The organism is Haliea sp. (assembly GCF_040221975.1).
In the GTDB taxonomy this organism is placed as follows: Bacteria; Pseudomonadota; Gammaproteobacteria; order Pseudomonadales; family Halieaceae; genus Haliea.
Genome location: NZ_JAVJWR010000013.1, coordinates 57,672 through 260,886, shown reverse-complemented (window position 1 = coordinate 260,886; position 203,215 = coordinate 57,672). Strand labels below are relative to the sequence as shown.

Below are 203,215 nucleotides of genomic sequence, written 5' to 3'. Positions count from 1 at the left end.
AGGGCCAGCGCTTCGGCGCGGAACTCCGGGGCGTGTTTCCGCCGTGGCGCGGATTTGTTTCCTGTTTGCTTTGTCATGATTCACCTCTGTAGCGTAGTTTACTCGCTCCAGTCGGTGTCCATCACTGGTGGGCAGGATCACTGTTCCTGGCGACGAGTTCCTACACGCATCAGGCATCGGCGGGATAGCGGGCATTGGAGAAGATTCAATGACCGAGACCTGGTTTTGGAATTTTCATGTTCCCGAAGCGCAAATCAATTGTTTTGCCTACTGTTGGGTTCATCCCAATCTTGGGGTCGTCACCGGTGGGCTGATGATCTACCAGGGTATTAAATCACAGCACCTAGAATGTGAACTTTTCGACATCCAGGACTTCAACTCGTCTGAAAAAATAGTTGGAGATGGTAGTGATATTCGCTTTCCCAATGGCATGCGTGTCGAGGTCATTAAGCCATTGGAGCATTTGCGGTTGTCCTTCAGTGACTCGGATCGCAGGACTTCCTGTCTGGTGAATTTTTACGCCATCGGCGCGCCGATTATGCGCGCGAATAACAAGCACTTTGAACAGGTGATGCACGCGACAGGAAGACTCGTGCTACGTGGCCGCGAATATGAGATTGAGTCATATTCTGTGCGCGACAGGTCGTGGGGAGAGTCGCGGCCGGAGCGACCTCAATACTGCCCACCCTACACTTGGGTGACGGGTACCTTTGGCGACGGGTTCGCCTTTAACATCGGCTCCCATGACGATCCCGAACGCAATCCGGATTGGTTAGGGGCGCTTAAAGCTCCCGATGAAATATTCAGAGATGGTTGGGTGTTGGTAGACAAAGAGCCGCGGCGTATTGTGCGTTCCTCCAAGATCACTCAGCGGGATCTTCCTCTCTGCCGACCTCTGACCCATGAGTACGAATTTGAGGATGTTGCCGGAGATGTCTATCGCATCACCGGGCGGATTGTCAGCCAGACGAACTGGTCGGGGTGGTCTAATGTCAATGTTCATATGGGACTGGTTGAGTGGTGTATGGGTGGCCGTAAAGGTTGGGGCGACTCCCAGGACGTGCAGTGGAACGACTATGTCTGGCATATGAATCGCCCCTAACGCTATAACCGGTGCCTTGAGTGCCACTCAGTTCAAATAACCAGCCTGATCATGTGAGGAACATCAATGTTGACACCTTCGAGTCGGATTCACGCAGTAATCGGTAGTGAGTTCGCAAGGTTGAGCCAGAACCTCCCGGATCGCGGCATCGAGGGCTCGCCTGCCCAGGCAATCGCATACGCCCTTCGCTTGCTTCGAGAGCGCGATTCACGGGGTGAAGATTTACTGAGGGAGCAGTTCAATCAACTTTCTGTTTTACTGGCGTCAATAAAATCGATCGCATCCAAGTCGGCTGTTGATATCGAAGATGAACTCGTAGAACTGGAAGTGTATCAAAACGAAGTTGATGAGGATGCGCGTTTACCGACATTGGAGGCGCTATGGCGGAACTCGCTGAGTAAAACCGAAGACATTGTTAGTAAGATCAAGGGCAGTAGTGCGGTTCATCCCTCGAGGAAGGAAGATCTACTACATCTTCTCGTCGACTTCGAGTCTGCTGACTTGCTCAATCAGGTGGGCCCCGACGCAGATGCCGTCGATGGTTTTGAAAACGTGCGAATATCCCGGGGAAAGCTCAGCCACTACCTGCGTGACAGGTTTAATGATCCGACGATCGAAGTCACGTTTCTGGAGTCGTTGTCGGGCGGTTTTGGAAAAGAAACGACTTTGTTTGGTAGCACGGGTGGCAGCCTGAATGGCGAGTTCGTGATTCGTAGGGAGATTAGTGACACCGCAGCGTCACACAACGATTGTCACGATCTTACACGGGAATACGAACTCATCAAGGTACTGCGCAAAATCGGCTACCTGTCTCCGGAAGTGCTGTGGCTTGATACGGAGCACCGCTTGCTACCTGGCGGGCACTTTATAGTCATGCGTCGCTCTAAGGGCCGTTTAGGGGGAAGCATTTTCGGTGCCACGACAGATATACCGGAAACGCTTACAGACGTCTTGGCGCGACATGCGGCTCGTCTCCATACACTTCCGGTGTTATCGGAACTCGGGGAGCTTACTGAATCGATCAATTTTGAGCGCTGGGAAATGTCACGCCGGGAAAACGTTGAACGTTATCTGCGTGATTGGTATCGCTATTGGCGATCAGAGACACATAGCCCATCACCGGCTTTAGCAGCGCTATATGGTTGGCTTTTCGATCACCTACCGGAACGCCCGGGCAAGCCTGCACTGATTCACGGGGACCTAGGGTTTCACAACATATTATTGGAGGGGAATGAGCTTTCGGTCATCCTCGACTGGGAGTATGCGCACATTGGTGATCCGGCAGAGGAGCTTGCCTATGTGCAGTTGACCACTGGGGCTGGAATTGATTGGGACAAGTTTATGACGTGTTACCTGGCAGCAGGCGGGGAGCCGGTGGATCAGAAAACCCTGAGGTTCTTTCAGGTTTGGGCCCATGTGCGCAATGCCAGCGCTGCAAACATTGTCTTCGCAGGTTTTGCTAACGGTAAGGCTAACGACCTCAAGCTCAACGTGTTGCCCTACATGCACATCCCTAACTTTATTTGCGCTGCCCAGGCGTTAATCAGGCAGGAGTAAGTAAAACTGTCCGACGCCGATCCGGTATCCACTCAATGATTTCGCGGGATAATGTTCGAGGCAAGTTCCGTTGCTCAGAATCTTCGTCGAACCTGAGTAAGCGTCCGGCGATTACACCTTGATAGCCGAACTCCAGTTGTGCGGTAGGAGGCTGTCGATCGCTGAGTACTTCGTACTGGGTAGACGCTCAAGTACATCGCGCAGGTAAGCCTGCGGGTCGAGACCGTTGATCTTCGCGCTCTGGATCAGGCTCATCACGTTCGCCGCCCGCTGCCCACTCCGTAGCGATCCAGCAAACAACCAGTTTTTCCGTTTATGCAAAGCTTTGCATAAACGGAAAAACTGGATTTTTAGCGATTCGGTCAAGGGCGTCAAAGCCAGCGCGAACCTGTATTCCCTGGTGGATGCGTATTCCGGACCAACGTGACCACTCATTCCGTTTCAACGTGACCGCCTGTTCCGGGTGATCGTGACCGCCCATTCCGTTTCATCGTGACCGATTTTTGGGCTTTACCCGGAATCGTCGGTCAAGTTGCCGGAACCGGCGGTCACGTTCGTCCGGAATCTCACCTAACTCGCTGGAATTCTTAACGAAATTACGGCATACCCGTTCCCTTTTGCCTGCCAGGAGGGACGAATGCCCGCATCGAGGATTCCAATGCTTAAGATCATGGATATTTTGCGCCTCAAACATGAGGCCAAACTCAGTAACGAGAAGATCGCCCGGGCCTGTGGCGTCTCCAAAGGTGTGGTCTGCAAGTACCTCCACCTCGCCGAGGCCCGTGGGATTGGCTGGCCTGCGCCGGAGGGCACCGACGAGGCCCAGATAGAGCGCCTGCTGTTCCCGGCGGTGCAACCACCTTCCCGGTTTGTCGAACCGGACTGCTTCGGCATCCACCAGGAACTCAAGCGCAAGGGCGTGACGCTACAACTGCTGTGGGCGGAATACGTGTCCGTACATGAGGCAGCGGCTTACCGCTACAGCCAGTACTGTCACCGCTACCGGCTATGGCGCCAGCAGCAGCGGCGCAGCATGCGCCAGATACATCGTGCCGGTGAGAAGACCTTCATCGATTACTGCGGCCCCACCGTGCCGGTAGTCTGCCGGCAGACGGGTGAAATACGCACTGCACAGGTCTTTGTGGCGGTGCTCGGCGCCTCCAGCTACACCTACGCCGAGGCCACCTGGAGTCAGGGCCTCCCGGATTGGATCGCCTCCCACCAGCGGGCCTTCCGCTACTTCGGTGGGGTCACCGAGCTGCAGATCCCCGACAACCTACGGGTTGGGGTCACCGACCCCAACCGCTACACGCCGCAGATCAACGCGACCTATGCCGAGATGGCGGCCCACTACCGGACGGCGGTACTGCCGGCCCGTCCCCGCAAGCCGAAGGACAAGGCCAAGGCCGAAGTGGCAGTGCAGATCGTTGAACGCTGGATACTGGCCCGCCTGCGTCACCACACCTTCTTCACTCTGGCGGAACTCAACCGGGCCATTGCCGACCTGCTGCCAGACCTGAACAACCGGCCCCTCCAGGGACAGGATGTCTGCCGCCGGGACCTGTACGAACGCTTGGATGCCCCGGCCCTCAGGCCGCTCCCCGTGGCGCCCTACGAGTACGCGGAGTGGTGCAAGGCCAAGCCTGGCATCGACTACCACATCAGCGTCGACAAGCGCTTCTACAGCGTGCCCCATGCCTTGGTGGGCCAGACGCTGGATGTGCGCCTGACGGCCGAAACGGTGGAGGTTCTGCATAAGGGGAACCGGGTGGCAGTTCACCGTCGCCGCGGCCAGGAGCGGTTCAGTACGCTGATGGATCACATGCCCAGCTCCCACCGGGCACACCGGGAGTGGTCGCCAGGGCGCTTCCTGAATTGGGCCGTGGACATCGGCCCCTGCACCCGACAGGTGGTGCAGCAGCAACTGGAGAGCCGGCGCCATCCCGAACACGGGTACCGCGCCTGCCTGGGCCTGCTGAGCCTCAGCCGACGCTACAGCAAGGACCGGTTGGAACGCGCCTGTCAACGCGTATTGACGCTCCGCTCGATCAACTACCAGAGCATTGCCTCCATCCTCAAGCAGGGGCTGGACCAGCAGCCGATGGAAGGCGACAGCCATCTGCAAGCCGACCTACCGCTGCACGGCAATGTGCGCGGCGCCTACTACTACCACTAACACGAGGAGAGACACCATGTTGATGCAACAAACCCGCGAGCACCTGCACACTCTGCGCCTGACCGGCCTGCTGCAGGCACTGGAAGAACAACTGGAACAACCCGCTGCCAGCGAGCTGGGCTTTGAGCAACGCCTCGCCATGCTGGTCGACCGGGAAGTCCTCTACCGGGAGAACCGCCGCCTGGGGCGCCTACTGCGGGCTGCCAAGCTGCGCGTAAACGCCTGCGTGGAGGATATTGACTACCGCCATCCCCGAGGTCTGGACAAGAGCCGCGTCGCCTCACTGCTGTTGCTGGACTGGATACCGAAATCGCTGAATCTCTGCCTGACCGGGCCCACCGGCTGCGGCAAGACCTGGCTGGCCTGTGCCATCGGCAACTAGGCTTGCCGACGAGGCTACAGCGTCCGATACCTGCGTCTGCCGCGGCTGTTCGAGATGCTGCGCATTGCCCACGGTGATGGGAGCTATCCACGGCTGATGAATCAGCTGCTCAAGACCGATTTGTTGATCCTGGACGACTGGGGAATCCAGAAGGTGAGCGCCGCCCAGCGTAACGATCTGATGGAGGTGATCGAAGACCGCCATGGGCGTCGATCCACCCTGATCGCCAGCCAGCTACCGACAGAGTACTGGCACGAATACATCGGCGAGGCGACTCTGGCGGACGCCATTCTGGACCGGCTACTGCATGGTGCCTACCGGCTAAATCTCACCGGCGAATCCATGCGGAAAACCACTAGCAAATTGACCGAACGTGACCGGTCAGTGTAAAACTACGTTGGCCAGCGAGCACCGGTGTGCAAGTCGGTCACGATGCCCGGAACGGGCGGTCACGTTCGCCGGAATATGCAGAATCGCCAGAGCAGAGAAATGTCGTGGCGATTCCTCATGTCGGTGGCCTACATCATGAGTACCGACGCGCAGCTTGAATTTCCATTTGGCAGGACTACCAGGCTAATAGAAAGACGAGTGTCGGCGGATGCGATGCTCTGCCCGTGTTCTCGGGTAGTTATCTCAATTGCGGGAATTTACGTTGCCGGGGTGATTGATACGTCTACAGAAATTTCGGACGCCTGTCGCGGGCCATTTTTTTGTTGAGATAAAGGAGCAAGTTATTCATGGATGGGGGTTTTTGGCAGGGACAGGCTGTTTGGTTTTGTTGTTTTTTGACGGCCCCGGCGCTTTTGGGTGCGCTGCCCCTGTACCCCACCCGGCTGGTGGGGGTTACGATCTCACGAAGGCGTTGAGTGGGGCGAAGTCATGCTTGTCTGCTGCGCGTAGGGCATCGACGTAGCGCTGTCTGGTTTCTCCGGCATCGACCAAGTTGTCCTGGCCCCAGCTAAAGGGGGGCTGGGTCAGTGAATTGAGGAGGAGGTCGGTTGCGAGCCGTGCGTGGCGGCCATTGCCGTTCGGGTAAGCATGAATCCAGACAAGTCGGTGATGAAACCGCGCGGCGATTTCATCGGGCGGGTAGGTCTCGTGCTCGATCCAGTAGCGGCAATCATCGATCATGCGCCGGAGTTCGGTCGGGATCTGATAGGCATCGACCCCGACATTTTTGCCGGTGCGGCGGTGTGTGCCCGCCCATTTCCAGACATGTTTGAACATACGCGTATGCAGATTATCCAGAAAGCGCTCCTCCAGGACATCGCGCTTTCTGGCGAAGGCCCATTCTGCGGCTTCGAGGATATTGGCCTGCTCGGCTTCGTTGAGTTCGCCGCGCGTGGTGATGTAGGAGGGGATGAGTCCTACTTTTTCCTCCTCATCGAGCGGGGTAGCCGCATCATCCGGTTGATCGAACGGGCCGTTCATTCTTGCTCCCACAGGGCCGAGGCTGATTTTTCGAGGAGGCGTTTGGCGAGGTCCTTGATCTGGCGCTCTTCATTCTCCCGGTTCACGCGCTGATTCTCCAACGCCATGCTGTGGCTGGTGTATTCGAGTTTTTTCCTGGCGAGTTCGAGGGCGCGTTCTTCAGCGATGGATTCCAGCGGTTTACGCGGAACCAGGGCATAGACCAGGCGGCAATCGAGGGCATGGGCGGCCCGCTCCAGCGAGTCCATGGTGATCTTGCCCGAAACTTCCGCCTTTTCGATGTCAAAGGCGCGGGATTGGGTGACGCCGATCCGCTTGCCGAGCTGCGCCGTGGTCATGCCGAGCGCCTCGCGGATCGCCCGGACCCAGCCTTTTGGCGGGCGCGCAAAGCTGTCTGAAATTCTGAGAGAACTCAGACGTTCATCGAGATTTTTGCGGGCGATGGCCCGGTCGGCAGTGCGCAATTTATCACCTATATACGACTAATAGACTATCCATTTATAGCTTATATACAATAAATAATCTATTAAAAAATTGGTTATAGACGATAATGAAGATTCTATATTATCGGTTAGAGGTGATAAATTGCTGTTGTGCCGGTATGTGCCGGTGTCTGGAAGGGTGTTTGAGGGCCTTGGTAGGGGATTATCGCCGTAGGTGAATCTGTCCCTCACGTAAATCCCGTTTCAATGAATCATGGATCAATTATCGAGCGTAGAGTTTATACGAGCGTCTGCGGGGCGACACGGGGTGAATTGAGGGCGGACCATATCTAAATAATTGAAATATAAAGGGTTAATAAATTAGCTTTTTGGCTACGAACCAGGCGGTCGCACGTTCGAATCGTGCCAGGCGCGCCAAAATTCCCTTATTTATCAAGCGGTTGGCGCATCACGTGTCAGCCGTTTTTTGTTTCAGCATTCCCAGTGCCGGACTTTTGCCGGACTTCTCCTCGCAGACCTTATGGCTCTAGGCTCTACCCACTTAACGGGGATAGCCCGATATTCACAAAACCCTGTTAATGGTGAAGAGCCTCGATTCAGCGGCGAGCATGGGCATCACCGATCTGGTATAAAGCTTGATCGCGACAGTCACCGAGAGAAAAACATTCCGGTCCGTGGTCTTGCGCGCAGTAGACGTCCAATTTCCCAAGACACAGAATCATGTATAAACGAAAGCTCTTCTATTTTGGTTTCACGACTGCGTTTATCCTGCTGGTGGCTCTGATAAGCACCGCGATATCGGCGCATCTCACCCGGGAAAACCTTCGGCAAAGCACCATTGCCCAGTCTTTGCTCGTCGAGCATGAGAAACTCTCGAGCACGTCCTATCGACTGTTCAAGCAACTCACCGACGAGGTGATTTTCGGTCGCAACGCCAATCAGGCGTTCGTGCGCAATAAACAAACGTCGATTGAAGAGTCCCTGGACAGAATCCGGCAGTTGGAGTTCGAACAACGCGAGGCCCTGGGTTTCGACATCACGCAGGGTAGCGTCGAAGATACCGACCAGCTTGTGCAGCTTATTGATCAGATTATCGGTGAGTTTGAGGCGGTGGTTGTCAGCAACAACAGGCTGCCACTCGACCAGCAGGAAAAGCTGCGCAATCTGCTGGAGGTCACGATTGATGACCAGTTCAGAGAGTCGATCAATGCGGCCGTGTCGCGGCAGAGTCGCGTGGTTGCCGCTATCAATGCGAGGATCGACACGTTGAACATCGTTATCGTCTGGTTCACGATCGGCCTCGCTGGCCTGTCACTTCCATTGATCATCTACGGTTGCTATTGGCTTTTCAATCAGCTTTACCAACCGCTTGTATTGATTCAAGGCGCAACCGATGCGATAGCCTCAGGGCATTACGACAATCCGATAGCCGTTAGGCTGGATGACGAGTTCCAGTCTTTGGCAGTGTCGATCAACCAATTGGCGGTTCGTTTGCAGGAGCATGAAGAAAACGAGTCGGAATCGAGGAAAAAACTCGAGTTTGACGTCAAGCAGAGGACGAGTGAACTGACCGAGGCGAACCTGCAGCTGACCAAGATTGATTCGCGCCGACGCCAGTTCATCGCCGATGTGTCCCACGAGTTGCGTACCCCATTGACAATCATTCGCGGCGAGGCACAGGTAACGCTGCGCCTGCAGTCAGCCTCTGAAGCCGATTTTAAAGAAACGCTGCGGGCTATTCTTGACCAATCGGTCAAGCTGAGCCGGCTGGTGGATGACTTGCTGTTGTTGACGCGGGCAGAAATGAGTCAGCTCCATCTGGAGTGCACCAATCTTGAGGTGAGGCCTCTGCTTGAACAGGAAATCGCAAAGTGGCAAAAGCTCAACCCTGACCGTGCTTATACGATGACTGTTGATCCGCAGGTAAACAACGTTCTTGTGTCTATTGACAAGCTGCGTATTCAGCAGGTCGTATCCATCCTGCTGGACAATGCGACCAAGTATTCAGAGTCGGGCATGCCGGTTGAGATCGCAGCCCGCGGCGGAGAGGGGCTGGTGACGATTTCGGTCAAGGATTCGGGAGGCGGGATTTCGGCAGCGGAAGTCGATAATATATTCGAGCGATTTGTCCGTTTCAGCAAACACAATCAGGGCCTGGGTCTCGGGCTATCTATCGCCAAAGCCATTGTAGAAGCCCATGGCGGTCAGATAGTGGTTGAATCGGTGCAGGGGCAAGGCTCGTGTTTTTCCTTCACCTTGCCCACTGAGACACTGTCATGAATATCCTGCTTGCGGATGACGAGGAGCCGCTCCTCCATTTCCTGTCTCGCGGGCTGCGCGCGGAGGGTCATGAGTGCGCAACGCTGACTGAGTTGCATGAAGTGGTGCCCTGCGTGCGCAAACACTCGCCCCAGATCGTCGTGCTTGACCGCCTGTTCGGTTCACAGGACAGTCTGATGATCATCAATGTCATCAAGGCGCTGCCCAACCCACCCATGATATTGGTGTTGACCGCCCTGGACGATGTCAGTGAAAGAGTCAGGGGCTTGCAGGAGGGCGCCGACGACTATTTGTGCAAGCCCTTTGACTTCGACGAATTCCTGGCGCGCATTGCGGCCCTGCGCCGGCGCGCGGGAGCACCGCTGCCGGAGGGTCGGGGCAGGCTGGAGGTCGGGACGCTGGAGTTGGCTCTGGAAGAACGGGTAGCGCGGTTGCGAAACGTCGAGATATCGCTGACCAAGATCGAGTTTGAACTACTTCTGTATCTAACCGAAAACCGGGGAAAGGTCTTGTCGAGAGAGCGCATTCTAAACCGTGTCTGGAAAACCCACAGTGACCCGCAAACCAATATTGTTGATGTGTATATAAGCCGGCTGAGACGGAAGCTGGCGGGTGATTCCGATATTGTGATCCAGACATTGCGGGGTAACGGATACCGGCTTGCTACCAGGGAGGGCCTGGATCCCTAAGTGCTGCGACGCCGTGGCGTCGGTTGCGGACTGGCGCAAAGGGTATCGAGAAATCAGCACCCGTCCTGGGTCGGGCGCTGACATGAGACCTGCAGTTGTCGCTACGGTACGAGAGTCGCGCTGACGTTAGTTTTGGTATTCAAGCGAGGAGTGGTGCAGCACGATTCGCAGGTCACCGGCGTCATCTTTGACAAAGCCCCAGGTCTTATCCACCGAGGTGACGCTGCCGTCTTCAGCGGTAAAATGCACCTTGCCAATCGTGGACGCACTGTCACCCGCGATGAACACGGCATTGTTGTCAATCTCACACTTCTGCCAACCTTTAAGCGCGAAACCTGAGTCGCTGGGGAAATTGGGGTCACCGCCGACAAAATAGGACAACGCGCCCTCGCTGGTGGGACGGAAGGTTTGCGGTTTTACGGTCAGTGTGGGTTTGAACAAAACGGCACCCATTTGGTAGCCGTAAGCGGAATCAATGACGTTTTTGGCAAGGCTTTTGGCCGCTGCCTGGCCTTTCTCCTCGTGGGTCTTGCTGATCTCAACCAGTGCGCTGCACCAGCCCCTCTGGGCGGCCAGTACTTCTTGCTCAGAGAGGCCCTGATTGACAACAACGGCACTGGCCACTGCCTGGCTGGACAACAACGCGAGTGCAGAGACGCCCACGAATGTTTTGAATTTCATCTGTTAACTCCTACTGTTGGTTTGGAAGATCGCTCTGTTGGAAAACCATGTCAGGTACAGAGATTTCGCTTGCTAGAACAGGTAGCCTAACGAAAGGGTGTAGACCATAGGGTCGATTTCGATGGAGTCGACACGTCCCGGGGCTCCGTTGAGGTTGAATGACGCTTCAGTGTCGATGTCGATCCAGCGCACCGATCCATTGATAAACCACTGGTCGTTCATCATGTAGTCCACGCCGACTTGCGCCGAGAACCCAAATGAGTTGTCCAGGGAGAGATTTTTCAGTCCTGCCGCGTCATTCGCGCCGGTGAACTTTTCGTCATAAATGACCGTGTAGTTCAAGCCCGCGCCCACGTAGAGTTGCAATGCGCTGGAAGGAATATTGAAGTAATAGTTGAGGGTGACGGTGGGCGGCAGATGGGTGACTTCGCCCAGGCGATCGCCCGTTCCGAGTGGATCGTTGACACCAAAGTCCACGTCGTGTGTGAATGGTGTGGCTGCGAGTACTTCGATATTCAGCTTGTCGGTGAGAAAATACGCAAAGTTGAGGCCCAGCTGGGTGTCGTCTCCCACTGCCAGATCCACGCCCAGGTCGCCACCCACAAAGATGTTCGACGAGGAATCGTTCGGGCTGACGTTCGCAAGCCCGGCGCGAACGATGATGTCACCTTGTTGGAATGCGAAAGCACCGTGTGATGCGGTTGCGATGGAAAGAGCAAGCAATCCCGGTTTGATGTTTTTCATAAGCTCCCTTTGTTGGTCATGATTAACCAGAGCAAAGAGTAGCGGCAGTGTCTTAAAAACACCTGTCGGAAAGATTAAAAACAGATTAACGATTCTGTTCAACGCCGCGAAAAGTCCTTGTCGTCCATGGCAACCGGTTTTTCCTTTCCTCGCCAGCCTAGGTTGGCAGTGCCGTTCCTGCGGGCATACGTTCGGGGCTGTGAGCATCAAGTGACCAAAATAGCCGGCGTTGAAGGTGCGTTACATGGGCAGCGAGATCATCGCCATGGCCGCCTCGAAGCAGGGCTGCGGGAGAAAGGCACAGGCGGGGCGGCAGTGCCTGATCACGCCCGGAATCGGCCCGCACCGATGACCTGCATCGCTCAGAGGTGTATATTGGCGCCAATTGGGTTAGTTACAGGTGGAACCATCGCGTGAATGCAGACAGCGAAGGGCGGGCGGCCGATTGTCCCCCGGCAGAAAATCCTCGCTCTGTTGAGGTAGGTGAAAAGGGTTTTGCGTTTCGCCTGTACATGCAGCACCGCGAATCCATGCTTGGGTTCTTCCGGCGGGTTCTGCGCGATCCGGAGGATGTGGCGGACGCAATGCAGGAACTGTACCTGCGCCTGGCACGGCAAACTGATCTGGAAAGCCGTTGTCAGAATCAAAAGGCCTACCTGTTTACCGTGGCCACCAACCTGGTCAATGACGGTCTGCGCAAGAAGTATGTTCGCAGCCTGGACCTGCATGTATCGCTGGACAGCGAGACCCTGGAGGCGAGCGGGCCTTGTCCCGAGGAAAGCGAGTCCCTGCGCCAGCAATTGCGCCTGGTGCAACGCACCTGTGACACGCTCAGTGATGGTGAGCGGCAGGCGTTTTTCATGCACCGGGTCAACCGGATGACCTACCGCGAGGTATCCGCCGAATTGCGGGTGTCGGAGCGTACCGTCCGGCGCTGGGTGGTGCAGGCGCTGTCCCGCCTGCAGGATGCCCTTGGCGGGTTGTCATGATGATTGCGTCGGGTCGGGAGGACGGCGCCATCGGGCCGGTATCGGAAGCCGCCTACTGGTATGAGAAAGTCAGTGCCGGCGACCTTTCGGATACCGAGATGGCGCGCTTTGAGGAGTGGCTGCTGGAGCCCGGAAACGAGACCGATTATGCGGACTGCGCCCGGCTCTGGAGCGCCGCCGGGGTGCCCGAATTCTGGACTGACAGCCCGGCGGAGGTGGTCCCTGTCGACCGGGGCGCAGCGGTTTCGCGCGGCTACGGACGCTGGGTGGCACTGGCGGCCTCTATTGTGGTGCTGGTGGGTGGCGCCCTGCTGTGGCCGCTGCTGGGTGCGGGAGAGCACTACCAGACAGTCGTCGGCGAGCAGCGGTTGGTGGTACTTGCGGACGAGTCCACCGTGTTTCTCAATACCGACAGCGTGCTGGATGTCAGCTACTCCGGGAAGCGCCGGCAGGTCCGGCTCGCCCGGGGCGAGGCGATCTTTGATGTACGCCCGGACCCGGAGCGGCCTTTTGAGGTGCAGACCGGTGCCGGCACCGTGCGCGTGGTAGGCACCCGCTTCGCGCTGCGCAGTCTCGAGAACGAACGGGTCAGGCTGGCGGTCAGTGAAGGGCGGGTTACCGTGTCGCCCGGGGATGCGACCGGCGCCGGGACTTCACCGGTGCTCGGTGCCGGGGAGGTCCTCGACTTCGACCGCAGCGGGTTGTCCCTGCGCGACAGCGGTGTGGACGTGGAATCCCTGCTGCAGTGGCGCTCCGGCGTGGTCAGCTTCAGTGGCGAGGCGTTGCCGGCGGTGATTCGCGAAGTCGGCCGCTATACCAACAAGCGCATCGAGTTCCGCGGGGAGCACCTCTCGGACCTCAGGGTGAGCGGCATCTTCCGGGTCGGTGAAGTGGATGCTTTCCTGGAGGGACTGGCAGCCGCCTTCCCCGTCGCCGTGGTACATGCGGCCGACGGCGGGATCCTGATCACCGCGTCCTGAATCCCGGCGGGTGACTGTTCCGAGAATGGCTCGCGCAGTATCGGTCTGGGCGCGTATCCTGGCCCTGGCGCTGCTGGTGTCCGGCCTGCCCGCGGTGCGCTGCCTGGCGGCCAGCGGTTCACCGCAGGCCCTCGCCATTGCCGCCGGCAGCCTGGAGCAGGCGCTGCTGGCCATCGCCCGCGAGACTGGCGTGCAGATCATCTTCTCCTCGGAACTGGTGGAGAACCTGGCCAGTCCGGGCCTGCAGGGCCGGTTCACGCTGGATGCGGCCCTGCAGGCGGCGCTGGCGGGAACCGGGCTGGAAGCGCAGCGGGTGGCGCCCCAGGTAGTGGTTATCGCAGCGCGCGCTGCCGTTGCCGCGGAGCCCGACAGCGGCCCCGACCCGAGGGTGGCCCAGGTGGCTACCGTCCTGCGCGAGGAGGTCATCGTGACCGCATCCCGGCGCCCTGAGCGGATGCAGTCGACACCTATCGGGCTTTCGGTGCTGACCAACACCGGCCTGGAGCGCCGGGGCGCCGATGGGGTCGAGGATTTTGGCAGGCTGCTGCCCGGCGTCATGCTGTTCCAGGCAAACCGCAATCGCGGTGTGTTCACCATTCGCGGTATTGCCACCAACGTCTTCGGCAGCAATTCCCAGGACCCGGTGTCGGTCTACCTCAATGAGACGCCTCTGGTCGACAGTTTTGGCGCGGTCGTGCAACCGGACCTGAGGTTGTTCGATATTGACCGGGTGGAAGTCCTGCGCGGCCCCCAGGGGACGCTGTTTGGCTCCGGTGCCCTGGGCGGGACGGTGCGGATTATCACCAACAAGCCCGACGCCGGCGCACGCGCAGCGCTGGGCAGGATTGATCTCGGCCACACCCGCGGCAGCGGCTGGCGCCAGCGCTACGACGGCATGGTGAATCTGCCGTTGGCAACGGACGAACTCGCCCTGCGCCTGGTGGGTTATTACCGGGACGAAGCCGGCTGGGTAAGGAACATCAGCCTCGACACTGACAACAGCACCCGGGACTGGGGTGGGCGGGCCGCGCTGCGTTGGCAGCCCGGGGAACGGCTGGCGCTGAACCTCGAGTTGATCCACCAGGACAGCCAGCCGGAGGACGGCGACAGCTGGGATCCAGCCCTGGGTCGCTTTCGCAAGTCCTCCCTGATCGCCGAGGGGCGACCATCGACCCTGAGCAACTACCACCTTGCCATCGACTACGAGATGCCCGGATTGGCCAGCCTGTTGTCGGCCACCAGTTACCAGGAGTCGACTACGGCGGTATTTACCCAGGGGTCGGGGCTCACCAGCCTGGGCGTGCCGTTGCTGGCCGAGCACGACCCCTGGCGCACCCGTTTCTTTACCCAGGAATTCCGCCTCGTCGGCGACCGCCAGGACCGGCTTGACTGGGTGGCGGGGACGGCCTTCGTCGATCGCAGCAGCCTGGTCCGATTCAACATTCGTCTGCCGGGCCTGGCCCATGAGCTTGAGCAGGCCCTGCCCACCGAGAACCTGATCAGCTCGGTTATCCGGCTGCAGTCAAGTGAGCTTGCCGTCTTCGGCGACCTCGGCTACGAGCCCAGCGAGTATTGGCGCCTGTTTGGGGGTGCCCGCCTGTTCGACACCAGTGTTCGCTATCGGGAGCCCGCGCGGCAGGTGCTCGACCTGGAGAGCCGGGTAGTGCGAGAGTCGTCGCTGGCCAACGACAACACCGATCACGGCGTGACCTGGCGCGCCGGTCTGTCCTTCACTCCCCATCCCGATGTCATGCTCTATGCCAGTGTCAGCAAGGGCTACCGGATCGGCCAGGTCAACCCGAACCAGGCGGCCGCGGGCAACTCGCCGCCGGGACAGGAAATCCCGGAGGGCTACGAACCGGATACCACCCTCAACTACGAAGTCGGCCTCAAGAGCGGTTGGTTCGACCAGCGCCTGCTGGTGAATCTCGCTGTCTACCATATCGACTGGGACAATATCCAGATTGATGCCAGCCGGCCCGCGGACGGTCTCAGTTTCATCACCAACGCCGGGCGCGCGGTGTCGCGGGGACTGGAACTGGAGCTGGCAACCATGCCGCTACCCGGGCTCAGTGCCGATCTCGCGGTGACCCTGCAGGACGCCAGTATCCGTTCCATTGACCTCGGGGACGGGTTGCGCTCCGGTGCCCGGGCAGGGGATATCCTGCCCGGTTCCGCCGAGTTGAAGCTTGCCGGCTCGCTGCAATACGAGTGGTCGATCGGGCGCGGCAGGGAGCTCTATGCCCGTCTCGACGCCCAGTACGTGGGCGCGTCCCCGGCATGGTTTTCCGGTTCTGCCGGCGCCGCCGCGCCGGGGGGCTTCGCTACCCCTGACAATGCGGCCTACAGCAACGTCAATCTCGGACTGGGCGTGATGGCACAGGGCTGGCAGCTGGGCTTCTATGTGGAGAATCTCACTGACAACGATGCCCAGATCCTGCGCAACAGTTATGCCGGCGGCAGCCGTGTCAACAGCCTGCGACCCCGCACCATTGGCACCCGCCTCAAGTTTTTTTACTGAATTCTGGCCACATTTCCGGCGCGCCGCGTCTCTACCCCTGGCAAGCACAAAAATATTGCTTAACAGAGGGGAATTCCGTGGACAGAAAAGCATCAGCAACAGAAACCAGGCGCGTCCGTCAGCGGGCGTGTGTGATTGGCGTAGCCGCCGCATCGGCGTTCGTCGGCAGCACCCTGGCGGCGGCCGAGGACATAACCACGGCGCCGCAGGCACCGCGCCTGGAAGAGGTGCTCGTCACTGCCAGCAAGCGCGAGGAGTCACTGCAGGACATCAGCGCCAGCGTCTCGGCCTTTACCCAGGCGGACATTGAGCGCTTGGGACTGGACAGTTTCGAGGACTTTGCCCGCCGGGTACCCGGCGTCACCCTGAACCAGGCGGTGAAAAACCGTTCGGTGTTCAACATCCGCGGTGTCACCACCTCCCTGTTTGGTGGCAATACCCAGGACCCGGTATCGGTCTACATAAACGAGACCCCGGTCACGGATACCTTCGGCGCCATTGTCCAGCCCGACCTGCGTCTGTTTGATGTCGAGCGGGTTGAAGTCCTGCGCGGACCCCAGGGGACCCTGTTTGGCTCCGGCTCCCTCGGCGGCACGGTACGCATCCTGACCCGGCAGCCGGATCCGTCGGCACTGGCGGCGGACGGGCGTATCGACTTCGGCGTCACCGACGGCGGCCTCTGGCGACAGCGCTACGACGGCATGGTCAATATTCCGCTGCTGGAAGACACGCTGGCCCTGCGCGTGGTCGGCTACTACCGGGACGAGGAAGGCTGGGTCAAGAACATTACCCGCGGCAGCCGCAACAGCACTGACGACCGGGGCGGCCGCGCGGCGCTCTTGTGGCGTCCAGACGATGCGTTCTACGCCAAGCTTGAAGTGATTTACCAGGACAGTGATCCCGACGACGGCGACGCCTTCAACCCCGACCTGGGCAAGTTCCGCAAGGCGTCGGCGATATCCGAGGCGAGGCCCTCAACGCTGACCAATTACAGCCTGACCATGGAGTACGAGTTTCCCGACTTCGCCACGCTGCTGTCCGCGACCAGTTACCAGACATCGGAAACCGCCAGTTACGCCGATCTCGGCGATTTCCTGGGCATTGGCGTCAGCGGGTTCAATGTCAGCGATCCCTGGGATTCGGAATTCCTCACCCAGGAATTGCGCCTGGTGTCCAATACCGACTCGGCCCTGGATTGGCTGGTGGGTGCATTCTTCATCGACCGCACCACCGATCCCGCCTTCCTGGTGCAGGCGCCGGGCTTGTCGGAGGCCTTTGGTGGCCTGATTCCCACCGATGACCTGTTCCAGTCGGATATCGAGACCAACTCCCGCGAACTGGCAGGGTTTGCCGATGTCGGCTACCGGTTTTCGCCGCAGTGGAAGGTGCAGGCCGGCATTCGCGTCTTTGATACCGAGGTCAGCTACGCGGAGCCGGACCGCAACACCCTCAACTTCGCTACCTTCACCATTGACAATCTGTCCTTCCGCAACACTGGTACCGACAGTGACTACACCTGGCGCGCGGGCATTTCCTGGGAGCCCAACGACGACATGATGTTGTATGCCAATGTCAGCCGTGGCTACCGTATTGGCCAGGTCAATCCCAACAAGGGGCCCAGCCTGACCGATCCCGACGACATCGTGATTCCCGAAGCCTACGGTCCTGACTCCAGCATCAACTACGAGCTGGGCGCGAAGACCAGCTGGCTGCAGGGCCGGTTGATCGCCAATATGGCCCTGTACTACATTGACTGGACCGACATCCAGGTCAACGGTGCCCGCATCTCCGACATGCGCACGTTTATCGCCAACGCCGGTGATGCGCGCTCTCAAGGTGTCGAGATCGAACTGCAGGCCGTGCCGCTGGAAGGGCTTGACCTGAACCTGTCCCTGACCTTCCAGGATGCAGAGATGACCGATGTTGCGGACAACATCATTGTCGCTGCCACCGAGGGTGAGAGCCTGCCGGGCTCTGTGGATTTCAAGATGTCCGGCGGCATCCAGTACAGCTGGGCGGCCTTCGGCGACAAGCAGATGTACGCCCGCGCCGATGTGCAGTACGTCGGTTCCTCGCCCAATGATTTCGGGATGAACGGCGGCAATCCGTTTTTCGCCATGAACGAGTCCTATGAAAATGTCGGTGCCGCCCTGGGGCTGGTGGCCGAGGGCTGGAACCTGGCTCTGTATGGCGAGAACCTGAGCAATAACGACAGCTTCATCCTCACCAATGGCGGGGGTACCCCCAACTACGTCAACAGCCTGCGGCCGCGGACGGTAGGTGTCCGTCTCGGCTTCAGTTTCTGAGGAGTCGATATGTCGGCAAGTTCAGCAGTAAGTGCCGTCGCGCTGGCCACGGCCCTGGCGGCGCCTCTGGCGGAGGCTGCGGCTACGGACGCTGCCGCCGCCTATGCCAGGGCCGAGCGCTACCTGCCCGCCAATATGGCGGCCACGGTTCACAACAACGATCTGCAGCACCAGTGGCTGCCGGACGGTGACCGCCTGTGGTACCGGCGAACGGATGACAGCGGTTCGCGCTTTGTGATCGCGGACCCGGCGACGGGCAGCATCGAACCCGCCTTCGACCACCAGTGGATGGCGCGGGTGTTGGCCGCAACTTTGGAGAAGCCGGTATCCGCTGACGCTCTGCCGCTGCAGACCCTGGTGTTCCGCCCCGGTGAGTCCATCCCTCTGGTGCTGGCGGGGGAGTCCCTGCTGGACTGCGACCCGGCGCGGCCGGTCTGCGAGACTGCGGCCCCAGCGCCGCCGCCCCCGGGCCAGCAGACGGGGCTGCCGACGCCGGATGGCCGCTCGCTGCTGTTCGTGCGGGACTCCAACCTCTGGCTGCGTGACCAGATGACGGGAAAAGAGCGGGCGCTGACCACGGATGGCAATGCCGATCACCCCTACAGCCACTATCCGGAATCAAGCACCTTCGAAGTGACGCTGCGACGCATGGGGATCAGCCTGCCACCGCTGGGACTGTTCTCACCGGATGGCAGCCGTTTCCTGACTTATCGCCTCAACCGCGCGCCGGTAGCAGCTCTGCATCTGCTGCAAAGTGTGCCCGAGGACGACAGCCTGCGGCCCCGCGTGTACAGCTATCGCTATCCCTTTCCGGGGGAGCCCAAGCCCATGGCCGAGCTGGTGATCCTGGATCTGGAGGAAGGCGAGGACGTCGAGCTGGCACATCCGCCCATCGAGGCTGTCTATGCCGACCCGATCAGTACCCAGTCGGTATTCTGGGCGCCAGAGGGCGATGCCGTGTACGTACTGGACAATCGCGATTTCAAGCGCACTCTCACCCTGTCGGTGGTCGATACGAACAGCGGCGCCAGCCGCCTGCTGGTCTCCGAAGACAGCGACGTCTACAATCTGCCCTACGCCATTGTCGGCCAGGCGCCGCAGATGCGGGTGCTGGCCAGTGGCGACGTGATCTGGAGTTCGGAGCGCAGCGGCTGGCGCCACCTGTACCGTTACGATCACAAGGGCAAGCTGCGCAATGCAATCACCTCCGGGAACTGGATGGTGCGGGATGTGGTGCATGTGGACGAGGACGCGGGGCTGGTGTATTTCACCGCCAGTGGCCAGAAGGGTTTCAGTGATCCCTACTATCGTGCCCTGTACCGGGTGCGGCTGGATGGCAGCGGCCTGGAGTTGCTGACGCCGGAAGACGCGGATCATCAGATCCGGATTGCCGCTGCTCCCGCAACGCGCCTGCTGATGCCAACGGCACCGGGGCCGGAGGGTGCAGGCTTCGCGCCCAGCGGCAACTACTTTGTCGACAGCTATGCGCGACCCGACCTGGCGACGGTCACCGTGGTGCGGGACCGGGCCGGCGAGGTGGTGCTGGAGCTGGAAACCGCACAGCTCGCGGCATTCGACGGTCCCGCGCCGGTGCTGCCTGAACGGTTCTCGGCGCTGGCCGCCGATGGCGAGACCCCGCTCTACGGCACCCTGTTCAAGCCGGCGGATTTCGATCCGCTGCAGTCCTATCCGATTATTGACTCCATTTATCCCGGCCCCCAGATCAATCGGGTCAGCAAGCGCTTTTTCGATGATCCGATGCAGGCGCAGGCGCTGGCCGAGCTCGGGTTTATCGTGGTCACTGTCGATGGCCGCGGCACACCCCTGCGCGGACGCGCGTTCCGCGACGTCTCCTACGGCAATCTCGGCAGTGCCGGTTCGCTGGAGGACCATGTGGCGGTGATTCGCGGTCTCGCCGCCAGCCGGCCCTACATGGATCTGGAACGGGTCGGTGCCTATGGTACTTCCGGCGGCGGCTTTGCCACCGTGCGGGCGCTGTTTGACTATCCCGACTTCTACCGAGTGGGGGTAGCCTCGGCGGGCAATCACGACCACCGCATCTACCTGTCACTGTGGGGGGAAACCTACCAGGGGCCATTCGATGCCGAGACCTATGCCGAAGCCAGTTCGTATCACAATGTCGCCGACTTTCGTGGCAAGCTGCTGCTGGCCCACGGTGACATGGATGACAACGTGCACCCCGCTCACACCATGCGGGTGGTAGATGCGCTGATCCGGCACAACAAGGACTTTGATCTGCTGCTGCTGCCCAACGTCAACCACAGCATCATGGGCAATCCCTATTTCACCCGGCGCCTGTGGGACTACTTTTTCACCCATCTGCTGGGCGCGACACCGCCCCCGGGGTACTGGGTGGGCGCAGCGAGCGAGGGAGAAGGAGCATGAGTGTGTTGCGATGGCCGACGCGTAATCTGCTGCTTTCAGCGCTGTTGCTGTGTACCGCAGCTGTTGGTGCCGGCACGGAGCCCTATGACCGGCAGGGCTGGTATGGGGAAGGTAGTGCCACCAGTGACGACGTCCAGCGGGTGCCCGTCCCGCCCGGGCACGGTGCCCCGGATAGCGTTTTGGTGCTGGAAGGAGGGCGTGTATTTGATGGCACCGGGGCGCCCGCGCGACCGGCAACGGTGGTGGTAGAGGGCAAGACCATCACCGCAATCCTGGCGCCGGGCGAGTCGGACTGGCCGGCCTCGGCGCAGCGCATCGATGCCAGCGGGCTGACTGTACTGCCCGGTTTGATCGACCTCCACACACACCTGAGCTATGTGCGGCAGTTTGGCCTGCCTGCCCCCCTGTCGGCGGAGAGTGTGGCCGACGGAACCCTGCGCGGACTGGAACGAATGCAGCAGTACCTGCAATCGGGGATTACCAGCGTACGGGACCTGGCTTCCCACGGCGAGGTACCTTTTGTCCTGAAACGCTGGCAGGCCAGCGGCCGGATCGCGGGGCCACGGGTCTTTCCCGCCGGCCAGTTGATCACCGGCCGCGGTGGTCACGGCACGGAGGGGTTCGGCCTGCGCACTTTTCCTGCCCACGCGCAGGCTCCGGTGTGGGAGGCCAGCGGGCCGGATGAGTGGCGCGATGCTGTGCGCGCCCAGTTCAAGCGTGGCGCCGACGTGATCAAGCTCGGCAGCCACTACTCGCAGGCGGAAATCACCGCGGCGGTGGCGGAGGCGCACGCGCTCGGCCTGCCGGTGACGGTGGATGCGGAGACCCACTACATCGACATGGCGATTGCCGCCGGCGTCGACGTCATCGAACACCCGCTGCCCCGCAGCGACGCGGCCCTGCGTGCGATGGCGCGAGAGGACATCGCGGCGGTACCGACGCTGGTGCCCTACCAGTACATCATTCGCCAGAGTGGCGGCTACTACGGTTCTACGTCCCGCCGTTTTACTCTGACCGAGGACAGTATCCTGGAGATGACGCGCGCCATGAAGCGCGCCGGCATACGTATCGGGGTGGGTACCGACCTGATCGTCGACTGGGCCGACTACCTGCCCACGGCCTATATCGACGAGCTGGAAAACCTGATGCGCGCAGGCTTCACGGAGGCCGGCGCGCTGCAGGCGGCGACCCGGGTCAGTGCCGATATTCTGGGCATGGGCGACCGCCTGGGCACGCTTGAGGTGGGCAAGCTGGCAGATATCCTGCTGGTTGCGGGTGAACCTGACCGGCACCTGCGGGATCTGGCCCGGGTGCACACGGTTATTGTCAACGGCCGCCTGCTGGTGGTCGATGGGCGCCTGCACGGCGAGCCGCTGCGGCCCGTGCCGCCGCCCCAACCATCCCCCTGACGACGAGGAACGCATTTGTGAAGTTACCTGACTTGCGTCTGGCAGGCATTTGCTGCCTGCTTCTACTGTTGCTGCCGATGAGTGGCGGTGCGGACGATTCGCTCGCCTACCGCAGCCCGCCCGCAGCACCGCAGCCACTTGAGCCCGTGCCGCTGGAGGATCGCGAAGCGCTGGCGGCATTCATGGATGGCGCCATGGGAGCACAGCTGCGGTCCCACGATATTGCCGGGGGCGCGGTAGCGGTGGTAAAGGATGGTGAAATCCTGCTGGCCCGGGGCTATGGCCACGCGGATCTGGAGGAGGGCGTTGCCGTCGATGCCGCCAGGACACTGTTCAGGCCGGGCTCGGTATCCAAGCTGATCACCTGGACAGCGGTGATGCAGCTGGTGGAGCAGGGCCGCCTCGACCTGGACGCTGATGTCAATCGCTACCTCACGACGTTGCAGCTACCGGACACGTTTCCCGAACCCGTCACCCTGCGTCACCTGATGACTCATTCTGCCGGCTTCGAGGATAACTGGGCCGGGTTCCTGATTCGCCGCGACGAAACCGAACTGCAGCCGCTGGCACAGGCGCTGGCGGATTACATGCCGGCGCGGGTTCGCGCACCGGCCAGCAACTTCGCCGATGGCAGTGGTGTTGCCTACTCCAACTGGGGCACGGCGCTGGCGGGCCTGATCGTGGCCGAGGTCAGTGGCCAGTCTTTCGACGATTATGTGGAGCAGCATATCTTTGCTCCGCTGGATATGGCCCACAGCAGCTTTCGCGAGCCGCTGCCGGAGTCCCTGCGGGCGCAGCTGGCCCTGGGCCATCGCGACGGCGGGGGCGGCATGGAGGTACAACCGGAGGAGTTCCTGGGTAATGTCGCGCCGGCGGGTTCGCTGTCCAGCACCGCTGTCGACATGGCAAAGTTCATGATCGCGCACCTGCAGGGCGGGGTTTATCGGGGTCAACGGGTCCTGCAGCCGGAGACCGTTGCCCTCATGCACACCCGGGCCCTGAGCCCGGATCCACATCTGAACGGCATCGCCCTGGGCTTCTATGAAACCTGGATCAACGGCCGTCGCACCATCGGCCACGGTGGCTCCACGCTGGATTTCAAGAGCGAGCTGATGCTGCTGCCCGAGGCGGGTGTGGGTCTGTTCGTGACGTTCAACTCGCCGCCCGGCGGCCGTGCAAACGCTGCCCTGAAGCACGCCTTCATGGATCGCTATTTTCCCGCAGACCTGCCCCAGGTGACCAGCATCGAGGGCTTCGAGGGCCGGGCCGGGGATTACGCCGGCAGCTACCGCGGTCTGCGGCGTTCCTATACCACCACGGAGAAGCTCTACAGTGCTTTCGGCGACATCAAGGTCCGGGTCATGCCGGAGGATCGCAGCCTGCTGGTAGCGGGCCTGATGGGCGACAGCAAGCGCTGGCTGGAAGTCAGTCCGGGTGTGTTCCGGGAGCGATACGGTGACGAGATGATCGCTTTCCAACGCGACGACCGGGGCGAGGTCGCGGCACTGTTGGGGCCCTTTGCCCCCATGCCCGCGGAGCGCATTGCGTTCTGGGAGACCGGTGGCCTGCACATGACCCTGCTCGGTGTCTGTCTGCTGCTGTTCCTGTCCATGCTGGTCAGCGGCTGGCGCGGTCGCCGTGGCCTCTCCCAGCTGCCGGCGCGGTATCAGCTCGGGCGTCGGCTACTCATTGTCGCCAGCGGCCTGGGTGCGCTGTTTCTGCTCGCCGTGGTGGTACTGGTGGCTCGCGGTGAGAGCGCCATGATCGACACCCCTCCCGGCTGGTTCCGCGTCGCCCTCTGGCTGCCCCTGTTGTGCCTGCCACTGGTGCTGGCGGTGCTGTGGGTGCTGGCGCAGGCCTGGCGGCAGGGCTGGGGTTCGGTCTCCGGGCGCCTGTACCATACCCTGGTGACTGCGGCCCTGGTGCTGTGCCTGTGGTCCCTGCACTACTGGAACCTGCTCGGCTTCCGGCTGGGATAAGCGCATGTCCCTGTTGAATTCAGCCGAATCGGCCCTGGTCGGGCCGGAGCAGTATTTCGCCCAGGTTGCCATTCTGGGTGCCCTGATCGCCTTCGGTCTGTTGGTGGGCAGAACCCGGGCCGGCCAGTATCTCAGCGGGGTATCGGTGGTCATGCTGGGCGGGGTTGCGGTATCCAATCTGGGTCTGGTGCCGTTCAAGGCGCCGCTCTGGGACGGGGTCATGACCTATCTGGTGCCGCTGGCCATTCCCCTGTTGCTGTTCAAGGCGGATCTGCGACGCGTGCTGGCAGAGGCCGGCCCGGTGACCCTGCTGTTCCTTCTGGGGGCCCTGTTTTCCGTGCTTGGCGCCCTGCTGGCCGCGGCATTGCTGGATGCCGGCCCCGAGGAAGGCAAGGTGCTGGGCACGTTCGCCGCCACCTATATCGGTGGCAGCATGAACCTGGTGGCAGTATCCAATGCCCTCGATTTCGTCGATCTGGGTACCGTATCCGGCACCCTGGCGGCAGACAATATCGTCGGCACTACCTACTTGGTGTCCATCTCCATTCTCTCCGGACTGAAAATCTTTGCCACCAGCGATTCAGATGCCGGTGTCGACCTGCCAGCGCCGGCCCCGCCGGCGCCGCTGACAGCCGGCGAGGATGTCGCCGACACCACCATGATCACCCATCTCGCCATCGGGCTCGGCGCCAGCGCCCTGATTTGCGCGTTGGCGGTGGCTCTGGCTGCTGCCCTCGGTGTGCCGGGCTATGCGGTGCTGCTGATCACCCTGTTGGCAGTGGCGGCGGCCAACCTGCTGCCGCGCCAGCTGCGCTCCCTGCGGGGCGAATTCGAGCTCGGCACCCTGTTCATGTACGTGTTTTTCGCGGTCATCGGCATCTCTACGGATATCAGCATTCTGCTGCACCACTCGCTGGTACTGGCAGCCTTTGCCGCGATCACCATCGTAGTGCACCTGGCGCTGTTGCTGCCGGTGGCACGGCTGCTCGGCTACAGTCTGGCGGATACCCTGATTGCCTCCAATGCCTGTATCGCCGGTCCCGCTACAGCCGCTGCCATGGCGGCCAGCCGCGGCTGGACACACCTGGTTGTGCCGGCGGTGATGGTCGGGGTTCTCGGCTATGTAATAGCCAATTTCATCGGTGTCACGCTGGCCCGCCTGTACCAGGCCGGTTTGCTGGACGCCTTTCTCAGGTAAGTGGAGTGAGTGTCGTAATGAGCCATCTTGAAATCAACGTGCGCAAGGAAACCCTGCCCCTGAAGCAGTCCTTTCGCATCGCCCGGGGCACGGTGTCCGAAGGGGATGTCGTGGTCGTCAGCATAGCCGATGGCCGCAGCCAGGGGCGCGGTGAAGCCTGCCCTACGGAACACTATGGGGAGACGCTGAACGGCGTTGTCAGCCTGATCGGCGAGGCGGCATCGCGCTTGTCGGCGGGCGAGGACTGGGACCGGGTTCACGAGGATATGCCTGCGGGTGCCGCCCGCAATGCGATCGATTGTGCGGTCTGGGACTGGCGTGCCAAGGCTGCCGGCCGTGCGGTGTGGCAGTTGCTGGAGATGCAGGCGCCGCGCCCGGTGGCCTCGGTGCTGACGCTCAGTCTCGACGAACCGGCCCTGATGGCGGAGCGGGCGCGAGCGGTGTCGGCCACCGGAATGCTGAAGCTGAAACTGGGAGCTCCGGGCGATGCCGACCGGGTCAGGGCGGTGCGGGCCGCGGCACCGGGGCAGCGCTTGATCGTCGACGTGAACGAAGGCTGGACCCTCGAAGAGCTGCGCCGCAACCTGCCGGTGATGGCTGAATGCGGGGTGGAGATGCTCGAGCAGCCCCTGCCGGCGGGCGAGGACGAGGGGCTGGCAGAGATCGAGCATCTGGTACCCATAGGCGCGGACGAATCCTGCCATACCAGTGCCGATCTGCCGCGGCTCGCCTCCCTGTATGAGGTGGTCAACATCAAGCTCGACAAGACCGGCGGCCTGACCGAGGCCATGCGCCTGGTGCAGGGAGCGAAGGCACAGGGGCTCGATGTCATGATTGGCTGCATGCTTGGTACCTCTCTCGCCATGGCCCCGGGGATGCTGGTGGCCCAGTATGCGCGCTTTGTCGATCTGGACGCCCCGCTGCTGATCGCGCGGGATCGGGTGCCGGGCCTGGAGTACCGGGGCGATACCATCATGCCGCCGGTGCCCGCGCTGTGGGGCTGATGTCGAGGGTTGCCCGGACCTGCCGGGGCGCATGGCAGGGCGGCAGGGTGATGCTGCTGCTCGTTGGGGCGATCACCGCCAGCGCGCGTGCGGCTGCGGACGATGCCAGCCACAAGGACCTGGCCCTGTGGCTGGGCCAGCTCACCACCCGGGTGCATATCGCTGGCGAGGTGCCGGTCACCGCCACGCTCGCCGAGCGCATGGCCGAGTACCGGGTACCCGGGGTGTCAATTGCACTGCTCGAGCATGGGGAGATCGTCGAGACCCTGGCCGCAGGCCTGCGGGACCCTGCCCGCGGCCTGCGGGTCACGCCGGAGACCCTGTTCCAGGCCGGCAGTATTTCCAAGGCGGTGGCAGTGGTGGGCATGCTGCAGCAGGTGGGGGCACGGGGCCTGGACCTGGATGCGCCAGTCAACACCATGCTGGAGCGCTGGCAGGTGCCAGCCCATGCCTGGCAGGAGCAGGCACCGGTCACCTTGCGTCACCTGGCGAGCCACAGTGCAGGCACGACCGTGCCGGGTTTCCAGGGTTATGCCGCCGGAACGGACGTGCCGACCCTGCTTGAGGTCCTTGCGGGTGCCCCACCGGCGAACTCGGCGCCAGTCGTGGTGACCCAGCGACCGGGGGAAGGTTATCGCTACTCCGGAGGTGGGACCACCATCATCCAATTGTTGCTGGAGGATGTGAGCGGAGTGCCCTTCGCCGAACTGTTACAGCGGCAGGTGCTGGCGCCCGCTGGCATGTCCCGCAGCAGCTTTGAACAGCCGTTGTCAGGGGCTCGCCTCGCCGATGCGGCGTTGCCCTTCCGGGCCGATGGCGAGGCGATTGCCGGGGGGCCCCACACCTACCCGGAACTGGCCGCAGCCGGGCTCTGGACCACCGCTGCTGACCTGCTGCGTTTCGCGGGCCAGATACAGGACGCCCTGGCGGGAGCCCGCGAGCGGATCCTGTCGCCGGCGCTGGCAGCGGAAGCCGTGACTCGCCAGTCTGGAGGCCTGGGCCTGGGCTTTTTCCTGGGACCGCCCGAGGGCGCCGTTGCCAGCTTCAGCCACGGCGGTGCCAATGCCGGTTATCGCGCCCAGTTGTACGCCACCATTGAGGGCGGCAACGGTATCGCCATCATGACCAACAGTGACAGTGGGCGCCTGTTGATCGGTGAGATCATGCAGGCGGTGGCGCCTCACTTTGGCTGGCAGGGCTTTGACCCGGTGACCCGTACCAGGGTGGTGCTGGACAAGACCGAGCTGGAGCGGCTGGTGGGCGATTACCGCAGCAGCTGGCCGGTGGAGTCGACGGTTCAGGTACGCCGCAGGAATGACCGGCTGCTGCTGACGGTCCCTGATTTTTTGCAGGAAGTGGAGTTCCTGCCCGCGGGGCCGCTGGAATTTTTCTCGCTCGAGAACATCGCCCTGACCTTCGAGACCGGCGCTTCGGGCACTATCACGGGTCTAAGTCTTGCAGGCGTTCGGGCCTCGAGAAGCGAGGACCTGTAGTGGTCAACCAACCCCTGACAGTAGTCCAGGTTTTCCCCCGGCGCACGGTGCTTCCTCTCATGCTCACAGAATGGGCTAGAATTCTCCCTCAACCAGAGGGAGTCCTTTGTGAGCCAGCACGGCAGATTGATACTGGGTAACGGATTGCCGCAATATGGCCTGTTCGATCATCCCATTGACGACATCAATGTCGAGGACTTCGACTACCGCACCACCATGGACAAGCCCGCGAATCGGCTGGCGAAACATTTCCAGTTCAACCAGTTTCAATTCATCGGGGTGTTGACTGACGAATTGATCGTGGGCTGTGCCATTGCCGATCTGAAGTACCTGAGCAATGCTTTTGTCTATTTGTATGATCGGCAGACAGGTCAGTTCGAGGATGTCAGCTTGTTGCAGCCACTGGGCTGGAGCACCCGCCTGTCCACCCGGCCCAATCACGGGAAAAGCTACTTCCACCAGGGCAAGGATCGTTTTGATATCGAGGCCCATGGCGCTCAGCGGCTGCTAAAGGTGGCGCTTCGGCGCGGCATCAAGCTGGACCTGCAGCTCGCGGAGCCCGACGCTTTGCAGCCGCTGCGGATCTGCACACGCACCGGCTACAACGGTTGGGCGTACACCCAGAAGGCCACCGCACTGTCCGTTTCAGGCGCCATCGACTGGCAGGGTCGTCATTACCCAATTGACGCACAATCCAGCGGTGCCAACTACGACTGGAGCTGTGGCTACATGCGCCGTGAAACGGCCTGGAACTGGGGCAGCTTGTCGGGATTTCTGGCCGATGGCCGTCGCGTGGGCCTCAACCTTGCTGCCGGCGTCAATGAAACCGGTTTTACCGAGAACGGTTTCTGGGTGGACGGCAAGCTGCACAAGGTGGGCAGCGTAGCGTTCGACTTTGCGCGCGGGGATCGCCTGCAACCCTGGCAAATGCGCAGCGATGATGATCGGGTTGCCCTGCGTTTCGAACCGGAGGGGCAGCGATCCGAGCGCATTAACGCTTTTGTCATGGCGTCCAATTTCACCCAATTGTTTGGCCGCTATCATGGCACCCTGACGACAGAACAGGGTGAAATCCTGATCCTGGATGGTCAGCCGGGGTTTGCGGAAGATCATTACGCGAAATGGTAATGCTCCCGGTTTTCGCTGCTACTCTCGCCGTCAGAGCGCGCTACGTCAGCACGGGAGCACTATTCTGCCGGAGCTGGCCGGCGGGAATTACTCCCAGTCCCGGGTAAATACCGCCTCCAGCCGCAACAGAATTGCCGCAGATCCCTGGCGCCGGTCCTCGAACTCGTCCCGGCGCCAGAAGTAGCTCGGTTGCAGTTCGGCAAACAGCCACTTGCGGAAGATGTTCTGGCGGTAACGCAGGCCGAAGCCGTAGGACCGGGTGTAGTAACCGGGCTCGGTGGCACCGGCGATGGCGAGGTAGTAGCCGAGTACGCGATCGTTGCTCAGGCGCCGGTTAAGGCTCAGGCCTGTGTTCCAGCTCAGGCCGGGTTCGTCCTCGAACCAGCGCAGCCGGTTGGTCCACTGCAGGACCTTGTCCTCGTCGAGGATGGTGTCCAGGTCGCCCCGGGTCTCGGTGGCAAAGCCGTCATCGGTGCGATAGAGGGCCTCCTGGCTGAAGCGCCCGATAATGGCTTCCGACAGCGGTTTCTCATAGCGGTAACGCACCGATGCTTTTGGATGCAGGGTGGAGCGCAGGCCGAGCTTGAAGTCGATACGGTCGTTCTTGCGCTCACGCGCGGTAAGCTGCAGGGCAATGTCATCCGGCGCGTTCTGGCGGTCAATCAGCAGGTCGTCACTACCGGTGCGTTCATCATCGTCGGAGAACAGCAGGCTGACGCGCTTGTTCAGGTTGGGCAGGTGCACCTTGCCACGCAGGCTGATACCCGTATCCCAGCCGTCTGTTTCGTCCCACTCTGGCTCTACCCGCAAGCGCAGGGTGGAGTAGGGCGCCTCTTCGTCGACACGGTTGACCCCGAAGAAGCTGTCCATCCAGGCCGCGAGATTATCGGCCTGGTCGCTGACGTAATTGTGGCTGTCATCCAGCCACGGCCGGTCCAGGTCTGCAGTGTTTTCTTCGGCGTGTACACCTTGATGAAGCATGGAAACAGTGGCCGCAACAAGCAGCAATCCAGCCACTCGCGCGTGGATCACAGGGACTGCACTCGCGCACGTTCGTGCCGTGGTGAGTGCCTAACTTTGCTCCTGCGTGAACCGAAATGACTGTAGGGTGAGCTCATAGGTGCTGCCATCTTCTTTTTGCCGTAACAGAACCGGCTGGTAGTTGAGCTCTGGCGCCAGCCAGAGTGTTGTTTCACGGTCGCTGTTGTCGCGGACACGTTCCAGCTTGACGACGCGCAGAGTGCCCAGTGCGGTCTCCATGTTCTCCTCACCCAGACGCTGGTAGCGATAGTTGCGGATGCTACCGCGAATGATGACAGTGTAGCTCAGATCTTCCGCGCCCCTCTGCAGGTCCCGGGCCAGCTCCAGTTGATGACTGAGTGGGCCGAGTTGACCGGCTTCGAAATCCAGTTCCGTTTGCTCGCCCTTGCGCGAGGACTGGATTGTCATGTCCGCGTGATCCACGGTCATCGATTCCTTGCGGGTATTGCGCAGGATTGAGCGATGGTGATGATAACTGTCGGGAATGATGGCACCCTGTTGATCAAGATGGAACTGTTCCTCTTCGGTGATTTTGCCGAGGAAGTTGCTGGCTTTTATGCGTAACTCGTAGCCGTCGCCGGTTCGGCGCAGGCTATGTGCAGCCTTGATCGGGAAGCCGCTGTAGCGCGCGCTGTATTCCGCCTCGTAAGGGGCAATATCGGGCCTGTCCGTGCCGTCAGGCGGGATGGCGGCAAGCGCCACCAGGGGTGTGCACAGTGTCAGCATGAGCAGGGTTCTGAGTGCTGTCATTGGCGAAGTACCTGTTGTGGCCAGTGAGGGATAGTTCCAGTTGCGCATTGGACCCTCACTGTGCCAGGTAATTCACTCATCTGTAACCCGGCGGCAGCTGCAGCCAGCACAATAGCTCCACATGCGGAGTATGCGGAAACAGATCCAGTGGTTGTATCTCGGCAACCAGGAATCCCGCGCCAGTGAAGATCTCAAGGTCCCGGGCGCAGGTCGCCGGGTCACAGGAAATGTAGAAAACATCCCGCAGGCGGTGTTTTTTGGTCAACAGCAGCCCTGCCAGCCTGAACCCCTCCCGCGGCGGGTCGAGTACCAGTATGCTGGCATCCCGCGCCTGCTCCTGCAGTCGCGCGCAGTCGGCCTCCGCGAACAGGTTGTAGCGCCGTGCTTCCACGCCAGGGAGCTTGCGGGCAGCCAGCTCCTGGACGCTGTCCTCCACGCCCTCCACCGCCACAATACGCGCAAAACCGGCCTGCACCAGCACTTCAGTGAAGTTGCCGGAGCCGGAGAACAACTCCAGGACCGTGCGGTCCGGGGCCAGCTCGCTGACCCGGGCTGCCAGCCACTCCCGCATGCGCAGATTTTGCGCGCTGTTGCCCTGGCGGAAGGGTCGACGCCGGTTGGGCACCACCTCCGCGGCGCCAATACCTTCGTCGATGTCCAGCGTGGTCCAGTCCTTGTTGCGACCCGGGCGCAGTGCCTTGTTGGGCAGCGAATCCAGCAGTTCCTGCAGGGTTGCCCGGTTGACCGGTGTCAGTATCGGGCAGTCGGCGATGGGCGCGAGCTGCCTGGAGCTGGCGGCGACATAGCCCAGTTTGCTGCCATCGGTCTTGAACTGGGCCCGGTTGCGATAGCCGAAAACGTCGGGCGAACCCTGGATGGGCGCGATTTCGGCACGGTGCTGCAGGCGCGACAGGGCCTGCCGTACCCGCTTCTCCTTGGCCTCAAGCTGAGCTTCGTAGCCGGCGAATTGCCAGGGGCAGCCGCCGCAGTCTTCGCGACCTGTGCCGTGGTGAGCACAGCGCGGTGTGGTCCGGGCAGGAGAGGGCTCAAGCAACTCCAGCATCCTGGCGAAACCGAACCGCTGTTTGAAACCGGTGACCGCGAAGCGGGCCGTTTCCCCGGGCCAGACACCGGCGACAAAGAACACCTGGCCGTCAGGGTGCTCAACGATACCGCTGCCGTCGGCGCCAAGATCGCGGACGGTAGCGGTGAACTGTTGGTGAAGCGCGGGCATGGTGTCTGCTCTGGAAACCGGGATGGAATGATACCATCGCGGCCCTGGGTGAGCGATGCAGCCCCCTCCAGCTGGTATCATCTGCCCTCGAAACCCACTGACGGGAGTTTGCCTGGTCATGTCGCACTACACCGCGCCGGAGCTGTCTCCGGCGGCAATCAGGCAGGGCTTCTGGCGCCTGCTGCCCATCTCCCTGTTCGTGGCTGTTTTTGGCGCGGCGTTTGGCCTCGCCGCGGTCCAGGCCGGTCTTCCGGGCCACGAAATCGTGCTGATGAGTGCCACCGTCTTTGCCGGTACCGCGCAGTTCGCGGCGCTGGAATTGTGGGGGGCCGAAGTCCCGCTGCTGCCGCTGCTGGCAACCACCTTCGCCATCAACGCCCGCATGCTGTTGATGGGCGCCACCCTGTACCCGTGGATGGCCCTGTTGCCCGCCGGACGCCGCTACGGCAGCCTGGTGATACTGTCCGATGCCAACTGGGCGATGAACCTGAACGACCTGCAGAATGGCAGGAACAACCTCGGCGCTCTCGTGGGGGGCGGCTTGGCCCTGTGGCTGACCTGGCTGGCGGGCACCATCCTCGGCATGGTCTTCGGCAGTGCCATCACTGATCCGAAAGCGCTGGGAGTGGACATGGTCATGGGCTGTTTCATGCTCAGCATGGTCCTGGCCGGGCGGCGCACGTCGCGCACAGTCATGGCCTGGGTGGTAGGTGGGGCTGCCGCCTACGCGGCCTGGCTCTGGTTGCCGGAGAACAGCCATGTCGTGGTGGGTGCCCTGGCAGGCGGCCTGATCGGTGCACTCTGGCTGGAGGACAAGGCGTGATTGCCATCGAGGGCGGAGGCGCCCTGCTGCTGATTGCCCTGATGGCTCTGATGACCCTGCTGACCCGATTTGGCGGCGTGCTGTTGATGTCCTGGATTCCCATGGGCCGTCGCGTCGAGGGGTTCATCAACGCCATGGCTGGCTCGGTGCTGGTGGCAGTGTTGGTGCCGGTCGCAGTCAAGGCCGATGCCGCGGGGCAGCTGGCGCTGCTGGCGACGGCTGTATTGATGCTCCTGTTGCGGCGCCCGATGCCCGCGATTGCGGCGGGAATACTGGTCGCCGCCCTGGTGCGTGCGGTATAAAGACCCGACAGGTCGCAGGCGGAGGAACTGACCATGCAGCAGCTATCGGGACAGGATGCGATGTTTGTGCATGCCGAGCTGGAGGGCATGCCCCAGCACATTGGTGGCGTCAGTATTTACGACCAGAGTACCGCCCCCGGCGGCAAGGTGCGGTTCAAGGACATCCTGGCCCTGCTGCAGTCGCGGGTGCATTTGTCGCCCATCTTTCGCCGCAAGCTGGTCAGTGTGCCGCTGGGCCTGGGCCAGCCCTACTGGGTTGATGACCCCCATTTTGATCTCGAATACCACGTTCGCCACATCGCCCTGCCGAAACCCGGGGACTGGCGCCAGCTCTGCATTCTCGCCGCGCGTATTCATTCCCGCCCGCTGGCGCGGGACAAGCCCCTGTGGGAGATGTACATCATCGAGGGCCTGGACAATGTGCACGGCCTGCCGAAGCACTGTTTCGGGATGCTGCTGAAGGTTCACCATGCGGCCATGGACGGGGCCACCGGCTCCCGCTTCATGAGCCTGATGCTGGACCCGACACCGGAGCCCGCAGAGGTGGCACCGGCACCCCCCTGGCAGCCCGAGGTGCCGTCACCGGCCAGCATGCTGGGCAAGGCCTGGCTGGATGCGTGGAAAATGCCTGTGCAGGCTGTGGGCTTGCTGCGGCAAGCGGTGCCCACCCTGGGGCGCCTCTATCGGGGCTATCGTGAACATGCTTTCGAGCCGCGCCAAAGCCCGCCGCGGACCCGCTTCCAGGGCCATATTTCCGCCAACCGGGTGGTCGATGCGGTGCGTTTCGATTTCGAGATTGTACGTGCGATCAAGCAGCTGCATCCGGGCGCGACCATCAACGATGTCATGCTGACCATCGTTGCCGGCGGGCTGCGCCGATTCCTGCAGGAAACAAGGGAATTGCCCGCCGCCAGCCTGGTGGCGGGCTGCCCGATTGATGTGCGCTCGCCCGAGGAGAAGATGGCCGGCGGCAACATGGTGGGCTTCATGGGAGTGTCCCTGTGCACGCACATCGAGGACCCGCTGGAGCGCCTACGTGCCGTGCATGAACACAGCCTGCAGGCCAAGGCCTATGCGGCGGCGTTGGGACCGCGACTGGCGCTGGAACTGACCGACCTGGTACCCGGCAATGTCCTCGCGCTGGGGCTGCGCCTGGCGGCTGCCACCGGGCTCACGGAATCCTCGGTCACTTTCAATACCATCGTTACCAATGTTCCGGGCCCGCCGATCCAGCAGTACTTCTGTGGCGCGCGGCTGGTGGATGCACTGAGTCTTGGGCCGCTGCTGCCGAACATCGGCCTGTTTCACGTGGTCTACAGCGCGGTGCAGAACAAGCAGGGCAGCGTGACCCTGTCTTTCACGGCCTGCCGCGAGATGCTGCCGGAGCCGGCGCGCTATGCCGAGTGCCTGCAAGCCAGTTTCGACGAAATGGCAACGCTGGTGGCAATCCTGGCGCCCGCCGCGGGGAAGGCGACGCGGAACCCCCCCCGGAAAGCGTCGCGGCGGGCCACCACGAAAGCCCCCCGGAAAGCCCCCCGGAAAGCGCCGCGGCGGGCCACCCCGAAAGCCAGCCAGAAGACCTCCCGGAGAACCGGCTGAGATGCGCGTCATGATCACCGGCGCCACCGGTTTCGTCGGCTACCATACGGCGCAGGCCCTGCTCGACGCCGGTCACGAGGTCAGCCTGCTGGTGCGCAGCGTGGACAAGATGCTGGCGCTGTTCGGCCAGGACCGGGTGCAACAGGTGACACGCGGCGATATCACTGACGCGCATCAGGTTGCCCGGGCTCTGCAGGGCTGCGACGCAGTGGTCCACTCCGCGGCCATGGTCTCGACCTCGGCGGCAGACGCAAAGCGGGTCTACCAGACCAACGTGGAGGGCACGCAGCTGGTGCTGGGCGGCGCCATCGAGCGCGGCATCGGCCGGATAATCCACGTCTCCAGCGTCACGGCACTGTACGATCCCGACGCCAGCAGTCTCGACGAGAACTCGCCCCCGGGGCACGCAAGCAATGCCTACGGGCGCTCCAAGGTCGCTTGCGAACGCCATGTGCGCGACCTGCAGGACCGGGGCGCGCCGGTGTTCATCACCTATCCCGCCCAGGTGATTGGTCCCGATGATCCGGGCCTGACCGAACCGCATGTCGGTCTGCAGATGCTGCTGAAGGGCCTGGTACCCTGCACCTCGTCCGGCACCCAGTATGTGGACGTCCGGGACATTGCCCTGGTACATCGCCAGCTGCTGGAACAGGATGTGCCCGGCAATCGCTATGTGCTCGGCGGGCACTATCTCGACTGGCGGGGGGTTGCCCGTGCCCTGGAAGCAGTGACCGGGCGATATCTGCTCAAGGTGCCCCTGCCGGGCATCGCGGCGCGCATCAGCGGCCAGCTCTACGACCGGTTTGGCCGCTGGCTGCCGCTGGACCTGCCCTTTGGCGCCGAGGCGATGGAGTATGCGACCCGCTGGGTGCCGCTGGACAACCGCCGGGTGGAAACCGAACTGGGCTTCCGTTTCCGGCCCCTGGAGGACAGCCTGCGCGACACCATCGCCTGGCTTCATAGGCAGGGTCTGGTCAGCCGTCGGCAGGCCGGGAAGGTGCTGCGGCCGGGTCATTCCCGGAGTTCCAGCCAGGGGGATGATCCGGCGCCCCGTTAGCGCGTATACTCGGGACCATCGCAGTGGAGCAGCGCCATGTCAGCAGCAACCTCACAGGTTCCACCCCGCCCGCCTCTGCTTCGCCACAGTGTTACCGAACTCGGCCGTGTCTTTCTGGAGATGGGGGGTTCAGCGGTGTTGCAGCCCCTGTCCCGGTTGCTGCCGCGGGGCGATGGCCACAGCGTCGTGGTCCTGCCGGGCTTCATGGCATCAGACGCGTCCACCGCCGGCTTGCGCCGCTTCCTCAATGAGCGCGGCTACCGCGCACTGCCCTGGGGCCTTGGCCGCCACGGCGGGGGGGAGCGGGCAAACAGTCTGGAAGCATCCCTGGCGGCACGCACAGAGACGGAGGAGCGTGTTGCGGCGCTGGTCGAACAGGAGTTCCTCCGCAGCAGCCGCAAGGTGACCCTGATCGGCTGGAGCCTCGGCGGCCTGGTTGCGGTGGCACTGGCCCATCGCTACCCGCAGTGGCTGCGCCAGGTCATTACGCTCGGTACGCCCTACGGCGATCCCCGCGGCACTGCCCTGTACCGGGTCATGAGTGGGCGCAACGCGGCTCCCGTGGATGAGGAAGCGATAGAGCGCTGGATTCGCCACGCCTACCGCGGTTCCCTGCAGGTGCCAGTGCTGGCGCTCTACAGCAGGACCGACGGCATTGTCGGCAGCGAGATCGCCCTCTGTCAGGGCGACGCCCGCTGGGTACGCAATGTCGCCATTCCCGCCAGCCACATTGGCTTTCCCTTCAATCCGCTGGTGCGGGTGGCAATTGCCAGGGAGCTGGCGGCCAGTCCGGAGTAGTCATCCCGAACGCCGGGTCAAGCATCCGCGATCACTGCCAGGGGTCGTACAGGCATTCATACCACCTCCGGGTTTACTGCCGCCCGGGTTTCAGCCTCACCGCCACCCCCCGTATCCTCTGGAGTCCTTCAGACATTTGCGATACGCGGGGTGGCGGTTGCAGTACGATCACGAAGTAGACTGGCTCGTAGCCGGCAGTGGCGCCGCCGGCATGACCGGGGCAGTGGTTGCGCACCAGCTCGGCGGCAGTGCGCTGGTGGTGGAGAAGGAGCCGCGCTACGGCGGCACCACCTGCAAGTCGGGCGGCGTCGCCTGGATCCCCGGCAATCATCGGCAGCCAGCCCTGGGGATTGCTGACAGCACCGGGGAAGGCTGGCAGTACCTGCGGGGACTGATCGGTAACTCGGTCAGCGAGCCGCGGCTGCGCGCCTACGCCACGCGCGCTGCGGAAATGCTCGCCTTCATGATGCAACACAGCCATGTGCACTTCACCCCGCTGCCCACTTACATGGATTACTATCCCCAGGTCGCGGGCTACAAGTCCGGTGGCCGTTCCATGGATCCCGGCGCCTTCTCCCTGCGCGCGCTGGGTGCGGAAGCGGATCGTATTCGCGACGATTACCATTCCTTGATGAGCTTCAACATCACCGTACCCGAGGGGCGCCGGCTCGGTGTCATGGACCTGGGTGCCTATTGGCTGGGATTTCGCCTGCTGGCACGGTACTGGCTGGACCTGCCGGCACGCCTGCGCGGCAAGCCGGACCAGCGCGTCACCCTGGGCCCTGCCCTGGTGGCGCGTCTGCGCCGTTCGCTGCTGGACCGGGATATTCCCCTGTGGCTGGATGCGCCAATGCGCGAACTGCTGGTGGAGGAGGGTCGGGTCTGCGGTGCCGTGGTGGAGCGCGCCGGCAAGGCGTTGCGTGTCCGGGCGCGCCGCGGGGTGCTGCTGGCCACCGGTGGCTTTGCCCACAATGCGGTCCTGCGCCAGCAGTTCCAGCAGGCGCCGATCGGCTCCGAATGGACCGCGGCAGCCCCCGGCGCCACCGGCGATGGCATTGCCATGGGGCGCGCCCTGGGCGCAGGGCTCGATTTCATGGGCAGCGCCTGGTGGTCGCCCACCTATCGCATGCCGGACGGTCGGGTACTGGCGCTGATAGCCGGCAAGGCCTACCCGGGCTCGATCATGGTGAACCGTGCCGGCCTGCGATTTACCAATGAGGCCCAGCCCTACGAGGATCTGGTCAAGGACCAGTATGCCAGCGAGCAGCGCGGCGAGGGGGCAATACCCTGCTATCTGCTGTTCGATGCCGGCTACCGCCAGCGCTACCCGGTGGGGCACATCAAGCCGGGCAAGATGACCCGGGACGAGAACCTGCCGCCGGAGCTGTTCAGCTCTGGCCTCTTGACCAGGGCGGACAGTCTCGACGCGCTTGCCGCCAAACTGGGAATCGATGCGCAGGGCCTGGCTGTCACTGTGGAACGTTTCAATGCCAACGCCCGCCAGGGGCGAGACCCGGATTTCGGTCGTGGCGACAGCGAGCACGACCGTTATTACGCGGACCCGAAAGTGCAGCCCAATCCCTGCCTGGGTCCGCTGGAAACCGGCCCCTTCTACGCCCTGCGTTGCGAGGCCGGGGACCTGGATACCAAGGGCGGGCTGCGCTGTGATGAACAGGGCCGGGTGCTGGATGAAGCCGGTGCCGTCATTCCCGGCCTGTACGCCGCCGGCAACACCAGTGCCGCGGTAATGGGGGATGCCTATCCCGGCGCCGGCGCCACCATCGGGTCCGCCATGACGTTTGCCTATATTGCTGCACGCCACGCCTTTGCCGATGAGGGAGACTCTGCATGAGTGACAACAGGTACGCTTTTCTGGAGCCCGGGCGCTTCGCCCGCGGCTGGCATATCGTGGCGTTCTCCCGGGAGCTGGCGGTGGGCGAGGTGCAGCGCCTGCACTATTTCAATCGTGACCTGGTGCTGTTCCGCGGCGAGTCCGGGACAGCCGCGGTGCTCGACGCGCACTGCCCGCACCTCGGTGCCCACCTGGCCAGTGACGGCGGTCGCCTGAGTGGCGACACCATCGCCTGTCCCTTCCACGGCTGGACCTTCAACGGCGCCGGCGAGTGCGTGGACATACCTTATGCCAGCAAGATTCCCGAGCGCGCGCGCCACGCCCTGCGCGGCTGGCCGCTGCGGGAGGTCAACGGCTTTATCGCGCTCTGGCATGACCCGGCGAACGAACCGCCGGAGGACTATCTGCCCGAGATCCCGGACTGGGGGTACGGTGAGGGCGGCTGGGGCGACTGGCACTTCCACCGCTCCCGGATTCGTGCCCAGCCCTGCGATGTCATCGAGAACATAGTCGATATTGCGCATTTTCCCCACGTTCACGGCGGTGAGGTGAAAGCCTTTGAAAACCGTTTCGGTGAGCGCACGGTGACCCAGCTCTCTACCGTTCAGCGCTCGGCCAACGCGCGCATGGTGATTCCCCCGGGGCTGCCTTTCGACATGGAGGCCATGAACCAGCAGGCAGTCGCGCAGCAGCCCGACGCCTGGGGCGACGCCACCTATCACGGCCCGGCGATCATGTACTACTATACCGAGTCGCGCAGCCAGGAGATCAGCTACAAAAGCTGGTGGGTGAACTACCACACGCCGGTCAACGACACCGAGGTGGACCTGTGCAGCGCCATCATTGTCAGCGGCCTGGATGGGCAGCTACTGCCGGAGGAGTTTGTGCAGCAATACGCGCTGGGTGCCCACGCGGCGTTTGGCTCCGATGTCGAGATCTGGAAAGACAAGATCTACCAGGCCGACCCGATCCTCTGTGACGGCGACGGCCCCATCAACAAGCTGCGGCGCTGGTACGAGCAGTTCTACTTGCCCCGCTAGTCCACCTCGGCGCGGCCCTGTGCCGCTTCCGGGCGTGGCATTCCGCCGGCCCGGAGACAACCTCGGCCCCGGGCAGCACTGCAAAAGGTGCATCGGCAAAGCGGCTGCCGCGCAGTTGCAGCAGCAGGCTGCTGCGATCCCCGGCGATGACGCTGCCGCAGTCGAGCCCGGAAGGGTCTATGAATAATTGAACTGGCACCGGCCCAGTCGAACCTCGGGCGGGTTTGGCGTAGTGTCGGGCCCGGGCGCTGGGTAGTATCCACACAATCACGCCACGCCGAGGTGCCAGCCGATGCCTGCACGCCAACCACTCTACACGTCCCGTCCGGTGGAGCCCAATGCGGCCCGCTTCGGGGCCCGACGCCTCAATGATTTCACGCTCCTGTGCGAGGCCTTTTCCAACAGCTACCTGCTGCAGACGCCCGCGGGGAATATCCAGGTCAACGCCGGCATGGGGTTCGAGGCGCCGGTGATCCAGCGCAGCTTCGACGCCTTTACCGGGGACCCGGTGAAGTACCTCATCCTCACCCAGGGCCACGTGGACCACGTCGGCGGCACGGCCTGGCTGCGGCACCGGCACCCTGGCCTGACCGTGATTGCCCAGGCCGGGAATCCCGAGCACCAGGCCTACGATGGGCGCCTGCACGCCTTTCGCGGCAGTCGCTCGGCGTTCGCTTTCGCCGACAAGTTTCGGGAGGTGTTCGCCTATTATGCGGCCCAGGGCTACAGTGATTTCCCGGAACAGGATCGGCCGCTGCCCGACCTGCTGGTGCAGGACCGGCACCGTTTCGTTCTGGGGGGGCTGGAAGTCGAGCTGATCGCGGTCCCGGGTGCGGAGACCAATGACTCGCTGATTGTCTGGCTGCCACAGCACCGTATCTGTTTCACCGGCAACCTGTTCGGCTGTCCCTTCGGCCACTTTCCCAACCTGGTGACCATTCGCGGTGACCGCTATCGCGACGCGCTGGTCTGCGCCGCAGCGGTGGAAACCGTCAGGGCGCTGGAGCCGGTGACCATCCTCTACGGTCATCATGGGCCGGTAGAAGGCGCGGAGTTGATCCAGCAGGAGTTGACGGTGTTGCGAGACGCCATTGTTTACGTACACGATGCCGCTGTCGATGGCATGAATGCTGGCAAGGACGTACACACCCTGATGGCGGAAATCGAACTGCCGCCGGAGCTGGAGGTAGGGCAGGGTTACGGCAAGGTGTCCTGGGGGGTGCGCGCGATCTGGGAAAACTATGCCGGCTGGTTTCATCACCGTTCGACCACCGAACTGTACCCGGTTCCCGCCAGTGCGGTGTACGCCGACCTGGTGGAGCTGGCGGGTGGCGCTGGCGCCATCGTCCGGCGCGCCGGGGATAAGCTCGCGGCGGGCGAGACCCTGGAGGCGCTGCATCTGCTGGACATCGGCCTGCATGTGGACCCTGAAAGCGCGGAACTGCGCGCGCTGGCGCAGTCCGCCCATGAAACCCTGTTGGCGGCCAGCAGCAATTTCTGGCTCAGCGCCTGGCTGCGGCACCAGATCCAGCGTCTGCAGTCGCCGCTGCCCACGGACTCTGCCACTGACTACCGGGAGCAATCCAATCCATGAATGAACAGACGCACGAGTCAACAGCGACCACCGGTTTCAGGGAGCGTTACGGGCCGGCAGCGCTGGTTACCGGCGCCTCCTCCGGGATCGGTCGCGCCTTTGCCGTCGAACTGGCCGCACGCGGCCTGGCCCTGTTGCTGGTGGCCCGCCGCACCGAGCGCCTGCACGCTCTGGCTGCCGAACTGGGGCAGGCTCACGGTGTGAGTGTGCAGGTCTGTGGTGCCGATCTCGCCGCCCCCGCCGCGGTGGAACAGATAGTGACTGCCGCCGCGGGGCTGGATATCGGCCTGCTGGTCAGCAATGCAGGCTTTGGTCTCAAGGGCGCGCATCAGGACAATGATCCGGCGCGGATGGCGGCGATGCTGCAGGTCAACTGTGCCGCGCCGCTGCAGTTGACGCACCGGCTGCTGCCGGGGCTGCGTCAGCGCGGGCGGGGCGGCATCATCATTACCAGTTCGGTCGAGGGGCTGATGGGTATCCCGTACTCGGCGGCCTATGCCGCCAGCAAGGCCTTCACCAACAGCCTGGGCGAGTCCCTGTGGGGCGAGCTGTCGACCGAGGGCTTGGACGTGCTGGCACTCTGTCCCGGCAGTACCGACACCGAGGCTCACGCCCTGCAGGGCATTGATACCGCCACCCTCGAAGGCATGATGTCGCCGCGGGATGTGGTCCTGGAGGCGCTGGCGAACCTGCGCAACGGACCGGTGCACATCGCCGGGGAGCAGAACCGGGCGCTGTTCGCTGCCCTTGCCGGCATGCCGCGGCGCGAGGCGCTGTTGCAGATGGCTGCCAACATCCGTGCCGCCCTGCTGCCCGGCGAGATGCAACAATGAGCGACCTGGCTCTCGATACGCTAGTGGCCGAGCGGGCCATTTACCGCAACCTGGTGCAGGTAGCCCGGGGCATGGATGCGCGGGACTGGGATGGGCTGCTGGCGTTGATGAGCGCGGATGTGACCGCGGACCTGGGTACCGGCCCCTTGTCGGGTGGCACGGAGATCATCGGACTGTTGCGTTCGTTTCTGGACGCCAGCGGCCCTACCCAGCACCTGCTCGGCAATGTGCTGATCGATGTCGACGGTGACACGGCGCGCAGTCGTGCCTATGTCAGTGACATGCATCTGGGCACCGGCGCCCACGAGGGCCTGAGCTTCAGCACCCTGGGTGACTACCACGACCACTGGCGCCGGGAAGCGGGCGAGTGGAAGCTCTGCCACCGCACCAAGCTGAACCGGGGCCACCTGGGTTCCTTCAGTGTGCTCGGGCCGGGGCCTGATCACTGGCAGGCCTGAAACCGGCAGTCTACAAGCGGTGACGATGGACCCGGACGGCGTCGCTGTTGGCCGGCAGGGAGACGACGGTGCCATCCCTGGCCAGGGTGTGAGCGCTGAAGATGTCGGCGACACCCTGTAGCCACGCCGCCTCGGCGCCGGGCAGGGGCGGCAGCGCCGGGACGATATGGTAGAACAGCAGATGCCCCACCCCCGCATCGCGAGCGGTTGCTGCCGCCTGCACCGGGCTGGCGTGGTAGTCGAGGATGTCCAGGGTGATGCGTGCCATCCCTGCGTTGCCGGTGGCGACCGCGGCATCGTTCATGATCATCACCAGTTCCGGCGACAGGGCCTCGTGTACCAGTAGATCGATGCCGCGCGCGTGTTTCTCGATGACAGACGATTGACTGGTATCGCCGGAAATCAGCAGTGAGCGGCCGCGGTAAGTGAACAGGTAGGCCACGGCGGGATCGACCGGCTGGTGATCCACGGTGAACGCGCTGATCCTGACCCCGTCCTCCTCAAGGACGGTGGTCAGGCCACCATCCGCGCGGGGGGTGAAGCTGCGCGCCTGCATGCCGGCGCCGGCCGGCGGAGTCACCGCTTCGCCGTGGTGGGCGGTTCGGTAGGCGGCGTCCTGGGCGTAGGCGAGATTGAACCCCTCAACGACCTGTTCCACCCCGTCGGGCCCGAATACGGGCAGGCGTTGCCCATGACTGCCCTGTACCCAGCGCAGGGTCGCGAGCTCGCCGAGACCATCGATGTGGTCGGAATGAAAATGGGTGAGAAATACGGCTTCAATGGCGCCGATCGGGTAGCGCATCCGGGCGAGGTTGCGTACACCGTTGGTGCCCGCATCGACGACAAACAGGCGCTCGCCGGCGGTGACCGCCAGGCAGGGACCCGACCGCTGTGCATCGGGCAGTGGGCCGCCGGCGCCACAGACGGTCACGTGCAGGCCGTCCTCCAGAGACGCCAGGGTGTTGGTCGCCATCATTGCGGGCGCGAGACGGGCCATCATCCGCTCGGCAATGGCTCCCCGCTGACTGTAGAAGCCGGCTGCCACCAGCACAATGACTCCGAGCGCAAGCGCCATTTTTTTCACTGGACAGTCTCCGTGGTTGCAGAGCAGAGATTATCGCACTCTTCACCGGCTTGTGGCAGGATGCGATCACTCCGTGAATCCGCGTGCGATGCGCGCCTCCACACCCAAGGACGATACCATGAAAATGCCATTTGCACTGACCCTGGCCGCACTGGCTCTCACGGCCGCGCCTGCCATCGCCGACGATCGCCCGGAACACTACAAGGGCGAGCCCTCCGCAACCCTGGAAGCGGCCTTTGCCAACCTGGCCGATTACAACACCCGGTTGCGCAACATTCTCGACAAGGGCGAAGTGCAGGGGGACGCCTTCAACGAGATACACCGCCTGACCTACACCCTGGAGAATGCCCTGGAGCGCATCGAAGACGAGCTGGAAGCATTGGAGGATGACCTGGAGGAAATCCACCAGGCTTCGGAGAAGGGCGACAGCGAGCGCGTTGGCAAATATGCGCCGCGTTACTTTGAGCGCGCCGACAGGTTGCTCAACGCCGCCGAAAACTGAGGTTCCGGAGCGCGCCTGGCCCCCTTGACTCAGGGTGCGGAGCGTGCCGGCAGGGCGAAAGCCAGGTACTCGTCGCCGGTGGGGGTACCCAGCTTGCCGCCGCTGGCGGTGACGACAATGTACTGGCGCCCATCAATGGCATAGGTGGCCGGGGTGGCATAGCCGCCCGCGGGCAATTGGTACTCCCACAGCAGGCTGCCGTCGTTCTTGTCGAAGATCCGCAATTTCTCGTCGGAGGTGGCAGCAATAATCAGCAGGCCGCCCGCGGTAACGACCGGGCCGCCAAAATTGCGGGTGCCGGTGGGTGGAATGCCCCGCGCGGTCAAATCCGCATACTCCCCCAGTGGTACCTGCCAGCGAATCTTCCCGGAGACAAAATCAATGGCGGTCAGGGTGCCCCACGGCGGCTTGATGGCGGGGTAGTACTCGGCATCGACAAAGTCCCGGTAACCGGCAAACACGTGCACGGTCTCCGTTTCCCCAACTGCGACCTCGCTGCTTTTCGTCGGCTCCAGTTCCCCTGCGCTGTAGGCAAACAGGTAGTCCACCACCGCTTCCCGCTCGTGGCGTGAAAGATGGCTGAAGGGCATCATGCGACCCTTGCCGGTGGTGGTGATGTCAAAGGCCTCGCGCTTGCTGATGCGTTCCTCGACTCCGGTGAGTGGCGGCGCGTAGGGATAGAATCCCTCCAGATTGACGCCGTGGCAGCCGCTGCACTGCTGCCGGAACACGAATTCGCCCACGCCCATGGTGGAGCCCCGCGCCACGTCCACCGCCTCCATGCGCAGGATGTTGGGCGCATTGGTGGCATTGATGTAGTAGAGGTTGGTGGCCGGATCAAAGGCGCCGCCACCCCAGTTGGCGCCGCCGTAGAAACCCGGCAGCAGGATGCTTTTGCGCAGGCCTGCGGGGCGCAGCCAGGCCAGTTCGTGCGCTTCCTCCCAGACCTTGCGCGCCGCGGCGTTCGCTTCCGGGGAAAGCTCCGTCAGGTCATCCTCGGTCATGTGCTGGCGGGCGAAAGGTTCCGGTAGCGTTGCCCGGGGCTGGGTCGGGTAGCTGTAGACGCCGGGGATGTCCGAGCCCGGCACCGGCACTTCCTCTAGCGGGAATACCGGCTCGCCAGTGTCACGGTGGAACAGGTAGACCACGCCTTCCTTGGAGGCCTGGGCCACCAGATCGCGGGACTGCTCGTCCTCGGTCACCGTGACCAGCGCCGGTGCCGAGCTGAGATCACGGTCCCAGAGATCGTGGTGCACGGTCTGGAAATGCCAGCGCCGCTCGCCGCTGCGAGCATCCAGGGCCAGCAGGGTGTTGCCGAACAGGTTGGCGCCGGGGCGGCCGGAGCCGTCGAAGTCCGGTGCCGGTGAGCCGGTGGGCACGAACACCAGCCCCCGCTCGGTATCCACGCTCATGCCGGCCCAGGCATTGGCGCCACCGGCGCTGTTGCGGGCGCCCTCGGGCCAGGTGTCGGCACCGAACTGGCCGGCTTTGGGGATGGTGTGGAAAGTCCAGGCCAGCTTGCCGCTGCGCACATCGTAGGCGCGGATGTCCCCTGGCGCGGAGCCGGCGGTTTCGGTGACCGCCGAACCCATGATGATGAGATTCTCGAAAATGACGCCGGGGGAGGGGGCGTTGATGCTCACCAGCTCCGGGTTCCGTCCCAGCCCCTCGCGCAGGTCGACGCGGCCATCGCGACCGAAACTGCTGATGAGTTTGCCGCTGCCCGCGTCCAGTGCCATCAGGAAGTGACCAGTGCTGAACAGGATGCGGGCGTCGTCACCGTCGCGCCAGTACGTGACCCCGCGCACGTTGGACAGACCCGCGTGTTCCAGCGGTGGGCTGAAGGTCCACAGTTCCCGACCGCTGGTCGCATCCACGGCAAACACGTTGTGCAGCGGGTTGCGCCCGTACAACACACCATCGACGACGATGGGGTTGACCTGCAGCTCCGAGCTGGGGGGCAGGGCCTTGCCCTTGGCGCTGGCATAGCGCCAGGCCAGTTCCAGCTGGGCGACATTGCCGCGGTCAATCCGATCCAGGGCAGAGTAGTGCGTGTTGCCCTGGTCGCCGCCGTAGGTCTGCCAGCCACGGTAGTCCTGCGCCTGGGTTGCCTGAGCGCCAAGCCCTGCAAGCAGGGTCAGGAGGGCGGCACGAACACGATAGCCTGGCATGGAGTTCCCTATTTGCGGCGCACGAGCTTGGCGGTGGAGGAAGCGGTCGCCGCCACCAGGCCCTCGGCGTTGATCAACGTGCCTTCGAGAAAGGCAATGCTGCGGCCACTCTTGATGACCTTGCCGTGCGCGGTGACGCGACCGGCCAGGGTGGGCTCGAGAAAACTCACCTTGAGTTCCAGTGTCGGCAGAGCCACGACGTCGGTCTCCTGCATGAATACGGCGTGGGACATGGCGGCGTCCAGCATCGCAGTGACGTTGCCGCCCTGGACCACGTTCACCGAGTGACAGAACTGCTCGCTGACGTCAAATTGCAGGTCTGCGGTGCCGGCCTCGCTGTCAAAGTCGAGCAGGCGGGCCTTGAGGATCTGCAGGCAGGGTGGCAGGTGTTCATTGGCGGCTACAAGCCGTTCGTGCTTGGTCACGGGTATCCCTTGTCAGTGTGGGCCGCGCAGGGCGGCGAATCAGCGCTTGCCCCACTGCAGCAGGTCGAAAATGGAATAGGACGGATCCGACGGGCCAGGCTTGCCGATGTGGGCGCCCTGAATGATCGGGTTGTCCAGGTTGACGATAGACGGTTGGTGCAGGTTGGCCCAGTCGGCATCCACTGCGCGATAGGTGAATTTCCAGACACCGTTGCGTTTCTCGTAGCGGTCAAAATACCGTCCGCCGATCAACAGGTCAATCGGGCCTTCATCGGTGCGGATCTTGTGGAAGGCAATGATGTAGACCTCGCCTTCGGCACGGTCGCCGTCGAGCTTGATGTTCACGGTAGTGACGTTATGGTGCAGGATTTCCATGTTGGCCTGGATATCCGGCAGCGTGTCGATGAACTCCATCGCCAGGCCTTTGAAGAAGGAGCCGTGATCGTCGATGGCATCCTCGTGGTACAGGGAGCGGAATTTGTCGTTGTCGTGGCGGTCTGCCGCATTGCAGTAGGCATTGATCAGCTCCATGATCGCCTGCTTGTCGAGCAGGGCCTGCAACTGTTGTTCGAGATTCGGGTCCATGGGCTGGTGCTCCGGTGGGATGAAAACGGGCTTCAGTTAAAACAATGGCGCCCGGAGGCGCCACCGACTTTCCGGGCAGTGAGGAAATCGCGCACGGAGTGCGCTCCTACAATGTGGCTCGCACCCCGTAGGAGCCCGCTCCGCGGGCGATCTGTCCGCTGCGCGGCCATTCACCTTGTCTGCGGGCGGTCAGAATTCGTAGGTGGCTTCTACCCCGTAGGTGCGCGGGTCGCCGTAGTAGCTGGCGGTCCAGATGCCAAAAGGAATGGTGTTGATGCGGTATTCCTTGTCCAGCAGATTCTTGCCCCACAGCGCGAATTTCATCGACTGGCCGTTGCCCACCGGGACATTGGCCAGGGTGACGCGGCCATTGAACAGGCTGTAGGGTTTGACCTCCGAGGTCGCGTTCTGGGACGGCTCGATGTAGGGCACGTGGCGGTCCACGAACTCGTAGTCCAGGCGCGCGGTCAGGTCGCCCCAGCTGCCGGCAGCGATGCTGTATTCGGCGGAGAAGGCGGCACTGTTTTGCGGCGCGTAGGGGAAGTCCTTCTGGTCCTTCACATCCACACCGTTTTCGATGAACTCGCCGTAGCTGGTGTCGAGGTAGCCATAGCTGGCGGAGAGCTCCAGGTCGGGCATCGGCAGGGCCACCAGCTCCACCTCAAAGCCCTGGATGGTGGCTTCACCGGCATTCTGGACAATGGAGGCGGCACTGCTGCCGGCGACGAAAATCGACATCTGCATGTCGGTCGAGTCGTTGTAGAACCAGGCGCCGTTCACCTGCAGGCGATTGTCCAGCCAGCGCGACTTGATGCCCAGCTCGTAGGAGAGGATCTCCTCCGCGTCATAGGGCGTGGTGAAAGCCGCTTCAAAGGGGGCCTCCCCGTTGAAGCCGCCGGACTTCCAGCCCTTGGCGACCTTGCCGTAGAGATTGACGTTGTCGCTGGCATCCCAGGCCGCGACGAAGGTCGGCGAAACGTCGTTGAATGTCTCCTCGGCCTGGCCGGAGAAGGGCGCGGGATTGCCCATGGCATCGACGTCATTGGGATGGTCGATGTAGGTGTCCTTGGTTTCTTCGGTCCAGCGCACGCCCAGGGTCAGGGTCAGGCGATCCTGGAATACCGCGGCAGCCGGGCGCCAGTCGACCTGGCCGAAGACCGCGAACGAGTCGTTGTCAAAACCGTAGCGGTTGTTGTTGGTGGGCGCGCCAAAGGCGCCGAAAAAACTGATCGGGTTGAATACGTCGGACTCTTCCTCGAAGTAGTAGAGGCCCAGAACATAGTTGGTGCGATCGGTGGTGCCGATCATCTGCAGTTCGTGGGAAACCTGGTCGTAGTCAATGAACCGGGCCGAGGTGAACAGGTTGACCGGGGAGCCATCGATGTCGATGTCGTCGTCCCAGCTCAGTTTGCGGGTGTTGCCGATGTAGCGCAGGGTCACATCACCCAGGGCACCCCAGGTACCGGCATCGTAGTCGGCAAACAGGGACTGGGAGATGGATTTGGAGCGCTCGAACTTGGCCTGGTCGAGGCTGACGCTGTCCCGGTTCTCGTTGTCGCCGGTGACGTAGGGTGCCAGCAGGGCGTTGATACCCGCGAAGTCGTTCGGGTCGAGGAAGGTCAGCTGGTTCTTGGACGGCGCCAGATCCAGGTCACTGTAGTCCCAAGTGTAACGCAGGGAGAAACGGTCGGTCATGTCCCAGAGGATGTCATAGCGGCCAACCTGGTTGTCGAGATTGTTGAACTCGTCGATCATGACCGGATTGGCCAGCGGGTTGCCGAAGGGGTCATTGACGTTGTCGTAGAGGCCGTCGCGCTTGCGCACGGACGCCGTGAGCTTGGCCATGATTTCACCGGCGCCTCCCAATTCCAGGGCAGGGAGGTCAATGGTCCCGTACACGGTGCGCAGGTCATGGTTGCCGGCACCCAGGCGCAGCTTGCCGCCAAGCTCCCCGGTGGGCCGGGTGGTAATCAGGTTGACGGCGCCGCCGACGGTGTTCTTGCCATACAGGGTACCCTGGGGGCCGCGCAGCATTTCCACGCGTTCCAGCTCGGCGATGTCGAAAATACCGCCAACGTTCTTGCCGATGAACACGCCGTCAAGGTAGATGCCCACGGTGGGCTCCCAGGTGATGGCGGGATTGATGGTCGCGGAACCGCGGATGGCAATGGTTGCCGCCGAGGTATTGGAGGGCGAGCGGGTGATCTTGACGTTGGGAACCGAGGTGCCCAGGTCATCAATACTGCTGACGCCCTTCTGTTCCAGGGTGTCGGCGTTGAAAGCGGCAATGGAGATTGGAGCGTCCTGCAGGGTCTGTTCCCGCTTCTGGGCGGTGACCACCACTTCTTCCAGTCCCTGGGCCACCAGGTTGGCGCTGCCGGCGCCGATACAGGCAGCGACGATCAGGGTTACGGGTTTGCGTGCGAACATGGAGAATGATCCTCTCGTTATGATATGGGTGAAACGCGGGACAATACCATAGTGCCACCCCGCATCGGCTGCATACCTTGTTTGAGGTATGCAGCGTGCGCGCCTTTGGGCGTTGCCCAGGTCGCGGCGCCTGTGTACATTGATAGTAGATGACAACGCCATGTTCCAGGTACCTGTATGGAGTTCAAGGACTATTACCAGATACTGGGCGTAGAGCCCGATGCGGAGCTCAAGGATATCAAGATTGCCTACCGCAAGCTCGCCCGCAAGTACCATCCGGACCTGAATCCGGACCCGGGTGCGGAGGCCAGTTTCAAGGAGGTGGCCGAGGCCTGGGAGGTACTCAAGGATCCCGGTCGTCGGGCCGAGTACGACGAGCTGCGTCGTTACGGTGGCCGCCGCGACCAGCAGTTTGAGCCGCCACCGGGCTGGGCATCATCCTCCGGCGCCGGGTCGCAGCAATTCGACGGCGATTTCTCTGACTTTTTCAACAGCATTTTTGGCGCCGGTTTTCGCCAGCAGGGTCCGGCGGGCGACTACAGCCGTCCGGGACAGGATGTGGAAATCGAGTTGCCACTGTTTCTGGAGGAGACGCTGGAGTCGTTCAGCAAGCCGGTGGAGTACCGCATACCGGTATATGCGCAGGGGCAGTTGCAGGAACTGAAGAAGTCCCTGAAGGTGACCATCCCGGCCGGTATCAGTGACGGCGAGCGTATCCGCGTGCGTGGCCAGGGTGCGCCGGGTCCCGGCGGCGGTCCGGCCGGCGACCTCTATTTGCATGTGCGGCTGGTGCCGCATCCGCTGTTTGACGTGGAGGGCCACAACCTGCTGGTGACGGTGCCCATCGCGCCCTGGGAAGCGGCGCTGGGGGCCAAGATTACGGTGCCGACCCTGAGCGGCAAGATCAGCTTGACCGTGAAGCCGAACAGTCAGTCGGGGCAGAAACTGCGCGTTCCGGGCAAGGGACTCGCCAGCCGGGCCGGGCGCGGTGACCTCTACGTGGTACTCAAGGTGGTGATGCCGCAAGACGCTTCCGGGGACGTGCAGGCGCTGTGGCGACAACTGGCAGAGCAGGCCGCTTTTGATCCGCGGGCAGAGTGGGGTAAATGACTATGAGCAGCAGCGCGTTGAGAATATCCCTGCGGGAACTGTGTGAGTGTGAACAGGTGTCACGGCAGTGGCTGGTCACCATTGTGGAGCACGACATCGTCAATCCCGTTTCCGATGCCGGGGATGTCGACGACTGGATCTTCGAAACCAGCAGCGTGCAGTGGGTCAAGCGGGCGATACGCCTGCACCGGGACCTGGAGCTGGACTGGATCGCGATCGCGATGATACTGGAATTGCAGCAACAGCAGGAGCAGCTGTTGCTGGAAAACCGCTGCCTGCAGCGACGCCTGCAGCGGTTTCTGGCGGAGGACTGACCGCCGGCGGGTTCAGCCGAACACGTAGAAGGCCATCTTGTTGCCGTCAGGGTCGCGGACATAGGCGCCATAGAACATGTCGGGGATGCGCTGGCCGGGCTCGCCGTCACAGGTCGCCCCCAGGCTGATGGCCTTGTGGTAAAGCTTGTCGACATTCTCCTTGGTGCCCGCGCCAACGGCGAACATGTTGCCGTTACCCGGGTGCGGGTCTTCCTCGTTAAAGGGAATGCACACCGCCAGCATGGGCTGGTCCATGCCCTTGCCGATGAAAGCGATGCGGTCCATTTCCATGATGACACTGGCGCCGAGATCGGCCAGCAGGTCCGAGTAGAAGGCCTTGGCCCTGGCAATGTCTTTCACGCCGATAGTGATGTATCCGATCATTTTTGTCTCCTTGAAGGTGCGGCATCTGAAAGCCGGGCAACAGGATAGCGGATTTCCCGGCGTCGGCCTATGCCCCTCGGGGCGGAAGATTATGCGCTATCATGGGCGCTCATTCGCAATCCGGAGGGGCAGGGCGCCATGCAGAGTCCGGCAGGTATTTACAGCACTATCAGGGGATTTCTCCTCAACGAATTGTGGCGGCCGGACCTGGCGCAGCTGTCATGGATTCAGCAGTTGGCCTATAAAGCGGTTCGGTTCCTGTTCGTGCTGGTGCGGGAGGTGTCGAGCGGCCAGCTGACCCTGCGCGCCATGAGCCTGGTCTACACTACCCTGTTGTCCATGGTGCCCTTGATCGCGGTCAGTTTTTCGGTGCTCAAGGCCTTTGGTGTCCACAATCAGATCGAGCCCTTGCTGTACAACCTGGTGGCGCCCCTGGGGGAGCAGGGCGACGAAATCGTGCTGAACATCCTGGGTTTTGTGGAAAACATGAAAGTCGGGGTGCTGGGTTCGGTGGGGATGGCACTGCTGCTGTACACCGTGATCTCCCTGATCCAGAAAGTCGAAGTGTCGTTCAACTACGTGTGGCACGCCGAGGCGCCCCGGACCCTGTCGCGTCGCTTCAGTGACTACCTGAGCGTGATCATGGTCGGGCCGGTGCTGGTATTTGCGGCCATGGGACTGACCGCGTCCATGATGAACAGCACCGTCATGCTTGCGGTAATGCACGTGGAGCCGTTTGGCAGCCTGCTGGTACTCATGTCGCGGTTGGTGCCATTCCTGCTGATTACGCTTGCCTTCACTTTCGTTTACATGTTTGTGCCCAATACGCGGGTCAGGTTCGGTTCCGCCCTGGTGGGCGCGATCATTGGCGGCGTCCTGTGGCAGGGCACGGGCCTGGCATTCGCCCAGTTTGCCGCCGGTTCTACCAAGTACGCCGCGATTTATTCCGGCTTTGCCATCCTGATCATGTTCATGATCTGGCTGTACCTCAGCTGGCTGATCCTGCTCATTGGTGCGCAGGTGGCTTTTTACCACCAGTACCCGGATCGGATTCGGCTGACTGACAAGCGGATTCCTCTGAGTGGTCGTTTCCGGGAACAGCTCGCACTGCTGGTGATGTACCGTATCGCCCACGTTTTCGTGTACAGGGGCAAGCCCCAGACCCTGGAGATGCTGGCGGACCATCTGCGGCTGCCCATGGATCGGGTCGGGGAGGTGGTGCAGCTGCTACAGGACAGGGGCCTGCTGGTGGAGACCGCCAGCGAGCCGCCGGAGTACCTGCTGGGTCAGGATCCCGCGACCCTGGGTCTCGCGCAGCTGCTCGCCAGCATCCGCGGCCCCAGAGAGGAGCAGACGCGGCTGGAGCGGCAGGTAGCGTCAGAGCTGCCTGTGGACGAGGTGCTCAGCCGGATGGAGCTGGCGGTCAATGAGGCGCTGGGGGCGGTTACCCTGCGGGAACTGGTCTCCCGCGAGGTCGAGGCGAATCCGGCGTCCGTCTGATCTGCTTCAGGGCAGCACCATCGCGCGGGCCTTGGGGATGCGCGCGGTTTCCCGCTCGAGGATACCGGGTTCCGGGGGATTGACCTGGGCTCCGGCGACGGGCCCGACCGGCACGAAACGTCCCTGTCCAGTGGCGGGGTCTACCAGTGGGTGATTCCGGGGGAATGCCGGCGGAGTTGCGGTGACGACCTACCCTACCGAGACGACCTCGACCGCGAATGTCAGGTCCTTGCCCGCCAGCGGGTGATTGGCGTCCAGGGTGACAGCGTCATCGGTCACCTCGGCTACCTGTACCGGTACGGCGTTGCCATCGGGCGTCTGCATCTGCAGCATGGTGCCCACATCCAGCGGGATATCGGCCGGGATCTGCTCGCGGGGGATGGTCTGCCGCGCCTCATCCTGATAATCGCCATAGGCTTCGGCGGCGGGAATGGTGACGGTTTTCTGCTCGCCCGCGGCCATTCCGTCAATGGCACTGTCCAGCCCCGGGATGATCTGCCCCGAGCCGAGTTGGAATTCCAGCGGGTCACGCCCGTCGGAGCTGTCAAACACCGAGCCGTCCTGCAAGGTGCCGGTATAGTGTATTTGTACGGTGTTGCCCGCTTTCGCTTGCGTCATGCGATATCCTTCATTGGGGGGTGACTTGACGGAGGTGCGCAGGATTGCGCGATGGTTTAGCCGGAATGGTGCCCGCTGGGGCCGGGAATGTAAACCCCGCCGTCCCGGAGCCGACTGTGGAGAAAAGGCTTAAGCATCAAAAAAATGTCTGGTAAGCTCCAGGGAAGTCGATAGCGTGGAGATATTACAGGTGAATACTGACAAGCTGGACGCAAAAGCGATACAGAACTACCGGCCAAGGAGAAACAAGGCAACGGGATGGAAGATTCTTGCACCTTTCCTGTTTCTTTTTTCCTTCACGGAAATTGCCGCCGCACAGATTCCAGCGAATGCTGCGCGAACGATTTTCTTGTCGAATCCTCTGAATGCGGCAGAATCATCCGTAGCTTACCATCCGGGATTCAGCCAATACTATACATCCGGCATCGGTACTACCAGCAGGCCCGGCTTTGTCTACGACAATGCCGGGACCCTCATACACACAGAAGATCCTCTGAACATTGACGTCAGGGCGATCAACTTCAATCCGAATACCGGTCTGCTGGAGGTTGTTACCTTCGGCGCTGTCACAGGTGGTGTGGGCCGTGGCTTGATCGAAGCCCAGCTCGACGGTTCTGGCCTTTACACAGGTGGCACAGCGACATTGCTGGCGTCCATGCCCGGCAATGACGGCAGCCAGACCCTGCCGGCTTATGATCCGGCGCGGGACAGGTTCTATTCACGTGGTTCTTCCAATACGGTGAACATCGTCGCCAGATCGGATGGCAGCTTGCTCGGAACGATTACTTTGGATTTCGCGACCGCCGGTGTCGCCAGCGCAACAAACAACGCGCTGGGTTTTGCGCCTTCCCAGGACTGGCTCATTGTGACCGACTCCGCAGATGATACCGCAGCCATCTTCGACCTGAGCGGGGACCACGTTGGCACATCGGCACTGGATGTCGATGTGCCGGGGTCATACAACATAGGCTTTGCCAATGGCCAGCTTTTCGTGCAGACCGGTGAGGGCTACCAGGGCTTTGATATCGGCGCGGGCGCACCGTCTGCATCGCCACCTGCCACCATTCCCACCATCGGCGCCTATGGGTTGATTTTCACTGCCATCGGCTTGTTCATGCTGGCGGTACGTCGGCTTTCCAGATCGTAGATTGGGAAGCGGGTCAGGATTCAGGTTCCACGGAAGGGACCTGTGAGCCTGGTGCCGGAGATAGGAGTCGAACCTACGACCTTCTCATTACGAATGAGCTGCTCTACCAACTGAGCTACACCGGCGCGGGCGCGAGTATAGCAAAAATTTCCCCAGCCCTGACAACTGCAAGTGCAGTGCCCGGCCGTCAGCAGGTCAGCTGGTAGAGCAGGGCGGTGCGGTTGTGTACGCCGCTCTTGTCGTAGACCGAGCGCAGGTGGTTGTTGACGGTGCGGACGCTGATGTTGAGGCGGTCGGCGATGTGCAGGCTGGTCAGGCCCTGGTGCAGGAGTTCCACCACTTCCTTCTCGCGTCGTGACAGGCCAAACTTGTTCATGCGCCGTTCCAGGGTCGTGGTGCCGTCAGTGGCAACCACGTCCACGCCCCGCGGCTGCACAGGCTCGTGCCGGGACAGCAATTCCCGCGCCTGGATGCGCTCGACAGCGCCGCGCAGGCAGGGGGCCATCAGGTCGGCCTTGGCGACCTCCTGGCGGGAGAAGCCGCGTTCGTCCGCGGAACGGTGCAGGCCGATGACGCCAAAGGGGGCGCGGCCCGACGGCCTCAGGCCAATGATCATCACGTGATAGATCGACTGCGGCTTGAGAAACTCGTTGTAGAAGCGGGTGGCCACATAATCATGGTGGCTGATGACATCGCTGGAAACAATGACATTCCGGGGCGACGTCGACAGGCGGGTGAGGTAGCTTTGCATGAAGGGGTCCTGGCGGTGATAGCCGGCACACCAGCGCGCCATCGCCCCAGCCGGTACGCCGCGTTCCTGCCCTTCGCTGATGTGTACCTGTTGCTGGCTCAGGCTTAGGTGGCCATAGACACTGCTGCGCGCGCCGATGGCCCGCTCCATTGAAGCCAGGGCTTCCTGTTGCAATTGGTCCATGTTGTCGCATTCGAGGGCTCTGTGGCTGATATCGACAACATCCTGCAGATCTCGCGTACGCAGCGCTACCATGACGTCATACCTCGGGCGGGGGACTTGCCATCCTTGTTCCGCCAGTCTGAATTATCATTTTGTGCCTTGAGTATATACAAAAATGAGTAATTCTCGCTATCCCGTTTCGGTTGCCGCGCGCCTAGACTCGATCGCAATGCTGCAGTGCCTGTGCGGATATCGTTTATAACAGCCAGCAGGCAGCTTCGTTAGAACAACCTTCGCGATAACAGTAATCCACGTGAAGGCCACAATCTGGAGGGTACCCATGTACAAGAAAACCTGTGTCCTGCCGGCAGCGATCCTGGCGCTGCTCAATGCCGACGTAATGGCGAATACCCTGGAGGAGGTTGTGGTTACCGCGACCCGGCGCGCAATCAACCTCCAGGACACCGGTATTTCAGTTACGGCAATGTCCGGTGCCGCATTGGAGCAGTTCAATGTCACCGATACCGACATGCTGACCATGGTGACGCCGGGCCTGATGCTGCAGAATGGCGGCGGGGCGCCACTGGTGGGCCTGGTATCCATCCGCGGGGTGGCCCAGAACGACTTCGCGGGACACATCGAATCGCCGAATGCGCTGTACCTGGACGAGGTCTACCAGTCCTCCATCTCCACCAACTCCATCAAGATGTACGATATCAGTCGCGCCGAGGTGCTGCGCGGCCCCCAGGGTACCCTGTTCGGGCGCAACGCTACCGGCGGCCTGATCCACCTGATCACCAACAAGCCCACCGAGGAGCTGGAAGGTTATCTCAAGGCCTCCGCCGGCAGCTACAGCTCCTACAGTGTCCAGGGTGCCATCAGCGGCCCCCTGTCGGACACCGTCAGGGCCCGGCTGGCGCTGTTCCACAGCAAGGCCGACGGCTATATCGATAACGCCATAGGCCCTGACCAGCTGGAGGACGACACGCTGGCGGGGCGCCTGCATGTGCAGATCACGCCCTCGGACCGGCTGGATATCCTGCTCAGCGCTGATATCTACCAGATGGACGTGGACAATGTCGGTGGTGCCCACACCCAGGGGGCCGCGATCGACCCGGTGACCGGCCTTGGCTTCAACGTGCCCGGGGTGAACAATACCATTCTCGGCTACATCAAGCCCGACAATGACCTCTACAGCGGCGCTTTCGACCAGCCCGGGTTCATGGAGCGTGACTCCAGCAATCTCATCGCCAATATCGCCTATGAGTTTGACCGGGTCAGGCTGGTATCGCTGAGCAACTTCAACAGCGTCGAGTCCGATTACCTGGAGGACAATGACCTGACCCCGTTCCCCTTTATCGAGTTCGGGCAGACCGGGGACAGTGACACCTTCAGCCAGGAACTCCGCCTGGAGCAGGTGGAGGGAGCAACCCGCTGGACCACCGGGCTGTACTACCTGAATATTGACGGCGACTACAGTCAGGCACTGCGGGTCAATCCGCCGCCGGACCTGGATCCCGCGGCCCTGTCCCTGGGCCAGACGGCAAACTGGAGCGTGGAAACCACCTCCTGGTCGGTATTCGGCCAGCTGGAGCGGGACCTGGCCCCGGATCTGGTGCTGACCGCAGGCCTGCGCTGGACCTACGACGAAAAAGACTACGACTACAACGCGGTGCCGTTCCTGCGCGCGGGAGGCGTCTCCATTCCCGGCCAGGCCCCTCTGGGCGTGCCGCCGGGCAGCCTCATTGAAGAGGTGCTGGCCAATGGGCCCATCGTCGACAACCACGACGAGGATGGTGTCTCCGCGCGCCTGCAGCTGGACTACAGCGCGGCGGAAGACTGGCTCCTGTACGCCAGCTTCAACAAGGGCTACAAGGCGTTCAACTACAATGCCGGGTTTGCCGGCCACGCGCCCTTTGCCGGCCTGCGCTTCGACGGCGAGGATATCTATGCCTGGGAAGTTGGCAGCAAGCTGGACTTCTGGGACAACCGGGCGCGCTGGAACATCAGCGCCTATTACTACGATTACCGGGACTACCAGGCCTTCGATCAGCGCGGCATCAATTTCACCCTGTACAACACCGATGCCACGATTCAGGGGATGGACACCGAGCTGACCATCTCGCCGACGGACACCACCACGCTGATGTTCAGTGCCGCATACTTGGATACCGAGGTGGAAAATGTGTTGATCGGGACGGATCCGCTGAATCCGATCAATGTCACCCGGGAAGCGCCACAGTCACCGGAGTTCACGTTCAGTGGTGCCATCGTGCAAGACTTTCCCCTGCAGGCGGGGGTGATTTCGGTACAGTTGAGTGGCTATTACAACAGCGGCTATTTCTCGCAGCTGACCAACGCGCCCAACACCGATATTCCCAGCTACAAACTGTTTAACGGCAGGGTGACCTACACCTCCGCCAGCGAACAGTATGAGCTGTCCCTGTTTGCCCGCAACCTTCTCGACGAGGAGTACATCAGCTATGCCTTTGATATCGCGTCCAACGGTTTTACCGAGCAGACCCTGGGCCAGCCCCGCTGGGTCGGTGTCGAGGGACGATTCAACTTTTGAAGCATGAAACGAAACGGGCCGGCAGGGAGAAGGTTGTGATGGACAGACTGAAGGGCAAGGTGGCGCTGGTCACCGGCGGTGCCTCGGGCATAGGACGTGCGTCCTGCGAGGCGCTGGCACGGGAGGGGGCCAGGGTGCTGGTCGCGGACATCAATACCGCGGGAGCACAGGCAACTGCCGAGCGCATTGGGGCGGCCGCGGCCAGCCACGCGCTGGACGTCAGCAGCGAGGCTGACTGGGAGGCGGCAACGGCCAGGGCCCTGGAATTGTTCGGGCGCCTGGACATTGTGGTCAATTGTGCCGGCATCGGGATTACCGGCACCGTTGAAGACATGGTGCTGGAGGAATGGAACCGTGTGCTGGCGGTCAATCTTACCGGCACCATGCTGGCCTGCAAGCACGGTATCCGCGCCATCAGGCAGTCCGATGGTGGCGGTTCGCTGATCAATATCTCGTCCATCGGTGCCCTGCTGGGCACCTCGGATCTGGCCGCCTATGGCGCTTCCAAGGCGGGTGTCACCCTGTTGTCGAAGTCCGTGGCCCTGGACTGCGCCGAGCGTGGCTACGGCATTCGCTGCAACGCCATCCACCCGACCTATGTGGACACGGAGATGCTGGAGCCGATTATAGAAGCGGTCGGAGACCGGGACACGATGGTGGCGAGCATGATTGACAATGTGCCCCTGGGGCGGCTGGCGACGGCGGCGGATATTGCCAACTCGGTTGTATTCCTGGCCAGTGACGAGTCGGCCATGATCACCGGCACCACGTTTCTGGTCGACGGTGGCACCACCGCGGGCATGCCCTCCAAACATTCGCAACGCAACTGACAACCCTGTTCCGGAGTCCCGAACAATGATTACCGAATGCACGGTGAGCGATATGCTGCTCGCCATCCTCAAGAAGCACGGCGTCAAGTATATCTGCGGCCTGCCCGCGGCCCAGATAGGACTCATCATGCATGGCGCGTCGCGAGACCCGGACCTGGTGTACATCACCACCCGGCACGAGGAAGCCGCCGGCCACATGGCGGCCTCGATCTCCCGGGTGACCGATACCATGGGGGTCTGTTTCGCCACGGTGGGACCGGGAGCGACCAATCTGGTTCCGGGTGTTGCCGCCGCCTATGCCGACAACATCCCCATGGTGGTGATTACCGGGCAGAACCAGGCCCGGGCGATAGACCCGAGTATCGACCAATTGCAGTCCGCGGACCAGATCGGCCTGTTCCGCTCAATCACCAAATGGAATGCCATCGTGCACCATCCCGAACGGGCACCGGAATTGTTCGAGCGGGCGGTCCATATCGCCCGTTCCGGGCGGCCGGGGCCGGTGCATCTGGATATCCCCTGCGATGTCGGCACCCAGTTGTGCCGCTACGATCTTGCCCAGACGCCGCCCTATCGGCTGCAGCGTCCGGTGCCCTGCCGCGAAGAATTGCAGCGGGTGGCGGCCGCCCTCCGGGGTGCACGCCGGCCCCTGTTGATTGCCGGTGGCGGTGTGGCCCGCTCCGGCGGTGTGCAGGCGTTTCGCGATCTGGTGGCACACACGGACATGCTGGCAATGACCACCGCCAACGGTCGCGGGGTGCTGGATCCGGCAGACGCCAATACCCTGGGGTCGGCGGGCCTGGTGTCCGGGCAGGCGGCCATTGATGTTGGTCAGGAGGCGGATCTGGTGCTGGCGGTAGGCTGCAAGTTCTCCACCTTCACTCCCATCCACAAGCCGCCGCATTACCCGAAACCGGATGAGCAGAAGATCATCCAGATCGAAATCGATGCCGAATCCATCGGTCGTGCGGTACCGGTGGAAATCGGTCTGGTGGGAGATGCCCGGGCAACGCTGGAGGCGCTGCTGGCTCTGTTGGCGGAGCAGGACGGTTTCCAGCAGGACCTTGACTGGAAGCAGTCCATTCTCAAGAAGCGCGATGCCGGCAGGGCGCTGTATCGGGAAACGGCGAAGGAGAGCAAGGTGGTCGGTGGCGCCGGCCTGCTGAACGAATCCGCAGTCGCGGCCGCGATAGGCGAACTACTGCCCCGCGATGCGATTGTCGTCCACGACGGCGGCCAGACCATGATGTGGACCATTTCCCATATCCAGGTAGACAGCCCCGAGCGGTCACTGTTCGTTCCCGGCATGGGCCACCTCGGCTTCGGCCTGCCCTATGCCAATGCCGCCAAGCTGGCACACCCGGAGCGGGCGGTGTTCTGCCTGACCGGTGACGGCGCCATGGGCATGACCATCCAGGAGCTGGAAACCGCCAGTCGCTATGGCCTGGCGGTCATCGTGGTGGTATTCAATGACAGTTACTGGGGCATGTACAAGCCTTTCGGGGAAATGCTGGAAAACCCTGATTTTGGCACCAAATTGTCCACGGTGGACTTTGCTGCGGTTGCCAGGGGCTTTGGCTGTTATGCAGAGGACGTCTCCGAGCTTCGGGAGATTCCCGCCGCGGTGCAGCGTGCGCTGGACAGTGGGCGTCCGGCGGTGCTGAATATCGGCGTCGATTTCACGCCGCACCCGATGGATTTCCTCTGGCCCAACATCATTCTCGATGGCTTCCAGTTTCCCGCCCCGCAGCAAACTCCCCTGCAGGCGGTTGCCTGACTATCCCCCGGCCGGCCTGGCATCCGTCAGGCCGGCCTCGCCACGGCGGTTATCTGCCGCTCAAGTCCCCGACCTCAACTGGTGAGCATCATGCCGCCATCCACAAGGATACGGTCGCCGGTAACATGCTTGCTCTCATCGCTGGCAAAGTACAGTGCGGCGTTGGCAATATCCTCCACCTGGCCGAATTCACCCATGGGAATCATGCCCAGAAAGCCGGCTTCCGCCTCTGCCGCCGTGATACCGTTCTGGCTCGCAGTGGCCTCCACCAGACGGTCGTGCATCGCAGTGCGAATCTGTCCGGGATGGATGGAGTTGCAGCGGATGCGGTAGCCCTGCTGGGCGCAGTACAGAGCCACTGACTGGGTCAGATGGCGCACCGCGGCCTTGGAGGCGCCGTAGGCCGCGATGAAGGGTACCGGCACCATGGCGGCAATGGAGGACATGTTGATGATCGAGCCGCCGCCCTGTTTCATGTGGCGAATGGCGTGCTTGCAGCCCAGCAGGGTGCCGTCGAAATTCACCTCGAAAATTTTCTTCGCGGCGGCGACGTCAATGTCTTCGAACAGTTCACCCAGGCCGGCGTCCGCAAAACCGGCGTTGTTCACCAGCACGCTGGCGCGGACGCCTTCAGCCGCCAGCGCAGCGAACAGTGCTTCCCAGCTGCTCTCGTCGGTGACGTCCTGTGCGATGAAGCGAGCGCCGAGCTTGCCGGCGGCCTGCTCCCCGGCCTGAACATTGATATCCGTGATGATCACGGTTGCGCCGTGCTCGATGTAACGCTGCGCGATCCCCAGCCCCAGCCCAGTGGCACCACCGGTCACGATGGCGGTTTTGCCAGCCAGTCTTTTTTCGCTCATGGTCAGTTGTTCTCCCTGCAATGGTTGTTGTGGCCTTGCGGTTCCCGGCTATGCGGTTCAGGTCAGTCCCAGTGCTCAGGCTTGTCGACATGGGAGGCGGCACCGGCAGCTTCCGCCATCCGGAACATTTCCCTGGCGTCGAGTATCAGGGCGACACTGCCATCGTCGTTGTAACCGGCCAGCGGTCCATGCGCTATTGCAAACATCACCATGCCATCGGCACCGGTGATCGGCTTGTGGTTGATTCCCGCCGGTTCCTGTACGTAGTCGCCCGCGTAGCCCCAGTCATCTTCGTAGGCAAACCCGCCTTCCAGGATGATACCTTCCACCGAGCCGATATGACCGTGGATGGGGGCAATATTGTGGGGGCCGACTTTCAGCATCATGCTGAAGCCGCCGGTTATCGGGTTGATCGCCAGCAGCTTGAACCAGGTGTCGGGCATGACCCAGGGGGTCCATTCAAGCTTTTCCTGGGGGAAAAATGCGCTCTTGAGCTGCTTGCTGATTTCGATGCCGGTGGTGCCGGAGTCGGTGAGTTGGTTGCTGCTCTTGCTGTTGTTCATGACGGTATTCCATTCAGGCTGGTGGGCTGCAGTTTCCCCGCGGGTGCGCGCCAGGGCACGCTACTCTTGTGAAAACCCCAATCGAATTGCAGCCTAGCATCGGAAAAAATGCCTCAACAGAGTAGAAATACTCATTGTTTCCCGCCTTTGCCGTGAATACGCTGGCAGCCGACAACAAGGAGATTCTGCAATGCCCGTCCTGAATTTTGGCCAGCCCGATGGCGGCGTCATACAAACTGCCTTCATCACCGATGATATTCACAAATCCATGGCGCAATTCACCCGGCAACTGAATGTGGGGCCGTGGTTCCTGTTCGAGAACTTCGAGCTCAATGACCTGGTCTACAAGGACCGGCCCGCCGATTTTGCGGTCAGCCTGGCGCTGGCGAACTGTGGTCACATGCAGTTTGAACTGATTCAGCCGCTTGACGACAAGCCTTCCCCCTACCGCGAGGTGTTCGGGGAGTCCGGCTGGTGTTTTCACCATCATGCGGTGGCCGCGATTGATTTCGAGCAAAGCTGCGCCCACTATGCCGCCGAGGGTTTCGAACAGGTGCTCACCTGTTCCGTGGCGGTGGGCGGCCGCGCAGCCTATTTCGACACGCGCAGCGCTGTTCTGGGCATGATTGAGGTGGTGGAGATGACACCGGCAGTGGAGCGTCTGTGGACCGACATCCGCCATGCCGCCGTCGGCTGGGATGGCAGCGAGCCGGTACGTACGCCGGGCTGATAACTCAGTGGTTTTTGCTTTTGCCGGATGCGGTCACTGCCAGGCGCAGGTCGCGGTAACTGGCCTTGATATGGCCGGGGAGTTGTTCAATATCTGCCTGCCGGGTCGGGCAGGCGGCGATGCCGAAACAGAGCTTGTCAGCCTGGCTGACAACGGTGATGTTGAGGCCCATGCCGTGGGTGATGATGGAGAGCGGATACAGGGCCTCCATCCGCGCGCCCTCCAGGTACAGCGCTGTCTTTGCCCCGGGTACGTTGGAAAAAATGCCGTTGATGGCGGGTTTGACCCGCTCGGCGTTGCCGCTGATGGTAAGCAGCACGGCAGGCACCATCAGCAGGGCGTAGAAGTCCTCCGCCGCTGTCACCGACATGCTGCTCATCTCCGCCTTGGCGGCGCGGGTGGTGCGGATCACCCGTTGCAGTCGGCGCAGGTCATCTTTCTCATCGGTAAAGAACGGGCTGATGATGTAGCTCAGGCGGTTGCCCTCGCGCTCGCTGCCGGACTTCAGTGACATTGGCATGCCGACGATCAGGGAATCTTTCGGCAAGGCGTTGTGGGCCTGCAGGTAGCGTCGCAGGGCGCCGCCACAAATCGCCAGCAGGACATCGTTCACGGTGCCGCCGCTCTGGCGGGCCAGACGCTTGACGGTTTTCAGTGGCAGGTCGCAGATGCCGAGGCTGCGGCGCGACTCAAGCTCGGTGTTGAAGAGCGTGCGCGGCGCGGTAAAGGGCAGCCGCATGGCGTCGGTATTGCCCTTGAGAATATCCGCACCCATGTGCAGCAGCAGGCGGGACAGCTGCGGCAGTGCCCGGTACTGCTCGACAACACCCCGCGCGACTCCGCTGAGCTGCTCGAACAGATTGTGATGGCTGTGCTGGCGCCCGGGTGTCCTGCGCACCTTGCGCAGGTCGATCTTCTGCCTGGGGTCGGTGCTGAACAGGCTCTGGATCATGCGCATGGCGCCGATGCCGTCCACCAGGGCGTGGTGGGTCTTGCAATACAGGGCGAAGCGGCCGCCGGGCAGGCCTTCGATCAGGTGCAGCTCCCACAGTGGCCGGGAGCGGTCCAGGGCCCGCTCGTGGGCCCGGGTCACCAATTGCATCAGGTCGGTCATGCGTCCCGTTGCCGGCAGGCGGTAGTGGAATACGTGGTTTTCTGCCTGATAGTCGTCCGCTGTGACCCAGGCAGCTGCGGACAGGTCTTCCGGATTCTGCAGGCGCTTGTTGAAGGCGGGCAGGATCTCGTTCAGGCGCCCGCATTTGCGCGCCAGCTGCCGCAGGTAATTTGCAGGTACCTTGTCCGGTGGTGTCAGGATCACCAGGGCGGCGACATGGAAAGGGCAGCGCGGCGTCTCAATCTTGAGGAAACCCACGTCCTGGGCGCTGAGTTTGTCCATGGCTCTGCTCCTTAGCGTCCGAGATAACGCTGTTGCAGGTGGTCGCGAAAGTAGTGTGCCTGCAGCGGATTGCCGGTGGCCTGGGTCATCAGGTCATCGCAGGCGAGCAGTTTGCCCTGCCCGTGTACCCTGTCGCGCAGCCAGCCCAGCAGTGCGCAGAAATTACCGCCGGCCAATTGCTGCATCAGTTCGGGGATGTCGCGGCGTGCGGTCGCGAACAACTGGGCCGCGGTCATCGCTCCCAGGGTGTACGTGGGGAAGTAGCCGAACAGGCCCGCGGGCCAGTGCACATCCTGCAGGCAGCCGTCGCTGTAGTTGCCCGCAGTGGAGAGCCCGAGGTACTGCTGCATGCGCTGGTCCCAGGCCTCCGGAATCTCGGTGACCTCCATCCTGCCCTCCATCAGGTCGCGCTCGATTTCGTAGCGCAGGATCACGTGCAGCGGGTAGCTGACCTCGTCGGCATCGACCCGTATGTAGCCGCGCTTCACCCGGGTATACAGGCGATACAGATTGTCCTCGCCCCAGGCTGGCAGCGCCGGATCAGCGGCGGCAAAGGCCTGCTGCAGGTGCGGTACCAGGTAGTGCAGGAACTCCCGTGAGCGGCAGGCCTGCATCTCCATGAGCAGGGACTGGCTCTCGTGCATGGCCATGCTCAGGGCCTGGCCCACCGGCTGCTGACGCCAGGCCGCAGGCAGCCCCTGTTCATACAGCGCGTGGCCGGTCTCGTGGATCACGCCCATCAGCGCCGCCACGAAGTCATCCGTGCGATAGCGGGTGGTGATGCGGACATCGCTGGGTACACCACCGCAGAAAGGGTGGTGGCTGACGTCGAGGCGTCCGTGCTCAAAGTCGAAGCCCAGGGTGCGCATGATCTCCAGCCCCAGCTGGCGTTGTTCCTCGATGCTGAAACTGCCCTCGGGCTGCAACAGGGGCGCGGCCGCCTGCCGTGCCAGGACCTCGTCCAGCAGCCCTGGCAGGAAAGCCTTCAGGTCCGCGAACAGCGGATCCACACGGGCGCAGGTCATGCCCGGCTCATAGGTATCGAGCAGCGCATCGTAGCGCGACAGGCCGGTGGCGTCGGCGCGCACCGCGGCCTCCTCGCGGGCCAGGGTCACCACCTCCTGCAACAGCGGCGCCATCGCCTGCCAGTTGTTTTCCGTGCGGTAGCGGCGCCAGGCCTGCTCGCTGCGCGATGTGGCCAGTTTCTGGCGTTCCACCAGGTCTGCCGGCATGCAGGTGGCCTGACGGTAGCTGCGGGCAATTTCCCGCAGGTTCGCGCTCTGCCAGGGGTCGAGCTGTTCTTCGCTGGCGCCTTCTATCCAGTCTCCCACGCGCGGGTCCGTCACCATGCCGTGCATGATGACCTCAAGCGTGGCGAGGGCCTGGCCGCGGGCCTCGCCACCGCCAGAGGGCATCATGGCGGCCTCGTCCCAGCCGGCGATGGCCTGCACATGCGCGAGATCGTTGAGGCGGGCGAAGTGTTGTTGCAGTTGCTGATAGTCGTTCATTGGGTCCCCCGCTGCGAAAGTGCTTCCTGTCTGCGTTACAAGTGCCGTATGAAACGGTATCTTACCCCTTTGACCTCTTCACGGAGCCAGCCAGTGCCAAAAAAAGATGTCCTGAGAACCCTCTGCCAGGTACCCGCCCTGATCAAGGCAAAGAAGCTGCTGAAGCCGCTGCCTGATGATACCCCCGACTGCCTGGGCGCGAGAGTGGCGCAGAACGCGGTGCGCTTCCCCCGGCGTTCGGCCTTCGTGTTTGAAGGGCGGGAGCTGAACTGGAGTCAGTTCAATGCCGAGGCCAACCGTTATGCGGCGGTGTTCAGGGCCCGGGGACTCAGGCGCGGCGACGCTGTCAGTGTGCTGATGGAGAACCGGATCGAGTTCATGGTGGTGGTGATTGCCCTGAACAAGTTGGGTGTCATTGCCTCCCTGATCAACACCAACCTTACCCACCGGCCGCTGGTGCACTGCGTTACGACAGCAAATTCCCGCATGTTCCTGTTTGGGGAGGAGTGCCTGGAGGCGGTGGCGGAAGTTCGTGCCGAGCTGGAGCTCGAGGATGGCGACTATCTATACGTGCCCGATGCCGGCGCCATTGCCGCGCCGGACTGGACTCTGGACATGGCGGCGGAGGCGGCAGCAGCAAGCACCGATAACCCGGTCGAGACCGATTCGGTGAGGATTGGCGACACTGCGTTCTACATTTTCACCTCCGGTACCACAGGCCTGCCCAAGGCGGCTGTACTCTCCAACCGGCGCTATCTGGCAACGGCCGGGATCATACACGTGGCGGGCCTGCAGCTCACGGAACAGGATCGGCTCTATCTGTGTCTGCCGCTGTACCATGGCACCGGGCTGATGGTCGGCGCCGGGGCGGCGTTCCTCGCGGGCGCCAGCATGTTCATTCGCCGCAAGTTTTCCGCCAGCCAGTTCCTGCCGGAAGTCCGGGAGCATCGCACCACGGCTTTCGTCTATATTGGCGAGCTGTGCCGCTATCTGCTGCACGTGCCCGCCCGGCCCGACGACGCCGACAATCCCTTGCGGGCGGTGGTGGGGAACGGCCTGCGGCCCGATATCTGGCACCAGTTCAAGAGTCGCTTCGGGCTGGAGCGGGTGATCGAGTTCTACGGCTCCAGCGAAGGCAACATCGGTTTCGTCAACCTGCTCAACAAGGACTGCACCGTCGGCAGCTCCGCACTGCCTACCGCCCTGATCCAGTACGATGTGGATCGAGACGAAGTCGTGCGCGACGGCGCCGGCCGCTGTGTCAGGGTCGAAGCCGGTGAGCCGGGGCTGCTGTTGGGCAAGATCACGGCGCATACCCGGTTCGAGGGCTACACCAGTGCCGAGGCGACCGAGAAAAAGGTCCTGCGCGATGTGTTCGAGCCGGGCGATGCCTGGTTCAACACCGGCGATCTGATGCGCACGGTAGATGTGGGTTTTGCCCTCGGCCTGCCACACTACCAGTTCGTCGATCGTATCGGCGATACTTTCCGCTGGAAGGGTGAGAATGTGTCCACCAACGAGGTCGGCGAAATCATCAACCAGCACCCGCAGGTAGCGCTCAGCAATGTCTTCGGTGTGGAAGTCCCGGGGACCGACGGTCGCGCAGGGATGGCGGCGCTGCGCCTGGTGGAGGGCGTCGAAAGCCTGGACCTGGAAAGCTTCTCCGCCCATGTGCAGGCGGAGCTGCCGCCCTATGCCCGGCCCCTGTTCCTGCGTATCCAGCGCGAGATCGACACCACAGGGACTTTCAAGCTGCTGAAAGGGGATCTGCGCAAGCAGGGCTATGACCCGGCACAGGTGCCGGATGTACTGTGTGTGCTCAAGCCGGGCGCCTCGGTGTACGAATCACTGGACCAGGACTGGTTCGACAGGATCCAGAGCGGCGCGGCGGGCTACTGAGGCGTGGTGAATTTGCCCGGTGAATCGCTGGCGCCGGGGAGCAAAAGCAGGTATTTTCCTGCCATGCTGCGCTATCTTCCCAGATTCCTGCTCCTGCTGGCCCCGTTGCTCGGCCTGCTGGCCTGCAGCGCCGGTGAATCCAACGTTGCCCAGGGCAACCGCGACGGCATCCTCCACTTTGGCAATGGCTCCGAACCCCAGGGGCTGGATCCCCATGTGGTCACCGGGGTCCCGGAAAGCAAGCTGATCGATGCCCTGTTCGAGGGGCTGACCCGCAAGAATCCCTGGACCCTGGAGCCGGAACCCGGCGCCGCCGCCAGCTGGGAGTTCAGCGAGGACCGGCGGGTCATCACTTTCCACATGCAGCCGCAAGGGCGCTGGTCCAATGGGGAGCCGGTGACTGCCCACGATTTCGTCTGGTCCTGGCGCCGCGCACTGGATCCGGCGATGGGCAATCTGTACGCGTACATGCTGTACCCGGTGCTGAATGCCGAAGCCTACGCGACCGGCAAGATTGACGACCCGGAGATGATCGGTGTGCGGGCGCTGGATGACATGACCCTGGAGGTCACCCTCAACGAGCCCACGCCGTATTTCCTGCAGTTGATGGACCACTACAGCAGCTTCGCGGTGCCGCGCGCCACGGTGGAGCAGTTTGGCGAGGCCACGGACCGCTTTACCCGCTGGACCCGGGCCGGGAATATTGTCAGCAACGGCCCCTTCCGCTTGCAAAAATGGCAGTTGAACCGGCGAATTGTGGTGGAGAAGAACCCGCACTACTGGGATGCGGACACGGTGCGCCTCAATGGCGTCGTATTCTACCCGACAGAGAATGTTGTCAGTGAGGAGCGGATGTTCCGGGTCAACCAGCTGCACGTGACCAACGACGTGCCGCTGGCCAAGTTCCCCGACTACCGCAAGCTGGAAAACAGTCCGTTCGTCGAGGCGCCTTACCTGGGCACCTATTTTTATCTGCTCAACACCCAACGTCCGCCGCTGGACGACGTCCGCGTCCGTCGGGCCCTGTCGCTGGCATTGGACCGCGACTCGCTGACCCGAAACGTGCTCTACGGCAGCAACGATCCCGCCTATGCGATTACGCCCCCCGGCACGCTGGGCTACCAGCCGCCGCGCCTGTTCAGCCATGATCCCGAACAGGCCCGTCAACTGTTGGCGGAGGCGGGCTACCCGGGTGGCGCCGGCTGGCCCGGGCTCGAGTTGACCTACAATACCAGCGAGAGCCATCGCAAGGTCGCCGTCGCGGTACAGCAGATGTGGAAGGACGTGCTCAATATCGAGGTCACCCTGGCCAATCAGGAGTGGAAGGTCTATCTGGATTCCGTATCGGAGATGAATTTTGATATTGCCCGTCGCGGCTGGATCGGGGACTACGTGGATCCCAACAATTTCCTCGACATGTACATAACCGGCGGGGGCAACAACAATACCGGTTTTGCCGACCCGGTCTACGATGAGATGATCCTGCGTCTGGCACCCCAGGCTGCCACCCAGGAAGAACGCTTCGCGATCTTCCATGAGGCGGAGACCCGGCTGATGGAGCAGATGCCGATCATCCCCATCTATACCTACGCCAGCAAGCATCTGGTGCATCCCAGCGTACAAGGGATGCCACCCAACCTGATGGACTTCGTCAACATGAAGTACATCCATCTGGAGCAAGTGCCGTTGACTGAATTCGAGCTGGAGTAGGCTATGTGGCGTTTTGTCGGCGGGCGGTTGCTGCAGGCGATACCGGTAATCCTGGCGGTTGTCACCGTGACCTTCTTTCTGGTGCGGGTCGCGCCCGGCGGCCCCTTCGACAGCGAAAAGGCCGTTATCCCCGAGGTCAAGGCGGCACTGGAGGCCCAGTACCGGCTGGACCTGCCGCTGGGGCAGCAGTACCTGGCCTACCTGGGCGACCTCGCCCACGGCGAACTGGGCCCTTCCTTCAAGTATCCCGGTCGCAGTGTCAATGAACTGATTGCCGCGGGCCTGCCGGCGACTGCCGAGCTGGGAGCCTACGCCCTGCTGGTAGCGATCGTGCTCGGGGGGCTGGCTGGAGTAATTGCCTCGCTGAAGCCCAACAGTGCCCAGGACTATATCCCGATGTCGATCGCCATGATCGGTATCTGCATGCCGACGTTCCTGCTCGGCCCCCTGCTGGTGCTGGTGTTCGGCATTCATCTGGAGTGGCTGCCGGTATCCGGTTGGGGTGACATGCCCGGTGACAAGATCCTCCCCAGCCTCACCCTGGGCGCAGCTTATGCCGCCTATATTGCCCGCCTCAGTCGCGCCGGCATGCTCGAGGTCATGTCCCAGGACTATATCCGCACCGCCCGCGCCAAGGGCTTGCCAGAGTGGCAGGTGGTCACGCGTCACGCCCTGCGCGGTGGCCTGATCCCGGTGGTGGCCTTCCTCGGTCCCGCCTTTGCCGGCCTGCTGGCGGGTTCCTTTGTGGTTGAGACCATTTTCCAGATCCCGGGTCTGGGGCGCTTCTACGTCCAGGCCGCCTTCAATCGGGACTACACCATGATTTTGGGCACTACGGTGTTTCTGTCGACCCTGATCGTACTCTTCAACCTGCTGTCGGACATTCTCGCAGCCTGGCTCAATCCGCGCCTGCGCGGCCAGTATGGGGAGGCCTGAGTGAATACCCTGGCGGACAGTGAAACGCTGGTGGCAGAGCAGGGCACATCCCTGTGGCAGGACGCCTGGCGCAGATTGCGCAAGAACCGGCTGGCCCTGTTCGGGCTCTGTGTGCTGGTCTTCTTCGTGCTGATTGCACTGCTGACGCCCTGGCTGGCGCCCTATGCCCACGATGCCCAGAACCTGGATCTGGGGGCCACACCGCCTTCCGCCGCCCACTGGCTGGGTACCGATATCTTCGGCCGCGACCTGCTGACCCAGATCATGTACGGCGGCCGCATCTCGCTGGCGGTGGGCTTCGTGGCTACCGCGGTGGCGCTGGTGATCGGCGTCACCTGGGGCGCGGTGGCGGGCTACGTCGGCGGTCGCGTGGATGCGATCATGATGCGGCTGGTGGATATTCTCTATGCGCTGCCCTTCATGATTTTCATCGTCCTGCTGATGGTGGTGTTCGGACGCAATCTGTTGCTGCTGTTCCTGGCCATCGGTGCGGTGGAGTGGTTGACCATGGCGCGGATCATGCGCGGGCAGGTGCAGTCCCTGCGCCAGCAGGAGTTCGTGGAAGCGGCCATTTCCCTGGGCCTGTCGCCGGCCACCATTGTACGCCGCCACCTGGTGCCCAACGCGCTGGGTCCGATCATTGTCTACACCACCCTGACCATTCCCAGCGTCATGCTGCTGGAAGCCTTCCTCAGCTTCCTCGGGCTGGGGGTTCAGCCCCCGGCGACCTCCTGGGGCCTGCTGATTTCCTACGGTGCCGAGACCATGGAGGAGTATCCCTGGTTGCTGATCTTCCCCGGCGCCGCCCTGACCCTGACCCTGTTTGCCCTCAACTTCCTCGGCGACGGCCTGCGCGATGCGCTGGACGTGCGCGGCTCCGGAGACTGACCGGCCATGGCCCTGCTCAGCGTGCGCGACCTGCAGGTCGACTTCACTACTCGCAATGGCCGGATCACGGCGGTCAACAGGATCAGCTTTGACGTCGAGTCGGGCAAGATCACCGCCATTATCGGCGAATCCGGCTCCGGCAAGTCCGTGGCCTGCTACAGTCTGCTGGGGTTACTGCCCACACCACCGGCCAGCATCGAGAATGGCACAGCCCACTTTGAAGGGCGCGACCTGCTGGCCATGAGCGAGGGGCAGTTGCGGGAGATCCGCGGCCGCGATATCGCCATGATCTTCCAGGACCCGATGACCTGCCTCAACCCCTACATGACCGTTGGCGACCAGCTCATCGAACCCCTGGTCTATCACCGCAAGGTCAGCAAGGCGGCGGCACGCGAGAGGGCCCTGGAGCTGCTGGCCGAAGTGGGTATGCGCGAACCTGCCGCGACCATAGACCAGTACCCGTACCAGTTTTCCGGCGGCATGCGCCAGCGGGTGATGATCGCCATGGCCTTGATCAATGAACCCAAGCTGCTGATCGCCGATGAGCCCACCACCGCCCTGGATGTCACCATCCAGGCCCAGATCCTGGCACTGGTGGCGGAGTTGCAGCGCAAGCGCAACATCGGCGTGATATTCATCAGCCACGACCTGTCGGTGGTCGCGGACATCGCCGATGAAATCGTGGTAATGGAAAAAGGGCATCTGGTGGAGCGGGGCGATCGCGCCGCGATCTTCGAGCGTGCAGAGCACCCCTATACCCGCAAACTGCTGGAAGCCATCCCCGCCGGCAGCAAGGCAGTCAGCGCCGAACAGCGCGAGGACCTGATTACCGTCAGCCATCTCTGCACCTGGTTCGGCCAGGGCAAGGGCAGGGAGCCACTGCGAGCGGTGGATGACGTCAGCTTTACCATCCAGCGCGGTGAAGTGCTGGGCCTGGTGGGCGAGTCCGGCAGCGGCAAGTCCACCATAGGCCGCTCCCTGCTGCGCCTGGTGCCGGTTACCAGCGGCGAGGTACTGTTCGATGGTACCGATGTGACCGCGCTTGAGGGGGTGGCGCTGAAGCAGATGCGGCGGCGCATGCAGATGATCTTCCAGGACCCCTATGCTTCCCTGAACCCGCGCATGTCGGTCTACGACGCCCTCGCCGAACCGCTGCTGCTGCACGGTATCGAGAGCCGCAAGACGGTGGAGCAGGGCGTGCTCAAGCTGATGGATGACGTCGGCCTGGCGCGAGCCTTCGTGCGCAAGTATCCGCATGAGTTCTCCGGTGGCCAGCGCCAGCGTATTGCCATAGGCCGCGCCCTGGCGACCCGGCCCGAATTCGTGGTGGCCGACGAGCCGGTGTCGGCGCTGGATGTTACCATCCAGGCCCAGATTCTCGACCTGATGCTGGAACTGGGCAAGGAATACGGCCTGACCATGCTGTTCGTGTCCCATGACCTCGCGGTGGTGCGGCATATCGCCGACCGCATTCTGGTGCTGTACAAGGGCAAGGTGGTGGAGCAGGGCACCGGGGAGGCCCTGTTTGAACGGCCGCAGCAGGACTACACCCGGCAGCTGCTGCAGTCGATCCCCGGGCGCGCCCTGCTGGCCTGATGGCTGCCGCCAGCCCGGATTTTCCGCCGCCCGCCCGCGCCAACTACGCGCTGCTGCTTCTGCTGCTGGCCTACATCCTCTCCTTTATCGACCGCAACGTCATGGCAGTGCTGATCGGCCCGATCCGTGAGGATTTCGCGATCAGCGACTTCCAGTACAGCCTGCTGCACGGCTTTGCCTTCTCCATGTTCTACATCGCCATGGGGCTGCCCATTGCCCGCCTGGCGGATCACCACAGTCGCAAGTGGATCATCACCGTGGGCCTGGTGGCCTGGAGCCTGATGACCTGTTTGTGTGGCGCTGCGCGCAGTTTCGCGGCGCTATTCGTGGCGCGTATCGGCGTGGGAGTCGGGGAGGCCACCCTGTCACCGGCGGCGTTTTCCATGCTCGGTGACCTGTTTCCACGGGAGCAACTGGCGCGGGCGCTGGCGGTCTACAGTCTCGGCATCACGCTCGGTGGCGGGCTCGCCTACATCATTGGCGGCATGGTGCATCAGTGGTTCGCGGCCATGCCACCACCGGTGCTGCCTCTTCTGGGGGAGTTGCGGCCCTGGCAGATGACCTTTGTTGCCGTGGGCGCGCCCGGCTTTCTGCTGGCGATCTTTCTCGGCCTGCTCAGTGAGCCGGCGCGTCGCAGTGGCGTGGTGGCTGTCGATGCCGTGGAGTCGCCGCATGGGCTTGCCGGGATCGGCGCGCACCTGCGGCAGCACCTCAGGGCGTATGTCGCCCCCATCGGCTCGGTGGCAGTACTGGGGATACTCGGTTACGGCACCATGGCCTGGTACCCGGAATTTCTGATCCGCAGTTTTGACCTGCCCCGGGTCGAGGCGGCCAACCGCTTTGGTTTCATGTTCATTGTTGCCGGCAGCCTCGGTGCCCTGGCCGGGGGCTGGGCGGTGGAGCCGCTGCTGCGGCGCGGCTACCAGGATGCTCCACTGCGTATTATCCTGGCGGTATCGGTTCTCTGGATCCTGCCGGCGGTGCTGGGTCCCTTGAGCGGCTCGCCGACACTGGCTGTGTGGATGGCGGCGCCCATCGTGTTTTTCCTCAACGCCCATTACGGCGTCGGTGTGGCAGCAGTGCAGTTCATTACTCCCAACCGCATGCGCGCCCAGGTATCCGCGCTGATGCTGTTTATCACCAACCTGTTGGGCCTGGCCTTCGGGCCCACGGCGGTGGCGATGCTCACCGACTTTGCTTTCGGGGATGACCTGGCCCTGCGCTATTCCCTGGCGCTACTGCCGCTGCTGGTATGCCCGCTGGCGATCGGCCTGATCCTGCAGGGGCTGCCAGCCTATCGTCGCGCTGCGATCGAAGCCTGAGCGATCTGCCGGGGCAGTGGCTGTCCGGCACCCGGTACGCCACCATCCTGATCCGTCACTGCCGTCGGGTTCACTTGGGACAAGCATGCACTGGCGCGTCTGTCGGGCTTTTGTCCGGTTTTAGTGGAAAGTTCCTTTACGGGCGTTTGACAAAACCCGAAATTGGGAATAAATTCCCAAACATGGATATGCCAATACATCAAGTTCTCAGTCACGCTGTGCTGCGCATTCTGCGTCCCCTCGCTCGCGTCCTGCTGTCCCATGGCATGGCCTATGGCGCCTTCGCCGAGCTGGCCAGGCGGGCCTTCGCCGACGAGGGATTTCTGCTGATCGAGCGCTCGGGCAAGCGCCCGACGGTGTCGGCCGTGTCGGCGATTACCGGCATGACGCGCAAGGAAGTCAGCCGTCTCCGGGAAGAAGCCCCCGACGCCAATGCCGAGGCGGCGAGGCGCTACAGTCGCGCAATCCGCGTCATCAGCGGCTGGCTCAACGACAGCGAATTCTGTGCTGCCGATGGCGAACCGGCGGCGTTGTCCCAGGATGGCGATGTCGGTAGTTTCTCGGCGCTGGTAAAGCGCTATAGCGGCGACATACCGCCTGCGGCGATGCTGTCCATCCTGCAGGCCAGCAACAATGCCGTGATCGAGGATGGCCGGGTTGTACTGAAGGAGCGCGCCTATATCCCCATGGCGACGCCGACCGACAAGATCAATATCCTCGGCAGGGATGTTGGCGAGCTGATCTTCACCATTGGGCACAACCTTGAGGCGCGGCCGGGTGAGCGCTTTTTCCAGCGCAAGGTATCCAACGCGTCCATCGCCTCGGCAGCGGTGAGGGAGTTTCGCGACTTGTCCAATCGCAAGTCCCAGGAACTCCTCGAAGAGTACAACGCCTGGTTGACCCGGCACCAGGTCGACGAGCAGCAGGAATCAAGTGAAGAGACAGCCTACGTCGCCGTAGGCATTTACTACATCGAGCATTCGGAGCAGGAGCAATCCTCATGAAAACACGTTTCTCGCCACGTCCCGTGGCTACTGCCAGTGCCCTCGCCCTGATACTTGCTGCCTGTGGCGGCGGTGGTGGCGGTGGCGCTGGCGATAGCGTCGCCGTGACCTCCCCGCCTCCCACGGGTGGCGGTGGCGGTATCGGTGGCTCCGGCCAGAGCACCACCAGCAGCGGTACCATCGACGGTTTTGGCAGCATCTTTGTGAACGGGGTGCGTTTCGACACTGATGACGCGGAAGTCATCATCGACGGCGAAGTTCGTGGTGAGGATGCCCTGCGGCTGGGCATGGTGGTCCTGGTCACCGGGGAAGTGGCTGACGATGGCGCCAACGGTACCGCCCGGACGGTGCTGTATGACAACGAGTTGACAGGGCCGATTTCGCGTATCGAGACCAGTGCTGACGGCAACTCCAGGCTGCTTACCGTCCTCGGCGTCAATGTCATTGTCGAGCGTGCCGGTACGGTACTCGACGATGTTACATTCGCCACCCTCGCGGTCAATGATGTGGTAGAAGTGTCGGGTTTTACCGGTCGCGGCGACAGCCTGCGCGCCACGCGAGTGGAGCGGGAGTCGACCTTCGTGGCGGGCCAGACTCGCGTCACGCTGAGTGGCCAGGTGGGTGCCGTAACAGGTACCGAGTTCGTGCTGGGAGATCTGACTGTCGATTTCAGCGCCGCCGAGTTCGAGGATATCCCCGGCGGCACTATAGCCGAGGGGCAGACGGTGCGAGTCAGCGGGACGCTCAACGGTACTGTGGTAACGGCCTCCCGCATTGAGGCGGAGCAAGGTCCCGGCAGCCGCTTCCAGGAGGGTGAAACCGCGCGTGTCCAGGGCGCAATTACGCGCTATACCAGCCCGGCGAGCTTCCGGGTTGGCGGGGTCGAGATCGATGCGTCCTCGGCGGTATTGCGGCCCGCAGATCTCACTCTGGTCAACGGTCTGGTGGTCCAGATCCAGGGTGTCTGGAATGACTCGCAGCTGGTGGCCGAGCGGGTGGATACACGCCGTGGCCGGATCAAGGTCGAGGCACCGGTGAGCGCCGTGAACGTCGACAGTTTCACCGTCACCCTGCAGCTGGTTCCGGGCACGGTTACCGTGCAACTGGATGCTCGCACCCGGCTCGACGACGACACCGATCAGGTCGACAACCTGACCCTGGCCGACATTTTCCCCGGTGATTTCCTCGAGGTGGAGGCATTCCTGGATGGCGATACCCTGTTCGCCACCACCATCGACCGGGACGATGACGATGATCAAGTGTTGCAGGGGCCGGTGCAGTCTTTCAATCCGGGTGCGGATATCACGATTCTGGGCCTGACCTATAGCACCAGCGGAGCGGAATTCGAGGATCGGGATGACGATGACATCAGCTCCGAGTTGTTCTTTGCCAATGTCCAGGTCGGCGATCTGGTGAAGATCAAGGATGATGAGATCGCGGACGGTATCGCCGACGAGGTGGAGTTCGAGGACCGGAATGCACTGGAAGGAGAGCGCGAGTTTGCCTGCTTCGGTGACGACGATTCCCTCGATGAAGACAGTAACGACGATTCCAGCGACGGCTGTGACGATTTTTCCGATGACATTCAGGACGAGTCCGGCGACGACGACCTGACGGACGACGATGGCCTCGCCGACGACGATGACCTGACGGACGACGATGGCCTCGCTGACGACGACGACCTGACGGACGACGATGGCCTCGCCGACGATGATGACCTGACGGACGACGATGGCCTCGCCGACGACGATGGCCTGACGGACGACGATGGCCTCGCCGACGACGATGACCTGGCAAATGAGGACAGTCCGGACGATTGATGCCACCAGGGCCGGGTCGCGTACGCGCGCGATTCGGTGCCCCCTTTTAGCGGGCTGCGGCAGCAATCTCCCGTATGCGGGCCACCATGGCCCGCAGGCCGTTGCCGCGGGTGGGGGAGAGGTGGTTCAGCAGGTCCAGCCGTTCGAAGTAGGCGTCGATATCAAACGCCAGCACTTCCGCTGGCGTCTTGTTGTTGTAGGCCGCCAGTACAACGCCCAGCAGGCCCTTGACGATGAAGGCGTCGCTGTCCACCGCCAGTTGCAGGCGTCCGTCCTCAAGGCGGGTGTCTATCCACACCTGGCTCTGGCAGCCGCGGACCTTGCGCTCCTCGGTGTGCAGCGCTGCGGGCATGGCAGGCAGTTCCCGGCCCAGGTCGATGATGTACTTGTAGCGATCTTCCCAGTCGTCGAAGAAGGACAGGGTGTCGACAATGTCGTCGCTGGTGATGCTGTGGCCGAAGGGATTGCTCACTGCTGATTCAGGCACTCTGGAGTACTCCCTAGTAAAACATGCCCGTTTCGAGCTGGGCTTCTTCCGACATCATGTCGCGGCTCCAGGGTGGATCGAACACCAGTTCGACAGCGACCTCGCGGACGTTGGGGACCTGGGCCACACGGTATTTGACGTCTCCCACCAGCACCGGCCCCATGCCGCAGCCGGGCGCCGTCAGGGTCATGCGAATGCTGACCGTGCCGGCCTGCTGGTCGATGTCGACGTCGTAGATCAGGCCCAGGTCGACCAGGTTCACCGGCACTTCAGGGTCAAAGACTGTGCGCAGGGCATCCCACACCTGGTCTTCGTGCACCAGGCCATCGGTTGGGGCGTCAAACTCCAGCCTCTGCGCGGTCAGCCCGAGGGCGTCGGCGTCGGTGCCGTCCACGCGCACCATGTTGCCGTTGTAGATTACGGTGTAATTGCCACCCAGGGCCTGGGTCAGGGTGACGAAAGTGTGGGCGGGAATGGTCACCGCATCACCGACAGGTACCAGCCGGCCGGGGCAGTCCCGTTGGGTGGTCAGCAGGGTTCTTTCCTGGGCGCTCATGCGGGCTCCGTCCGGCTCAGCTGATGCTGAAACTTTCGCCACAGCCGCAGGCGGCGGTGACGTTGGGGTTGTGGAACTTGAGGGTGCGATTCAGGCCCTCCTTCTCGAAGTCCAACCGGGTGCCTCTGAGCACTTTCAGGGAGTCGGTATCGATGTACACATCGAGGCCTTCCTCCGGGTGCAGCTCCAGGTCGCCTGCTTCACCCTGCTCCACTTCATCCAGGACATACATGAAACCGGTACAACCACTTTCCTTCACGCTGATACGCACCGCGTGCTTGCCGGACAGGGCCAGCTGTTTCTTCAGATGGGCCGCCGCCGCCGGAGTGACCAGCAGGGCGTCGGTGCTAACGTCAAAAGTCTCTACGCTCATGGATCAACCTTCTAGCCAAAAAGGCGTTTTGCCTTGTGGATGCCCGCGAACAGGCGTTCCACATCCTCGGCAGTATTGTACAGTGAATAGGACGCGCGCGCGGTCCCGGGCAGCTGGTAGTGCGCCATCAGTGGCTGGGTGCAGTGGTGCCCGGTGCGCACCGCGATACCCTGCTGGTCCAGCAGCATGCCGAGGTCGGAGGGGTGGATGCCGTCGATAACGAAGCTGAAGATACCGACCGATTGAGCCGGATCGCCGATTCGCCGCAGCCCCTCGACCTCCGCACCGAGGGCGATGGACTGTTGCAGCAGTGCCACTTCGTGTCGGGCCGCTGCTTCCATGTCCAGCGCAGCGAGGTAGTCAATGGCGGCTGCCAGGCCGATGGCGCCGGCGATATTGGGCGTGCCCGCCTCGAACTTGAACGGCAGGGTGTTCCAGGTACTGCCGCTGAAACTGACGGTTTCGATCATTTCGCCACCCCCGAACAAGGGCGGCATGGCCTCCAGCAGTGACTCCCGGCCCCAGAGCACGCCGATCCCGGTGGGACCGAACAGCTTGTGGCCGGAGAAGGCATAGAAGTCGCAGCCGATGGCCTGCACATCGACCGGCATGTGAGAGGTGGCCTGGGCGCCGTCGATCATCACCCGGGCACCGGCGGCCTGGGCCATGCGGGTAATCTCCGCCACCGGGTTGATGGTGCCGAGAGCGTTGGATACATGGTTGACGGCGACCAGTTTGACGCGCTCGTCCAGCAGGCTGGCGAGGGCATCCAGGTCGATGTCGCCGCCGGGGGTGACGGGGATGGGAACCACTTCGGCCCCGGTGGCAGCCGCAACCAGTTGCCAGGGGACGATATTGGAGTGATGCTCCAGATACGACACCAGGATGCGGTCCCCCGCTTGCAGGGTGGCGCGGCCCCAGCTGTGGGCCACCAGGTTGATCGCTTCCGTGGCGCCCCGCACCCAGATGACCTGGGAGGGCGCAGGACTGTTGATGAAACGGGCCACGGTAGTCCTGGCGTTCTCGAAGGCCACGGTGGCCCGGTCACTGAGGGTATGTGCGCCCCGGTGCACATTGGCGTTGTCGTGGCGGTAGTAATGGCTGATAGCCTCGATCACCGCCTCCGGCTTCTGGGTGGTGGCGGCGTTGTCCAGATAGACCAGCGGCTGGCCATTGACCTGCTGCTGCAGGATCGGGAAGTCGAGGCGGATGGTCGCCGGGTCAAACGCGGGCGTGGTCACAGTGGCGGGGGAGCTCACAGGATGTGCCTCGTCAGGCGTGATTCGCGGGCGAAGCGGTTGGCCAGCAGTGGCTTCAGGAATTCCCGCAGGGCGGGCTCCGCCACCGCTTCCACCAGCTCGTTGATAAAGCCGTAGCTGAGCATGACCTCGGCTTCGTCCCTGGGCACGCCCCGGGTACGCAGATAATGCATGGTCAGCGGGTCCAGCTGTGCCACCGTGGCGCCGTGGGCGCACTGCACGTCATCGGCGTAGATTTCCAGTTCCGGCTTGGTGTTGATTTCAGCCTTGTTGCTGGTCAGCAGGTTCTTGTTGCTGAGCTCGGCACGGGTTTTCTGTGCGTCAGGGTGAATATGGATGCGGCCATTGAACACGGCAGTGGCCTCGTCGGCGATGATGCCGCGAAAGCGCTCCTTGCTGGTGCAGTGGGGAACGCTGTGTTCAATGCAGGTGTGGTAGTCCACGGTCTCGGTACCGCGGGGCAGATAAATGCCGTCGAGATCGCAGTGGGCGCCGGGACCCTGGTGGTCAACCACCAGGTCGATGCGCTTGAGGGCGCTGCCCAGGGCCAGGTGGAAGCCGCTCAGCAGGCTGTCGGCGCCCAGGCGGGCGTGGACGCCGCCGATGTGTACCGCGCCGCCCTGCTCCAGCTGCAGCCTATAGTGATGGAGGTGGGCGCCCCGGTCCAGCAGCAGTTCGGTGATGCCGTTGGTGAAGGCAGTGCCGCCGGTGGCGGTGTTGGCAAAGCTCTCCACCACTGTAGCCCGGCTGTTGTCCCCGAGGCAGACCAGCAGGCGCTGGGTAATGCTGATGGCTTCGTGCTGGCCGGTGGTCAGCCAGGCGATGTGCACCGGCTCGTGGACAACCGCGTTGGCGGCGACCTGCAGGAACACCCCGTCGGCAAGCGTGGCATCGTTCAGCGGTGCAAAAACGTGGCGCCCCGGCAACAGGGCACTGCCCAGGGTGGCGCGGATCTGTTCTGCCTGGGTGGCATCCGCGTCGGCGAAGCGCACCAGGGAAAGCCCGTCGGGCAGGGTCGTGGCAGACAGTTCAGGCCGGTACATGCCGTCGCTGAATACCAGCGTCGGGCCGCCCATCTGCGGCAGGTTGATGTCGGATACATCGGCCCTGGCCGCATTGCGGCCGGGAACAGTGAACGGCTGCTGCAGCGCTTGCAGACTGGTGTATTTCCAGGCTTCCGTCTTGCGGGTAGGCAAACGGGTATCCTTCCAGGCGTCGCGGCCCCGGGCCTGGATATCCTGCAACCAGGCCGGCGCTGCAGAGGATGCCTCTGCCAGTGCTCGCTGCATGAAATCCGTCATCAGGCCACATCCTCCAGCCAGGCATAGCCCCGCTCTTCGAGTTCCAGTGCCAGCGACTTGTCGCCGGATTTGACGATGCGTCCACCGGACAGCACATGTACGTAGTCCGGCTCGATGAAGTTCAGCAACCGCTGGTAGTGGGTGACCAGGATAAAGCTGCGGTCGGGGCTGCGCATGGCATTGATGCCGCTGGCAACGACCTGCAGGGCGTCGATGTCGAGACCGCTGTCGGTCTCGTCCATGATGCACAGCTTCGGCTGCAGCAACAGCATCTGCAGCAGCTCGTTGCGCTTTTTCTCGCCACCGGAGAAGCCCTCGTTGACCCCGCGCTTGAGGAAGGCTGGGTCCAGGTCCACGGTCTTGCTGGCCTCGCGAGCCTGCTTCATGAAGCTGACGCTGTCGATGGCGGGCTCGCCGCGATGCTCGCGCACGGCATCCACCGATGCCTTCAGGAACTCCATGTTGCTGACGCCGGGGATTTCCACCGGGTACTGGAACGCCAGGAACAGGCCCAGATGGGCGCGCTCCTCGGTATCCAGCGCCAGCAGGTCCTGGCCCAGCAGCTGGGCTGAACCGGCGGTTACGGTGTAGCCCGGGCGCCCGGCCAGCACGTGGCCGAGGGTGCTCTTGCCGGAGCCGTTGGGGCCCATGATGGCGTGCACCTCGCCCGGCTTCACCGCCAGGTTGAGGCCCTTGAGAATATCTTCGCTTTCAACCCTGGCGTGCAGGTTGTCTATCTTCAACATGATGATTGTGCTCCGGGGCGCGGCTGCTTGCCGCGCGGTTGTCAATTTTCTAGCCGACCGAACCTTCAAGGCTCACTTCCAGCAATTTGCCGGCTTCCATGGCGAATTCCATGGGCAACTCGCGGAAGACTTCCTTGCAGAAGCCGTTGACGATCATGGACACGGCTTTCTCCGCATCCAGGCCGCGTTGCTGACACAGGTAGAGCTGGTCGTCGCTGACCTTGGAGGTGGTGGCCTCGTGCTCCACGACAGCGCTCGGGTTGCGGCTTTCGATATAGGGAAAAGTGTGGGCGGCGCTGCGGTCGCCGATCAGCAGCGAGTCGCACTGGGTGTAGTTGCGGGCGCCCTCGGCGCGCGGGCTCATGCGCACCAGGCCGCGATAGGCATTGGAACTGTTACCAGCGGAAATGCCCTTGGAAATAATGGTGGAACGGGTGTTCTTGCCCAGATGTATCATTTTGGTGCCGGTATCGGCCTGCTGGGCGTTGTTGGTCAGTGCCACCGAGTAGAACTCGCCGATGCTGTTGTCGCCGCGGAGAATGCAGCTGGGATATTTCCAGGTAATGGCGGAGCCTGTTTCCACCTGGGTCCAGGAAATCTTGGCGTTGCGGTGGGCGACGCCACGCTTGGTGACGAAGTTGTAGATGCCGCCCTTGCCCTCGGCATCGCCGGGATACCAGTTTTGCACCGTGGAGTACTTGATTTCGGCGCCGTCCAGAGCTACCAGCTCCACGACGGCGGCGTGTAGCTGGTTTTCATCGCGCATCGGCGCGGTGCAGCCCTCGAGGTAACTGACATGGCTGCCTTCGTCGGCGATGATCAGGGTGCGCTCGAATTGGCCGGTCTTGGCCTCGTTGATACGGAAGTAGGTCGACAGCTCCATCGGGCAACGCACGCCCTTCGGGATGTAGACGAAGGAGCCGTCACTGTACACCGCGCTGTTGAGCGCGGCGTAGAAGTTGTCCTTGCGCGGAACCACGCTGCCGAGGTATTTCTTTACCAGCTCCGGATAGTCTTTCACGGCTTCGGAAATCGAGCAGAAGATTACCCCGGCCTCCCACAGCTTTTCCCGGAAGGTGGTGGTGACCGAGACCGAATCGAACACCGCATCGACGGCGACCCCGGCCAGGGCTGCCTGTTCGTGCAGGGGTATGCCCAGCTTGTTGTAGGTTTCGATCAGTTGCGGGTCCACCTCATCCAGGCTCTGGGGTCGGTCTTTCATCGCCTTGGGAGAGGAGAAGTACGACATTTCCTCGAACTGTACCGGCGGGTAGTGGACATGGGCCCACTGCGGCTCGGCCATCTCCCGCCAGTCGCGATAGGCTTGCAGGCGCCACTCGAGCAGCCACTCGGGTTCGTTCTTGCGCGCGGAAATGAAGCGAACGGTCTCCTCATCCAGGCCCGGGGGCAGGGTGTCCGACTCGATATCAGTAGAGAAGCCGGCCGCGTATTCCTTGCGTATGGCGTGCTCGATCTGTTCCTGCGACATAGTGCTTGACCTGTTGGGGCGGGCTTCGGTGCCCGGCGATATCCGGGCTGCATTTTCGCATGCAGAACCCTGCCTGTCTGTGCCGGCGAGCGTTTTTCCGCTGCCGCTGAATACCTGAGTATTTTAGTCGACTATAGGCGGCGGTGCAATGCTGCTCTCAGGCTCCCCTGCGCCTCGCTCTGTCACCGTTGCTGCCCCTGGAGACGAATCCTGGGCGCGCGGTCTCCTCGGCATGGGCTTTGGCCAGCGGCGCCAATTGGCTGTGAAATCGCTGTGCGAAACCGACCAGCTCGGGGCTGATGGTGCCCACCGCCTCGATTGAGCGGCTGGGGAACACGCGCCATTCGGCGCCCGTGCCGGGGCGCTCCCGGGGCGTGGCCGGTGGCAGGCCGAGGCTTGACAACAGTGTCCGCTGGGTGCCCTGGGGGTCCTGGACGAGCGCCTCGTACTGTACTTCGAACATGGGATTGGGGAGTGCCTGCCGCCAGTGCTGCATGATTTTTTCTGCCAGGGCGATGGCGCGTCCGGTGGTGGCCAGCTGGTAGCTGTAGCGGTGGCCGCTGCGGAAATTCTTGAAGTAAAGGGCCAGCCCGAGGTCCAGCGGTTCGCGACGACAGAATATGATCGGTACCTCCGGGTGCAGCAGGGCCAGGTAGCCGAGCCGGCTGAGATTGGCCGGAGAGGTGTCGACGATATAGCGAGCGCCGGGGGCGGCGAGCGGGAGGTGTTGACCCAGTGGCGAGACGGTTGTCACGGCCAGCCGTGCTGCCCGTGTTTCCAGCCCCTGACCCTGGTGGAGGCCGCCGACCAGTTTGCGCACCAGCGCAAGTTCACCGCCCGCGCTGATCAGGGGATGCGCTGCCAGCAGGTTTTCCACCAGGCTCTTGCCCGAGCGCGGCAGTCCGGCAACGATGATGGCGGGGCAGGTCGGTGCGGCCGGTTCGGAGCGGGCGTGGCGGCGGAAAAACTCCGCAGTCATGGCGGCCGCTGCCGCCGACACCTGGTACTCGCGCTTGCCGCGTTCGATGGTATTGGCGATCAGGGTATTGGCCTGGCGAAAGAAGGCGAAGCCGGGGTGATCCAGGCCCGCATCGACGAAAATCTGTCCCAGCAGGAATAGCGCCCTGGCTCGCGAGCTGTCGGTGCGGCGCTCGTTCAGTGCCAGTCCCAGCAGCTCTGCGACTTCAGGTGCATCTGCCGGGATGGCACGGAAGTTCAGCAGCCCGCGGTAGGCGTCGGTCAGGCCCGGGTCCTGGTCCAGGGCCCGACTGTAACTGGAAATGGCTTCCTGACCGCGGCCAAGCCGGGTGTAGAGGTGCCCCTGCAGGACCAGCAGGCGGGCATTGCCGGGGCTGGATTCAAGGCCCTGCAGGAAGCAGGCTTCCGCCTCTGCCCAGCGTTCCAGGCCCTGCAGTGCCTGGCCTTTCAGGCCCCAGAGTTCGGCGTCGGCAGCAGTCTTCGCCAGCTGCAGCTCGCTTGCCTGTAGTGCGCTCGCAAAAGCCCTGTGCTGGAGGCTGGCCCTGATGGCAGCAACAGCTGCATCGTTGTCACGACGTTTGCGGGCCATGTGGGCGGCTCCCTCCCTTGCCACCGGCGGCGCGCCAAAGCGCCGCTATCCAGATAAGGGATAGTTGCCCAGCCGTGTACAGCGGGTCAATGGTTTTCCTTCTGGCCATGTTCGGCGGAGTCATGCAACATTGGAGCATCTTTAACGACTGTTATACGGGATGGATCGTCATGACCACCACGCTAAGGATAATTTCGGCACTGTTTGGGCTGCTCTTCACGGTCAGTTTCCTCAACTGGCTGCTGGCCCCGGCCGGCGCCGCCGCGACCCTGGGTATGCCGCTGCTGGACGGGGTCGCGCGCAACACCCAGGTCGGCGATTTTACCGCGTTCTTCTTTACCCTTGCGGTCCTGATCGGACTCGGGGTCTGGCGCAGGCAGCCGCAGCCCCTGCTCGGTGCCTGCCTGCTGCTCGGCAGCGCTGCCATTTTCCGTGTATGGTCGGCGTTAATGCACGAGGCTACCCTGGCGCCCGTATCTGTAGCGGTTGAAGTGGCCGGCACCGCTGTTCTGCTCGCCTACGCCTCGTGTCTGCGGCAATCCCGGCCTGAGTGATGCAACCACCTGGAGAGCACCCATGACGCCCATTGAGAGTCCGGAACAACTGGCCGAGCAGATACGTGAAGCGTCGACGGCGGATGCCGCGGCAATGTTGCAGGATCTGCTTCCGGAGCGGCAACAGCAGGTGCTGACGGCACTGCCACCGGATCAGGCCCTGGCAATCGCCTCTCATCTCTCCGGCTCGACGGTCGCCGCCGGTGAAGGCCCGGTGGAGTTGGACTACATTGGCCAGATCGGCAGCGACGACAATCACAGTATTGAGGAATTGCTGGTGGCGCCGTTCGGGGTGCTGGGGCCGGAGACCACGATCGCCGGAGCCCTGGATTATCTGGTCCATGCCAGCTCAACGTCCGGCATTACCTATATCTACGTGACAGGCGACGAGGGCCGGCTGCTGGGGACGGTGGCCATGCGTGATCTGTTGCTGGGTCGTCCGGGCCAGCGCCTGGCCGAGGTGATGACCCCGAAGCCCTTTGCCTTCACCCGCGAGACCCTGCTGCCCGAGGCCATTCAGCAGGCCCTGCGGCGGCGCCACCGCATCTATCCCGTGGTTGATGATGGCGGGCGCCTGCTGGGCCTGGTCTTCGGTTGGCAGCTGTTCGAGCGCATGGCCTCTGAGCTCAGTGTGCAGTCAGGCAGCATGGTCGGGCTGGATCGGGAGGAGCGCGTGGGTACTGGGATATGGGCCGCTTTTCGCATGCGTCATCCCTGGTTGCAGGTGAATCTGCTGACGGCCTTTGCGGCAGCGTTTGTCGTCGGTATTTTTGAAGACACGATCGCGCAGATCGTTGCCCTGGCAGTATTCCTGCCGGTCCTGGCGGGGCAGAGCGGCAACACCGGCTGCCAGGCACTGGCCATAACCCTGCGCGGCATGACCGTCGGTGAACTCGCGGACGTGCCGGTTGCGCGCCTGCTGCGCAAGGAAATAGCTCTGGGCGCCATGAACGGGTTTCTGGTGGGCTGCGTGGCGGCCGCTGCCATGTGGGTCTACGCCGGCATGAGTGGCACCAGCGACCCGTTGCTGCTGGGTCTGGTGATCCTGGTGGCGATGGTGGGCGCCTGCGTCGGCAGTGGCATTTTCGGGGTGATGGTGCCGCTCACGCTGCGCCGGTTTGGTGCCGATCCGGCGATGGCCAGCAGTATTTTCCTGACCACGTTTACCGATGTGCTGGGCATGGGTCTGATGCTGTTGCTGGCCACCACGCTGCTGTTGTAGATTTTTTTCTCGCGGCGTCTCAGGCACCGGCCAGCGCGGGCTGGCGCGCCACGATTGCCGCCCGGAATTGCGCCGGAATCGGAGTCGGTCTGCGCGAGTCCTTGTCGGTGAATACCTGGGTGATGCTGCCCCTGGCGAGGATCCTGGTGCCCCGGTCTGCATACAGTTCGAACGCCAGGTCCGCGCTAGTGCGTCCCAGACGGGTATAACCCAGGCGAACCTCCACGGTTTCAAAGGCCCTGCACTCGTCCAGATAGTCGCAGTTGATGTTCACCGTAAATATGAAACAGGGCGCCTCCCGGGGGTTCATGGCACTGAACCCGAGTTCTTCCATGAAGAAGCCGGCGACTTCATCGGCGTAGACCAGATAGTTGGCGAAATACAGATGGCCCTGCGCATCGGTGTCGCTGAACCGCACCAGCATGGTGTTGCTGTAGGGCAGGGTGTCTGCAGTGCAGGGCGGCTTCACTGCGGCTCGCCCTCGGGTGTGTCCCGCTTGTTCAGGGCAGCCGCATTCATGCAATAGCGCAGGCCCCCGGGGGGCGGTCCGTCGGGGAAGACATGTCCGAGGTGGGCGCCGCAGGTATTGCAGGTGGTTTCAATGCGGGTGCGGCCAAAGCTGTGGTCACTGTGGTAGGCAATGGCATTGTCCTTGACCGGTTGAGTGAAGGACGGCCAGCCGGTGCCGGACTCGAACTTCTGGTCACCATCAAACAACAGCGTATCGCAGCAGACACAGCAGTAGGCACCCGGCTCGAAGCGGGAGCACATCTCGTTGCTGAAGGCCCGTTCCGTACCCGCCTCGCGGGTGACCTGGAACTGTTCCGGGGTGAGCAGCGCGGCCCATTCTTCGTCGCTGCGCTGCAGCGTTCGGTCAGGGACGGGGTTGCCTTCCTCGGCAAAGCGGCGGACATCGTTCCAGGTGAGCATCGGGTCATCCTCTTGCGGGCCGGGGCCAGTCCCGGCGAGTACAATGGCCGCACAGTAGGGGCAAGGCAGGTGAATATCAAGCCTGGATGATTGCTGCGCCACAACTGTCGCAGGCGTGGTTTCCGGAATACGTGATTTTCCTGTTCTGGCTACAGTATACTCGGCAGATTGACGCCGGCGGGATGACCGGCGCAAAGCCAGGGGAAAGCATGTCTTTGTTCAGCAGGATTGTAACGCTTGTCGCGGTCGCGGCTCTGGCAGGTTGCCAGACCGTGCCCCCCGGGGATGCCGAAGCGGCTGTATGCCCGGCAGTGGAAGTCCCGGATTGCCCGGTGTGTCAGATTGAAGAGTGTCCCGCGCCGCGAGTGCTGGAGAAGATCGTGTTGCGACCGGCTCCGCCGCCGCCGCCGCCACCACCCCCGGCGACAGCGGGGGAACTGGACCTGCCCATCATCGGAGTGGTGGAATTTGTCACGGTTGACCCGCCGGGGGTGCGCCTGGAAGCCGTCATTGATACTGCCGCCGAGGGCAGCACGCTGGCGGTTCGCAACTTGCGGCTGCTGGAAAAGGACGGCCAGCGCTATGTCAACTACACGCTCGCCGATCCGGTGACGGGTGGCGAGCATGAGATTGAAGCCCTGGTGCGGCGCCGCGCGTCCACTCAGCATGCCGACGGCAGCACTAGCCGCAACCATGTAGTGCAAATGTGGTTGAGCCTTGGCGAGAGCCGGACCAGGGTCGAAGTCGGCTTGTCTGAGCGCACTGACATGCCCTACCCGCTGGTGGTAGGGCGCAACCTGTTGACTGACGTGGCGATTGTCGACGTCAGCCGACGCCACACTCTGGATAACCAACCGCCACCATGATTGCATCGCGAGCCAAGGTCGGCATTGTTGCCGGCGCCATGATCCTCTTCGGACTTGCCCTGACCGCCTACAAGGTGGTGCGGCTGGACCTTCCCCTCTGGCCCGGTGAATCGCGGGAAGTGTGGACCATCGAAAGCAAGATCAGCTTCAAGCCCAGCGATGGTCCCGTGGATGTGGAGCTCAAACTGCCCACGGGCCTGGGGGGATGGGTCACCCTGGAAGAACACTTTGCCTCCTCCGGATTTGGCTTTTCAGTCGTGGAGGAGGGGGGCGGCAAAGTGGCGCGGTGGTCGCGGCAATCCCTTGAGCACCCCACCACGCTGTATTACAAGCAGCAGGCCTATCGTGCCCGCCGGGACTCCCTGCCCGATTTTCCAGTGCGTGAAGCCGAGCCGCCACTGCTGGAGGCGGATCAGCAAGCCGCGATGGAGCGTCTGGTGATGGACCTGCGTGATCGTTCCAGTGGTCCGGCGACATTTGCCGCTCTGCTGGTACAGGAACTGGCGCGGCCGGAGCCCAGCCAGGATGCGGAGTTCCTTCTCGGCACCTATCGCGAAACGCCCCTGCGGGTGATGCTTGATGTTCTCGCCTACGCCGGCATCCCGGCCCACTCCGTGCGCGGCATCCAGTTGCAGGATGGGCGCCGGCGCCAGACCCTCAGCGCCCTGCTGGAAATTCATGATGGCAACGCCTGGCAATTGCTGGATCCGGCGACTGCGGGCAGTGGCCTGCCGGACAATTTTTTCGTCTGGCAGCGCGGCGATGGTGCCGCCCTGCGGGTCATGGGGGGGCGCGATTCGCGGCTGGAATTCGCCCTGGTGCGCAACAGCCTGTCTGCCAAGACGGTGGTCAGCATGGAACAGCGCAGCGACGACTTCGCTCTGCTGGACTTTTCCATCTATGCCCTGCCCGTGGAGCAGCAGGGTATTTTCAAGGGCATCCTGCTGTTGCCGGTAGCTGCCTTTGTGGTGGTGGTGATGCGTATCCTGGTAGGGATCAAGACCTCCGGTACTTTCATGCCTATTTTGATTGCCCTTGCATTCCTGCAGACGACCCTGTGGGTTGGCCTGGCCATCTTCCTGACCCTGGTGAGTGTGGGCCTCTGGATTCGCTCCTGGCTCAGTCACCTCAACCTGTTGCTGGTGGCCCGGGTGTCGGCCGTGGTTATCGTGGTGATCCTGCTGATGGCGGTGCTGGCGCTGATCAGCTACAAGCTGGGCCTTGACCAGGCCCTCACCGTGACCTTCTTTCCGACCATCATCCTGGCGTGGACGATTGAGCGCATGTCCATTCTCTGGGAAGAGGAGGGCGGACGCGAGGTGATGGTGCAGGGCGGTGGCAGCCTGCTGGTTGCAGTCATGGCTTATCTGGTCATGTCGATGCGGGTGGTCGAGCACCTTACCTTCAACTTCCCGGAGCTTCTGGTCAGCCTGCTCGGTGTCATCCTGTTGATCGGCAAGTACACCGGATACCGCTTGTCGGAGCTGTACCGCTTCCGCGACATGGCCAACATGAAATGATCAGGCTGGTATCCCCGTCCACATTGCGCCGGCTCGGTATCCTGGGGATGAACCGGCGCAATATTTCCTGCATAGGTGCCAACAATCCGCGCCGCAACTACCAGTTGGTGGACAACAAGCTGCTCACCAAGAAGGCGGCACTGGAGCGCGGCATCGTCGTGCCCGAGCTGTACGGTGTGATCGAACATCAATTCCAGATTGATCATATCCTGGAGCGGCTCCAGGACCGTGATGCCTTCGTAATCAAGCCGGTACAGGGTAGTGGCGGCAAGGGTATCCTGGTCATTGTCGCCCGCGACGGGGACCGCTTTGTCAAATCCAGTGGCGGCGTCGTGGACGATCGCGACCTGCGCCGGCACACCTCCAATATTCTTGCCGGCCTGCACAGTCTCGGTGGCCGCAACGATTACGCCATGATCGAGGCACTCATCGATTTCAACCCGGCGCTGGCGGAGTACAGCTACGAGGGTGTGCCGGATATCCGGGTCATCGTGCTCCGCGGGGTACCGGTCATGGCGATGATGCGGTGCGCTACCCACGCTTCGGACGGCAAGGCCAATTTGCACCAGGGCGCGGTCGGCGTGGGAATAGATATCGGTGATGGCCACAGTATCGCCGCTGTCCAGTTCGGCAGCCTCGTTACTCACCACCCCGATACCGGTGCCTGCTTCAAGTCTTTGCGTCTGCCCGACTGGGACGCCATCCTCGACCTCGCCGCCAGCTGTGCCGAGATGACTGGCCTCGGCTACCTGGGGGCCGATATCGTGCTCGACCGGCAGCGCGGCCCGATGCTGCTGGAATTGAATGCAAGACCCGGGCTGGCGATCCAGGTGGCGAATCAGGAGGGCCTGATCCACCGCCTGCGAATCGCGGAGGAAATCGCGGCGACCGCTCCGGACCATGATGCACGCGTACGCATCGCCCGCGAGCGCTTCCATCGTCCGGAAACGGTGTTTCCCGAAGAGCCTGTAACCACTGCCTCCGGGGCAGCCTGATCCGACTGGCTTGCAATCAGTCCAGATTAGCGTAGTATTCCTGCCTCGCACCCGCTGACGGTGCCGATCCTCGTCAGCATCACCCCTCCGATTTACCTTTAATACACTTCCCCACAGAGATTGCTGACTATGACTTTTGACACCCTCGGGCTGTCCGCCAGCCTGATGCGCGCTATTGCCGATCAAGGCTATGAAACCCCATCACCAATTCAGGCCAAGGCCATCCCCCTGATTCTTGCAGGCCAGGATGTCATGGCCGCCGCCCAGACCGGCACCGGCAAAACCGCCGCCTTTACCCTGCCGCTGCTGCACCGCCTCAGCGGTGGCACCCCGGTCAGGGCCAACCGCTGCCGCGCCCTGGTCTTGACCCCCACCCGCGAGCTTGCTGCCCAGGTGCAGGAAAGTGTGCGCGATTACGGCAAATATGATGGCTTCAGCTCGGCGGTGGTGTTCGGGGGCGTCAAGATCAACCCCCAGATCGCCCTGCTCAGGCGCGGCGTCGATGTGCTGGTAGCGACGCCTGGTCGCCTGCTGGACCTGCATGGCCAGGGCTTTGTCGACTTCAGTGACCTCGAGGTGCTGGTCTTCGACGAGGCGGACCGCATGCTGGACATGGGCTTCATCAACGACATCAAGCGCATCGTCAAGCTGCTGCCGGTGAAGCGCCAGACCCTGATGTTCTCCGCGACCTTTTCTGCGGAGATTACCAAGCTCGCCCAGGGTTACATGCAAAACCCGGTCAAGGTCGAGGTCGCGCCCCCCAATGCGACCGCGGACATGGTGACCCAGTGGGTCTACCCGGTCGACAAGAAACGCAAACCGGAACTGCTCAGTCACCTGGTGCAGAGCAATGCCTGGCACCAGGTGCTGGTTTTTACCCGCACCAAGCACGGCGCCAACAAGCTGAGCCAGCAGCTGGAAAAGAACGGCATCAGCGCTGTCGCCATCCACGGCAATAAGAGCCAGAATGCGCGCACCAAGGCTCTGGGCGACTTCAAGCGGGGCAAGGTACAGGCGCTGGTCGCCACCGATATCGCCGCCCGGGGCCTCGATATCGAGCAGTTGCCGCAGGTGGTCAACTTCGACCTGCCCAACGTGGCCGAGGATTATGTGCACCGTATCGGCCGCACCGGTCGTGCCGGCGCCTCCGGTCACGCCTATTCCCTGGTCAGCGCTGATGAAGCTGATTTCCTGGCCGGGATCGAGAAGCTAATTCGCAAGACCCTGCCGCGAGAGGAAATCGAGGGCTTCGAGCCCGAGCACGCGGTGCCTCAGGGACGCCCCGGCGCAACCGCCCGGCCCCAGAGCCAGAGACCGGCGCGCCGCGCCGGCCCTCCCGGCGGTGATGCGGCGAATCGCGGCCAGCCGCGGCGCCGTCGCCGCAGTGGCGGCGGTGCTGGCAACGGCAATCGCCCGGCGCGCTGAGAACAGGTGCCCTCCACCCCGTCTGACCCGGCGCAGTACTTGCGCCGGTAACCGCTTCCTGTAATCCTGCTCCTGTTACCGTCCCGGCGGTCCTACTGGAGCATAATAATGAATGACAATCTTGATTTGCGCCGTCGTGCCCTGGTAAAGGGTGTCGCGGCCGCTTCACTGCTGCCTGTCCTGGGCAGCAATCTGATGGGCTGTTCCGACAGCAGTGATCGCCGAATTCCCGACCAGGCCCCAGAGCCCGGTCCGGTGGGTGTGGCGGCAGAGTTCAGGCACGGCGTGGCATCTGGAGATCCAACAACCGACCGGGTCATACTGTGGACGCGGGTGACACCGGATGAGCCGGGTTTTGTGGAAGTGGAATGGGAAGTCGCTGCCGAGGAAGACTTCAGCACCATCCTGGCAAGCGGTTCCGGGACCACCGACGAGGCTGTGGACTTCACGGTCAAGGTCGATGTCACCGGCCTTGCCGCCGGCACCGCCTATTTCTATCGTTTTCGGGTGCGTGACCGCGTCTCCGAAGTGGCCCGCACACGCACCGCACCTGCCGGGGCAACCGCCAGCGCCGCTTTTGCCGTGGTGTCCTGCTCCAACTACCCGACCGGGTATTTCAACGTCTACCGCGAGGTGGCGCAACAGCCGGTGGACGCGGTCCTGCATCTGGGCGACTACATTTACGAATATGCTCCGGGTGGTTATGCCAGTGCCAACGCAGAAGCCCTCGGCCGCGTGGTCGAGCCAGCCACGGAAATTCTCACCCTCGCCGATTATCGAACCCGCTACGCCCAGTATCGCAGCGACCCTGACCTGCAGGCTGCCCACGCCGCGCATCCGTTCATTGTGGTCTGGGATGACCACGAGATTGCCAATGATACCTGGCGTGAAGGCGCGGAGAACCACGATCAGGAAACCGAGGGCGAGTTCTCGGCCCGCCGTGCCGCGGCCATCCAGGCCTGGTATGAATGGTTGCCGGTGCGGCCACCGACCAGCACGGCAGAGATAATCTACCGGCGCCTGCCTTACGGCGATCTTCTGGACCTGATCATGCTGGACACCCGGGTCATCGGTCGCGATCAACAGTTCGTCTACCCCGACTTTGTCAACGGCGGCATAATCGATGTCGATGCCACCCGGGCGGCGGTAGGCGACAGCGGTCGCACCCTGCTTGGCGCACAGCAGCTGGCCTGGCTGGAGGAGCAGCTGGCCGGTTCGACCGCGCGCTGGCAGATTCTTGGCCAGCAGGTGCTGATGGGGCGCTATGCGCTGCCGTCACCGATTCTCGAGGCTCTGGAGCCGAGTATTGGCGGCGACGATACCCTGGCGGCCGGGACCGCAGCGGTGCTGGCAGCGGTTGCGGCCAAAAACAAGGCGCCGGGGGACCGTACCCTCGAGGAGCAAATGCTGCTTGATTCGGCGATTCCGTACAACCTGGACGCCTGGGATGGCTACGACTTCGAACGCAATCGGGTGCTGGATTTTGTTGCCCAGCTTGGCAGTCGACTCGTGGTACTGGCAGGAGATACCCACAATGCCTGGGCCTCGCAGCTGCGGAGCAGTACTGGAGAAGTCGTGGGGGTGGAGTTCGCGACCGCCAGCGTCACCTCGCCGGGCCTGGACGCGGTGCTCGGCGCCGATGCGGCGGCCCTGTTCGCACCACTGATGTCGGTACTCGTAGACGACCTGGTCTATGCCAACTTCCTCGATCGCGGCTACCTGACCGTGGCATTTGCAGAGGATGCAGTCACCGCGGAATGGCGTTATGTCTCCACCATCGACAGTACCGATTACGTTGAGAATGAAGCGGCTTTCCAGCGGCGGGTCGTGCAGCGGGCGGACCTGGTTTTGTCCTGATTGAACCGTGTGCCTGCAGGCCGGAGCACGGTAAACTCGGGTGTGTGTTCCAACCCACAATAACAGAGGATGTTTCCATGAAGCCTGATACATTGCCAGCATTTCTCGATCACTGGGCCCGTCAGTGCCCGGACAAGGTCTGGCTCAAGGATCTGTTGCCGGAGGGTTCGCGCGATGTTACCTGGGGCGAGGCTGCCGACACGGTGAACGCGATGGCGGCGATGCTGGAACATCAATTCGGCCACGGTGAACGCATGGCGTTGCTGTCCCGCAATTGTGCCCACTGGTTCCTGGCGGATCTCGCGATCATCAGGTCCGGCAACATTACGGTAAGCATGTTCACCACGTTGCCGGGACCCACCGCCCAGTACATTCTGGACTTTACCGAGGCGCGGGTACTGTTTGTCGGCGACACCTCGAACTGGCAGGCAGTCCGCGAGGTGTTGCCCGAGGGCATCACCCTGATAACCCTGCCCGGCGTGGAACTGGATGAGCCACACCTGCAGTGGGAGGCGCTATTGGCCGAGTGGCGCGGCAGGTCCCCCGCCTACGAGTGCCAGCCGGACGATGTCATGTCGCTGGTGTTCACCTCGGGAACCACAGGCCTGCCCAAGGGCGTCATCCAAACCCACACCAGCAACCTGATTCCCATCAACCGCTTCCGGGCAGCGTTTGGTACCCGCGACGAGGCTCGCTACTTTTCCTACCTGCCGCTGTCGCACATTGCGGAACGCCAGATCGTGGAGTTTTCCTCCATGGTCTGCTGTGGCGAGGTCAGCTTCAACCAGAGCCTGGAGACCCTCGCCGCGGACCTGCAGCGCACCCGGCCGCACATGTTCTTTGGTCCACCGCGAGTGTGGGAGCAGTTGAAACAGGCGGTTATCGCCAAGTTTGGTGGCAGCGATGCGCTGGAAGCGGCACTGGCGCAGGATCCGGAAGGCATTGGGCGCATGATCGTGGAGGGCCTGGGCCTGAATGAAGTGGAATTCTGCCTGGTTGCGGCGGCGCCGACTCCGCCGGCGCTGATCCACTGGTGGGAGCGTCTGGGCCTGACCCTCATGGAAGGCTTCGGCCAGACCGAAGCCATGGGCGTTATTGTCTGCGGACACGACAGCCGGCGCATAGGGTCCATCGGCAAGCCCATTGGCGAGGTGGAATACCGGATTACCGATGAGGGCGAGCTGGTGGTGCGTGCCGCCGGCTGTACCCCCGGCTACTACAGGCAGCCGGAGAAGACTGCCGAGCTGATTCGTGACGGTTGGCTGCACACCGGCGACAAGGCGCGGGTCGACGAGGATGGCTTCATCTACCTGACCGGGCGGGTCAAGGACTACTTCAAGACCATCCAGGGCAAGTTCGTGGCGCCGCCGCCGATAGAGAGTGATTTCGCCAGGAATCCCCATACCGAGCAGCACTGCCTGCTGGGTCGCGGTTATTCCAAGACGGTAATGGTCGCTGTGCTCAACGAGGCCGCCCGGCAACTGGCAGAAGCGTCTCGCGAGCGCGCCGAACAGGAAATTGCCGAAGCGATTCACGAAGCGGTGCGGAGCATCAACGATGCGGTGGAGAAGCATGCCCGCATCGGCGCCGTGATCCTGGCCAGTGAAGAGTGGACCATCGACAACGAGGTGCTGACGCCCACCCTGAAGATCCGTCGCGAGAAGGTCGAGGAGCGCTACGGTGAACTCGCCGAATCCCTGGCTCGGCGGTCCGCCGAGGAGAAGACGCTGCTGCTGCACTGGGCAATCTGAGAGCGCCGCGCGGGGCCGGCTACTGCGGCCCCCCTGCGGCGGTTTCCGGCTCGGGGGGCGGTTCCAGCGGGTCTGCGTGAAACTCATCCACCCCCACCGAAGCGGCCGGTTGCAGGTCCTCCACGGAGGTCTCCGGCCCCCGGGGGTCGAGGCCGAGGCCACTCGGCGCAATTTCCGGTGCCGTCGCCGAGAAGGGCACATGGTCCTTGGTCATCGCCGCATGGTCCTTGTTCCGGGTCTGTACCGCCAGATAGGCGGAGAACAGGCCGCTCAGGACTGCGAAAGACCAGAACAGGGCAGTGGCATCGAACAGGCTCATGAGTTGACCCAGGAGGATCGGTGCGCTGGCCGCGCCAAGTGCGTTCAGCAGAAGCACCGAGGTACCGATTTCGACAAATTCCTCGGCGGAAGAATTGTCGGCCGCGGTGGCCAGGGAGATCGCATACAGGGGCATGGTCACGGCGCCGAACAGGAATACGGCCAGCAGATGCAGTTCATGCGATACCGTGAGCGCGACTGCCGCAGAGGTGACCACTGCGGCGACACTGAGGCATACCAGGACGTAGCGCCGATCGAGGCGGTCGGACAGCCAGCCGATGGGGTACTGGAACAGGGCGCCGCCGGCTATGCCCGCGGTGATGAACCAGGTGACATCGGCAGTGCTGGTGCCGTAGCGGCGGGCGAATACGGCCCCAAGGGCCCAGAAACTGCCGACGATCAGGCCCGAGAGCACAGTGCCGGCAAAAGCGGATCGGGAGCGTCGGTAGAGGAGGTTGAAGCGGAAGCTGGTGGCCTTCAAGGGTGCCGGGGCGAGACGGCTGGTCAGCCCCACGGGCACGATGGCCAGTGCCATGAAGATTGCCGCGAGCGTGAAGGGCGTGGAGCTGTCCGCAGGGCCGACGTTGATCAATACCTGGCCAAACGCCATGGAGGCGAGGATGATGAGGGTGTAGATGGCCAGCACCTGGCCCCGGGATTCTGCACCGGTCTGGTCGTTGAGCCAGCTCTCTATTACCGTGTACAGCCCGCAGATGACCGCGCCGGTGAGGAAACGCAGGGCCAGCCAGGGCGCCCAGCCATCGACCATTTCCAGGATCAGGATGGCGCTGATCATCAGCGCCGTCAGCACCGCAAAGCTGCGTATGTGCCCCACCTTGGCAATGATGCGCGGGATCAGCAGGCAGCCGGCGACAAAGCCGAGGAAGTAGGCGGAGGCACTGACCCCGATGAGGAAATCCGACAGCCCGTTGCTGGAGGCGCGCAGGGGCAGCAGCGTGAGCTGCATGCCCTGTCCAACGAGCAGCAGGGAGGTGGAGATCAGAAGCGAGGTGAGGGTGAGCAGGGTTCTCATGGGATGCTGGCGGCTGAAGCTGTGGAGGCGGGAAGGGTACACGGTTTGGCGTGCGCTAAAAACCGCCAATTTTGTAAAAAAAAGCCCGGCAGAGCCGGGCGAAGGAAGCCGGGTTCCCGGGGGGGTTAGTTCAGGAACTCGGCTCGGGTGCTTGGGTCTGCCTTGAATGCGCCGCCCAGTGACGTGGTGCGGGTGCGGGAGTTGCTGTCCATGACGCCACGCGACTTGACGCAATAGTGCACGGCATCAATGGTGACGGCGACATCGTCCGTCTCCAGCAGGGTCTGCAGTGCCACCAGGATCTGCTGGGTCAGTCGCTCCTGTACCTGCGGCCTCTGGGCAAAAAAGCGCACAATGCGGTTGATCTTGGACAGACCGATGACCTTGTCCCCGGGGATGTAGGCCACCCGCGCCCGGCCATCGATGGTCACGAAGTGATGCTCGCAGGTACTGACGACATCGATGTCGTCTACCTGTACCATCTCCTCAACCTGCATCTTGTTGGCGATCACCGAAATTTTCGGGAACTGGCTATAATCGAGACCGGAGAAGATCTCGTCAACGTACATTTTGGCGATGCGGTGGGGGGTTTCGCACAGGCTGTCATCGTTCAGGTCGAGCCCCAGGGTGCGGGTGATGTCGGTAAAGGACTGGGCGATGCGTCGGTATTTTTCGTCGCGGGACAGACCATTGTTCACCAGGGGCGTCTCCAGGCCGCGCTCCAGCAGCGCCTGACGCACGAGGGCAGCCTCCCGCGACACTTTTACAGGGAAAGCAATGTTTTCAGCGAGGGCAGTTTCCATGTCACATCTCCGGTCTGTTTGGCATTGTTACGGGGGCGCGGGAGCGGTGGATTCCAGGTCCGGTCGGTGGGGGGCGAACTTGTCCGACTATTTCTGGACAATAAATGGACGCCGCGTTACCTCCTGTGACTGCAGGGCTCCGGGATGGGAAGCCTGATGTTGAGCGAGTGGTTGCGCGAAAGCAGGGTGCTGCCGGTCATCACCCCGGGCGAGGTCGCCGTGACGGTGCAGCTCTGCCGGACACTGGCTGCAGCGGGCATGAGGGCCGTGGAATTGACCCTGCGCTCGGCGACCGCGCTGGAGACCATGCGCGCCGTGGTTGCGGAAGTGCCGCAGCTGCAGGTGGCTGCGGGCACTGTCCTGACTCCGACGCAACTCGATCTGGTGCAGGGTGCCGGAGCGGTCTTTGCGGTGAGCCCGGGTGCGACGGCGGCGCTGTACCAGGCTGCCCGCTCGGCTGCCATGCCACTGCTGCCCGGGGTGGCGACGGCCTCCGAGGTCATGGTGGGGCTGGAGCAGGGCCTGGACTGCTTCAAGCTGTTCCCGGCCACTGCGCTCGGCGGTCAGGACCTGCTGGGGGCACTGGCAGGTCCCTTTCCCGAAGCGCGGTTCTGCCCGACCGGCGGTCTGCGGGCGGACAATTTCCGCGCTTTCCTCGCGCTGCCGAATGTGATCTGCTGTGGCGGATCGTGGATGGTGGCTCCGGATCTGGTCGCTGCCGGTGACTGGGACGCGATCGCCACTCTGGCAGCGGCGGCTATGCAAGCCGAGTCCGGGCACTCGTCCGGGGCAAACCCCGATCACTGAATCAAGGAGTGAAAAGATGACAAGGCAGCAACCCCTGCGGGTGGGTATCATGGGCTTCGGCCAGATCGGGCGGCAGCTATATGAACTGGCGTCACAGAGCGAGGATGTCGAGGTGGTGGCGATCGCGGATATCGGCCAGCCCGAGATCCTGCACTATCTTTTATGCTCGGAAGTCAAAGAGCCCGTACGGCATACCCTGGAGGGCAACTTCCTGGTCAACCCGCGGTTCCGGGCGCGCCTGATGCGCACCGATACACCGGCGGAAATGCCCTGGGATATTTTTGCGGTGGATATGGTGATCGACGCCACCGGCAAATTCCGCCAGCGCCGTTTCATGGAAGAGCATCTCGGCAATGGCGCGCCGCGGGTGCTGCTGCGCACGCTGCCGGCGGACCACATTGATCGTATTGTCATGCCGGGAATCAATGCCCAGGCGGCACGGCGCGAAGACCGCATGGTTTCCGCCGGTTCCGCGACGACCACGGCTCTGTGCCTGCTCCTGCATGCGCTGTCGCGGGATTTTGCGATCGACTGTGGCAGCATGACCACCATCCACTCCTATACCTCGGACCAGGTGTTGCAGGACTATGCCGGCAGCGACTTTCGTCGCAGCCGTTCCGCCGCGGAAAACATCATTCCCAATACCCACGAGGCAGCTGACTGGCTGGGCCAGGTGCTGCCGGCCTTCACCGACAAGATCATTACCTCGGCGCTCAATGTTCCCATCCACGTGGGTTGCCTGCTGGATGTGAACCTGGTGCTGGCTGACAGTGCGGTAACTGCAGAAGACATCAATGCGGCCATGCGCAGGCATGCGCCGGCTTATCCGGGCATGGTCGATGTGGTCGAGGACCCGATTGTGTCGTCCGATGTCATCGGCAACCCGCACTCGCTGTTGTTTGACGCCCGGGGCACGATCAAGGCCGGTGCCAATACGATCAAGACACTGGGCTGGTACGAGAGCCTGGGCCATGCCGGGCGCCTGCTCGATGTCGCTCGCATCTATGGTGCCCTTGACCAGCAAGGGGAGGTCGCGCAATGAGAGTTGCCATCAACGGATTTGGCCGTATCGGCCGCTCGGTATTCAGGATTCTGGAGGATACGCCCGGCATTGACGTCGTGGTCATCAATGACCTGTTCGATTTTGCTGCCCTGCGCTATCTGCTCAACTACGACACCGTCATGGGTCCCTTCGGCAAGGCGCTGACCCTGGAAGGGGACGAGTTTGTGACGCCCAAGGGGCGCTGCAAGCTGATCAGCGAGCGCGACCCCGCGGCCCTACCCTGGGGCGAGATGGGCATTGATGCCGTGGTCGAGGCGACCGGGGCTTTCCGCAAGCGCGCCCAGCTGGAGCAGCATCTCCAGGCCGGGGCGAAGCGGGTGGTGCTGACCGTTCCCGCTGCCGACAGTATTGATTACACCATCGTGCTGGGCGTCAACGACGCAGGGCTGCAGGAGGGCCACCGGATCATCTCCAACGCCAGCTGTACCACCAACTGCCTGGCACCCATGGCCAGCGTGCTGGACCAGGCCTTTGGCATAGAGGAAGGGGTCATCAATACGGTGCACGCCTACACCAACGACCAGCGCCTGGCCGATGTGCCGCACTCGGACTGGCGCCGCAGCCGCGCCGCGGCGGAGAATACCATTCCCACCTCCACCGGTGCCGCCAGGGCGGTGGGCGAGGTACTGCCGCAACTGCAGGGACGGCTGCACGGTATTGCCTCCCGGGTACCGGTTCCGGACGGGTCCGTGGTGGACCTGTTCGTGCAGCTGTCGCGTCCGGTGACGGTAGAGGAAGTGCACGCAGCGGTAAGGGAAGCAGCCGCCACGCCACAGTTGCGGGGCATTCTCGAGTACTGCGACCGGCCCCTGGTCTCCACTGACATCATCGGCAACTCGCACTCGTCAATCTACGATGCCGGTTTCAGTGCGGTGGTCAACGCGCGCTATCTGCGGGTGTTGAACTGGTATGACAACGAGTGGGGTTACTCGGCACGCGTCTGCGATCTGCTGCAGAGGCTGCGTCAATGGTGAGTGGGGAGACACAGGAGACCGGGCAGCGGTCGGACTACAGCCAGCTGCGCAGCAATGTCAGCTTTCTGGGCCGCCTGCTGGGAGATACTATCTCTGCAGCCAATGGCGCGGACTTTCTGGAACTGGTGGAGAAAATCCGGCGCCTGTCCAAGTCGGCCCGCGCCGGCGAGGAACAGGGCAGTGAGGGTAGCGCCCACGACGAGTTGCTGGCGGTACTGCGCAATCTCGACAATGCGCAGCTGGTGCCGGTGGCCCGCGCCTTCAGCCAGTTTCTCAATCTGGCCAATATTGCCGACCAGCACCATACGGTGTCGCGACAGATGGAGCCCCTGTTCTCTGCGTCGCGCAACCTGACCGGCAATTTCACGGCCTTGCTGGAGGAAGGTGTCACTGCCGGGGCCATCGCCGCCGCTGTCGACCAGCTCAGTATCGAGCTGGTGCTGACGGCGCACCCCACCGAGATCATGCGCCGTACCCTGATTCACAAACACACGGAAATTGGTCGCTGCCTGTCCCAGCTGGAACTCTCGGGCCTGACACCGCGCGAGCAGGAACAGCTGCAGTCGCGCCTGCGCGAGCTCATCGCCCAGATCTGGTATGGCGACGACTTCCGTACCGAGCGGCCTTCGCCCGTGGATGAGGCCAAGTGGGGCTTCGCGGTGGTGGAGGATTCCCTGTGGCGCGCGGTGCCGGAATTCCTGCGCCGACTGGATGCGGCCCTGCATGAGTGCTGTGGCGTCGGCCTGCCGCTGGACGCCGCCCCGGTCAGCTTCGGCTCCTGGATGGGCAGTGATCGCGACGGCAATCCCAATGTCACCGCCGCGGTGACCGAAGAAGTCCTCTGGCTCAGCCGCTGGCAGGCGACCGAGCTCTATCTGCAGGATGTCACCAGGCTGGTCGAGGAGCTTTCCATGACCGTCTGCAATGACGACCTGGCGGCTGCGGCTGCGGGCTCACACGAACCCTACCGCACGGTACTGCGGCGGCTGCGGGATCGTCTCAAGGGCGACCTGCAATGTATTGAGCTGGCGCTGGAGTCCGGATCCGGCGGCCGGCGTTCCGGGGGCCGGCCATCCGGGGGCCCCGCTGTGTCGCCAGAGCGACCGCTGCTGACCCAGGCAGACCTCTGGCAGCCGCTGCAGCTTTGCTACCAGTCCCTGCGGGACTGCGGCATGGGGGTTATCGCCGAAGGCGCCCTGCTGGATCTGCTGCGCCGGGTGCGCTGCTTCGGCGTGCACCTTGTGCGCCACGATGTGCGCCAGGACAGTGCCCGCCACACCGAGGTGCTGTCGGAGCTGACGGCCTGGCTGGGTATTGGCGACTACGCCGAGTGGGACGAAGCGGCGCGCTGCGCATTCCTGCGCCAGGAGCTGGCCAGCCGCCGGCCGCTCATTCCGCAGCGCTGGGAGCCGACCCCGGATGTGGCGGAAGTGCTGGCGACCTTCGACGTGATTGCCCGCCAGTCCCGGGAGTCCCTCGGTGCCTACGTGATCTCCATGGCTCGTCAGGCCTCGGACGTGCTGGCGGTTCATCTGCTGCTGCGCGAGGCCGGGTGCCCCTTCGACCTGCCGGTGGCGCCCCTGTTTGAAACTCTCGATGACCTGTCGCGCGCCCGCGAGGTGGTGGCCTCGCTGCTCGAGGACCCCTGGTATCGCGGGCATGTGCAGGGCCGGATGATGGTGATGATCGGTTACTCGGATTCCGCCAAGGACGCCGGCGTCATGGCGGCGGCCTGGGCCCAGTATCGGGCCCAGGAGGAGTTGCTGGGCGTGTGCCGGGAGCACAACGTCGAACTGACCCTGTTCCACGGTCGCGGCGGCACCATTGGGCGCGGTGGCGCCCCCGCCCAGGCGGCGCTGTTGTCGCAGCCACCGGGATCGCTGCAGCAGGGGCTGCGGGTGACCGAGCAGGGCGAGATGATCCGGGCGAAGCTGGGCTGGACGTCCCTGGCGGTCAAGACTCTGGCGCTGTACACCAGCGCCATTTGTCGTGCGAACCTGCAGACGCCGCCGGCGCCGCGCCAGGCCTGGCGCGACCTGATGGAGTCGCTGGCGGAGGATTCCTGTGCCGTCTACCGGCAAATGATCCGCGAGGAACCGGATTTCATCGACTACTTCCGCCACGCTACCCCGGAGCAGGAACTGGCGGGTTTGCCCCTCGGTTCGCGTCCGGCACGGCGCCGCGGTGGCGGCGGTATCGAGAGCCTGCGCGCCATTCCCTGGATCTTTGCCTGGTCCCAGAACCGGCTGATGCTGCCGGCCTGGCTGGGGGCGGGTGCGGCACTGCAGCGGGCTCTCGACGCGGGGCACGCCGGCCTGCTGCGGGAAATGGCCTCCGACTGGCCGTTCTTTGCCACCCGCCTGTCGATGCTGGAGATGGTCTATGCCAAGGCGGACAGCGGACTGTCAGCACACTATGACGCCTGCCTCGTGCCGGAGCCCCTGCAGCATCTGGGGAAAAGCCTGCGCGCCGGCCTGCAGCAGGATATTGCCACTGTACTCGAGATCGGCGGCAGCTCGGCGCTGCTGACGGATGCGCCCTGGATCCGCGAGTCCATCCAGTTGCGCAATATCTATACGGATCCGCTCAATGTCCTGCAGGCGGAGCTGCTGCAGCGCCAGCGGCAAGACGCCCAGCCGGTACTGGAGCAGGCGATCATGGTCACCATTGCCGGCATTGCCGCGGGTATGCGCAACACCGGCTAATTCCTCGCATTGCGTCAGGGGGTAGCTGTGGCAGCCAGGGCATTGGCCTCCGCCAGAGCCTCGGCGGGTGTGGCACCAACCAGGATGACATGCCAGCGCCGGGGTCCGTGGGCGCCCATCACCAGCTGCGCCTCGACGTCGGCGGTGCTGGAGGGGCCGGCGATAAAGTTGATCCCGCGCGGCCAGCTGCCCGCCGGCAGTTCCCCGCGGATGCGCAGCCAGGCGTCCTCCAGCGTGGCCACGACATCCTCGCGGTTGACCAGTACCAGATGGTCTTCGGGCAGCAGGTTGTTGCGCCCCGGGTTGGCGCGGCCGGTCCAGGTGACAATCGCACCGGTCTCGGCAACCCCCAGCCGGGCGTAGCTCAGTGCGGCGGCATCGCCGTTTTCGGCGGCACCAAACCGCGGCAAAACACCGGCATCACGCCAGGGCATGGCGGCGATGCGCGGATCGTTGCCGGCCACCAGCTTGTGTGTGCGAAAGCGACTGTAGAGATAGCGCCCGACCACCCGCACCGCTTCGGCCCGGTCTGCCGCCAGGTCGACACTGCCCTTGTTCACCAGCACATTCGCCATGAAGGCGATGCAGGTGTCAGTTGCGGGCGGGACTGCGGCGCTGGCGAATCCCAGGGCTGCCAGTTCCTGCGCGATCTGTTGCGGCGTTGCGGCAGTGGCGGCGCCAGTCGCGGTGGCGCGCAGGCGGGCCAGTATCTCACTCCTCGACGACTCAGCCACGGCGTCTTCTCCCTCTGCCGCGCTTGCGGTACTGGCGCATGAAGGTGCCGCCCTCAGGTGCGGGGAAGTCGCGGGTGCCGGTCCAGCCTGCGGCAAAAGGCAGCTTGTGCAGACCGCCCCGGCGTCTCCCCAGCCAGGCCAGTACCGGCATTGTCCAGCCCGTCAGGCGCTGGTACAGGGCCGGGTGACAGAGCAGCCAGGCGTGCAGGCGCAGCCCCCGCCGCAGCCGTGGTGAATTGAGCTGGCGCTGGTTTTCCTCCTGGCGCAGGTCGCGCAGCAGATCCGGCAACGGGATATTGGCCGGACATATTTCCGCGCAGCGCCCGCAACTGGTACAGGCGTTGGGGAGGGCATTGCTCTGCTCCAGCGAGGTCAGCAGCGGGGTCAGCACCGAGCCCATGGGGCCCGGGTAGACCCAGCCGTAGGCATGGCCACCGACAGCGACATAGATCGGGCAGTGGTTGAGGCAGGCGCCGCAGCGGATGCAGTCCAGAATTTCGCTGTAGTCGCTGGCAAGAAGCTCCGTACGCTTGTTGTCGAGCAGTATGATGTGGGTTTCCAGCGGCCCGTCGACATCTTCCTCCCGTCGCGGTCCGGAGTAGAAGCTGGTGTAGCAGGTGTGCGGCTGACCGGTCGCCGAGCGTACCAGCAGGCGTTGCAGGGCCATCGCGTCCTCCGCCCGCGGCAGAATGCGCTCCAGCGTGGTACAGACGATGACCACGGGAGGCAGGTTGGCGCAGAGGTCGCCATTGCCCTCATTGGTGACCAGCATGGTGGTGCCATCCTCTGCAATCAGCGCATTGGCGCCGATCACGCCCACCTCGGCCTGCAGGAACTGCTCGCGCAGTATGCCCCGGGCTTCACTGACAATATCCTCGACCCGCTTCAGGGGGCGCTCCCCCAGCGGGTGCCGGTCCAGAAACAGCTGGCGGATGTCCGCCAGCGACTTGTGCAGCGCGGGGCCGACGATGTGGCTGGGGGTCTCGCCGGCCTGCTGGATGATGTATTCGCCGAGGTCGGTCTCAATGACCTCCAGCCCGGCTTTCAGCAGATGGTCATTGAGTGCGGTTTCCTCGGTGACCATGGACTTGCCCTTGGCCACCCGGCGGGCGCCGTGGGCCCGGCAGATGGACAGCACGGTGCTGTTGAGCTCCTCCGGTGTGGCGGCAAAGTGGACCTGGTTGCCGTTGCGCAGCGCCGTCTCCTCGAAGCGGGTGAGATAGTGTTCCAGGTGCGCCATGGTGTGGCGTCGCACCTGTTTCAGGTGTGCGCGCAAGGCTTCGAAGTCACCGTAGCGCGCAGCGGCGGCATCGCGGGCCAGCGGCATGAACAGCCCCAGCAGATCCCGGCGCTGGGCCTTGTCAGTATCCGCCAGCGCTGCATCGGCGTGCTGCATGAATTCGCTGCTGGTAATCTTCACCCGCGCGGCTCTCCGATTCCCGGCCCTTTCGGCGTGCCCGCCAGAATCTCCGCCACATGTCGTACTTCCAGTTCCAGGCCCCGCCGTCGGGCACGCCCGGCGATATGCAGGAGACAGCCGAGATCGCCGCCCAGCAGCAGCTGGGCACCGGAGGCGACGGCACTGTCCAGTTTGTCATCCGCCATCTTGGTGGAGATGGCCGGCATCCTGGTACAGAAGGTACCGCCGAAGCCGCAGCAGACCTCTGTTTGCGACAGCTCCCGGACCTCTACGCCGCACTGTTGCAGAAGCAGTTGCCGCGGCTGCTGCTTGACCTCCATCTCGCGCAGGCCCGCACAGCCGTCGTGGTAGGTGACGGTTGTCTCCAGAGGCGGTTTTTTGGGCGCTGGCAACGGCGCCACTTCGGTGAGGAACCGGGTCAGCTCCCAGGTTTTGGCGGCCAGGGCCAGCGCGCGCTCGCGCCACTCGCCCTCGAACAGGGCCGGGTAGTGCTGGCACAGCATGCCGGCACAGGAACCGGAAGGGGCCACCACATAATCGTAGGGCTCGAACAGTTCGATGACGGCCCGGGCGACGGGCACGGCAGCATTGACGTCGCCGCTGTTGTAGGCAGGCTGGCCGCAGCAGGTTTGTTGCTCTGGCACGGTTACCCGGCACCCGGCCCGCTCCAGCAGGCGCACGGCGGCGAAACCTACCGAGGGTCGCATCAGGTCGGCCAGGCACGTGACCATCAGGGCGACATCGCGACGGGGTCGGGTGCGCTTGCGCTTGGGTTTGCGGTTGTCCATATAAGGCGAAAGCTCCATGCCTGGTGCGCCACAAGGAAGGCTGCGGCACCTGCAAGCCCGGGAGTATAGCGAAATTGCAGCGCCGGCGTCGTGTCAGATCAGCAGCAGCATTGCGCCAACCAGCAGCAGGACCAGCAGCCCCGCAACGCTGAGGGCCAGCGGGTGACGACTCTCGAGCAATGCCACCAGAATGGTGCCGGTATCCGCCTTGCCCGCGGCTGCCAGCGTGGGTTGCACCAGCGGCCAGGCATCGGCAGCGAAAGCGCGATGGCGATCCGGGCCAGTGTAGACGATGACGTCTTCGGCGCGCAGGAACAACGGGTGTTGCTGCAACTGGATACCGTTGCCGACGTGGTAGACGCCGCGGTGGTCCACCAGAATCAGCTGCTTTCCCAGCACCCCGAGGTGGCCCTGTCTCGGGCCCAGGCGCTGCAGCAGCGCGGTGAAACGTCCGGGTCGCTGCGGCGCGGGCGGTAACCAGAAGATGTCCCCGGTCCGGTTTCCCAGTCTCGGCGCGGTGCGCAGGCGGTCAGCGGCAAATACCCGCTGGCGCAGACGCTGCCAGAGAGAGAAGCAGGACGCGGCCAGCACCAGTGCCACCAATATCCCCGGCACCCACCTGGCCAGAGTTTGACGCAGCCCCAGCTGCCGGGCCCGTGTTTCCGCCATTTCCTGCAGGCGGGACGAGGCCAGGACAACACCCGGCTGGCCCCCGGCACTGAACCGCAGTAGCTGGTGTTGATCCTGATCGAGCACCAGCATGCGCGTGCCCCAGGGTACCAGCGCGTGGGGGCGATAGCCGCCTGGCAGCGCGACCTCTGCCAGCGTGGCCCACAGGGCATCGAACCGGAATACGCCGGCAGCGCCGGTGGCCGGATTCTCCAGGGTGGCCCACCACTGCTCACCGCTCCAGGCGAAATCCCGGATCGCAACAAGGCCCCCCTCCAGTGCAGGTTCCGGCAGGAGCAGGATCTCATCCAGCTGCTGGCCAAAAGCCCGGGTCTCGTAGCGGAGCACACTGATGCCCGGGCCCTCGGCGCTGTTGACCAATAGCAGGCCAGCGTGCGTCTGCAGCACCGGGTGCGCCGGCAGCGGTCGTTCACTGCTGGCGAGTCGGTAGCCCCGGGAATCGTGCAGGGAGAGCTGTGACCGGCTGCTGTCAGCGAGGATCAGGTGGCCGCTGCTCTCTATCACCGCCACTGCATCCGCCTGCAAGGGGCCCGACTCGTCCGCCAGCAACCGGCACTGGCGTTCCTCAAGCTGGCAGCGGTAGAGATTGCCCCCGGGTTTGTGCTCGGCCAGGAGCAGCAGGCTTTGTGGTCCCTCCCACAGCAGCCCTGCCAGGCGACCGGTGAAGCCGAAATGGCGTAGCGCCAGAATGTCCTGCTCGGCGCCTGAGCGGTCGTGCCGGAGCAGGAGCTCGCCGGTGGCGAGCATGAGTTCGGTGCCGTTGTGGCTGGCCGCCGCGACCAGGGGAGGCACAGCGGCGGGAGTCGGCAGCGCGCGCAGGGCAAGGACCACCAGCGCCAATGCAATCGCGGCGACACCAGCGACCACGGCCCCGGCCTGTTTCAGTCGCGCCGCCCGCGCTGCCCGCTGGCGCTGGGCCACGCCTGCCTGGTAGGGGCGCAGCGTGTAGGGGTTTGGTGCCCAGCGGGATACGGGGCGAGCCGGGGGTGGTGTCGCCGAGGCTGCGGCGCGCTGCGCAGCTGCCGCCGAAGGTGGTGGATGCGCTGGCGCAGGAGGCGGTGATGCCGCTGCGGCGACAGGCCGGGAAACAGGCTGAGTCCCCTGCACCGGCGCTGCAAGGTCGTCCGCCTGCTTGACCAGCTCTGCCTGCAGGCCGAGGCCGCGCATTCGCAGTTGCCAGGACGCCGCCCGCTTCGGGTCCAGGTTGCGGCGCAGCACCACAGGTTTGCCGGAGAAGAACTGTTCGACCCGCAGAGGATCGTCGATCGCAAACAGCCGGGCAAACTTGCGCCTGGCGATGGCCGGGTCGTGGCCGGGCAGGATCTCTCCCCGGAACGAGAGGTTGAAACGGTTCACCCCGCGTCTGCGCCCCTGTGTGCTGAGGTTGTTTGCCGGCAATGTAGGACCCCTGTCTGCTCAGTGTGCCAATGACCCTCGCAGGCTATTCCAGGGGCACTTCCTCGAAGGTCAGGCCGGCGTTTTCCACCAGCCTTGTCAACAGATGATCGCCCAGTCCCGAGGCGGGAGTCCAGAAGCCACCGCCGACAGTGAGAGGATCCCTCGCCAGGCACACTGCCGCCTCTGCCAGCATGCGCGAGGTCGAGCCGTAACCCGGGTCCAGTTGTCCCGCGACCCGTACACGCATGTCCAGCGCCCTGTCAGCCGGGTGCGCGCCGTGGAAAAACAGCTCGTAGTGTCCGGCCTCGCGCTGCTCGCGGCTCGGCCCCTCGCCGGGTTTGGGCAGGAAGTGTGCGAACAGCTTGCGGCCAGGCCCGGTCGCGAGACCGGCCATGGCCGCACCCAGCGCCAGGGTGTTGCGCAGGGCCTGGGCGCGGGAATCGCAAAGCTGCGATTCGTCGTACTGGAAATCCTCACCCCAGGGCTTGCCAAGCAGGCAGTGGCTGCGACGCACCACCCGGCCGTTGATTGCCGCCATGATGAAGGGGCAGGTCCAGCGCTCAAAGTCGCTGTCGTAGCGGGCACCGGCCTGGTCGGGGCCGTCCAGGCCGGTGGTGCCGGGCGGGCACAGGGCGTAGGGGTTGCTGAGCAGTTTGCGCACGGCGCTGTCCCGTCTGGCCTCTTCCAGTACTTCCAGCATGCTGGCGATGGTACCGCCGCTGGCGCTGCCCTTGTTGCGCCCGACCCGGGCCTTGACGTAATGCGACGGTTCTCCGTGGCGCTCCAGCATGCGCTGCTGCAGAAACCAGGTCCCCATGTCCGAGGGGATGGAATCGAACCCGCAGGTGTGAACCAGGCGGGCACCGCTGGCTTCGGCGGCGGCCTGGTACTCCGGAATCACCCGTGCCATCCACTGTACTTCACCGGTGAGATCACAGTAGTGAGTGCCGTTTGTGGCACAGGCGGCCACCAGGGGCGTACCGTAACGGGCGTAGGGCCCCACGGTTGTGCAGACCACGCGGGTGCGCTGCACCATGTCCCGCAGGGAGGCGGGGTCATCACTATCCGCCACGACCAGAGGCAGGGGCTCACCGGCGTATCGGGCTTGCAGGGTTTTCTGCAGTGACTGCAGTTTCTTCTCGCTGCGCCCGCCCAGTGCCCAGCGCAGCGTGCCGCCAGTGCCGTAGGTCTGGGCCATGTACTCCGCGACCAGCGCTCCGGTAAAGCCGGTGGCGCCCCAGATGATCAGGTCGAAGTCCCGCTGTTGATTGGCCATGGTTGCAACTCCTCCGGTAACAGGCGCGCTCAGTGAATCCCGTGCATCATTTTCCGCAGCAGCGGAGCGATCAGCAATTGCAGCGCCGCAATGCCGAGACCGACATAAAACAGGGTGGTGAACAATTCAGTGTAGCTCGCCAGCGCCGTGCCGACATCGGCAAGGCCTGCATCGGCGTCGAGGGCGGCGAGCTTGGAAAGCTGGGCCGCAACATGTTGGGAGTAGGCTGTTGCCAGGAACCAGGCCCCCATCATCACCCCCACGATACTCGGTACCGCAAGTTTGGTCACCGCAGAAAGGCCTACCGGGGACAGGCACAGTTCGCCTGCGGTGTGCAGCAGGTAGGCGAGTACCATCCAGTAGCCCAGCACCAGGCCCGCCTCATTGGGGGTCGCGGCGCCGAGTACCAGCGCGCCGAACCCGAGGCCGGCGAGGGCGACGCCGAGAGCAAATTTGATCGGCGTGCCGGGCTCCAGCCCGCGCCGGCCAAGGCTGGTCCACAGCCACGCGAATACCGGTGCCAGGATGAAGATGAAAAAGGAATTGAAGAATCCGTACTGGGCCGCGGTAAAGTTGATGCCAAAGACGCGGCGATCCATGACCCGGTCGGCATAGAGGGTCATGGAGGCGGCGCTCTGTTCGAACAGGGACCAGAACACCACGCTGGAAACGGTGAGTACGACTAGTACGATCATGCGGCCGCGCTCCACCGTATTGCAGCGGAAGGTGATGAACCAGGCCAGGGCCAGGGCCACTATCAGCGCCAACACATTCAGCAGTACACCGACAGCGCCGTGGAATTGCAGCATCTGCCAGGCGGCGAAGACTCCGGCGATGCCTGCGAGATAGATGGTCAGCTCCTTGCTGACGCCCAGACGCGAGCGTTCCCGCAGTCTCTGCGGCTGTTTCGGTTCGGCAAGCCCCTGCAGGTGTTTCTGGCCGTACAGGAAGCTGGCCAGGCCGACCAACATGCCGATACCGGCGGCGCCGAAGCCGTACCCCCAGCCATAGTTCACACCCAGATAGCCGCACAGCAGGGTGGCCAGCAGCGCACCCAGGTTGATGCCCATGTAGAAAATGGTGAAACCCGCATCCCGGCGCGGATCGTCCACCGCGTACAGGCGCCCGACGATAGTGGAAATATTGGGCTTGAGGAAACCGACGCCGACCACGATCAGGGCGAGGGAAAAATAGAAGACCTGCAGCGCCCGCTCATCGCGCACCACACTGGCAGCCACCAGTCGCGCCTGTTCGCCCTCGAATGCCATCCCTAGGTGCCCGAGTACCAGCAGCAGGCCGCCAAAGATGACCGACTTGCGCATGCCCAGATAGCGGTCCGCGAGCAGTCCGCCGATCACCGGCATGGCGTAGACCAGGGCGGCGTAACCGCCCAGCACCTCCAGCCCGTTGGCATCCGAGAACAGGTGGTACTTGGTGAGGTAGAGGAGCAGTAAATACTTCATGCCGTAGAAGGAGAAGCGTTCCCAAAGCTCGGTGGCAAAGCACACGTAGAGCCCCCGTGGATGGCCGAAAAACGCGGTGTCCGCGGCCGGATCAATGGTGCTGCTGGTGGTCATTATTCGCTATCCTGGCGTGAAGCGGGGCAGGGGCCTCCGGCACAGGCGCACAGAATACCATTCATGTGACGGATTTGCGTCGCCTTGCCGTCTGTGTGCGGTGCAGGCGTCATGGGCGTATGATGGCGTCCTTTCCCAGCAGTGCGGAGAGCACATGAGCAAGCTACTGACAACACTGGCCGCGGCCATTGCCCTGGCTGTGGCCCTGGCGCACGGGGAGCCTTCCGCTGATCCCGTGGACACGCAGATCCAGCGCGACCTGCACTTTCACATCGCCGAACTGGCGGACGATGCCTATGAAGGTCGTGAGCCCGGAACTCCGGGCGAAGAGAAGACCATTGCCTGGTTGCAGAAACACTTTGCCGCCCTGGGCGCAGAGCCCGGCAACCGCGGCAGCTGGGTGCAGGAGGTGCCGATCACCGCGGTAACCAGCGCACCCTCCGCGGTGCTGGCTATCCGCGGTCCCGACTTCAGCGCGGACCTGGCCTATGGCAGCGAGATGATGGTCGCCACCCAGCAGCAGGTCGCCACTACCGGCATTGCCGAATCCGAGCTGGTGTTTGTCGGTTACGGCATCAACGCCCCCGAGCGCGACTGGAACGACTACGCCGGTGTCGACGTTACCGGCAAGACCGTTGTCATCCTGACCAATGCCACCGACAGCGTCGAACACGGCAAGGCCTGGGGTGACGAGCGCCTCAAGGACTACACCGCCAACCACTATCACAAGCCCTCGGATGAATACGACGCCGACTGGGACCTGAGCGGTGCCGCCCAGGAAGTCATGTTGCTGCTGGAGATGGGGCGGGAACTCGCTGGCAACCGGGATTTCCCCAACTGGCACGAGGGGGTGGAGTTCAAGCGCGCCCGGGATGCTTCGCTGCAGCAATGACCGTGAGCGTTCCGACGCTCGTCAACGGCGAGTGATGGTAAAGGGTGACCAGGACTGGCTCACCGCCATCATTTCCAGCGAGTTCACGTTCAGGTGGCGGGGCAGGGTGGCGAGCCAGAACACGGTATCCGCGATGTCCTCGGGCTGGATCGGGTCAGCGCCCTGGTACATCCTGTCGTAGGCGGCCTGGTCCCCGCCGGTGCGCACCAGGGTGAACTCGCTCTCGGACAGGCCCGGCGCCAGGCAACTGACCCGGACTCCGGTGCCCTGCAGGTCGCTGCGCAGGGCGTAGGAAAACTGCTCGACGAAAGCCTTGCTGCCGCAATAGACGTTGCCGCCCGGGTAGGGCCAGTGGCCCGCGACCGAGCCAATATTGATGATGCTGCTGCCGGCGCCGCTGTCGATCAGCGTCGGCAGCAGCGCATGGGTCACTGTGGTCAGGCCCTTGATATTGGTGTCGATCATGCGATGCCACTGTTCCAGGTCGCAGTCCTGGGCCGGCGCCGTGCCGAGCGCCAGCCCGGCGTTGTTGACCAGCGCATGCACTTCCCGGAAGGGGCTCTCCAGCGCTGCCACCGCGGCCTGCACCGCCGCGGTGTCACGCACATCCAGGGTCAGCGTCAGTACCTGGCAGTGTGGCTCCAGTTCCGCGGCCAGCTCCGTCAGACGCTCGCCGCGGCGACCACTGAGGACCAGATTCCAGCCCGCTTCTGCGAAGCGGCGGGCGCAGGCGCGGCCGAAGCCCGAGGTGGCGCCAGTGATAAATGCGGTGTGGGTCATGACAAGGGCTCCCGTAGTGGGTGTGGGTGGACTCAGGCGGCGGCCGGCCGGTCGCGCCCGGCTTGCAGGGTCGCCAGGTGGGCGTCGAGGGCGGCGCTGACGGCCACCGGGTCGATCAGGCGCTTGATGCCGGCAAACAGCAGCCCCGCCTCCGGGTAGTAGTGACGCAGGTAGCCCAGCCACTGTTTGACCGGGCCGGCTGCGTGGCGGGGTTCGCACTGGGCGCGCTTGCTGTGGAAGAAGTGCTGCAGAAGCGCCGCGATATCGATCCAGGCCATGGGCTCCGCGGGTGCGCCGCCCAGGGAGGCGCGTACCAGGCGCGGCAGGTCCGGTCGTCGCAGGGCACCGCGACCGAGCATCAGGTCCTGGCACTGGCTCGCCAGCTGGCAGCGGCGGGCATCCTCCGGGCTCCAGATCTCACCGTTGGCGACGATCGGCAGGCTTGTCTGTGCCACGGCGCGGGCGATTTCATCCCACCAGGCCGGCGGCTGGTAGCCGTCGCGGCGGGTGCGGGCGTGGATGGCGATTTCGCTGGCCCCCGCCGCGGCGATCGCCAGCACGTTGTCCAGGAACTGGCTGCGGTCCTCGAAGCCGAGGCGGATCTTGGCGGTAACGGGGATCACGGCGGGCACGGCCCGGCGCACCGCAGCGACAATGCTGCCGACCCGTTCCGGTTCCTGCAGCAGGATTGCGCCACCGTCTGACTTGTTTACGGTTTTCGCCGGGCAGCCAAAGTTGAGATCGATACCCGGTGCGCCCAGTTCCGCGCAGCGGGCGGCGTTGTCCGCCATGGGCGACGGCTGGCCGCCCAGCAGCTGCACGTAGACAGGCACTCCGGCGGGAGTGCAACCGCCACTGTCCAGCTCCGGGCACAGGCGCCGGAACACCCGCGGCGGCAGCAACTGCTGACTGACCCGGACGAATTCGGTGACGCAGCGATCGATGCCGCCCAGGTCGGTCAGCAGGGCACGCATGGTGGCATCGATGACGCCCTCCATTGGGGCCAGGATCAGTCGCACGGCAGGTCTCCGGTTGAAAGCACCAGTATACCGGTGTCGGCCTCCCATGTTTAGGCAGGTGGGGGCGCCCCCCGACGAGGTGCCTGTCATCCACCATTGGCGCCCGGCATCGTTCCTGATTTATGATGGGCGTCGATTTGGGCCGGTCGCAAGGTGGGAGTGTGTTCCAGCAGGACGATATTTTCATGCAGGGAGTCGAGCTGATGGTCTTCGGCGTCAGCGCCGTGGTCATCTTCCTGACCCTGCTGGTGATAGTCACCTCGTTGACCTCAAGGTTCATGTCCCGCTACTTCCCCGAGCGGGCGGAAGCCCCTGCCGAGCTGCCCACACGGCCTGCCCCCCCGCCTGCTGCCGGCCCCGGCCAGGGTGAGCTGGTTGCGGTGATTGCCGCCGCCATCCATCAGCACCGAAAGCAGCGGCACTGACGCCACTATCCGAGAGGTTTTGTTGATGCAAGACGAGAAGCGCCCGCTGGGCATTACCGATGTGGTCCTGCGCGATGCCCACCAGTCCCTGCTGGCGACGCGCATGCGCCTGGACGATATGCTGCCTATTGCCGCTGAACTCGACACGGTCGGCTTCTGGTCCCTGGAGTCCTGGGGTGGCGCGACCTTTGACGCCTGCATTCGCTACCTGGGGGAAGACCCCTGGGATCGCATTCGGCAGCTGAAGCAGGCCATGCCGCGGACGCCCCAGCAGATGTTGCTGCGGGGCCAGAATATTCTGGGCTATCGGCATTATGCGGATGATGTGGTGCGCAAATTTGTTGCGCGCGCCGCCGACAACGGTATCGACGTATTCCGCGTGTTTGACGCCATGAACGACATGCGCAATATCGAGGTGGCGCTGCAGGCAGTGAAGGACGTTGGCAAGCATGCCCAGGGCACGATTTCCTACACCTTGAGCCCGGTGCACACCATCGAGACCTGGGTAGAGCAGGGCAAGCGCATCGAGGACATGGGTGCGGACTCCATTGCGATCAAGGACATGGCGGGCCTGCTGCGGCCCTATGACGGCTACGAGCTGGTACGCCGGCTGAAAGCGTCCTGTGCCATACCCATTCACATGCATTGCCACGCCACTACCGGACTGTCGACGGCGACTATTCTCAAGTGTGTCGAGGCAGGTATCGACAACGTCGACACCTCGATTTCCTCCATGTCCATGACCTACGGCCACTCGCCGACGGAATCGGTGGTCGCCATTCTCGACGGCACTGACCGCGACACGGGCCTGGACATCGAAAAGCTCGCCTCGATAGCAGCCTATTTTCGCGAGGTGCGGAAGAAATACGCAAAGTTCGAGGGCTCGCTGCGCGGTGTGGATGCGCGCATTCTCGTGGCCCAGGTGCCGGGCGGCATGCTGACCAACATGGAGAGCCAGCTGCGGGAGCAGGGCGCCGCCGACCGCATGGACGAGGTGCTGGAGGAGATTCCGCGGGTGCGTGAGGATCTCGGCTTCATCCCCCTGGTCACACCGACCTCGCAGATTGTCGGCACCCAGGCTGTGATCAACGTGCTTACCGGGGAGCGCTACAAGTCCATTTCCCGGGAAACCGCGGGGGTGCTGAAAGGGGAATACGGAACCACCCCGGCACCGGTCAACAAGGACCTGCAGGCGCGGGTGCTGGAGGGTGGCGAAGTGATCACCTGCCGGCCGGCGGATCTGCTGGAGCCCGAGATGGAGGCCCTGACAGAGGAGCTGCGCAGCCTGGCCCGGGAGCAGGACATTGCGCTGGCGGCAGGGGAGCAGGAGGTGGACGATGTCCTGACCTATGCGCTGTTCCCGCAGATTGGCCTCAAGTTTCTTCAGCACCGCGGCGATGCCAGCGCTTTCGAGCCGGCACCGGATGCGGCGACGGAACCCGCCGCCGCGACCGCTGGCAAGTCGGTGGCAAAGGTCGCGAGCAAGGCTGCAACGGACGCCGGCGTCTATACAGTAAAGGTCAATGGCCAGTCCTATGTCGTCGAGGTGGCCGAGGGCGGCGATGTGGCCGCGGTCAGCCCGCCAGCGCCTGCACCGGAAGCACCCGCTGCCGCCGGTCCGGGCGAGCCGCTGCCGGCACCGCTGGCGGGCAATATTTTCAAGGTCAACGTCAAGCCCGGGGATGCGGTGACATCGGGGCAGGTCATCGTCCTGCTCGAGGCCATGAAAATGGAAACCGAGGTGCGCTCTCCACGGGATGGCCGTGTGGTCAGCGTCGCGGTCAAGCCCGGCGACACGGTTGTCGTTGGCGACGCCCTGATCATGCTGGATTGACGCCCATGGATAACCTGTTACGGCTCTGGCAGTCCACGGGCCTGGCCCAGTTCGAGCCGGGTCAGGCGGTGATGATCCTGATCGGGATTGCGCTGCTGTTCCTGGCGATCCGCAAAGGCTTCGAGCCGCTGCTGCTGGTACCCATCGGCTTTGGCGGTATCATGGCCAATATTCCCGGGGCAGGACTGGCCTATTCCGCCGCCGAGAACGCCTTGCACGGCAGCGACCCCGCGGTGTGGGCAGAGATCGCCACGACTCTGGGCAGTGCTGCTGTTGCCGATGCGAGGGCCTTGCTGGACGCGCTCGCGACAGCCGACCTGTCACAACAAGTGGCCGCGAGCCGTGTCGCCGCAGAGGCGGGCTACGGCGACGGCATGCTCTACAGCTTCTACATGGTGGCCATTGCCAGCGGGGTGGCCCCACTGGTGATCTTCATGGGTGTGGGAGCGATGACCGATTTTGGCCCGCTGCTGGCCAATCCGCGTACCCTGTTTCTGGGGGCAGCTGCCCAGTTCGGGATCTTTGCCACGGTACTGGGAGCGGTGGGCCTCACCTCGCTGGGGATCATGGACTTCAGTCTTGCGGATGCCGCGGCGATAGGCATCATCGGCGGCGCCGACGGCCCCACCGCGATTTATGTCGCCAGCATCCTGGCACCCGACCTGCTCGGCCCCATCGCCGTCGCCGCCTATTCCTACATGGCACTGGTGCCACTGATCCAGCCGCCGATCATGCGGGCGCTGACCACCCGGGCCGAGCGCGAAATCGTCATGACCCAGTTGCGGGTGGTGTCGCGGCGGGAAAAAATCGTGTTCCCGCTGGTACTGCTGATCCTGGTAGCGCTGTTGCTGCCGGCGGCGGCACCACTGCTGGGCATGTTCTGTTTCGGCAACCTGATGAAAGAGTGTGGTGTGGTCGGGCGTTTGAGCGACACCGCGCAGAACGCGCTGATCAATATTACGACGATTTTCCTCGGCCTGTCGGTCGGCTCCAAGCTGGTGGCGGACAAGTTCCTCGACATCAATACCCTGGGCATCATGGGCCTGGGGATTGTGGCGTTTGCCATCGGCACCGCCTCGGGAGTCCTCATTGCCAAGCTGATGAACCGTTTTGGCAGCAATCCGCTCAATCCCCTGATCGGCTCCGCGGGGGTCTCGGCGGTACCCATGGCGGCGCGGGTCAGCAACAAGGTCGGTCTCGAAGCCAACCCCCACAACTACCTGCTGATGCACGCCATGGGTCCCAACGTGGCCGGCGTGGTGGGCTCGGCGGTGGCGGCGGGGGTAATGATCAGCCTGGTGGGTGGCTGAGACAAGGCTCTCCGGCAATCAAGTTGAGCGCCGTCGATTGGTGCCTGTGGCATTAATTTTGTACACTGTGGCGCTGACAACAACCGCTGAGCCAGAGTTTGCATGAATCCCAACTACCTTGATTTTGAACAGCCCATCGCCGAGCTTGAAGTCAAGATCGAAGAGCTCCAGCTGGTGGGAACAGACGCGGATATCAATATCAGCGAGGAAATCCGCACCCTGCGTGAGAAGAGCGCCAAGCTCACCGAGAAAATCTATTCCAACCTGAGTGCCTGGGATACCGTCAAGGTGGCCCGCCATCCCCGGCGGCCCTACACCCTGGACTACATCAGTCGCGTCTTTACCGACTTTGACGAATTGCACGGGGACCGCCACTTTGGTGATGACCGCGCAATTGTCGGTGGTACAGCGCGTCTGTGCGGGCGCCCGGTGATGGTTATTGGCCAGGAAAAGGGGCGTGCGGTCAAGGACAAGGTCTTGCGCAACTTCGGCATGCCCAAACCGGAGGGGTACCGCAAGGCCCTGCGCCTGATGCAGATGGCTGAGCGCTTCCGGATGCCGGTCATCACCCTGATTGATACGCCTGGCGCCTATCCCGGAATTGATTCCGAGGAACGCGGTATCAGCGAGGCCATTGCCCAGAACCTGGCGGTGATGTCGCGGCTGGCAACGCCCATCATCTGCGTGGTAATCGGCGAGGGCAGCTCTGGCGGCGCCCTGGGTATCGGGGTCGGCGACCATCTGGCCATGCTCCAGTACGCCACCTATTTCGTCATCTCCCCGGAGGGTTGTGCCAATATCATCTGGAAGAGCACGGCCCACGCGCCGGATGCTGCGGCCGCGATGGGGGTCACGTCCAAGGTCCTGCAGGAGCTGGGTATTGTCGATGCCACGATCCCCGAGCCCATGGGCGGTGCCCATCGCAACGTCGACCAGATGGCCGAGCGTGTGCAGGGGCACCTGCTCAAGCAGCTGCAGCGGCTGGAACAGATTCCGCTCGAGGATATGCTCGAGCAGCGCTACCAGCGCCTGATGTCCTACGGCAACTGAACGCTCGCCACCGGCGGGTGGTTGCATGAACCTCGAAGCAGCAGACCTGGCACCGGCACTGGAGGCCCATCGCGGTGCTGGCCGCTGGCTGCTGGCCTTCAGCGGTGGCCTCGATTCCACGGTCCTGCTGCACCTCCTGCACGAGTATCGACGCTCCCACCCCGGCGCACCTCCCCTCAACGCGGTTCACGTCAACCACAACCTGCAGCCGGCCGCCGTGGCTTGGGAGCAGCATTGCCAGCAGGTCTGTGCGGCACTCGAGGTGCCGCTGCTGTTGCGCCGGGTGGCGGTAGACGCCGGCGGCAGGGGCATCGAAGCGGCGGCCCGCGAGGCCCGCTATCGCGCTCTGGCAGATTCCCTGCAGGCGGGCGATGTCATGTTTTTTGCCCATCACCAGGACGACCAGGTAGAGACCCTGCTGCTGCGCTGGTTGCGCGGTGCCGGCCTGCAGGGCCTGCAGGGCATGCCGGTGACGCGGGCGCTTGGTCCGGGCCAGCTGTCACGACCGTTGCTGGCGTGGCCACGGACGGCGCTTGAGGCCTGCGCCCGACGACGCCGGTTGCAGTGGATCGATGACCCTTCCAACGTGGACACCGGCTTTGACCGCAACTACCTGCGCCATGAGGTGCTGCCGCTGCTGGCTCGGCGTTGGCCGGGTTACCGCAGCAGCATGGTGCGCTCGGCGCGGCAGCTGGCGTCCGCGGCAGCGGTACTGGACGAGTTGCTGCCCACCCCACCACCCTGTGCCACCCTGCTGGGCGACCCGGGTATTCCGGTTGCCAGCCTGCTGCAGGATCCCGCCGGTACCGGCTGGCTGGTCTTGCATCAGTGGCTGGCCGAGCGCGGCCTGCCGACGCCACCGCGGGCACCGGCCGGCGAGTTCCTGCGGCAACTGCAGTCCGGGGGCGGCAGCCCGGAACTGGCCTGGAGCGGGCAGCGCCTGCGACGTTTTGGCGACGGCGTCTATCTGCTGCCGGCAGGCGACACAACTGCCTGGGCCGCGGCGGGCCAGCTAGCGGCGGGCGCGACACTGGAGCTGCCCGGTGGCGGCAGCCTGGCGCTGGTTCCGGCGGGCGCGGGGCCGGGCATACGCCTGGAGCCGGGGGCGTTCCTGACCGTGTGCACCCGCAGCGGCGGTGAGCGCTGCCAGCCCCTGGGGCGGGCGGGCAGCCAACGCCTGAAAAAGTTGCTGCAGGAGGCCGGGGTACCCCCCTGGTGGCGTGATCGCCTGCCGCTGCTGTACCTGGACGACAGCCTGGTGGCGGTCGCCGATCTGTGGTTGTGCGCTTCCCCTCATACCCTCGCCGAGGGTGGCGCAGGGGCCTTGCGGCCGCTTTGGCGGCGAAATAACCCCGCTTCCGCGGATTGAGCTGAGAGCCCCTTTCTGGTAGTCTGATTTCCCATCTTTTCGCAGGAAACGCGCACTCCGTCGGCGGCTTGTTGGTCGCCCTGCGCCGTTCCTGGGTGCCCATATTCACAGCGTACAGAAAGGCTTTTCATGACGCGATATGTCTTCGTCACCGGTGGTGTGGTTTCCTCTCTGGGCAAGGGGATTGCAGCCGCATCCCTGGCGGCCGTGCTGGAGGCGCGCGGCATCCGCGTCACACTGCTGAAGCTGGATCCCTACATCAATGTCGATCCGGGCACCATGAGCCCGTTCCAGCACGGTGAAGTGTTTGTCACCGAAGACGGTGCCGAAACCGATCTGGATCTCGGCCACTATGAGCGCTTTACCCGCACCACCATGAAGCGCACCAATAATTTCACCACCGGCCGGGTGTACAACACCGTGCTGAAAAAAGAGCGCCGCGGTGACTACCTCGGTGGCACGGTGCAGGTCATTCCCCACATTACCGACGAGATCAAGCGCCGGGTGATCCTCGGTGCCGGCGATGCCGAGGTCGCGATAGTGGAAATTGGCGGTACCGTGGGTGACATCGAGAGCCTGCCTTTCCTCGAGGCCGCGCGCCAGTTGCGGGTGGAGGTCGGCTCCAGCCGCGCGCTGCTGATGCACCTGACCCTGGTGCCCTACATTGCCACAGCCGGCGAAATCAAGACCAAGCCAACCCAGCACTCGGTCAAGGAACTGCGCTCCATCGGCCTGCAGCCCGATATCCTGCTGTGTCGCTGCGCGGTGCCCATCGACGAGGGTGCGTGCAAGAAGATTTCCCTGTTTACCAACGTCGAGGAACGCGCTGTCATTCCGCTGCTGGATGCAGATTCCATCTACCGCATTCCGGGCATGCTGCACGGGGCCCACCTCGACCAGTTCGTGGTCGAGCGCTTCGGGCTTGACTGCCCTCCGGCGGACCTGGCGGAGTGGGACGACGTCCTGCGGCGGGAGTTCAGCGAGCCCAGAGGCACTGTGCGCGTGGCCATGGTGGGCAAGTACATGGATCTGCTGGACGCCTACAAGTCGCTCAATGAGGCGCTCAAGCATGCCGGCCTGCAGACCCTGGTGACAATCCAGGTAGACTACATCGACGCCGAGGATATCGAGCGCGAGGGCACCGGGGTGTTGGCCCAGGCCGATGCCATTCTGGTCCCGGGCGGCTTCGGCGACCGCGGCGTCGAAGGAAAAATTACCGCCGTCCGCTATGCTCGCGAAAACAACATTCCGTTCCTGGGTATCTGCCTGGGGATGCACGTTGCGCTGATCGAATACGCGCGCAATGTCTGCGCTCTCGAGGGTGCCAACTCCACGGAAATGCAGGCCGACACGCCACATCCTATCGTCGCGCTGATTACCGAGTGGCAGAACGCGGACGGTTCTACCCAGCAGCGCGATGCCAGCTCGGATCTCGGCGGCACCATGCGCCTGGGCGCACAGACCTGTTACCTTGAGAGCGACTCCAGGGTGCGACAGATCTACGGCGCGGATACGGTGCTGGAACGGCACCGCCACCGCTACGAGATCAACAACAACTATGTCGACCAGCTGGTGTCTGCCGGTATCCGCATCGCCGGCTGGTCCGCGGATCGGGCCCTGGTGGAAATGATCGAACTGCCGCAGCATCCCTGGTTTGTGGCCTGCCAGTTTCACCCGGAATTTACCTCGCGGCCCCGTGGCGGACACCCGCTGTTCACCGGCTATATCGAGGCCGCACTCGCCCATGCCCAGGGCTGAACTGTTGCTGGAGGCCTGCCGGTGACGCAGCAGACAGTGCACCTGGGCGCTATACCCATCGCCAACGATGCGCCCTTCGTCCTGCTCGGTGGAGTCAACGTGCTGGAGAGCCGTGACTTCGCCCTGCAGGCGGCAGAACACTATGTTGCAGTCTGCGCCCGGCTGGGAATCCCGCTGGTGTTCAAGGCGTCCTACGACAAGGCCAACCGCTCCTCCATCCACTCCTTCCGCGGCCCCGGCCTGGAGCAGGGACTGGCCATCCTGGCCGAGATCAAGGCGCAGTTTGGTGTGCCCGTGATCACCGACGTGCACACACCGGAGCAGGCGGCCCCGGCAGCCGAGGTCTGTGACATCATCCAGCTGCCGGCGTTTCTCGCCCGGCAGACCGATCTGGTGGCAGCGATGGCCGCCACCGGCGCCATCATCAACATCAAGAAGCCGCAGTTCCTGAGCCCCTCGCAGATGGCCAACGTGGCAGAGAAGTTCCGCGAGTGCGACAACGACCGGCTGCTGATTTGCGAGCGTGGCAGCAATTTCGGCTACGACAACCTGGTGGTCGACATGCTGGGTTTCGGCGTCATGAAGCAAACCTGCGGCGACATCCCGCTGATCTTCGACGTCACCCACGCCCTGCAATGCCGCGATCCCCTGGGTGCCGCCTCCGGCGGGCGCCGGGAGCAGGTGCTGGAGCTGGCGCGCGCAGGCATGGCTACCGGCCTCGCGGGCCTGTTTCTGGAGGCGCATCCGGAGCCCGCCAGGGCGCTTTGCGATGGTCCCAGCGCGCTGCCGTTGCATCAACTCGAGCCTTTCCTCGCCCAGGTCAAGGCGGTGGACGACCTGGTGAAGCGCCTGCCCCCGCTGATTATCGAATAACTATCTGTCTACTGGAGTTTACGCAATGAGCAAGATTGCCAACGTACAGGCCTTTGAAGTCATGGATTCCCGGGGCAATCCGACGGTCATGGCCGAGGTGACTCTGGCCGGTGGCGCAGTCGGTGTGGCCTGCGCGCCCTCCGGTGCCTCGACCGGCTCCCGGGAGGCACTGGAGTTGCGCGATGGCGACAGCCAGCGCTACCTCGGCAAGGGCGTATTGAAGGCGGTCGGGCACGTCAATGGTCCCATCCGGGAACTGTTGCTGGGGCGCGACCCGGCGCAGCAACGCGAGCTGGACGCGGCCATGATCGAAGCCGATGGCACCGACAACAAGGCGCACTTTGGCGCCAACGCCATTCTCGCGGTATCCCTGGCAGCGGCCAAGGCCGCGGCGACGTCCCGCAAGATCCCTTTGTACCAGCACATCGCCGAGCTCAATGGCACTGCTGCACTCAGCATGCCGGTGCCGATGATGAACATCCTCAACGGCGGCGAGCACGCCGACAACAACGTCGATATCCAGGAGTTCATGGTGCAGCCGGTGGCCGCGCCGACCTTTGCCGAAGCACTGCGCGCTGGCGCCGAGATCTTCCAGCATTTGAAAAAAGTGTTGGCGTCACGGGGCCTCAGCACCGCCGTGGGCGACGAGGGCGGTTTTGCGCCCAATCTGCCATCCAATGAAGCGGCGCTGGAAGTGATCGCGGTGGCGGTCGACAAGGCAGGCTACACGCTCGGCCGCGACATCACCCTGGCCCTGGACTGCGCTGCTTCCGAATTCTACCGCGACGGTGTCTACGACCTCGCCGGCGAGGGCAAGCGCTTCAGCAGCGAGGAATTCACCGACTACCTGGCCGACCTCGCCGCCGGCCACCCGATTGTCTCTATTGAGGACGGCCTCGACGAATCCGACTGGGACGGCTGGAAGCTGCTGACCGACAAGATCGGTGACCGGGTGCAGCTGGTGGGCGACGACCTGTTTGTGACCAATACGCGGATCCTCAAGCAGGGCATTGAACGCGGTGTGGCCAACTCCATCCTGATCAAGTTCAACCAGATTGGCACCCTGTCCGAGACCCTGGACGCCATTGCCATGGCCCGGGAAGCCGGGTATACCGCGGTGATTTCCCATCGCTCCGGGGAAACCGAAGATACCACGATTGCCGATCTGGCCGTGGCGACAGCCGCCGGCCAGATCAAGACCGGCTCCCTGTGCCGCTCCGATCGGGTTGCCAAGTACAATCGCCTGCTGCGCATTGAAGCGGAGCTGGGCGGCCGCGTGTCTTACCGTGGCCTCGCCGAGATCGCAGGCCGGCGCTAGGTCAAGCCCGGGGACCCTGGCCGCCTCCGCCCATGAAATACCTGCTGCTTGCACTCGTTGCCTTGCTGGGCGTACTGCAATACCGACTCTGGATTGCCGAGGGCAGCCTCGCGGAAAAACACCGGCTGCAACGGCAGGTCGAGGAGCAGCAGGCCTTCAATCGCGAACTGGAAGCACGCAACGCGGTGCTGGAACGGGAAGTGCTGGATCTGCAGACTGGTAACGAGGGTCTGGAGCAGCGGGCCCGGGAACAACTTGGCCTGGTGCGCGAAGGCGAAATTTTCTACCAGTTCGTCCTCGAGCCGGACCGCCCCGCAGCCTCGGTGGGCAGCGATCATAGCCGTGCCGTGGATGCAGCAAAGGCGATCGTGATCCCTGCCTTGCCGGACACGGAAAGCGAGACTGAATGAAGCCCGGGGCGCGCTGCTGGGGAGTGATACCGGCCGCCGGAATCGGCGCCAGAATGGCGACCGGGCAACCCAAGCAATATCTCGAGATTGCCGGCAAGAGCCTGTTGCAGCACAGTCTCGATGCCCTGTTGGCCATTGCCGCGGTCGAGGCCGTCGTGGTCGCCCTGGGCGCAGGCGACATGTGGGCGCCCCTGCTCCCGTGCTCCCGGGTGCGGTTGACGGTGGGCGGTGCCCGGCGCGCGGATTCGGTATTGGCCGCATTGCGCGCTCTGCAAGAAATTGCACATGAAGATGATTGGGTCCTGGTGCACGACGCCGCCCGTCCCTGCCTGTTACCGGCGGACGGCGAGCGCCTGGTGGCGGCGGTGCTGACGAGCGGCAGTGGCGCGCTGCTGGCGGAGCCGGTGGTGGATACCATCAAGCGGGTTGCCGCCGACGGGCGGGTGCTGGGTACCCTGGACCGCAGTGAACTCTGGCGGGCGCAGACTCCGCAGATGTTCCGGCTCGGTGAATTGGCCGCTGCGCTCGACCGGGCACTGCGCGCGGGGGTTCCCATCACCGATGAGGCCTCGGCGATGGAGTGGGCGGGTCACCCGGTGGCGGTAGTGCCGGGTTCGACCCGCAATCTCAAGGTGACGGTGCCGGATGATCTGGCACTGGCGGCCTTCTACCTCGGTCAGTCGATAACAGGATAGCGGGCATGCGCATTGGACACGGTTATGATGTACACCGGTTTGGCCCTGGTAACGAGGTCATCCTGGGTGGTGTGGCCATTGCCCACAGCCATGGTCTGGTGGCCCATTCGGATGGCGATGTGCTGGTGCACGCCCTCTGCGATGCGCTGCTGGGTGCCATCGGGCGCGGGGATATCGGCCGCCACTTCCCCGATACGGACCCGGCCCTGGCCGGCCTCGACAGCCGCCTGATGTTGCGCAAGGTCGTAGAGCAGGTACATTCCGGCGGTTGGGCGCTGGCTAACATGGATGCCACCCTGATCGCCGAGGCCCCGCGGATGGCACCGCATGTCGCGGCCATGCGCACGAACCTGGCCCGGGACCTGCGGGTAACAGAGAGCCAGGTCAACGTGAAGGCAACGACGACCGAAAAGCTGGGCTTTACCGGTCGCGGTGAAGGCATAGCTGCACACGCGGTGGTGCTGCTGGTTGCCGAGGCCCTGTGATCGCGCCGCGGCCTCGTGTGGCGCCGGATCTGCCGGTGAGTGCCTTCATCCGCAGTACGCCGGAGGACTTTGTGGTCCGGGAGCAGCTCGGCTTCGAAGCGGATGGCAGTGGTGAGCATGTATTCCTGCACCTGCAGAAACGCGGCCTCAACACCCAGGATCTGCTGCAGCGGGTCTCGGCCCTGAGTGGCATTCATTTGCGCGATATTGGCTACAGTGGCCTCAAGGACCGGCGAGCGATCACCAGCCAATGGGTCAGCGTGCGCATGGCGGGCAAGCCGGAGCCGGATTGGCAGCGCCTGGCGGTGCCGGGGGAGGTCGAGGTGCTGGACTGTCGGCGCCACTCGCGCAAACTCAAGCGCGGCGTCCACCGCAGCAACCGCTTCGAACTGCGGTTGCGCAGGCTGGAGGGGGATATCGACGCCCTGCAGGTCCGCCTGCAGCAGCTCTCGCAGCAGGGTGTACCCAATTACTTTGGCGAGCAGCGCTTCGGCCACGGCGGCGCCACGCTGGCGCAGGCGCGGCAGTGGCAGGAACGCGGCGCGCGCAAGCTGTCCCACAGCAAGCGCGGCCTGCTGCTGTCTGCCCTGCGCGGGCATTTGTTCAACCGGCTGTTGGCACAGCGGGTAGAGGAGGGCAGCTGGAACCGTCTGCTGCCAGGAGATGTTGGCATGTTGCAGGGATCCCGCAGCCTGTTTTCCTGTCCGGAAGTGACTGCGGAGCTGGTCGCCAGAGTCGCGGCGGGGGATGTACACCCGGGTCTGCCACTCTGGGGTCGGGGCGAGGTACTGCAGGGTGAGGCACGGCTGATCAGGCAGGAAACAATCCTGGCGCCGGAAGCGGTGCTGTGCCGGTTTCTGGAGGAGGCGGGGTTGACCCTCGCTTACCGCCCTGCGCGACTGCTGGCGGATGACTTTTGCTGGCGGTTTTGTGATGATGGCGCGCTGCTGCTGGGATTCAGTTTACCTCCCGGGAGCTACGCGACCGCGGTGCTGGCGGAACTGGCGGATTATCGGGAAGCGCATGGGGAGAGTAGGAACAGCAGTGAATAGTGTGGACTTGAACGGCATCGGCATGACCTCCCAGCGTACCCGCGAGCGTTTGGTCCAGCGCCTGGTGGAACAGGGTATCGGCAGTCAGCGTGTGCTCGATGTCATGCGTACCACCCCCCGGCATCTGTTCCTCGATGAAGCCATGGCGCACCGGGCCTACGAGGACACGTCCCTGCCTATCGGCTTTCAGCAGACCCTGTCCCAGCCCTATATCGTTGCCCGCATGACCGAGCTTTTGCTGGAGCAGGGTCCTCGCAGCCGCGTTCTGGAAGTCGGTACCGGCTCCGGCTACCAGACTGCCGTGCTCGCCCAGCTGGTAGAGCAGGTGTGGAGCGTGGAGCGGATCAAGCCCCTGCTGGACAAGGCACGCCAGCGCCTGCGGCAGCTGAAATTGCGCAACGTCACCCTGCGCCATGCCGATGGCAGCATGGGCTGGGAGGATGCGGGCCCGTTTGACGGGATTCTCAGTACCGCAGCGCCAGAGCGCATTCCCGAGGAGCTGCTGCGGCAACTCGCACCCGGAGGCTGTCTGGTCATTCCCGTGGGTGGCGCCAGCCAGCACCTGCAAGTGGTCACCCGCAGCAGCGAGGGCTTCGACACCCGTATCGTGGAGGCCGTGCGCTTTGTGCCCCTGCGCCCGGGCACGGTGAAGTAGTGACGCCCCTGGGGGTTTACCTGCGGGGTGTACTGATGGGCGCCGCGGATATCGTCCCCGGGGTGTCCGGCGGCACCATGGCGTTCATAACCGGTATTTACGACCGCCTGCTGGCCAGTATCCGGTCTTTCGACCTGCGCTGCCTGCGGCTGCTGTGGCAGCGGCGCTTTCGCGATGCCTGGCGACATGTGGACGGCGGTTTCCTGCTGGCGCTGGTGCTGGGCATCTTCACCAGCATTCTGTCCCTGGCACGCCTGCTCTCGTGGCTACTGGCGGAATACCCGGTCCCATTGTGGGCGTTCTTTTTTGGCCTGATCCTGGCCTCGGCGCTGGTGTTGCTGCGCCAGGTTCCCCACTGGACACCGCCGCGGGCGGTCTGCCTGCTGGTGGGGCTCCTGCTGGCTGCTGGCATCGCCCTGTCTCCGGTCGTGGCCATGGCGCCGGGGCTGCCCGGTATTTTCGTGGCCGGTTTTATTGCCATTTGCGCGATGATACTGCCGGGGATTTCAGGGAGCTTCATTCTCATTTTGCTGGGCATGTACGGCCCGGTCCTCGGCGCGGTTAAAAATCTGCAGCTGGACGTGATGGCCGTATTTGCCCTCGGTGCCGGCTTGGGGTTGATGTGTTTTTCGCGGCTATTGCACTGGCTTTTGCAGCGTTTTCACGTCGCCACCATGGCGTTGCTGACCGGCTTTCTGTTCGGTTCACTGCTGGTGGTCTGGCCCTGGAAGCACGCTCTCGACTGGGTGCTGGGCAGTGACGGAGAGTTGCGCCCGGCCCAGCAGGTACCGGTCTGGCCCTGGCAGTTTGCCGCTGAACCCCAGCTGCCTCTCTGCGTGGCACTGATGGTCACGGGTTTTGTCCTGGTGTGGCTGGTGGAACGGAGGTGGGGTGGTGGCTGAGCAGATTGCAGTGCTCAGTGCCGACAGGGGCGCTGCCCGATTAGCGGTGATACCGCTGCTGCTGGCCCTGGTCATGCTGCTGGCGGCCTGCGCCGGCGGCCACCGCGCGCCGATCGAGGACCGGCATGCGCGCGCCGCGAGCGCAGTGCCGGCAGCCAATGTCCATGTCGTGCAGCGCGGCGACACCCTCTATTCCATTGCCTTTCGGTTTGGCCTGGATTACCGGGACGTGGCGGCAGCCAACGGCATCGGGGCACCCTATACCATCTATCCCGGCCAGCGCCTGACCCTGATAGGCGGTCAGGCGTCCGGTTATGCTGCCAGCCCCCAGCCGGCCCCGGCCGCCACGTCGGCGTCACGGTCGACGCCGGTTTCGCCTCCGCCGGCTACAGTTGCCCGCCCCGATCCGGTCCCGGAACCCGTGGTCACACCACCGTCATCCGTCCCTGCCATAAAAGTAATGCCGGCGGCACCCGTGCCTGCGACGCCAGCGCCCAGGCCACCCCTGGGTCCGGTGACTTCCTGGCGCTGGCCAGCCTCGGGGCCCGTTACCAGGGGCTACTCGGCGACGGTGCACAAAGGCATCGATATCGGCGGCCAGCGCGGTGATGCGGTGCTGGCAGTGGCGGCGGGCGAGGTGGTGTACGCCGGTACCGGCATCGTCGGCTTTGGTGAGCTGCTGATCATCAAACACGATGACGTGTACCTCAGCGCCTACGGCCACAACGATCGCCTGTTGGTTACCGAGGGCACACGGGTCAGCGCTGGGCAGCGGATTGCGGAGAAGGGCAGCAGCGGCACCGATACCGTGAAACTGCACTTCGAGATCCGCCAGGAAGGCCGGCCTGTCGATCCGCTGCGGCTGTTGCCGCCGAGGTAGGTCGGGCCGCTTGGGTCGGGCCGCTTGGGTCGGGCCGCGCAGGTCGGGCCGCGCAGGTCGGGCCGCGCAGGTCGGGCCGCCCTGACCAGCGCACGTGGCGTCTTGTGCTGAACATTCTCCTTGGGGTAATCTGATCTACCGGTCCGTATACGCTCAGCAGTCAAACGCGGAAGTGAGGTATAGCCATGGATGTGGACACAAGAAAAACAAGCCCCAGGCGGATGATTGCGGGGGGCGGGTCCAGCTCAGCGAATCCGCGCGACGTGCACGCCCGGCAGCATCACGAAGAGCTACCTGACGCAGACGCAGAGGTGGAGCAGTCCCTCCCGGACAGCGACGAAGAGGCCGAGCAGGAGGCATTTGACCGCGCCCGGTCCGCTCGCAGCGTGGAAAAATCCCTGGATGCTACCCAGCTCTACCTGAATGAAATAGGTTTTTCACCCCTGCTGACCGCCGACGAGGAGAAGCACTATGCCCGCCTGGCGATCAAGGGGGATGAGGCCGCCAGGCGGCGGATGATCGAGAGCAACCTGCGCCTGGTAGTAAAAATTTCCCGGCGCTATATCAATCGCGGCTTGACCCTGCTGGACCTGATCGAAGAGGGCAACCTGGGCCTGATCCGTGCGGTGGAAAAGTTCGACCCCGAGCGCGGTTTCCGCTTTTCCACCTACGCCACCTGGTGGATCCGCCAGACCGTCGAGCGGGCGATCATGAACCAGACCCGTACCATTCGCCTCCCCATCCATGTGGTCAAGGAACTCAATGTCTATCTGCGTGCCGCGCGCGAGCTGACCCAGAAGCTGGACCACGAACCCAGCGCGGAAGAAATCGCGCAGATGCTGGACAAGCCGGCAGAGGATGTGAAGCGCCTGTTGGGTCTGAACGAGCGGGTTACCTCGATCGATGTGCCGGTGGGGCCGGAGTCGGACAAGGCGGTGCTGGAAACCATCGCCGATCTCGGCGGCAACGACCCTTCCCAGCTGCTGCAGGACAGCGATATTCGTGACAGTATCAGTCACTGGCTGGATGAGTTGTCGGAGAAACAGCGGGAAGTGGTGTCGCGGCGTTTCGGGCTCAGGGGACACGAAAGCAGCACCCTGGAAGAAGTGGGGCGGGAAATCGGCCTGACCCGGGAGCGGGTGCGGCAGATTCAGGTCGAGGCCCTGCGTCGCCTGCGCCAGATCATGGAGACCGAGGGCCTGACCGGAGATTCCCTGTTCAGCTGAGCCTGCTTCCTGAGGGGCTGCTAACGCTCCAGCAGGGCCAGTTTGTTGGGCTTGTTGGCCCACTCTTCGGCATCCGGCAACGGTGGCTTCATCTCGGTGATGTTGGGCCAGATTTCCGCCAGCTCCGCGTTCAGTTCCAGGAAGACCTGCTGGTCTTCCGGCAGCTCGTCCTCGGAGAAAATCGCATCCACTGGGCATTCCGGCTCGCACAGGGCGCAGTCAATACACTCGTCAGGGTGAATGACCAGGAAATTCGGGCCCTCGTAGAAGCAATCTACCGGGCAGACCTCGACACAGTCCGTGTGCTTGCACTTGATACACTGTTCACCAACAACAAAAGTCATGCCAATCCTGCCTCATCTGCCCGCGGGCCTGTTCGAAGGTGGGGAAGTTTAACCGCTGCGGGATGAGTTTTAAAGTGCTTCAGAGGTCTTGCTGCAGTGGTCTTGGCAAAGGTGGCTTTCGACACCTCAAGCCTCTGGTCCGGCCGCCTGCAGCAGCTCAATGGCCTGTTCGTAGTCAAAGCGGAGGATATGGCGCAACAGTTGCTCGGCTGGCACGGCACCCAGCAGGGCCTGTAGCAGGGGTGCCTCCTCCCGGACCAGCTGTGTTGCCAGGATATCACCGATACGCAGGTACTCCTGCAGCCGCTGCAGTACCTCGGGGCCGCGGGCACGATCAATGTCGGTTGCGTCCTGGTCGATCCCGCTGCCTGGGGCTGGCGGTTTGCTGGCGGGTCCGGCGGCGGGTGTGTCGGCGAGCCCTGCGCCGTAGCGGAAGGGCAGCCACTGGAGGAGTTTCTGGAACAGGTCTTCGGGCTCGACCGGTTTCGGAATGAAATCATTCATGCCGGCCTCAAGGCAGGCCCGGCGGTCATCGTCGAAGGCATTGGCGGTCATGGCCAGGATCGGGGTCTGTTCCCAGCCTGCCAGGCCGCGCAGGGCACGGGTCGCCTGCAGTCCGTCGATGTTGGGCATCTGCAGGTCCATCAATACCAGATCATAGTCACGGTGAGCGGCCATTTCCAGCACTTCCACTCCGTCTTCCGCGGCGTCGACAGTCAGGCCGACGCTGTGCAGCAGCTCCATGGCGACTTCGCGGTTGATCACATTGTCCTCTGCCAGCAGCAGCCTCGCGCCGGCGCGGGTTTGTCGCAGCAGCTCCTCGGTGTCCCCGGCTTTGTTTTCGGTCTCGGGCAGAATGCCGTGCCCCCGTTGCAGCCGGGCGGTAAACCAGAAGGTGCTGCCTGTGCCGGGCGTGCTCTCTGCCCCGGCCTCACCGCCCATCAACTCGGCCAGGCGCCGGGTGATCACCAGGCCCAGCCCCGTGCCTCCATACTGCCGCGTCGTGGACAGGTCGGCCTGCTCAAAGGCCTGGAACAATCGTTCCAGGCGGTCCGCTGGAATGCCGATGCCGCTGTCCTCGACTTCGAAACGTACCAGCAGATCCGTACCAGTTTCCTCCAGCAGGCGCGCTCGCAGACTGACGCCGCCCTGGTCAGTGAATTTGATCGCATTGCCAGCCAGGTTCAGCAGGGCCTGGCGCAGCCGCACCATGTCTCCGCGCAGCCAGGTCGGTACCGAGTCCATGTCGATATCAATCGTCAGCCCCTTGTCGTTCGCTGCCTCACGGAGTATCGAGGCAACGTGATCCAGCACTGTCGTCAGGGTAAAATCGCGATGTTCCAGCTCCACTTTGCCGGCCTCGATCTTGGAAATGTCGAGGATGTCGTTGATGATGGAGAGCAAGTGGCGGCCAGCGCTGTCGATCTTGCGCAGCCGGTCCCGATTGCCCGCCGTGGCCTCGGCGCGCAACAGGTGGGTCAGGCCGAGGATCGCGTTCAGCGGCGTGCGGATTTCGTGGCTCATGTTGGCCAGGAAGGTGCTCTTGGCCTGGTTCGCGGCCTCGGCATGCCGGCGTGCCTCCTCCAGCTGGTGAGTGCGCTCGTCCACCAGCTCTTCCAGATGGTGACGGTGGTTGTCCAGCTCTCTTGCCAGGCGCTTTTTCTCGGTAATGTCCTCCTTGATCGCGACATAGTGGGTGACCGTGCCATCGGCCTGCCGCAGCGGCGTGACGAACGCATATTCGGTGTATTCCTCGCCACTCTTTTTACGGTTGTAGAATTCGCCTTTCCAGGTTTCGCCGCGGGCCAGGGTCGCCCACAGGGTGTCGTAATTGCCGGGTGGCGTACGCCCTGACTGGAGCACCCGGGGGTTTTGCCCCGCGACCTCTGACGGAGTGTAGCCGGTGACGCGGGTAAAGGCGGCGTTGACGTATTCGATCTCTGCCTCGGCATTGGTGATGACGATGCTCTCGGGGCTCTGCTCCACTGCGAGGGCGAGCTTGCGCAGCGAATCAAGACTGCGCTGGCGCTGAACCAGACGCCAGATGTCGTTACTCAGCAGTTGTACCGTTTCGACATCCAATGCCGTGTAGTCGCTGTCCTTGTTGCCGACCCCCGTTAGCATGACCACTTTGCCGTCTTCGAAAACGGGTACCGAAATCATGCGATCGAGCTGCGCATGTCCGTCCGGCAAGCCCCTTTTCCCCGGATAGCCTGCGTAGTCGTTGATCACCACGGGCTGGCGCTGGCGCAGGGCATCTGCCCAGACGCCGGCCTCACTGACGGGGTAGTGTGTGTCATGCACCACGGTGCAGTAGTGCTCGATAGTGCGTCGCGACCAGGTCACCAGCTCAATGGTCTGTTCGTCATCGTTGACAAAATGGATAAAGGATATCCGGCTGTTGGTGAGATCCTCGGCCAGCTCCTGTGCATATTGCATGAAACCCTTTTCACTGAGGTTGTTGCGGGCCTCGGGCAACAGGAGCTGGGCTCCGGTCCGGCGATGCAGTGACTTGGCAAGGCTTTCAGCCTCTTTGCGGGCAGTGATCTCCAGATGTGTACCGGCTACCCAGCGAGGCTTGCCGTCGGCCGTACGGTCCACCAGGCGTCCTCGGTCCAGGACCCACACCCAGTGACCTGCCTTGTGCCGCATACGAACTTCGTTGTCGTAAAACTCCACCTCACCCCGGAAATGTTGTTCAAAGAGTTGATCCGAGTGTTCCAGATCTTCCGGATGGGCCAGTCTTTGCCAGGTCTCGATCGAGAGCGGTTCGAGTTCTTCCAGTGTGTAGCCGATAAATCGTGCCCACTGGTCGTTCACGTGAATTTCACCGGTCTGGACGTTCCACTCCCAGGTCCCCACGCCTGTTCCCCAGATTACATTGGCGAGGCGCTGGCGCTCCCACTCCAGGTTCACACTGCCCTGCTCGGCCTTCTTTCGGGCTTCGACTGCATCTTCTGTCAAGTTGAGAGTGGCGAGTCGCGCCCGTTCCGAGGCCTCGATCCACGCCGCCTGCTCCTGTTGCTGCTGCTGGAGGTTGACGGTCAGTGCCAGCTCGGCCTTTTTGCGAGCGCTGATATCGTGAATGATGTAAAGGTAATCGTTGTCCCGGTAGCGCAAGGGGCCACTGAACACCTCGACATCCGCGCAGGAGCCATCGGCCCGACGGTGACGAAATTCAAAGTAATTGCGCTGCTGTGCCCTGGCCAGCGCCAGCTCTTCATTTACCTCTTCCGGGGTCTGTGTGTTGATGTCCTGAATCTTCATCTGCAGCAGCTGTTCCCGGGACCAGCCGTAGAAGTGTTCTGCTGCGGGGTTCGCATCCATGATGGCGCCGCTGTCGGGATTGAGTACCAGCATGACCGAGTAATTGTTTTCGAACAGGCTGTAAGAGCGTGCCTTTTCTGCCTGCAGTTTTTCCCTCTCGTGCAATCCCCGCATCTGCCGCACGAACAGCAGACCCAGGGCAACGGTAAAAAGGGGCAGGATGGTGATGACTGGCAGGGAGATGGTTGCCAGTACGGTGCGCACCAGCTCCCGCGGCATCAGCAGTATCAGTACCAGCATGATGGTGTGAACCACTATGCCCAGCCCGAGGAGGGTCTGCCAGTGCACACTGTACAGTGGTTGCCGGAGGGCAAAACGCCGCCAGCACAAGCCGACGATTCCCGAGCTGAGGATTATCGCCACACCCGCCAGGGCCCCGCTGCCACCAAGTGCCCAGCGATAGCCCCCGCTCAACAGCATGGCAATGGCCGTTGGCAGCGGCCCCAGGAATACCCCGCTGATGGCCAGCAGCACCGAGCGGGCATCGAACATCACGCCCGGGTAAAGTCTCGCGCTGAGCTTGATAAGCAGGATGGCAATGGCACCGGTCAGCAGTCCAGCTACAATGGCGCGGCCGAAACCGCCACGGCCAGCGGTAGCCGGAGTCACCAGCTCCAGTATCTGTACGAGGCCCAGCAGCAGGATGCCGTTGAGCAACAGGGCTAGCGAGATTTCATCGGGTGCCAGGAAAGTCATGTCCTGTCCTCCGGGTAGCGAGCCTGCAGCGCATCGTCGATGGCAGCCAGATCATAGGGAGGTGCAACGCCGAGCTGCTGGCTCAGGTGGTTGATTTCCCGTTTCAGGGCAATCATTGCCAACTCCCGGTCAACCATGAGGCGGTTGAATCGCTCCAGTTCCTGGTTATGGGCGACGAGCCTGGCCTCCGCCTGCATGCGTGCGGTGACATCCAGGGCTAGAACGAGCTCAGCCCGGCGCCCGTCGACGATCATTCCGCTGGCGCGTATGTCGACATCAATGCAGCGACCATCCCGGGTCAGGTGCCGGCACAAGCCTGCGTCATCAAAGCCCGTGGTGACGGCTGCAATGTTTGACCGCGGTCGCGGCCGGTCTTCCGCAGGGCGTAGCTCGGTAATCTGCATGTCGAGGAACTCTTCCCGGCTATAACCGTAGTGTCTGATGGCAGCGTCGTTTACCTCCAGGAAGCGCAGCGTGTCCAGGTCATAGACCCACATCGGAATCGGGCTGGCGGCGAACATTTCGCGGTGGCTGCGTTCACTAAGCTCTAGTTGCGCCTGGCTTGCTGCCCTCTGTTGCCTCGCTTCTACGGCTTCATCAAACATTGAGAGCAGACGTTTGTAATTGCGCCCAAGCACCAGGAAAAACAGGGCCGTCAACAGAGTGGTGGTACTGCCTGCAGCCAGCACCCACTCCGGCGTCCGGGTCTGGTGCCGGGCCACAAAGCGCGGCAGCGCCTCGGCGGATATGGTCCAGGTGCGCCCCGCCAGTGGCAGATCGGACTGGCGCTGGTACTGCGTGTCTGAATCCACGGTAAATTCCGGCGATCGGTATACCCTGTGTGCTGCCCCAGGGGTACTGGTGTCAGAAATCGCGATGGCGACTTCCGAGTCGAAGTACGGCAGCTTGGAGCCCAGCGCGGACTCGACGGCACTATTGACATGAATGCCCATGAACACCCAGCCGCAGACCAGGGGCAGTGTCGTCCTCGCCGGATCGGACTCCGAGGAGGTGCAGTAGTCTGGAAGATACAGGACCAGGCCGCCCTCGCCCTTGTCGTCGCTTTCACTCAGAAGCGTCAACGGTGGCGTCATGCTGACATCGCCACTCTCGGCTGCCTGCCGAAGAGCCGCGGCGCGGACCGGGTCGCTGAGCGGGTCAAACCCCAGCGACCGCCTGTTGTCGGGGCTGGACGGCTCAACGTACAACAGCGGCGCGTAGTCAGCGCGATCCGATGGCGGCCATACCCTGTATTCCGCAAGGCCTCCAGCACGTACCCGGTCAACATGCGCGGCCAGCTTCGAAGCCGACACCGCGACGACGTATCCTACAGCCTGCACCCCGGGCAGATGGCGGGATAGTTGCATGGTAGCGACATAATCGTGGAACTCGGTGCGCGTGACCTGTTCGTTGCCGCCGAACAGGCCGGCGATGCCGCGCAGTGCGAGGATGTGGATATCGATCTGGTGTTCCAGCGTGCCCACCAGTTCCTGAAAGTGGGCATCGAAACGCAGTTCAACGTTGCTGCGATTGGCGCGCTCCGCCCACTGCCAGCCGGCGGCTGTGATGATCGCGCCTGTAAACAACGCGATGAAGGGCAGGACGGTCAACAGGCCCAGTACCCGGGAGCGGGTGCTGGCTTTGGCTGTGGGAGAATCCTGTGCAACGCTGGTAGGCATCAATGGCGCACTCCAGTGGCCGGTTCGCGTTCAGCTGCGGGGTGCAAGGGTCGCGGAAAGCATTGTATCCATTGCCAGCTCCCCCGCGCTTTCTCGATAATGCCGGGCAATGGCGGCAAAGTCGGCAAAACCCGCCACGAAGGCATCCGCCACATCCGGGTCGAACTGGGTACCACGCCCCTCGGCGATAACCGCGCGGGCGTCATCCAGAGACATGGCGGGCTTGTACACACGCGTGGAAATCAGCGCATCGAACACATCGGCAACGCTCATCAGGCGGGCCGACAGTGGAATCGCATCCCCACGGAGCCCATCCGGGTAGCCGCTGCCGTCCCAGCGCTCGTGGTGCCAGTGGGCGATTTCCTTGGCCAGGGCCAGGAACTCGACTTCCTCCTTGATATCCCGCTCGGCGCGTTCGATGGCGATGGCACCCAGCACCGCGTGCGTTTGCATCACGGCCCACTCCGCGGGGTCGAGAGGCCCCGGCTTCAACAGAATGTTGTCGGGGATGCCGACTTTGCCGATATCGTGCAAAGGCGCGGAGCGGGTCAACAGCTCAATATAGCGATGATCGATCACCGCGTTGAAGCGCGGGTGCTCCTGCAGGCGGGCCGCGAGCGCGCGCACATAGCCCTGGGTCCGCAGGATGTGATTGCCGGTTTCTGGATCACGAATTTCCGCGAGGTGGGCCAGAGCCCGCACACTGACCAGCTGGATCCGGTCGTTTTCCGCCATGCGGCGGCTGACTTCGGCTTCCAGCCAGACATTGTGCCCGGCGAGTGTGTCGCGCGCCTGTTTCAGTTCCAGGTGGGTGCGCACCCGCGCCTGGAGGACGGCGGGCATGATTGGCTTGGTGATGTAGTCCACGGCGCCCAGCTCGAACCCGTTCAACTGGTCTTCCTCCCCGTCCAGCGCCGTGACGAAGATCACCGGTATGTCGCGGGAGTGCGGGTTGGCCTGCAATTTTTCCAGAACCGCATGCCCGTCCATTTCCGGCATCATGACATCCAGCAGGATCAGGTCCGGGAGGGGTTCGATGTAAGCCAGGCACAGGGCGCGCGCGCCGGAGTTGGCCACCCGCACCTGATAGTCGGGGCGCAACAGGTCGCCGATCACCGCCAGATTGTCCGGGTTATCGTCCACCACCAGGATGACCGGTGAGGTATCTGGCAATGCCTGTGTACTCATGTCAGAGCCTCCGCTTTCGCCCTGCTGGCAGTTCGCCGTTCAGAATCCGTGTATCCCGTAAGTGAGGAGCGCACAGTCAGAAAACCTGACAACCTTCTTGAATACTATACGCTTGCCCGGAATGCTGCCATCTTCGGTGGCGGCGATCTGTGACGGGGTTAATGTTTCAGACGCGCGCGCAAGGCGTAGAGCAGCTCCAGTGCCTGTCGCGGGCTCAGGCTGTCGATATCCAGGGCTTCCAGCTGTTCGAGTACCGGGTGCGGGGAAGTGGGCGCAAACAGTTCCACCTGGGTGGGGGCAGGGCTGCTGCTGGTGCTGTGTTCGCGGCCCTGCTCCAGCTCCCGCAGCTTGTCCCGGGCGGCACGCAGCACCGGGTCCGGGATGCCCGCCAGCTTGGCCACCTGCAGGCCGAAGCTGCGGTTGGCCGGGCCCTCCTGGATGTTGTGCAGGAACACCACGTGGTCCTGGTGCTCGGTGGCGTCGAGATGCACGTTGGCCATGGTCGGGCACAGTTCAGGCAGGGCGGTGAGTTCGAAGTAGTGGGTGGCAAACAGGGTGAAGGCGCGGACCTGCTGCGCCAGCTGGATGGCCGCGGCCCAGGCCAGGCCAGGCTGAGGCCGTCGAAGGTGCTGGTGCCGCGGCCGACCTCGTCCATCAGCACCAGGCTGCGCTCGGTCGCATTGTGCAGGATGTTCGCGGTCTCGGTCATTTCCACCATGAAAGTGGAGCGGCCGCTGGCGAGGTCATCCGAGGAGCCGATGCGGGTAAAGATGCGGTCGATGGGTGACAGGCGGGCGCTGCTGGCCGGGACAAAGCTGCCGCTGTGGGCGAGCAGGGCGATGATTGCGTTCTGGCGCATGTAGGTCGATTTGCCGCCCATATTGGGGCCGGTGATCAGCAGCATGCGGCGGCGCTGGTTGAGCAGGGCGTCATTGGCGATGAAGGGCTCCTCCAGCACCTGCTCCACCACCAGGTGGCGGCCGCCGCTGATCTCGAACAGCAGTTCCTCGCTGAACTCGGGCTTGCACAGGCGCAGGGTTTCCGCGCGCTCGGCCAGGTTGGCCAGCACGTCCAGTTCCGCCACCGCGGCGGCGCTGTCGGCAAGCGGCGCCAGGTCCTCGTTCAGGCGTTCCAGCAGGGCATCGTACAGGCCTTTTTCCCGCGCCAGCGCCCGGCTTTTCGCCGACAGGGCCTTGTCCTCGAAGGCTTTCAGTTCCGGGGTGATGAAGCGCTCTGCGTTCTTCAGGGTCTGGCGCCGCTGGTAGGTATCCGGCGCCCGGTCGGACTGGCCGCGGCTGATCTCAATGTAGTAGCCGTGGACCCGGTTGTAGCCCACTTTCAGGGTGCTGATGCCGGTGGCTTCGCGCTCGCGCTGCTCGATTTCCAGCAGGTAGTCGCCGGCGTTGCTGCTGATGCGGCGCAGCTCGTCCAGTTCCGCGTCGTAGCCGCTGGCGATGACGCCGCCGTCGCGAATCACTACGGGGGGGTTGTCGCCAATGGCGCGCTCCAGCAGCTCACACAGTGCCGGGAATTCCGCGACCTGCTGCGACAGGGCAGTCAGCCGCTCCGATGTACAGCTGGCGAGGGCGGAGCGCAATCCGGGCAGGGCCTGCAGGGAGCTGCGCAGGCGGGTCAGGTCCCGGGGGCGGGCAGAGCGCAGGGCCACCCGGCTGAGAATGCGCTCCATGTCGCCGATGGGCTTCAGCGCCGCCCGTGCCGGCTCATGATCGTAGTCCGCGCAGAGCGCGCTGATGGCCTCGTGGCGCTGACCCAGGACACGGGTGTCCGTGAGGGGGCGGTGGAGCCAGCGCCGCAGCAGACGGCTGCCCATGGCAGTGACGCAGCGGTCCATCACCGACAGCAGGGTGTTGCTTTCGCCGCCGCCCAGATTGCGGTCGATCTCCAGGTTGCGGCGGGTGGCGGCGTCCAGGATCACGCTCTCGGCATGGCTCTCGTGGGCGATGGCGCGGATGTGGGGCAGGTTGCTGCGCTGGGTATCCTTCACATACTGCAGCAGGCAGCCGGCGGCGCCGATGGCGAGGCCCAGATGGTCGCAGCCAAAGCCCTGCAGGTCGTGGGTCTGGAACTGCAGGTTCAGGGCCCGGCGCGCACTGTCCTGGTCGAACTCCCACAGCGGCTGGCCGCGGGCACCCCGGCGCGCGGTCACCACCGGGTCGGCAATGCTGTCCTGATACAGGGTTTCCGCCGGATTCAGGCGCTGCAGCTCGCTGGCCAGAGCCTCTGTGCCCGTCACCTCCAGCACCCGGAAGCGGCCGCTGGCCAGGTCCAGCCAGGCCAGCCCGAACTGCTCCCGATGCTGGGCCACCGCCAGCAGCAGGTTGTCCGCGCGCTCGTCCAGCAGGGCTTCGTCGCTGAGCGTCCCCGGCGTGACAATGCGCACGACCCTGCGTTCCACCGGGCCCTTGCTGGTGGCCGGGTCGCCGATCTGTTCACAGATGGCCACCGAGACTCCGGCCTTCACCAGTCGCGCCAGGTAGCCTTCGGCGGCGTGGTAGGGCACCCCGGCCATGGGGATGGGCTCGCCGTTGGACTTGCCGCGGGCGGTGAGGGTGATGTCCAGTAGTTCCGCCGCCCGTTTGGCGTCGTCAAAAAACAGCTCGTAGAAGTCGCCCATGCGGTAGAACAGCAGCTCCCGCGGATGCTGTGCCTTGATACGCAGAAATTGCTGCATCATGGGGGTATGGCTGGAATCGGCGTCGCTGGTCATTATTGGTGGGACTTTTCATCGGTGTGTGAGTAAGCGCTGCAGCATAGCAAACCACGCGTCAGCCAACTATCAGCCCGTGCGATTGAAGCCATCCGGTGAGTACTCTGGCTTGAGTGCGGCGCTGATGCGCAAGGTTTTTTCTGGATATGCCAGTAAGAGGGTATTGTTGATTGTTTAGAATATAGTCATGCACCGTAGTTAGACTACGATAGTACTTAGTCGATCAAATTGACTGGAGTTTGGAAAAGTTGTAAAAGGCGTAGTATGACTACGAAAAATACTGGCAAACTAAATACCCTTTACACCCGGCTGGCTCCTGGCTCGCCCCTGACGTCGGGTGACTTGGCGACTCTGGGAATCTCGGCAGACCTCGCCGTTCACTACGTGCGGGCCGGATGGCTGCTGCGATTGGCGCGAGGCGTTTACTGTCGTCCCAACGACGAACTCAAGTTGTACCCCTGCCTCCGTCTGCTGCAGCGCAAGTTCGCAGGGCTTCATGTCGGCGGCAAGTCGGCGCTCGATTGGTATGGTGTGCGACAGTATGTGTCGCAACAACCGATGCTGCTGCTTTACGGTTGGGCTGACGGGCACTTGCCGGACTGGTTTACGGAACGCTTTCCGGCCCAGTATCACCGCAAGCGCCTGTTCGACGAATCTCCCGAGGACCTGCTGCATGCCGCGCCCTTTGAGAGGCGGGAGAGTGCGCCGCAGGTGTCGTCACCGGAGAGAGCGCTGCTGGAGCTATTGAGCGAAGTCGGAGTGCGCCAGCCTTTGCAGGAAGCCCGCGAACTCGTCGCAAGCACCTATAGTCTGCGAGTCAAGGTGTTGCGCGAGCTTTTGCAGCACTGCACCAGCGTCAAGACGGTGCGCCTTTGTCTCCAACTGGGCCGCGAAGGTGCTCTGCCATGGGCGGACAAACTCGATCCGGACACATTGCCAACCGGCAGCGACCGGCCCTGGGTGTCCAGATCCGCTGAAGGTCTGTTGGTGCTGAAGCCATGAATCCCGCCTATCTCGATACCGCGCATCTGCTGACACAGGTCGCACCACTGATCTTTGTGGATGATACCTTCGCGCTGAAAGGCGGTACCGCTGTCAATCTATTTGTACGAGACATGCCGCGTCTGTCGGTGGATCTCGATCTGGTGTTTCCGGATCACACGCTGCCGCGCGAGCAGGCACTGGCGCAGATCACCGATGCCATTCGGCAGGCGACCGAGCGCTTGCACAAACACGGATTCCAAGTGCATGTGCCGGTAGATGGGGCGGGCGAGACCAGGTTATTCGTGCGCAGTGGGAGGACCGAGGTCAAAATCGAAGTGAATTTCGTGCTACGCGGAACCTTGCTGCCGGTGCGCCGTGCTTCTCTCACGTCCGTCGCCAGCGATGTACTGATGGCGGATCTGGACATTCCCGTGGCTTCACTGGAGGACCTCTACGGCGGCAAGCTGGTTGCCGCACTGGACCGTCAGCATCCTCGCGATCTGTTCGACGTGATGCAACTTTTCGAGCATGAGGGGATAACGCCGGGGATTCGCCACGCTTTCGTCGTGTATCTGGCCAGTCACAACCGGCCGGTGCATGAGGTACTATTCCCGCAACTGAGGGATATTGGCCATGACTTCACGTATAACTTCGAGGGTATGACGGCGGAGCCGGTAACACTCGATAACTTGCTCGCGACTCGTGATCGAATGATCAGTGAACTTCAGGCGGGGTTGGACGAAAGCGAACGACGATTTCTGCTATCGCTCGTGGCTGCTGACCCTGACTGGACTTTGATGAATATTGATCATTTGCAACACTTACCGGGTATTCGCTGGAAGTTGCGCAACCTGGAAAAATTGCGGAAAGCGAATGCGAGGAAATTTACCGAGCAGGCCGACATCTTGGCCACGCGGCTGGCCAGCGTCAAAGACATTGTTGTCCGGTCTGAATAGGTCAGCACAACCCCCCCGAGTCAAAGCTCTTGGTGTGTCCCGATCGGCATACCAAACCACGCGTCACCCAACTATCAGCCCGTGCGATTGAAACCATGCGGCGGGGGAAAAGGCGCCTGCCACGTCAGTGGTATCATGATAGTTTTAAACTCAGGTTATCGTCAGAGTGGAGTTACATGAACAAATGGATACAACGGGGTTCCGCGGAGATACCCAATAACGGCGGCACCATGAAGTTGCTGCAGCGCGACCAGGAGTTCTCCATTCGCCTGTCGGGTATCCGGGGCGAGCTGATGAACAGCCGGGTGCACGGTTCCGAGGAGGCGCTGGCGGAACTGGGCTGCGCCCGCCTGGGGTCGGTGGCAGATGTACGGGTCCTGGTAGGCGGCCTGGGCATGGGGTTCACCCTTGCCGCGGTGCTCCGGTCCGTGCCGGCCTCGGCGCAGGCTGTCGTGGCTGAGCTCATCCCCGAGGTGGCCGAATGGAACCGGGGGCCGCTGGGCGAGTGTGCCGGTCGGCCCCTGCTGGACGCTCGCACCCGGCTGCACCTGGGCGACGTCGCGGCGCTCGTCGCGGACAGCAGAGACGCATTCGACGCGATACTGCTCGATGTCGACAATGGTCCCGAGGGACTCACGCAGGATAACAACAACTGGCTGTATTCCGCGGCGGGCTTGCAGGCAATGCACCGGGCGATGCGCCCTGAAAGCACCCTGGCGATCTGGTCAGCCGGTGCTTCCCCGCTGTTCGTGATCCGGCTGAAGAAAACCGGCTTTCACACCGCGGTGCACACGGTGCGGGCGCGGCCCGGCAAGGGCAGTCGTCACACGATCTTTGTCGCTCGCAAGGGGGTGGCGCTGCAGGGTCGATCTTGACCCAGGCACGAGGCGTCAGTCCGCAACAACTGCCTCCTGATCCACAAAGCGCTGGTGCTGGCGCAGGGCAGGCAGCAGCGTGGTATCGCTATAGGCGCAGCCGGTATGCGCCGGGTCAAGTTGCCCCGTCTTGTGGGCCTGCTCGGCGCTGTGGCCGCCGCCGTTTTCCAGTGCTTGCAGCATTGGCCGGTAGCCCGGCTCCCAGGCGCGCAGTGTTGGAATGCTCTGGCGCAGCCCTTTGAGAATTCCGAGGCCAGCAAAATCCAGGTCTCCCCAGAAAAACGCAGCAACTTCGTTATGCAGCCAGCGTTCCCTAAAACCTTCGCTGTCGCTGCCCGGTAGAAAGGCAAAGCGTGTGTGGATGCTGCTCAAGCGCTGCGCGCTGGCCCGAAAGCCCCCACTGTACAGGAGGGCGTAACCGGGCGGAGGCCGCTCCACCAGGCGCAGGAAGCTGTCCTGGTTTTCCACCACCAGCAGGCGCTCGAAACCCGGCGGCGCCCAAGCGGTCAACAGCAGGGGGCGAGGCGGGATGGTCGCGACACGTTCGCCGTACAGTTTATTCAGCAGTTCCTGGCGACCATCGAGAAACTTGGAGTCGCCGCGAAAGCAACGGGCGGCGATTTCGCGCAGGCTCAGGCCGCTGTCGAAATACTCTGCAATGGCGGCGAAGGCGGCGGCCAGCTCCCGGATCTCCCAGTCGGGGTACTGGAATGAACTTGTGAGCAGCGCGGCGCCGTCGTCAGCGAAGTGTCCCCGATAGTGAGCGAGGGCGCTTCGCCAGGCCAGCAAGGTCGGGTCTATGCGCGGACGCTGGAGCCAGTCCCGCAACAGCGCCTCGCTGCCCGGGTTGAGACGCAACTGTGCGTTCTCGTAGCGTTCCTGGTGGCCGTCGATGCGGCGATCATAGTCGATGCTGAAAATACCGTACACGGCGGCCAGTTGCTCGATCAGCCGCCAGCGGTAGCGGGTGTCTTCGGAAAACCGGAACAGGGCGGGTACCGTGGATTTTCTGATCCGGCGGGTGACGTCCCGCTGCCGGGGGCCCTCGAGACGATCGAGGAACCAGCCGAGCAGCTCCCGCAGCCAGCCTTCCTCCGCCAGCCAGCCGGGAGGATCGCCCTGACGGTCGCCGTCGTCGCCCGCCATCTACAGTTCGTCCATGAAGTCCAGCGCGCCCTGCTGGCGGATCACCCGGCGGTGCTGCGCCCACAGCTCCGCCACCCGTTCCACGTTGAGCTGCTGGCGATCCAGCAAGACGCGTGTATTCAGTTCACCCACCGGCGCGGGGCTGGGCACCTTGCTGAACACGAACTGGTTGCTCACCAGGTCGAGGAAGGGCCCGGACTTGCTGGTGGGCATGATAAAGATCAACTGCAGCCCCAGGGTCTTGGTCAGGTAGCCGATGACCTCGCGGGAGCGGGTCTCGTCCATGTGCATGAAGGCTTCGTCAACGATCACCATGCGCAGGTGGCTGTCGCCTTCGTTGAAGCGGAAGGCGCTGGTGATGGCCGCGGCGCGGATGATGTAGGCGGGCGTCTCCAGTTGGCCACCGGAACCGGTGCCGTACTGGCTGAGGCGAATCGGCGCCTTGTTTTCGGGATGTTTGAGGATGTCGTAGCGGCGATACTTGCGATAGTCGCTGATCCGTTCCAGTTCGCGCAGGGCCTGTTGTTCGTCGCCGTCCAGCAACAGGGCCAGCAGGCGATCGCGCACCGCGCCCGCCTTGTCCGAGAGACTGGCATCGAACAGGCTGCTGCCATCGCCGAGGTTGGGGATGTCGATGATCTCGCGGAAGAAGTCCCAGTACTCCTTGAATTCCGGCAGCCAGTTCCAGTCGAAAGCGAAGCGCTCGCGGTCGGCGCCGAAGCAGTGGTGTTCCAGCTCCCTGTTGAGGTTCTTGAGGGTGCGCTCGCCCTCTCGCACTGATTGGTGGATCTCGTGGCAGAGGTCGCTGACGAAGGTGGTGTTGAAGGTGTCACGCAATCTGCCAAGTTCTTCCTGCTTGCCCAGCAGTACGTTGTTGCGCAGGCGATTGTGCAGGTTGTCCAGTTGTTGCCGCATTGCGTGCACGTGGCCGAAGAAAGGAGCACTGTGCAGTTCCTCCGCGGTGTCGGCGAGGACATGGTCTGCGGGCTGGGCCTGCTGGTTGTACTGGTTGATGGACTGCTGCAATGCCACTGCCTGCTTCATCAAGCGGTCGTCGAGCGCTTTTTTCTCGGCGACGAAGTCGATGGCCTCATGAGCGGCCTCGAGGCGCTGGTCCATCCACTCGATACGCGGCTGGACGTCCAGCCCGGGCCAGTGACGTTCGCTGGCCAGCAATGCAGCTTCGGCATCGTCCCGGGCCTGCTCCAGCGCCTCGCTGTTGTCGGCCAGGTCGCGCAGCTTTTTGCCGCAGGCAGTGAGCTGCTCCTCCAGTTGGCCTTCGCGTTTGTCCTGCTCGCGCTGCGCTTCCTCGAGGGACTGGTAGCGTTGCTGTGCCTGTTCAAACTCCTGTTCCAGATTCCTGTGCTCGCTGAGATCGAGGTTCTCCAGCGCGCTCTCCACTTCCCGTAGCTGGCGCTGGCTGTCGAGCAGGCTGGTGGCAGTTTCCACCCAGTTCAGCGGCCGGAAATGGTATACCTGCTGCTGGAGTTGCCGTACGGCCTGGTAGGCGTCGTTGGTATTGTGGTGCCGGGCTTGTATCTCCTCCAGGGCCTCTTGCTGGGCGAGCAGGTTGCGTTCCCGGGCGGCCGCGCCGAACACCAGTTCACTGTCGCTCACATCGCAGCGGAACATGGCGTAGTTGCCGGCGGCGAGACCGTCCGCCGTGATGCCGCGCCGGGTCAGGCGCAGGGCGTCGGCATCCGGCACCCGCACCACGCTGCCGTAGGACGCCCTGAGGTAGTGTTCGGCGATGCCGTGGGAAAAACGCAGCACGTGGAAAATGGAGTCTTCCGGCAGCGACTGGCGCTCGGCATCCCGGCGCGCCTGCTCGCCCTGGATCACCCGGGCGCGATTGCGGCGCGCACCCGTCCGGCGCAGGATGCGGATGGCCTCGGCCTCAAATTCCGGCTCCACCAAAATACCGAAACGGGCGCCGCCCAGATAGCCCTCAATGGCCATCTGCCAGTCCGGATCGGTGACTTCCACATGGTCGCAAAGCACCCGCGGGTCGGCTTGGGGGCACTCCTTGCGGATCGCCGCCAGCGCTTCGTCCACATCCCGGGGATAGCTGACCCGGTGGGACTGCAGTGTCTTGATCTGCTGCTCGATACGCTGCTGTTCCTGTTCGATGCCGCGCAGTTCGCGTTCGCGGTCGGCGACCAGCCGGTCCAGACGCTGGGACAGCGAGACGTTTTCCCGTTCGCCATTGGCTTCGCCGCTGGTGTGCAGGATATCCGCCAGTGCATTGTGCAGGGGCTGTTCCTCGCGGCTCAGGTCCAGTCCGGCCTCCAGCGGGCTCAGGTCGATCCAGTCGCGCGCCAGAAGCTGGTTGAGGTCGGGCAGCGGCCGGTCGGCGCGGGCCAGCAGTTCTTTCGCCGTGTTGCGCCAACCGCGTCCCGCCAGCTCGGGCAACAGTAGCTCCAGGCTGTGGCGGCCAAGAACGTCGCGGATGTTGCGCAGGGCGGTGAGATTCGCGTTGCGCTGCTGGTCCTGTTCCAGCAGAGGGCGTGCTCCTTCGTGCAGTTTGCCGGTAAGGGTTGCGCGCCGGGTTTCCAGTTCCTCTTTGCTGCGCAGGGCGGGGATGCCCTGGATGCGCGCCTTCAGCTCGGTCAATTCATCGAGGGCGTGGGTTTTGCGGCGCCGGGTTTCCTGCCGCTCGGTTTGCAGTGTCGCCTGCTGCTGGCGCAGGGCGAGCTGCTGGTCTTTTTCCGCGTTGTACAGCGCCTGGTTGCGTCCTTGCTGCTGGGCGGCGGCGCCATAGGTCGCCGTAGTACGTTGCAGCCAGCTTTCCAGGTAGTGCTCCGCCTGGTCGCGGGATTGCCCCAGCAACTCGACGCTGGCGCGCAGTTGCCGGGCCTCCTGTTCCATGCCGTGCACGGTGCGCAGCAGGTCGCGAATGCGGCGGATGGTATCGCCCAGGTCGCGTGCTTCCAGCACTTCGCCCGCGACGAACTGGTCGATGGAGTCCACCGGCTTGTAGGCCATGAAACGGGCGAAGGTGCGCGCCGCGTTGGTACCCTCGCGCTGGGATACCGCGTCGCGCTTGCCGCGCAGCGCGCCGAACAGCCGCGACAGGTAGGCGCCCTTGCGTTCGTAGGTCTCCACCGCCTTCTTGCCGAACTCCTGGCGCAGCAGGTTGGGCAGTTCGGTGATCGGCACGGCGTGGCGGCCATCGGGGTATTCACGCACGAAGTGGGAGAGTCTGAGCATCTCCCCGGGCACGATCATCATCAGCAGTTCGTCCTGCCGCGCCTGCGGCTGGACGCCGGCGCGATCGAGGTGGGCGCGCACGCCGATGACTGCGGTAAACGGCTCCGCCGTTTCGCCCTTGGTGGGATGGAAGCTGCCGGCGATATAGCCGTCGCAATCGTATGGCCGGGCGAAGGCGCCGTCGTCGCAACCCAGCACGTAGGAGGCGAGGGTGCGCACCTGCTTGCCGCCGCGGCCGCGCTGGGTGGTTTCATCCTGCCCCGGGTTATAGGTGAACAGGTTGTCGTGGGCCGCGGTCATCAGCGTCTGCAGGGCATCGGCGGCGGTCGTCTTGCCCGAGCCGTTGCCGCCGGAAAACAGGTTTACCGGGCCGAATTCCAGTTCTTCCGGGGGCAGGTTGCCCCAGTTCACGGTAATGGCGTGTTTCAGGTACATGGCGTCAGGGGATTCCTGTGGCTGGCGGCAGGGAGGCGGCGGTTGCTGCTCACGGGGCGTCCTCCTCTGGTGACGGGGCGTCGTTGCCGGCTGGCTCGCTGCCGTCCGCCAGTTCCGCAAGCACGGTGTCGCTGACCAGACTGGTAATGTCGGGGCGGATGGTGAGCCAGGATTCGCTGTCCTCCAGTGCCTCGTCGCCGGCGTAGCGGATGACCCGCAGCTGGCGCAGGCGGCGGAACAGGTTGCGACGGTCCACCAGCCCTTCTGGCAGCGGGCGGCCGAGCAGGTTCTTGTGGGCGAGACTCAGGGCTTCCAGTGGCAGCGTTACCTGGCCGTTCTCGTCGATCTGCCCCTCCCGCAGCGACTTGTCGTATTCCGCGCGCAGTACCAGAATCAACGCCACTTCCGCCTGGCTGAGGCGTTCTCGCAGACCGCTGTTGAAGGCGTCGTCGCTGTCGGCCAGGCCCGGTACCTCGGCGCCGGGCGGGAACAGGCGCAGGGAATGGAAGCGCGGTTCGTGCAGCAGGCGAATCCGCAGGACAGCGAGATAGTCCTCGACCAGATCCGTCACCTGCAGGTAGCGATCGTAAAACTCGGCCTCGCGCTTGTTTTCGTCGCGGCACAGCACGCCGTGGTCCAGCAGGCGGATCATCAGTTCGGAGAATTGCTCCGCGCTGACGCCGCGCGCTGCCAGCGCGTCGTCAAGGGCTGTTCGTATCGTCATCGTGCTCCAGTTCCAGCAGGAAGCCGTCCCTGCGGGTGAAATAGTATTCCCCGGTGATCGGCTCAGTGCGCTCCAGGCGCAGGCGGAACCCCGTCCCGGCGTGGTCGGCACTCCCGAGTTCGATCACATGGCTCAGGGCCAGCAGGTCGCCGGCATTGTTGATCGGCAGGTCGCGGCTGTCGATGCGACGGCTGGCGCCAAGCGCCTCCCGCAGGTAGTCGCGCAGCGCGCCGTTGTTGATATTGAAGGCCTTCTCCATTAACTGTTGGAGCAACAGCTCGTGACGCGTGGCCGCGTCCGGGGCGGCCAGCTCGGTGATGCGGCTGCGCACCGGACGCTGTTGCCGTTGTTCCCGCAGGCGATTGTGCGCCGGGTCTACGAGGCCCAGCTTCAGACCTGCCATGGCGTCACCGGCGGCGGCCAGGCGCTGGCCGAAACTGGCGTCGTCCAGCGCGGACAGTTCACGGCACAGGCCGACAATGTCATTGTGCTTCTGGCTGTGTACATAGCTGAGTTGGCGGATGATGATGTCGGCGCGGCGGGTAAAACCCTGCAGGGTCCGGCGCAGGGAGGGCAGCATGATCTCGGAGGCATTGCGCATGCGGGTGTCGATGCTGTCCAGCAGGTGCCAGAGCACCGAGCCCTCGTCGCTCACCACCAGATCCGGGGCCAGCCGGCGCAGTTCCCGTTCAGCGCTGGCCTTCCACTTGTTCTGTTTGCGGCGAATCTTCTCGATGGTGCGCTGGATACGCTCGCGGTGTTTTTCGACACTGTCGGCCGAAAGGCGGATGGCGACGTCCGGCTGGAACCGCTTCTCCATGAAATCGAAAAACTGGTCTGACGCCTGCTGCACCAGCTGCTGGGCCTCGACTTCCCGAACCAGCTCCCGTTTGCGCTCCTCAAGTTCGGCGATGATGTCGGTAAAGTCGGCGATGATGCGCTCGGAGTGCTCGTAGGCGTCCAGCAGGTCGTAGACTTCGCCACGCTCGAGGAACGCGGCAAGCGCGTTCAGCGTATTGCGCGTGTTGCGGTGGCGGGTGCGCACGCTGCGGCCGTCCACTTCCGCCAGCGTTTGGGTGAACAGGCGCCCGCTGCGACTGAAGGGGTAGGTGGACTGGAAAGAGGCTTCGTCCTTGTCGCGCTTGAGCCAGCCGTTTTCCACCAACTGGTTGAGAATCCAGCCGGCCTGCTCGCGGCTACTGTTGAAGCGTCCCTCGTCCTCGCCCTCAAGCAGCGGGGCGCGCTCCAGTGCTTCGGTAAACAGGTCCAGGATCTGCTCCCGGCGCAGTGACTCGCCGTAATCGGCCTGCGAACTGTACAGCCGCTCGTGCAGCAGGCGCAGGCATTCGGCGATTTGCTCCCGGTACTTGCCGGTCAGTGGCCTGAAAAACTGGGTGCGCTCGCCGGTAAAAAACATGGTTTTTAGCTTGTGGGTGTGAGCGGCTATTTAACCAGTTTGCCAGCGCCGATCCAAGGACTCTCGGTCCTCCGATGTCCCGCGGCAATTCTACGCGATATGTGGCTTTCGACGCGTTTACTTAAGTCTCGACTGCAAACGCAGCATCAAAACGTACCGCCAGTGCCGCCAGGCGATTGTCCAGCGTCCACAAAAGAGCATCCGGCGTCAGCAGGGTTGAGGCCAGCAGTGTTATATCGACAAGTCCACAACCGAGGCCGTAGAGCCGTTCCCGTTCGATCAATGCCATTACCTCATCCCAGCTTGCCTGCGTGGCGGATTGCAAGAGTCCGATGTCGCCAAGCGTCCTCTGTCTCGGTGCCGGCGGGCTGCCACAGGCAAGCTCGCCCAGTACCATCGGATGGCTCAGGCCTTCGTCGTGCAGAAGCAATGTCACCAGATCTTCGTTGCGCCGCCTGAAGTGGTCCACCCACACCGAGGTGTCGATGAGTACACTCATGAGGCTGCGGGGTCGCTCCGTCTGCGCGGAATCCGCGCCATTCGAGGTGTGCTGCCACCCAACGCCGCCAGGCGCTTCGCCGCCCGCACCCGAACGAATGTTTCCATGGCTTCCCGGAACAGATCAGCCTTGTTTGTGCCTGGGTCGGCGACAGCCAGGGCTTGTTGGTAAAGGGCGTCATCGATAGTCACGGTAGTACGCACAGGCATCGCTCCTGCTCAAATATGATGCGATTAAGCATCAAAATTCGCATAATCGCAATGGCTTGAAAAGCTCTCTTCCACTGACGGGGCAACGTGGATACCGGGCCCGTCAAGCCCTGGGTAGAAATTTTTGTGTGCTGTTTGCAGGTGCCGTGGCGTGTTTGCTGGCAAAACCTGGTGCGAACTCTGGCATTCATGACTGCCATGCTCTTCACTTGGGTCGCTACAGCCGCTACAGCCGCTACAGCCGCTACAGCGCAATTTTGCCGCTCTCGACGAACCATGGAAGGTTGCGAAGGGGTCGGATCCACCCCGGAGCGCTGGTGCTGTACCGAGCGAATCCTGCACACCCCTGCTTTGATTGTTCTGTCTGGATTGATGGGCAACAGCTGATACACGCCCGGTCACAGTACTCCGGCTCAGTGCAGTACCGAACGCGGCTGTTGGCGGCTGGCGCCGTCCTCAGAGAACAGGTAGTCCAGCCGCAGGCACTCCTCCGCCAGCTGCAGGGTGGCCTGCATCGCAATGGCGACGAAGTGATTGAATTGCCCCTGGGTCAGGCCTTCATTGCCGGGGAAGATGCTGGCGGCGACCAGTTGCGGGGTGGCGTCGTCGACGATGTCGAGAAAGATTTTCAGGGTCGGATATTCCATGTTCAGGCGCCCCAGGTCCGCCGATAACGCGAGCAGGGCCATGGGCCGGATTTCCAGTTCGGTGGTGAACAGCAGGCCGAAGGCCTCCTGGATCAGGCGGCTGTCCAGCACCCCCTCCTGAGTGCGGATTTCGCTGAGATGCAGGTTCTCGCAATGCTCGCACACATAGCTTTCGACAGCGGTGGCATTGAGCCAGCGTTCCAGCAGGGAGCGATCGGGGTTGACGGGTGAGGGCATGGCAATGGCGTTTCCAGTAAACAGGACGGGGATTTTACGCCAAGGAGGCGGGATCCTCTAGGGGCTTCTGCAGTGTGTTCCTGCTGCTACGGGTATCTGTGATATAAATCACCAATGGGCCTAGATATTCAGCACACGCAGTTCACCGCCGACGATTACCAGCGGTTTGGTGAGCGCCTGGAGCGCAACCTGGAGCGGTTGCGGCAGACGCTGGCCGTGCCCGGGTTTGGTGAGGGCGCCGGTTCGCTGGGTGCCGAGCTGGAGCTGTACATCGTCGACCGGCAGGGGCGCCCGGCACTGCTCAATACAGAGCTGCAGGCGGCGGCGGGGGATCCGCAGCTGACTCTGGAGCTGAACCGCTACAACCTCGAGTACAACCTGACACCGGTTGCCGCTGCCGGTGATCCGCTGCGGGCACTAGAGCAGGAAATCCTGCACAAGCTCAGGGAATTGCGCCGCCTGGCGGCGGAGCGCGATGCCCGTATCGTGCCCATCGGGATTCTGCCCACTTTGCAGCTGCAGGATTTCGGGCCCTCGTGCCTGACCGGAAAACAGCGCTTCGCGGCCCTGGTCGAGCAGCTGATTGCCCGCCGCGGACGTCAGTTCCGGATCGATATCAACGGTAGACATCCACTGCAGCTGGAGATGGATGACATCACCCTGGAGGGAGCCAATACGTCGTTTCAGGTTCACCACCGGGTTGATCCCCGGCATTTTGCCGATACCTTCAATGCCATGCAGGCGGTGACGCCACTGGCGGTGGCGATTGCCGGCAACTCGCCCACCTTGTTTGGCCACTGCCTGTGGCAGGAGACACGGATTCCCCTGTTCAAGCAATCGATCGATACCCGCCTGCCTGACCGCTACAGCTGGAACGAACCTGCGCGCGTCAATTTTGGCCAGGGCTGGGTGCGGCGGGAGGCAGCCGAGCTGTTCGTGGAAGCGGTGCGTCTCTACCGCCCGTTGCTGCCGGTTTGCGCCGAAGCACTCGCGGCTTCAGACGACCCGCCGCAGCCGCCGCAATTGCCCGAACTGCAGTTGCACCAGAGCACGGTATGGCTCTGGAACCGGCCGGTCTATGACGCCACCGGAGGCGGACACCTGCGGATCGAGATGCGGTCACTGCCGGCCGGTCCTACCGCCGCCGACATGGTCGCCAATGCCGCCTTCCTGATCGGCATGGCGGAGGGGCTGCGGCCGAACATCAACAGCTGGTTGCCGGCGCTGCCATTCAATTTTGCCGAACACAATTTTTACCGCGCGGCCCAGTATGGCCTCGACGCACGCCTGGTCTGGCCGAGAGACCGGCAGTGCGCCTGTGAGGAGCAGCCTGCAGCTGCCATCATCGCCGCCATGCTGCCGGTGGCGCGGCGCGGGCTGGTCGCGATTGGCATTGACGAGGCTGCGATCTCGCACTATTTGAGTATCATCGAACGGCGCCTGGCGAATGGCCAGACCGGCGCCCGCTGGCAGCTGGCGCGTCTGGCGCAATCCGGGGCGGACACCCGGCCGGGCACGGCCGACCTGCAGGCAATGCTGGAGGCATATATGGAGCGTAGTATCGGCAATGATCCGGTGGCGGAGTGGCCCTTGTGAAGCGCTTCCGGATTCTCCGCAACCCTCTCGCAACCGAAATCGGCGCCAACGTGGAATCTTTTCTGCGCTATCTAGGCGGTCCCGCGAGTATTTTTCTGGAGGGCCTGGACAGCAGTCGCACGCGCGCGTTTGTCACCCTGTTGCACGGCAACGAACCCTCCGGTGCAATGGCCCTGTTCCGCTGGCTCAAAGCCGGTCGCCAGCCCGCGGTCAATACCGTGTGTATCGTCGCCTCGGTAGAGGCGGCCCTGACGGCGCCCCTGTTCAGTCACCGCATGTTGCCCGGGGAACGGGATCTCAACCGCTGCTTTCGGCCGCCCTTTGACGACGAGCAGGGACGGTTGGCCGAGGAAATCCTGGAAATCCTGCGCCTGCACCACCCCGAGGCGGTCGTGGACATGCACAACACCTCCGGGACCGGCCCTGCCTTTGGGGTCTGTACCCACATGGATCGTCAGCACGATGCCCTGGTCTCGCTGTTTACCCGGCGCATGATCGTGACCCGGCTCAATCTGGGCGCGCTGATGGAGATCAGTGAACACAGTTATCCCACTGTCACGGTGGAGGTGGGTGGGCGCCTGGATGACTGCGCCCATGAACTGGCCTGGTCGGGACTCTGCGAGTACCTGCAGCGGCCGCTGGTGTTGGCGGGGGACGAAACAGACTGGGGCCTGGAACTGTTGCGCAACCCGATTCGCCTGGAGCTCAACCCCGGCATTGAACTGGCCTATGCAGAGCAGCCCGATGCCGCGTATCCCGTGGTTTTGCGGCCCGATATCGAGCAGCTGAATTTCGGCGTGGTGCAACCGGATGTGCCCCTGGGCTGGGTCCGTGGCGAGTTGCGTTCACTGTTTTGGGCCCAGGACGCGAGCGGCCGCTGCGCGGTCAGTCGGCTGCTGCGGGTGGCTGACGGGCGCCTCTACCCGGCCGCTCCCCTCAAGCTGTTCATGATTACCACCAATACCGCCATTGCCCGCAGTGATTGCCTGTTGTATGCCATTGAGCAGGACGAGCTGGCTGACGTCAGCTGATGTCGTCTGCGTGGATCAGTCCTTCCAGCCCCAGGGCGCCGGAGGCGGCTCCACAGGCGTGCTGAGGTCAAAATCCACCCGGAAAACCCGCGGCGTGCCCAGTCGCCAGAGGCCGTAGGTAAACACTTCCCCCGGGGTGACCCGCATGGTCCAGACATTGGCAAAAGCGGGTTCTATGATCTCCCGGGTTTCCTCATCGGCGGGGAACAGTTGTTCCCCGGCACGGCCGGCATTGCTGCTGGTGCCGCCGTACAGGGTGATGTCATCGGGGCTGCCGTCGGCCTGGCGATGGTCGTGCTTGAGGGTGATGCGGTCGCCGCTGCGGGTCAACACCCAGGTGCGGGAGAGGTCGTCGCCGACCACGAAGGGAATGCGAATACGGGTGTCGGAACAGTCCCGCACATGCATCACCAGCGACTTGCCGGCAAACTCGTCATCCGCCGGGGCGTCGATCAGTTGGCCGGCGAAGGCCTTGCCACAGAGGGTGGTCAACGCTAGCCAGTAATCCGCAGTGGGGCTGGCCTGGGCCGAACCCGCCAGCAGCAGGGTGAGCATGATGGCAATCGGTCGCATGGCGGATCTCCCGGTACTTGGGTGTTGCGGAGGCTGAGCTTACACCAAAACGCGCTCCCTGCACCTCCTCCGCTGCAAACCTGTCGCCTGAACAGGCAGATGCTCTGGGCGCTGGTCGGATTTGCCCGTATTTGTCTGGATTTGGGGCTTGCATTTGGCGGATAATACACTGAGTATATATACAGTAGTCGGGCGGGATGCCAACAGGTGTCCAGGCCAGAAATCACACAGCAGAGCCGCAACAACGACAGGAGCAGTCGATTATGGATGCCAACAAGCAAAAAGCACTGGACGCAGCCCTCAGCCAGATAGAACGCCAGTTCGGCAAGGGCACGGTCATGCGCATGGGTGACAATGAGCGCGTCGCCATGCCCGCCATCTCCACCGGCTCCCTGGGGCTGGATATCGCCCTCGGTATCGGCGGCCTGCCCAAGGGGCGTATCTGTGAAATCTACGGCCCGGAGTCCTCGGGCAAGACCACGCTGACCCTGCAGGTGATCGCCGAGTCCCAGAAAGCGGGCGGCACCGCGGCCTTCATCGACGCTGAACACGCCCTGGATCCCGCCTATGCCGAGAAGCTCGGCGTACAGGTGGACGACCTCATCCTGTCCCAGCCCGACACCGGGGAGCAGGCCCTGGAGGTCGCCGAGATGCTGGTGCGCTCCGGCGCCGTGGACGTGCTGGTGATCGACTCCGTGGCGGCATTGACGCCGAAGGCCGAGATCGAAGGCGAAATGGGCGACTCCCACGTGGGCCTGCAGGCCCGGCTGCTGAGCCAGGCCATGCGCAAGCTGACGGGCGCCATCAAGCACAGCAACTGCCTGGTCATCTTTATCAACCAGATCCGGATGAAGATCGGGGTGATGTTCGGCAACCCGGAAACGACCACCGGCGGCAACGCGCTGAAGTTTTATGCCTCGGTGCGTTTGGACATCCGCCGCATTGGCGCGGTCAAGGACGGTGACGAGGTCATCGGCAACGAGACCCGGGTAAAGGTGGTCAAGAACAAGGTGTCGCCGCCCTTCAAACAGGCCGAGTTCCAGATCATGTACGGCAAGGGTATCTATCACATGGGCGAGGTTATCGACTGGGGTGTCAAGCTCAGTCTGGTTGACAAGTCCGGCGCCTGGTATGCCTACAAGGGTGACAAGATCGGCCAGGGCAAGGCGAACGCGGCGAAGTTCCTGGAAGACAATCCTGCCGTCGCCAACGAGATCGAGGCCGAAATTCGCAAGCAAATGATGGTGGCTGTGGTGCCGGCGAAAAAAGACGCCAAGGATGCCATCGCCGCGGAGAACGACATCGCTGAGGAGTGATGGCAGGCACCCGGTGACTTCAGGATCACCGGTCTTTTCGGCGCCGGGGCACCCACTGACCCCACTCTCACATCCCCGGCGCCTTTTTTCGCAGGTAACACAGGGGGGAAGGAATGCAGGAGCAAGCTGACACCGGCAATCGAGCCGCCAGCCCTGATGCCCTGGTCTACGCAGAGGGTCAGAGCGTTCGTCCTGCCGATGTGCGGGTTGCCGCCATGAATCTGCTTGCGCGCCGCGAACACTCCCTGTCCGAGTTGCAGACCAAGCTCTCCCGTCGATTTGCCCTGCCAGACATGGTTGCCTCCGTATTGCAGGAGCTGCAGCGGGACAATCTGCAGAGCGATGAACGCTATGCGGAAAGTCTGCTGCGGCAGCGCCTGCAGCGGGGCTATGGTCCGGCACGAATTCGCCAGGAGATGCGTCAACGCGGTCTGGATGAGGCCGCGATCACCGCGGCTCACGCCGCCGTCGAGCCGGACTGGTTCGCCGCGGCCGAGGAAGCGTTTTTCCGCAAGTTCGGTGGTTCTGCCGTTGCTTTACCTGTCGGCGACTCAAGCGCCCGCGACGAGGAAGCTCTCGATCCCGTTGCGTGCAGGGAAGCACAACAGGCGGCCTTCAAGGAAAAGGCCCGACGCTTGCGTTTCATGCAGTATCGCGGTTTTGCGTCGGAGCATTTCCGGCATTTGCTGGATGAATAGGGGTTCTGCACCGCTGGTGCGGCCCTGAGCAAAGGCTCTGCCCGAACCCCGGACATCAAATCTTTGCTATCCTCCGCTGCCCCGGGTAACGAGCTGTAGCAATGACCTTCATGTCCCACCCGCCAACCAGGCCGGGAACTCATGCGACCGACTGATTCCGCTGAACCCGGCCAGACCCTGAACTGGTCGATCCTGCCGCGCCTGTGGCCCTATCTGCGCGACCATCGACGGCGCATTGCCCTGGCGCTGGTCTGCCTGTTGCTGGCCAAGGGTGCAATGCTGGTCATCCCCTTCATCATGAAGTACCTGGTGGATGGCATGAACCTGCAGGCTGGTGCGCAATTGACGGGTATGGTCGCGCTGGGTTTGGTGTTGGCCTACGGTCTGGCGCGGTTTTCCAGTGTCCTTTTCGGCGAGCTGCGCGACACTCTGTTTGGTCGCGTGACCGAGCGCGCGATGCGCAACCTGGGTCTCAAGGTATTCCGCCATGTCCACGCCCTGGATCTCGATTTCCACCTGCAGCGGCGCACCGGCGGTCTGGCCCGGGATATCGAGCGCGGCACCAGCGGAGTCAGCTTCCTGCTGCGGTTCATGGTGTTCAATATCGTGCCCACCCTGTTCGAGATCGCTGCCGTTGTCTCGGTGTTTTTGGTCGCCTACGGCGCTCCCTACGCGCTGTTGACCCTGGCCTCCGTGCTCGCCTATGGCTGGTTTTCCTTCGGCGCCACAGAGTGGCGGACACGTTTTGTCCGCGAGATGAATGAAGCAGATTCAGCCAGCAATACCCGGGCCGTGGACAGTCTGCTCAACTTTGAAACGGTCAAGTACTTTGGCAACGAGGGTTTCGAGGCCAGCCGCTACGATGAGGACCTGGAGCGTTGGGAAGCGGCGCGGCGCAAGAACCGTCTGTCCCTGTTCGGTCTCAATGGCGGCCAGGCCCTGATTATCGCCCTGGCGCAGACCAGCATGATTGGTCTGGCGGTATACCAGGTGCGTGCGGGTATTCTCACTCTCGGCGATTTCATCCTCATCAGCCAGTACATGATCCAGCTGTTCATGCCGCTGGGCTTTCTCGGTTTTGTCTACCGGGAGATGAAGGGTGCCATGGCCAATATCGAAAAACTGTTTGCCCTGCTGGATGTGCGCCCCCGGGTTGTCGACCACAGCGATGCGCCAGCGCTGGCGGTCAAGGATGCAGCGATCCGCTTCGATGACGTGAGTTTCTGTTATCAATCCGAGCGGCCGATCTTGCAGGGTGTCAGTTTCGAGGTGCTGCCTGGCCAGAAGGTTGCCGTCGTCGGCGCCAGCGGTGCCGGCAAGTCGACCCTGGTCAAGCTGTTGTTCCGCTTTTACGACTGTAGCGCCGGCCGCATTACCATCGACGGTCAGGATATCGCCGCGGTTACCCAGCAGTCGCTGCGCCGTGCGATCGGTATCGTGCCTCAGGACACTGTGCTGTTCAATGACACACTGCTGGAGAATGTGCGCTACGGCAAGCCCGGCGCCTCCGATGCGGAGGTCGCCGAGGCAATACGCATGGCGCACCTGGAGGATTTCCTGGCCCAGTTGCCCGAAGGCGGTGAAACCCGGGTGGGAGAGCGCGGCCTGAAACTGTCGGGCGGGGAGAAACAGCGGGTATCGATTGCGCGCACAGTGCTGAAACGGCCGCCGATCTTGGTATTTGACGAGGCCACCTCCAGTCTGGACAGCCGCTCGGAACAGTCAATCCTGGCTGCGCTGCGGGAGATTGCCCAGCACCACACCAGCCTGGTCATTGCCCACCGTTTATCTACCGTGGTCGATGCCGACCGCATTCTGGTGCTGCATCAGGGCAGAATTGTCGAGCAGGGCGCACACCGGGAGTTGCTGTCCCGAGATGGGCACTATGCAGCGCTCTGGCGGGCCCAGCAGGATGAGCAGGGACTGCCGACAGGGGCCGCTCAGTAGGTGTAACTGGATTGCAGTCCCAGCGGCAGGCCCAGTGCCCAGTAACCCAGCAGGAACAGGGTCCAGAGGATAATGAACGTCACCGAGTAGGGTAGCATCAGCGCCGTCACCGTGCCGATACCGGCAGCGCGGATATAGCGCTGGCAGTACACCACCACCAGCGGGAAGTAGGGCATCAGCGGGGTGATGATGTTGGTGGTGGAATCGCCGATGCGGTAGGCGGCCTGGGTCAGGTCCGGCGAGGCGCCCAGCTTCATCAGCATGGGTACCAGGATGGGTGCCAGCAGTGCCCACTTGGCGGAAGCCGAGCCCACGAACAGATTCAGCAGCCCGGTCAGCAGCACGATACCGGAAATGGTAAGCGCGCCAGGCAGGCCCAGCGCCTGCAGACCTGCGGCGCCCTTGACCGCCAGCAGGATACCCAGGTTGGAGGCTCCGAAGGCGTAGATAAACTGGGAGATAAAAAACATGATGACCAGGTAGTAGGCCATGGTCTGCATGGTCTTGGTCATCCCCTCAATGATATCGCGACTGCTGGTCACGGTGCCGGCGGCGATTCCGTAGACTATGCCCGGTAGCAGGAACAGCAGGAAGATCAGCGGTACGATCGAGGCCATCAACGGTGCTCCCGCTTCGGTCAGGGAGCCCGTCGGGCCGCGCCAGGCCGAGTCACCGGGCAGTGCGCTCAATACCAGCAGGGTGATGACCGCCAGCATGCCCCAGAGAGCGATCCGCAGGGCGCGCCGCTCCCTGTCGCCCAGGGTCTGCATGCCGGTCTCTGCGGCTACATCCTCATCGAGGGGACTGTGCCGCAGCCGTGGCTCGACGAAACGATCCGTAATCAGCCAGCCCACCAGAATAATCAGTACCGATGAGGCGGCGGTAAAAAAGTAGTTGTTGAGAGGGTTCAGCACCACCGAGGGGTCGATGATCTGCGCCGCGGATTGGGATATCCCCTGCAGCATCGGGTCCACCGCGGAGGGGATGAAGTTGGCCGAGTAGCCGCCGGAGACCCCGGCGAAGGCGGCGGCAATGCCGGCCAGAGGATGGCGCCCCGCAGCGTGGAAGATGATACCGCCGAGGGGAATAACCAGGACGTAGCCGGCGTCGGCCGCGGTATGGCTGACAATCCCGACCACGATCACCATCGGTGTCAGCAGCCAGCGGGCGGTGACCCCCAGCATCGCGCGCAGGGTGGAGTTGATGAAGCCGGTGTGCTCGGCCACACCAATCCCCAGCATCGCCACCAGCACCACACCGATGGGGTGAAAGTGCGCGAAGGTGGTGACCATCGCCGACAGGAACTGGGTCATCGCGTCCGCGGAGAGCTGGTTCACCACCACCAGGGCGTCGCCATTGCGGGGGTCGACCAGGTCGTACTCGAACCGGGAGAACAGCAGCGACAGTGCCCAGGTGATGAACAGCAGGGCGATGAACAGGACTGCCGGGTCGGGCAGTTTGTTGCCAGCGCGTTCGATGCTGGCCAGGACTCTCTGGGTGCGGGTGGCGGGGAGGGGTGCCTGATTCATGCCGTTCGCTTCTCGCGTAAAAGCGCAGTGTAATTCGACCGTGGGCGGGAAACAAACCTGCCGCGGCGATTGCTTTGCCCTGCCTGTGGTTTGATTTGCTGAACGGGGTGCGGTCGTCGGGGTGCGCTGCTTGTGCCGCCTCTTGTGCTGGGTCATGCTCGGGTCGATTCCAATAACAGAAAGGCCGCCATCATGCTCTCAAGGTTTGACGACTATCCCATTCACCAGACCGCGGAACCCATCGCCTTGACTGCGAGCAGTGACCGCTGCACCTACGACCGCTATTGGTACAACGCGCACGATCGCGACGGTGCCTTTTACTTCGGGATCGGGCTCTGCCGCTACCCGAACCTGGGCATCATGGACTGCAGTCTGAGCCTGGCCCTGGACGGGCAGCAACACGCCTTCCACGGCTCGCGCCGGGCGCCAGCCGAACCCACCGATACCAGGGTTGGTCCCTTCGTCCTGCGCATCCTCGAACCGATGGGGCGGCATCAACTGACCATTGCGCCCAATGACACGGGCATTGAATGCGACCTGGTGTTCACCCCCTACACGGCGTGCATGGAGGAGGGTCGGCAAACCCTGCGCAATGAGCGCCACCTGGTAATGGATGCGACCCGCCTCGACCAGTTCGGCAAGTGGCATGGCTGGATCCGCTACGACGGCCGTGAGCTGCGGGTCGACGGCGCCACCACGTTTGGCCTCAAGGATCGTTCCTGGGGTATCCGCCCGGTCGGTGAGCCCTGGCCGGGGGGCGCCCCCATCAACAGTTTCCAGGCCGTGCATTTCTGCTGGATGCCGATCCACTGGCAGGACCAGTGCAGCCTGGCGGGCTGGTTCGAGGACGACAGCGGCCACCAGTGGCACTGCGACCAGGGGTTCCTGCCACGCCATGACAACGTCGACGCCATTCCCGGCACCAGTGATCCCGCGGCCTCTGTCTGGCAAGGTGCGGTCGAGCACGATATCGTGATGCTCCCCGGCACGCGCCGCGCTGCCAGCGCCACGGTGACCATGTGTGACCGCGGTGGGGAGAGCATGACCGTCACCCTGGAACCGATACTGGTTCACCGCATGAAAGGCCTGGGTTACCAGCACCCGCAATGGGGCCACGGCAAGTGGCACGGGGAGCTGGTGATTGCGGGGGAAAGCTGGCGCGACAGCGACCTCGATCCCCTGGCGCTGGAGAACCTGCACATCCAGCAGGTGGTGCGCGCGACCTGCGGCGACCGCGTTGGCCACGGGGTACTCGAGCAGATGCATATCGGGCCTTCGCGCAGTTACGGCTTCAAGGACTGGTTTGATGGTGCGGCCGGCTAGGTGCGGCCGGCTAGGTGCGTCCGACCAGGTGCGGCGGCCGCCCAGGTGCGTCCGGCCAGGCAGACCTTCTGCCACGTCCCCGGCATCGGCAGCCCCGCCCCCCATCTCGGACACGCCGTGAACCCATATTTGGGTTCACGGCGTGTCCGTCAGCCCCCTTCCTGCTGTCGAAGGCCCTGCTCCCAGAGGCTAAGCGGCGAAGTCTCAGTCCAGCGGATAGGGCGGCCGCTGTCCCCCGCAGAGCACGTCGGTCACCTGCTCGGTATCCATGTACTCGGTCAGCTTGACCAGCTTGCCCTTGTCGAATTCGAACAGGAAGTGGTAGTCGTTGCTGTAGGTCTGGCCGGAGACATGCTCGCCTTCGCTGGAGGCTTCAACCGCGACCTTTTCTCCCTCGGCGACCATGCCGCGCACGGTGAAGGTGATGCCAGTGGGGAAGACTTCCATGATACTGGCGATGGCGCCGCGCAGTTCGGGGTATTCGCTGACGCCGGAGATCAGCGTTGAGCCCATGGTTTCAACGCAGCCATTTTTCGCATAGGCAGCAACGGCTCCGTCCACATTGCCCGTGCTCAGGTCGGCCAGGAACTGGCGCACCCGGGCTTTGTTATCTGTCTCTGTCGTCATTGCTGTCACTCGCGAGAAAGAGCACCGTCCGGCACCATGGCTTCATCTTAGACGCCGCAGCAGGCGGCGCCACATTGCCGGTACAGCATTTCAAGCCAGCGCCGCCGGCACCTTGCAGCGGGCGGGCGCTGGTTCAATTATTCGACAAGTGGCCCCGGGCCGGGCCACAGCACAGCGCTGCTCGCGGACCGGGCTCGGGCGGGTGTCAGCGGTTGCGACCCAATCTTTCGTGGGCGTTGACCCACTCGTTCTGGCGGGTTTCCTTGTCGACGCGGGTGGCGGCGCCCAGCGACAATTCGCCTGCGACCACCAGCCCGGCGGCAATTTCCGCCAGCTTCAGGGCCTTGCCCTTGCCGTGGCAGTCCATGATCTCCAGGCATTCGCGCTGTGTCGGCAGGTTGGTGCCGCCGCCGTAGGTGGCGAGTATCAGGGCGGGCAGGGTGATGGAAAAGAAATAATCGCCTTCGCGGGTCACCCGGGTGTAGACGGTGCACTGGTTGGACTCGCCGATATTGGCGATATCCTGGCCGGTGGCCAGGTACAGGGCGGCGAGACCGTTGGCGGGGTGGGCGGCGTTGTTGGATGAGTGGGTGAGGAAAGAGGCGATGGTGGTGATGCCCCAGCCGTAGTGCATGGCTTCCGGGGTAATCCGCAGGTTGGCCTGCAGCACGTCGCGGGGGACGGTGATCTCCGCGGTGACCCGGCGCCCGCGGCCTTTCAGCGAGTTCACGGAGGAAGTGCGTTTCTCGGTGTCGAAGTTACCGGACAGCAGGTAGTGGCGCATCTTCGGGAACTGCTCGCGGATCCACTCGCAGGCGAAGAAGGTCGCCTTGCTGGTCATGTTCTGGCCAGCGGCGTCGCCAGTGCTGTAGTCGAAGCGGGTAAACACCATGTTGTGGGCAATATAGTGCTCAATTTCGTTGAGCTTGCCTATTGAGGTTGTGCTCTCTGCCACCTCCTTGATGGCGGCGAAGTTCTCTACCAGCCATTCGTTGAAATCGCGGGCATCGCGGGCATCCCTGAACACGAAACAAGGCGCGCGCTGCATGGCCTCGCCGCAGACCGTGGTCTTCACGCCACCACTTTCGCGGATCACTTTCATGCCGCGGTTGTAGCTGGCCAGCATGGTGCCCTCGACAGTAGCCATCGGCACATAGAACTCGCCCCTGGCGTGCTCGCCGTCGATCAGCAGCGGACCGGCCAGGCCGACAGGGACCTGGACGGCGCCGAACATGTTCTCGATGTTGCCGGCCATCACCTCGGGTTCGAAGGAGTACTCGCGGGTGTGGTGCAGCTTCGCCGGCGTTTTCGCCTCGATGAAGGCCTGGCGTTCGGCGATGATATCGCGGCTGTAGTCGTTGTCGTTGCTGCGTGGGATCCTGTTATTGGTCATGGCATGGCCCTCGGAAAATCATGCAGAGTAGGAAAAACGCTGTTCTGGCGCAAGCGAGGCGCGAGAGCCCGGTTGCGGCAGTCGGGCGATGACAGCGCCGGGCTCAGGCGGTGGATTGCTCCAGGTGCTGCTCAATGACCCGCAGAAAATCACGCCCATACTTGTCGCGTTTGCGTTCGCCCACGCCGCTGAGGCGGCCAAAGGCATCGATGTCGCGCGGCAGCAGGGCGCACATCTCCTGCAGGGTGCGGTCGTGGAAAATGATGTAGGGCGGTATGCCCTGGGTTTCCGCCAGCGCCCGTCGGCACTCGCGCAGAGCCTCCCAGAGGGTGACGTCGACTTCGTCAGGCAGGGGCTGGCGGGTCTGCTGGCGGGTTGTCTTGCGGGCAATGTCCTTGCGCAGTTGCAGGGTCTGCTCGCCCTTGAGCAGGGCGCGGCACTTGTCCTGCAGGCGCAGGGCGCCAAAACGTTCCAGGTCCGCGGTCAGGTAGCCTCCTGCCACCAGTTGCCGGAATACCGAACGCCACTGGTGGTTGTCCAATGCCTTGCCGACGCCGAAAGTAGGCAGGCAGTGGTGGTCGTACTGGAAAATGCGATCATTCTCGATCCCGCGCAGGACTTCGATCAGGTGGTTGACGCCGAAGCGCTGGCCGGTGCGATAGACTGCGCTCAGGGCCATGCGGGCTGCCTCGGTGCCATCCCAGGTGGGCACCGGCTCCAGGCAGGTGTCACAGTTGCCGCAGGGTGCGGGCAGGTCATCGCCGAAGTAGTGCAGCAGGGCCTGGCGTCTGCAGCTGGTAATTTCGCAGAGGCCGAGCATGGCGTTGAGTCGCTGCTGCTCAGCACGCTTGTGCTCGGCGCTGCCCTCGGAGCTGTCCATCATCTGGCGCAGCTTCAGGACATCCTGCAGTCCGTAGACCAGCCAGGCGTCCGCGGGCAGGCCATCGCGACCGGCGCGACCGGTTTCCTGGTAATAGGCTTCAATGGTCTTGGGCAGGTCCAGGTGGGCGACGAAGCGCACATCCGGCTTGTCGATACCCATGCCGAAGGCGATGGTGGCGACCATGATCACCGCGTCCTCGCGCAGAAAGCGGGACTGGTGGCTGCTGCGCAGGGCCGCCGGCAGGCCGGCGTGGTAGGGCAGGGCGTTGTACCCTTCCTGCTGCAACCAGAGCGCGGTTTCCTCCACTTTCTTGCGCGACAGGCAGTAGACGATGCCGGCATCCCGCGGGTGCTCCGCTTTCAGGAAGCCGAGCAGCTGCTGCTTCGGGTTCTGCTTCAGCGCAATGCGATAGCGGATGTTGGGCCGGTCGAAGCCGGCAATGAATTTCTCCGCGTCCTCCAGGTCCAGCCGGGTGATGATCTCCTGGCGGGTGCGGGCATCCGCAGTGGCGGTGAGCGCTATGCGCGGCACCGCGGGGAAGCGTTCGTGCAGGAGGCTCAGCTGCAGGTAGTCGGCGCGAAAATCGTGGCCCCACTGGGATACGCAGTGGGCTTCGTCGATGGCGAACAGGGCAATGTCCGCACGTTCCAGCAGCGCCAGCATGCGGCCCTGCACCAATCGTTCGGGGGCGATATAGAGCAGATCCAGCTGCCCCTGCACCAGGGCCTGTTCCACGCCCTGGGCGGTGGCCGGGTCGAGGCTGGAGTTGAGATAGGCGGCGCGCACGCCAAGCTCCCGCAGGGCATCCACCTGGTCCTGCATCAGGGCGATGAGTGGCGAAATGACGATGCCACAGCCGGGGCGCACCAGTGCCGGCACCTGGTAGCAGAGGGATTTGCCGCCGCCTGTCGGCATCAGCACCAGGGCGTCCTGGCCATCGACCAGGCGCTGGACGACTGATTCCTGCAGGGGACGAAAGGCGGGATAACCGAAAACGGTCTGGAGTACAGTGAGGGCAGAAGTCATGGCCGGGGAGTATACCTCAGGCCAGCCCTCGATCCGTTGGTCTTCTCAGTGCAATAGCGCCGCGATGAGTTCGTTGCGCAGCTCGCGGGGGTCTATTACCCGGTCAAAGGCCATGGCATCGGCTCCGGCCCAGGCGCCACTCTGGTGGGCGGCAAGTGCCTCGGTGGTGCCGCTATCGGCGCCAGTGGCCGCTGCTGCACCCAGGGCCGGGATCCCGCCCAGACTGACGCCGGGCAGGGCCAGGCTCACCACTTGCCGATCCCAGGGATTCATGCCCATGACCGAGCTGCCGAAGCCGAAGGCCTTGCGCAGAGTGACAACCACCTTGTGTCCGTGGTAGTGGCGCTGGGCCCGGAACATGTTGGCCGCGGCACGCAGTACGCCGGAACGTTCTGCGACGGGACCCGGCATTACCCCGGGGTTGTCTATCAGGGAGACCAGCGGCAGGCTGAAACGGTGGGCCAGGTCGATAAAATGGCAGGCCTTGTCTGCAGCCTGGCGGGTGATGGCTCCCGCCTCGACGGCTGGCTGGTTGGCGATCAGCAGACAGCTGCGGCCGCCGATGCGGGCGAGGGCGGCAATAAGGGTGCGGCCGTACTCTGGCTGCAGCTCCAGCAGGCTGCCGCTATCCACCAGTTCCGCCAGCACCCGGCGCATGTCGTAGGGTTGGGCTACGGCCGGAGGTATGATGTCCAGCAGGGCGTCCACCGGGCGCGGCGCCGCTGCGGCTGGATCCGCGCCGGTACCCGCGGTGTTGCCGGGCTCCGCCAGCAGCCCCAGGAAGCGCCGCGCCAGGCTGAAACACTCGGCTTCGCTGCTGCAGCGCTGGTGGGCGACGCCGCTGTCGCGGGTGTGTAGCAGGGCAGAGCCCAGCGCTTCGGCGCTGGTGTCGATACCCATGGCGGCCTTGACCAGCGGCGGGCCGGCGCTGAACAGGGAGCTGCCCTCGGCCATGATCACCAGGTCGGCGAACATGGCCGCAAGCGCACCGTGGCCGGCGGAAGTGCCCAGTACAATGGCGACAATGGGTGCCCGACCCTGCAGGTCGGCGAGCAGCTGCAGGTCGCCGGTGGCATGGGGATAGCGCTCGTCCTGATTGCTGGCCCGTTCGCCGGCGCCGTCCAGCAACACCAGCAATGGATAGCCTTGTTCCAGTGCCAGTCGCACAAGGCGCGCCCGCTTGGCTGCGTTGGGATGGCCAATGGAACCGCCCTGGACTGTAAAATCCTCCGCCAGAATGACGCCGGTCCTGCCGTCAATACGCAGGGTCCCGGCGACCAGGCCGTCAGCGGGCACGGCCGGCCGTCCGGCCGGGTGCTGGCCGCCCGCCAGAGCGCCGTACTCGCGGAAGCTGCCGGGGTCGGCCAGGGCGGCAACACGTTCCCGTGCGGTGAGTCGTCCGCGCTGATGCTGGCGAGTGATGCGTTCCTCTCCGCCCATGGCGGTGGCACTGTCCTGGCGCTTGCGCAACTCGGCCAGCAAGGCATCCCAGTGGCTGCGGTATCCGCTCATGGCTGCGCCTATGCTGCCGAGGAGGCCTGCGTCAGTGGTGCCTCCAGGCCAAACGCGGCCCACTCCGGTTCCGCCATGCAGGCGGTGAAGCGGGCGAAATTCCACGGCCAGCTTGAGGGAATGCCCTCGGCATCCAGATACCAGCTGACACAGCCTCCGCGGTACCAGACCGTGTTCTTGGCCGCCGCGATGCGCTCGGTTTCGAAGGTCTCCATGGCCTCGAAGCTGGGGGCGATTTCCGTGCAGTCCCCTGCTCGCAGCCGCGCCATCAGCTGGGCGATATAGCCCCACTGGTGCTCGGCGATGTCAATCAGCGAGAAGTTGCCGACCGGCCCGTTGGGGCCGTTGAGCATGAACAGGTTCGGAAAGTCAGGCATGGTCGCCGCCAGGTAGGCCTTGGGGCGATCGGCCCAGAAGTCTTCCAGGGTCGTCCCGTTGCGACCATTGATGCTCATCGGGCGCATGAAATGGTCGGCGTGGAAGCCGGTGGCATAGACGATCACATCCAGTTCGTGCAGTTCCCCGTCTTCGGTGCGGATGCCCCGCGGCTCGATCCGCTGGATGCCATTGCGCACCAGCCGGCACTGCGGGTGCTGGATTGCCTGGTAGTAATCGGGTGAGAAAATCAGGCGCTTGCACAGGGGCGCGTGGTCGGGCCGCAGTTGCTCCCGCAGATCCGGGTCGGTTACGGACTGTTCCAGGTTGTCGAGACAGGCTTGGGCCATGGCTTTGGCGGTCTCTGATTCCATGTCGGTAATGGCCTGGGTATAGGCCTCGACGGCGGCCATGTACTCCTCCACGTTCATCGCTTCGGCCAGTGCCTCCGGGTCCTGGAAGGCAGCCCGCTCCTCCACGCTGAAGACCCCGTTTTCCACCGGCATGATCCACTGCGGCGTACGCTGGTAGTGCTCCAGCAGCGCCGCCTTGCCGGCGAGCGCCGAGATGATCTGGACCCCGGTGGAGCCGTTGCCGATGATGCCGATGCGCTTGCCCTCCAGAGCCACGCTGTGGTCCCAGCGGGCGCTGTGGAACAGCTCGCCGCGGAAGCTTTCCGCCCCGGCGATGTTCGGATAGCGGGGGTGGTGGAGGACACCGGTGGCGGCGATGAGGATGTCGGCGCTGTCGCGGTGGCCGCTGCTGAATTCCACCTCCCAGCGGCCCTCGCGATAGTCCGCCCGGGTGGCTTCCTCACCGAAGCGGGTCAGCTTGTCGACACCGTACTTGCCGGCAGTGCGCTCGAAATAGGCCTGGATTTCCGGGCCCGGCGGCAGGTGCCGGCTCCAGTCCGGATTGCGTTCGAAACTGTAGGTATAAAAGTGGGAGGGCACGTCGCAGGTCAGGCCTGGATAGGTATTGTCGCGCCAGGTCCCGCCGACCCGGTCTGCCTTTTCGTAGAGGGTGATGTCGGTATGGCCCTCTTCCTGCAGGCGGATGCCGGCAAGAATACCGGCCATGCCGGCGCCGAGAACGATGATACGGGGTTGGCTGGCAGACATTGATCTGGCTCCTGGTTGCGGTGAACAGGGCGACAGCTTACGGGACCTCACGGGTTTCAAGCATAGCAATTATGTTCAATAACAGGGCAATATTGTTAGAATTGCCCGACCCGGAGCCCAGGTGTACAGCCCCTTGAACCAGCCAACCCGACAGCGCGCTCCCGGACTGAGTGAGCAGGATGCGCCCGCAGCCACCAGCGCGACCTATGCCCCGCTGGTCGCCCTGTTGCTGACGGAACTGGAATCCTGCGGCCAGGCCGACGGCCTGCGCCAGCCGCCGCTTACCCTGGCGGGATTCACCCGCTGGTATCTCGAGGTGGTGCAGCGTCTCGAAGCGCATCTCGCCGGGGGGGACAACCATGCGCCGATGGCGCGGCAGGAGGTGGAGCTGATGTGCCGCTGCGCGCTCTCGGCCGCTGATCTGCGCGAGGTCATTCTGATCTGCGAGCGTTTTGCCCGCATGTTGCATCCGCGTGCGGGGCTGGTCCGCCTGGAGATCACGGGCGCGCGGGCCAGTTTTCGGCTGGATTCCCTGCGCGGCCAGCCGAGTACCGCCGGCAGCCTGGTGGATATCACCGGACTGTTTGCCTTCCTGCAACTGTTCCAGTGGCTCCTCGGGCGGGAACTGCCACTGCAACAGGTGCGTATCGGTCCCATCCGGCGCCAGGATGTGTTGCCGTTCCTGCGCCTGTTCCGCGCCCCGGTGCTCGCCGGCGGAGACGATTATGCGCTGGATTTCGATGCCGCGGCGCTGGCCCTGCCGGTGGTGCGCAGCCCCGGTGAGTTCAGTGCGTTCTTTCACAGTTTTCCCTGTGCCGTCTTCGGTGCCCGTGCCCACAGCCTGCCGGACCAGGTCGGCGCACTTCTGGCCGCCGCGCTGCGCCACGGCACGCCGCTACCGGGTCAGGCACAGCTGGCGCGGGACCTGGGGCTGCCGCTCTCCACATTCCGGCGGCGCCTGCGGCAGGGGGGCTGCAGTTACCGCGTGCTGCGGGAAGCCGCGCTGCGCAATGCAGCCTGTGAAGCACTGTCAGAGCCCGGGCGTCGTATTGGCGATATTGCTGCCAGCCTTGGTTTTGCCGACAGCGGCACGTTTCGTCGCGCTTTCGTGCAGTGGTTCGGCATGGCGCCGGGCAGGTGGCGGGAGCGGGTACTCGGGGCCGGCGAAAATAAACATTGACGGATTGTCGAACGGCTGTATACTCTGACCCTGCTTGAACGTTTTACACCTATTTATGTATACCATTTCGAAGTCACGCAGTTAGTACCTCGTCCCTGATTTCATAAGTAATTGCATACCTCAAGCCCGACCGCCTTCCCCGGAAGGTTCTATCTATACCTGAAATACAGGAACGTAACATGGCTACCAGCACCGGCACCGTAAAATGGTTTAACGAAACAAAAGGCTTTGGCTTCATTGAGCAGGAATCAGGCCCGGACGTGTTTGCGCACTTCAGCGCGATCTCCGGTTCAGGCTTCAAGACTCTGATCGAAGGCCAGAAAGTTGAGTTCAACGTCACACAGGGCCAGAAAGGCCCGCAGGCAGAAAACATCGTCGTCGTCTAAGACGCCGCAGTTTTCTGACAAGGCCCCCCGGTGGAGACACCGCGGGGCTTTTTTTGTGTCCGCAGTTCCGGTGGCATGGTTCAACATGCTTTCCCCGCCAGTTTGCGCGCGGAGAGTCACCTCATTATGGTGAGGCTTGATTCGCGCCGGGGGCAGCATGGCTACACTTACCTCGAACCAACCTCATCACCCAGCCTGGCGTCGCCTGGCACTGAGCCACATTTGCTGCTTTGGTTTGCTGATGCTGGTGGCGCTGCTACCGCCCTTGTTGCCGCAGGCCGTGGCCGAGGAAAGCTACAGCGAGCAGCGTTCCCCCTGCAATGATCATCAACCATCGCGGCGGCCATTCTTTGGCGACCTGCACGTCCATACCCGTTATTCCCTGGATGCCAGCACCCAGGGCACCCGCACCTCGCCGGCAGATGCCTACCGTTTTGCCCGGGGCGAGCGTATTGGCATCCAGCCCTGGGACGAGTCCGGCCAGCCCGCGCGCAGCCTGCAGCTGCGCCGGCCGCTGGATTTCGCCATGGTGTCCGACCACGCCGAGCTGATCGGCGAGGTGCACATGTGTACCGATCCGCAAGTCTCCGGCTATCGCAGCTGGCAGTGCCGCTTCTATCGGGCCTGGCCCCGCGGCGCCTACTACCTGTTCAATTACATGGCGGCCATGCGCGCCTCCCACCTGGGCATGTGCGGCGACGATGGTGAGCGCTGCTTGACCGCGGCCCTGGCGCCCTGGCAGGAGATGCAGGACGCTGCCGAAAGTCACTACGACCGCTCCAGCGACTGCAGCTTTACCACCTTTGTCGGCTATGAGTGGACCGGCGTACAGGCGCAGTCCGGTGGCAACCTGCATCGCAATGTGGTGTTTCGTAATGGTGTCGTGCCGGTGCTGCCGGCGAGCTATATCGACGCACCCGGGGAGACCCTGTTGTGGGATGCCCTGGAGTCAGAATGTATCGATGCCGACGGTGACTGTGACGTCCTGGTGATTCCCCACAACTCGAACCTCAGCGCAGGCCACATGTTCAGCGAGCAACTGGCCGATGGCAGGCCAGTGGATGCGGCCTACGCCCGGCGGCGCCAGCGCATGGAGCCGCTGGCGGAAATCATGCAGCACAAGGGCGCATCGGAGTGCTTCTTTGCCCCCGACATCAGCCGCGATGAGCTGTGTGCGTTCGAGCAGTTGCCGCGGGACAACATTGCCGGTTTCAGTAACCCTCCCACTGCGAGGACCGGTTTCCTGCGGGAAACCTGGCAGCAGGGCCTGGCGCTGGAGGCCGCGCTGGGTACCAACCCGTTCCGCTTTGGCGTTATCGCCAGCACGGACACCCATCTGGGGGCCCCGGGTGCGGTGGAGGAAGATCGTTTCCCGGGTCACGGCGGTGCCGGGGTGCCGGCACTGAAGGCCGTGCCGCCCGGACTGCCCGACAAGCTCGAGTACAACCCCGGTGGCCTCGCCGTGGTCTGGGCCGAGGAAAATTCCCGCGATGCCCTGTTCGCCGCCATGCAGCGGCGGGAGGCCTATGGCACCAGTGGCCCACGAATTGTCACCCGTCTGTTTGCCGGCTGGAATCTCGACCCCGGGCTGTGTACAGCGCCAGATCAGATCGAGCGCGCCTACGCCACTGCGGTGCCTATGGGTTCGGAACTGGGGCCGGCGCCGGCCGGCAGCGCCCTGCGCCTGCTGGTGGCAGCGCAGCAGGATGCGGGCACCCGCGACAGTCCCGGCATGCCGCTGCAGAAAATCCAGGTGATCAAGGGCTGGCTGGACAGTGACGGCAACAACCGCGAAAAAGTGGTGGATGTCGTCGGCGATACGGTCACTCGTGGCAGCGTCGACCTGGGCACCTGCGCCACCGCCGGCGCCGGCCACAGCCGGCTCTGCAAAGTCTGGGAAGACCCGGATTTTGATCCAACCCAGCGCGCATTTTATTACACCCGGGTAGTGGAGAATCCCAGCTGCCGCTGGAGTCAGCGCCAGTGCCTGGCTGGAGGTGTCGACTGCGAGCGGCCGGAGACCATCGGCAAGGGCTTCGAAGGCTGCTGCGCGGCCGGGCACCGGCCGCTGGTGCAGGAGCGCGCCTGGACCTCACCGGTCTGGTATCAGCCCTAGGGAACCTCTGATTCAGAGGTTCCCTAGCACCTCTTGTGCATAGGCGAGCGCCTCGGTCGCGGCGACCCGGGTGCGGTAGCCCTCAAGGAATAGCTTGCCGGCCACGGTGCCGTCCGGCGCCACCACGATCATCCCGGGGTGGGGGATGCCGTAGTGCTCGTCGCCCGGACCGTAGTCCTCGTGCAGAATCCCGAGGGTCTTGAAGCTGAGCGCTTCCACATCCGCCAGCAGGGGTATGCTGATCCCGTGCTGGCGGGCAAACGCCGCCTGCTCTGCCGGACTGTCGTAGGTGATCGCCACCAGGCCGATACCGGCAGCGTCGAAGTCTGCCTTGTACGCCTGCAGCTGGCGCAGTTCCGCCATGCAGTAGGGGCACCAGACCAGGGATCGGCTCGCTACCAGCACCGTGCCGCGAGGGCCCGCGAAGCTGTCGAGCAACCTGATTTCCCGATCTTCGTGCAGGGCCCTCAGGCCAGGGAAATGCGAACCGACTGCCGGCCCCAGCGATTGCTGTGGCTGCCTGGCCGAGACAAACATGTCTGCGGTGAGCTGTTCCACCACGGCATCCCGCAGGGGCCCACGCACGCTGTAGAGGGCGCCGGCGGCAACCATCACGACGGCGGTGACGATGATGAGAAAGCGTTGCACGTGTGCGCTCCTGTGGTCGCTGTTGGCGAGAGTGTAGCGTCAATGGTCTCGCCGTGCTGGCATGCATGACGTCCAGGGATGACTTGTCGGCTGCCGCGTGTTCCAAGTAAGCTCGTGTGTTTGGCAGCGGCTGCCCCCTGGAACCCCTTGCATGATCGACCAGCTTCTGATTTCCGGCCTGTTCCTGTGGCTGCTGGGTTGCCTTATTTTCAGCGACTGGGCGGCATCGAAAATTTTTCTCGGGACTATGCTGGCGGCCTATTTCCTGGGCCTGGTGGAAACGTCACAGGTGCTGGAAAAGGCATCCAATTCCGGCCTGATTACACTGATCCTGTTGCTGCTGGTATCCATAGGGCTGGAGAAGCTGTCCTGGCTCAACAGTCTCTCGGGGCGGCTGATTTCTCCCAGCTATACCCTCAGCCTGCTGCGACTGGGTGGGGTCACCGCGGTGTTCTCCGCCTTCGTCAACAATACGGCAGTGGTGGCTACCCTGGCCACGACCGTGCGCGCCAATCGCCATCATCCGGCCTCACGCCTGCTGATACCCCTGTCCTATGCGGCGATACTCGGCGGCACCATGACGCTGATCGGGACCTCGACCAACCTGATCGTCAGCAGCTTTCTTGAAGACGCGACCGGCAAGGGGCTGGCCTTTTTCGACTTTTTCCTCATTGGCGCGGCGGCGGTTGTCGTGGGGCTGCTGGTGCTGTTGCTGTCCGCGCGCTTGCTGCCCCGCGCCAGTGCCGAGAAGATGCAGGTGGCAGAATACGTGGTCGAGGTGGAGGTGGGCCCCGGGTCCAGCCTGATTGGCAGGAGTATTGCCGACAATCGCCTGCGCGACCTCGATGCCCTGTTCCTGGTTGAAATCGTTCGAGATGAACACCTGATTTCGCCGGTGGCCCCCACCGAATTTATCGAAGCCGGAGACAAATTGATCTTCTCCGGCGACATCACCCAGGTCGCCGCGCTGGACGCTTTCGATGGCCTGCACCTGTTTGCGGTCGAGGAGGGATTGCTGCGGGAAAACATGATGGAAGTCATTGTCATGCCCAACGCGTCGATCGAGGGCAAGACCATCAAGGAGTCCGGCTTCCGCTCCCTCTTTGACGCCGCAGTGGTCGGTATGCGCCGGGGAGGCAAGCGCCTGTCGGGCAAGCTCGGCAATATCACCATACAGGCCGGCGACAACCTGATGCTGGCAACCGGCCCGGATTTCAACGAGCGCAAGAACCTCGACAAGAACTTTGTGGTGGTGGATGACGCGGTTGCCGGTTCCAATACCACAGCCCTGCAGAACTGGTGTGTGAGCCTGCTGCTTGCGGGTGTCGTGCTGCTGGCGGCGCTGGAAGTTGTGCCCCTGATCAAGGGGCTGGCTCTGCTGTTGGTGTGCATGCTGGGGCTGCGCCTGGTGCGCGGCTCCGAGTTGCGCCGGCGTTTTCCGTTCGAGATCTGGCTGGTCATTGCCTCCGCCCTGACCCTGTCCCAGGCCCTGACCAATACCGGTCTGGTGGCCACCCTGGCCCTGACACTGGAGGACAATCTCGTTGCCGTCGGCCCCTGGGTGGCCATGGCCGGAATCTACCTGGCTACGTTGCTGCTTACCGAGCTGATGACCAACAATGCCGCCGCCGCCCTCAGTTTCCCGATTGCGTTTGGGCTGGCCGAGAGCCTGGGGGTGAGCCCGATGCCCTTCGTGATGGCGGTCGCCTACGGGGCCAGCGCGAGTTTCCTGACCCCGTATGGCTACACCACCAACCTCATGGTGCAGAACCTCGGTGGCTACAGCATGCGGGACTATTTCCGCAGCGGCCTGCCGGTGTCCATCGGCTATTCGGCGGTGGTGCTGTGGCTGCTGCCGCGGGTGTTTCCCTTCTAGCGCTGGTCAACGCTCAGTTGCGGCGGGGCGCCAGTTGTCGTGGGTATAGAACTGTGAGTACCATTTGCGGAACTTGGCGAAGGGGCCATCGTTGTCGCACAGCAGCGGTTTCTCGAAATACTGCTTGTGGGCCCAGATGATGCGGTCCTCTTCCATCTGCCGGTAGATATCCTTGACGATGGCATCGGCGACGCCGCCCACTTGTTCCTTGCCGTCGACCTTCTTCTGGATAAAGGCGTAGAAGGCCCTGGAGTTTTCGCTGTCCACGGGGGTCAGGTTGGCCATCAGGACCGTGTCGCAGATGCCGCTGAAACGCACGGTTGCCTGCCCCGGCCCGGTACTCTTGTTGGCGATGATGCCGGTGACTTCACCGCGGGGCGTGGCCATTTTGCTGACCAGCCTGCCCGATCGGTAGACCCCGTCGAATTCCATGATGTCCGGTGTGGGAATATTCTGGGTGCCGTGCACATACAGGAAGTGGGCAGGGTCCACCGCGTTCTCGCCGATTTCCTGCATGTGGGTGCCGATGTCCCAGGTGTGGATCTTGAAGCTGCCCCACTCATCGTTGTCGGCGGCCGCTTCGGGAATTGCCTCCGGCTCAAAGTGCGGTTCCGCGCCTTCCGGGTGGTACCACACATAGATTACCTGGTTGAGTTCGCGCACGTGCCAGGGCCGAATTACCTGCTCGCCGCGAGCGATCTTCGGCGGCAGGTTGTTGGCGTAGGGCACATCCGTGCACTGACCGTCGCCGTTGTAGGCCCAACCGTGGAACGGGCAGACAATGGAGTCGCCGCGCACCTCGGAACCGCCGCCGGCCTGGCCGCGGATGCCGTAGCCGAGGTGGGCGCCCATGTGTGGGCAGTAGGCGTCGAGGACCTTCGCCTCGCCGCTCTCGGTGCGGAACAGTACCAGGTCGGTGGCGAAGTAACGCAGGGGCATGGACGCAGCCACCGCGAGGTCGTGCGAGTAGGCGACCTGGAACCAGCCGAGGGGAATTGGCATCGGAATACGTTGACTCATGGTGGGACACTCCCTGTAACTATCGTTGCGGTATTCGTGGGTACTCTACGGCAGGCCCTGAATGATTGGTATGACTTGCAAATTCCTGACGAAACGTTACCGGAGTAAATAATTATACCCGGGCGGCTATTCGGCTCTGCAGGGTCGCCAGCGGCCACTGCCACGGACGAGCCGCAGTTGACCCTGCGGGCCGCTGCTGCCTAAGCTGCCGCTCTTTCTTCATACCGTCTATCGAGGGCAGGCACATGAGATTGCAGGACAAGGTTGCGATTATTACCGGAGCGGGACAGGGTATCGGTGCCGCCACCGCCCTGCGCTTTGCCGAAGAGGGCGCCGCAGTCGTGCTGGCTGCGCGCAGCGAGGACAAGCTCGCCGCGGTCGCTGCCACGATTACGGCGGCGGGCGGACGGGCCCTGGTCTGCCCCACCGATATCGCCGACGAAGACGCAGTGCGCGCGCTGGTGGAAAAGACGGTAGCAACCTATGGGCGCCTCGATATCGTGGTCAACAATGCCGTGCTGATGGTGCCGGGCATGCTGGCCAATCACGATACCAAAGCGTGGCGGCAGAACTTCATTGTCTCCCTGGACGGCGCCATGTTCCTGATGCGCGAAGCCTATCCCCAGCTCAAGGCGAACCGCGGCGCGGTAGTGAATGTGTCTTCGGTCTGTGGCCTGCGCGGCTCTCCGGCAACGGCGGGCTACAGCGCCGCCAAGTCGGCGATGCTGGGCCTGTCGCGCAACGCGGCAATGGAGTGGGGCAAAAAGGGGATCCGGGTCAACACCGTCATTCCCGGCGCCTTCATGACGCCGCCCACGGCGGCAGTGCTGCCGGACGACGCCTCGCGCGAGGCCACGGCAAAGTCCATCCCCATCGGCCGCATTGGCGATCCGCGGGAGTGCGCCAATGCCATCCTGTTCCTCGCCAGCGAGGAGGCCTCCTACATCACCGGTGCGGAACTGGTGGTCGACGGTGGCCGGGTAGCGGAGCTGAACGCCGGCACGGCGAGCTGGGAGTAGGGTGATGACGGACGAGAGCCTGCTGCGGCGCCTGGACCGCCTGGAGTCGCTGGACGAAATACGGCAGCTGGTCGCCAAGTACTCCCTGTCCCTGGACATGCGCGACCTGGACGCCCACGTCAATCTGTTCGCGGAGGACATCCGCGTCAGCCGTGAGAAAGTCGGCCGCAGCCACTTGAAGCGCTGGCTGGACGATACCCTGCGCCTGCAGTTCACCGGCACTTCCCACCATATCGGCAATCACATCATTGAGTTCGATGATCCGGACCACGCCCATGGCGTGGTTTACTCCAAGAACGAGCACGAAACCGGCGACCAGTGGGTGATCATGCAGATGCTGTACTGGGACAACTACGAGCGGATTGACGGGCGCTGGTACTTCCGCCGTCGGCTGCCCTGCTACTGGTACGCCACTGACCTCAACAGTCCGCCCATCGGCGAGCACAAGATGCGCTGGCCCGACCGGGAGGCCTACGATGGCGCCTACCACGATCTGTGGCCCTCCTGGGCGGATTTCTGGGCCCATCCGCCGACCGCGGATGAACCCGAGGTGGCCGCGCCGGCGCCGCTGGAAGAGTTTCTCGCCACCATGCGCCGCGGCGCCCCCGAGCCGCGCATCCGCGTGCGCTGACACCTGTTACCCGATCGAGGATTACCACTGCTATGGATCTCCTGACACCACTGGAACTCGGCCACCTGCATTTGCGCAACCGCATTGTGATGGCCCCCATGACCCGCAGCCGCGCCGGCACCGATGCCGTGCCGACAGCGTTGATGACCGAGTACTACCGCCAGCGCGCCAGTGCCGGCATGATCATCAGCGAAGGGGTGGCGCCCAGTGCCAACGGCCTCGGCTACTGTCGCACGCCGGGTATCTACACCGCGGAACAGGTGGCGGCCTGGGGCGAGGTCACCGCCGCGGTACACGCCGCCGGCGGCTGTATTGTCGCGCAGATCATGCACGTGGGCCGGGTCGCCAGCCACTACAACAAACCCGCCGGCGCCGAGACCGTGGCGCCGTCCGCGATCACCGCCAAGGCCGAAATGTACACGGATGAGGCGGGCATGCAGCCCATGGACCCGCCCCGGGCGCTGGCGCTGGAGGAGATTGCTGGTGTTGTCGAGGAGTACCGCCAGGCCACGGCGAGCGCCCTTGCCGCCGGCTTCGACGGTGTCGAGCTGCATTGCACCAGCGGCTACCTGCCGGCCCAGTTCCTGTCCACCGGCAGCAACCGGCGCACGGATGCCTACGGCGGTTCGGTCGCCAATCGCGCGCGCTTTGTGCTGGAAGTGCTGGAGGCCATGACTGCCGAGGCCGGCGCCGGTCGGGTGGGCATGCGGATTTGCCCGGACAATGGCTTCAATGACCTGTCCGATGACAACCCGGAAGAAACCTTTGACTACCTGCTGGCGGCAGCGGCGAGGCTCGATCTGGCCTGGCTGCACGTGATCCGCATGCCCGCGGGCCGGGTCGACAACCTGGCGCTGGCGCGGCGCTATTTTGCCGACCGCCTGATTGCCAACGAGAGCTACAAGCTCGTGGAAGCCGAGCAGGCAGTGGCCTCAGGAGCGGTGGCGGCGGTGTCCTTCGGGCGACCGTTTATCGCCAACCCGGACCTGGTGGAGCGCTGGCAGCAGCGCCTGCCGCTGGCGAGGTTCGATCCCGGGACACTGTACATGCCCGGCCCGGAGGGCTACACCAGCTATCCGGCTGCTGCCGCCGAGCCTGGCGCGTAGGAGCGTACTGGCCCCGGCCAGCTCCTCTGTCCGCTGCGCGGCCATTCACCTTGTGGCCCAGGCCACCCTCTCTGTCCGCTGCGCGGCCATTCACCTTGTGGCCCAGGCCACCCTCTCTGTCCGCTGCGCGGCCATTCACCTTGTCCGTGCGCAATGAACTGTCTTGTTTTTTTGTAGCTTACAAGCTACATTTCGTGCATGCGATATCACATCCTCACCACGGAACACTTCAATCGCTGGTTGGCCCGAATCCGAGACCGCCAAGCAGCGAGGGCGATAGCTCAGCGGCTGGATCGTGCCGCTGCTGGCAATCTTGGGGATATCAAACCAGTGGGACAGGGCGTGAGTGAAATGAGGGTCTTCGCAGGTCCTGGCTACCGGCTTTACTTTTCGATCCGTGATGGCGAAATTATCATTTTGCTTTGCGGTGGTAAGAAATCCGGTCAGTCACGCGACATTGCCACTGCGCAGCGAATATTGAGTGAATTGGAGGTTTGAATCATGACTAAACTGACCGAATATAATCCTTTTGACCACTTGCTGGGAGAAGAGGAGCTTTCCCAATATCTGACCGATGCCTACGAAGATGATGACCCTGCCGTCTTTGTTGTGGCCCTGGGCCATGCCATCAAGCACAGGGGTGTAGCCCAGGTTGCTGAAGCAGCTGGGCTCAACCGAGAAAGTCTCTACAAAGTGATCAATGGCCAGGTGCAGCCGAAGTGGGACACCATCCACCGTCTGATGCGCGCGCTGGGTGTGCATTTTTCGGTCGCGGCTTAGGAGCCCACTGGCCCAGGCTAGCTCCTCTGTCCGCTGCGCGGCCATTCACCTTGTGGCCCAGGCCACCCTCTCTGTCCGCTGCGCGGCCATTCACCTTGTCCGTGCGTGATCGCCCGCAGAGCGGGCTCCTACAATGGCGCTACCTAACTGCGCCACCGCCGTCCACGGACAGGATCTGGCCGGTGATGAAGGAGGCGCGGTCGCTGCACAGGAAGGCGACTGCTTCGGCAACTTCTTCCGGCTCCCCGATGCGGTTCAGCACCGCCACGTTCTTCAATTGCTCTGCGACTTTCGGCTGTTCGGTGAAATACTTCTCCAGCCCCGGGGTGCGGATGACTCCCGGTGACACGGCGTTGATGCGGATGCCCTGGCCGCCGTACTCCGCGGCCGAGCTCTTGGTCAGGATGTTCACCCCACCCTTGGCAGCGGCGTAGGCCGTATTGAAGGCCTGGCCCTTGAGCGAGGCGTTGGAGGAGATGTTGACGATGGCGCCGCCCCCCGAGGCCAGGATCGCCGGAATCTCGTACTTCATGCACAGCCAGGTATTGGTCAGGCACATTTCCAGGGTCTGGTCGAAGACCTCGCGAGTGTACTCGTGGATGGGGCCGGAACCCCGGCTCAGGGCGGCGCTGTTACAGGCGATATCCAGCCGCCCCCAGGCACTGACGGCCGCAGCCACCATCGCCTTTACTGACGTTTCGTCGCTGACGTCGCCATGGACAAACAGGGCCTCGCCGCCCATTGCCGTTATGCCGGCAACGGTTTCCTCGCCGGATTCGGCATTGAAGTCAGCGACCACGACCCTGGCCCCTTCGCGGACGAAACACTGGGCGATAGCCCGCCCAATGCCCTGGCCGGCTCCGGTGACGATGCCGATCTTGCCCTCGAGAATACCCATGGCTTGCTCCTGTGTTCGCGGTGAATGGTGCGAATGGTAGCGCGAATGTGACGCCGCATCAGTGCCCCGGCGACAACATCCACAGCCGGGTACAACATGGCAGTATGGTCGCGGGAAAGCCTGCGAGGCGGCCCCCGCAGCCTGTGCTCGCCCTGTTGCGGCAGGGTCGGTAGCGGTATGCTTGAGGTCACATGAATGGCGGAGAGAGCTGATGAATTTGCAGGGAAAAGTGGCACTGGTGACCGGCGCCGGACAAGGGGTTGGCCAGGGCATTGCCCTGGCGCTGGCGGCGCAGGGTGCGCAAGTGGCTGTCAGCGGGCGCACCCTGGCCAAGCTGGAAGCGACGGCGGAACAGATCAGGGGACGCGGTGGCGAGGCACTGGCGGTGGTGTGCGAGGTGAAGTCCCCCGACTCGCTGCAGGCCTGTGTCGACGCCGTTATCGACCGCTGGGGGGCGCTCAATATTCTGGTCAACAACGCCCAGGAGGTGCCGCTGGGACGGCTGCTGGAAGTGACCGACGAGGCAGTGACCGCGGGCTGGGAGTCCGGCCCCATGGCAACCCTGCGCCTGATGAAACTGTGCTATCCCCACCTCAAGGGCGACGGAGTAATCATCAACCTGGGGAGCTCGGCAGCCAAGCGCTGGGACATGGCGGGTTACGGTGTCTACGCCGGAATCAAGGAGGCGATCCGCTCCCTGACCCGGGCCGCGGCCTGCGAGTGGGGCCCGGACAACATTCGCTGCAATGCTATCCTGCCGCACGCGCTGTCACCGGCGCTGGAGTGGTGGCTGCAGCGCGACCCGGCGGAGGCGGAGGCGTTTTTCGCCCAGATACCACAGCGCCGGATAGGTGATTGCGAGCAGGATATTGGCCGCTTTGTCGCCCTGCTGTGCTCCGAGGGTGCCGGCTACGTCAACGGCCAGAGTATTGCCCTGGACGGCGGTCAGGCGTTCCTGGGCTAAAACCGGTTCCGGGGCCGTCGGCTCAGCTCTGGTCAAACAGTGGCAGTATGATTTCCATCCGCAGGCCCGGATGGGTGTTGGTGGCGGTGATCCTGCCGCCGTGCTGGACGATGGCGCGGCGGGCGATCGCGAGGCCAAGGCCGTAGCCGCCGGTCTCCCGGGCGCGGGCACAATCCACCCGGTAGAATTCGTCGAATACCCGCTCCAGCTCGGCGACGGGAATTCCCGGCCCCTGATCCTGGATGGTCACCGTCAATGCGCCGCCGCTGGCGTGGGCAGCGACAGTGATCTCTGTGTCCGGCGGGCTGTAGTACAGGGCGTTGCGGACGACGTTGTCGAAGGCCTTGCGCAGGTACCCGCCGTCTCCCAGTACCAGCGCCTGTTTGCAGCCGCATTGCAGGTTTACCGCAATCCCGTTTTCGCGCCCCTCGAAGCTGGCGTCGGTGCACAGGTCCCGCAGCAGGGGCACGAGGTCAATGTGTTCGTCCATGCTGCTTGCACCGCCCTGGCTCCCCAGCAGTTCCGCAATCAGGTCGTCCAGGCGCGTGGCCTCGCGTTCAATCCGCTGCAGCTGCGGGGCGGCCGTGGCCGGGTTCTGCTCCGCCAGGGCCAATGCGACCCGCAGCCGGGCCAGCGGTGAGCGCAATTCATGGGACACGTCCACAAGCAGGCGTCGCTGGGTATCGATGCGCTGTTGCAGCTGCGACGCCATGCGGTTGAAATCCCGGGCCAGATCGTCGGTTTCATCGCCGCCCTGTTCACGCACCGCCAGGCGCACGGACAGGTCACCGGCGGCGAGCTTGCCCGCGGCCTGGCGCAGGCCGCCCAGGCGCCGGGTCAGCACTCGCGACAGCAGGTAGCACAGCAGGCCTGACACCAGTACCGCCAGTGCTACCCGCAACCACAGATTGCTGCCAAGGGCGTGCACCAGGCGCGAGCGGCTGGGCTTGAATACCAGTACCGAGCGCATTGGCCCCAGGTCCTCGCGATAGAGCTGATGCGCTACAAGTTGGTGCCCATCGTCGCGCAGGAAAGCGCGTCGGCCACTGTGATCCAGGCGCGCGGCCGCTGCCGCGACGTTTTCCGGCACGCGTCGGCCGAGCACATCCTCGCCGCTGGCATTCAGCAACCAGGCTTGCACCTTGTGTGCGCTCTGCGCTTCGGCGATGACCCGCGCCAGCTGCTTATCGGGCTGATTCTGGAGGTCGTACAGCAGGCGCATGACAAAGCGTGGCGGTCCGTCGCCGTGGCGCGTCCGGTTTTCATCCGGCAGCAGGGAGTCCAGATAGTGCCCGGCCAGCAACCAGCTGCCGAGCATGGCGATGGTAACCACCCAGAAACCGAGGAACACTTTCCCGAACAGGGAGGCTGTCGGCATCAGCTGTCTTCCGCGGCGGAGACAGTGAACTGGTAGCCCGCGCCGCGGATGCTGACAATCGGATTGTCGGCGCCGCAGGCGGCGAATTTCTTGCGGATCTTGCTGACATGGACATCGACACTGCGGTCATAGGCCGACAGCGGGCGGCCGAGGGCCTGGCGGCTCAGTGACTCCTTGTCCACCACGCTGCCGGCGTGGGTCAGCAATGTGAGCAGGATGTTGAACTCGGCGCTGGTCAGCTCGAGGTCCCGTTGATTCCAGGAGGCGCTGCGGTCGGCGCTGTTGAGATGAGTGAGACCCACCCGCAGCTCGGCATCCCTGCCGGGAACCGTGCCGCGTCCACGGCGCAGGATGGCGCGCAGCCGCGCCGCCAGCTCCCGCGGGTTGCAGGGTTTGGGCAGGTAATCGTCGGCGCCCAGTTCGAGGCCGATGATCCGGTCCGTATCCTCACCGCGGGCAGTCAGCATCAGCACCGGCGTGTCCAGTTGTTCGCGCAGCTTGCGCAACACTTCCAGACCCTGCACGCCCGGCAGCATGATATCCAGGATGATTGCGTCAAATGCCTCCTGCCGACAGCGTTGCAGGGCTTCGCGCCCGTCGTGACAGCTGGCCACGACAAAGCCCTCCAGCTGCAGGAACTCCCGCAGCAGGGCGCACAGTTCGCGGTCGTCATCAATGATCAACAGGGACTCTGCCATGGCCGCCGTTCTGGTTTTGCAGTCGCCTGTAGTGTGGGGTTATCGAGGTGGAAAAGCCATGCTGTGATAACCGGCGGCTACGCTTCTTTACAGTTATTAACCCTTGTACGGCTCACCCTTACCGGAATTCTGTCCATACTGTTCCTGTGTTCAGCCAACCGGAGAGATTCCATGCAAACACCTAAACTGACAGTTTTTCGCGCCGGTGCCCTGGCGCTGGTCCTTGCCACTGCCGCCGTTGCCGGCCCGGTCTCGGCATGGCCGGGCGGGGAGGGTGCTTCCGAGGGCATGTTGGGTAAAATGAGCCGTCACCTGGACCTGAGTGAAGAGCAGCAGGCCAGCGTTGCCGAACTGATGTCCGAGGCTCGCGCAGCGGGCGCCGCGGACCATGAGCGCATGCGGGAAATCAAGCAGCAGCTGCGGGCACAGGTCGGCAGCTTCGATGCTGACGCCACCCGGGCCCTGGCCGATGAGCTGGGCCAGATCACGGCGCGCAGCAGCTACCGCATGACCGCAACCCGCGCTGCAGTGCACGCGCTGCTGGATGAGGATCAACGCGGCAAGCTCGAAGCCATGGAAGCGCAGCGTGGGGAGCACGGGCGCAAACACGGCAAGAAATCTGCCGGGCAAGGTGGCAAGCAGGAGCGTCGCGGCCTGGAAGCCAGCGACAGCTGAGCGCCGGGGCTACTGCCCAGCGAGCCGGGTCCGGCCCCTCAGGCCGGCCTCGGGTCGCATTGCATTGTGTGGCGGCAGCCCTAGAGGACCTCGATCTTCAGGCCCAGCTCGGATACTGCGGAGCCCAGCGCTTGCTGCTGTTTGCGGCTGGTCACGACCGCGGTGCTGGCCCTGGCCGGGTCCAGATAGCGGTCGCAAACCTGCCGCAGATCTTCCAGGGTTACGCCCAGGATGGCGCGGCGGAAGGCTTCCCGCTGTTCGTGGCTGCGACCGAATAGGCGCTGATAGAAATGCTGTCGCGCTTCGCCCGCGGGGGAGGCGGGCTTGTCCAGGCTGCCTATCACGCCCAGCACCGCTTCCTCCAGCGCGCTGTCCTGGTGGCGGGACTCCAGCATCCAGGCAATGGCGCGGTCAAAGTCTGCCAGCGTGTCCAGCAATCGCGGATCGCGGTAGGAATAGAAACGGAACGCAGCAATGCCGGAATCCTGGCTGGCGCCGCCGCCATAGGCTCCACCCTGCTCGCGGATACTGCGGTGCAGAAAGCCGTTGCGCATGAAGCCGCCGAGCACGGTCAAGGCCGCTGCATCCGGGTGGCCGACAGGTACCGTGGGATAGGCCCGGGCACAGAAGTTGACCTGGGTGTTGGCGATCCACAGCTCGCGGCGCGCTTCGCGTACGGGCTCTGCACTGAACGGAGTCCCGCTGGAATCCGGGTGGGCGGTGGCGCCCCAGGCTGACAGTGCCTGCCGACTGACCGCGTCGATAGCGTGCTCATCCGCGATAGCCAGCAACTGCGGTGGCATGCCGGTGACAGCGCGATGAATGTCCTGCAGGCAACCGATAAAGTCCTGCAGGCTGCTGTCGCTGGCCAGGCTGTCATCCAGGGCTTTCAGGGAGCGGATCCCCTCCAGGCCCCCGAGCTGGTTGTTGATCCGTGCCAGCGGGCTCATGCCGGCACTGGCGGCCGTCATGGCGAGCCCGTGACCATTGCCGGTGACAGACTGTTCCCGTCGCGCCCGGGCCTGTGCTACCAGTTCCCGCAGGCGTCCGCGTTCATCGAAACGGACCCGCTGCAAGCTGTCCTGCATCAGTGCGATCTGGGCTTCGCTGTTGCGTGCCAGCGCCTTGGAGGAGAGGGTGAAATACCCCTGCAGCTGCTGCTCGTCATCCACCGCGCTGCGCAGGGAGGTGGCAGCGCCGATGCTGCCGACGGTCGCGGCCTGGCGGTGCTGTACGGCGAGGTAGTCCTCGCTGCCGAGGCCGACCTCGGTCAGGACCCGCGTGTACAGTGGCAACAGGCCAATTGTGGCAGTATCCAGTGCCGGCAGCGGGCTGACCAGTTGCTGGTACACCAGGCCATTGGTGCCCTGGCGGTAGGTGGTCAGGGTCAGGCCATCCTGTTGCTGCTCGCGGAATTCGAGTTCAGGCAGACTGGCGGGCACGTCGGCCAGGGTAACCTTGGGCAGGATACTCATGTCCCCGGTCTGCTGCTGGCGCTGCTCCAGCTTCTGCGCCAGCTCGATCACACCCTGCTTGTCGACTTCGCTCATGCCAGCCTTGAGGGCCGCCAGCCGTTCTGCTTCCGCCGCCAGCCGCCGCGCCGACAGCCCGGTGTCCGGTGTCATGACCAGCGTGACGCGGTGCGGATTGTCGAGCAGCAGTCGCCGGGCCAGCTCCTTGATGTAGTCCGGGTTGCGTATGTTCTCCTGCAGCGTGGCCAGCACCGGGTCCAGGTCCAGTACCGTGACCGGGTCCGCATGGTGGGTGGCGGGGCTCAGGGCCTGCAAGATAATTTGCAGACCGTAGGGAAAGCCATCGCCGCTGATTTCCCGTTGGTGTAATTCCAGCTGGTGCAGCACAGCCTCCAGTTGTGCCGGCGCCACACCCTCCCGGGCCACGGTTTCGATCACCCCGAGTACCAGTGCTTCCAGGGCATCGGCGGAGTCTGCCTCGCCACCTTCAATGCCACAGCTGAAGACCATCTCGCGCTGGGAGTCCTCAAGCCCGCAGAGGGGGGAGGGGGCCTGGCCGAGGGTGGTGGTTTCCAGCGCATGCATCAGCGGTGAGGCGCTGTTGTCGAGCAACACGCTGGTCAGCAGCTGCGCTTCCAGCAGTTGCTGCAAGTCGGTACTTTCTCCCAGCAGCCAGCCGATGACGATGTGCGTCTTGCGCGCGGTATCGCCGGAATCATCGAGGGCATAGGGGCGCTCGACCCGGCGCGGCTCGCTGTAGCGGCGCTCCAGCGGCACTTCGATACGTTCCGGCAGGCGCTGGAAGTGCTGCAGGGCAAGGTCCTCGAACACGGCCTGGTGCTCGTGGGCCGGTATGTCACCGAAAGTCATGAAGATGGCGTTGCTGGGATGATAGTGACTCTGGTAGAAAGCCTTTAATTGCGCATAGCTCAGATCGGGTATCTGCTCGGGATCGCCGCCACTGTCGTAGTGGTAGGTCGTGGTGGGGAACAGGTGCTCGCACAAAGTCTGCCACAGGGTGCTGGGCACTGAACTTCTGGCACCTTTCATTTCATTGAATACCACGCCCTTGAATACCAGCTCGCTGTCCGGGTTGCCGGGTTCGGCAAATTCTACCCGGTGGCCCTCCTGGGCGAAGTCCAGCGGGTCAAGGCGCGAGAAAAAGACCGCGTCCAGGTAGACATCCAGCAGGTTGGCAAAGTCCTTGCGGTTCTGGCTGGCAAAGGGGTAGGCGGTCCAGTCGCTGCTGGTAAAGGCATTCATGAAAGTGTTCAGTGAGCGCCGCAGCATCATGAAGAACGGGTCCCGTACCGGGTAGCGTTCGCTGCCGCAGAGGGCAGTGTGCTCAAGGATGTGGGCGACGCCGGTGGAGTCCGTCGGTACCGTGCGCAACGCCACCAGGAACACATTCTCGCTGCTGTCTGCAGCCAGGTGGTAATGCATCGCGCCGGTGACCTGGTGCTGGTACTGATCCACCCGCAATTGCAGGGACTCGATTTCGTGGCTGCGCAGCAGGCGAAAGGCGGCATGGCTGACGGCTGCCGGGGTAATCTGGTTCATGCTGGTCCTGATTGGTCGCAAGTGAGGGCCGTATTCTAGCGCGATTCCGCCGTCCCTGCTGCGGCGGGCACCAGTTCAATGCGGTAGAGCCAGGGCCAGTTCTTGCCGGTCACCCAGAGTCCGCCGTCCGCGGGGTTGCGGGCGATGCCGTTGAGTACGTCAGTATTCGGGCGCTGTTCCGACGACGGCAGCAGGCCGCTGAGGTCAACGCTGGCGGTCACCTCGCCGCTGTCGGGATCAATGATTACGATGCTGTCCGTTTGCCAGACATTGGCCCAGACCTTGCCGTCAATCCATTCCAGCTCGTTCAGGCGCGCGATGGCTCGACCCTGCTGGGTGACGGCAACGCTGCGCAGGTGGCGCCCATTGTCAGGGTTGAGGAAATGCAGATGGTGACTGCCATCGCTGTAAATCAGCTCGCGGCCGTTGTCGGTGAGGCCCCAGCCCTCGCCGCGGAGGGTAAATACGGCGGCGGGGCTCAGATCCTGCCGCGTATAGACCAGCATGCGCCGGGCGCGCCAGGTCAGCTGGAACACCCTGTCGTCGAAGACTGTGAGGCCCTCCCCGAACAGGCGCGGGTGCAGGTGTCGCTGATCCAGCAGTTCACCGTCTGCAAACCGGTAGCGGAGCAGGCGCGACTGGCCGTAGAGACCGGTGCTGAGATACAAGTGACCGTCCACAATCTGCAGACCCTGAACAAAGCTGTTGGCAACAAGGGGCTTTTGTTCCAGCACTCGATAGCTGAACTGCTCCACTGCCGCAGTCGGCGTGGCCAGCAGCCACAACAGCAATCCGCAGCACACGAACGACCTGTTCAAATGCGGTTTCTCCCGAGATCGCGAATGATAAAGCGTGCCGGCGCCAGTGCTCTCGCCAGCTCCGGCTCCAGTGGCAGCGGCTCCGCACATATCTGGCTCGCCAGCAGTTCCGCCGCCAGCGGTGTCGAGGTGAGCCCGCGAGAGCCGTGCGCGGTGTTCAGGTACAGCCCCGGCAGATACCTGCCGGCTCGCGGAATGTCGGTGCGGGCGTTGTCCCGCAGCCGGGCATAGTCACGAACAAATGCGTCGCGATCCGGCACCGGCCCTGCCAGCGGCAGATAATCCGGGCTGGCGCAGCGCCAACCCGTTCTCCCGGGCAGGTCAGTGTCTGCAAGGTCCGCCAAAGATGCCGCCACTGCGGGCAGCGCTGCTGCCAGCTGTTCGAGGTTTTGGACCCGATCGCGACACCGCAGTTCCGGATCCGTGTCGTCCGGTGTAAAGCTGGCGCCGATACAGTGTCCCTCGGTGGTCGCCGGGGCGATGTAGCCGCTGTGACAGAGGACCGAGCGCAATGCCACCAGCGCGGGCAGCGGTGGCAACTGGGTGGTCTGGCCACGGATGGCGCGGAGTGGCAGCCAGTCGAGCGAGGCCAGTTCGCCGCACTGTGTGCCCGCGGCCACTACCGCGACTGACGCACGGGCCAGCGTGCCCTCAGCGCCCAGGGCTTGCCAGGCATCGTCCACCCTCTGCAGGCGGATTGGACCGCAGCCCTCGCGCAGGGTTATCAACGGATGCCGCAGCAGATGACGGCACAGCGCCGGTGGGGACATCCAGCCCGAGTTCGGGTACCAGTAACCGGCGCTGTCCTGGGCGATACCCAGTACGGCTGCGGCGCTGTCGGCGTCCAGTACCTGCGCCAGTTGCGGCAGCGCCTGCAGCAGCGGTGCCATGCGCGCGAGTTCTTCGGAGTTGGCGACCTGGTGAAAGCTGCCGCACAGTTCACCGTCCGTGCCCGGGACCAGACTGCCGGCGCTGAAGCCCGCGCGGTACTGCCGGCTGGCGAAGTCGAAGCTGGCGAGGGCAAAGTCCGTCAGGGGCGAATGGCGGTGAGACAGGCGGGTGTAGAGCACGCCCTGGGCATTGCCCGAGGCTTCGGCTGCCACCGCGCCCCGGTCCAGCAGCGTGGCCTGGATCCCGCGGCGAGCGAGGGCGGCGGCGGTGTGGCAGCCCGCGAGCCCGGCGCCGATGATCAGCACCTCCGCAGGAGTTTCCTGTTCGGGACAGGCAAGGTCCCAGGGCGTACCCTGCAAGGGTGGCAAGGGCGGACGGCTGCTGAGTTGCCCGCACATCTGCTGCCGCTTGGGGCCGAAACCGGGAACCTTGCGCAGTGTAAAACCGGCCGCCGCCAGGCCACGACTTACCGCGCTGGCGGCGGTGAAGGTAGCGAATGTTGCTTGCGGGCGGCTGAGTGCCGCGACTTTCGGCCACAGTTCCGGTCGCCACATGGCGGCGTTGCGCGCCGGGGCAAAGCCGTCCAGGTACCAGGCATCCACCAGTGGCCTGCGATGGTGGCCGAGATCGTCCAGCACCGCTTCGATATCGCCCCACCACAGGTCCAGGGTCACCTCGTCTGCAGTGAACAGGGCCCGGTGTACCCCGGGCAGTGGCTGCGGATACTGTGCCAGCAGTTCCGTCAGCAGGGGCGCCAGTTCTGGCCACGCGGCTCCCGCCCGTTGCAGGTCCGCGCGTGCCAGCGGGAATTTCTCCAACGCCAGGTAGTGCAATCGTCGTGGTCCATGGGGCGCCCTGGTGCGGGCCCGCCATGCCTGCCAGGTGAGGAGGAAGTTGAGCCCGGTGCCGAAACCGGTTTCGGCCACGACAAACCGGTCTGCGCGCTGTCTCTGCCAACGTTCCGGCAGGTCATTGCCGGCGAGATACACATGGCGGCCCTCTGCCAGGCCATTGTCACTGGAGTAGTAGAAGTCATCGAAGCTCTCTGAAAATGGCGTGTCCTCTCCCCGCCAGCGCAGTGAGGGACCGGGCAAGGCCTGCCACGGCGTGTTGGCGCGCTGCATGTCCCTGTCCTGTCAACCGGCGACGCTGTAGCCGCCGTCGATTGGCAGGGTCTGCCCGGTGATCCAGCTGGCCTGGGCGCTGCTCAGGAACAGTACCGCCCCGGCCACATCCCCGGGGACGCCATGGCGGCCCAGTGGCGTGCGGGCCAGAGTCGGCGCTGACCACTCCGGGTTGGCGATGGTCGCCGAGGTCATGCGGCTCTCGCACAGCCCCACGGCGACACAGTTGGCGCGAATGCCCAGAGCGCCCCATTCCATCGCCATTGCCCGGGTTGCACCCAGCAGGCCGGTCTTGCCGGCACCGTAGCCAGGAAGCATGCCGATCCCGAAGTAGGAGGTCATGGAGGCAACGCCGATGACAGAGCCACCGCCGGCAAGCCCGCTCGCCCGCAGCGCATCGCGGCAGCCCCGGGCCAGGCGAAAGCCCGACACCAGGTGGATGTTGATGGCGCGCGCGAAGTTGTCCGGATCCCATTCGTCGAGGCCCATGGCGGGCAGTGCGATGCCGGCATTGTTGACCAGCACATCCAGCTCCGTCTGCGCCTGGGCCACTGCATCGATCTGCGCCATGTCTTCCAGGTCAAGCTGGAGGTAGCGATAGCCGGAGAGGTCCGCGTCGTAGCCGGTCGCGTCGGCCCGGGTGCCGGTGATAGTGACTTCGGCACCTGCCGCCAGATAGGCCGCGGCGATGCCGGCGCCAATGCCGCTGGTGCCACCCGTCACCAGTACTCTGGCGCCGCTGAAATCGAAGTTCGCTGCATTGCTGGTCATGGTTGTGCTCTTGTTCTGATGGGGTTGTCGTGGGGGTATGCCGCCGCAAGAGACTAGCAGATCGCTCCCCGGGGAGCCATTGCCCCTGGCGGAGAGGCTGGCGTGGGGGGCCGATGCTGGTTTTTGCCGTGGGCAGGCAGTAGACTTGCGCCCCTTGATGTGAGAGGGCATTCCATGGCGCAGAACCAGAGTCAAACCATCCCCCGGGACAAGTTCCTGACTATCGCCGTCAACCTGCTGTACAAGGCATTCCTGGAAAGCCGGCGCGCCGAGGCCAAGAATGTGTTTCGCGACATGGCTGCCGGCAGGTCGGTGCATCTGACTAATGTGCAGATGGAGGATCGCTCCCAGGTCCGGTTCGATGTTGCCCTGGATCACACCGAGTTTCGCGGCAAGCTGAATTTTGGCGCTTTCCGCAGCAGCCTGGCAATGCTGGTGGCGCAACTCAGTGATGCCCTGCGGGCGGAGAAGGACATCAAGGTGTTTTCGGACGAGAACAACCCCGACAACGTCATTTTCGGGCTGACGGCCGCCACCGAAGAGGACGGCGAAGTCAACGTCATGGTGCTGGGGGTCGATTCCAGTGAAACCCGGGGCTCGATTGAGCTGCGCCTGCAGTACCTGGACCCGGAACAGTTTGCCCCGGAGTCTGAAGTCGCGCCGGCATCGCCCCAGGCCTGACTTCCCGGTGGCGGCCTGGCCTCAGCCGGGCGCCGCGGCAATCGTCACCGTTTCCCGTTCCGCCGGCGCAATCACCTCGGCGGTGCCGGTAACCACCTTCTTTCCGTGCTGATTGAGGACCAGGCAGTCCAGGGTCACCTGGCGCCGCCGCGGTTCCTTGTTCGCCACCGTGAGTTGCACTGTCAGGGTGTCGCCGATTTTCACCGGCAGCCGGAATGCCAGCGACTGGCCCAGGTAAATGGTGCCCGGCCCCGGCATTTGCATGGCCAGGACGGCGGAAATCAGCCCGCCGCTGAACATGCCGTGGGCGATGCAGCCGCCGAAGCGGGTGCTGGCGGCGTAGGCCGGATCCAGGTGCAGCGGATTGTGGTCGCCCGAGGCGGCGGCGAACAGGCGCACGTCCTCCATGGTGACCGTGCGGCTGCTCTCCGCCCGCTGGCCGATACTGAGTTCGTCGAAAGTGTGGTTGCGTACCTCGGGCATGTTGGGGACCTGCGGGGATTGTTGAAAGCGCGATGATACCTTAGTGTAGCGGTCCCCAAATACCCTGAAGTCCAGCCCGCAGGAGCATAGCAATGCCGGAAGCGGTGGCTCGCGCCATTCCGCCGATCACTTTTCCCCCGGAACTGCCTGTGGTGCAGCGCCGGGAGGACATTGCCGCGGCGATCAGCACCCACCAGGTGGTGATCATTGCCGGCGAGACCGGTTCCGGCAAGACCACCCAGATCCCCAAGATCTGTCTGCAACTGGGGCGCGGTCGCGAGGCCCGCATCGGTCATACCCAGCCGCGGCGGCTGGCGGCGCGAACGGTCGCCCAGCGCATCTCCGACGAGCTGCAGGTGCCGCTGGGGGAGACAGTGGGCTACCAGGTGCGGTTCACTGACCAGGTGTCCGACGCCTCCGCGATCAAGCTGATGACAGACGGCATCCTGTTGGCGGAAATCCGCCACGACCGGCTCCTGCGCCAGTACGATACGATTATTATCGACGAGGCTCACGAGCGCAGCCTCAACATCGACTTCCTGCTTGGCTATCTGAAACAGCTGTTGCCCAGGCGCCCGGACCTGAAACTGGTCATCACCTCCGCCACCATCGACGTCGACAGCTTTTCCCGCCATTTTGACGATGCACCCGTTATCGAGGTGTCGGGTCGCAGCTACCCGGTGGAGACGGTCTACCTGGATCCCGCAGAGGACCGGGACCTGGGGTTGCAGGAGCAGATCGTGGGCCTGGTCGGTGACATCGAGGCGGGTCGCTTCGGTGAGCGCGGCGATATTCTGGTGTTCCTGCCCGGTGAGCGCGATATTCGCGAGCTGGCCCGGCAGTTGCGTGGCCAGGAGCGGCTGGAAGTGCTGCCGCTCTACGCCCGCCTGACCCAGGCTGAACAGAACCGCGTGTTCGATCTCAAGCGCAGGCGGGGCATGCGGGTGGTTCTGGCCACCAACGTGGCTGAAACCTCCGTGACCGTGCCCGGCATCCGCTACGTGATTGATCCGGGTGAGGCCCGGATCAGCCGCTACAGTTTCCGCACCAAGGTGCAGCGGCTGCCCATTGAGCCCATCTCCCAGGCCAGTGCCAACCAGCGCCAGGGTCGCTGTGGCCGCATCGCCGCCGGCGTCTGCATTCGCCTTTATACCGAAGCCGATTTCCGCTCGCGGCCGGAATTTACCGACCCGGAAATTCTCCGTACCAGCCTGGCGGCGGTCATCCTGCAGATGCTGCAGCTGGGCCTGGGCGAGTTGCAGCGTTTCCCTTTTATCAACCCGCCGGACCCGCGCATGGTGCGCGACGGCTACAAGCTGCTGCAGGAGCTTGGGGCGGTGACCGCTCGCGGCAAGCTCACCGCGGTGGGCAAGCGCATGGCGCGGCTGCCGGTGGATCCGCGGCTGGCGCGTATGGTACTGGCAGCACAGGATCAGGGCAGCCTGGACGAGGTGCTGGTGATTGCGGCGGCGCTGGCGATCCAGGACCCGCGCGAGCGGCCCGCGGACAAGCAGGCCCAGGCGGACCAGATGCACGCGCGCTTTCGCCATCCACGCTCGGACTTCATGGCCTGGCTGGCGCTGTGGCGTTACTATGAAGAACAGCGCCAGGCCCTGAGCCAGAGTCAGCTGCGCAAGCTTTGTCAGCGCGAGTTCCTCTCTTTCCTGCGCCTGCGCGAATGGCGCGACATGCACGCGCAGCTGCGGATCAGCTGTCGCCAGCTGGGCCTGCATCCAGCGGCCTCGCTACCCGCGGTGGAAGAGGAGAGCTACGACGCGGTGCACAGGGCTCTGCTGGCGGGATTGCTCTCGAACGTTGCCCAGCACCAGGAGGATCGCGAGTACCTGGGCAGCCGCAATCGCAAGCTGCAGATCTTCCCCGGCTCCGCCCTGGGGCGGCAGCGTCCGAAGTGGCTGGTAGCGGCGGAAATTGTGGAAACCTCGAAGGTCTTTGCGCGCACGGTCGGCACCATCGATCCGGCGTGGGTGCTGGACATCAACCCCGAGTTGCTCAAGTTTCACCACTACGAGCCGCGCTGGGAGGCGCGCCAGGGACGGGCCATGGCCTGGGAGCGGGTTACCCTCTACGGGCTGACCGTGGCGGACAAGCGGCCGGTGCATTACGGGCCAATCAATCCGGCAGAATCCAGGGAGCTGCTGATACGGGAGGGCCTGATTGCCGGGCGTTTCCCGCGCCACCCCGGATTCCTGAAACACAACCTGAAGCTCCTGCGCTCCCTGGAGGACCTTGAGGCCAAGGCCCGACGCCGGGATCTGCTGGCGGATGAGCAGGTCCTGTTTGCCTTCTACGACGAGCGGTTGCCTGCGGACATCACTACCGCAGACCGCCTGCGTGCCTGGCTGGCGGCCACGGAGGGAGCGGATGCCAGTCTGCGGGTGCCTCGCGAACGGCTGCTCGCCAGGGACCCGGGTTCAGGCCTGGGACAGCAATTCCCGGACCGGCTCAGCTGGGGCGACACGGAATTCCGCCTCAGCTACCAGTTCGAGCCGGGTCAGGCGACAGACGGCGTCTCGGTGACGGTGCCCGTGGGTCTGCTGAATCGGGTGCCCCGGTTTCGCTTCGAGTGGCTGGTGCCCGGGCTGCTGCGGGACAAGTGTATTGCGCTGGTGAAGGGATTGCCCAAGGACAAGCGCAAGCAGCTGGTGCCAGTGCCGGACACGGTGGATCGCGCCCTGGCGCTGCTGGAGCCGGCGGATGAGGATCTTTGCCTCGCGCTGGCGCGGGTATTGTCCCGGCTGGGCGGGGTCACCGTGCAGGCGCAGGACCTGCAGATCGAAAAGCTCGACCCCTTCTACCGGATGAATATCCGGGTGGTCGATGCCGATGGCAAACTGCTGAACCAGGGCCGGGATCTGGCGGCTCTGGTGCACGAGTTCCGCAGCGACACCCGCCAGACCATCACCTCGGCCAGTGCCGACAGTCCCGCCCGCGAAGGACTCACCAGCTGGACGATCGGCGCGCTCCCCGAGGAGTGGCGTTTCCGCCAGGCTGGCACCGAGATCGCCGCCTGGCCGGCGCTGGTGGACAAGGGTGAATCGGTGGCGGTGGAATTGTGCGATTATCCCGGTCAGGCGCTGTTGCAGCACAGGCTGGGGGTGCTGCGGCTGCTGCGGCTGCAACAAAAGCAGCAGGTCAAGTTTCTGCGCAAGCAGCTGCTGCTGGGCAACGAGACCAGCCTGCTGCTGGCGGCGGCGGGGCAGGAACGGGTGCCGCTGGTCGATGACCTGATTGATGCGGCCTGGGTCCAGGTGGCAGAGCTCAACGATGCCTTGCCGCGGGATGAGCCCGGCTTCCAGGCACTGCTGGCGCGCAGTGGCAAGGTGACGGGGCGGGCCACGGAGCTGGAACGCAATCTGTTGAGCGCCCTGAAGCCGCTGGCGGAGATACAGCCACTACTGGCCCGCTATACCGGTGCATCCTGGGCCGCGGCGCTCGACGACATGCGCCAGCAACTGGCGGCGCTGTGGCAGCCCGGGTTCCAGCGCGATACCCCGGAGGACTGGCTGGCCCAGTACCCACGCTACATGAAAGCCCTGCAACAGCGCCTGGAGCGGCTCAATGGCCAGCTACCCCGGGACACCAGCCAACGCGAAATGTTGCAGCGCCTGGCGTCTCCCCTGCACGAAGCCTGCGCCCGACGGCCGGGACTGCTGGCCCTGTGCGCACCGGCGCGGCAATACCGCTGGATGCTGGAGGAGTTCCGGGTGTCGCTGTATGCCCAGCAATTGGGTACCCGGGTGCCGGTCTCGGACAAGCGCCTGCAGGAGCAGTGGCAGGCAGTACAGGCCTGGCTCGACGCTCATCCAGACGGTGGCCTGGTCGCCTGATTTGTGAAATAGTGCCAATGTGCAGTTGGGCGCAGGGAACCTTCCTCGTCAATACTGAGTCAGAACACAGGTGGTCGGCGCATCGCGTCGTCGCCGGCTTTGTTTGCAGTTACGTCCATTCCAAAAAAGGATATTGATTATGGCACAAGCAAAAAAACCCCTCGCGCTCGCGCTCGGCGCAGCTTTTCTGGCCAGCTCGGTCGTACCCATGGCATCTGCGGAAGCCAACCCGTTTGCGGCGGAACAGCTCAATACCGGCTACAACCTCGCAAACTATGGCTCTCACGGTGAAGGCGACCACGAAGGCAAGTGTGGCGAAGGCAAGTGCGGCGAGAAGGAAGGCGAAGGCAAGTGCGGTGAAGGCAAGTGCGGTGAAAAAGATGGCGAAGGCAAGGACGGCGAAGGCAAGTGTGGTGAAGGGAAGTGCGGCGGCGCCTGATGCCGTGCAGTAACACCGAGCCCGCAGGAGCGGGCCTGGGATTGCGGCGGGCCCTGCTGGGTCCGTTGCTTTCAGCGGACCAGGGAGCGGTCGATTTTCTGGAGGTGGCGCCGGAGAACTGGATTCGCGTCGGCGGCCGCTATGGCCGCCAGTTCCGCGAACTGGTGCAGCGCTGCCCGCTGGTATTTCACGGCCTGTCCCTGGACATTGGCGGGCCGGACCCACTCGACAAGGAATTGTTGCGCGCCGTGCGTGCGCTCATGGATGAACTGGGAGTCAGCCTGTACAGCGAACACCTGAGCTGGTGCGCCGCTGAAGGGCACCTGTACGATCTGCTGCCGATACCTTTTACCGATGAGGCTGTGCGCCATGTCGCCGAGCGCGTGCAGCAGGTACAGGATGTCATCGGTGCCCCCATCGCGCTGGAGAATGCCTCCTACTACGCCCAGCCCCACGCTGCCATGAGTGAACTGGAATTCATCAACGCAGTGGTCGCAGCCTCGGGCTGTGATCTGTTGCTGGACGTCAACAACATTTACGTCAACAGTATCAACCACGGTTACGAGGCATCCGCTTTTCTGCGCGGCCTGCCCCTGGAGCGGGTGCGCTATGTTCACGTAGCCGGTCACTACGACGAAGCGCCTGACCTCAAGGTAGACACTCACGGCGCCGACGTCATCGATCCGGTGTGGAATCTTCTGGCCGAGGCCTATGACCTGCTCGGGCCGGTGCCGACCCTACTGGAGCGCGACTTTAACCTGCCGCCCCTGCCGCAGCTGCTGCAGGAGGTGGCGCAGATCCGGCGCTTGCAGGCCCGGTACGGTGTGGACAGTGTCGAGGTGCGGGCGCATGGCTGAGCTGCGCAGCAGTCAGTTGGCACTGGCGGACTACCTGCGCAACCCCGAGTTGCTGCCACCGCCGGCGGGTGTTGAAGGTCGTCGCCTGAAGATCTACCAGGACCTGATCTACAACAATATCGAAAGCTTTGTCAGTAACGGTTTCCCGGTGCTGCGGAGCCTGTACAGCGATGGGGCCTGGCACGGCCTGGTGCGTCAGTTCATTGACGGTCACCGCTGCCACACACCCTACTTCCTTGAGATCAGCCAGGAGTTCCTGCGCTTCCTGCTGGAGCGCCACCGGCCCGGGCCGGAAGATCCGCCATTCATTGCCGAGCTGGCTCACTACGAGTGGGTGGAACTGGCACTGTCCGTGGCGGAGGAGGATCTGCCCCCGGCGGCGGTCGCGGCAGACCCGATGCAAGCGGTAGTGCGGCTGTCACCGCTGGCCTGGGTGCTGGCCTACAGTTTCCCGGTACATCGGATCGGAGCGGACTACCGCCCCTCTGGGCCCGGTGAGCCGGTATACCTGGTGGTCTACCGCGACCGCGAGGATGTCGTCCGTTTCATGGCGCTCAATGCCGCGACGGCACGTCTGCTGGAGCTGGCCCGCGACAACCAGGCTGGCACTGGTGCCGAGCTGTTGGGGCAGCTGGCAGCGGAGCTAAACATGGACCAGGAAGCGGTAGTCGGCTTTGGCAGTGCGCAGCTGGCAGATTTTGCCAGCCGGACTGTCGTAATGCTGAACTGATACAAGCCAACTTTTGCCCCTCTGCCCATGTTGCTCACTCTGTCGCACAAGCGTAACATTTCGCCACTTTTTCCCGACACCGGCACTGCCATGAAATTGCTGCGACCGACACTCGGCCTTCTCTGCCTGCTGCTGTTTGCTCCTGCGATGGCCCAGGATGCGGTCAACCCCGATCCGTGGGAGGGTCTCAATCGGCCCATATTCGAGTTCAACGAACGCCTGGACCAGTACCTGTTGAAACCAGTGGCCAAAGGTTACCAGGCGGTATTGCCCGACCCGGCAGAAAGAGGCGTAAGCAATTTCTTCAGCAACCTGCGCGATGCCAACTCCACCATCAACGCGGTTCTGCAGGGCCGCCCGGGCGGCGCCGCTCGCGCTGGCAGCCGCTTCCTGCTCAATTCGACCATCGGCGTGCTGGGGCTGTTTGACGTTGCCAGCCGCATGGGTGTCGAACCCTACCGCACGGATTTTGGCCACACCCTGGCGATCTGGGGGCTGCCTCCCGGGCCTTTCCTGATGGTGCCGATGTTGGGTCCGCGCACCGTGCGCAGTGGCACGGGTACGGTGTTTGATGCATTCACCTCGGTGGAAGTGACTATTGATGATGTCAGGCTTCGCAACTCCCTGTTCGGGCTCGAACTGATCGATACCCGGGCCAGGCTGCTCAAGGCTGAAGAATTGATGTCAGGCGATCGCTACATTTTCGTCCGCGATGCCTATCTGCAGCAGCGCCGTGCGCTGGTGAACGACGGTGTGCTGGAAGACAATTTTTCCGACTTTGGCGACGCTGACTGGGACGAGGACTTTTGAGCCGCGTGCGCTGTTTTCACGCTTGTGGCAAAACTGTGAAATCCTGCCCAAAGACAGTGCAAAGCGGTTGCCCGCCCCGCGGCAAGGGCGTAGTGTCTGCCCGCAAGCTCCCCGCAAGTAATGCATGATGGAATCCAAAGGCTATGTGCTGGTGATTGATGACGACGCCGCCCGTGCGGCGGCGCTGGCAGAGATCGTCTCGGCAGCCGGGTACCGCACCGACGTGTATACCGACGTCAATGCGGCCTACCATTTTCTCGACAACAACGAGGATCTGGACGTCATTCTGTGCGAACTGGATCTGGAGGATGTGTCCTGGGTGGAGGCGCGCCGTTCACTGCGCGACCTGGATCTGCAGATTCCGGCGATCATCTTCAGCGACCGGGCGGAAGTGGACAAGATGATGACGGCCCTGCGCCTGGGCGCCAGCGACTTTTTCGTGCGCCCCGTCGAAGACACTGACGCCCTCCTCAAGTCGATTGAGCGCTGCGTGCGGCAACGTCAGCTGCGCCGCGAGTTGCAGGAATCCCGCAAACGCCTGGAACGGGCCAACATCGAATTGCGTGGCACCGTGAAGATGCTGGAGCAGGACCAGCAGGCGGGCCGCCAGGTACAACTGCGCATGCTGCCGGCGAGTCCCATGGTCCGGGGTGAATATGTGTTCAGTCACACGGTGATTCCCTCGCTCTACCTGAGTGGTGATTTTACCGACTATTTCATCGTGGGAGAGCACCACGTGACCTTCTTCATGGCCGATGTCTCCGGCCACGGCAGCTCCTCCGCCTTTGCCACGGTGCTGTTGAAGAACCTCTTTGCCCGCAAGCGGTCAGACTATCTGCGACGCAGCGACGACACCATCCTGAGCCCGGTCGCCATGCTCAAGCGCGCCAACAAGGAATTGCTGGGCCTGGAAGTTGGCAAGTTTGCCACCATGGTGGTCGGTTTGCTGGACACTGCCGCCAATACGCTGCGTTACAGCGTTGCCGGGCATTTACCGCAGCCGGTGCTGGTGTCGTCAGAGGGCGCGCGCTATCTGCGCGGCGAGGGTTCGGCGGTCGGCATCATGGAGGACGCGTCTTACGAAGAGCACTTGATCGACCTGCCGCAGCGTTTCATGCTGGCGTTGTTCTCCGACGGGATTCTGGAAATCCTGCCGCCGCAAAACCTGATCGAGAAGGAAAAGTATTTCCTCAAGGTATTCGAGGACACCGCCGAGTCACCCGAGGAGATCGTCACCCGGCTTGGGCTCGACCATGTCGAAACTGCACCCGACGATATTGCTGCGCTGTTTATCAGCAAGCGGGGTTAGAAATGGAAGAAGGCAGGATTCTTGCTGCGAGCCAGGACGGCGCCTATGTCATTCGCCTGACCGGTGACGTGCGCCTGACGTTGTGTACGACGATTGACGACTACGTGCACAGGATGCTCGACAATCCGGATTTTGCCAGTGTCTGGGTGGATCTCTGCGGCGCCGAGGGCATAGACAGCACGACTCTGGGACTGCTGGCCAAACTTGCGCTGGAAGTGCGGGCGCGTTTCGGTTTCATGCCCGCGATCTACAGCAACAACCCCGGCATTACCCGTCTGATCAAGAGCATGGGCTTTCAGCGCCTGTTCGAATTGCATGAGGAAGCCTGCGCCAACCCTGACTGCATCAACTGCATTCCCCTGGTGGAGGGCAGCGAGGGTGCGGTGAAAGACAAGGTCGTGGAAGCCCATCGGGTGCTCATGGGCCTGTCGGAGGAGAACCGGGCCCGCTTCAAGGACCTGATGGTGGTGCTGGAGCGCAGCTGAGGCCGCGGTCAGTCGGGCCTGGCGGCCAGTTTGCTGCGGATGTAGTCCGGGTGCGGCACATAGGTCAGCTCCGCGACCTGGCGGATCAGGTGCTCCTCGTACTTGTCCAGGTCGCCGTCCGCATAGGCTACCCGCCACATTGAATCGATCAGTTCGAGCTTTTCGGCGGGACCGTAGTGATCGTTGATTACCCGTGTGAACTCGTACAGCGAGGTGGCTGCGTCCACCCGCTGTGCAGCCTGTTCGACCAGCGCGTGAACGTCCTGTCGCGACAGCGGCAGCGATGCACACAGCAGGTTCTCCAGCGCCGCCTCTTCTTCCGCATCCTGGGTAAAGTCGGCCCGCGCGGTTTCAATCAGCAGTGCCGCTGACGCCAGGTGCACCCGGTGCCTGTGTTCTTCGGGGCTGTCCCCGGCGGGGAGGATAAACAGTGATTTCAGGGCGTTGATCATGACTGGACAATGACCTGTTCCAGCTTGATCTGGTCGGCGATGAAATTGCGAATGCCCTCGGACAGTTTTTCCGTCGCCATGGCGTCGTCATTCAGTGCCAGCCGGAAATCGGGCTCTGCCGGCGCTGCCCGGGCATCCGCCGAGCGGGCGCCGTCGGGAGCGAGTTGTCGCGGCAATTCACCAGCGTCCGCCGCCAGGCTCTCCAGCAGGGCGGGGCTGATGGTCAGGCGGTCGCAACCGGCCAGGGCCTCGATTTCGCCGGTATTGCGGAAACTGGCGCCCATGACCACGGTGTTGTAGCCATGGGCCTTGTAGTACCGGTAGATGCGACGCACGGACTGCACGCCGGGATCGTCCGTGGGCTGGTTGACGACCAGGTCGCTGTTGGCCAGGTGCCAGTCCAGGATGCGGCCGACAAAGGGCGAGATCAGATAGACCCCGGCATCGGCGCAGGCGGCAGCCTGGGCAAAGCCGAACAGTAGTGTCAGGTTGCAATTGATGCCTTGCTTTTCCAATTGCTCACCAGCGCGGATTCCCTCCCAGGTGGAGGCGACCTTGATCAGGATCCGGTCCCGGGAGACGCCCGCTTTCTCGTACAGGTCGATCAGCCGCTGCGCCCGGGCAATGGTGGCCCCGGTATCGAAGGACAGTCGCGCGTCAACTTCCGTTGAGATGCGGCCGGGCACGATATTCAGGATCTCGCAGCCGACATCGACCGCGAAACGGTCGCAACAGTTGGCCAGTTGTTCTGCGCTGGAGCCACCTTTCAGGGTGGCCCAGCTGCGGGCCTGGGCCAGCAGTGTGGCGTAGTGGGGCAGGGCGGCTGCCTTCAGCAGCAGGGAGGGGTTGGTGGTGGCGTCCTGGGGCTGAAAGCGGCGGATGGCCTCGATGTCGCCGGTATCGGCGACCACGTCGGTCATTGCCTTGAGTTGCTCGAGTTTGCTGGTCATGTTGCTCCTTTCCTCTCTCAGGCGGCGGAATTGCGGGTCTGTTGCCGCTCGCCGGCATCCCGCACCAGACTGTATGCCCGTTCCAGCACTTCAATGCCGGCGCCCTTGCGATGGGCGTTTTCGCTGATGTGGCGGCGAAACTGGCGCGCCCCCGGCAGGCCCTGGTACAGCCCCAGCAGATGCCGGGTAATGTGATTGAGACGTGTGCCCGCGGCCAGTTCCCGGGCGACGTAGGGTAGCATTTGTTCAATGACCGCATGCCGGGATTGTAGCGGATTGTCTGCGCCGAACAGGACCCGGTCTACATCCGCCAGCAGCCAGGGGTCATGGTAGGCTGCCCGCCCCAGCATGACACCGTCCACCTGCGCCAGTTGCTGGCGGCATTCTTCCAGTGTCGTGATGCCACCGTTGACGACAATGGTTAGCTGGGGCAGGTCCGCCTTCAGCCGGTGTACCCAGGGATAGTTCAGGGGCGGAACCTCGCGATTCTCCTTCGGCGACAGCCCCTGTAGCCAGGCCTTGCGGGCGTGGACGACGAAGACCGTGCAGCCGGCTTCAGCGCTGGGGACAACGAAGTCCAGCAGCTGCTGGTAGGACTCCATGTCATCAATGCCGATCCGGTGCTTGACGGTCACCGGCAGGGCGCAGGCGTCCCGCATTGCCGCCACGCACGCCGCTACCCGCTGCGGCTGCGCCATCAGGGCGGCGCCAAAGGCCCCGGACTGTACCCGGTCCGAGGGGCAGCCGCAGTTCAGGTTGACCTCGTCATAGCCCCAATCCTCGGCCCAGCGCGCGCAGCGGGCCAGGTCCGCGGGCTCGCTGCCGCCGAGTTGCAGTGCCAGCGGATGCTCCGAAGGGTCAAAGCACAGGAAGCGCGTGCGATCGCCGTGGATCAGGGCGCCCGTTGTCACCATTTCCGTGTACAGGCGCGCGTGCCGGCTCAGCAGGCGCCACAGGTAACGACAGTGGCGGTCACTCCAGTCCATCATGGGGGCGACGCAGAAGCGATGGCTGTTGAACGTGGCGGACATTGGGCAGTCGTCAGGCAGTGGCATTGAAAACGAGAATGCCATTGTACCCGAGAAGCCAGCGCAGTTGGTTATACTCGGTTGTCCGATGCAACCGGCGCCAGTGCCGGGGGAGGGCGGTGATGCACTATATTTTTGAAGTTGTCCTGAAGCCCGGCTACAGCGCCGAGCAGTATGCGGACGCCTGGATCCGCGCCAGCGAAATCATCCAGCGGGCGCCGGGCGCCCAGGGCACCCGTCTGCACCGCAAGATCGGCGATCCATCGCGGTTGCTGGCGATAGCAACCTGGGAGAGCAAGGCGGCGCGTGATGCGATGGAAGCGGTCCTGCCGGACGAGGTACAGGAGATCATCGCCGAGCAGGTGCCCCATGTGGAGATCAACCTGATCGGCGAGTTTGATGCGCCTGAGTGGACGGTGCTGCCGCCGGGCTGAGAGCCGGAGGCGATACGATCTCGCCCACGGCCTCTTGCTTGAGCACCGTGGACGGGTTGCAGCAGCACTGTCGCGGACAATCGCCATCGAAGACCACCACATGCTGCAGATTGAATCGCACCGGCAGCATGCCGCCCAGCGGGGTGTCAACGTGACT

The 203,215-nt window shown here is 63.6% G+C and carries 172 protein-coding genes, 1 tRNA gene and 3 pseudogenes (1 of these 176 running past the window's edge); 102 read left to right on the top strand and 74 right to left on the bottom strand.

Annotation, left to right across the window (positions count from 1 at the left end):
* Positions 1-208 precede the first annotated feature (208 nt).
* Entirely contained in the window at positions 209-1,102 is an 894-nt protein-coding gene (locus tag RLO07_RS04945) for a DUF7064 domain-containing protein (RefSeq protein WP_462291021.1), read from the top strand.
* A gap of 120 nt (positions 1,103-1,222) precedes the next feature.
* Positions 1,223-2,659, top strand: a complete 1,437-nt coding sequence (locus tag RLO07_RS04940; protein WP_462291020.1) for a phosphotransferase family protein — start codon at positions 1,223-1,225, stop codon at positions 2,657-2,659.
* Between the two features lie 111 nt (positions 2,660-2,770).
* On the opposite strand, the pseudogene RLO07_RS04935 reads toward RLO07_RS04940, so the two are convergent.
* Positions 2,771-2,971 (bottom strand): annotated as a pseudogene (locus RLO07_RS04935) (transposase domain-containing protein); the annotation flags it as partial.
* Between the two features lie 325 nt (positions 2,972-3,296).
* On the opposite strand from RLO07_RS04935, the gene istA reads away from it, so the two are divergent.
* Together istA and istB are read left to right on the top strand one after the other, a co-directional pair.
* Positions 3,297-4,835, top strand: a complete 1,539-nt coding sequence (gene istA / locus RLO07_RS04930) for an IS21 family transposase (RefSeq protein ID WP_462291019.1) — start codon at positions 3,297-3,299, stop codon at positions 4,833-4,835.
* Between the two features lie 16 nt (positions 4,836-4,851).
* Positions 4,852-5,607: pseudogene (istB, locus tag RLO07_RS04925) on the top strand (IS21-like element helper ATPase IstB).
* 453 nt (positions 5,608-6,060) lie between these two features.
* Here the strand turns inward: istB and RLO07_RS04920 are convergent.
* Both RLO07_RS04920 and RLO07_RS04915 read right to left on the bottom strand, forming a co-directional pair.
* The gene (locus RLO07_RS04920) at positions 6,061-6,648 is read right to left on the bottom strand and encodes a mobile mystery protein B (protein WP_462291018.1); all 588 of its coding nucleotides are present in this window, start codon (positions 6,646-6,648) and stop codon (positions 6,061-6,063) included.
* Positions 6,645-7,112: a mobile mystery protein A gene (locus RLO07_RS04915; protein ID WP_462291017.1), complete on the bottom strand. Its 468-nt coding sequence runs from the start codon at positions 7,110-7,112 to the stop codon at positions 6,645-6,647. The genes RLO07_RS04920 and RLO07_RS04915 overlap by 4 nt, the downstream gene beginning before the upstream one ends.
* A gap of 699 nt (positions 7,113-7,811) precedes the next feature.
* Between RLO07_RS04915 and RLO07_RS04910 the strand changes: the two genes are divergently transcribed.
* Positions 7,812-9,371 carry a HAMP domain-containing sensor histidine kinase gene (locus RLO07_RS04910; RefSeq protein ID WP_462291016.1) on the top strand — a complete coding sequence of 520 codons (1,560 nt, stop codon included), beginning with the start codon at positions 7,812-7,814 and terminating at the stop codon, positions 9,369-9,371.
* On the top strand, positions 9,368-10,060 hold the full coding sequence (locus RLO07_RS04905) for a response regulator transcription factor (protein WP_462291015.1): 693 nt from the start codon (positions 9,368-9,370) through the stop codon (positions 10,058-10,060). Before RLO07_RS04910 ends, RLO07_RS04905 begins: the two co-directional genes overlap by 4 nt.
* Positions 10,061-10,186: 126 nt before the next feature.
* Here RLO07_RS04905 and RLO07_RS04900 read toward each other — a convergent pair whose 3' ends face one another.
* On the bottom strand, positions 10,187-10,741 hold the full coding sequence (locus tag RLO07_RS04900) for a hypothetical protein (RefSeq protein WP_462291014.1): 555 nt from the start codon (positions 10,739-10,741) through the stop codon (positions 10,187-10,189).
* A gap of 72 nt (positions 10,742-10,813) precedes the next feature.
* Positions 10,814-11,485, bottom strand: a complete 672-nt coding sequence (locus RLO07_RS04895; RefSeq protein WP_462291013.1) for an OmpW/AlkL family protein — start codon at positions 11,483-11,485, stop codon at positions 10,814-10,816.
* A 413-nt stretch (positions 11,486-11,898) separates the two neighbouring features.
* On the opposite strand from RLO07_RS04895, the gene RLO07_RS04890 reads away from it, so the two are divergent.
* From RLO07_RS04890 to RLO07_RS04840, 11 genes are all read left to right on the top strand, one after another.
* Positions 11,899-12,474 (top strand): RNA polymerase sigma factor, encoded by a 576-nt coding sequence (locus RLO07_RS04890; protein WP_462291012.1) that lies wholly within the window; start codon positions 11,899-11,901, stop codon positions 12,472-12,474.
* Positions 12,471-13,454: a FecR family protein gene (locus tag RLO07_RS04885; protein ID WP_462291011.1), complete on the top strand. Its 984-nt coding sequence runs from the start codon at positions 12,471-12,473 to the stop codon at positions 13,452-13,454. The genes RLO07_RS04890 and RLO07_RS04885 overlap by 4 nt, the downstream gene beginning before the upstream one ends.
* Before the next feature lie 25 nt (positions 13,455-13,479).
* Positions 13,480-15,975 (top strand): TonB-dependent receptor, encoded by a 2,496-nt coding sequence (locus RLO07_RS04880; protein WP_462291010.1) that lies wholly within the window; start codon positions 13,480-13,482, stop codon positions 15,973-15,975.
* 131 nt (positions 15,976-16,106) lie between these two features.
* Complete coding sequence (locus RLO07_RS04875) at positions 16,107-18,281, top strand: TonB-dependent receptor (protein ID WP_462291009.1); 2,175 nt, start codon at positions 16,107-16,109, stop codon at positions 18,279-18,281.
* A gap of 9 nt (positions 18,282-18,290) precedes the next feature.
* Positions 18,291-20,687: a S9 family peptidase gene (locus RLO07_RS04870; protein WP_462291008.1), complete on the top strand. Its 2,397-nt coding sequence runs from the start codon at positions 18,291-18,293 to the stop codon at positions 20,685-20,687.
* Complete coding sequence (locus RLO07_RS04865) at positions 20,684-22,096, top strand: amidohydrolase family protein (protein WP_462291007.1); 1,413 nt, start codon at positions 20,684-20,686, stop codon at positions 22,094-22,096. The genes RLO07_RS04870 and RLO07_RS04865 overlap by 4 nt, the downstream gene beginning before the upstream one ends.
* A gap of 17 nt (positions 22,097-22,113) precedes the next feature.
* Positions 22,114-24,075, top strand: coding sequence for a serine hydrolase domain-containing protein (locus RLO07_RS04860; RefSeq protein WP_462291006.1), 1,962 nt, complete (start codon positions 22,114-22,116; stop codon positions 24,073-24,075).
* A gap of 4 nt (positions 24,076-24,079) precedes the next feature.
* On the top strand, positions 24,080-25,273 hold the full coding sequence (locus tag RLO07_RS04855; RefSeq protein WP_462291005.1) for a DUF819 family protein: 1,194 nt from the start codon (positions 24,080-24,082) through the stop codon (positions 25,271-25,273).
* A gap of 17 nt (positions 25,274-25,290) precedes the next feature.
* On the top strand, positions 25,291-26,277 hold the full coding sequence (gene dgcA / locus RLO07_RS04850; RefSeq protein WP_462291004.1) for an N-acetyl-D-Glu racemase DgcA: 987 nt from the start codon (positions 25,291-25,293) through the stop codon (positions 26,275-26,277).
* A gap of 50 nt (positions 26,278-26,327) precedes the next feature.
* Positions 26,328-27,770: a serine hydrolase gene (locus RLO07_RS04845; RefSeq protein ID WP_462291003.1), complete on the top strand. Its 1,443-nt coding sequence runs from the start codon at positions 26,328-26,330 to the stop codon at positions 27,768-27,770.
* Between the two features lie 108 nt (positions 27,771-27,878).
* Positions 27,879-28,898, top strand: coding sequence for a DUF2804 domain-containing protein (locus RLO07_RS04840; RefSeq protein ID WP_462291002.1), 1,020 nt, complete (start codon positions 27,879-27,881; stop codon positions 28,896-28,898).
* Positions 28,899-28,985: 87 nt separating this feature from the next.
* On the opposite strand, the gene RLO07_RS04835 is transcribed toward RLO07_RS04840, so the two are convergent.
* The 3 genes from RLO07_RS04835 to RLO07_RS04825 all read right to left on the bottom strand — a co-directional run bounded on the left by RLO07_RS04835 (position 28,986) and on the right by RLO07_RS04825 (position 31,923).
* Positions 28,986-29,879, bottom strand: a complete 894-nt coding sequence (locus RLO07_RS04835; protein ID WP_462291001.1) for a hypothetical protein — start codon at positions 29,877-29,879, stop codon at positions 28,986-28,988.
* A gap of 90 nt (positions 29,880-29,969) precedes the next feature.
* Positions 29,970-30,689, bottom strand: a complete 720-nt coding sequence (locus RLO07_RS04830) for a DUF3108 domain-containing protein (RefSeq protein ID WP_462291000.1) — start codon at positions 30,687-30,689, stop codon at positions 29,970-29,972.
* Positions 30,690-30,765: 76 nt separating this feature from the next.
* Positions 30,766-31,923 carry a class I SAM-dependent RNA methyltransferase gene (locus RLO07_RS04825; RefSeq protein ID WP_462290999.1) on the bottom strand — a complete coding sequence of 386 codons (1,158 nt, stop codon included), beginning with the start codon at positions 31,921-31,923 and terminating at the stop codon, positions 30,766-30,768.
* Positions 31,924-32,041: 118 nt separating this feature from the next.
* Between RLO07_RS04825 and RLO07_RS04820 the strand changes: the two genes are divergently transcribed.
* From RLO07_RS04820 to RLO07_RS04775, 10 genes are all read left to right on the top strand, one after another.
* Positions 32,042-32,746, top strand: a complete 705-nt coding sequence (locus tag RLO07_RS04820; RefSeq protein WP_462290998.1) for an AzlC family ABC transporter permease — start codon at positions 32,042-32,044, stop codon at positions 32,744-32,746.
* On the top strand, positions 32,743-33,048 hold the full coding sequence (locus tag RLO07_RS04815; protein WP_462290997.1) for an AzlD domain-containing protein: 306 nt from the start codon (positions 32,743-32,745) through the stop codon (positions 33,046-33,048). Before RLO07_RS04820 ends, RLO07_RS04815 begins: the two co-directional genes overlap by 4 nt.
* A 33-nt stretch (positions 33,049-33,081) precedes the next feature.
* On the top strand, positions 33,082-34,647 hold the full coding sequence (locus RLO07_RS04810; protein ID WP_462290996.1) for a WS/DGAT/MGAT family O-acyltransferase: 1,566 nt from the start codon (positions 33,082-33,084) through the stop codon (positions 34,645-34,647).
* A 1-nt stretch (position 34,648) separates the two neighbouring features.
* Positions 34,649-35,704: an SDR family NAD(P)-dependent oxidoreductase gene (locus tag RLO07_RS04805; RefSeq protein WP_462290995.1), complete on the top strand. Its 1,056-nt coding sequence runs from the start codon at positions 34,649-34,651 to the stop codon at positions 35,702-35,704.
* A gap of 36 nt (positions 35,705-35,740) precedes the next feature.
* Positions 35,741-36,502, top strand: a complete 762-nt coding sequence (locus RLO07_RS04800) for a lipase family alpha/beta hydrolase (protein WP_462290994.1) — start codon at positions 35,741-35,743, stop codon at positions 36,500-36,502.
* 157 nt (positions 36,503-36,659) lie between these two features.
* On the top strand, positions 36,660-38,354 hold the full coding sequence (locus tag RLO07_RS04795; protein WP_462290993.1) for an FAD-binding protein: 1,695 nt from the start codon (positions 36,660-36,662) through the stop codon (positions 38,352-38,354).
* Positions 38,351-39,394: a Rieske 2Fe-2S domain-containing protein gene (locus RLO07_RS04790; RefSeq protein ID WP_462290992.1), complete on the top strand. Its 1,044-nt coding sequence runs from the start codon at positions 38,351-38,353 to the stop codon at positions 39,392-39,394. Before RLO07_RS04795 ends, RLO07_RS04790 begins: the two co-directional genes overlap by 4 nt.
* Before the next feature lie 292 nt (positions 39,395-39,686).
* Entirely contained in the window at positions 39,687-40,988 is a 1,302-nt protein-coding gene (locus RLO07_RS04785) for an alkyl sulfatase dimerization domain-containing protein (RefSeq protein ID WP_462290991.1), read from the top strand.
* Positions 40,985-41,821, top strand: a complete 837-nt coding sequence (locus RLO07_RS04780; RefSeq protein WP_462290990.1) for an SDR family NAD(P)-dependent oxidoreductase — start codon at positions 40,985-40,987, stop codon at positions 41,819-41,821. Before RLO07_RS04785 ends, RLO07_RS04780 begins: the two co-directional genes overlap by 4 nt.
* Entirely contained in the window at positions 41,818-42,279 is a 462-nt protein-coding gene (locus tag RLO07_RS04775) for a nuclear transport factor 2 family protein (RefSeq protein ID WP_462290989.1), read from the top strand. Before RLO07_RS04780 ends, RLO07_RS04775 begins: the two co-directional genes overlap by 4 nt.
* 10 nt (positions 42,280-42,289) lie before the next feature.
* On the opposite strand, the gene RLO07_RS04770 is transcribed toward RLO07_RS04775, so the two are convergent.
* Positions 42,290-43,354 carry an MBL fold metallo-hydrolase gene (locus RLO07_RS04770; protein ID WP_462291023.1) on the bottom strand — a complete coding sequence of 355 codons (1,065 nt, stop codon included), beginning with the start codon at positions 43,352-43,354 and terminating at the stop codon, positions 42,290-42,292.
* Between the two features lie 127 nt (positions 43,355-43,481).
* Here RLO07_RS04770 and RLO07_RS04765 point away from each other — a divergent pair, with 127 nt between their 5' ends.
* Positions 43,482-43,865, top strand: a complete 384-nt coding sequence (locus tag RLO07_RS04765) for a DUF6746 family protein (RefSeq protein ID WP_462290988.1) — start codon at positions 43,482-43,484, stop codon at positions 43,863-43,865.
* Between the two features lie 29 nt (positions 43,866-43,894).
* Here RLO07_RS04765 and RLO07_RS04760 read toward each other — a convergent pair whose 3' ends face one another.
* The 4 genes from RLO07_RS04760 to RLO07_RS04745 form a co-directional block, all read right to left on the bottom strand.
* Positions 43,895-46,036 (bottom strand): outer membrane protein assembly factor BamB family protein, encoded by a 2,142-nt coding sequence (locus RLO07_RS04760; RefSeq protein WP_462290987.1) that lies wholly within the window; start codon positions 46,034-46,036, stop codon positions 43,895-43,897.
* A gap of 8 nt (positions 46,037-46,044) precedes the next feature.
* Positions 46,045-46,461 (bottom strand): PaaI family thioesterase, encoded by a 417-nt coding sequence (locus tag RLO07_RS04755; RefSeq protein ID WP_462290986.1) that lies wholly within the window; start codon positions 46,459-46,461, stop codon positions 46,045-46,047.
* 39 nt (positions 46,462-46,500) lie between these two features.
* A complete protein-coding gene (locus RLO07_RS04750; RefSeq protein ID WP_462290985.1) occupies positions 46,501-47,046 on the bottom strand; it encodes a nuclear transport factor 2 family protein in 546 nt (181 codons plus the stop codon).
* A 189-nt stretch (positions 47,047-47,235) separates the two neighbouring features.
* A complete protein-coding gene (locus RLO07_RS04745) occupies positions 47,236-49,476 on the bottom strand; it encodes a TonB-dependent receptor (protein WP_462290984.1) in 2,241 nt (746 codons plus the stop codon).
* A gap of 177 nt (positions 49,477-49,653) precedes the next feature.
* Between RLO07_RS04745 and RLO07_RS04740 the strand changes: the two genes are divergently transcribed.
* The gene (locus RLO07_RS04740) at positions 49,654-50,586 is read left to right on the top strand and encodes a DnaJ C-terminal domain-containing protein (RefSeq protein WP_462290983.1); all 933 of its coding nucleotides are present in this window, start codon (positions 49,654-49,656) and stop codon (positions 50,584-50,586) included.
* Positions 50,583-50,900, top strand: a complete 318-nt coding sequence (locus RLO07_RS04735) for a chaperone modulator CbpM (RefSeq protein WP_462290982.1) — start codon at positions 50,583-50,585, stop codon at positions 50,898-50,900. The genes RLO07_RS04740 and RLO07_RS04735 overlap by 4 nt, the downstream gene beginning before the upstream one ends.
* Before the next feature lie 12 nt (positions 50,901-50,912).
* Here RLO07_RS04735 and RLO07_RS04730 read toward each other — a convergent pair whose 3' ends face one another.
* A complete protein-coding gene (locus RLO07_RS04730; protein ID WP_462290981.1) occupies positions 50,913-51,284 on the bottom strand; it encodes a VOC family protein in 372 nt (123 codons plus the stop codon).
* Positions 51,285-51,422: 138 nt separating this feature from the next.
* Between RLO07_RS04730 and RLO07_RS04725 the strand changes: the two genes are divergently transcribed.
* Positions 51,423-52,784 carry a YihY/virulence factor BrkB family protein gene (locus RLO07_RS04725; protein ID WP_462290980.1) on the top strand — a complete coding sequence of 454 codons (1,362 nt, stop codon included), beginning with the start codon at positions 51,423-51,425 and terminating at the stop codon, positions 52,782-52,784.
* 189 nt (positions 52,785-52,973) lie between these two features.
* On the opposite strand, the gene RLO07_RS04720 is transcribed toward RLO07_RS04725, so the two are convergent.
* Positions 52,974-53,402 (bottom strand): FKBP-type peptidyl-prolyl cis-trans isomerase, encoded by a 429-nt coding sequence (locus RLO07_RS04720; RefSeq protein ID WP_462290979.1) that lies wholly within the window; start codon positions 53,400-53,402, stop codon positions 52,974-52,976.
* Between the two features lie 190 nt (positions 53,403-53,592).
* Here RLO07_RS04720 and RLO07_RS04715 point away from each other — a divergent pair, with 190 nt between their 5' ends.
* Positions 53,593-54,549: a hypothetical protein gene (locus RLO07_RS04715; protein WP_462290978.1), complete on the top strand. Its 957-nt coding sequence runs from the start codon at positions 53,593-53,595 to the stop codon at positions 54,547-54,549.
* A 49-nt stretch (positions 54,550-54,598) separates the two neighbouring features.
* On the opposite strand, the gene RLO07_RS04710 is transcribed toward RLO07_RS04715, so the two are convergent.
* Positions 54,599-54,674: transfer RNA gene (locus RLO07_RS04710), tRNA-Thr, on the bottom strand.
* Positions 54,675-54,736: 62 nt separating this feature from the next.
* The gene (locus tag RLO07_RS04705) at positions 54,737-55,555 is read right to left on the bottom strand and encodes a response regulator transcription factor (protein WP_462290977.1); all 819 of its coding nucleotides are present in this window, start codon (positions 55,553-55,555) and stop codon (positions 54,737-54,739) included.
* 247 nt (positions 55,556-55,802) lie between these two features.
* Here RLO07_RS04705 and RLO07_RS04700 point away from each other — a divergent pair, with 247 nt between their 5' ends.
* Genes RLO07_RS04700 through RLO07_RS04690 form a run of 3 tightly spaced genes read left to right on the top strand, consistent with a single transcriptional unit; the run spans position 55,803 to position 60,641 of the window.
* Positions 55,803-58,034, top strand: a complete 2,232-nt coding sequence (locus tag RLO07_RS04700) for a TonB-dependent receptor (protein ID WP_462290976.1) — start codon at positions 55,803-55,805, stop codon at positions 58,032-58,034.
* Positions 58,035-58,072: 38 nt separating this feature from the next.
* Positions 58,073-58,864, top strand: coding sequence for an SDR family NAD(P)-dependent oxidoreductase (locus RLO07_RS04695; RefSeq protein ID WP_462290975.1), 792 nt, complete (start codon positions 58,073-58,075; stop codon positions 58,862-58,864).
* 25 nt (positions 58,865-58,889) lie between these two features.
* Positions 58,890-60,641 carry a thiamine pyrophosphate-binding protein gene (locus tag RLO07_RS04690; protein ID WP_462290974.1) on the top strand — a complete coding sequence of 584 codons (1,752 nt, stop codon included), beginning with the start codon at positions 58,890-58,892 and terminating at the stop codon, positions 60,639-60,641.
* 74 nt (positions 60,642-60,715) lie between these two features.
* Here RLO07_RS04690 and RLO07_RS04685 read toward each other — a convergent pair whose 3' ends face one another.
* Together RLO07_RS04685 and RLO07_RS04680 are read right to left on the bottom strand one after the other, a co-directional pair.
* On the bottom strand, positions 60,716-61,501 hold the full coding sequence (locus RLO07_RS04685) for a glucose 1-dehydrogenase (RefSeq protein ID WP_462290973.1): 786 nt from the start codon (positions 61,499-61,501) through the stop codon (positions 60,716-60,718).
* A 62-nt stretch (positions 61,502-61,563) separates the two neighbouring features.
* On the bottom strand, positions 61,564-62,064 hold the full coding sequence (locus tag RLO07_RS04680; RefSeq protein WP_462290972.1) for a 2,4'-dihydroxyacetophenone dioxygenase family protein: 501 nt from the start codon (positions 62,062-62,064) through the stop codon (positions 61,564-61,566).
* A 190-nt stretch (positions 62,065-62,254) separates the two neighbouring features.
* On the opposite strand from RLO07_RS04680, the gene RLO07_RS04675 reads away from it, so the two are divergent.
* Positions 62,255-62,794 carry a VOC family protein gene (locus RLO07_RS04675; RefSeq protein ID WP_462290971.1) on the top strand — a complete coding sequence of 180 codons (540 nt, stop codon included), beginning with the start codon at positions 62,255-62,257 and terminating at the stop codon, positions 62,792-62,794.
* A 4-nt stretch (positions 62,795-62,798) separates the two neighbouring features.
* Here RLO07_RS04675 and RLO07_RS04670 read toward each other — a convergent pair whose 3' ends face one another.
* Both RLO07_RS04670 and RLO07_RS04665 read right to left on the bottom strand, forming a co-directional pair.
* On the bottom strand, positions 62,799-64,190 hold the full coding sequence (locus RLO07_RS04670) for a wax ester/triacylglycerol synthase family O-acyltransferase (RefSeq protein WP_462290970.1): 1,392 nt from the start codon (positions 64,188-64,190) through the stop codon (positions 62,799-62,801).
* Positions 64,191-64,201: 11 nt separating this feature from the next.
* Positions 64,202-65,698, bottom strand: a complete 1,497-nt coding sequence (locus RLO07_RS04665; RefSeq protein WP_462290969.1) for a carboxypeptidase M32 — start codon at positions 65,696-65,698, stop codon at positions 64,202-64,204.
* A gap of 93 nt (positions 65,699-65,791) precedes the next feature.
* Here RLO07_RS04665 and RLO07_RS04660 point away from each other — a divergent pair, with 93 nt between their 5' ends.
* From RLO07_RS04660 to RLO07_RS04625, 8 genes are all read left to right on the top strand, one after another.
* The gene (locus RLO07_RS04660) at positions 65,792-67,597 is read left to right on the top strand and encodes a long-chain-acyl-CoA synthetase (RefSeq protein ID WP_462290968.1); all 1,806 of its coding nucleotides are present in this window, start codon (positions 65,792-65,794) and stop codon (positions 67,595-67,597) included.
* 63 nt (positions 67,598-67,660) lie between these two features.
* Positions 67,661-69,307, top strand: a complete 1,647-nt coding sequence (locus tag RLO07_RS04655) for a peptide ABC transporter substrate-binding protein (protein WP_462290967.1) — start codon at positions 67,661-67,663, stop codon at positions 69,305-69,307.
* Positions 69,308-69,310: 3 nt separating this feature from the next.
* Complete coding sequence (locus RLO07_RS04650) at positions 69,311-70,243, top strand: ABC transporter permease (protein WP_462290966.1); 933 nt, start codon at positions 69,311-69,313, stop codon at positions 70,241-70,243.
* Positions 70,244-71,131, top strand: a complete 888-nt coding sequence (locus RLO07_RS04645) for an ABC transporter permease (RefSeq protein ID WP_462290965.1) — start codon at positions 70,244-70,246, stop codon at positions 71,129-71,131. It abuts the gene before it with no gap.
* Between the two features lie 6 nt (positions 71,132-71,137).
* Positions 71,138-72,727, top strand: coding sequence for an ABC transporter ATP-binding protein (locus tag RLO07_RS04640; protein ID WP_462290964.1), 1,590 nt, complete (start codon positions 71,138-71,140; stop codon positions 72,725-72,727).
* Entirely contained in the window at positions 72,727-74,049 is a 1,323-nt protein-coding gene (locus RLO07_RS04635) for an MFS transporter (RefSeq protein ID WP_462290963.1), read from the top strand. Before RLO07_RS04640 ends, RLO07_RS04635 begins: the two co-directional genes overlap by 1 nt.
* 182 nt (positions 74,050-74,231) lie before the next feature.
* The gene (locus tag RLO07_RS04630; RefSeq protein ID WP_462290962.1) at positions 74,232-75,053 is read left to right on the top strand and encodes a DUF6502 family protein; all 822 of its coding nucleotides are present in this window, start codon (positions 74,232-74,234) and stop codon (positions 75,051-75,053) included.
* Entirely contained in the window at positions 75,050-76,873 is a 1,824-nt protein-coding gene (locus RLO07_RS04625; protein ID WP_462290961.1) for a DUF5666 domain-containing protein, read from the top strand. The genes RLO07_RS04630 and RLO07_RS04625 overlap by 4 nt, the downstream gene beginning before the upstream one ends.
* A gap of 46 nt (positions 76,874-76,919) precedes the next feature.
* Here RLO07_RS04625 and RLO07_RS04620 read toward each other — a convergent pair whose 3' ends face one another.
* The 8 genes from RLO07_RS04620 to RLO07_RS04585 all read right to left on the bottom strand — a co-directional run bounded on the left by RLO07_RS04620 (position 76,920) and on the right by RLO07_RS04585 (position 84,651).
* Positions 76,920-77,360 (bottom strand): SufE family protein, encoded by a 441-nt coding sequence (locus tag RLO07_RS04620; protein ID WP_462290960.1) that lies wholly within the window; start codon positions 77,358-77,360, stop codon positions 76,920-76,922.
* A gap of 13 nt (positions 77,361-77,373) precedes the next feature.
* Positions 77,374-77,916: a putative Fe-S cluster assembly protein SufT gene (gene sufT, locus RLO07_RS04615; protein ID WP_462290959.1), complete on the bottom strand. Its 543-nt coding sequence runs from the start codon at positions 77,914-77,916 to the stop codon at positions 77,374-77,376.
* Between the two features lie 16 nt (positions 77,917-77,932).
* The gene (locus RLO07_RS04610; protein ID WP_462290958.1) at positions 77,933-78,289 is read right to left on the bottom strand and encodes a HesB/IscA family protein; all 357 of its coding nucleotides are present in this window, start codon (positions 78,287-78,289) and stop codon (positions 77,933-77,935) included.
* Positions 78,290-78,300: 11 nt separating this feature from the next.
* A complete protein-coding gene (locus tag RLO07_RS04605; protein ID WP_462290957.1) occupies positions 78,301-79,548 on the bottom strand; it encodes an aminotransferase class V-fold PLP-dependent enzyme in 1,248 nt (415 codons plus the stop codon).
* Positions 79,545-80,849, bottom strand: coding sequence for a Fe-S cluster assembly protein SufD (gene sufD / locus RLO07_RS04600; protein ID WP_462290956.1), 1,305 nt, complete (start codon positions 80,847-80,849; stop codon positions 79,545-79,547). The genes RLO07_RS04605 and sufD overlap by 4 nt, the downstream gene beginning before the upstream one ends.
* Positions 80,849-81,595: a Fe-S cluster assembly ATPase SufC gene (gene sufC, locus RLO07_RS04595; protein ID WP_462290955.1), complete on the bottom strand. Its 747-nt coding sequence runs from the start codon at positions 81,593-81,595 to the stop codon at positions 80,849-80,851. The genes sufD and sufC overlap by 1 nt, the downstream gene beginning before the upstream one ends.
* 49 nt (positions 81,596-81,644) lie before the next feature.
* Entirely contained in the window at positions 81,645-83,084 is a 1,440-nt protein-coding gene (gene sufB, locus RLO07_RS04590) for a Fe-S cluster assembly protein SufB (protein WP_462290954.1), read from the bottom strand.
* A 157-nt stretch (positions 83,085-83,241) separates the two neighbouring features.
* Entirely contained in the window at positions 83,242-84,651 is a 1,410-nt protein-coding gene (locus tag RLO07_RS04585) for a sulfotransferase family protein (RefSeq protein ID WP_462290953.1), read from the bottom strand.
* Positions 84,652-84,821: 170 nt separating this feature from the next.
* Between RLO07_RS04585 and RLO07_RS04580 the strand changes: the two genes are divergently transcribed.
* Entirely contained in the window at positions 84,822-85,205 is a 384-nt protein-coding gene (locus RLO07_RS04580) for a hypothetical protein (protein WP_462290952.1), read from the top strand.
* Between the two features lie 22 nt (positions 85,206-85,227).
* The gene (locus RLO07_RS04575) at positions 85,228-86,427 is read left to right on the top strand and encodes a magnesium transporter (RefSeq protein ID WP_462290951.1); all 1,200 of its coding nucleotides are present in this window, start codon (positions 85,228-85,230) and stop codon (positions 86,425-86,427) included.
* A gap of 19 nt (positions 86,428-86,446) precedes the next feature.
* Here the strand turns inward: RLO07_RS04575 and RLO07_RS04570 are convergent, their stop codons facing one another.
* Both RLO07_RS04570 and msrB read right to left on the bottom strand, forming a co-directional pair.
* Positions 86,447-86,896 carry an acyl-CoA thioesterase gene (locus tag RLO07_RS04570; protein ID WP_462290950.1) on the bottom strand — a complete coding sequence of 150 codons (450 nt, stop codon included), beginning with the start codon at positions 86,894-86,896 and terminating at the stop codon, positions 86,447-86,449.
* Entirely contained in the window at positions 86,893-87,357 is a 465-nt protein-coding gene (msrB, locus tag RLO07_RS04565; protein ID WP_462290949.1) for a peptide-methionine (R)-S-oxide reductase MsrB, read from the bottom strand. The genes RLO07_RS04570 and msrB overlap by 4 nt, the downstream gene beginning before the upstream one ends.
* A gap of 209 nt (positions 87,358-87,566) precedes the next feature.
* Here msrB and RLO07_RS04560 point away from each other — a divergent pair, with 209 nt between their 5' ends.
* The 6 genes from RLO07_RS04560 to RLO07_RS04535 all read left to right on the top strand — a co-directional run bounded on the left by RLO07_RS04560 (position 87,567) and on the right by RLO07_RS04535 (position 95,771).
* Positions 87,567-88,223, top strand: a complete 657-nt coding sequence (locus RLO07_RS04560) for a putative ATP-dependent zinc protease (protein ID WP_462290948.1) — start codon at positions 87,567-87,569, stop codon at positions 88,221-88,223.
* The gene (locus RLO07_RS04555; protein ID WP_462290947.1) at positions 88,220-89,743 is read left to right on the top strand and encodes an inactive transglutaminase family protein; all 1,524 of its coding nucleotides are present in this window, start codon (positions 88,220-88,222) and stop codon (positions 89,741-89,743) included. Before RLO07_RS04560 ends, RLO07_RS04555 begins: the two co-directional genes overlap by 4 nt.
* Positions 89,740-90,738, top strand: a complete 999-nt coding sequence (locus RLO07_RS04550; protein ID WP_462290946.1) for an alpha-L-glutamate ligase-like protein — start codon at positions 89,740-89,742, stop codon at positions 90,736-90,738. The genes RLO07_RS04555 and RLO07_RS04550 overlap by 4 nt, the downstream gene beginning before the upstream one ends.
* Positions 90,739-90,867: 129 nt before the next feature.
* Positions 90,868-92,163, top strand: coding sequence for a DEAD/DEAH box helicase (locus tag RLO07_RS04545; RefSeq protein ID WP_462290945.1), 1,296 nt, complete (start codon positions 90,868-90,870; stop codon positions 92,161-92,163).
* 108 nt (positions 92,164-92,271) lie between these two features.
* Complete coding sequence (locus RLO07_RS04540) at positions 92,272-94,020, top strand: alkaline phosphatase D family protein (RefSeq protein ID WP_462290944.1); 1,749 nt, start codon at positions 92,272-92,274, stop codon at positions 94,018-94,020.
* Positions 94,021-94,097: 77 nt separating this feature from the next.
* On the top strand, positions 94,098-95,771 hold the full coding sequence (locus RLO07_RS04535; RefSeq protein ID WP_462290943.1) for an AMP-binding protein: 1,674 nt from the start codon (positions 94,098-94,100) through the stop codon (positions 95,769-95,771).
* A gap of 19 nt (positions 95,772-95,790) precedes the next feature.
* Here the strand turns inward: RLO07_RS04535 and RLO07_RS04530 are convergent, their stop codons facing one another.
* Both RLO07_RS04530 and folE read right to left on the bottom strand, forming a co-directional pair.
* Complete coding sequence (locus tag RLO07_RS04530; RefSeq protein ID WP_462290942.1) at positions 95,791-97,122, bottom strand: MFS transporter; 1,332 nt, start codon at positions 97,120-97,122, stop codon at positions 95,791-95,793.
* 125 nt (positions 97,123-97,247) lie between these two features.
* On the bottom strand, positions 97,248-97,925 hold the full coding sequence (gene folE / locus RLO07_RS04525; protein WP_462290941.1) for a GTP cyclohydrolase I FolE: 678 nt from the start codon (positions 97,923-97,925) through the stop codon (positions 97,248-97,250).
* A 156-nt stretch (positions 97,926-98,081) separates the two neighbouring features.
* Here folE and eda point away from each other — a divergent pair, with 156 nt between their 5' ends.
* From eda to ppc, 4 genes are read left to right on the top strand one after another with little or no spacing between them, the layout of a single operon-like run.
* The gene (gene eda / locus RLO07_RS04520) at positions 98,082-98,732 is read left to right on the top strand and encodes a bifunctional 4-hydroxy-2-oxoglutarate aldolase/2-dehydro-3-deoxy-phosphogluconate aldolase (RefSeq protein WP_462290940.1); all 651 of its coding nucleotides are present in this window, start codon (positions 98,082-98,084) and stop codon (positions 98,730-98,732) included.
* A 16-nt stretch (positions 98,733-98,748) separates the two neighbouring features.
* On the top strand, positions 98,749-99,774 hold the full coding sequence (locus RLO07_RS04515; protein ID WP_462290939.1) for a type I glyceraldehyde-3-phosphate dehydrogenase: 1,026 nt from the start codon (positions 98,749-98,751) through the stop codon (positions 99,772-99,774).
* On the top strand, positions 99,771-100,769 hold the full coding sequence (gene gap, locus RLO07_RS04510) for a type I glyceraldehyde-3-phosphate dehydrogenase (RefSeq protein ID WP_462290938.1): 999 nt from the start codon (positions 99,771-99,773) through the stop codon (positions 100,767-100,769). The genes RLO07_RS04515 and gap overlap by 4 nt, the downstream gene beginning before the upstream one ends.
* Positions 100,766-103,474: a phosphoenolpyruvate carboxylase gene (gene ppc, locus RLO07_RS04505; protein ID WP_462290937.1), complete on the top strand. Its 2,709-nt coding sequence runs from the start codon at positions 100,766-100,768 to the stop codon at positions 103,472-103,474. The genes gap and ppc overlap by 4 nt, the downstream gene beginning before the upstream one ends.
* 14 nt (positions 103,475-103,488) lie before the next feature.
* Here ppc and RLO07_RS04500 read toward each other — a convergent pair whose 3' ends face one another.
* The 6 genes from RLO07_RS04500 to RLO07_RS04475 form a co-directional block, all read right to left on the bottom strand.
* Complete coding sequence (locus tag RLO07_RS04500) at positions 103,489-104,208, bottom strand: LutC/YkgG family protein (protein WP_462290936.1); 720 nt, start codon at positions 104,206-104,208, stop codon at positions 103,489-103,491.
* On the bottom strand, positions 104,201-105,628 hold the full coding sequence (locus RLO07_RS04495) for a lactate utilization protein B (RefSeq protein ID WP_462290935.1): 1,428 nt from the start codon (positions 105,626-105,628) through the stop codon (positions 104,201-104,203). The genes RLO07_RS04500 and RLO07_RS04495 overlap by 8 nt, the downstream gene beginning before the upstream one ends.
* Positions 105,625-106,416 (bottom strand): (Fe-S)-binding protein, encoded by a 792-nt coding sequence (locus tag RLO07_RS04490; RefSeq protein WP_462290934.1) that lies wholly within the window; start codon positions 106,414-106,416, stop codon positions 105,625-105,627. Before RLO07_RS04490 ends, RLO07_RS04495 begins: the two co-directional genes overlap by 4 nt.
* Positions 106,417-106,509: 93 nt before the next feature.
* Positions 106,510-108,462 carry a hypothetical protein gene (locus RLO07_RS04485; RefSeq protein ID WP_462290933.1) on the bottom strand — a complete coding sequence of 651 codons (1,953 nt, stop codon included), beginning with the start codon at positions 108,460-108,462 and terminating at the stop codon, positions 106,510-106,512.
* An 85-nt stretch (positions 108,463-108,547) separates the two neighbouring features.
* Positions 108,548-109,780 carry a saccharopine dehydrogenase family protein gene (locus RLO07_RS04480; RefSeq protein ID WP_462290932.1) on the bottom strand — a complete coding sequence of 411 codons (1,233 nt, stop codon included), beginning with the start codon at positions 109,778-109,780 and terminating at the stop codon, positions 108,548-108,550.
* A 29-nt stretch (positions 109,781-109,809) separates the two neighbouring features.
* Positions 109,810-111,357 (bottom strand): peptide MFS transporter, encoded by a 1,548-nt coding sequence (locus RLO07_RS04475; protein WP_462290931.1) that lies wholly within the window; start codon positions 111,355-111,357, stop codon positions 109,810-109,812.
* A 154-nt stretch (positions 111,358-111,511) separates the two neighbouring features.
* Here RLO07_RS04475 and RLO07_RS04470 point away from each other — a divergent pair, with 154 nt between their 5' ends.
* The gene (locus RLO07_RS04470; RefSeq protein ID WP_462290930.1) at positions 111,512-112,249 is read left to right on the top strand and encodes a hypothetical protein; all 738 of its coding nucleotides are present in this window, start codon (positions 111,512-111,514) and stop codon (positions 112,247-112,249) included.
* A 21-nt stretch (positions 112,250-112,270) separates the two neighbouring features.
* On the opposite strand, the gene RLO07_RS04465 is transcribed toward RLO07_RS04470, so the two are convergent.
* Both RLO07_RS04465 and RLO07_RS04460 read right to left on the bottom strand, forming a co-directional pair.
* Positions 112,271-113,029 (bottom strand): SDR family NAD(P)-dependent oxidoreductase, encoded by a 759-nt coding sequence (locus RLO07_RS04465; RefSeq protein WP_462290929.1) that lies wholly within the window; start codon positions 113,027-113,029, stop codon positions 112,271-112,273.
* Between the two features lie 32 nt (positions 113,030-113,061).
* Positions 113,062-114,048, bottom strand: coding sequence for a tRNA dihydrouridine synthase (locus tag RLO07_RS04460; RefSeq protein ID WP_462290928.1), 987 nt, complete (start codon positions 114,046-114,048; stop codon positions 113,062-113,064).
* A 161-nt stretch (positions 114,049-114,209) separates the two neighbouring features.
* Between RLO07_RS04460 and RLO07_RS04455 the strand changes: the two genes are divergently transcribed.
* From RLO07_RS04455 to rpoS, 16 genes are all read left to right on the top strand, one after another.
* Positions 114,210-114,473, top strand: a complete 264-nt coding sequence (locus tag RLO07_RS04455; RefSeq protein WP_462290927.1) for an OadG family protein — start codon at positions 114,210-114,212, stop codon at positions 114,471-114,473.
* A 25-nt stretch (positions 114,474-114,498) separates the two neighbouring features.
* Positions 114,499-116,307, top strand: a complete 1,809-nt coding sequence (oadA, locus tag RLO07_RS04450; protein WP_462290926.1) for a sodium-extruding oxaloacetate decarboxylase subunit alpha — start codon at positions 114,499-114,501, stop codon at positions 116,305-116,307.
* Between the two features lie 5 nt (positions 116,308-116,312).
* Complete coding sequence (locus tag RLO07_RS04445; RefSeq protein WP_462290925.1) at positions 116,313-117,617, top strand: sodium ion-translocating decarboxylase subunit beta; 1,305 nt, start codon at positions 116,313-116,315, stop codon at positions 117,615-117,617.
* A gap of 102 nt (positions 117,618-117,719) precedes the next feature.
* Positions 117,720-118,667, top strand: coding sequence for an acetyl-CoA carboxylase carboxyl transferase subunit alpha (gene accA, locus RLO07_RS04440; protein WP_462290924.1), 948 nt, complete (start codon positions 117,720-117,722; stop codon positions 118,665-118,667).
* 25 nt (positions 118,668-118,692) lie between these two features.
* Positions 118,693-120,036 (top strand): tRNA lysidine(34) synthetase TilS, encoded by a 1,344-nt coding sequence (gene tilS / locus RLO07_RS04435; protein WP_462290923.1) that lies wholly within the window; start codon positions 118,693-118,695, stop codon positions 120,034-120,036.
* A gap of 129 nt (positions 120,037-120,165) precedes the next feature.
* Positions 120,166-121,794, top strand: coding sequence for a CTP synthase (locus RLO07_RS04430; protein ID WP_462290922.1), 1,629 nt, complete (start codon positions 120,166-120,168; stop codon positions 121,792-121,794).
* Between the two features lie 21 nt (positions 121,795-121,815).
* The gene (gene kdsA, locus RLO07_RS04425; RefSeq protein ID WP_462290921.1) at positions 121,816-122,667 is read left to right on the top strand and encodes a 3-deoxy-8-phosphooctulonate synthase; all 852 of its coding nucleotides are present in this window, start codon (positions 121,816-121,818) and stop codon (positions 122,665-122,667) included.
* A 25-nt stretch (positions 122,668-122,692) separates the two neighbouring features.
* Complete coding sequence (gene eno, locus RLO07_RS04420) at positions 122,693-123,985, top strand: phosphopyruvate hydratase (RefSeq protein ID WP_462290920.1); 1,293 nt, start codon at positions 122,693-122,695, stop codon at positions 123,983-123,985.
* 32 nt (positions 123,986-124,017) lie between these two features.
* Positions 124,018-124,395, top strand: a complete 378-nt coding sequence (gene ftsB, locus RLO07_RS04415; RefSeq protein ID WP_462290919.1) for a cell division protein FtsB — start codon at positions 124,018-124,020, stop codon at positions 124,393-124,395.
* Positions 124,392-125,090 (top strand): 2-C-methyl-D-erythritol 4-phosphate cytidylyltransferase, encoded by a 699-nt coding sequence (gene ispD, locus RLO07_RS04410; protein ID WP_462290918.1) that lies wholly within the window; start codon positions 124,392-124,394, stop codon positions 125,088-125,090. The genes ftsB and ispD overlap by 4 nt, the downstream gene beginning before the upstream one ends.
* 5 nt (positions 125,091-125,095) lie before the next feature.
* Positions 125,096-125,575: a 2-C-methyl-D-erythritol 2,4-cyclodiphosphate synthase gene (gene ispF, locus RLO07_RS04405; RefSeq protein WP_462290917.1), complete on the top strand. Its 480-nt coding sequence runs from the start codon at positions 125,096-125,098 to the stop codon at positions 125,573-125,575.
* Positions 125,576-125,610: 35 nt separating this feature from the next.
* On the top strand, positions 125,611-126,627 hold the full coding sequence (gene truD / locus RLO07_RS04400) for a tRNA pseudouridine(13) synthase TruD (RefSeq protein ID WP_462290916.1): 1,017 nt from the start codon (positions 125,611-125,613) through the stop codon (positions 126,625-126,627).
* Complete coding sequence (locus tag RLO07_RS04395) at positions 126,620-127,282, top strand: protein-L-isoaspartate(D-aspartate) O-methyltransferase (RefSeq protein WP_462290915.1); 663 nt, start codon at positions 126,620-126,622, stop codon at positions 127,280-127,282. Before truD ends, RLO07_RS04395 begins: the two co-directional genes overlap by 8 nt.
* On the top strand, positions 127,282-128,184 hold the full coding sequence (locus RLO07_RS04390; RefSeq protein ID WP_462290914.1) for a DUF368 domain-containing protein: 903 nt from the start codon (positions 127,282-127,284) through the stop codon (positions 128,182-128,184). Before RLO07_RS04395 ends, RLO07_RS04390 begins: the two co-directional genes overlap by 1 nt.
* Complete coding sequence (locus RLO07_RS04385) at positions 128,177-129,064, top strand: peptidoglycan DD-metalloendopeptidase family protein (RefSeq protein ID WP_462290913.1); 888 nt, start codon at positions 128,177-128,179, stop codon at positions 129,062-129,064. The genes RLO07_RS04390 and RLO07_RS04385 overlap by 8 nt, the downstream gene beginning before the upstream one ends.
* Before the next feature lie 221 nt (positions 129,065-129,285).
* Entirely contained in the window at positions 129,286-130,290 is a 1,005-nt protein-coding gene (gene rpoS / locus RLO07_RS04380) for an RNA polymerase sigma factor RpoS (RefSeq protein WP_462291022.1), read from the top strand.
* Between the two features lie 20 nt (positions 130,291-130,310).
* Here the strand turns inward: rpoS and fdxA are convergent, their stop codons facing one another.
* The 5 genes and pseudogenes from fdxA to mutS all read right to left on the bottom strand — a co-directional run bounded on the left by fdxA (position 130,311) and on the right by mutS (position 140,219).
* Positions 130,311-130,634 carry a ferredoxin FdxA gene (gene fdxA, locus RLO07_RS04375; protein WP_462290912.1) on the bottom strand — a complete coding sequence of 108 codons (324 nt, stop codon included), beginning with the start codon at positions 130,632-130,634 and terminating at the stop codon, positions 130,311-130,313.
* Positions 130,635-130,760: 126 nt separating this feature from the next.
* Positions 130,761-134,657 (bottom strand): PAS domain S-box protein, encoded by a 3,897-nt coding sequence (locus tag RLO07_RS04370; protein ID WP_462290911.1) that lies wholly within the window; start codon positions 134,655-134,657, stop codon positions 130,761-130,763.
* Positions 134,654-136,336: a CHASE domain-containing protein gene (locus RLO07_RS04365; RefSeq protein ID WP_462290910.1), complete on the bottom strand. Its 1,683-nt coding sequence runs from the start codon at positions 136,334-136,336 to the stop codon at positions 134,654-134,656. Before RLO07_RS04365 ends, RLO07_RS04370 begins: the two co-directional genes overlap by 4 nt.
* Positions 136,337-136,366: 30 nt before the next feature.
* Positions 136,367-137,524 (bottom strand): HD domain-containing phosphohydrolase, encoded by a 1,158-nt coding sequence (locus RLO07_RS04360; protein ID WP_462290909.1) that lies wholly within the window; start codon positions 137,522-137,524, stop codon positions 136,367-136,369.
* A 158-nt stretch (positions 137,525-137,682) separates the two neighbouring features.
* Positions 137,683-140,219 (bottom strand): annotated as a pseudogene (mutS, locus tag RLO07_RS04355) (DNA mismatch repair protein MutS).
* Between the two features lie 297 nt (positions 140,220-140,516).
* On the opposite strand from mutS, the gene RLO07_RS04350 reads away from it, so the two are divergent.
* The 3 genes from RLO07_RS04350 (at position 140,517) to RLO07_RS04340 (ending at position 143,067) form a co-directional block, all read left to right on the top strand.
* On the top strand, positions 140,517-141,254 hold the full coding sequence (locus RLO07_RS04350) for a type IV toxin-antitoxin system AbiEi family antitoxin domain-containing protein (RefSeq protein WP_462290908.1): 738 nt from the start codon (positions 140,517-140,519) through the stop codon (positions 141,252-141,254).
* The gene (locus RLO07_RS04345; protein ID WP_462290907.1) at positions 141,251-142,192 is read left to right on the top strand and encodes a nucleotidyl transferase AbiEii/AbiGii toxin family protein; all 942 of its coding nucleotides are present in this window, start codon (positions 141,251-141,253) and stop codon (positions 142,190-142,192) included. The genes RLO07_RS04350 and RLO07_RS04345 overlap by 4 nt, the downstream gene beginning before the upstream one ends.
* A 176-nt stretch (positions 142,193-142,368) precedes the next feature.
* Complete coding sequence (locus RLO07_RS04340; protein ID WP_462290906.1) at positions 142,369-143,067, top strand: polyamine aminopropyltransferase; 699 nt, start codon at positions 142,369-142,371, stop codon at positions 143,065-143,067.
* Between the two features lie 15 nt (positions 143,068-143,082).
* On the opposite strand, the gene RLO07_RS04335 is transcribed toward RLO07_RS04340, so the two are convergent.
* The 7 genes from RLO07_RS04335 to RLO07_RS04305 form a co-directional block, all read right to left on the bottom strand.
* Positions 143,083-144,213, bottom strand: a complete 1,131-nt coding sequence (locus tag RLO07_RS04335; RefSeq protein WP_462290905.1) for a Wadjet anti-phage system protein JetD domain-containing protein — start codon at positions 144,211-144,213, stop codon at positions 143,083-143,085.
* Positions 144,214-147,858 carry an ATP-binding protein gene (locus RLO07_RS04330; protein ID WP_462290904.1) on the bottom strand — a complete coding sequence of 1,215 codons (3,645 nt, stop codon included), beginning with the start codon at positions 147,856-147,858 and terminating at the stop codon, positions 144,214-144,216.
* A 49-nt stretch (positions 147,859-147,907) separates the two neighbouring features.
* Positions 147,908-148,582: a DUF4194 domain-containing protein gene (locus RLO07_RS04325; RefSeq protein ID WP_462290903.1), complete on the bottom strand. Its 675-nt coding sequence runs from the start codon at positions 148,580-148,582 to the stop codon at positions 147,908-147,910.
* Positions 148,560-149,999: a Wadjet anti-phage system protein JetA family protein gene (locus RLO07_RS04320; protein ID WP_462290902.1), complete on the bottom strand. Its 1,440-nt coding sequence runs from the start codon at positions 149,997-149,999 to the stop codon at positions 148,560-148,562. The genes RLO07_RS04325 and RLO07_RS04320 overlap by 23 nt, the downstream gene beginning before the upstream one ends.
* A gap of 121 nt (positions 150,000-150,120) precedes the next feature.
* Positions 150,121-150,498 carry a type II toxin-antitoxin system VapC family toxin gene (locus RLO07_RS04315; protein WP_462290901.1) on the bottom strand — a complete coding sequence of 126 codons (378 nt, stop codon included), beginning with the start codon at positions 150,496-150,498 and terminating at the stop codon, positions 150,121-150,123.
* Positions 150,495-150,707 (bottom strand): type II toxin-antitoxin system VapB family antitoxin, encoded by a 213-nt coding sequence (locus RLO07_RS04310; protein ID WP_462290900.1) that lies wholly within the window; start codon positions 150,705-150,707, stop codon positions 150,495-150,497. The genes RLO07_RS04315 and RLO07_RS04310 overlap by 4 nt, the downstream gene beginning before the upstream one ends.
* Positions 150,708-151,120: 413 nt before the next feature.
* Positions 151,121-151,591 (bottom strand): YbjN domain-containing protein, encoded by a 471-nt coding sequence (locus tag RLO07_RS04305; RefSeq protein WP_462290899.1) that lies wholly within the window; start codon positions 151,589-151,591, stop codon positions 151,121-151,123.
* A 114-nt stretch (positions 151,592-151,705) separates the two neighbouring features.
* Here RLO07_RS04305 and RLO07_RS04300 point away from each other — a divergent pair, with 114 nt between their 5' ends.
* Positions 151,706-153,187, top strand: coding sequence for a glutamate--cysteine ligase (locus RLO07_RS04300; RefSeq protein WP_462290898.1), 1,482 nt, complete (start codon positions 151,706-151,708; stop codon positions 153,185-153,187).
* Positions 153,184-154,218 carry a M14 family metallopeptidase gene (locus RLO07_RS04295; RefSeq protein WP_462290897.1) on the top strand — a complete coding sequence of 345 codons (1,035 nt, stop codon included), beginning with the start codon at positions 153,184-153,186 and terminating at the stop codon, positions 154,216-154,218. The genes RLO07_RS04300 and RLO07_RS04295 overlap by 4 nt, the downstream gene beginning before the upstream one ends.
* Positions 154,219-154,233: 15 nt before the next feature.
* Here the strand turns inward: RLO07_RS04295 and RLO07_RS04290 are convergent, their stop codons facing one another.
* On the bottom strand, positions 154,234-154,791 hold the full coding sequence (locus RLO07_RS04290) for a hypothetical protein (RefSeq protein ID WP_462290896.1): 558 nt from the start codon (positions 154,789-154,791) through the stop codon (positions 154,234-154,236).
* Between the two features lie 263 nt (positions 154,792-155,054).
* On the opposite strand from RLO07_RS04290, the gene recA reads away from it, so the two are divergent.
* The 3 genes from recA to RLO07_RS04275 all read left to right on the top strand — a co-directional run bounded on the left by recA (position 155,055) and on the right by RLO07_RS04275 (position 158,752).
* Positions 155,055-156,107, top strand: a complete 1,053-nt coding sequence (gene recA / locus RLO07_RS04285) for a recombinase RecA (protein WP_462290895.1) — start codon at positions 155,055-155,057, stop codon at positions 156,105-156,107.
* Positions 156,108-156,220: 113 nt separating this feature from the next.
* Positions 156,221-156,805, top strand: a complete 585-nt coding sequence (locus RLO07_RS04280) for a regulatory protein RecX (RefSeq protein ID WP_462290894.1) — start codon at positions 156,221-156,223, stop codon at positions 156,803-156,805.
* A 141-nt stretch (positions 156,806-156,946) separates the two neighbouring features.
* Positions 156,947-158,752 (top strand): ABCB family ABC transporter ATP-binding protein/permease, encoded by a 1,806-nt coding sequence (locus tag RLO07_RS04275; RefSeq protein ID WP_462290893.1) that lies wholly within the window; start codon positions 156,947-156,949, stop codon positions 158,750-158,752.
* Here RLO07_RS04275 and RLO07_RS04270 read toward each other — a convergent pair.
* Entirely contained in the window at positions 158,746-160,281 is a 1,536-nt protein-coding gene (locus RLO07_RS04270) for an AbgT family transporter (protein WP_462290892.1), read from the bottom strand. The two genes, RLO07_RS04275 and RLO07_RS04270, sit on opposite strands and share 7 nt — an antisense overlap.
* A 192-nt stretch (positions 160,282-160,473) precedes the next feature.
* Between RLO07_RS04270 and RLO07_RS04265 the strand changes: the two genes are divergently transcribed.
* Positions 160,474-161,604, top strand: a complete 1,131-nt coding sequence (locus RLO07_RS04265) for a hypothetical protein (protein WP_462290891.1) — start codon at positions 160,474-160,476, stop codon at positions 161,602-161,604.
* A 204-nt stretch (positions 161,605-161,808) separates the two neighbouring features.
* Here RLO07_RS04265 and RLO07_RS04260 read toward each other — a convergent pair whose 3' ends face one another.
* From RLO07_RS04260 to RLO07_RS04240, 5 genes are all read right to left on the bottom strand, one after another.
* On the bottom strand, positions 161,809-162,231 hold the full coding sequence (locus RLO07_RS04260) for a nuclear transport factor 2 family protein (RefSeq protein WP_462290890.1): 423 nt from the start codon (positions 162,229-162,231) through the stop codon (positions 161,809-161,811).
* Positions 162,232-162,436: 205 nt separating this feature from the next.
* A complete protein-coding gene (locus RLO07_RS04255; RefSeq protein ID WP_462290889.1) occupies positions 162,437-163,624 on the bottom strand; it encodes a hydroxymethylglutaryl-CoA reductase in 1,188 nt (395 codons plus the stop codon).
* A gap of 103 nt (positions 163,625-163,727) precedes the next feature.
* Entirely contained in the window at positions 163,728-165,533 is a 1,806-nt protein-coding gene (gene recQ, locus RLO07_RS04250) for a DNA helicase RecQ (protein WP_462290888.1), read from the bottom strand.
* Between the two features lie 45 nt (positions 165,534-165,578).
* Positions 165,579-167,045 (bottom strand): acyl-CoA carboxylase subunit beta, encoded by a 1,467-nt coding sequence (locus RLO07_RS04245; protein WP_462290887.1) that lies wholly within the window; start codon positions 167,043-167,045, stop codon positions 165,579-165,581.
* Between the two features lie 8 nt (positions 167,046-167,053).
* Positions 167,054-168,541 (bottom strand): flavin-containing monooxygenase, encoded by a 1,488-nt coding sequence (locus tag RLO07_RS04240; RefSeq protein WP_462290886.1) that lies wholly within the window; start codon positions 168,539-168,541, stop codon positions 167,054-167,056.
* A 133-nt stretch (positions 168,542-168,674) separates the two neighbouring features.
* Between RLO07_RS04240 and RLO07_RS04235 the strand changes: the two genes are divergently transcribed.
* From RLO07_RS04235 to RLO07_RS04225, 3 genes are all read left to right on the top strand, one after another.
* Positions 168,675-169,721, top strand: coding sequence for an AraC family transcriptional regulator (locus RLO07_RS04235; RefSeq protein ID WP_462290885.1), 1,047 nt, complete (start codon positions 168,675-168,677; stop codon positions 169,719-169,721).
* A 179-nt stretch (positions 169,722-169,900) separates the two neighbouring features.
* Entirely contained in the window at positions 169,901-170,107 is a 207-nt protein-coding gene (locus RLO07_RS04230) for a cold-shock protein (protein WP_304704655.1), read from the top strand.
* A gap of 157 nt (positions 170,108-170,264) precedes the next feature.
* On the top strand, positions 170,265-172,223 hold the full coding sequence (locus tag RLO07_RS04225; protein ID WP_462290884.1) for a DUF3604 domain-containing protein: 1,959 nt from the start codon (positions 170,265-170,267) through the stop codon (positions 172,221-172,223).
* A gap of 12 nt (positions 172,224-172,235) precedes the next feature.
* On the opposite strand, the gene RLO07_RS04220 is transcribed toward RLO07_RS04225, so the two are convergent.
* Positions 172,236-172,871 (bottom strand): peroxiredoxin family protein, encoded by a 636-nt coding sequence (locus RLO07_RS04220; protein WP_462290883.1) that lies wholly within the window; start codon positions 172,869-172,871, stop codon positions 172,236-172,238.
* 151 nt (positions 172,872-173,022) lie between these two features.
* Here RLO07_RS04220 and RLO07_RS04215 point away from each other — a divergent pair, with 151 nt between their 5' ends.
* Positions 173,023-174,747 (top strand): SLC13 family permease, encoded by a 1,725-nt coding sequence (locus RLO07_RS04215; RefSeq protein ID WP_462290882.1) that lies wholly within the window; start codon positions 173,023-173,025, stop codon positions 174,745-174,747.
* 6 nt (positions 174,748-174,753) lie between these two features.
* Here RLO07_RS04215 and RLO07_RS04210 read toward each other — a convergent pair whose 3' ends face one another.
* The gene (locus RLO07_RS04210) at positions 174,754-175,767 is read right to left on the bottom strand and encodes a Rieske 2Fe-2S domain-containing protein (RefSeq protein WP_462290881.1); all 1,014 of its coding nucleotides are present in this window, start codon (positions 175,765-175,767) and stop codon (positions 174,754-174,756) included.
* Positions 175,768-176,012: 245 nt separating this feature from the next.
* Here RLO07_RS04210 and RLO07_RS04205 point away from each other — a divergent pair, with 245 nt between their 5' ends.
* From RLO07_RS04205 to RLO07_RS04185, 5 genes are all read left to right on the top strand, one after another.
* Positions 176,013-176,786 carry an SDR family NAD(P)-dependent oxidoreductase gene (locus RLO07_RS04205; RefSeq protein WP_462290880.1) on the top strand — a complete coding sequence of 258 codons (774 nt, stop codon included), beginning with the start codon at positions 176,013-176,015 and terminating at the stop codon, positions 176,784-176,786.
* A gap of 4 nt (positions 176,787-176,790) precedes the next feature.
* Positions 176,791-177,417 carry a nuclear transport factor 2 family protein gene (locus RLO07_RS04200; RefSeq protein WP_462290879.1) on the top strand — a complete coding sequence of 209 codons (627 nt, stop codon included), beginning with the start codon at positions 176,791-176,793 and terminating at the stop codon, positions 177,415-177,417.
* Positions 177,418-177,449: 32 nt separating this feature from the next.
* Positions 177,450-178,523 (top strand): alkene reductase, encoded by a 1,074-nt coding sequence (locus tag RLO07_RS04195; protein ID WP_462290878.1) that lies wholly within the window; start codon positions 177,450-177,452, stop codon positions 178,521-178,523.
* A 198-nt stretch (positions 178,524-178,721) separates the two neighbouring features.
* Positions 178,722-179,021, top strand: coding sequence for a type II toxin-antitoxin system RelE/ParE family toxin (locus tag RLO07_RS04190; protein WP_462290877.1), 300 nt, complete (start codon positions 178,722-178,724; stop codon positions 179,019-179,021).
* A gap of 3 nt (positions 179,022-179,024) precedes the next feature.
* Positions 179,025-179,303 (top strand): addiction module antidote protein, encoded by a 279-nt coding sequence (locus tag RLO07_RS04185; RefSeq protein WP_462290876.1) that lies wholly within the window; start codon positions 179,025-179,027, stop codon positions 179,301-179,303.
* A gap of 139 nt (positions 179,304-179,442) precedes the next feature.
* Here the strand turns inward: RLO07_RS04185 and RLO07_RS04180 are convergent, their stop codons facing one another.
* Complete coding sequence (locus RLO07_RS04180; RefSeq protein WP_462290875.1) at positions 179,443-180,201, bottom strand: SDR family NAD(P)-dependent oxidoreductase; 759 nt, start codon at positions 180,199-180,201, stop codon at positions 179,443-179,445.
* Positions 180,202-180,412: 211 nt separating this feature from the next.
* Between RLO07_RS04180 and RLO07_RS04175 the strand changes: the two genes are divergently transcribed.
* Positions 180,413-181,165: an SDR family NAD(P)-dependent oxidoreductase gene (locus RLO07_RS04175; RefSeq protein WP_462290874.1), complete on the top strand. Its 753-nt coding sequence runs from the start codon at positions 180,413-180,415 to the stop codon at positions 181,163-181,165.
* A 22-nt stretch (positions 181,166-181,187) separates the two neighbouring features.
* On the opposite strand, the gene RLO07_RS04170 is transcribed toward RLO07_RS04175, so the two are convergent.
* Both RLO07_RS04170 and RLO07_RS04165 read right to left on the bottom strand, forming a co-directional pair.
* Entirely contained in the window at positions 181,188-182,543 is a 1,356-nt protein-coding gene (locus tag RLO07_RS04170) for an ATP-binding protein (protein WP_462290873.1), read from the bottom strand.
* The gene (locus RLO07_RS04165) at positions 182,543-183,241 is read right to left on the bottom strand and encodes a response regulator transcription factor (protein WP_462290872.1); all 699 of its coding nucleotides are present in this window, start codon (positions 183,239-183,241) and stop codon (positions 182,543-182,545) included. The genes RLO07_RS04170 and RLO07_RS04165 overlap by 1 nt, the downstream gene beginning before the upstream one ends.
* A gap of 171 nt (positions 183,242-183,412) precedes the next feature.
* Between RLO07_RS04165 and RLO07_RS04160 the strand changes: the two genes are divergently transcribed.
* Entirely contained in the window at positions 183,413-183,916 is a 504-nt protein-coding gene (locus RLO07_RS04160; RefSeq protein WP_462290871.1) for a Spy/CpxP family protein refolding chaperone, read from the top strand.
* An 80-nt stretch (positions 183,917-183,996) separates the two neighbouring features.
* On the opposite strand, the gene RLO07_RS04155 is transcribed toward RLO07_RS04160, so the two are convergent.
* The 4 genes from RLO07_RS04155 to RLO07_RS04140 are packed head-to-tail and all read right to left on the bottom strand — an operon-like array spanning position 183,997 to position 190,552.
* Positions 183,997-186,948 carry an insulinase family protein gene (locus RLO07_RS04155; RefSeq protein WP_462290870.1) on the bottom strand — a complete coding sequence of 984 codons (2,952 nt, stop codon included), beginning with the start codon at positions 186,946-186,948 and terminating at the stop codon, positions 183,997-183,999.
* A gap of 35 nt (positions 186,949-186,983) precedes the next feature.
* On the bottom strand, positions 186,984-187,766 hold the full coding sequence (locus tag RLO07_RS04150) for a glutaminyl-peptide cyclotransferase (protein ID WP_462290869.1): 783 nt from the start codon (positions 187,764-187,766) through the stop codon (positions 186,984-186,986).
* Entirely contained in the window at positions 187,763-189,781 is a 2,019-nt protein-coding gene (mnmC, locus tag RLO07_RS04145) for a bifunctional tRNA (5-methylaminomethyl-2-thiouridine)(34)-methyltransferase MnmC2/FAD-dependent 5-carboxymethylaminomethyl-2-thiouridine(34) oxidoreductase MnmC1 (RefSeq protein ID WP_462290868.1), read from the bottom strand. The genes RLO07_RS04150 and mnmC overlap by 4 nt, the downstream gene beginning before the upstream one ends.
* 12 nt (positions 189,782-189,793) lie before the next feature.
* Entirely contained in the window at positions 189,794-190,552 is a 759-nt protein-coding gene (locus tag RLO07_RS04140) for an SDR family NAD(P)-dependent oxidoreductase (protein WP_462290867.1), read from the bottom strand.
* 174 nt (positions 190,553-190,726) lie between these two features.
* Between RLO07_RS04140 and RLO07_RS04135 the strand changes: the two genes are divergently transcribed.
* On the top strand, positions 190,727-191,233 hold the full coding sequence (locus RLO07_RS04135; RefSeq protein ID WP_462290866.1) for a hypothetical protein: 507 nt from the start codon (positions 190,727-190,729) through the stop codon (positions 191,231-191,233).
* Positions 191,234-191,254: 21 nt separating this feature from the next.
* Here RLO07_RS04135 and RLO07_RS04130 read toward each other — a convergent pair whose 3' ends face one another.
* Positions 191,255-191,716, bottom strand: a complete 462-nt coding sequence (locus RLO07_RS04130) for a MaoC/PaaZ C-terminal domain-containing protein (protein WP_462290865.1) — start codon at positions 191,714-191,716, stop codon at positions 191,255-191,257.
* Between the two features lie 92 nt (positions 191,717-191,808).
* On the opposite strand from RLO07_RS04130, the gene hrpA reads away from it, so the two are divergent.
* The 7 genes from hrpA to RLO07_RS04095 all read left to right on the top strand — a co-directional run bounded on the left by hrpA (position 191,809) and on the right by RLO07_RS04095 (position 200,194).
* A complete protein-coding gene (hrpA, locus tag RLO07_RS04125) occupies positions 191,809-195,564 on the top strand; it encodes an ATP-dependent RNA helicase HrpA (protein ID WP_462290864.1) in 3,756 nt (1,251 codons plus the stop codon).
* A gap of 139 nt (positions 195,565-195,703) precedes the next feature.
* Entirely contained in the window at positions 195,704-196,003 is a 300-nt protein-coding gene (locus RLO07_RS04120; RefSeq protein WP_462290863.1) for an HvfA family oxazolone/thioamide-modified RiPP metallophore, read from the top strand.
* Entirely contained in the window at positions 196,003-196,860 is an 858-nt protein-coding gene (locus RLO07_RS04115) for an HvfB family MNIO-type RiPP peptide maturase (protein WP_462290862.1), read from the top strand. Before RLO07_RS04120 ends, RLO07_RS04115 begins: the two co-directional genes overlap by 1 nt.
* Positions 196,853-197,590 (top strand): HvfC family RiPP maturation protein, encoded by a 738-nt coding sequence (locus tag RLO07_RS04110; RefSeq protein ID WP_462290861.1) that lies wholly within the window; start codon positions 196,853-196,855, stop codon positions 197,588-197,590. Before RLO07_RS04115 ends, RLO07_RS04110 begins: the two co-directional genes overlap by 8 nt.
* Before the next feature lie 90 nt (positions 197,591-197,680).
* On the top strand, positions 197,681-198,400 hold the full coding sequence (locus RLO07_RS04105; RefSeq protein ID WP_462290860.1) for an MlaA family lipoprotein: 720 nt from the start codon (positions 197,681-197,683) through the stop codon (positions 198,398-198,400).
* A gap of 124 nt (positions 198,401-198,524) precedes the next feature.
* A complete protein-coding gene (locus RLO07_RS04100; protein WP_462290859.1) occupies positions 198,525-199,709 on the top strand; it encodes a PP2C family protein-serine/threonine phosphatase in 1,185 nt (394 codons plus the stop codon).
* 2 nt (positions 199,710-199,711) lie between these two features.
* Positions 199,712-200,194, top strand: a complete 483-nt coding sequence (locus tag RLO07_RS04095; RefSeq protein WP_462290858.1) for an STAS domain-containing protein — start codon at positions 199,712-199,714, stop codon at positions 200,192-200,194.
* 8 nt (positions 200,195-200,202) lie between these two features.
* Here RLO07_RS04095 and RLO07_RS04090 read toward each other — a convergent pair whose 3' ends face one another.
* The 3 genes from RLO07_RS04090 to dusA are packed head-to-tail and all read right to left on the bottom strand — an operon-like array spanning position 200,203 to position 202,651.
* Positions 200,203-200,646 carry a tellurite resistance TerB family protein gene (locus RLO07_RS04090; protein WP_462290857.1) on the bottom strand — a complete coding sequence of 148 codons (444 nt, stop codon included), beginning with the start codon at positions 200,644-200,646 and terminating at the stop codon, positions 200,203-200,205.
* Positions 200,643-201,596 (bottom strand): transaldolase, encoded by a 954-nt coding sequence (gene tal, locus RLO07_RS04085; RefSeq protein WP_462290856.1) that lies wholly within the window; start codon positions 201,594-201,596, stop codon positions 200,643-200,645. The genes RLO07_RS04090 and tal overlap by 4 nt, the downstream gene beginning before the upstream one ends.
* 17 nt (positions 201,597-201,613) lie before the next feature.
* Positions 201,614-202,651 carry a tRNA dihydrouridine(20/20a) synthase DusA gene (gene dusA, locus RLO07_RS04080; RefSeq protein WP_462290855.1) on the bottom strand — a complete coding sequence of 346 codons (1,038 nt, stop codon included), beginning with the start codon at positions 202,649-202,651 and terminating at the stop codon, positions 201,614-201,616.
* 95 nt (positions 202,652-202,746) lie between these two features.
* Here dusA and RLO07_RS04075 point away from each other — a divergent pair, with 95 nt between their 5' ends.
* A complete protein-coding gene (locus RLO07_RS04075) occupies positions 202,747-203,058 on the top strand; it encodes an antibiotic biosynthesis monooxygenase family protein (protein WP_462290854.1) in 312 nt (103 codons plus the stop codon).
* Here the strand turns inward: RLO07_RS04075 and RLO07_RS04070 are convergent.
* Positions 203,003-203,215: the 3' portion of an ABC transporter ATP-binding protein gene (locus RLO07_RS04070; protein ID WP_462290853.1), read on the bottom strand. The gene runs 963 nt beyond the window's last position; 213 of the gene's 1,176 nt are visible here — the last part of the coding sequence; its start codon lies beyond the right edge, outside the window; it ends in the stop codon at positions 203,003-203,005. The genes RLO07_RS04075 and RLO07_RS04070 overlap by 56 nt on opposite strands.

Excerpts from the sequence above, each read along its gene's own strand:
- RLO07_RS04635 (WP_462290963.1), top strand. The coding sequence starts at position 72,727 with ATGGCTGCCGCCAGCCCGGATTTTCCGCCGCCCGCCCGCGCCAACTAC.
- RLO07_RS04115 (WP_462290862.1), top strand. The coding sequence starts at position 196,003 with ATGCCGTGCAGTAACACCGAGCCCGCAGGAGCGGGCCTGGGATTGCGG.
- RLO07_RS04580 (WP_462290952.1), top strand. The coding sequence starts at position 84,822 with ATGACCACCACGCTAAGGATAATTTCGGCACTGTTTGGGCTGCTCTTC.
- RLO07_RS04690 (WP_462290974.1), top strand. The coding sequence starts at position 58,890 with ATGATTACCGAATGCACGGTGAGCGATATGCTGCTCGCCATCCTCAAG.
- RLO07_RS04200 (WP_462290879.1), top strand. The coding sequence starts at position 176,791 with ATGACGGACGAGAGCCTGCTGCGGCGCCTGGACCGCCTGGAGTCGCTG.
- RLO07_RS04810 (WP_462290996.1), top strand. The coding sequence starts at position 33,082 with ATGCAGCAGCTATCGGGACAGGATGCGATGTTTGTGCATGCCGAGCTG.
- RLO07_RS04260 (WP_462290890.1), bottom strand. The coding sequence starts at position 162,231 with ATGACGACAGAGACAGATAACAAAGCCCGGGTGCGCCAGTTCCTGGCC.
- RLO07_RS04340 (WP_462290906.1), top strand. The coding sequence starts at position 142,369 with ATGAACAAATGGATACAACGGGGTTCCGCGGAGATACCCAATAACGGC.
- RLO07_RS04835 (WP_462291001.1), bottom strand. The coding sequence starts at position 29,879 with ATGCTTCATCAAGGTGTACACGCCGAAGAAAACACTGCAGACCTGGAC.
- RLO07_RS04515 (WP_462290939.1), top strand. The coding sequence starts at position 98,749 with ATGACAAGGCAGCAACCCCTGCGGGTGGGTATCATGGGCTTCGGCCAG.
- RLO07_RS04110 (WP_462290861.1), top strand. The coding sequence starts at position 196,853 with ATGGCTGAGCTGCGCAGCAGTCAGTTGGCACTGGCGGACTACCTGCGC.
- RLO07_RS04945 (WP_462291021.1), top strand. The coding sequence starts at position 209 with ATGACCGAGACCTGGTTTTGGAATTTTCATGTTCCCGAAGCGCAAATC.
- RLO07_RS04905 (WP_462291015.1), top strand. The coding sequence starts at position 9,368 with ATGAATATCCTGCTTGCGGATGACGAGGAGCCGCTCCTCCATTTCCTG.
- eda (WP_462290940.1), top strand. The coding sequence starts at position 98,082 with ATGTTGAGCGAGTGGTTGCGCGAAAGCAGGGTGCTGCCGGTCATCACC.
- RLO07_RS04585 (WP_462290953.1), bottom strand. The coding sequence starts at position 84,651 with ATGGCCCGCAAACGTCGTGACAACGATGCAGCTGTTGCTGCCATCAGG.
- eno (WP_462290920.1), top strand. The coding sequence starts at position 122,693 with ATGAGCAAGATTGCCAACGTACAGGCCTTTGAAGTCATGGATTCCCGG.
- RLO07_RS04910 (WP_462291016.1), top strand. The coding sequence starts at position 7,812 with ATGTATAAACGAAAGCTCTTCTATTTTGGTTTCACGACTGCGTTTATC.
- RLO07_RS04735 (WP_462290982.1), top strand. The coding sequence starts at position 50,583 with ATGACTATGAGCAGCAGCGCGTTGAGAATATCCCTGCGGGAACTGTGT.
- RLO07_RS04610 (WP_462290958.1), bottom strand. The coding sequence starts at position 78,289 with ATGAGCGTAGAGACTTTTGACGTTAGCACCGACGCCCTGCTGGTCACT.
- gap (WP_462290938.1), top strand. The coding sequence starts at position 99,771 with ATGAGAGTTGCCATCAACGGATTTGGCCGTATCGGCCGCTCGGTATTC.
- RLO07_RS04160 (WP_462290871.1), top strand. The coding sequence starts at position 183,413 with ATGCAAACACCTAAACTGACAGTTTTTCGCGCCGGTGCCCTGGCGCTG.
- RLO07_RS04350 (WP_462290908.1), top strand. The coding sequence starts at position 140,517 with ATGACTACGAAAAATACTGGCAAACTAAATACCCTTTACACCCGGCTG.
- RLO07_RS04865 (WP_462291007.1), top strand. The coding sequence starts at position 20,684 with ATGAGTGTGTTGCGATGGCCGACGCGTAATCTGCTGCTTTCAGCGCTG.
- RLO07_RS04670 (WP_462290970.1), bottom strand. The coding sequence starts at position 64,190 with ATGGACAAACTCAGCGCCCAGGACGTGGGTTTCCTCAAGATTGAGACG.
- recA (WP_462290895.1), top strand. The coding sequence starts at position 155,055 with ATGGATGCCAACAAGCAAAAAGCACTGGACGCAGCCCTCAGCCAGATA.
- sufD (WP_462290956.1), bottom strand. The coding sequence starts at position 80,849 with ATGACGGATTTCATGCAGCGAGCACTGGCAGAGGCATCCTCTGCAGCG.
- RLO07_RS04270 (WP_462290892.1), bottom strand. The coding sequence starts at position 160,281 with ATGAATCAGGCACCCCTCCCCGCCACCCGCACCCAGAGAGTCCTGGCC.
- RLO07_RS04290 (WP_462290896.1), bottom strand. The coding sequence starts at position 154,791 with ATGCGACCGATTGCCATCATGCTCACCCTGCTGCTGGCGGGTTCGGCC.
- RLO07_RS04465 (WP_462290929.1), bottom strand. The coding sequence starts at position 113,029 with ATGACCCACACCGCATTTATCACTGGCGCCACCTCGGGCTTCGGCCGC.
- RLO07_RS04535 (WP_462290943.1), top strand. The coding sequence starts at position 94,098 with ATGAAGCCTGATACATTGCCAGCATTTCTCGATCACTGGGCCCGTCAG.
- RLO07_RS04090 (WP_462290857.1), bottom strand. The coding sequence starts at position 200,646 with ATGATCAACGCCCTGAAATCACTGTTTATCCTCCCCGCCGGGGACAGC.
- RLO07_RS04335 (WP_462290905.1), bottom strand. The coding sequence starts at position 144,213 with ATGGCGGGCGACGACGGCGACCGTCAGGGCGATCCTCCCGGCTGGCTG.
- RLO07_RS04475 (WP_462290931.1), bottom strand. The coding sequence starts at position 111,357 with ATGACCACCAGCAGCACCATTGATCCGGCCGCGGACACCGCGTTTTTC.
- RLO07_RS04095 (WP_462290858.1), top strand. The coding sequence starts at position 199,712 with ATGGAAGAAGGCAGGATTCTTGCTGCGAGCCAGGACGGCGCCTATGTC.
- RLO07_RS04640 (WP_462290964.1), top strand. The coding sequence starts at position 71,138 with ATGGCCCTGCTCAGCGTGCGCGACCTGCAGGTCGACTTCACTACTCGC.
- ispF (WP_462290917.1), top strand. The coding sequence starts at position 125,096 with ATGCGCATTGGACACGGTTATGATGTACACCGGTTTGGCCCTGGTAAC.
- ispD (WP_462290918.1), top strand. The coding sequence starts at position 124,392 with ATGAAGCCCGGGGCGCGCTGCTGGGGAGTGATACCGGCCGCCGGAATC.
- RLO07_RS04790 (WP_462290992.1), top strand. The coding sequence starts at position 38,351 with ATGAGTGACAACAGGTACGCTTTTCTGGAGCCCGGGCGCTTCGCCCGC.
- RLO07_RS04530 (WP_462290942.1), bottom strand. The coding sequence starts at position 97,122 with ATGAGAACCCTGCTCACCCTCACCTCGCTTCTGATCTCCACCTCCCTG.
- RLO07_RS04625 (WP_462290961.1), top strand. The coding sequence starts at position 75,050 with ATGAAAACACGTTTCTCGCCACGTCCCGTGGCTACTGCCAGTGCCCTC.
- RLO07_RS04445 (WP_462290925.1), top strand. The coding sequence starts at position 116,313 with ATGGATAACCTGTTACGGCTCTGGCAGTCCACGGGCCTGGCCCAGTTC.
- RLO07_RS04470 (WP_462290930.1), top strand. The coding sequence starts at position 111,512 with ATGAGCAAGCTACTGACAACACTGGCCGCGGCCATTGCCCTGGCTGTG.
- RLO07_RS04540 (WP_462290944.1), top strand. The coding sequence starts at position 92,272 with ATGAATGACAATCTTGATTTGCGCCGTCGTGCCCTGGTAAAGGGTGTC.
- RLO07_RS04560 (WP_462290948.1), top strand. The coding sequence starts at position 87,567 with ATGTCTTTGTTCAGCAGGATTGTAACGCTTGTCGCGGTCGCGGCTCTG.
- RLO07_RS04490 (WP_462290934.1), bottom strand. The coding sequence starts at position 106,416 with ATGGACAACCGCAAACCCAAGCGCAAGCGCACCCGACCCCGTCGCGAT.
- RLO07_RS04370 (WP_462290911.1), bottom strand. The coding sequence starts at position 134,657 with ATGACTTTCCTGGCACCCGATGAAATCTCGCTAGCCCTGTTGCTCAAC.
- RLO07_RS04075 (WP_462290854.1), top strand. The coding sequence starts at position 202,747 with ATGCACTATATTTTTGAAGTTGTCCTGAAGCCCGGCTACAGCGCCGAG.
- RLO07_RS04135 (WP_462290866.1), top strand. The coding sequence starts at position 190,727 with ATGGCGCAGAACCAGAGTCAAACCATCCCCCGGGACAAGTTCCTGACT.
- RLO07_RS04725 (WP_462290980.1), top strand. The coding sequence starts at position 51,423 with ATGCAGAGTCCGGCAGGTATTTACAGCACTATCAGGGGATTTCTCCTC.
- RLO07_RS04830 (WP_462291000.1), bottom strand. The coding sequence starts at position 30,689 with ATGACAGCACTCAGAACCCTGCTCATGCTGACACTGTGCACACCCCTG.
- RLO07_RS04360 (WP_462290909.1), bottom strand. The coding sequence starts at position 137,524 with ATGAGTACACAGGCATTGCCAGATACCTCACCGGTCATCCTGGTGGTG.
- RLO07_RS04175 (WP_462290874.1), top strand. The coding sequence starts at position 180,413 with ATGAATTTGCAGGGAAAAGTGGCACTGGTGACCGGCGCCGGACAAGGG.
- accA (WP_462290924.1), top strand. The coding sequence starts at position 117,720 with ATGAATCCCAACTACCTTGATTTTGAACAGCCCATCGCCGAGCTTGAA.
- RLO07_RS04205 (WP_462290880.1), top strand. The coding sequence starts at position 176,013 with ATGAGATTGCAGGACAAGGTTGCGATTATTACCGGAGCGGGACAGGGT.
- RLO07_RS04575 (WP_462290951.1), top strand. The coding sequence starts at position 85,228 with ATGACGCCCATTGAGAGTCCGGAACAACTGGCCGAGCAGATACGTGAA.
- RLO07_RS04745 (WP_462290984.1), bottom strand. The coding sequence starts at position 49,476 with ATGTTCGCACGCAAACCCGTAACCCTGATCGTCGCTGCCTGTATCGGC.
- RLO07_RS04215 (WP_462290882.1), top strand. The coding sequence starts at position 173,023 with ATGATCGACCAGCTTCTGATTTCCGGCCTGTTCCTGTGGCTGCTGGGT.
- RLO07_RS04140 (WP_462290867.1), bottom strand. The coding sequence starts at position 190,552 with ATGACCAGCAATGCAGCGAACTTCGATTTCAGCGGCGCCAGAGTACTG.
- RLO07_RS04695 (WP_462290975.1), top strand. The coding sequence starts at position 58,073 with ATGGACAGACTGAAGGGCAAGGTGGCGCTGGTCACCGGCGGTGCCTCG.
- RLO07_RS04555 (WP_462290947.1), top strand. The coding sequence starts at position 88,220 with ATGATTGCATCGCGAGCCAAGGTCGGCATTGTTGCCGGCGCCATGATC.
- RLO07_RS04275 (WP_462290893.1), top strand. The coding sequence starts at position 156,947 with ATGCGACCGACTGATTCCGCTGAACCCGGCCAGACCCTGAACTGGTCG.
- RLO07_RS04895 (WP_462291013.1), bottom strand. The coding sequence starts at position 11,485 with ATGAAAAACATCAAACCGGGATTGCTTGCTCTTTCCATCGCAACCGCA.
- RLO07_RS04855 (WP_462291005.1), top strand. The coding sequence starts at position 24,080 with ATGTCCCTGTTGAATTCAGCCGAATCGGCCCTGGTCGGGCCGGAGCAG.
- RLO07_RS04820 (WP_462290998.1), top strand. The coding sequence starts at position 32,042 with ATGTCGCACTACACCGCGCCGGAGCTGTCTCCGGCGGCAATCAGGCAG.
- sufB (WP_462290954.1), bottom strand. The coding sequence starts at position 83,084 with ATGTCGCAGGAACAGATCGAGCACGCCATACGCAAGGAATACGCGGCC.
- RLO07_RS04480 (WP_462290932.1), bottom strand. The coding sequence starts at position 109,780 with ATGGCCAATCAACAGCGGGACTTCGACCTGATCATCTGGGGCGCCACC.
- tal (WP_462290856.1), bottom strand. The coding sequence starts at position 201,596 with ATGACCAGCAAACTCGAGCAACTCAAGGCAATGACCGACGTGGTCGCC.
- RLO07_RS04265 (WP_462290891.1), top strand. The coding sequence starts at position 160,474 with ATGCTCTCAAGGTTTGACGACTATCCCATTCACCAGACCGCGGAACCC.
- RLO07_RS04700 (WP_462290976.1), top strand. The coding sequence starts at position 55,803 with ATGTACAAGAAAACCTGTGTCCTGCCGGCAGCGATCCTGGCGCTGCTC.
- RLO07_RS04920 (WP_462291018.1), bottom strand. The coding sequence starts at position 6,648 with ATGAACGGCCCGTTCGATCAACCGGATGATGCGGCTACCCCGCTCGAT.
- folE (WP_462290941.1), bottom strand. The coding sequence starts at position 97,925 with ATGGAAACTGCCCTCGCTGAAAACATTGCTTTCCCTGTAAAAGTGTCG.
- RLO07_RS04655 (WP_462290967.1), top strand. The coding sequence starts at position 67,661 with ATGCTGCGCTATCTTCCCAGATTCCTGCTCCTGCTGGCCCCGTTGCTC.
- RLO07_RS04155 (WP_462290870.1), bottom strand. The coding sequence starts at position 186,948 with ATGAACCAGATTACCCCGGCAGCCGTCAGCCATGCCGCCTTTCGCCTG.
- tilS (WP_462290923.1), top strand. The coding sequence starts at position 118,693 with ATGAACCTCGAAGCAGCAGACCTGGCACCGGCACTGGAGGCCCATCGC.
- dusA (WP_462290855.1), bottom strand. The coding sequence starts at position 202,651 with ATGCCACTGCCTGACGACTGCCCAATGTCCGCCACGTTCAACAGCCAT.
- RLO07_RS04300 (WP_462290898.1), top strand. The coding sequence starts at position 151,706 with ATGGGCCTAGATATTCAGCACACGCAGTTCACCGCCGACGATTACCAG.
- RLO07_RS04665 (WP_462290969.1), bottom strand. The coding sequence starts at position 65,698 with ATGAACGACTATCAGCAACTGCAACAACACTTCGCCCGCCTCAACGAT.
- RLO07_RS04765 (WP_462290988.1), top strand. The coding sequence starts at position 43,482 with ATGAAAATGCCATTTGCACTGACCCTGGCCGCACTGGCTCTCACGGCC.
- RLO07_RS04365 (WP_462290910.1), bottom strand. The coding sequence starts at position 136,336 with ATGCCTACCAGCGTTGCACAGGATTCTCCCACAGCCAAAGCCAGCACC.
- RLO07_RS04805 (WP_462290995.1), top strand. The coding sequence starts at position 34,649 with ATGCGCGTCATGATCACCGGCGCCACCGGTTTCGTCGGCTACCATACG.
- oadA (WP_462290926.1), top strand. The coding sequence starts at position 114,499 with ATGCAAGACGAGAAGCGCCCGCTGGGCATTACCGATGTGGTCCTGCGC.
- RLO07_RS04780 (WP_462290990.1), top strand. The coding sequence starts at position 40,985 with ATGAATGAACAGACGCACGAGTCAACAGCGACCACCGGTTTCAGGGAG.
- RLO07_RS04650 (WP_462290966.1), top strand. The coding sequence starts at position 69,311 with ATGTGGCGTTTTGTCGGCGGGCGGTTGCTGCAGGCGATACCGGTAATC.
- RLO07_RS04120 (WP_462290863.1), top strand. The coding sequence starts at position 195,704 with ATGGCACAAGCAAAAAAACCCCTCGCGCTCGCGCTCGGCGCAGCTTTT.
- RLO07_RS04720 (WP_462290979.1), bottom strand. The coding sequence starts at position 53,402 with ATGACGCAAGCGAAAGCGGGCAACACCGTACAAATACACTATACCGGC.
- RLO07_RS04130 (WP_462290865.1), bottom strand. The coding sequence starts at position 191,716 with ATGCCCGAGGTACGCAACCACACTTTCGACGAACTCAGTATCGGCCAG.
- RLO07_RS04180 (WP_462290875.1), bottom strand. The coding sequence starts at position 180,201 with ATGGGTATTCTCGAGGGCAAGATCGGCATCGTCACCGGAGCCGGCCAG.
- RLO07_RS04845 (WP_462291003.1), top strand. The coding sequence starts at position 26,328 with ATGCTGCTGCTCGTTGGGGCGATCACCGCCAGCGCGCGTGCGGCTGCG.
- RLO07_RS04320 (WP_462290902.1), bottom strand. The coding sequence starts at position 149,999 with ATGTTTTTTACCGGCGAGCGCACCCAGTTTTTCAGGCCACTGACCGGC.
- RLO07_RS04550 (WP_462290946.1), top strand. The coding sequence starts at position 89,740 with ATGATCAGGCTGGTATCCCCGTCCACATTGCGCCGGCTCGGTATCCTG.
- RLO07_RS04900 (WP_462291014.1), bottom strand. The coding sequence starts at position 10,741 with ATGAAATTCAAAACATTCGTGGGCGTCTCTGCACTCGCGTTGTTGTCC.
- RLO07_RS04100 (WP_462290859.1), top strand. The coding sequence starts at position 198,525 with ATGATGGAATCCAAAGGCTATGTGCTGGTGATTGATGACGACGCCGCC.
- RLO07_RS04685 (WP_462290973.1), bottom strand. The coding sequence starts at position 61,501 with ATGAGCGAAAAAAGACTGGCTGGCAAAACCGCCATCGTGACCGGTGGT.
- sufT (WP_462290959.1), bottom strand. The coding sequence starts at position 77,916 with ATGAGCGCCCAGGAAAGAACCCTGCTGACCACCCAACGGGACTGCCCC.
- RLO07_RS04330 (WP_462290904.1), bottom strand. The coding sequence starts at position 147,858 with ATGTACCTGAAACACGCCATTACCGTGAACTGGGGCAACCTGCCCCCG.
- rpoS (WP_462291022.1), top strand. The coding sequence starts at position 129,286 with ATGATTGCGGGGGGCGGGTCCAGCTCAGCGAATCCGCGCGACGTGCAC.
- RLO07_RS04760 (WP_462290987.1), bottom strand. The coding sequence starts at position 46,036 with ATGCCAGGCTATCGTGTTCGTGCCGCCCTCCTGACCCTGCTTGCAGGG.
- RLO07_RS04800 (WP_462290994.1), top strand. The coding sequence starts at position 35,741 with ATGTCAGCAGCAACCTCACAGGTTCCACCCCGCCCGCCTCTGCTTCGC.
- ftsB (WP_462290919.1), top strand. The coding sequence starts at position 124,018 with ATGAAATACCTGCTGCTTGCACTCGTTGCCTTGCTGGGCGTACTGCAA.
- RLO07_RS04730 (WP_462290981.1), bottom strand. The coding sequence starts at position 51,284 with ATGATCGGATACATCACTATCGGCGTGAAAGACATTGCCAGGGCCAAG.
- RLO07_RS04825 (WP_462290999.1), bottom strand. The coding sequence starts at position 31,923 with ATGCCCGCGCTTCACCAACAGTTCACCGCTACCGTCCGCGATCTTGGC.
- RLO07_RS04430 (WP_462290922.1), top strand. The coding sequence starts at position 120,166 with ATGACGCGATATGTCTTCGTCACCGGTGGTGTGGTTTCCTCTCTGGGC.
- RLO07_RS04185 (WP_462290876.1), top strand. The coding sequence starts at position 179,025 with ATGACTAAACTGACCGAATATAATCCTTTTGACCACTTGCTGGGAGAA.
- RLO07_RS04770 (WP_462291023.1), bottom strand. The coding sequence starts at position 43,354 with ATGGCGCTTGCGCTCGGAGTCATTGTGCTGGTGGCAGCCGGCTTCTAC.
- dgcA (WP_462291004.1), top strand. The coding sequence starts at position 25,291 with ATGAGCCATCTTGAAATCAACGTGCGCAAGGAAACCCTGCCCCTGAAG.
- RLO07_RS04545 (WP_462290945.1), top strand. The coding sequence starts at position 90,868 with ATGACTTTTGACACCCTCGGGCTGTCCGCCAGCCTGATGCGCGCTATT.
- sufC (WP_462290955.1), bottom strand. The coding sequence starts at position 81,595 with ATGTTGAAGATAGACAACCTGCACGCCAGGGTTGAAAGCGAAGATATT.
- mnmC (WP_462290868.1), bottom strand. The coding sequence starts at position 189,781 with ATGCAGCGCGCCAACACGCCGTGGCAGGCCTTGCCCGGTCCCTCACTG.
- RLO07_RS04195 (WP_462290878.1), top strand. The coding sequence starts at position 177,450 with ATGGATCTCCTGACACCACTGGAACTCGGCCACCTGCATTTGCGCAAC.
- RLO07_RS04310 (WP_462290900.1), bottom strand. The coding sequence starts at position 150,707 with ATGCCTGTGCGTACTACCGTGACTATCGATGACGCCCTTTACCAACAA.
- istA (WP_462291019.1), top strand. The coding sequence starts at position 3,297 with ATGCCCGCATCGAGGATTCCAATGCTTAAGATCATGGATATTTTGCGC.
- RLO07_RS04105 (WP_462290860.1), top strand. The coding sequence starts at position 197,681 with ATGAAATTGCTGCGACCGACACTCGGCCTTCTCTGCCTGCTGCTGTTT.
- RLO07_RS04675 (WP_462290971.1), top strand. The coding sequence starts at position 62,255 with ATGCCCGTCCTGAATTTTGGCCAGCCCGATGGCGGCGTCATACAAACT.
- RLO07_RS04225 (WP_462290884.1), top strand. The coding sequence starts at position 170,265 with ATGGCTACACTTACCTCGAACCAACCTCATCACCCAGCCTGGCGTCGC.
- RLO07_RS04680 (WP_462290972.1), bottom strand. The coding sequence starts at position 62,064 with ATGAACAACAGCAAGAGCAGCAACCAACTCACCGACTCCGGCACCACC.
- RLO07_RS04785 (WP_462290991.1), top strand. The coding sequence starts at position 39,687 with ATGCCTGCACGCCAACCACTCTACACGTCCCGTCCGGTGGAGCCCAAT.
- RLO07_RS04325 (WP_462290903.1), bottom strand. The coding sequence starts at position 148,582 with ATGACGATACGAACAGCCCTTGACGACGCGCTGGCAGCGCGCGGCGTC.
- RLO07_RS04280 (WP_462290894.1), top strand. The coding sequence starts at position 156,221 with ATGCAGGAGCAAGCTGACACCGGCAATCGAGCCGCCAGCCCTGATGCC.
- RLO07_RS04705 (WP_462290977.1), bottom strand. The coding sequence starts at position 55,555 with ATGGTAGCGCTGCGTACGCGAGATCTGCAGGATGTTGTCGATATCAGC.
- RLO07_RS04315 (WP_462290901.1), bottom strand. The coding sequence starts at position 150,498 with ATGAGTGTACTCATCGACACCTCGGTGTGGGTGGACCACTTCAGGCGG.
- RLO07_RS04630 (WP_462290962.1), top strand. The coding sequence starts at position 74,232 with ATGGATATGCCAATACATCAAGTTCTCAGTCACGCTGTGCTGCGCATT.
- msrB (WP_462290949.1), bottom strand. The coding sequence starts at position 87,357 with ATGCTCACCTGGAACGATGTCCGCCGCTTTGCCGAGGAAGGCAACCCC.
- RLO07_RS04240 (WP_462290886.1), bottom strand. The coding sequence starts at position 168,541 with ATGTCTGCCAGCCAACCCCGTATCATCGTTCTCGGCGCCGGCATGGCC.
- RLO07_RS04740 (WP_462290983.1), top strand. The coding sequence starts at position 49,654 with ATGGAGTTCAAGGACTATTACCAGATACTGGGCGTAGAGCCCGATGCG.
- RLO07_RS04880 (WP_462291010.1), top strand. The coding sequence starts at position 13,480 with ATGGCTCGCGCAGTATCGGTCTGGGCGCGTATCCTGGCCCTGGCGCTG.
- RLO07_RS04255 (WP_462290889.1), bottom strand. The coding sequence starts at position 163,624 with ATGACCAATAACAGGATCCCACGCAGCAACGACAACGACTACAGCCGC.
- RLO07_RS04165 (WP_462290872.1), bottom strand. The coding sequence starts at position 183,241 with ATGGCAGAGTCCCTGTTGATCATTGATGACGACCGCGAACTGTGCGCC.
- RLO07_RS04775 (WP_462290989.1), top strand. The coding sequence starts at position 41,818 with ATGAGCGACCTGGCTCTCGATACGCTAGTGGCCGAGCGGGCCATTTAC.
- recQ (WP_462290888.1), bottom strand. The coding sequence starts at position 165,533 with ATGACTTCTGCCCTCACTGTACTCCAGACCGTTTTCGGTTATCCCGCC.
- hrpA (WP_462290864.1), top strand. The coding sequence starts at position 191,809 with ATGCCGGAAGCGGTGGCTCGCGCCATTCCGCCGATCACTTTTCCCCCG.
- RLO07_RS04750 (WP_462290985.1), bottom strand. The coding sequence starts at position 47,046 with ATGGACCCGAATCTCGAACAACAGTTGCAGGCCCTGCTCGACAAGCAG.
- RLO07_RS04870 (WP_462291008.1), top strand. The coding sequence starts at position 18,291 with ATGTCGGCAAGTTCAGCAGTAAGTGCCGTCGCGCTGGCCACGGCCCTG.
- RLO07_RS04245 (WP_462290887.1), bottom strand. The coding sequence starts at position 167,045 with ATGAGCGGATACCGCAGCCACTGGGATGCCTTGCTGGCCGAGTTGCGC.
- fdxA (WP_462290912.1), bottom strand. The coding sequence starts at position 130,634 with ATGACTTTTGTTGTTGGTGAACAGTGTATCAAGTGCAAGCACACGGAC.
- RLO07_RS04170 (WP_462290873.1), bottom strand. The coding sequence starts at position 182,543 with ATGCCGACAGCCTCCCTGTTCGGGAAAGTGTTCCTCGGTTTCTGGGTG.
- RLO07_RS04345 (WP_462290907.1), top strand. The coding sequence starts at position 141,251 with ATGAATCCCGCCTATCTCGATACCGCGCATCTGCTGACACAGGTCGCA.
- RLO07_RS04190 (WP_462290877.1), top strand. The coding sequence starts at position 178,722 with ATGCGATATCACATCCTCACCACGGAACACTTCAATCGCTGGTTGGCC.
- RLO07_RS04230 (WP_304704655.1), top strand. The coding sequence starts at position 169,901 with ATGGCTACCAGCACCGGCACCGTAAAATGGTTTAACGAAACAAAAGGC.
- RLO07_RS04885 (WP_462291011.1), top strand. The coding sequence starts at position 12,471 with ATGATGATTGCGTCGGGTCGGGAGGACGGCGCCATCGGGCCGGTATCG.
- RLO07_RS04210 (WP_462290881.1), bottom strand. The coding sequence starts at position 175,767 with ATGAGTCAACGTATTCCGATGCCAATTCCCCTCGGCTGGTTCCAGGTC.
- RLO07_RS04305 (WP_462290899.1), bottom strand. The coding sequence starts at position 151,591 with ATGCCCTCACCCGTCAACCCCGATCGCTCCCTGCTGGAACGCTGGCTC.